Here is a 224,206-nt window from a genome sequence, read left to right as displayed (position 1 = left end):
GTGCGTTTGCGCACGGTGTGCGGGACTAAGGCGTCCTGCGGCGCTGCCGCACACGCGAAGAGCGGTCGGCCCCGGAGAACCGGGGTCGACCGCTCTTCGCGTCTCAGCGCAGCAGAACTACTTCTTGGGTTCTGCCTTCAACGCAGCCTCGAGCGCCGCCTTGAGCTGCGCGTCGGCCTTGCCGTAGGCCGTCCAGTCACCGGCCTTCATCGCTGCATCGCGGTCCGCGATCGCCTGCTTCATCTGTGCCAGCGCGGACTGCAGAGCGGAGTCGCTCCCGCCGGTCGAACCGGACCCGCCCGAATCGGTTCCACCCGAGGAACCGCCGGACGAGCTCCCGCCCCCGTTGTCGACGGGGGTATCGCCGTCGCCTGCGCTCGCGCCCGAGTTGCCGCCGAAGAGGCTGTCGAGCGCGGCATCGAGCGTGTCCTCGAAGGCGATACGGTCACCGAAGGAGACCAGGACCTTCTGCAGCGTCGGGAAGCTCGTTCCCGACGAGGCCTTCACATAGACCGGCTGCACGTAGAGGAGTCCCCCGCCCATCGGCAACGTCAGCAGGTTGCCGCTCAGGACCTGGCTCTCGCCCTGCCGCAGCAGGTTGAGCTGACTCGACACCCCGGAGTTGGTGGTGAAGCTGTTCTGCACCTGGCCGGGCCCGGGGATGGTGTCGCCCTTGGGCAGCGTGAGCAGCTTGAGCGTTCCGTACCCCTCGGCGATCTTGCCCGAGGTCGATCCCGCGTTGGCGTCGGCCGCGAGGTATCCGGTGAGGATCTCTCGCGAGTTCTCCTTGCGCGACTTCGGAATGTACGTCGAGTAGATCGAGTATGTCGGTGCCGCCTTCGCGCCCGCGGACAGCGTGAGGTAGTACGGAGGCTGCCTCGTCACCGAATCGGTCTCGGGCACCGCCGCGGCCGCGCCCGAGGTCGCGGTCGTCGCGGTGCGCTGCTGCTGAGCTGTCTTTGCCACCGGGTCGTCGGGGGTACGCCAGGCATCCTCCGCCGAGTAGAACGCGCCGGGGTCGGTCACGTGATACGTCGCGAGCATCTCGCGCTGCACCTTGAACATGTCGCTCGGGTAGCGCACGTGGCTGAGCAGGTCGCCGCTCATCTTCGACACACTGGTGAGGGTACCCGGGTAGACCTTGCCCCATGCCTGCAGCACGGGATCCTTGTCGTCCCAGGCGTAGAGCTTGACCGAGCCGTCGTAGGCGTCGACCGTCGCCTTGACCGAGTTGCGGATGTAGTTGATCCGCTTTCCTACCTCATTCGCGTTCTGCGAGTGGACGTCGGACTTGAGGTTGGTCATGTCGGACATCTGCGAGTACGGGTAGTCGGCCGAGGTCGTGTACCCGTCGACGATCCAGACGACGCGTCCGTCCACTACGGACGCATAGGGCGCGGTGTCCAGGGTCAGATAGGGCGCGACCTTCTGGACTCGGGTCACGGGGTTGCGGTCGTACATGATCTGCGACCCATCGACCACGGAGCCGGAGAGCAGGATCTCCATGTCCTGGAACTTCAGCGCGTAGATGAGCCGCGTGAAGAGCCCGTCGAGCTTCGGACCGCCGTCGCCCGAGAAGGTCGTCAGGTTCTGGCCGCCCTTCTGCTCCTTCGCGTCGGCCGCCTTCGTGTCACCGGTCTTGCCGCTCTCGGCCGACTCGGCGTTGCTCTCGGCGTCAGCCGGGTAGTCGACCTCGATCGGCTTGTCGTGCTTGCCACCGACGATCGAGTAGGTCGGCGAGTTCTGCCCGAAGTACACACGGGGCTCGAAGGTGCCGAGCTTGCCGCTGGTGGGGATGCCGCTCTCGAGGAACACCGGCTCACCGCTCGGAGAGCGCTGGTTGCCGTAGGCCGCGACGAGGCCGTAGCCGTGGGTGTATACGAGGCGCTGGTTGTACCAGCCCTGCTGGTCCGACACGTCGATGTCGCGCACGGCCGAGACCGTGTCCTCGACCTTGCCGTCGATCGTGTACCGGTCGACACTCAGCGGGTTCGGGAACTTGTAGTACTGCTTGCTCTGCTCGAGCTGCGCGAAGGTCGGCGACACGATGGCCGGATCGATGATGCGGATGTTCGAGGTCGCGACGGCGTCGTTGCGGAGCGCGCCGGCCTCGGCCGTGGTCTTCGCGTCGTAGTACTCGGTCTGCACCTTGTCGATGCCGTAGGCGGCACGGGTCGCTTCGATGTTCCGGCCGAGGTACTCGGCCTCCAGGCGCTTCTCGTCGGGCTTGACCTGCAGCGTCTGCACGCCCCAGGGGTAGCCGACGCCGATCACCAGTGCGGTGACGACGAACAGCGCGGTGCCGATCACGGGCAGACGCCAGCGACCGGTGAACGCGGTGATGAGGAAGAGGATCGCGATGATGATCGCGATGCCGGCGAGGATCTGCTTGCCCGGGATGACCGCGAACACACCTGAGTAGGTCGCGCCCGTGAACCGGCCGCTGTCGTCGGTCAGCGTGCGGTACTGGTCGAGCCAGAGGCTGAGACCCTGGAGCAGGAGGTACAGACCCGCCAGGATCGCGGACTGCACGCGGGTGGCCTTCGAGATACGGGTGTCGCGTCCGGAGAATGCGATGCCGCCGTAGAGGTAGCTCGTGACCGCACCCGCGATGAGGCAGATCAGCACGACCGCCGAAGCGAAGCCGACGACTCCCTGCCAGACCGGCAGATCGAACATGAAGAAGGAGATGTCGATCCCGAATTCGGGATCCTTGGTGCCCACCGGCGATGAGTTCAGCCAGAGCAGGACGCGCTCCCACGACGCTGCGGCGGTGGCACCGGCGAAGAGGCCGATGACTGCCGGGAGCACCCACTTGATCACCCGGCGCAGGGGCTCGACGAGTTCCTGATAGCGGTCGAGCTGCGCGGTGAGGCGCGCGTAGACCGGGCGCTTCCGGTAGGCGATGTCGATCGCGAAGAACACTGGGACGGCCATCCCGAGGAACCCGACGAGGAACATCGCGGCTGTGGCGATCCACTGAGTGGTGAACACCGAGAGGAAACCGAGCTGCTGGTACCAGAGCACCTCGGTGGCGACGGAGGCGACCGCGAGGAACGCCAGGATGAGGATGACGACGAGCGCGATGGTGATCGCGATCGGAGAAATGCGGCGGCGCCCGGTCGTGTTCGGGGCTGTCTGATCGGTCACGTGTGATCTTCCGGTCGAAATCGGGCAGATGCTTGAATTCCGGACAGCCTACCGGTCGCCCCTGACACTCAGCCTCCGGAACCCGCGCAGCGCTCCGATACGGTCGGGGTCGGCTTGCCCGCGGCGGCGTCCTGCACGGCCTCGAGCGCCTCCGCGAAGGTCGAGACCGGAACCATCCGCAGGCCCTTCGGGAGCGAGCTCGGCAGATCGGCGCAGTTCGCCATCGGGAAGAAGAAGAGGTCGGTCCCCGCGCGCTCCGCGCCCGCGAGCTTCTGCGGCAGCCCTCCGATCGCGCCGACCGCGCCCGACTCGTCGATGGTCCCCGTGCCGCTCACCCGCAGCCCTCCGGTCAGGTCTCCGGGCGTCAGCTTGTCGTAGACGGCGAGAGCGAAGATCGTTCCGGCGCTCGGCCCGCCGATCCCTTCGACCTCGACCCGGACCTTCACCGGTATGTCGAATCGGGATCCCGCCAGGATCCCGAGCTGCGGCGAGGATCCCGAGTCCGTCGCCCGCGGCGTCACGCGCACCGTCTGCGATTTCCCGCCCCGATCGATCGCGAGCTCGACCGCGCCGTCGGCCCGCTGCAGTCCGTCCCGGAGCTCGGTGAGGCTCGTCACCGGTCGCCCGTCGATCGAGCGGATCACGTCCCCGTCCTTGAGGATCCCCACGGACGGTCCGCCGTCGACGACTCGACCGACCACGAGCTCGGCGGGTACCTTCCGGCCGAGGGCGTTCAGCGCCGCCACCGTGGCGAGATCCTGCGACGAGGTCATGAGGGCGGCGTTGGCCTCGTCCCGCTGTTCCGCGGTGGTGCCCTTCGGGTAGATCTGCTCCAGTGGCACCAGCTCCTGATTCGGATCGAGCAGCGCCGGCACCAGGGAGAGCCAGGAGTTCGGCTTCTGCGGCGTGCCGACCAGAGTCACCGTCAACAGGTTGAGCGTCCCGGAGGTCGGGTAGGTCTTCTCCCCTGAGATCGTGATCAGCGGCGTGCCCTTTCCGCCGCCTTCGACAGTACCGAGCGTGTCGACGACGGGCCCCGGACGCTCGATCGCATAGGGCGACGGGATCACCGAGGCGAGGAGGACGAGGATCACCGCAACCGCGACAGCGTAGAAGAGCGCGCGCCCACGGCGTCCGCCTTCGGGGCCGCGCAGATCGGTGTCATGGAACGCGAGCGATCCGGTGCGAGCGCCTGCTCGCTCTGCGGCGTGGGACGGGGTTTCTGCGGGCACTGCGCCAGAGTAGCCCGTCGAGCCCATGCGCGGACTGAGCGTCGACGGATGACGGTCCGCCCGCCCGGGGACGTTCGCGGTGGGCGCAAAGGAATCCCGGGGAAAACCGCGGATTCCCCGGACGATCCCGGGGGCCTTGCCCTACCGTTGTGGTAACACCAGGAGGTCGGCACATGAGCACCGATTCGCACGATGGCGAGGGCCGCGGGCCCGAAGACGAGCAGAACACCCCTGACGATCAGAACGATCTGCAGCGCATGCTGCGCGAGTTCCTCTCGGGGAACGGTCCCGCGGGCGGGATCGATCCTTCCGCCTTCGCTTCGGCGGCGGGGCTTCCCATCGACCAGCAGGCCCTGCAGGGGCTCATGAACACGCTGCAGAACGCGATGCGACAGCCCTCCGACGGGATCGACTGGTCCGTCACGCGCCGCACCGCGATCGATGTCGCCGCGGAGGGCGGCGAAGGGGGCGATCGCGCGCAGGTGGAGCGCGCATTCCCCGTCGCCGGACTCTGGCTCGACGAGGTGACCGAGGTGGGTGCGGCTCCGGACGCTCCGCGGGCGATCACCCGTATCGAGTGGGTCCAGGCCACCATCGACACCTGGGTGGGATTCGCTGAGCCGGTCGCGGAATCCATCACCCGGGCGCTCATGGAGGCGCTCACCTCCCAGCTCCCCGAGGAGCTCGGCGAGTCGCTCGCCGGCGCAGGACCCATGCTGCGCAGCGTCGGAGGCGCGCTGTTCGCCACGCAACTCGGAACCGTCGTGGGCAAGCTCTCGCGCGAGATCAGCGCGGGCGGCGACATCGGCATCCCGCTCCTCACCGGCCCCGGACGAGAGGGCGGTGCCCTCCTTCCCAGCGGGGTCGCGGCGTTCGCCGAAGGACTCGACCAGGATGCGGAGGCGGTCACGCTCTATCTCGCGGTGCGCGAACTCGCGCACGCGCGGCTGTTCCGCCACGCGCGCTGGCTGCGGCAGCACCTGCTGAGCGCCATCACGGACTACGCGCGAGGGATCCGGATCGATACCGACCGCATCGAGGAGCTGGCCTCGGAGCTCGACATCGAGCGTCCCGAGCAGGTCCAGGAGATGCTCGCCGGCGGCGCGCTCATCCCGCCGAAGACCGCCGAGCAGGAGGCCGCGCACGCGCGCCTCGAGAACACGCTCGCCCTCATCGAAGGATGGGTGGACGCGGTCACCGCCGATGCCGTGTCCCGCCTGCCCGGCGCCGACGCCATCGCCGAGATGGTCCGACGCCGCAGGGCGACCGGAGGCCCGGCGGAGCACGCGTTCGGAACGCTGGTCGGACTCGAACTGCGTCCCCGACGTATGCGCGAGGCCGCGGCCGTATGGCGTCTCGTCGCCGAACGCGGCGGGATCTCCGCGCGCGACGGACTCTGGGCGCACCCCGACCTGCTGCCGACCGCGGAGGAACTCGACCATCCGGCCCGCCTGCTCGAGCGCATCGGTCTGGCCGGGGATCCGGAACCGGAGGCCGACGAGTTCGATCGCGAACTGCAGAAGCTGCTGGCGGGCGGACTCGAGGGGCTCGACGGCCCCGCATCGCCCGCGAACGATTCCGACGGTGATGCGAACCCCGATGAGGAGCCCCGGCCCCCCGTCGTCTGAACCCCGTGGCCGGTGCGGCGGGACCGAAGCCGTCGGACTTCGCCCCGCACACCGGTCGGACTCAGCAGCGATCGACCGTCCGCGCTCACGCTCCTGTGGATAGCGGAGCGGTACGCGTTCCCGGATCGCACACTGGTCCGCATGCATTCCACCGCGTATGACCTCCCGTCCCCGCCCGACACCGAGCCCGCAGACGACGTGCGGCTCGACCCCGATCTACCGCTCGGCTTCGACCGCCGCGGAGCACTCCGCCTGGGTTTCGACACTCCGGTCGCGCGCATCGACGGCCTCGGTGCCGGGGTGGAGCGGTTCATCGCCGCGCTCCGCGCACCCGTCCCCCGCTCCCGGCTCGCTCAGGTGGCGCGGCGGTGCGGGGTTCCGACGCAGCAGATCCCCGCGCTGCTCTCCGAACTCGAAGAGGCCCTGGTACCTGCCGCGCCTCGAATGCGTCCGGGTTCCACCGTGCCGCCTCCGTCAGAGATGCCGCTCAACGCCAGGCGCGTCAGGCTCATCGGCGACGGCCTTCCTGCGGCAGCGCTCCGGTCGATGCTGGAACGGTCCGGATGCCGCGTGCTTCCGCAGCGCTCGGCACGCGGGCCGGCGGCCCCGGCCGACCTCGTCGTCTTCCTCTCGCGCTTCGGGTGGCCGGTCACCGGTTCGCAGCACGCACTCGCCGCGGGCACCCCGCACCTGGCGGTGCGCTTCTCGGACCGGAGCGTCGAGATCAGCCCAGTGATCGCTGGGAACGGCTCCCCCTGCATCACCTGCCTCGCGCTGCACGATCGGGATCGGGATCCGGATCAGGTCGACCTCGCGATCCAGCTTCGGGAGACCGTTCCGGCGAGCGAGACGGCCGAGACGAGCGAGCTCGCCGCCGCTCTGGTGATCCGAGCCATCGCGGACGCGCGACGGGAGGTCTCCCCGGTCTCGGGAGGCGCTCAGGGACTCCGCCTGTCCTGCCGACGCGGCGCGGTTCTCGAGATCCCGTCTCCGAGGCCGGCTCGCCCGCACCCGTCGTGCGACTGCCATTCCTTCGAATCCCGCGAGCTGAGCGAGACCGTCGTCGACGCGCCCCGAAGGAACGCTCAGCGCCGCGGATTCGCCGCGACCGGAACGGACCTCAGTGCTCGGTCAGCGTGATGCCGGCTTCGGCAAGGAACCGGGACGGCATCCGCGCTGCTCTGGCTCCCGCGGCGGAACCCGACAGGCGGAGCTCGTCCCGCGCTCGGGTGAAGGCGACGTAGCAGAGACGCCGCTCCTCATCGATGTCCTCCTCGTCTACGGCGTGGGCGATCGGCAGCAGCCCCTCGCTCAGACCGACCACATGGACCAGGGACCACTCGAGACCCTTCGCGGCGTGGATCGCGCTGAGGGTCACCGCTTCGAGGGTGGGCTCATGATGAGCCTTCTGCCGGGCCAGCAGCTCTTCGCTGAACGCGTCCATGGTGGTTCCCGCCGGCATCTCGTCGACGAGGGAGAGAATCGCGCCGAGCGCCTCCCAGCGTTCGCGCTGGGCCGCGCCCTCCGGTTCCTGCGAGGTCCATCCGCACGAGCGCAGCACGTCGCTGACCACCTGGAACAGCGGGCGCGGATCGGCGACCTTCGCCTGACCGCGCATGAGCAGTACCGCCTGACGCACGTCCGCGCGGTCGAAGAAGCGCTGGCCGCCGTGCACGCGACTGCCCACGCCCTGGTGCGCCAGCTCCGTCTCCACGCGGGCCGACTGCGCGTTCGTGCGAGAGAGCACCGCGATCTCGGACGCCGGGGTGCCCGCCTCGATGCTCGCTCTGATCGAAGCCGCGACGGCAGCCGCCTCGTCATGCTCGGACGCGAACCACTCGACGCGGGGCAGTTCGTCGCCCTCGGACTCCGGTCGCATCGCGCGCAGCGTGAGCGCCCCGGGTCGATCCCGCATCAGGCGGTTCGCCGTCTGCACGATCGGTGGGGTCGAACGGTAGTTGCGTTCGAGACGGAACTCCCGGGCCCCCGGATACTCGGCGCCGAAGCGCAGCAGCGGCGTGCTCGATGCCCCGGCGAAGCCGTAGATGGTCTGGCTCGCGTCGCCGACCACGCAGACGTCGTTCCGATCTCCGAGCCAGACCCTGAGCAGCGCGTGCTGCAGCGGCGAAACGTCCTGGTACTCGTCGACGGTGAAGAAGCGGTACCGTTCGCGCACGTGCACCGCGGCGCGCGGCTCGGTCTCGAGCATGCCGGTGAGCAGCAGCAGCACATCCTCGAAGTCGATCTGGCGCCGGGCCTCCAGCAGTTCCGTGTAGGACTCGTGCACCTGGATCAACTGCTCCGCGCTGATCCCCTGCGGCACGGGGCGCTCGTCGATCCTGGCGGCGTATCGTTCGAGGCTCAGCATCGAGACCTTGCGCCACTCGATCTCGGACGCGATGTCGCGCAGCGCCTCGGACGGCAGACGGAGACCCATCGCCTCGACCGCCTGCGAGACCGCGGCGACCTTGCCCGGCAGCACCTGGGGCGCCGTCCCTCCGACGAGCTGCGGCCAGAAGTGCCCCAGCTGGGCGAGCGCGGCCCCGTGGAACGTCTGCGCTCGAACGCCCTCGGCGCCGAGCGCTCTGAGCCGGGACTGCAGCTCCCCCGCGGCCTTCCGCGTGAAGGTCACGGCGAGTACCCGGTCCGGCGCATAGGCACCGGACTGGACTCCGTGAGCGATCCGGTGGGTGATGGTCCGGGTCTTCCCGGTGCCGGCTCCCGCGCGCACGGCGACGGGGCCCCTGAGGCACTCCGCGACCTCGCGCTGCTCGGGATCGAGCCCGGCCAGCGGATCCTCTCGGATCATGCCTCGTCCACCCAGCGGTCGATCAGCCACCGGGCGATCGAGAGCGGGCCGGGAAGGCGGACGCCGGGAGGAGGGGTCCGCAGTTCATCGCGCGTGAACCAGCGCAGCTCGGAGATCTCTTCGGGATCGGGAGCCAGAGCTTCCGGATCGAAGCCGGACTGCAGGCTCGCGTGGAAACCGAGCATCAGCGAGCGCGGGAACGGCCACGGTTGCGAGGCGATGTATCGGATCCGATCGACCGGAACGCCGGCCTCCTCACGGATTTCGCGCACCACGGCCTGCTCAGCGGACTCGCCGGCATCGACGAAGCCGGCGAGCAGGGAGAACCTGCCCGTCTCCCACAGTGCGTTCGAGCCGAGCAGGGCGCGTCCCTCGTGCTCGACGAGCACGATCACGGCGGGGTCGGTGCGCGGGAACAGCAGCGCCCCGTCGGGATCGGTTCGAGACCATCCGCCCCAGCTCGGGTGCGTCGGCCGGCCGTCCGCGGGCGAGAAGCCCGCCGATCGATGCCATGCTGCGAGAGCGAGGCCGGCGGTCATGAGCTCTCGCTCGCCGTCGCTGCGCAGGCCCTCCAGTTCGAGCGGGTTCACCCACGAGACGGAGGCGCCGACCCTCTGCGCGTCGCCGTCATCGGCGGCGCCGAACTCGACGAACACCGGTGCACCATCGAGGCGGCCCAGATACGCGTGCTCGTCTCCGAACGCGCCCCGGACGGGCGAAAGCGCGAGCCGGGCGCCGCCGTCCGCCGCAGCATCGAGTACGGGCACTCGGGAACCGCGCAGCGCGAGCAGGCGCGCCGCGGGATCGGACCAGGCCGCGGCGAGCAACCCGGAATCGGTGCGGGTCGCAGCATCCCGGTCGAGCGTCCCGCTCGAGAGCGGCGGCAACGGAGTCGCGGTCATCCGATCGTCCTTTCTTCCCCGTGAGCTCCCCGCAGATGCGCGTGGCGTACGGCACGAAATGCGCCGCCTGCCTACGCTGAGTGCATGGCCAGCTCCCCATTCACCCTAGCCGCGCTCGCGACCTCCGCGGTGCCCGGACTCACCGTCTCGGCACTGGACATGAACGAGGATCGCAGCGGGGAGTTCGTGTCGGCCAGAATCGTCGGCGACGGCCGCGACCTGCTCGTCCGCGTGCCGCGCACCCCCGCAGCGGAAGTCGCCCAGTCCGCCGAGCTGCTCAGCCTCGCCGCACTCGCCGAAGGCGCGCGGGCCGCGCTGCCCTTCGCCGTGCCCGAGACGCTCGGCCTGACCCGCGCCGGAGACTCCCGCGCGGTCGTCACCACGCTGCTCGACGGAGCCCGCATCGACGTCGAGGACCTCGAATCGGACGCGCTCCTCCTGCAGTCCATCACCGAAACCATCGCAGCGATCCACGCGCTCCCGACCGCACTGGTGCAGCAGGGCGGCCTCCCCGTCCGGGACGCCGTCGAAGTCCGCGCCCAGGTCGCCCGGCTCGTGGACCGCGCCCAGCGCACCCGCCTCCTGCCCGAGACCGTGCACCACCGCTGGATGGAAGCGCTCGAATCCACCGCGCTCTGGGACTTCGCTCCCGCGCCGGTGCACGGCGCCTTCACCGCGGAAGCGATCCTCGTCGCCGACGACCGGATCACCGGCGTACTCGACTGGTCCGAATTCGCCGTCGGCGACCCCGCCGCGGACCTCGCCTGGCTCCTCGCCGCCGGCGACGAAGTCTTCGAATCCGTCCTCGCCAGATACGCCGCGATCAGCGACACCGGCCACGTCGGCTGGATCCGCGCACGCGCCAAGCTCTACCGAGAACTCGAAGTCGCCGAATGGCTCATGCACGGAGTCGAAGCGCACGACCAGGAGATCGTCAGCGATGCCGTCGCCATGCTCGACCGAATGGTCGACCGACTCACCAAACTGACCTCCCCCGTACCCATCCGCACCGGACTCGGCACCGCCGAAGTCGCACAGCTCCTCGAAGAGACCCCCGAAGCACCCGACGGGCTCTCCGAAACCGCCGCGTTCGAGGCGCTCGACGAAGACCGCATGTTCCACGCCGACACTGACTTCATCGAACCGCTCGACGAGCACCCGACCGAACCAGGCACCGCCAACGATTCCGAACCCGGAGCATCGACCGAAGCCCCCGACGAGTCGCGCACCGACGCGCAGGACCCGTCCGAGCACGACCACGCCGACCCATCGGAAGCGGCCGACCCGTCGGAAGCCGCCGACCGCGAGGCCGCAGCATTCGACGAGGACGCCTCCGAGCAGGTCACCGACGTCATCGAGCCCCTCGGCGACGAACCCCGCAAACGCTGACCGACGCCCGACTCGGCAGGGCCCGACCGGGCGGGGCCCGACTCGACCGAACCGGACCCGACGCGACCCTTCCGGGCGAACCTCCGCCGGGTGCCGGGTCCTTCCCCGTCGCAAGAATCCGGCGATCTCGCGCCGCAGGCCTCAGTCCAGGCGCGCCTCGAGGCTGCGGCGAGCCGTGAACCAGCGCCGCTCCAGTTCGTCGAGACCGAGCGGCTGCTCGTCGCGGAGGATCACGTCGTCCGCGACGTAGTAGAGAGTGGCATCGATCCGGTCGAGCGGCGTGCCCGTCCAGCTCGCCCACGCGTGCCGATACAGCGCCAACTGGTAGAACCGGGTCTCCCGCTCCGCGTCGTCCCTCGGCGCCCGACCCGTCTTCCAGTCGACGATCTCGACCCGGTCCCCGTGACGGAACACGGCGTCGAGCTTGCAGACCAGCCGGTTGCCCGCGAACGGCAGGGAGATCTCCTGCTCGACCGCGATGGGCTGCAACTCGGCCCACTCCGAACGCTCGAAGTTCGCGATGAGCTGCTGCAGCGCGCGCTCCTCATCGTCGTGCCCGTCGACGGGCACGACCGCGGACTCGACGGGCTCGCCGATCACACCGGACGCGCCGAACGCGACCTCAGCGTCGGGCAGCTCCGGCGCGCCGAACGAGTCGGAGAACTCGCCAGACTCTGCGAAGCCCGTGGCATCGATGACCCCGGATTCCCCGGGCTCGACGACGAACGCGCCGTCGCCGAAGCCGGGCAGCGTGAGCCGCGTGCCCACGGCCGTGGAGCTGCGGCGCTCGACCCATTCGTGGAACCGGTTGCCGACGCGCGTGCGCCGGTAGGGGCGCTGCGGAACCGGTCGGAGGCGCGCGCGCTCGGCGGCTTCCGGCTCGTCGACGAACTCGTGGAACGTCGACGCGGTGATCCGTTCGACCGTCGCGGCGCGGCCTGTACCGGCACCTGCGCCGAACTCCGTGTCGTCCCCGCTGCGGTCGTCCGCGTCGGCGGCCGAGTCGGTGCCTGCGGCCGAGTCGGTGCCTGCGGGCGAGTCGGTGCCGGCGGCCGAGCCAGCGTCGCCGGCCCGAGCGCTGAGCGCAGAGCGCGCCCGCTCGCGTTCGGCGAGGAGGAGCTCGACGATCGGGTCGACCGGCGCACCGCCTCCCTCCGGCGCACCGCCCTCGGAGAGGCGTGCCTCGACGGCCCCGGCCGCCCGACGCACCGCATCGGCGCGGGCGCCCAGCGGGTCGAGGGGCCACTCGAGGACCGTCTCCTCGGACGCGCTCGGATCGCTCTCGTGGGCGCTCCCGTCGGCGATCGCGGGGATGAGGCCGGCATCGGCGAGTTCGATCAGATACGTGGACGCTCCGCGCGCGCGGGTCTGCCCGCCCCAGAACGAACCGCTCATGAAGAGGCGCTTTGCGGCGCGCGTGACGGCCACGTACGCCAGGCGACGCTCCTCGGCCGCGAAGCGCTCGGCCAGTGCCTCACGGTAGCCCGTGATCCCATCGCGCACGTCCTGCTGCGTCGACGCGATGCGCCAGGCGAGATCGGGTCGCGCTGCCGCATCGCCGCGGAGCTCGTCGGGCAGCTGGCCCGGGCGAAGCCATCCCTTGGAGTCGCGTCCGCGTCCCGGGAACTCCTGGTCCACGAGTCGGGGAATCGCCACCAGGTCCCACTCGAGCCCCTTCGACCCGTGCACGGTGATGAGCTGCACTGTTCCCGGTTCGGGCTCGGGAACGTGCTCCGCCGCCGCGTCGTCCTCGGTCGCGAGTTCGAGCCAGGCGAGCAGGCTGGGGAGCGTGCCGTCCCGATCGACCGCGAGAAAGGCGTCGACCGCGTCGGCGAACGCGTCGAGGTTGGCGCGGGCGGAGGCCGCCCCGTCGTGACCGCGGGCGGCGTGGGCATCGAGTTCGATGTCGAGCCGCAGGGCCTGCTCGACCGCGCGGAGCAGCTCGGGGATCGCGCCTCCGACGAGCTGGCGCAGCTGCCGCAGCATGATGCCTGCCTCGCGGATCCGCTGCCGTCCGGTCGGACTGATGTCCTTCAGCGCGGTGTGGTCGAGCGAGGCGAGCCCCGCGATCTCGTCGACCGCGTCGATGGTCGTGAACGCCTGATCGGGGTCGGGCAGCACGCCGCCCGTGCTGCGGTCGGCGTCGTCGATGCGCTGATGCGCCACGTCGCGCTCCGCGAACCAGCGCGCGGCCCGGACGAGCCCGTCGAGGTCCGCCACGCCCACGCGGAATCGCGGGCCGCCGAGCAGGCGGACCAGCTCGCTCCCCGCGTCGGCGAACCAGAGGCAGCGCAGCGTGGAGACGAGGTCGGTCACCTCGGGTGTGGTCAGCAGGCCGCCGACGCCGACGATGCGGTTCGGCACGCCGCGATCCGAGAGCGCGCTCGCGAGGGCGGGCATGACCCGCCGGTTACGGCAGACGATCGCTGCGGTGGGCCACTCGCCCGTCGCCTCGCGGTGCGCCGACCGCGCCTCCCGCATCCAATCGGTGAGCGCCGCTTGCTCCTCGTGCAGCGTCTCGGGGTAGGCGACCTCGAGAGTGCCCTCCTGCGCGCCGGGCCTCGGCGCGAGCTCGGGGACGTCGATCGCGGCCTCCGACCGCAGGGGGCCGGCAAGCACGTTGGCGGCGCGGAGCACCAGCTCCGGGTTGCGCCAGCTGGTCGACAGGGTGAGGGTCGCGGCGCGCTCGGGGCCCGCCCCGCGGAAATCGCGGTGGAAGGATTCGAGGCCCTCGGCGGAGGCCCCGCGCCAGCCGTAGATCGACTGGTGCGGGTCGCCGACGGCCATGACCGGGAGTCCCGCGAAGATCCGGGACAGCAACCGGGTCTGTCCGACCGAGGTGTCCTGCACTTCGTCGAGCAGCACGGCGCGACTCCGGCGGCGCAGGGCCGTCACCGCGTCCGGTGCGGCGTCGAGGATCCGTACCGCCAGCGCGAGCTGATCGGAGAACTCCATGAGGCCGCGCCTGCGTTTCTCTTCGGCGTAGGCGCGCGCAAGGCGAGTGATCAGCGCTGTCGAACGCACATCGGCGACGGCGTCGCGCACCGGCGCGTAGACCTTGCCGCCCGGCGGCTTGCCGACCTCTTTCTCGGAGTAGGGCAGTTCGACGACCCGAGCGAACTCGTCGATCACCAGGTCCACGCGCTCGAGCGAGGTCAGGTGGTCGGCGACCTCGTGATCCATGCGCAGCACCTGCGAGACGAGCTGCGCGACCGAGCGATCGTCGTCGAGCAGGGCGGGATCGTCGCTCGCGAGCACGACCTCGCGGGCGATCCGCCAGGCGGAGGCCTCGTCGATCAGCGCGGCGTCCGATGCCAGTCCCGCCGAGGCGCCGAACTCCTGCACCACCGATGCGGCGAAGGAGTGGTAGGTGCTCACGCTGGGCAGGTCCAAGCCGTCGGACAGCTGTTCGCGGAGCGCGGCCGCACGCGCGGACTCGGGCGGCGTGAGCAGGCCGCGCTCCTCCGCGTCGTCGAGGGCGACGGAGAAGCCGGCGAGACGGCGGGAGATGCGCTCGCCGAGTTCGCCGGCGGCCTTGCGGGTGAAGGTGAGGCCGAGGATCTGCTCGGGTGCGACGACGCCGTTCGCGACGAGCCACACCACGCGGTTCGCCATGGTCTCGGTCTTGCCGCTGCCCGCGCCGGCGATGACGAGCGCGCTGCCCGCGAGCGGGTGCTCGATCACGCCGCGCTGCTCCGCGGTCGGCGCGAGGACCTGCCCGTCGGGGCCGGCGAGGAGTTCGGCGATGCGGAGGGGGCCGAACGCGGGGACGACCGGTTCGCCTCCCTCGGGATGCGCGTGCGGCTGCGGACTCACGAGTGGCTCACCGCCGGAACGATGTGGATCGCGCAGGATCCGGGACGGTGCGGATCGCTGCAGTGATGCTCGACCCGCGCGGTGAAACGGTCGCCGGCCATGACCCCCGCCGCGGCGCGAATGCGTTCGCGGAACGCGCGCTGGGCGTCCGCGTCGAGCGGCTCCTGCCCGGCCTCGGTGAAGGTCGTTCCGGCGCGCACGGCCTTCGGGTGCACGAACAGGAGCCGCGCACCTCCGTTGCCGGGCAGTCCCGCGGGTACGGCGTCGGTCTCGTGCGCGAACGCGCCCATGATGACTCCCAGCTGATAGGCCTGCAGCTGCGCGTGCTCGGCGAGGTCGGCGGCGCTCGGGCGGAATCGGCCCGTCTTGAGGTCGACGACCGACCATTCGACCCCGCCGTCGGTTCGGGTGGTCTGCTCGATCCGGTCGGCCGAGCCGACCAGCAGCGCGCGGTCGATGCGCGCCTCGAACCGGGCCTCGCTGTCGATCAGTTCGCGATCGGAGCGGGTGAACTGCGCCAGGTAGTCGGCGAGCCCGGTCGCCATGGCCCGTGCCGTGCGCCGTCCCTGCTCGGACTGCCATTCCGACTCGAACGGCAACCGGTCCCACTCGGCGAGCACTGCGTCCATCAGCGCATCCACGTCGGGGGTCTCGGCGGTCTCCATCGCGTGGTGGAGCAGGGTGCCGAGCCCGGAGCTCGCGCCGCCGTCGGGGCCCGCGAGTCGCGACACCACCCAGTCCAGCGGGCACTGCTCGGACTGCTCGAGCTGCGAGGGGCTGACCCGCACGACCGCGTCGGGGTCGCCGCCGAGATCGACGAGCGGCGCGTCCGTGCTCGGCGGAAGCACGCCGTACCACTCGTCAGGGCGAGCGCCTGGGACCGCGGCGTCGGCCAGAGCGGCGAGGGACGCAAGCGCTACCGCGTCCGCGGGATCGTCCTCGAGACGACGTCGCATCTGCGCGACGGAGCCGCGCAGCGTGAGCCGGGAGCTCGGCGGGGTCGGCACCTCGTGCGCGGCCCCGAACCCGAAGAAGGGGCTCGGATGCTGCTCGTCGTCGGAGACGCCGAGCACGAGCAGCTCGGTGCGGGCGCGGGAGCAGGCCTGCAGGAACAGTCGGAGCTCGTCGTGCAGGGTTTCCCGCCGTGACGGCGGTTCCGCGGGTCCCCCGCGCAACCAGCGCTCGAGCGCCGCGGTGCCCAGCATCGCGCCCCGGCTGCGCAGATTCGGCCAGGCGCCGTCCTGCGGACCGAGCACGCAGACGACGTCGAACTCGCGGCCGACGGCGCCCTGCGGGGTGGTGACGGTGACCGTGCTTCGTTCGCTGCGCCGAGCGAGCGAATCCTCGGGAACCGCCCGGTCGAGCAGCGCCTCGATGAGCTCGGCCACGGGCTGGCTGCTCGCCTGCTCCTCGTGGCGCTGCAGGCTGAAGAAGAGCCCCAGCACGGCGTCGAGCGATCGGTTCGCCTCATCGGCGACGATGCCGCGGCCGGTCAGCGCGTCCTCCTGCCAGCGTTCGGAGAGCCGGGTGCGCTCCCAGATCGCCCACAGCGTCTCGCGTGCGGTGCCGCCGGATTCGGCGACCCCCCGCCCCGCGGCCGCGATGAGACCGATGCGCCGCAGCACGCGCCCGCCACGGCTGTCGATGAGCGGCTGATCGCCGGGGAACGCGAAGGCCTCGGCGACGAGTCCCTCGATCGCTTCGGTCGGCCGGTCGTCGGCACGCGCGCGACGGCGCTCGTGCAGCGAGAGGCCTGCGCGCAGTCGGCGCAGAGCCACTGGATCGAGCCCGCCGATGGTACCTCCGGCGATGTCGAGGATCTCGGCCGGTCGGAGATCCGAGATGCCGAGCGCATGCTGCAGGAGGCGGAGCAGCTCCCGCACGATGCGGTGCTCCCCCGGGACGATGCCGCCCGCGCCGACGTCGGTGGGGACCTGGAGTCCGGCGAGCGCTCGGGCCGCCCGGGTCGCCTCGCCGCGGCTGCGGCAGAGCACCGCCATACGGTCCCAGGGCACCGCGGCGATGCCGTCGAGTCCGAGTCTGCGGCGCCTGAGCCGGTGCGCGACCGCACCGATCTGCTCGGCCGTGGTCGAGGCCCGAGCGAAGGCGATGCGGCTGTCGCCCGCCTCGGCGCCATCCGATGCGGCGGTATCGGCAGCAGCAGCAGCGATCGCGGCGCGCTGCGCTCCGACGCCGGCCGCACCGATGCGCCCGCTGAGGCCCGCGACGAACGCGCGGAGCGGCGCCGTCTGGCGGTGCACGACCTCGAGCACGACCGTCTGCGGTTCGGGGGCGGCTTCGGCGCGGGTGCCCGCGCGTCGGAGCGCCCCGGCGAGATCGCTGAGCACCTCGGTGCTCTCGCCGTGGAACGCGGCCGTCGCGATGTCGGGGTCACCGAAGACCCAGATGCGCGCGCCGCGGTCGGCCAGCGCTGCGAGCAGCGCCAACTGCCCCTCGCCGAGGTCTTGAGCGTCGTCGACGAGCACGATCCTGGGCGCCCGGAACTCGACGCCGGACTCGCGCACCGCGCGGGCGGCCGCCGAGAGCAAACCGCTCGCGGAGCGCTCCCCGGGGTGCTCGACGGCGAGCCGCCGTTCGACCGGAACGAGCAGGCGGAGCGCCGCGATCCACCGGGACGCGAGCGCCGCATCCGGCGCCCGCGAGACCCGTTCGCCGGCACTCGCGCGCGCGGCGTCGACGATGCGCTGCGACAGCGCCTCCGAGTCCCAGCCGAAGTCGTCGACGATGCGCGCCAGCTCACGCAGTTCCGCGCGGAACGCCGGGCTCTGCACCGCATCGACGCCGATGAGCTCGCGCACCTCGGCAGACGCCGAGATCGCGGGGTCTTCGATGGTCGCGGAGATCGCTTCGTCGTGCGCCGTTCCGGTCAGCAGGCGGGGCGCCGGCGCGCCCCGGGACGCTGCGTCTTTGGCGAGCAGTCCGAAGGCGAAGGCCGTGAAGGTGCGCGCGGGGGTCGACTCGATCGGTCGGCCCAGGCGGTCCTCGATGCCCGAGCGGAGCCGCCCCGCCGCGCGCCGGTCGGCGGTGAGTACCAGCAGTTCCCGGTCGAGGGAGAATCCGCCCTCGCCCGCCCGATCGGCGGCGTCGGTCGCGGCGCGGATCTCGCCCACCGCGACCTCGATCAGCACCGAGGTCTTCCCGCTGCCCGGAGCCCCGAGGATGCGTGCGTGCCGAGCCCGGTCGAGCGCGAGCGCGCGCGACTGAGATGGGTCGAAGGAGGGCATGCGGCAAGCCTAGTGAGCGCCTCCGACATCGACGTTCCGAGCACGATTCGACGGCCGGCGGAGTCCCCCGCCCGTGGCAGACTACGGGGACCGGATCCCTCGAACCACCGGAGGTCTTCGCAATGACGCACGCCACCGCAGCACCGGCACCGCGCACCGAGCGTCGGGCGCATCGCAGGCCCCGCCGAGCGCTCCGGGTGCTCGGATGGGTGCTCGCGGCCCTCGTCGTGATCGCGCTCGTCGCGGCGGGTCTCGGCGCCTGGACCGTCGCCCGGTCATTCCCCCAAACCACGGGGACGCTGCCCGCCGAGGGGCTCGACCGCGCGGTCACGGTGCAGCGAGACGCGAGCGGGATCCCCACGATCACGGCGGACACCGGCCACGACCTGTTCTTCGCGCAGGGCTTCGTGCACGCGCAGGATCGGTTCTGGGAGATGGACTTCCGCCGCCACCTGACCAGCGGCCAGCTCGCGGAGCTGTTCGGCGAATCGCAGGTCGGGACCGACAAGTTCCTCCGTACGCTCGGCTGGCACCGCATCGCCGAGCAGGAGGTCCGCGACCTGCCGAAGGAGGTCCGCGCCTACTACGAGGCCTACGCGGACGGCGTCAACGCCTACCTCGCGCAGCGATCCGGTGCGGACCTGTCGCTGGAGTACGCGGTGCTCGACCTGCAGAACCCCGGCTACGCGCCCGAGAAGTGGACCCCGGCCGATTCGGTCGCCTGGTTCAAGGCGATGGCGTGGGATCTGCGCACCAACGTGGACGAGGAGTCGACGCGCGCGCTGCTCGCGCGGACGCTCGATCCCGAGAGCCTGGCCGAGCTCTACCCGCCGTACCCCTTCTCGGAGCATCCGACGATCGTCGGGAACGAGAACGGGAACGGAAGCGGATCATCGCCCGCGAACGCCGGGTCCCCCGCGGCCGCCGGGTCCCCCGCGTCCGCCACCGGACCGATCGGTACCGCGGGCCTGTCGGAGGACGCCGCGCGGGCGATCGCGACGGTGGATGCGCTGATCGGAGCCCAGGGCGAGGGGATCGGCTCGAACTCCTGGGTGGTGTCGGGCGTGCACACCGCGACCGGCGAACCGCTGCTCGCGAACGATCCGCACCTGGGCGCGGCACTGCCCTCGGTCTGGACCCAGATGCAGCTGCGCTGCTCGACGGTGGGCCCGGACTGCCCGTTCGCGGTGGCCGGGTTCAGCTTCTCGGGACTGCCGGGGATCGTGATCGGGCACAACGAACGCGTCGCGTGGGGCTTCACCAATCTCACGACCGATGTCGCCGACCTGTACGTGGAGCGCATCGACGGCGATCGGTACTGGAAGGACGGGAAGCTGCACCCGCTCGAGACGCGGCGGGAGACGCTGAAGGTCGCGGGCGGTCCGGACGTCGAGTTCCAGGTGCGTACGACGGGGCACGGCCCCGTCGTATCGGGTCTGACCGATGACTTCACCGCGATCGCGGGAACGCCGCGGATCGGGCGGGGCACCGGATCGGCGGAGCGGGCGGAGGCGCCGGGCGCCGGGACGGCTCGGCTCTCCGGCGAGTACGCCGTGAGCCTGCGGTGGACGGCGCTCGATCCGGGGACGACCGCGGAGGCGATCTTCCGGCTCGATCGGGCGGAGGACTACGACGACTTCCGTGCGGCGGCCGAGAAGTTCGATGTGCCCGCGCAGAACCTGATCTACGCGGATGTGGACGGCAACATCGGGTATCAGGCGCCGGGCCGGCTGCCGATCCGCGGGGCCGGGGACGGCTGGCTCCCGCAGCCCGGCTGGGACAGCGTGTACGACTGGACCGGCTTCATCCCGTTCGAGGAGCTGCCGCGGAGCTACAACCCGCCAGCCGGATACATCGTGACGGCGAACAACGCGATCGTCCCCGACTCGTACCCCTACTTCCTCAGCAGGGATTGGGACTACGGGTACCGCGCGGCGCGGATCACGGCCCTGCTCGACCGGAAGATCGCGGAGGGGCCGATCACCGCCGACGATCTGCGGGAGATCCAGGCCGACGACCGGATGCCCGCCGCCGCCTCGCTGCGGCGCGCCTACGCGGGGATCTCGGTGGAGGATCCGAAGGTGCAGGCCGCGCTCGACGGGCTCCGCGATTGGGACGAGCAGAACCGCGCGGATTCCCCCGTCGCCGCGTTCGCGAACGTGCTCTGGAACCGGGTGACGGCGCTGATGGTGGGCGGCGGGTCCACCGCGATCCCCCGGGACGATCAGTCGCGATTCGCCGTGTTCTTCTCCGAGCAGCTGCGGGATCCGGGGTCCCGGTGGTGGCGGAACGCGAAGGCCGGGATCACCTCGCGCGATGCGCTGCTGGAGCGCGCCGCGAACGAGGCGTACGCCGAGCTGGTGCGGGCGCAGGGTTCGGACGCGTCGCGTTGGAACTGGGGCGAGCTGCACGCGCTGACCCTGCGCAGCGGGACCTTCGGCAAGAGCGGGATCGCGCCCATCGAGGCGCTGTTCAACCGCGGGCCGTTCCCGGTCGGCGGCGGGTCCGGGGTCGTGAACGCGACCGGCTGGGGGCTCGACGAGGGCTACGAGACGTCGACGGTGCCCTCGATGCGCATGGTCGTCGACGTGTCCGATTGGGATGCGTCGCAGTGGATCAACCTGACGGGCGCCAGCGGGCACGCCTTCCATCCGCACTACACCGATCAGACCGGGGACTGGGCCGCCGTCCGCTCGCGCCCCTGGGTGTTCAGCGCCGCGGCGGTGTCGGCGACGACGCGCGACACGCTGCGGCTCGAACCCCGGTGAGCGGCGTCCGCGGGGTCCTGCGCCGACAGCGAACGGCGGCATCCAACCGGGTCCCGGCCCGGCGGCGCGCCATAGACTCGGATCAGATCCGGTGCCCGAGCACCGGCGGCCCGGTCGGCGCGTCGCTCGGTCCGGAGCCATCAGACCACTCACTCAGGAGGCCCCCGTGGAAGTTCGCATCGGCATCATCCAGTCCCCGCGCGAGATCAGCTTCGAGACCGACGCGTCGGCGGCCGATCTGCACGCCGCCGTCGAGGCCGCGCTCGAGGGCGGCAAGTCCGTCGTCAGCTTCACCGACGCGAAGTCCCGCCAGTACCTGGTGCCCGCGGCGGCGATCGCCTACGTCGAGATCGGCGGCGACACCGGGCGCAAGGTCGGCTTCGTCAGCTGACCCCCTGAACCGGCGCTCACGAGCGCGATCGACCGGCGGCCGCGCGCATGGGATTCACTCCCGGCGCGCGGCCGCCAGTTCGTCCACGACCGTGTCGAGGATCGCCTCGGCGACCTCGCGCTTGCTCCCGCCGATCTCGCGCACCATCCGGCCGTCCGCGTCGAGCACCTGCACCGCGTTCTCGGCCGACTCGAATCCCTGCACCCAGCCGACCGCGTTGACGGCGAGCAGGTCGACGCCCTTGCGCGCCAGCTTGCGGCGCCCGCGCTCCAGCAGTTCGTCGGCGTCCTCGGCGGTCTCGGCGGCGAAGCCGACGATCACCTGGCCGTCGTGCCGGGCGCGCACCAGTCCGACGAGGATGTCGGGGTTCTCGACGAGTTCGAGGACGGGCGGGGCGTCCGAGTCCTCCTTGCGCAGCTTGGAGTCCGAGACCTCCGCGACCCGGTAGTCGGCGACGGCCGCGGCCATGATCACCGCGTCGGCGCCCGGAGCCGCGCCCTGGGCGGCGGCCTCGAGCTCGGCCGCGGTGCCGACCGGCACCACTCGGACGTCGTCGCGCTCCGAGACGTCGGCCAGCACCGCGGCCTCGACGTTCGCCGCGAGCAGCACGACCTTGGCGCCGCGGTCCGCGGCCGCGGCGGCGAGCGCGACGCCCTGCTTGCCGCTGGATCGGTTGCCGATGAATCGGACCGGGTCGATGGGTTCCCGGGTTCCGCCGGCGGTGACGAGGACGCGGACCTCGTCGAGGTCGTGCCGGGACGACGTCGCCTGCAGCGGTTCGGGTTCGGGTTCCGTTTCGGCCGGGCTCGGTGCCGCGGTCGCCGCGACGGTCGCGGGCGGCGCGGGGCTGCGCTCGGGCTCCGGTGCTTCGGCGCGCGGTGCGGGCGCTCCTGCGGGCGCGCCCTCCAGCAGGGCGAGCGCCTGGGCGAGGATCGTCTCGGGCTCGCTCATGCGTCCGACCCCGCTGTCGTCGCCCGTGAGCCGGCCGCGCTCGGGCCCGGCGAAGTGCACGCCCCGGGAGCGCAGGATCGCGATGTTGTCCTGCGTGGCCGGGTGCTCCCACATCTCGGTGTGCATGGCGGGTGCCACGAGCACGGGCGCGCGGGTGGCGAGCAGGGTGGTGCCGAGCAGGTCGTCGGCGAGCCCGGCGGTCATGCGCGCGAGGGTGTTCGCGGTGGCGGGGGCGACGATGACGAGGTCCGCCCGCTGGCCCAGCGCCACGTGCCGCACCTCGGGGACGTCCTCGTGAACGGAGGTGGTCACCGGGTGACGGCTGATGGCCTCCCAGGTGGGTCGGCCGATGAAGCGGAGCGCGGCCTCGGTGGGGACGACGTGCAGTTCGTGGCCCGCCTCGACGAGCAGCCTCGCGAGCAGGACCGCCTTGTACGCCGCGATCCCGCCGGTGACTCCGAGAACGATGTTCATGAGTGCCATCATTCCATCCCGCGCTAGACTCCGTCGCCATGTGCACGGTGATCCTCGATGTCCCGACGCGCGCGGGCGCGCCGATCCGTCTGCTGGCCGTGCGCGACGAGGATCCGGAGCGCGCGTGGGATCCTCCCGGCGAATGGTGGCCGGAGGAGCGGCCCGGCGTCGTCGGCGTGCGGGATCGCCGCGCGAACGGCGCGTGGCTCGCGGCCGTGGGACCGAGCGTCGGACCGGGCGACGGTGCGGCGCGGCTCGCGGTGATCCTCAACCGCGGCGAGACGGTGCGTCCGCGCGGAGCGGCGCCGCTCGCGTCCCGCGGCGGCATCGTGCTCGATGCGGTCGCGGGGATCGAGCCCGCCGACCCGCCGGGGACCGCTGCGTTCAACCTCGTCGAGGTGTCGACCGACGGCGCGCGCGTGACCGAGTGGGGCGGGGCCGATCTCCGACGGGCGCGGCTCTCCCCCGGGGTCCACATGCTCGCCCACGACGGTGTGGACGACCGCGCGACCGCGCGGATCGCGCGCTGGCTGCCGGAGTTCTCCGCGCTGCGCGAGCAGGGTTCCGGGTCCGGATCCGAGCCGTTCCCCGAGTGGCGGGAGCGCTGGATCTCGCTGCTCGCCCGCAGCGCCGAGCTGGGGCCGACGGACGATCGGGCGATCATCCGGGACAACCGCCCGCACGGCTACCCCACCCTGTCGCTGCTCGTGTGCGCGGCGGAGGTCGGCGACGCGGGCGTCGATCTGGTCTCCGCCGTGCTGCGCCGCCCGGGTCGCTGGGGCTCACCCGCGTTCGGCGCTCCGCTCGCCCTGCGCTGAGGCGGTCAGCGGCGCTCGAGGCGGACGGCGACCTCGAGGTGCTTCGTGTGCGGGAACATGTCGAACAGGCGTCCCTCGCGCACCGCGTAGGACGGCATGGCCTCCAGGTCGCGCGCCAGAGACTCGGGGTTGCAGCTCGAGTAGACGACGTTCGCGATGCCGGAGCGCTCGAGCCAGTCGGAGAGCTCCGGTCCGATACCGCGCCGGGGCGGGTTCACGACGACGAGCTCCGGCATCGGCTCGGTGCCCGCGGGCGCCCCTCCGTCGAGCGCGAACGCCGTGGCATCCGCGGCGATGAACCGCGCGTGCAGTCCCGCATCGCGTGCGCTCCTGCGGGCGGAGCGCACGGCCGCCTCGGTCAGCTCGACCCCGACTACCTCGCGCGCCGCGGGTGCGCCCTCGGCGGCTTCGGCCTCGGCGCAGTGCAGCGCGAACCCGCCGACCCCGCAGTAGAGGTCCCAGAGCGACCGGGGCCGGGCCTCGGCGACCCAGTCGGCGACCTGGGCGTAGAGCTCGCGCGCCACGACGGTGTTGGTCTGGAAGAAGCTCTGCGGCAGCAGGTGCAGGTCGATCGGGCCGAGCCCCATGCGCAGCGAGGATCCCAGCAGCAGCTCCTCGTGCTCGCCCTCGAGCACCGCCTTGTGCTCGGGCAGCAGGTTGACCGAGATGACCGCGGCGTTCGGCACGGCGGCGCGGATCGCGTCACGGGCGTCGCGCAGCGTGCGCAGCGCGCGCTCGCTGCGCACCACGAAGCGGAGCATCAGTTCGCCGGACGGCGCCTCGGTCACGTGCACGAACTTGAGTTCGCCCCGCCGCTCGGGCACCGAGTAGGGCGGCAGCCCGGTCCCGTCGAGCAGGGAGGCGAGCCGCGGGATCACCGCGGCGATGCCGGGCGACTGGATCGCGCACTCGCGCAGGTCGACGCCGCGCCCGTCGGGCCCGAGGATCCCGAGCGTGACCCGGCCGCGCCGTCCGCCGACCACGAGCTTCGCCCGATTGCGGAAGCCGCGATCGCCCGCGGTGAACGCGGGCAGCCAGGCGTCATGCGGCACGCCGGGCAGCAGTTCGGCGCAGCGCGCCTGCTTGTCGGCGAGCTGCGTGTCGTAGGGGGTCTCGATCAGCGCGCAGGACCGGCATTCGCCCGCGACGAAGTACCGGCACCGCAGCTGCCCCTCGTGCGGCGAGCCGGCCGCGACGAGCGGGATCCCGGTGCGCTCAGGCCGTGAGCCCAAGCCGGTCCATCCGTCGAATGTGATCGGCGATCAGCTCGGTGAACACCGGCTCGACCTCGCTCGCGATGAACTCGCGGTGCTCGCTCAGCCCGAGCACCGCCCGGGAGACCAGCAGCGTGTCGCCCACGAGGCGGCGGCCCCAGAGCGCGAGTCGATTGGCGAGCTTCGGGTCCGCGGCGATCTCGGCGGCCAGCAGTTCGCGCAGGGCGACCCGGCCCGGGTCGTCCTCCAGGATCTCGATGGCTTCGCCGCGATAGGGATCGGTCAGCCCGTGCGCGAGGCTCGCGAAGAATCCGTCGAACAGACCGCCGACGAGGTACAGCGACAGCACGTGCTGATGCCAGTCGGCGACGTCGATCCGCTCGATGTAGGCGTCGATCACCGAGCTGTACGGCTGCATCGCGGTGTGCGCCTCCTTGCCGCGGCGCCGGATCTCATCGGTGAAGCGCTGGTGCTTGGCGAGGGTCTGGCCCGCGACCCGGGCGAGCACCTCCTTCGCCTCGAGCGTCGCAGCGCCCGAGACACCGCGCGTCGCCGCCTCGTACAGCTCCAGCTGGAGGTACGCGGTCAGGCCGAGGAACGGCAGGATCCCGGGGGCGAACTCGGCGAGCTCGACGCGCACCGCCTCGTCGGATTCGCTCCGCGTACGCATCTTGCGTGCGGGCGCAGACGACTTGCGCAGGTTACGGATCCACTCGAACACCCCGTCAGTGTACCGGCGTCGGAGCCCGGCCCCGGCATAGACTGGTCGCCGTACGCAAATCAGACTGCTGCCGCCGCGGAGCGGCAGCGTGCTCCGCTCGGAAGAGTCGAATCAGCGCGGAGCCGACATCCCACGAGACAGGACGCACGTGACCACTTTCACCGAACTCGGCGTCGACCAGGACATGGTCGACGCGCTCGCAGGGGAAGGCATCGTCGACGCCTTCCCCATCCAGGAGCAGACCATCCCGCTCGCGATCTCGGGCCAGGACATCATCGGCCAGGCCAAGACCGGCACCGGCAAGACCTTCGGCTTCGGCCTGCCGCTGCTGCAGCGCATCGGCACCGACCCGGAGCCCGGCGTGCAGGCCCTGATCGTCGTCCCGACCCGCGAGCTGTGCGTGCAGGTCTACGAGGATCTCGAGCTGGCCGCGAAGAACCGCGGAGCCACGGTCGTCCCGATCTACGGCGGCAAGGCCTACGAGGGCCAGATCGAGCAGCTGAAGGCCGGCGCCCAGATCGTCGTCGGCACCCCGGGCCGTCTGCTCGATCTCGCGAGCCAGCGCCTGCTGAACCTCGGCAACGTGCGCGAGATGGTGCTCGACGAGGCCGACAAGATGCTCGACCTCGGCTTCCTCGCCGACATCGAGAAGCTCTTCGCCAAGACCCCGGCGACGCGGCACACCATGCTGTTCTCGGCCACCATGCCCGGCACCATCGTCACCCTCGCGCGCCGCTTCATGTCGAAGCCGATCCACATCCGCGCGACGGATCCCGACGAGGGCCAGATGCAGGCCAACATCGAGCACATCGTCTACCGCGCCCACTCGCTCGACAAGGACGAGGTGATCGGCCGGATCCTGCAGGCCGAGGGCCGCGGCAAGACCGTCATCTTCATGCGCACCAAGCGCGCCGCCGCGAAGCTCCAGGAGGAGCTGACCGATCGCGGCTTCAACGCCGCATCGGTGCACGGCGATCTCAACCAGGATCAGCGCGAGCGCGCCATGGCCGCCTTCAAGGCGGGCAAGAAGGAGATCCTGATCGCGACCGACGTCGCCGCGCGCGGCATCGACGTCGACGACGTCACCCACGTCATCAACCACACGGTCCCCGACGACGAGAAGACCTACCTGCACCGCGTCGGCCGCACCGGCCGCGCGGGCCGCACCGGCACCGCCGTCACCTTCGTCGACTGGGACGACCTGCACAAGTGGGCGCTCATCAACAAGGCGCTGGACTTCGGCGTGCCGGAGCCCGTCGAGACCTACTCCTCGTCGCCGCACCTGTTCGAGGATCTGAAGATCCCCGAGGGCACCAAAGGCCGTCTCAAGGCGACGCCCGTGAAGGAGCGCGCACCGCGCAGCGGATCCCGTTCGTCCGAGTCGGGCGAGGACCGCGGCGAGGGCGGATCCCGCACGCGCAGCCGCAGCCGCACGCGCAGCGCGAACCCGCAGGGCCGCGGCCGCCACGAGGCGCACGGCCACGACCAGCACGGGCACGACTCCGAGGGCGGCGGCGAGCCCGGCGCCCCGCTGCCCGGCTCCCCCGAGGAGACCGGCGAGGCGACCTCGACACGCCGCCGGCGTCGTCGCCGCCGCGGTGGCGCGGGCCGTTCCGCGTCCGGCGAGGCGCAGACCTCGACCGAGTCGGCGGGCGGGGACCCGGCACCCTCGGCCGAGTAGCGCCGGGTCGCGGACGCGACCTTACCCACGAGAAACGGCGGTGAGCCGGGCCTTCGGGTCCGGCTCACCGCCGTTTCTCGTGCGGCTCACCGCGGCTCAGCGCGGCGCGGCAGCTCAGCGCGGAGTCGCGAGCCGTTCGCGCAGGCGCGCCACGGTCTCCTCGGCGGTGGCGCGCTCCCCCAGCCGGTTCGCCTTGCCCGCGCCGTGGTAGTCGCTCGCCCCGGTGACCTCGAGACCGATGGCCTCGGCGGACCGTTCGAGCGGCGGCAGCCAGCTCTCCCGGTTCTCGGGATGGCTCAGCTCGATGCCCCAGAGGCCGGCCCCGGCGAGCCGGCGCAGCTCCGCGTCCGTGACCGGACCCCACTGACGGGTGGCGGCCGGATGCGCGAGCACGGTGGCGCCTCCGGCTTCGCGCACCATGCGGATCGCGTCCAGCGTCGCGATGGCGTAGGTGCCGATGTAGTAGGGCGAGCCGGGGTGCAGCACGCGCTCGAACACGGTGCTGCGATCCGCGAAGTACCCGGCGGTCACGAGCGCGTCCGCGATGTGCGGGCGGCCGACGGTGCGCGCGTCGCCGTCGCCCACCACGTCCGCCCAGGAGATCGCGTAGTCCCGCGCGAGCCGACGCACCATCTCCTGCGCGCGGTGCAGGCGCGAGCGCCGCACCTCGTCGAGCGCCGCGAACAGCTCGGCCGCGCGTGCTCCCGGATCGATCCCGTAGCCGAGCAGGTGGCGCGAACGCCCGTCGTGCTCGCTCGTGATCTCGATACCGGGGAGGAAGTCGATGCCGGCGGTCGCAGCGGCGTCCCGGGCCTCGTCCCAGCCGTCGATCGTGTCGTGGTCGGTCAGGGCGAATCCCGCGAGCCCGATCCCGGCGGCCTCCTGCGCGATCGCGGACGGCCGCGTCGTGCCGTCGGAGATGGTGGAGTGGGTGTGCAGATCGAATCCGCCCCGCGCCCGCCGTGCTGCCATCCCACCAGTGTAGGCCGTGGTCGGGCGTCGGGCGGAGCGGCCGCCCCGCCCGACGTCGGGCCCGCCGCTACTGGGCGGTGTAGCCCCCGTCGACCAGGTGGTAGCTGCCGGTGACGAACGAAGCGGCGTCGCTCGCGAGGAACGCCACCAGGTGCGCGACCTCCTCGGCGCGACCGAGGCGGCCGATGGGGTGCTTCGCGATGAGCGCCGCCCGCGCGGCCTCGTCGGCGCCGGCGAGGAGCGGCGTATCGATGTACCCCGGCCCGACCGAGTTCACCCGGACGCCGGAGGTCGCGTACTCGAGCGCCGCCGTCTTGGTGAGGCCGACGACCGCGTGCTTGGTGGCGACGTAGGCGGGCGAGTACGCGGCGCCCACGCTGCCGAGAATCGAGGCGAGGTTGACCACCGAACCGCCGCCGTTCGCCGACATCGCGGCGACCTGGGCCCGGGTGCCGCGGAAGACCGCGTTGAGGTTGACCGCGACGACCTTCTCCCAGTCGGCGTCGGTGTACGCGCCGGTGGGCCCGATGGAGCCGCCGATGCCCGCGTTGTTCACGCCGATCCGGAGCGGTGCGAGAGACTCCGCGGCGAGCACGGTCTCGTCCACGATCCCCGTGGCCGAGGCGTCGCCGACGACGGCCACCGCGGTGCCTCCCGCACCGACGATCTCGGCGACCACGGCGTCCGCGGCGTCCGCGCTCAAGTCCTGCACCACCACCTTCGCACCGTTCTCCGCGAGCAGCAGCGCTACCGCGCGGCCGATCCCCGAGCCCGCTCCCGTGACGATCGCCGATCGATCCGCAACATCGTAGGTGGCCATGATCTTCCCTTCGCTCCATCGGGTCCGGGCGGGCCCGATACAGCTCACGCTACGCTCGCGAGCTGATATTCGTGGGTGCCCGCGCGAGGGCGCGAAGTGGGAGGATTGCAGAATGACCTCTTCCGAGCAGACCACCCACGAGGTGGAGATCGACAACAGCAACCGCAGCACGACGCCGAAGTCCGAAGCGTTCCTCGACTACATCATGTCGGGCTGGGCCGAGCGCGCCGACGAGCAGCCCGAATCGCGCGAGTCCGCAGCCTTCGCACGCGACCGCCGCGCCCGCCTGTCCGCGCAGTTCCCCGGGCAGCGCCTCGTGATCGCGGCGGGTGCCGCGAAGCAGCGCTCCAACGACACCTTCTACCCCTACCGCCCGCACAGCGCCTTCGCGCACCTGACGGGCTGGGGCACGGACAGCGAACCGGGCGCGATCCTCGTGCTCGATCCCGCAGCCGACGGACACGAGGCGACGCTCTACTTCAACGAGCGCGCCGGTCGCGACTCCGAGGAGTTCTTCGCCAATCCCGAGATCGGCGAGTTCTGGATCGGCGCTCGGCCGTCGCTCGCCCAGGTCTCGGCCGATCTCGGTCTGCGCACCGCCCACCTGGCCGAGTTCGCGACCGCGGACGGCGACCGGACCCTCGAGGATCCCGAGCTCGACCGCGCGACCTCCGAGCTGCGACTCGTGAAGGACGCGTACGAGCTGCGCGAGATGCAGCTCGCGGTCGACGCGACGGCTCGCGGCTTCGACGACGTGCTCGCGGGCCTCGATCGCGCCGTCGCCGAGACCCGGGGCGAGCGCGTCGTCGAGGGGACCTTCAACCTGCGCGCTCGGCTCGACGGCAACGCCGTCGGCTACGAGACCATCGCCGCCTCGGGCGCGCACGCCTGCACGCTGCACTGGATGCGCAACGACGGCGTCGTCCGCGACGGCGACCTGCTGCTGCTCGATGCGGGCGTCGAGGTGGACTCGCTCTACACCGCCGACATCACTCGGACCATTCCGATCTCGGGAACGTTCTCGCCCGTGCAGCGGAAGGTCTACGAAACCGTGCTCGAGGCCGCCGATGCCGCGCGCGCGATCGTCCGACCCGGGATCCGGTTCAGCGAGGTGCACGACGCCGCGATGGCCGTGATCGAGCGACGCACCCGCGATTGGGGTTTCCTGCCCGAGGATTCCGGCGACGATGCTCCCGCATATCACCGCCGCTATATGGTGCACGGCACGAGCCACCACCTGGGTCTCGACGTGCACGATTGCGCGGCCGCGCGACGCGATCACTATTACGAGGGCGTACTCGAACCGGGAATGGTGTTCACCATCGAACCTGGCCTGTATTTCCAGCCCGATGATCTCACCGTGCCGGAGGAATTCCGCGGTATCGGAATACGAATCGAAGACGATATCGTCGTCACCGAAAACGGATGCGCAAACCTTTCCTCCGAAATCCCGCGCACCGCGGACGAGGTCGAAAACTGGGTTCGTGGGGCGCGAAATTCCTAACGTCCGTCAGGGATCTAGATTACATTTCAAGTAATGCGCAATATTCAGGGATCTCGGCTATATTTGCCGCGAGGGATCCGGAGAAGACCGGATTTCATTCGCGAAGGAGACAGCAATGGCAAAGCGGATCACCGAGATCCTCGTCGATGACCTCGACGGCACCGAACTGACGGACGGCGCAGGAGAGACGGTGCGCTTCTCGCTCGACGGCACCGCGTACGAGATCGATCTCTCGGAGGCCCACGCGGCCGAGCTCCGCGAGGCGTTCGCACCGTTCGTCAAGGTGGCCCGCAAGGCCTCCTCGGCAGCTCGCGGCCGCACCGCGCAGCGCTCCTCGCGCGGCTCCTCGAACGCGAGCGCCGTCCGCGAGTGGCTGCGCGAGCAGGGCCACGAGGTGCCGGACCGCGGACGCATCCCGGGCAAGCTCCTCGCGATCTACGAGGCCGCCCAGGGCTGAATCGCCTCAGCGCAGCAGCGCTGCAGGAACGGGGGTAGCGGGATCCGCTATCCCCGTTCCGCGTTCTCGGGGGAGGTCAGCACGCGCCGGGCCTCCCCGACCAGCTCCGCCGGAGTGATCAGGTCGTACCGCGTCGCGACCATCTGCGACACCGACGAGAAGTCGCGGCGATTTCGATTCATCGCGTAGGAGAGCACGCCGAAGAGCATTCCGAAGCCGGCGCCGATCACGATCGCAGCGATGAACACGCCGAAGATCGACGCGTTCTCGGGCTGGAAGATGAAGAGCAGGATCGACAGGAATACGCCGAGATATGCTCCCGACGAAGCACCCACCATCGCGACGCGACCGTAAGTGAGCCGACCGGTCACGCGCTCGACGCTGCGCAGGCCGTTTCCGACGATCGAGACCTCGGCGACGGGAAAACGGGCGCGCGCGAGCAGGTCCACCGCGTGCTTCGCATCGGCGTAGTGCTCATAGGTCGAAACCACCTCGCCGGTCGGCAGTTCCGGCATGAGAAGGGCTCGGCGCGCGGCGCTCGGATTGGGACTGCTCATGAGTGCATTCTCCCATTCCCGCCTCTGAGGTTGCGGAATCCCCCGCCGAACCGATTCAGCGGGCGGCGAACGCGACCACCGCCTGCGGATATCCCGGGACCGGCTGCCGCAGCTGCCGGAGGTCCCGCAGCCGCACGTGCGTGATCCCGTCCCAGCCGGCCTCCCGCGTGTTGCCGCCGGCCACGGCCGCCCAGGCCTCGTCCTCCGCGTCGCGCCACACCGCGACCGTCTCGTGCGGCACCGGAAGCGGCGCGACCCGTTCCGCACCGCTGTCGAGGTTGAGCACCGACAGGTTGGGTTCCCCGGTCGCGTTGCCGAAGGCCCCCGTGCCGACGGTCACCAGCAGGCGGTCGTCGCGGACCGTGCCGTGCGCGTGCGAGTTCGCACGGCTCCGCAGCGCGTTCCCGGTCCGTCCGCTGCGCGGATCGAGCCGCACCACGGTCTTCCCCTGCACCGGGAGCAGGATCGTCCCGTCCGCGTCCACCGCGCCGTAGTGCGGCTTCTCCCAGGAGGCGAGGCCGCCCTCGGTTCCGAACGGCGCGATCCGGTGCTCCTGCGCCGCCAGGGTCCGCACGTCGACGACCGTCACCGAGAAGGTGTCGTGGTCGACGGTCGCGGCCCAGGATCCGTCCGGGGCGACCAGCACGTCGAACGGACGCCCGCCGACCCGCGCGGAGCCGGCGAACCGGCCGCTCGCCGTGTCGAAGACCTCCAGGTGGGCCCGCGGCTCGTCCGTGCCGACCGCGACGAAGACGCGGGTGCCGTCGGGCGACACGGCGAGGCCGAGACCGCCCGGGCGGTACTCCCCCGAGCCGATCCGCGGCGCGGGGTGCTGGTACGGCACGAGCGCCGAGCGCTTCGCGGTGCGCAGGTCGATCACCGCGAGCCCCTCGGCGGTGGCCGCGTACCCGGTCCCGCCGTCCGGCGAGACGCCCACGCCCCAGGGCGCCGCGCCCACCCGGATGCGGGTGATCCCGGCCTCGCCCTCGACCGCCGGATCGATCACCGCGACGGCGTCCTCGTGCGCGAGCGAGGCCAGCAGCAGGGCACGTCGCGCGGGCGCCGGGAGTTCCGTCGCGCTGCGATCCGGCGTCGGCCGAGGTGACGCCGTCGCGGACCCGGAACGCGGCGTCCCGCTCTCGGGCGCGCAGCCGAGCAGCGGCAGCACCGCAAGCGCCGAAGCCGCGAGCAGGCCCCTCCGGGAGATCCGTTCCGTCGATCCGTGCATGCTCCCATCCTCGGATGCCGAGGCCCCGTCCGCCTCAACCGATCGATTGGTCCTGAGCGTTCGACTCCGGGTGCCCCGAACCGGAGCCCGGCCCACTACCGTAGAGGGGTGAGTAGTTCGAGGATCTTCGTAGGCCGCCTCGCCGGACGCGGGGTGTTCGATCCCGTCGGCGACCGGATCGGCAAGGTGCGCGACGTACTGGTCGTCTACCGTGCGGCGAGCGCACCGCGCGTGGTCGGCCTGATCGTCGAGATCCCCGGCAGACGCCGCGTGTTCGTGCCCATCGGGCGCATCACCTCGATCGGCGCCGGCCAGATCATCGCGACCGGGCTCATCAACGTGCGCCGCTTCGAGCAGCGCGGCGGGGAGACGCGCATGATCGCCGAGATGATCGGGCGCGAGGTCAAGCTCGTCGAGGGCGGCCGCGACGCGGTGATCGAGGACGCGGCCATCGACCGGACCCGCTCGGGCGAGTGGATCGTCTCGGAGCTCTTCGTCCGCACTTCCAAGCCGGCCTCCACCTTCTCGCGCGGCGAGGCCCGCATCGTGAAGTGGGCCGATGTGCGCCTCCCGACCGATCCCTCGGCAGCGCAGTCGGCCGAGCTCCTGATCCAGACCCTCGTCGATCTCAAGCCCGCCGATCTCGCGGAGGCGCTGCTCGAGCTGCCGCAGCCCCGCATGCTCTCGGTGGTCGAGGAGCTGCCCGACGAGCTCGTCGCCGACGCGCTGGAGGAGATGGTCGAGGCCGATCAGCTGGCGCTGCTCGAACTGCTGCCCCCGGCGCGCACGGCCGACGTGCTCGATCGCATGGAGCCCGACGACGCGGCCGACCTCATCTCGGCGCTGCCCGCGGCGGAGGGCGAGGAGCTCCTCGACCTGATGGAGCCCGAGGAGGCGGAGGACGTCCGCCGGCTGCTCGAGTACGACGCGGACACGGCCGGCGGCCTCATGAGCCCGGCCCCCATCGTGCTCTCGGCCGAGGCGAGCGTCGCCGAGGGTCTCGCGATGATCCGTCGCGCCGAGATCCCGCCCGCGATGGCCTCGGCGGTCTACGTCACCCACCCGCCCTACGAGACCCCGACCGGCGAGTACCTCGGCATGGCGCACTTCCAGCGCATGCTCCGGTTCCCGCCGCACGAGCGGCTCTCGGCGCTGCTCGACACCGAGATCGAGGCGATCCCGGTGCGCGCGAGCGCCGCCGAGGTGGCCCGGCGCCTCGCCAGCTACGACCTCGTCGCGCTGCCCGTGGTCGACGAGCAGGACCACCTCGTCGGCGTGGTCACGATCGACGACGTGCTCGACCACCTGCTGCCCGACGACTGGCGCCACGCCGACGACGAAGCGCCGCACCCGAGGAACGGAGCCGCTCGATGATCTGGTTCCGCAAGAAGGACACCGCGGGACTCGACGCCCCGCGGGCGGCCGGCGGCCGCGTCGCGCGGGATCGCGACGTCTCGAACAACGAGGTGTTCGGCCGCTGGACCGAGGGCATCGCCCGCGGCATGGGCACGCCGTGGTTCCTGCTGCTGCTCAGCGTGTTCTGCCTCGCCTGGCTCATCTGGAACACCGTCGCCCCCGACGGGTGGCGCTTCGACTCCGCCGCGCTCGGGTTCACCGCCCTCACGCTCATCCTCTCGCTGCAGGCCTCCTACGCGGCGCCGATGATCCTGCTCGCGCAGAACCGCCAGGACGACCGCGACCGCGTGCAGATCGAGCAGGATCGGCAGCGCGCGGAGCGCAACCTGGCCGACACCGAGTTCCTCGCGCGCGAGGTCGTCGCGCTGCGGCTCGCGATCAAGGATCTGCCCGACCGGGACTTCGTCCGCGCCGAGCTGCGCGCGCTGCTCGCCGAGCTCGCCGCGGAGGACGACGCCGACGACCGCGACGCCGACGCGACGGGGGACGCCGGACGGGCCGACGCGCGATGACCCCCGAGGATCCCCGGGATCGGGAGCCCGGCGCGCGAGCCGACGCCTCTCCCGCGGAGGCCGCCGTCTGGGCCGCGCTCGACCGGGTCAAGGACCCCGAGATCCTGCGCCCCGTGACGGAGCTCGGCATGGTCGACTCCGTGCGCGTCTCCCCCGACGGCGCGGCGCACGTCGGCATCGCCCTGACGATCGCGGGCTGCCCCGCGGCCCGGCGCATCGAGTCGGAGGTGCACGAGGCCGCCGGCACCACTGCGGGGATCGCTTCCGCGGACGTCTCGGTGCGCGTCATGTCGCCCGAGGAGCGCCGCGCGTTCACCGAGCGAGTGCGGGGCGACCGCGCGAAGCGGCCCCAGCAGTTCGGCCCTGATTCGCTGACCCGCGTGATCGCGGTGACGAGCGGCAAGGGCGGTGTCGGCAAGTCGTCCCTCACTGCGGGCCTCGCCGTCGCGCTCGCCGCGCAGGGACTGCGCGTCGGCCTCATCGACGCCGACGTGTTCGGATTCTCGATCCCCGGCATCCTGGGGCTCAGCCGCGACGGCCGCGTCGAGTCGCCCACCCGCGTGGACGACCTGATCCTGCCGCCGGTGGCCCACGGCGTGAAGGTCATCTCGATCGGCATGTTCCTGGGCGATCAGGATCCCCGATCCACCGCCGTCTCGTGGCGCGGTCCGATGCTGCACCGCACCATGGAGCAGTTCCTGCGCGACGTCTGGTTCGGCGACCTCGACGTGCTCCTGCTCGATCTGCCTCCGGGGACGGGCGACATCGCCATCAGCCTCGGCCAGCTGCTCCCCCACGCCGAGGTGCTCGTCGTGACGACCCCGCAGGAGGCCGCGGCCGACGTCGCCGTGCGCAGCGCGCTCGTCGCCCGCCAGACCGGTCAGCGCGTCATCGGCGTCGTCGAGAACATGGCCGGACTCGCCCAGCCCGACGGCTCGGTGCTCGACCTCTTCGGATCGGGCGGCGGCGAGCTCGTCGCATCGCGCCTGAGCGACGACGAGCACGGCACGGTCCCGCTGCTCGGCAGCGTGCCGCTCAGTCCCGAGTTCCGGGCGAGCGGCGACGCGGGCTCGCCGGCGGTCATCTCGCTGCCCGAGGATCCCGCCGCGCGCGAGGTGCTGCGCATCGCATCGGTGCTCTCGGTCCGCCCGCAGAGTCTGGCCGGGCGCTCGCTCGGCATCTCGCCCACCGGATGACCCGGCGGCGACGGCCTAGGTGGCTTCGTCGTCGAAGTGGAAGCCGACCGCCGTTCCGTCGGGATTCAGTTCACCGACGCGCGGCGTGCGCGCGGCCTCGGTCTGCGAGCGACGGATCTCGGCGCGCGCTTCGCGCTCGTCCTCCAGCAGGGCATCGCGGATGATGCGACGGGGGTCGTACTGACGCGGATCGAGCTGCTTCCAGTCGACGTCGTCGTACTCCGGACCCATCTCCTCGCGCAGCCGATCCTTCGCACCGTCGGCCATGCGCTTGACCCCGCGGGTGAGCTCGCCGAGCTTCTTCGCGTAGCCAGGCAGGCGCTCGGGACCGAGCACGAACATGGCGATCACGAGAATCACCAGGATCTTTTCGATCGTCAGGCCCATAACCACCCATCGTACTGTGCTCAGCCGCGTGTTCGCGCAGTTCTCGGGCCTCGCGGCCCTACTCTTGACAGCAGGGCCCCGAGCCCGAACGAAGCTGGAGGAATGGTGAGCCGTCTCGAACGCAATTGGCAGTATGCGGAGCAGTACCCGACCGAGACCGATGCGCAGGTCCGGGCACGCCGCCTGTCGCTCGAGCTCGGCATCGAGCCGGTCAGCCGCGCCGTCGCGGCGCAGCTCTCGGGCCTCGCGGTCATGAGCGGCGCCCGCGCGATCTGCGAGATCGGCACCGGCGTCGGAGTCAGCGGCCTCGCGCTGCTGCGCCACGTCCCCGAGGCGACCCTCACCTCGATCGAGATCGAGTCCGAGCACCTGCGCCAGGCCCGAGCCGCGTTCGCCGGCGCCGGCATCGCCGCGGCCCGGCTGCGCCTCATCGAGGGCGACGCGGCCCAGGTGCTGCCCCGCCTCAATCTGGGCGCCTACGACCTCGTGCTCATCGACGCGGAGCCCGAGCGCCTGCTCGAGTATCTGGAGCACGCCCTGACCATCGTGCGCGCCGGCGGCACGGTCGTGATCCCCGGCGCGTTCTCGCGCGGCCGGGTCACCGATCCCGCGGCGCGGGACGAGGCCACGCACGTGCTGCGCGACCTGCTCGCGACCGTCGCCGAATCGGCGGCGATCGTACCGGTCCTCACCCCCGCGGGCGACGGCCTGCTGACGCTCACCCGCCTCGACGGCTGAGCGATCCCGAGAACGAAGAACGGCCCCGGCGAATCAGATGATTCGCCGGGGCCGTTCCGGTGTCCGTGGGGCGCTCAGCCGTCGAGCACGGAGCTGAGCACGTCGCGCAGCTCTGCGGCCTCGGTGTCGTTGACCGAGACCACCAGGCGGCCACCGCCTTCGAGCGGGACACGGACCACGATGACGCGGCTCTCGCGCACCGCTTCCATCGGCCCGTCTCCGGTCCTCGGTTTCATTGCCGCCATGACGCCTCCTCTGCGAGTGAGTGGAAAAGGGATTTCCCCCTACGCTTCTATTATCGCGGAGCACCGATGCCAAAAGGAAATCGGATTGTCATACTCAACGATTCAACCAATTGCGCAGCGCCCGCTCCGTCGCCTCGATCTGCGCGATCGGGACCCGCTCATCGTCCGCGTGCGCCAGCAGCGGATTCCCCGGGCCGAAATTCACCGCGGGGATTCCGAGCCCCGAGAAACGGGAGACGTCGGTCCACCCGAGCTTCGCGACGGGCGGCGCCCCGACCGCCTCGACGAACTGCTGCGCGAGCGGCGCATCCAGTCCCGGACGAGCGCCGGGCGCCCGATCCACGATCTCCACCGTGTCCGCGTCGGCGAAGAACTCGCGGATCACGCCCTCGGCTTCGGCGAGATCCTTGCTCGGCGCGAACCGGTAGTTGACCTCGATCTCGCAGCGATCCGGGATCACGTTCCCCGCGACCCCGCCCGAGATCCGCACCGCGTTGAGCCCCTCGCGGTACTCGAGACCGTCGACGAGCACGCGCTCGGCCTCGAACGCGCTCAGACGCTCCAGCGCCGCTCCGGCGCGGTGGATCGCGTTCACGCCCATCCAGCTGCGCGCGGAGTGCGCACGCTTACCCGCGTACGTCACGAGGGCCCGCATGGTGCCGTTGCAGCCGCCCTCGATCGTGCCGTTCGAGGGCTCGCCCAGGATCGCGAAGTCCGCGGCGAACAGCTCCGGGCGGTTGCGCAGCGCGCGCCCCAGGCCGTTCAGATCCGACGAGACCTCCTCGTGGTCGTACCAGATCCAGGTCAGGTCGACCGCGGGATCGTCCAGCTCGACCGCGAGCACGAGCTGCACGGCGACGCCGGCCTTCATGTCGACCGTTCCGCGCCCCCAGATCACCGCCTCGCCGGTCTCGGGGTCGCGCTCGTCGCGCACCGGCAGGTTCCCGTTCACCGGCACCGTGTCCAGGTGCCCGGCGATCGCCACGCGACGCTCCCGGCCGAGCTCGGTGCGCGCGATGACGGTGTCGCCGTCGCGCGTCACGGTCAGGTGCGGCGCGCGTTCGGCGAGCACGGCCTCGACCGCGTCCGCGATCGCGCGCTCCTCCCCCGACACGGAGAAGATGTTGCAGAGCTGACGGGTCAGATCGACGGAACCGAGGCTGGGATCGAGGGCGATATCACTCACCCGATCCAGCCTACGCCGTGCCGACCCTCCGGCTTCGCTACCCTGGTCACATGACGACTTCCCGTGCAGCCTGGGCCGTGGGCCTCGCCACCGTCGCGTTCGACGGCACCGTACTCGACGCCTGGTTCCCCGCGCCGCAGCTCGGCGCCCGTCCCGAATCCCGCGACCCCTGGATCGCACCGGCCGAGCTCGAGGCGCTCGAGGGACGCGACGAGCTCCGCGAGGTGGAGCTGCGCATCGTGCAGCTCGAGATCGATCTCGACGCCGCACCGTCCTCCACCGAGGACGCCTACCTGCGCCTGCACCTCCTCTCCCACTGCCTCGTGCAGCCCAACACGATCTCGCTCGACGGAATCTTCGGCGCGCTCCCGAACAACGCCTGGACCCCCGCAGGGCCCATGCAGCCCGAGCGCTACGCGGCCAAGCTGCCTGCCCTCCGCCGCGCCGGCCTCAGCGCCGTCGGCATCGACAAGTTCCCCCGCCTCACCGACTACGTCGTGCCCGCGGGCGTGCGCATCGCCGACACGTCGCGCGTGCGCCTCGGCGCCCACCTCGCGCCGGGCACCACCGTCATGCACGAGGGCTTCGTCAACTTCAACGCCGGCACGCTCGGCACCTCGATGGTCGAAGGGCGCATCTCGCAGGGCGTCGTCGTGGGCGAAGGATCCGACATCGGCGGCGGCGCATCCATCATGGGCACCCTCTCGGGCGGCGGCACCGAGCGCATCAGCATCGGCGAGCGCGCCCTGCTCGGCGCGAACTCCGGCATCGGCATCTCCATCGGCGACGACAGCGTCGTCGAGGCCGGCCTCTACGTGACCGCGGGCACCAAGGTCGCGCTCCCCAAGGGCACCGTCGATTCCCAGGGCGAACCGGTCGAGGTCAAGGCCGTCGAGCTCTCCGGCGTCGCGAAGCTCTTGTTCCGTCGCAACTCCCGCACGGGCGCCGTCGAGGCGCTGCCGCGCGAGGGCACCGGCATCGAGCTGAACGCGGCGCTGCACGCGTAGGGGTTGGTTCTCACTCGACGTTCTGCGCGCCCGCGGTCATTCGGCTTCAGAAGGAGATTCGGCCTCAGAAGGAGGATCCTCGCGATCCCGTCCTTCTGTGGCCGAATCTCCTTCTGAAGCGAGCAACGCTCAACCCGCGACGAGCTCCTCGAGCCGCTCGAGCCGGGTCACCGGGTCTCCGGCGAGCTCCACGACCCGCGCCGCGCCGACCAGCTCGGGGTCGTCGCAGAGCTCGAAGAGCTGATCCTGCATCGCCGCGCGCAGCTCGGGATCCTCGTCCTCGGGCACACAGATGCCCGCGGCCGGTAGCAGGATCAGCAGATCGACCGTCTCCATCGCGTCGGCGGCGATCCGCGCGGCCGAGGCGACGGCCTCGGATCCGATGCCGCCGCGACCGAGCTCGCTCCAGGCCAGCAGGTAGGCCACGAAGTCGAGGGGCCCGCGCTCCGCGATGAGCTTCGCCCCCGACGCGTGCCGCAGACGCGACGCGGAGACCCGGAGCTGAGCCGCGAAGCTCGCCGGCCCCGCGTCCTCGAACTCGTCGAGCAGCTCGTCGAACGGGTCGCCGAGCACCGCGTACTCGGGATGCGCGCTCGCGAAGTCCGAGATCAGCGTGCTCTTGCCGCTCGCGTGCGTCCCCGAGACGACGATGCGCACGCCCGGCACCGGCTAGCGGTCGAGGTGACGCTCGGGCGACCCCGTGTAGAGCTGCTGCGGGCGACCGATCTTGGTCTGCGGATCGAGTCGCGCCTCGCGCCACTGCGCGATCCAGCCGGGCAGGCGGCCGATGGCGAACAGCACGGTGAACATGCGCGTCGGGAAGCCCATGGCCTTGTAAATCACGCCGGTGTAGAAGTCGACGTTCGGGTAGAGCTTGCGCTCCTTGAAGTAGTCGTCCTCGAGCGCGATCTGCTCGAGCTCCTGCGCGAGGCCGAGCAGCGGATCGTTGACACCCAGTTCGGCGAGCACGCGACCCGCGCTCTCCTTCACGATGCGGGCGCGAGGATCGTAGTTCTTGTAGACGCGGTGCCCGAAGCCCATGAGCTTCACGCCGTCCTCCTTGCGCTTGACCTTCTCGACGAAGGTCTGCACGCTCTGGCCGGAGTCGCGGATCTGGGCGAGCATGTCGAGCACGGCCTCGTTCGCGCCGCCGTGCAGCGGGCCCGAGAGCGCGTTGATGCCGGCCGAGACCGAGGAGAACATGTTGGCACCGGTGGAGCCGACGAGGCGCACGGTCGAGGTCGAAGCGTTCTGCTCGTGATCCGCGTGCAGGATGAGGAGCTTGTCGAGCGCGTCGACGAGCACCGGGTTCATGATGTACGGCTCGGCCTTATTGCCGAAGTTCAGCCGCAGGAAGTTCTCGACGAAGCCGAGCTCGTTCTTCGGGTACAGGAACGCCTGGCCGATGGTCTTCTTGTGCGCGTAGGCCGCGAGCACGGGGAGCTTCGCGAGCAGACGGATGGTGTTCACCTCGACGAACTCGGGCACCGTGGTGTCGAGCGAGCTCTCGTAGTAGGTGGACATGGTCTGCAGGCCGCCCGAGAGCACCGCCATGGGGTGCGCGGTGTGCGGCACCGCTTCGAAGTAGTAGCGCATGTCCTCGTGCAGGAGGGTGTGCCGACGGATGTTGTCGGTGAAGGCCTCGAGCTCGGTCTCGGTGGGGAGCTCGCCGTAGATCAGCAGGTAGGCGACCTCGAGGAAGCTCGACTTCTGCGCGAGCTCCTCGATCGGGTAGCCGCGGTAGCGCAGGATCCCCTGATCGCCGTCGATGTAGGTGATCTCGGACTTGGTGGACGCCGTGTTGACGAACCCGTAGTCGAGCGCGGTGTGGCCGGTCTGGCGCGTGAGCGTGCTCACGTCGATGGCCGGATGCCCGTCGACCGCGGGGACGAGCGGCAGTTCCGCCGTTCCTCCCGAGGGCAGCGTGAGCTTCGCGGTCGCGGCAGCGTTCGAGCCGGAGTTCGTATCGGTCACGTCGTCTCCTTGTGAGGTCGTCAGTGAAGCGGAACGGGCTGGGTGCAGTGCGTTCCCCTCCACCCTATCCGGTTCGGTGGGAGCGCGGACCCGAGGTGCCCTCCCAGCAGAGTATCTTGACGTCGAGCGAAATGTCGATTCGGCTCGCGCACCGGCGGTCAGACCGCTCGGGCGTCGTTCGCAGCGCCCGAGAGCCGCTTCGCGGCCTCGGCGATCGCCGCATCGCTCGCGGTGAGCGCGAAGCGGACGTGCTGCGGGGAGTGGGCGCCGTAGAAGTGCCCCGGCCCGACGATGAGCCCCAGCTCGGCGAGTGCCGCGACCGAGTCCCAGGCGTCCTCGTCGCGCGTCGCCCAGAGGTAGAGTCCGGCCTCGCTGCGCTCGATCCGGAACCCGGCCGCCTCGATGGCGGGGCGCAGCACGGCACGGCGCGCGATGTAGCGCTCCCGCTGCTCGATCACGTGCGCCTCGTCGCCGAGCGCCGCGACCATGGCCGCCTGGACGGGGGCCGGCAGCATCAGGCCCGCGTGCTTGCGCACGGTCAGGAGGCGCTGCACGAGCTCGGGATCGCCCGCGAGGAACGCCGCGCGGTACCCGGCGAGGTTCGACTGCTTGCTGAGCGAGTAGACGCTCAGCACGTCGCGATGATCGTCGCCCACGACCCGCGGGTCGAGGATCGAGGGGATGCGCTCGGTATCCCACGGAGCGTCCCAGCCGAACTCGGCGTAGCACTCGTCTCCGGCGATCACCGCGCCCAGCTCGCGCGCCCGCTCGACCGCGGCGCGCAGCCGGTCGACGTCCTGCACCGCTCCGTCGGGGTTGCCGGGCGAGTTCACCCAGACGAGACGGGTGTGCTCAGGCCAGTCCGCGGGATCGTCGGCGGCGATCGCGTCGGCGCCGACGAGCGCGGCCCCCATGGCGTAGCTCGGGTAGGCGATGCGCGGGAACACGACGGCCTCCCCCGCGCCGATGCCGAGCAGGAAGGGCAGCAGGGCGACCAGTTCCTTCGACCCGACGGTCGGCAACACGGCCGACGGGGCGACGGTCACGCCGCGGCGCCGCGCGAACCAGTCGGCGATCGCCTCCCGCAGTTTCGGGCTGCCCGCGGTCGCGGGGTACGCATGAGCGTCGGTCGCCGCGGCGAGCGCGTCGCGCACCGCGGCCGGCGTCGGATCGACGGGCGATCCGACCGAGAGGTCGAGGGCGCCGCCGGGATGCGCTGCCGCGCGCTCGGCGTAGGGCGCCATCGCGTCCCAGGGGTAATCGGGAAGCGGGCCGCGCATCGCGTCAGGATCCCTGCGCCGGCAGCGCCGCGATGATGGGGTGGTCGAAGTCGTAGGCCCCGACCTTGGCCGCACCGCCGGGCGAGCCGATCTCGTCGAAGAACTCGACGTTGGCCTTGTAGTAGTCGGCCCAGACCTCGGGCAGGTCGTCCTCGTAGTAGATCGCCTCGACGGGGCAGACGGGCTCGCAGGCGCCGCAGTCGACGCACTCGTCGGGGTGGATGTAGAGCGAACGCTCGCCCTCGTAGATGCAGTCGACGGGGCATTCGTCCACGCACGCGCGATCCTTCACGTCCACGCACGGGAGCGCGATCACATACGTCACGACGTCCGCCTTTCCTCGACCGTTCCGATGCCCTCCATCCTATGCCCGAGCGACGGGTGCCGGCTGCGCGCCGCGGGCTCTCGGCGCGGTGCCGGGCTCGCTCCGGCGTACCCGTCGGGCCGGTGCGCCGGCCTGCGCTGGCCTGCCGGCGCGCCGCCCTGCAGTCCGGCACCGTCGAGTGAACGCGCGTACAGGAAAAGAGCGCGCTTTCGATGTACGAGCGTTCACTCGATCGCGATGAACTTCACCGCCTCACCGCCCACATCGAGCTTCGAAGCGAGGACTCTGCCGTTCGCGCTCGTTCCCCTGTGGAAACCGCGCTCGGCAGACCCACTGGCGGACACGATTTCCCCCATGTTCAGAACCAGCTCGCGGCTCCTCCGGAGGCGTCTCCTCCGCCCGGGACCACTATTGATGTTCGTCGCGCGAACCGCGCGTCGGGATGTCGGTGCCGATCACCGGGATCTCGGTCGTCAGCGTCGGGATCACGCCGCTCTCGCCCTCGCGCGGCAGGATCCCGGCGGAGAGGCCGCGAAACGCGCCGAGGTCGGGTCCCTGCCCGTCGAGCGGGACGCGCGTCTCCCCCGCTCCCGGCTCGATGAGCATCTCCGCACCGCGGACCCGCAGCGGCACCGGACGGGTGCCGCGCAGGATCTCGAATCGGATCGCGTCGACATCGAGCCGCACGGCGAGCGAGCTACCGCGCCACGCGAGCACGAACTCCATACCGCCCCAGTGATCGGGCAGCCTCGGATCGAAGGACAGTTCCCGGCCGGCGTCGCGCATACCGGCGAAGCCCTGCACCAGCGCGAGCCAGACACCGCCCGCGGAGGCGACGTGGACCCCGTCCTCGGCGTTGCGATGCAAGTCGTCGAGATCGACGCGCAGCGCGTGGTCGAAGTAGCGGTACGCGAGCTCGCGGTAGCCGACCTCGGCAGCGATCACCGATTGCACCACGGCCGAGAGGGTGGAGTCCCCGGTGGTGAGCGCGTCGTAGTACTCGAAGTTGGCGCGCTTCTCGGCAGCGCTGAAGTCGCCGCTGGCGAGCAGCATCGCGAGCACCACGTCGGCCTGCTTGAGCACCTGGAAGCGGTAGATCACGAGCGGGTGGAAGTGCAGCAGCAGCGGCTTCTGCTCGGGCGGCGTGGCCGCCAGATCCCACACCTCGCGTTCCAGGAAGTGCGCGTCCTGGGGATGCACGCCGAACTCGGCGGAGAACGGCACCGCCATGCCATCGGCGGCGGCCTCCCACGCTTCGATCTCCTCGGCCCGCAGCCCGAGCCGCTCGGCGAGGGCCCGGTACTCGGCCGGGGCCTCACCCGCGAGGCGCCTCGCGACCTCGGCTCCGTAGCGGAGGTTGAAGCGCGCCATGACGTTGGTGAACAGGTTGTCGTTGACCACCGTCGTGTACTCGTCGGGGCCGGTCACACCGTGGATATGGAAGCGGCGCGAGCCGTCGGGGTCGCTGCGCCAGAACCCCAGACTGCGCCACATGCGCGCCGTCTCGATCGGGATCTCGCTGGCACCGGAGACCATGAACTCGAGGTCGCCGCTCGCCGCCACATAGCGCGCGAGCGCATAGGTGATGTCGGCGTCGATGTGGTACTGCGCGGTGCCCGCGGCGTAGTAGGCGCTCGCTTCCTCCCCGTTGATGGTGCGCCAGGGGAAGAGCGCCCCGTCCTCGTTCAGCTGCGCGGCACGGGAACGGGCGTGCGGAAGCATCCGCAGGCGGAAGCGCAGCGCATTGCGGGCCCAGAGCGGAGACGTGTAGGTCAGGAACGGGAGCGCGTAGATCTCGCTGTCCCAGAAGGAGTGCCCGCTGTAGCCGGAGCCGGTGAGCCCCTTGGCCGCGATCCCCCGCCCGTCGGCACGAGCGGCTGCCTGGGCGAGCTGGAACAGGTTCCATCGGATCGCCTGCTGCACGCCCGGTTCGGCGTCCACCCGCACGTCGCTGCGCTCCCAGAACGCGTCCAAGAAGTCGCGCTGCTCGATCCAGCGCTGCTCGAGAGGATCGACCGCGGCGCGGTGGAGCGACTGCACGCAGCGGTCGATCAGTTCGTCGCAGGTCGCCGTGCGTGAGGAGTGGTAGACCGCCGTCTTGGTGAGGCGCACCGGACGTCCGGCCTGGGCGGTGCCCTGGAAGATGTGCCGGATCCGATCCGGTGCCACCTCCACCCGGCAGCTCCAGTCGTCGTCCGCGCCGTCCTCGCCGGCCCGGGCACCGGAGTCGAAGTCGTGGTCCGCGCCCACCGCGACGGCCATGCCCGAGTGGTGGACCCGGAAGCTCAGCACGCTCCGATCGGGCCGCTCGGGATCGGCGAGCACCGGACCGCGATCGAGCACGCGTTCCTCGAACACCTCGGCCTGCCTCGGATCGACGGGCTCATCCACTGCACGGGCGGGATCGCCCGGTCGCCCGATGCCCTTCGGCGCCCCCGGCTGTTCGCTGCGCACGCGGCCGAGGTCCTGGCGGTTGATGAGGAGGCTCGAAATGGTGAGGTCGGCGTCCGCGTCGAGCACCGTCACACGCATCTCGAGGGTGGCGAGGTGGCGGGATGCGAACGACACCATCCGGCGGGACTCCACCCGCACGCGCTTGCCCGTGGGCGTCAGCCAGAGCAGGGTCCGCGAGAGGGTGCCGGCACGCAGATCGAGGGTACGGTGCACCTCAAGGATCTCGGACGTCTCGAGGTTCAGACGCTCATCGTCGACGTAGATGCGGATCGTCTTCGCATCGGGCACGTTCACGATGGTCTGCCCCTGCTCCGCGAAGCCGTAGGCCGACTCGGCGTGCTGGATCTGCCAGGTCTCGTGCACGCCGTTCACGAAAGTGCCGTGGCTCCCGAGCGGCAACCCCTCCTCGTGGTTGCCGCGCATGCCGAGGTAGCCGTTGCCGAGCGCGAAGAGCGTCTCGTCGATCGCGGCCGTCTCGGGGTCGAGCCCCGGGATCGTGAGACGCCACGGATCGTCGCCGAAGTCCCGGTGCAGCCCCTCGACGGGATTCTCGAACGGAGGATCCGCACGATCAGCGAACGGAGCACCGGATGCGAACGGGATCATGAGAGCAGCTCCTCCAGGTCGGCGATCACGACTTCGGCACCCGAAGCGCGCAGCGCGTCAGCGCCGGCGCCTCGATCCACGCCCACGACGAGTCCGAACTCCCCCGCCACGGCGGCCGCGACGCCGGACTCGGCGTCCTCGAACACGGCGGTCTCCCCCGGTCGAATGCCGAGCGCCTCGGACGCAGCGAGGAACGTGGCCGGATCCGGCTTCCCGGGCAGGCCGTCCCGCGCCGCCACCGTGCCGTCCACCACCACGCGGAAGCGATCGGCGATCCCGGCCGCCCGCAGCACCTCCGCCGCGTTGCGCGAACTGGACACCACGCCCAGCGGAATCGGCGAACCATCCGGGCCCGGGGTCGCCGCCAGCGCATCGAGCAGCCGGAGCGAACCCGCATAGGGCCGGATGCCGTCGCGCCGGAGGATCTCCGCGAACATGCGATTCTTGCGGTTGCCGAGCTCCGTCACCGTCGCCGCGGCCCGCGCATCCGCGCCTTCGTCGTCCCCGGCGCCGTCGTCCGGCTCGCCCCAGGGCAGCTCGATCCCCCGCGCCGCCAGCAGCGTCGCGACGCCGTCGAACCGGGGCCGCCCGTCGAGCGACGCGAAATACTCCGACTCGGCATACGGCTCCTCGCCGCGCAGCGCGAAGAACCGGTCGAACGTCTCGGCCCAGGCGCGACGGTGCAGATCCACCGTCGGGGTGAGCACCCCGTCCAGATCGAAGAGGGCAGCCCTGCAGCGGGCGAGGTCTGAGCGGATCCGCGAGCCGTGCACGGCACGAGTGTATCGAGCGCGCCCCGGCACGGGGAGGGAGTCCACGCCGATTCGGCGAATCCGGAGGCCGCTGTTCAGCCAAACGCCACCAGTGCGATGCCGGACCACCCCGCCCCGAGCAGGACCGGGCCGAACGGCAGCCCCGTGCGCCGCCCCCGTGCGAACAGCAGCAGGATCGCCGACCCGGCGACGAGCCCGAACGCGCCCGCCAGTCCCCCGTCGACCGCACGATCGGCCCCCGTGGACCACCCCAGTGCGAACAGCGCCACGGGCACGAGCTTGGCGTCCCCGCCCCCGAATCCGGCACCGCAGCGCCAGGCGACCCAGGCCGCAGCGAATCCCGTCGCGGCAGCGAGCAGCCCGACGACGACGCGTTCCCCCTGCCCGACCAGCAAGGCCGCGCAGGCGGTCGGAATCGCGAACAGCGCGGCCGTCACCCCGAGCAGGCGGTTCGGAAGCCTCCGCTCCCGCAGATCCGTGCGGACGAGCACCGCCGTCGCCGCACCGAACCCGGCGAACGCCACGACGGCCAGCACGGTCGCGAGTGCGGTCACCGACGAGCCCGCACCGAACCCGCCGCGCACCGCGAGCACCGCAGCGATGCCGCCGCCCGCGAGCGCGGCGGCGGCCGTCAGCGCGAACGCGACGGACGCGAGGGACCTGGACCCGGCGGACGTCGCCGCAGCGGCGACCGTTTCCCCGTTATTCCCTGGTCGGCCCAGCAACGACTTCCGTTCCGATGCCCCGCGCCGTGAAGATCTCGAGCAGCACCGAGTGCGGCTCGCGGCCGTCGATGATGGCGGCCTTCGGCACACCCGCGCGCACGGCGTCGAGGCACGCCCGCATCTTCGGGATCATCCCCGATTCGAGGGACGGCAGCAGCGCGTCGAGCTCGTCCGTGGTGATGGTCGAGACCAGGGAGTCGCGATCGGGCCAGTTCGCGTAGAGCCCGGCCACGTCGGTGAGGATCACGAGCTTCTCGGCGCCGAGCGCCGCGGCGAGCGCCGCGGCCGCGGCATCCGCGTTGACGTTCAGGGACTCGCCGGGTCGCTCCTCGTCGGGCGCGATCGAGGAGACGACGGGGATCATGCCCGCTTCGAGCACGGCGAGCACCGACTCGGGGCGCACCCCGACGACGTCGCCGACGTGGCCGAGATCGATCAGGCGACCGTCGACCTCGACGGGCGGACGGCGACGGCCGATGAAGAGCCCCGCGTCCTCGCCCGTGGTGCCCGCGGCGAGCGGGCCGTGCGTGTTGATGCGGTCGACCAGCTCGGGGTTCACCTTGCCGGTGAGGACCATGCGCACGACCTCCATGGCCTCGGGCGTGGTGACCCGGTACCCGCCCTGGAACTCGCTCTCGATGCCGAGCCGGCCCAGCATCGCGTTGATCTGCGGGCCGCCGCCGTGCACGACGACGGGGCGGATGCCGGTGTGCCGCAGGTAGACGACGTCCTCGGCGAAGGCCTCCAGGAGCGCGTCGTCGACCATGGCGTTGCCGCCGAATTTGATGACGACGATCGCGTCGCGGAACTTCTTGAGCCAGGGCAGCGACTCGATGAGCACCTGGGCCTTCGCGGCCGCCTCGCCGTGCTCGAGCGTGGTCGTGGTGTGGGTCATGGCGTCCTCAGCTCGAGTAGGCGCTGTTCTCGTGCACGTAGTCGTGCGTGAGGTCGTTGGTGCGGATGGTCGCGGCGGCCTCACCCGCGAACAGTTCGATGCGCACGTGCGTGCGGCGCGGGGTGAGGTCGCACTCCTCGACGGGTCGGTCGGGTCCGCCCGCGTGGCAGAGGCGCACGCCGTTGAAGCTCACGTCGACCGCGTACGGGTCGAAGGCCGCGTCGGTGGTGCCGATCGCAGCCAGCACCCTGCCCCAGTTGGGGTCGTTGCCGAAGATCGCGGCCTTGAAGAGGTTGTTGCGCGCCACGGAGCGGCCGACCTCGACGGCCTCCGCCTCGCTCGCGGCGCCGAGCACCTCGATGTCGATGTCGTGGCTCGCGCCCTCGGCGTCGCCCTGCAGCTGGGCGGAGAGGTCGTCGCAGATCTCGGCGAGCACGGCCGCGAACACGTCCTCGTCGGCGGCGACGCCGGAGGCGCCGCTCGCGAGCAGCGTCACCTGGTCGTTGGTCGACATGCACCCGTCGGAGTCGAGCCGGTCGAAGCTGCGCCCGGTGGCCGCACGGAGCGCGCGATCGAGCTGCGCGTCGTCGAGCACCGCGTCGGTCGTGATCACGACGAGCATCGTCGCGAGCCCGGGAGCGAGCATGCCGGCGCCCTTGGCCATCGCGCCGATGGTCCAGCCGTCGCGCTCGCGCACGGCGGTCTTCTCGACCGAGTCGGTCGTGAGGATCGCGGCGGGGGCCGTCGCGTCGTCGGCGGCGAGCGCCGCGGCGAGCGCGGGCACGTTGTCCACGATCCGGTCGCGGAAGGTCTGGTCGCCCGACCCGATGAGACCGGTGGAGCAGACGAGGATCCGCTCGGCGTCGACGGCCTCGCTCGCGTCGTCGACGGAGCCCTCGGCGGTCAGCGCTGCGGCGACGGCCTCGGCGGTGAGGCGCGTGGTCTCGTAGCCGAACTCGCCGGTGAAGCAGTTGGCTCCGCCGGAGTTCAGCACGATGGCCCGGGCGGTGCCGCCCGCGACCACCTTGCGGCTCCAGATGATCGGGTTCGCCTGGGCGCGGTTGCTGGTGAAGACCGCCGCGCTGGCGCGACGCGGACCGTCGTTGACCACGAGCGCGAGGTCGGGCTTGCCGGTGCTCTTGAGTCCGACGGCGATGCCGGCGGAGCGGAAGCCTGCGGGGGCGGTGACGGTCACGGTGCGACTCCATTCGTCGAGAGGCCGGTGGTCTCGGGCAGGCCGAGGGCGATGTTGGCCGACTGGATCGCCGCGCCCGCGGTGCCCTTGGCCAGGTTGTCGAGCGCGCCGATCACGACGACGCGGCCCGCGGCCTCGTCGACGGCGAGCCCGATGAGGCAGGTGTTGGCGCCGAGCGTGTCGGCGGTGCGGGGCACCTGGCCCTCGGGCAGCAGGTGGACGAAGGGCTCGTCGGCGTAGGCGTGTTCCCAGGCGGCGCGGATCTCGGCGGCGTCGGGATGGCTGCCGTCGGCGCGGGTCGCGATGCGCGCGGTCGAGGTCGCGAGGATCCCCCGGCTCATGGGGACGAGTACGGGGGTGAAGCTGATGGTCGGCTCGGTCGATGCGCCTGCGCCGCGCAGCGCCTGGCGGATCTCGGGGATGTGCCGGTGGGTGCCGCCGACCGCGTAGGGGTTCGCGGATCCCATGAGCTCGGCGCCGAGCAGGTGCGTCTTGGCGGCCTTGCCGGCCCCGCTGGGGCCCACCGCGAGCACGCTCACCAGGTCTTCCGCCTCGATCACTCCCGCGGCGATGCCGGGCGCGAGCGAGAGTGCCACGGTGCTGGCGTTGCAGCCGGGTGCCGCGATCCGCGTCGCGCCGACGAGCGCCTCGCGCTGCTTGCCCGGTGCAGCCGGGGTGTCGCCCGCGACGAGCAGTTCCGGCACGCCGTAGCTCCAGGCCTCGTGGTGCTCGCCGCCGTAGAACGCGGCCCAGTCGGCGGGGTCGGTGAGCCGGTGGTCGGCACCGCAGTCGATGGCGAGGCGGACGTCGCGCAGCTGCGCGGTCAGTTCGCCCGAGGCTCCGTGCGGCAGCGCGAAGAAGACGATGTCGTGCCCGTCGAGTACGGCGGGCTCGGTGGGCTGCAACGTGAGGTGCGCGAGCGAGCGCAGGTGCGGCTGGCTCGCGATGAGCGGCTGGCCCGCGGTGGAGTGCCCAGTGACGGTGCGGATCTCGAACTCGGGATGCGCGGCGAGCAGGCGCAGCAGCTCACCGCCCGCGTATCCGCTCGCTCCGGCGACCGCGACGGTGAATGCCATAGTGCTCGTGCCTCTCTCGCTCGGCACCATACGGAGCCGATGCCGTTCCAGACTCTCTATTCTGGCACTTCCTCGGGCACCGTCGCGCACGCGACGTCATCGACCGCCGTCAGAGATCGGCGATCACGATCTTCTTCATCTGCAGCATGTGCGGGAACGCATCGGGGCGCTGCATCAGTTCGTCCATGTTATCCGGCACGATCTGCCAGCTCACGCCGAACGCGTCGACGAGCCAGCCGCACTGCTCGGCCTCGGGGACCGCCGAGAGCGCGTCCCACAGCAGGTCGATCTCGTCCTGCCCGTGGGCGTTCACGATCAGCGAGACGCCGTTCGTGAACGATTCCGGCTGCTCGACCCCCGAATCCATCGCCGAGAACCGTTGCGGCCCGACGCCGAACTCCCCGTACATGACCGCGCCCGCCGGCGCGGGGCCCGTCTGCACCGGGTACGGGGCCGTGAACCCGCGGTCGGATCCGCCGAGGCTCTGCGTCGCGCCGAGCACCGCGACGTAGCGGTCGATCGCTTCGCTCGCCCGGTTCTGCGCCGCGGCGCCGAACATCAGGCAGGGCATCACGAACGGTGCGGCCGCGCCGGATGGATCGCCGCCCGGGGCCTCGGGATCCACCAGCATGAGCTGCCAGCTCACCCCGTAGCGGTCCTCGACCCAGCCGTAGCGGCCGCTGAAGGGGTACTCGCCGAGCTCCATGAGCACGCGGCCGCCGAAGCCGAGCGCTCCCCAGGTCGCATCGAGCTGCGCGCGGGCGCGCAGCATCGAACCGTCGAAGTTCCGGGGATCGAAGTGCAGGGTGAGCGAGATCGACGGGTTCGGCCGGAACTCCGGCCCCGCGTTGACGAGCGTGACCCGGTACCCGCCGATGAGCACGTCGACGGTGAGCGGTTTTCCGGCGAGCGGCTGCTGGAAGTCGAGCAGGCCGGTCTCGGGGTAGCGGCTCATGACCTCGAAGGAGGTGTCGGGCAGCGCCGCGGCGTAGAACGCGGCGGTCTCCTCCGCAGCGCCGTTCGACCAGAGGCAGGGGACGATCCGCTGGATCGCCGGCCGCGCCGGCTTCCGCGTGCGGGGCTTCGCCGCGGTTCGCGGCTTCGCGGCCGCGGTTCGCGGCTTGGCGGCCGTGCTTCGCGGTTTCGCCGCGGCCGAGGCGGACTTCGAGGTGGGACTGGGCTTCGCTGCCGTGGCCATGGGGTTCCTCTCGCCGTGGCCGGTCCGTTCCGGCCGATCGTGCGCTACGCCTCCGAGTGTGCCCCCGAGGCGAGCCATTCGTCAAAGGTGGTCGCGTCAAGCTGTGCATCCGGCCCGGGCAGGATCGAACCGTCGCGGATCGCGCGCCCGAATCCGCCGGGCATCGGGAACTCGATCACCCGGGCCGATCCCCCGCGCGCCGCGCCGATGCGGCGCACCAGATCGGCCATGCGCTCCTCGCGCGGACCCGCGAGATCCGGAGCGTCCCCGATCGGGCCGCCCTCGGCGATCTCGACCAGCCGGGCGGCGACCGACGCCGCCGCGACGGGCTGGGAACGCATCGACGGCATGAGCGTCAGCGGGCCGAGGCGGATCGCATTGGCGCTCGCGAACTCGAAGAACTGCGCCGCGCGCAGCACCGTCCACGGCACCGATCCCGCGGCGACCGCCCGCTCCTGCGCGGCCTTGCCCGCGTAGTAGCCGTACGGCGCTCGAGCGGCGCCCACGATGGAGAGCGCGATGTGATGCCCGACGCCCGCTGCGTGCTCCGCGGCCAACAGGTTCCGGGTCACCGCTTCGAACCACTCGATCGAGCGCCCCGCCGACACCGCGAAGGCGCCGGACGCGTCGATCACGACGTCGATGCCCGCGAGGTCGATCCCGGTGCCCGCGCGCAGGTCGGCGCCGGTCGAGCGGGCGAGGATCCGTACCTCGTGCCCGCGATCGTGGGCGATCCGGGCGACATGCGCCCCGACCGTGCCGGTGCCGCCGGCGACGGCGATGGAGAGATGCTCGCTCATGCGGCCAACGCTACTCGGTCTCCGGGCCGTCCGGTTCGTATCCGATCAGCCAGCGCACGCCGAAGCGATCCATCACCTGGCCGTCGTGCGCTCCCCACGACCGCTCGATCAGCGGGTCGAGCACGCGCCCGTGCTCGGCGAGGGCATCGAACCAGGCGTGCAGCGTGTCGGGATCCGCTCGGCCGAGCAGCGAGAGGAACATGCCCGCCATCGCCACGGCGTCCTCGTCGGGGCCGGCGTCGGCGGCGAACAGCGAGACGGGCCCGGTGAGGATCCCGTGCGCGATCGAGTCCCCCGGTCCGCCGAAGCGGCCGAACTCGGCGAAGGTGTGCGCGGTGACAACCCCGCCGAAGGTCGCCCGGTAGAACTCGAGCGCCTCGGCGGCGGTTCCCGGCAGCAGCAGATACGGGGCGGGCGAGGTCATACCGTCATGGTACGCCGCGCCCGTCCGCCGTTGCCGCTGCGATCGCGCTCAGTCGCGCAGCTTTGCTCCGAAGCGCTCGCTCGCCGCGGCGACGCCGGCGAGCTTCGCCTCGCTCGCTTCCTCTGCGGTCAGCGTGCGATCCTCGGCCCGGAAGCGCAGCGCGAAGGTCAGCGCCTTCTCGTCGTCGCCGAGTCCCGCTCCGCGGTAGTCGTCGACGATCGTCGCGCCCTCGAGCAGGCCGCTCGCGGTCGCACCGGCGATCACCGCGTCGAGCACCTCCGCCGCGGGGATCGCACGGTCCACCACGAGGGTGAGGTCCTGCGTCGCAGCGGGGTAGGTCGACAGCTGGGCGACCTCGGGCTCGCGCGCAGCGACCTCGATGAGCCGCTCGAGATCGAGCTCGAACGCGGCGACGCGACCCGGCAGGTGCACCGCCTCCGCGGTCTCGGGCGCGAGCTCGCCGGCGACGCCGACCGGCTCGAGCGAGCCGTCCACCAGGACGAGCAGCTCGGCGGTGCGACCCGGATGGAACGCACGGTGCGCACCCTGACGCACCACGAGTTCGGCCGAGACCGCACCGGCGACGACGCGCGCGGCGTCGAGGGCGTCGGCCCAGTCCCAGGCACGGGCGGGCTCGCCCGCCTGCTTCGCGACCGCGGCGCCCACGAACAGGCCCGCTGCGCGGCCCGGCTGCTTCGGGATCGATCCGTCGAGCTCCGCGAGCACCGCGTCGGACGGGCGCTCGCCGAGCGGCGGCACCGTGTCGGTGCCGAGGCGAACGTGCTCGGGATCGAACACCGCGCCGAACTCGACGAGCGCGAGATCGGTGAGGCCGCGCGACACGTTGCGCTGCGCCGCGGTCACGAGACCGGCGAGCAGCGAACGGCGGAGGAACGGGGCCTCGCCGTCGAGCGGGTTCGCCAGGCGGATGGCGTGCACCGGAGCGGCTGCGCCGTCGACGGGCTCGCTGCCGGCCCCGAAGCGATCCAGCTGGGCGCGGGACACGAACGGGTAGCTCTGCACCTCGGTGAGCCCCCAGGCCGTCGAGACGTTCGCCGCGCGGCGGCGCAGACGCTGCTCCCGGGTGAGCCCGCGACCCGCCGGAGCGGTCGGGAGCACCGAGGGGATGCGGTCGTAGCCGATGATGCGCGCGGCTTCTTCGACCAGATCTGCGGGACGCGTGAGGTCGGCGCGCCAGCTGGGGGCCGTCGCCTCGAGCACGCCGTCGCCGGCCTCGACCAGCTCGCAGCCGATCATCTCGAGCGCGCTGCGGATCTCGTCGTCGCGGTAGTCGGTGCCGAGCAGGCCGTTGACCCGCGACAGTTCGAAACGGACCGCTTCGGGCGCCCACGGCGCCACGAGTTCGCTGCCGAGCTCGTCGACCGTGCCGCCGCCGAGCTCGACGAGCAGTTCGACCGCGCGCTGCGCCGCGGCGCGCGCGACGAGCGGGTCGACACCGCGCTCGAAGCGTTTGGAGGCCTCGCTGGGGAGCTTGTGCCGGCGCGCGGAGCGGGCGATCGAGACGGAATCGAAGGTCGCGGCCTCGACGAGCACGTCGGTGGTCGCATCGTCGGTCTTGGTCGACTCGCCGCCCATCACGCCGGCCAGGCCGATCGCGCCGGAGTCGTCGGCGATGACCAGGTCCTCGACGTGCAGCTTGCGCTCCGCGCCGTCGAGCGTGACGAGGGTCTCGCCCTCGGCGGCCCGGCGCACCCGCAGGCCGCCCGAGACCTTGCCCAGGTCGTAGGCGTGCAGCGGCTGGCCCAGTCCGAGCATGACGTAGTTGCCGATGTCGACGGGCAGCGACAGCGCTCGGACGCCGGCGAGCTGCAGGCGCGAGACCATCCAGGCCGGGGTCGGTCGCGTCGCGTCGATGCCGCGCACCACGCGCGTGACGAAGCCGGAGGCGCCGACGCGGCCGCGGATCGGAGCCGCGTCGTCGATGGTCACATCGAAGCCGGACGCGGGGACCGGGGCGACCGCCTCGGCGGGGTCGCGGAACACCGCTCCGGTCGAGTGCGCGTACTCGCGGGCGACGCCGCGCACCGAGAACGCGTAGCCGCGATCCGGCGTCACGTTGATCTCGACGGCGGTGTCGGCCATGCCGAGCAGCTCGAGCGCGTTCGCGCCCGGCTCCGCGTCGATCCCCCAGCGGCTGAGCACGATGATGCCGTCGTGATCGTCGCCCAGGGCGAGCTCACGGGCCGAGGCGATCATGCCGTCGGACACGTGTCCGTAGGTCTTGCGCGCGGCGATGCGGAAGTCGCCGGGCAGCACGGCGCCGGGCAGGGTCACCACGACCCGATCGCCGACGTCGAAGTTGTGGGCGCCGCAGACGACGCCGCGCACGTCCTCGCCGCCGTCGGCGGCGCGCTGGCCCTCGGGCGCGACGCGCACCTGGCACCAGTTGACGGTCTTGCCGTTGGAGTGCTCCTCGGGCTCGCGGCTCAGCACCTCGCCGACCACGATGGGACCCGAGGCGTCGAAGCGGCGGATCGACTCCTCCTCGAAGCCGACGCGGACGAGATCGGCGTGCACCTGCTCGGGCGTGGTGCCCGCGGGCAGCTCGACGGATTCCGCGAGCCAGGAAAGCGGGATACGCATCAGACGAGTCCTCCGAACTGCTGGTTGAAACGGGTGTCGCCCTCGACCATGTCGCGCATGTCGTTGATGTCGTGGCGGAACTGCAGGGTGCGCTCGATGCCCATGCCGAAGGCGAAGCCCTGGTACTCCTCAGGATCGATGCCGGCCGCGGCCAGGACCCGGGGATCGACCATGCCGCAGCCGCCCCACTCGACCCAGCGCGCCCCGCCCTTGGCGTTCGGCTGCCAGACGTCCATCTCGGCCGACGGCTCGGTGAACGGGAAGAAGTTCGGGCGCAGACGGATCTTCGCCTCCTCGCCGAACATCTGCCGGGCGAAGTGCTCGAGCGTGCCGCGCAGGTGCGCCATCGTCAGACCCTTGTCGATGGCGATGCCCTCGATCTGGTGGAACACGGGGGTGTGCGTCGCGTCGAGCTCGTCGGTGCGGTAGACGCGGCCCGGCGCCACCACGTAGACGGGCAGCTCTCGCCCCAGCAGGGAGCGGATCTGCACCGGCGAGGTGTGCGTGCGGAGCAGCAGGTGCCGGTCGGCCGGCTCCACGAAGAACGTGTCCTGCATGGCGCGCGCGGGGTGGTCGGGATCGAAGCCGAGGGCGTCGAAGTTGAACCACTCGTGCTCGACCTCGGGGCCCTCCGCGATCTCCCAGCCCATGCCGATGAAGATGTCGGCCGCTTCCTCCTGGAGCTGCGCCAGGGGGTGGCGGCTGCCGGCGGCGCGGCGCACGGGCGCCTCGGTGACATCGACGGTCTCGGCGGCGAGGCGGGCCTGCGCCTCGGCCGCGGCGAGCTCGCCCTCGCGGGCCTTGTAGGCGCCCTCGAGGCGGCCGCGGGCCTGCCCCATGAGCTTGCCGGTCGCGGCCTTCTCGTCCTTCGGCACCTCGCGCATGCGCGCGTTCAGCTGCGCGATCGCCGAGGCCTCGCCGACGTGGGCGTTGCGCGCGGACTTCAGCTCTGCGACCGTCGCCGCAGCGGCGAATGCGGCGAGCGCCGCATCGACCGCCGAATCGACCGCGTCCTGGGTAATGGGATTGGTGTCTGACACGGGAACCGATTCTATCGGGAAGAGCGGAGCGCGGAGGCCGGACGACGGAGGTCGCGGCCCCGCTCACGTAGACTGGACGATATGTCCGCCCGGCCCGACGCACGAGCTCCCATGAGCCGTGCTGCCCGCACCGCTCGCGGTGCGGCGGGCGCTGTGCTCGCGACGCTGCTAGCGGCGGCGTCCCACGGCCTCGCCGGCGGCACGGTGACCGCCTTCTCGGTGCTCGCGACCGCGGTGCTCGCGCTTCCGCTGTGCGTGCTGCTCGGCGGACGGGTCGGATCGCTCTGGCGTCTGGCCGTCGCGGTCGGCGCGAGCCAGTTCGTCTACCACTGGTCGTTCTCGGGCCTCGGCCTCGTCGGTTCCGGTTCGTCCGCGACCTCGGCGCCGACGCCGCTGCACGCCGGCCACCTCGCCGCCATCCAGTCGATGGCTCCGTCCCTGCAGGTCGGTTCCGACCCGGCCTCGGCCGATGCGGCCATGTGGGCCATGCACGCGGTGGCCGCGATCGCCACCATCGCGCTGCTGCACCGCGGAGAGCGCGCCTTCCTCGGGCTGGTCGCGCTCACCGATTCGCTGCTCGCCGCGCTGCGGAGCGTGCTCGTCCCGCTGCTGCTGGGCGTCGGCGAGCATCGTCCTGCCGATCGTCCCGTCTCGCTCTTCCTCGCACCCGCCGCCCTGCGCGAGCGGCTGCATTCGCTCTCTGCGATCACGCACCGGGGTCCCCCGGCGCTCGGCGCGTAGCTCCGGCCGCGCCGTCCGCCGACCTCAGACTCCGCCCGCGGTGCCGTTCCGCGCACCCGGCTCCAGCAGAAAGCGCTCAGCTCACCCATGTCCAGAACTGTCTCGCGGCTCCGCCGCTTCACCGCGGCGGCGGCGATCGCCGGCGCCCTCGCCATCGGCGGCACCGCCCTCGCGGCTTCGCCGGCCTTCGCGCACGACGAACTGGTCGGTCAGGGGTTCGCCCAGGACCAGCAGACCGGTGCGGTCTCCGGGATCACGCTGACGTTCAGCGACTCCGTGATCAAGGTGGGCACCGAGATCGCGATCACCGATCCGAAGGGCGCCGTCGTCAGCGATGGCGACGCGGTGGTGAACGAACGCGACGTGAGCCAGGCCGTCAAGGCTCCGCTCCCGGCGGGCGGCGCCTACCAGGTGGCGTGGCGCGTGGTCTCCTCCGACGGTCACCCGATCTCGGGCAGCTACTTCTTCGAGGTGGCTGAGGACGGGTCGGCGAAGGTCACCGCCGTCGGCGAGAAGGATCCTCGCTTCACCGAGCCCGAGGGCAGTGCGAAGTCGGATGCGTCCTCCGAGTCGAAGGTGTCCTCCGAGTCCGGCGGCGTGCCGATCGGCGCGGTCGCGGGGATCGGCGGCGGGCTGGTGGTCGTGATCGCCGCGACCGTGGTGCTGACGCGCAAGAAGAAGCCGAGCGACTCCGCGGAGTCCGCGGAGTAGTCCTCTCCGACGCGCGCCTCGCTGGCGCGCGCTCCCCTCGCTGCGCATCGAACGCGCGCGCAGCGATCCCTGTTTCGCCGTGCCCGCACGCGGCGATGCCCGGCGCGCCCGCGCGCCGGAGCGTCGCTCCGTCGCGACTCGGCCGCATCGACGGCCCGGTCGCGCCCGCGGCACGGCACCCGGCGCGCACGCGCCGACGCACATCATCTGGAGTACACCCATGTCCGTTTCCACTGTTTCCCCGATCCGTCGCGCCGCCACCGGCGTCGCCATCTCCGCGGCCGCGCTCGCGCTCGCGCTCGGCCTCGGCCTGACCTCCTGCTCCTCGACGCCGGCGTCCTCCGAGAAGCCCTCGGCGACCGCCGAGCAGCAACAGAAAGCCCCGGTCGAGCTGGCTGACGCCTGGGTCAAGGCGACCGACGGCGACATGAGCGCCGTGTTCGGCACGCTCAAGAACTCGGGCTCGTCCGACGTCACGCTCGAGTCGGCCTCGACGCCGATCGCCGGCATGGTCGAGCTGCACGAGACGATCGTCGAGAACGGCACCGCCACCATGCGCAAGAAGGAGGGCGGGATCAAGATCCCGGCAGGCAAGACCGCCGCGCTGGAACCCGGCAGCACCCACATCATGCTGATGGACCTGAAGAAGCCGGTGAAGGCCGGCGACGAGGTCCCCGTCACGCTGAAGTTCTCGGACGGCAGCACGCTCGAGGTGCCGGTGCTCGGCAAGGCGTTCAGCGGCGCGAACGAGAACTACGACGGCGGCGCCGAGCATGCCGGCCACTGAGCCCGCGACAGCCGAGACGGCCGCCCCGAGCGCGTCATCGACGCGCTCGGTCAGCCGGCGGGGGCTCTTCGGAGCCCTCGCCGGGGCGGCCGGCGGCGCGGCCGTCACGGCTGCCGGGTTCGCGATCGCGGGCGGTGCCGGCCGCGCCGGCGCGGAGCCGGTCGCCGAGACGATCCACGGCTCCGAGCGCATTCCGTGCCACGGCGCGCACCAGGCCGGGATCACGACGGCGCACACGGCGCACGTGAGCTATCTCGCGCTCGATCTGCTGCCCGATGCCGATCATGACGGGATCCTGCGCATGCTCCGTCTGCTGAGCGGGGACGTCGAGGCGCTCACCGCGGGCACCGCTCCCCTGGCGGACGTCGAGCCGGAGCTCGCCGAGTTGCCCGCGCGGTTGACGGTCACGGTGGGCTTCGGCCGGGAGCTGGTGCGGCGGGTCGATCCCGCAGCGGTGCCCGCGTGGCTGGGGCCGCTGCCGAAGTTCTCGCGGGACCGCCTCGACGAGGCGTACAGCGGCGGTGATCTGCTGCTCGTGATCGCCGCCGATGATCCGGTGACGATCGCGCACGCCGCGCGGTTCCTGGTGAAGGACGTACGCCCGTTCGCGAAGCCGCGCTGGCGGCAGGACGGTTTCGCGCGTGCGCGCGGCACCGAGTCCGGCGGCCGCACGATGCGGAATCTGATGGGCCAGGTCGACGGGACCGTGAATCCGAAGCCGGCCTCGTCCGATTTCTCCGGGCTCGTGTGGCTCGGCGCGGATGCGGGCTGGTTGCGGAACGGGAGCGCTCTGGTGCTGCGTCGGATCCGCATGGAGCTCGATACGTGGGATCGGGTGGATCGGGTCGGTCGCGAGTTCGCGATGGGTCGGACCCTGCGCGAGGGCGCTCCGTTGACCGGGAAGAAGGAGCACGACGAGCCGGACTTCGCGGCGCGGGATTCGCTCGGTTTCACCGTGATCTCAAAGGACGCGCACATCGCCCGCGCGCACTCGACGGATCCGGGCGAGCGCATCTACCGGCGCGCGGTGAACTACGACGACGGACTCGAGCAGGGGCTGCTGTTCGCCTGCTATCAGCGTGATCCGCTCGCGCAGTTCGTGCCGATCCAGCGGCGCCTCGACGAGGCGGACCTGATGAACGAGTGGGTCACCCATATCGGTTCGGCGGTGTTCGCGATCCCGCCGGGGTGGCGTGCCGGCGGACGGTTGGGCGAGACGCTCGTGGCGTAGCGGGGTTCCCGGTGCGATCCGACCGCGATCGCACCGGCCCGACCGCATCGCCACCGACCACTGCGGTGCAGGATCGAATACCTCCGACGCCCGTGCACGAACGGCACCGCGCGTCGGCATCGGAGGTCTTCGCTCGGCTGCCGGCAAGCGAGAGGGCAGGCACTGCTTCGAGGCACTCGGCTCCACGGAGCGGCGACTGTTCCCGGTTCAGACCGTCCGCGTCGCGGCCCGAAGATACGAGTCGATGATCTCCCGCAGCCGATGCCCGTTGAACGACTCCCCGTGACCGGGGTAGACCGTGCGAACCGGAAGGTCCCGCAAGCGGTGCATACTGCGGACGTACGCCTGATCATCGGATTCGAAGAGATCGTCGAGCAGATCGTCGTCGTACACGACATCACCGCTGAACAGCGCACCGGAGTCCCAATCGAACAGGCAGATCGAGCCCGGTGTATGCCCCGGGAGGTGCAGGATCTGCAGCCGTCGATTCCCCAGGTCGATCACGTCACCTTCTGCGACGGTGACGGTCGCGACGACCGGACGTACCTCGTATCGTTCGGGATCGCAGGACCGGGTTCGGGCGGTGACCAGCAACTCGGGGAGCGTTTCGCTCAGGCCGAGTTGCGCAGCGAGCACATCGCCCCGGATCGACGTGCCGTGGGGCGCGTGCAGCGGCTCCAGAGCATGCGCCCGCAGATCCGCGAACTCGTAGGCCGACCCCATGTGGTCCAGATGCGCATGGGTCACCACCAGCACTGGATTGTTCGCGAATAGCTCCGGGAACTCCGTGCGAAGGGAGCCGATCCCGAGACCGGAATCCACCACGAGGTCTCGGTCGTCACCCGCGACATGCCAAATGTTTCCGCGGAGGAACTCATCCGCATACGGCTCCTCGATGCGAGTGATCCCGTCTTCCATCGATTCCGAGACGAACCAACGGTCGACGATCGGCAGAGGCGAGTTCACTTGCGGACCTCCGACGGCTCACCCGCACCGAGGACCGCGACAGGTGCCGCGATGCTCGTGCGGACCGTCCGCGCGCCGAGCAGCAGATACAGTCCGCCTCCGACCAACAGACCGACGAACGGTGAAATATCCGCGCCGCCGAGCGCGGTCGAGATCGGGCCGACGTAGTCGGTGGTCTTGATGCAGAGCGCTGCGAACGTCGTCCCCACGACGAGCGAGACACACCCCGCGATGTTCCACCCGCCCGTGAACCAGTTCGGACCACCTCGCGTTTGGTCCTGCAGGTCTTCGCCTCGGTAGTCGTTCCGGCGGAGCACGATATCCACCATGTAGATTCCCAGCGCCGGAGCCAGGACGGCAACCGTCACTTCGAGAAGCGCGTTCAACGTGCCCAGGAAGTTCGAGACGAAAAGCGCGTACAGCGTGATGGACACGGCGATTGCCGCATCGAAGATGACCGTGACCGAGCGCTTCCAGCGCACCCCTGCAGCCATCAATGCAAGACCCGTGCTGTAGGCGGTCAGCGCATTGTTCGTGATCGATCCGACCACTACGACGAGCAGGAAGATCGGGTAGAACCAGCCCGGGACGAGCGCTTCCATGGCCCTTTCCGGAACTGTCATGTCGACGACGCTCCCGGCGAGCACGCCGAGGCTGCCGATCACCACAGCTGGGAGGAAACCGCCGAGACCGGTCCAGAAGGCGACACGGGAGGGCGATGAGTCCGCCGGAAGATAGCGCGAGTAGTCGGCGCTCATCTGCCAGGACAGCGGGGCTGCCGCGATGATCGTCACACCGGCGGCCGCGACGGGCCACAGCTCCGACCCCGAAAGCGTCCCCCCGCTCGGAACATAGCCGAAGTCCGCGTGCTGCAGAACGAAGACCCCCAGAACCGCGATACCGGCGAGCAGCAGCCACGTGACCCAGCCGCTGACTCGCAGGATCATGCCGTGGCCGAAGACGCTGATGGTGAACGTCAGCACGGCCAGTCCGACGACCAGGACGGCCTGGATCCAAATGGGCGCATCGGGAGCGAAGTACTTCACCAGGGTGAAGCCGACCAGTGCGCCGACCGACAGATTGATGGCTTCGTAGAGCACGCCGACCAGCCAGCCCAGGATCACGTTCTGCACCCGGTTCCCACGGACACCGTAGAACGCGCGCGTGATGACCTCGCTGGGGACCCCCGCGCGGGGACCGCTCACCGCGAGGAAACCGATCCCCGCGTAGAAGAGGTTCCCTCCGAGGATGACCGCGAGCGACTGCCATACATCGAGCCCGGAGAGGATCAGCATGCCGCCCAGGACGAAGTACAGATAGGTGACGTTGGAGCCCGCCCACACCGTGAAGAGCGCGCGCGGTGTGCCATGCCGCTCCGCGGTGGGGATGTGATCAGTGCCGTGCTGCTCGATGTGCACCGCTGGGGACTCGTGCCCCGCCGAATGTTGCGCGGTCATGCCGGACGCCTCCTCGCGTTGTTGACCTTGAGGCCAAGTAAGCCCCGCACGAGCATACGCACTGTTGACCTATGGGTCAACAAGCTGCTTGTGCGGCCGCAGGAAGCACCCCCTCGGGCGCAGGGCCCTCGATTCAGCTCGATCCGGAACTCTAGTCGCGCGCCAGAGCCCCCGACGCGAGGCCGAGCTCGCGTTCGATCGTGGCGATCACGAAGTCGGCGGCATCCGAGTAATCGACCACTGCCCCGGAGAGCCCCGCGCGAACCGCCGCGTTCGCAGAGAGGCCGTCCAGCAGCGCGAGGATCCGCAATGCGGATCTTTCCGAAGAACCGGGGAACGCGCCCCACGCTTTCCCGCGCTCCAGCAGCGCCGAGAGGCTTCGGACGTCGAGTTCCATCTGCCGAATGACCGCTTCGCGCAGCAGCGGTCGATGCGGGCTCTCCCTCCAGGCGTCGAGCCAGAGCAGTGCGGTCGGGTCCCGATCCGGGGAGAGGTAGAACGAGATCTGCCGCCTCAGCTCCTCGACCGGGTCATCGCAGGACAGCGCCTCGACGGCCTCCCGCTCTCCTTCCGCAACGGCTTCGAACACGGCGACGAGCACGCCGTCGACCGACTTGAAGTAGTGCGTGATCAAGCCCTGTGCGACTTCGACGCGCGCAGCGATCCGGCGGGCCGTCACCCGGGCGAGCCCGTCCTCGAACGCGAGCGCGACCGCAGCCCGCAGGAGTTCCGTCCGCCGCTCTTCGCGCGAGAGCCTCCGAAACGAAACCGAGGACTCCTGACTCGTCATACGGAGATTCTATTCACCGAGACCCGAGGGGCACCGGTGGCGGGCGGCGCGTCCACGCACCGCCTACCCGTCCAGCGTCGAACGCTCCGTGCACCCTCGCATCCATAACGTCTCATTACTTCACACATCACACGAGCTGCTGATTCTGGCATAGCTTGTGCGGAAGAACCCGACCGATCCGGTCCCCTCTCGCACAAGGAACCCCATGCCGCACTCCGCTCAGGCCCTGCCGATCTCCTTCCCCGATCCGAGCCGCAGCCGCACCTACGACAGCGTGCTCGACCTCATCGGCAACACCCCGCTCGTGCGGCTCAACCGGCTCACCGAGGGGCTGCCCGCCACCGTCTACGTGAAGCTCGACGGTTTCAACCTCGGCGGATCCTCCAAGGACCGCATCGGCCTCAACATCGTGCGCGAGGCCATCGCCGGCGGCGAGCTGCGCCCCGGCGGCCGAATCACCGACACGGGCGCCGGCAACACCGCGATCGGGATCGCGCTCGCGGGCAACGCGACCGGCCACCCCTCGAGCTCGGTCCCGCTCCCGACCCTCTCGCCCGAGAAGGCTCGGCTGCTCGAGTTCCTCGGCGTCGAGCTGCTCCCCGGCCGCCCCGACGTGCCGCGAGAGGATCCCGAGAACTGGGCCAACGTCGCCCAGCGCCGCGCGGAGGCCGAGACCGACGGCTGGTGGTCGCACCAGGAGTCGAACGGCGACAACCCCGCCGCCCACATCGCCTCGACCGGGCCCGAGATCTGGCACCAGACCGGCGGACGCGTCACGCACTTCCTCGCGCAGATCGCCACGGGCGGCACGGTCAGCGGCACGGGTTCCTACCTGCACGAGCAGAACCCGGAGGTCTCGGTCATCGCCACCGACTTCCACGGCTCGATGCACTCCCAGAGCAACCTCTACCGCGTCGCGTCGGGCGAACCGGATGCTGAGCAGCTCGAGCGCGACTGGCCCGAGAACATCGACCTCGACGTGATCGACCGCATCGAGCGCCGCGACCGCGAAGCGGCCATCGCGCTCGGCTGGCGGGCGGCGCGCGAGGAGGGGCTCCTCATCGGGCTCTCCTCGGCGCTCTCGCTCGGCGTGGCCCTGGACCTCGCGGCGAACGCCGACGAGGACGACGTCTTCGTGGTGTTCTCGGCCGACAGCGCCCGCGACTACGTCTCCCGCGAGTACAACCTGGCCTGGTTGCGCGAGAACGACTACCCCGAGCTGGCCGAGCGGCTCGCCCGCGGCGACTACTCCGCGCCGACGCACGGATCCACCGACCCCGACACCGTGCTCGTGGCCCGCGCCGACGACCGCGTCCTCGCCTGACCCCGGCCCGCCGGCTCGTTCCGACCACTGACAGGACTCCCATGCCCCAGCATCCCCGCACCGATCGCGATCACCTGATCCTCGCGCTCAGCTACTGGCCCACCGGTGCCACCAACAGCGGCTGGCGCTCGCGCTCGTCGTCGCTCGACGGCATCTTCGACCCCGGACTGCTCGCCGAGACCGCCCGCACCGCCGAGCGCGGCGTCTTCGACTACTTCTTCTGGGGCAACACGGAGGACAGCTCGAACGCGAACCCGGGCGGCGTGATCCGCAACGCGTTCCAGTTCAACGGCTTCGCCGCCGCGTCCTATCTCGCGGCGGTCACCTCGCGGATCGGCCTCATCGCGAGCGTCAACACGACCTACAGCGACCCGTACCTCACCGCCCAGCTCGCGAGCAACGTCGATCACCTCTCGCGCGGACGCTTCGGCGTCAACTTCGTCGCGGGTGCGCCCGGCGGCGCCGCGCACCGCAACTTCGGCCACGGCGAGCGACCCGATCACGCCGACGCCTATGTGCGCGCCGGTGAGTTCCTCGAGGTGTTCACCCGCCTGCAGGACTCCTGGTCGGACGACTGGTTCGTCGGCGACAAGGAGGGCGGGCGACTGTTCGCGCCGGAGGCCGCCGAGCCGATCGACTTCGTCGGAACCCACTTCCAGGTCGCCGGCCCGCTGAACGCGCCGCGGTCGCCCCAGGGCCGCGTGCCGATCCTGCACGCCGGCACCTCCGAGGAGTCGTTCGCGCTGGGCGCCCGCTACGCCGACGTGCGGTTCAGCCCCTACGCGTCGATCGAGTGGAACCGCGCCTACGCGCAGCGCAACCGCGAGCTCGCGGTCGCCGCGGGACGCGCGCCCGAGGACTACGCCTTCGTCGTCGGAGCCAACATCTACGTCGGCGAGACCCGCGCCCGTGCCCGCGAACTGTTCAACGAAGTGCAGCGGAACCTGGTCGAGCGGTTCTCGCCCGTCGTCGTCGGCCGGCACCTCGGCCTCGACCTCGGTGAGGTCCGCCCGAGCGAGCGGGTCATCGACGTCGTGGATCCGACCGCGCTCCCGGCGGACGGCACGGGCCGCGCCCTGCTCGACGAGTTCGCCGGCATCGTCGGCGACCACGACTTCACCTTCGACGACCTCTTCCGCTTCGCGGCGAACAAGAAGAACTTCCCGGTCGTCGTCGGCGATCCGCGCGAGGTCGCCGACTGGATCGAGGCCGGCTACGTCTCGGGCGCGTTCGACGGCGTGAAGGTGTTCCCGCCGTTCATGCGCACGGCGTTCGCCGACTTCGTCGACTTCGTCGTGCCCGAGCTCCAGCGCCGCGGCGTCGCCCGCACCTCGTACACCACCGAGACGCTGCGCGAGCACTTCGGCCTCGCCCGGCCGGGGGTGCTGCGCCGCTCCGCAGGTTCGAGCGCACGACCGGCCGTCGCCGCGGCCGAGCTGCAGGGGGTCAACGCGTGAGCGGCGGTTTCACGGTGCTCCGCGACGTCGAGTACCGGCCCGCCGCCGACGGGCTGCGCCCCGCCGAATTCGACCTGTTCGTCCCCGAGCAGCGCACCCTCCCCGGAGCGTTCGTGTTCCTGCACGGGGGCGGGTGGCGCTTCGGCGACAAGGCCGCGAGCGAACGGATCCCGGCGGCGCTCGCCCGAGCCGGCGTCGCGGTGGTCAATGCCAACTACGCGCTCACCACCGAGCGTCCGTACCCGCAGAACGTCGACGACGTGCTCGCGCTCATCGCGCACCTCGAGGCGCACGCCGAGGAGCTCGGCATCGACGGCCCCGCACCGATCCTCGGCATCGGCGGCGCGTCCGCCGGCGGGCACCTCGCGTCGCTCGCGGTCACGAAGGGGCTGGCCGAGGACCGGCTCGTCACCCGTCCGGCCGCGGTCGTGTCCTGGTACGCGCCGCTGGATCCGGCATCGCGGTTCCTCGCGCACCGCTACCCGCCCGCCCAGCGGCCCGGCGGGTTCTGGGATCGCGGCGGCGCCGAGCCGCCCAGCCCCCGAGACCCCTTCGTCCCGTTCATCGGCACCGAGGACTTCGGCTCGGTCACCCTCGACGAGGCGCTCGACGGCGATCCGCGTCGGCACCTCGCACGGCTCGATCCGAGCGGACTCCCGCCGTTCCTGCTGCTCACCGGCTCCGACGACTCCGCCGAGATCCGATACGCGCAGCGCACCTGGCACGGAGCGCTGCGCTCGGTCGGTGCCGAGTCGACGCTGCTCGAGATCGCCGACGCCGACCACGAGGATCCGCAGTTCTCCTCCCCCGCGCTCATCGGCGCGGTGCTCGGCCACCTGCGGAACGCCCTCGCCACCGCCCCGATCCCGGCCCTCTCCGGGTTCTGACCCCTCCCCGTCCCACCCCAGCCACGCACGCGGCACGCTCGAAAGGACCCCGCTGCACATGAAGACCACATCACGAACCCTGCTCCGCGCCGGAGCCGCCGCCCTGATCATCGCGACGACCGCGATGCTCGCGGCATGCTCCTCCTCGGCATCGGCGCTCGAGAGCGGCGCGAAGTCCGACGGCGGATCGACGTCGAAGGATTCGAGCGAGAGCTACACCCTGCGGGTCACCGACCCGGGCAACAGCGGCTGGCTCGCCGTCGCGAAGCACGACGGCACCCTGGAGCAGGCGCTGGGGCCGCTCGGCGCGACCGTGGACTGGGTCCCCGCGAAGGGCGCGGTCTCGGCGAACCTCCCGCTGTTCAGCACCGGAGAGCTGCAGGTCAGCGAGGGCGCGTTCACGCCGGTCGTCGGCGCGGCGGCCAAGGAAGCGCCCATCCGCATCGGCGCCGTGCTCGACACCGAGACCGCGGGCGACGACTCCGGGATCATCGCGACGAAGGCGAGCGGCGCGCGAGCGGTCGCCGACCTCCGCGGCAAGACGGTCGCCGTGAACCCGGCGGGCAAGGGCGAGTACATCGTGTTCCAGGCGCTCGCCCAGGCCGGGATCGCACCGTCCGAGGTGACGCTCAAGTACCTGCAGCCGGCCGACGCCCTCGCCGCCTTCGCCTCGGGAAAGGTCGACGCGATCTCGACCTTCGGCGACTTCTTCCGGCAGGCGAAGGCCACCGGAACCATCGTCGCGACGGAGCACGACATCGACTCGCAGGATCGCGAGATCATCCTGTTCACCACCGACCTGCTGAAGGAGCGGCCCGACATCGCGAAGGCCGTCGTGCAGGCCGCGACGCCCCTCGTCGCCGATCGCGCGAAGCACCCCGAGCGCTTCGTCAACGTCTTCGAGAAGACCGGCCCGCGGGCGCTGACCGGCGACGCGCTCGCCTGGCAGCTCGAGGTCAACCGTTCACGTCCGGCGGTCCTGCGCCTGCCGACCCCGCAGGACCGCACCCGCGTGCAGTCCATCGCCGATCTCTTCGCGAAGAACGGCGTGATCCCGAAGGGCGTACAGGCGAATGGCCTCATCGCAGACCTGGGTTGAGGCGCCCGCGGCGGGGCCGATCCCGGGATCGAACCCGCCGCCCGCCCGCCCGGTCGAAGCGCCGATCGCGCTCCGATCCCCCGACTACCCGCGCGAGCGGGTCGCCCACCGCGGCGCCGTCCTGCTGCGTCGCATCGCGCTGCCCGGATCGGTGCTGCTCGCCTGGTGGATCGTCTCGGCCCTCGAACTCGTCCCCGCCGCGGTGCTGCCGAAGATCCCCGACGTGCTGGCCGCCGGCTGGGACCTGCTCGCCAGCGGGCAGCTCGCGGTCTCGCTCGGGGCCTCGCTGACCCGCGTGCTCATCGGCGTCGTGCTCGGCGCCGGCCTCGGGCTCGCGCTCGGGCTCGTCGCCGGGCTCTCGAAAGCGGGCGAGGACCTCGTCGACGGATCCCTGCAGGTGGTGCGCGCGATCCCCTTCCTCGCGGTGATCCCGCTGTTCATCGCGTGGTTCGGCATCGACGAAGAGTTCAAGGTGCTCGTGATCGCCTTCGCGACGATCGCCCCCATGTACGCGTACGTCTACCTGGCCGTCCGCGGCATCGACCGGCGGCTCGTCGAGGCGGCCCGCGGCTACGGCCTCGGTGGAGCCGGACTCATCCGCGAGGTCGTGCTGCCGCTCGCGCTGCCGGGGATCCTGATGGCGCTGCGCATCAGCCTGAGCATCAGCATCGGCGCGCTCATCGCCGCCGAGAACGTCGGCACCCGGGTCGGACTCGGCTACCTCGTCTCGCTCGCGCAGCAGGTCAACCGGGTCGACTACCTCTTCCTCTGCGTCGTCGTCTACGCGCTGCTCGGACTGTTGTTCGACGCGGTGGTGCGACTGCTCGAGCGGGTCTTGCTGCCGTGGCGCGCGGGGGTGGCGCTGCGATGAGCATCGATACCGCCCCCATCGGAACCGACGAGGATCTCCGCGTCCGCGTCCGCGGCGCCTCGCTGTCGTTCGGCGGGCACCCCGTGCTCGAACGCATCGACCTCGACGTGCGCAGCGGCGAGTTCGTCGTGCTGCTCGGGCCCAGCGGCACCGGCAAGACCTCGCTGCTGCGCGTGCTGGCCGGCCTGCAGCGCCCCGATGGCGGAGAGGTCCTGGTGCCCGAGCGCAGCACGTTCGTCTACCAGGAGCCGCGGCTGATCCCGTCGAAGCGGGTCCTCGCGAACGTCGCGATCGGGCTGCCCCGGACCGAGGCGACACGCGCCGCGGCCGCGCACGCGCTGGAGGAGGTCGGCCTGGCCGGACGGGAGCGCAGCTGGCCCGCGACGCTCTCGGGCGGCGAGGCGCAGCGCGTCGCCCTCGCCCGGGCGCTCGTGCGCGAGCCGCAGCTCCTCCTGCTCGACGAGCCCTTCGCGGCGCTCGACGCGATCAAGCGGATCGAGATGCAGACGCTCGTGGCGGAGCTCGTGGATCGGCACGGCCCGGCCGTCGTGCTCGTCACGCACGACATCGACGAGGCGATCCGCCTCGCCGACCGGATCCTCGTGCTCAACGCGGGCGGGATCGCCTACCAGCACGTGCCCGATAGCGCGCGTCCGCGGGATCCCGCCGACGCCTCGCTCGTGCCGCTCCGGCAGCGCCTGCTCGAGGAGCTGCACATCCGGTAGCGGTCGGCGCGGCGGCCGCGGGCCGGGTTCGCCCGGCTCGCGGCCGTCGACTCCTGTGTCGTCGTCCGCTCAGGCGCGCTGCGCGAACGCCGTCGTGTACAGGCAGACCGATGCGGCGGTTGCCAGGTTCAGGGACTCGGCCGCACCGTAGATCGGCAGTCGGCGGGCCGCATCGGCGAGCTCGCGCTCATCCTCGGTGAGCCCGCGTGCCTCGTTGCCGAACACCCAGGCGACGGATCCGGTCAGGGCCGGATCGCCGGGGGCGAGCTCGGCGCCGTTCACGTCGGCGGCGAGCACGGCCAGGCCGGCGGCCCGGGCGGCGTCGATCGCCGCGGCGAGGTCGGGAGCGGTCACCACCGGCAGGTGGAACAGCGAGCCGGTCGTCGAACGCACGACCTTCGGGTGGAAGGGGTCGATGCTCGCGCCGGCGAACACCACGGCGTCGGCGCCCGCGGCATCGGCCGCGCGCAGCACCGTGCCCGCGTTGCCGGGGTCCCGCACCTCGTGCATGATCGCCACGAGCCGTGCCCCGCTCAGCGCCTTCGCGAGCGCGGTCGCCTGCTGCTCGGGGTCGACGGCCTCCCAACTGCGAGCGACCGCGATCACGCCCTGCGGCGTGACGGTCTCGGCCATCGCCGCGAGCACCGGCGCGGTCACGCGCACGAACGGGAGTTCGCGGCCGTCGCGCCGGGGGCTCGCCTCGGCCTCGTCGACCAGGCGATCCACCTCGATGAGGCGCTGATCCCCGTCGAGCGAGACGTACACCGTCTCGGCGAGCTCCGGACGGTGCACGAGCAGCTCGCGCACGGCCTGCAGGCCCTCGACCAGGAACCGGCCCTGCTCCTGCCGGATCTTCTTACGGGAGAGCGCTGCGGCCACGCGCACGCGTCCGGCCTTCGGGTTGTCGAGGATCTCGTTCACCAGTCCAGGGTAGTCCCCGTCGCTCAGCCCCTCTTCCGTTCCGTCGTTCCGCAGGAGATTCGGCGTCAGAAGGAGGATTCCGGCCCGAACGTCCTTCTGACGCCGAATCTCCTTCCCGACCCGGCGCCCGACCGCGGGAAGCAGGGTCCAGAAACGCAAGAACCCCGCCGCGAATGCGACGGGGTTCTCGGAAAGCGAGATGTTTAGGCAGCCTTGGGCGCGTTGACGTCCTCGGGGAGAGCGTTCTTCGCGACCTCGACGAGTGCGGCGAAGGCCGCGGGCTCGTTGGTGGCCAGCTCGGAGAGCATGCGACGGTCGACCTCGACGCCGGCCAGAGCGAGACCCTGGATGAAGCGGTTGTAGGTCAGGCCGTTGGCACGGGCGCCAGCGTTGATGCGCTGGATCCACAGGCGACGGAAGTCGCCCTTCTTCTTGCGGCGGTCGTTGTACGAGTAGACGAGCGAGTGGGTGACCTGCTCCTTGGCCTTGCGGTACAGGCGCGAACGCTGTCCGCGGTAGCCCTCGGCACGCTCGAGGATGACGCGACGCTTCTTGTGGGCGTTTACGGCCCGCTTGACTCTAGCCATTTCTGTTCTTCCTTACGAAAAGTCTCGGGTGGAGGCGGCCGATTAGTGGCCGAGGAGCTTCATCGCCTGCTTGGCGTCGCCCTTGGCGAGCACCTGCTCGGCGTTCAGACGGCGCTTGCGCTTCGAGGACTTGACCTCGAGGTTGTGGCGCATGCCGGCCTGCTGCTTCATCAGCTTGCCGGAACCGGTGAGCTTGAAGCGCTTCTTGGCCCCCGAGTGGGTCTTCTGCTTGGGCATCTCGATTTCTCCTTGTTGTGTGCGCGCCGCCCGAAGGCGGCTGCGTCGTGAGCGGCGCGGCCCGGTCAGCGGGCGGCCGCAGATCTGTGATTACGCGTCCGCGGAATCCGATCCGTCGACCTTCTCGGCACGACGGGTGGCCTTCTCTTCGGCGCGGCGGGCGTTCTGCTCGGCCTTCGCCTCGGACTTGTTCTTCAGCGGGGCGATGACCATCACCATGTTGCGGCCATCGATGCGAGGGGTGCTCTCGACGGTGCCGAACTCGGCGATCTCCTCGGCGAAGCGCTGCAGCAGGCGGACGCCCATCTCGGGGCGGGACTGCTCGCGGCCGCGGAACAGGATCATGGCCTTCACCTTGTCGCCCTGCGACAGGAAGCCGATGGCACGCTTCGTCTTGGTCTCGTAGTCGTGCTTGTCGATCTTCAGGCGGAAGCGGACCTCCTTGAGGACCGTGTTGGCCTGATTGCGTCGCGCTTCCTTGGCCTTCTGCGCGGCCTCGTACTTGAACTTGCCGTAGTCCATGATCTTCGCCACGGGCGGCTTCGAGTTCGGGGCCACCTCGACGAGATCGAGATCGGCGTCAGCTGCGAGACGCAGCGCGGTTTCAATCGGCACCACGCCGACCTGTTCGCCACTGGGACCAACCAGTCGCACCTCGGGGACGCGGATTCGCTCATTCGTACGGGGATCGCTGATCGCCGGCTCCTCTGTTCAGGGAATTCGTTCACTTCGCCGGAGGCTTCCGGTGGAGCAAATCGGAGGCAGAGGATCGGGCACGCATGCGCGTTCCCACACCCTTTTCAGCTGCTGCGACTGCTGTCGCGGCGGGGTGTCAACTACCCGGTAACCTTGTTGAGCGGTGCCGGGTGGGAGGATATCCACTTCCGAAGCCTCGGCAGAGTGCCGAGAACCTTCGATAGCTTAGCACACGAACGCAGCACAGAGACAGGACAGCATGAGCGACACGCAGGCCACCCCCGATCACACCCACGCCGACGCATCGAGCGCAGAGGCCGATTTCGCCGATCAGGCGGTTCGCGACATCGCCGACGTCGCCGCGGTCGAGGTGATCACCACCGCCGCCGTGCACCTGCTGAGCGCCGCCGCGGTCAAGGTCGGCCTCGCCGACGAGCCGAACGCGGACGAGATGGTCGACCTCGACGAGGCGCGCAAGCTCATCAACGCGCTCGCCGGCCTCATCACGGCCGCCGCTCCCGAGGTCAGCGACATGCACGCTCGTAGCCTGCGCGACGGACTGCGCTCGGTCCAGCTGGCGTTCCGCGAGGCGTCCTCGATCCCGGACGCCCCCGGCGCCGGCCCCGGCGAGAAGTACACCGGCCCCGTCATCTGACGCGCGGCCGCGCTTCCCCATCGTCATCCGGCGCGAGCTTGCGAGTCGCAGGATCCTGCGACTCCTTCGTCGCGCAGGATGACCTGAGGTCGCACCGAGCGGGCCTGGGATCGAACCACGATCCCGGGCCCGCTCGCGTGTCTAGCGCCTCGGCGCGCTCACCAGGAGCCGAACAGCGGCACCTCCCCGCCGAGACGGGCGTCGCGCCAGAGGTCGACGGCCCCCTCGGGGGTCGCGCCGTCGAGCAGCGCGTCGATCTCGGCGAGTTCGGCGGCGTCGAAGTCCAGGTTCTCGAGCGCGCGCCAGTTCTCGTCGAGCTGCTCCAGCCGGCTCGCACCGACGACGAGGCTCGTGACGCGCGAGTCCCGCAGCGCCCACGCCAGCGCGAGCTGGGCGAGCGACTGCCCGCGGCGCTCGGCGACGGCGGCGAGGCCGCGCAGGCGCTCGCGCAGCTCGTCGGTCAGCAGCTCGGTGTTCAGCGATCCGGCCCCGGCTCCCCGCGATCCCTCGGGGATCTCGCCGAGGTACTTGCCCGTGAGCAGTCCCTGCGCGAGCGCGGTGAAACCGATCACGCCGAAGCCGGCCTCCTCGGCGACGTCCAGCAGGCCCTCGGTCTCGATCCAGCGGTTCAGCATGCTGTACGACGGCTGGTGGATGATGATCGGCGTCCCGAGCTCGCGCATGAGCCCGGCGAGCTCGCGCGCGGCCTCCGCCGAGTAGGACGACATGCCGACGTAGTGCGCGCGCCCCGAACGCACGATGTGGTCGAGCGCCGCAGCGGTCTCCTCCAGCGGCGTGCGCGGATCCGGGCGGTGCGTGTAGAACAGGTCCACCCGGTCGGTGCCGAGGCGCTCGAGCGAGCGGTCGAGGCTGGTGACGAGGTGCTTCCGGCTGGCGCCCGCGCCGTGATGCCCGGGCCACATGTCCCACCCGGCCTTGGTCGAGATGACCACCTCGTCGCGGTGCGCGGCGAGATCCCGCCCGAGGATCCGCCCGAAGTTCTGCTCGGCCGAGCCGTAGGGCGGCCCGTAGTTGTTGGCGAGGTCGAAGTGGAAGATCCCCCGGTCGAACGCGCCGAGCACCAGCTCGCGCTGCACCTCGTGGGGCCGGTCGTCGCCGAAGTTCTGCCAGAGGCCGAGCGACAGCAGCGGCAGATGGAGGCCGCTGCGGCCGACGCGGCGCACGGGGGTTCGGTCGTAGCGGGAGGTCGCATCCGGAAGGCTCATGCCCCGATGCTAGCCCCTGGCAGGGTCACTCCCCCTTGAGGTTCTTCATGGCGAAGTGCGAGCTGACCTTGCCGACGCCGGGCACCGACATGATCCGCTGCGTGAGGAACGCCTCGTACGCGACAAGATCCGCGGCCTGCACCCGCAGGAAGTAGTCGGGGGTGCCGAAGAGCCGCTTGAACTCGGCGACCTCGGGGTGCGCGGCGACCTCGCGTTCGAAGGCGCTGACGATTCCGGCCTCCTGCGTGGCGAGGTCGACGTGCAGGATCACCTCGAACGCGCGTCCGATGGCCTCCGGCTCCACGACCGCGCGGTAGCCCCGGATCACGCCGCTCTGCTCGAGGCGCTGCACCCGGCGCAGACAGGGCCCTGGTGTAAGCCCGATCCGGGCGGCGAGCTCGACGTTGCTCACCCGGCCGTCCCGTTCGAGTTCCGCGATGATTGCGCGATCTAGAGCATCCACGCAACCATCTTGCATGATCAGGCGCAGATGTGCCCGGATCGGCACGCACATTGCGCGGCGAATGCGACAGGATGGTCGCATGCCCGGCGCGACGACCCCTCAGACACCCGCCGCGCCGAGCGGCCGCGCCGCGCAGATCCGAGCGGGGCTCTCCGATTCGTTCGGCGTCGGACTCGGCATCTTCCCGCTCGGCATCGCCCTCGGCGTGCTCGTGATCCAGGCCGGCCTGCCCTGGTGGCTGGCGCCCGCGCTCTCGATCGGCATCTTCGCGGGGTCCGTCGAGCTGCTGCTGGTGACCATGCTCGCCGCCGCGATGCCGCTGGTCACGATCGCGGTCACGGTGCTCGCGGTCAACTTCCGCCACGTGTTCTACCCGCTCTCCTTCCCGCTGGGCCGGGTCTCGCCCGGTCTCCCCCGCGCGTACTCCGTCTACGCGATGATCGACGAGGCGTACGCGACGTACGTGCTCATGCCGCCCGAGCGGCTCTCCTCCGCGCGCATCGTCACGATGCAGCTCGCTTCGCAGGCGTACTGGGTCGGCGGCGGCCTCGTGGGCGTCGTCTTCGCGCAGCTGCTGCCGCATCCGATCGAGGGCTTCGAGTTCGCGCTCTGCGCGCTCTTCATCGTCATGTCGCTCGACGCCGCCCGGTCGAAGCGCGAGCTCCCCTCGATCCTGCTCGCGGGTGTCGCCGTCGCCGCGGCGCTGATCGCGTTCCCGGCGCAACCGCTGCTCCCGGCGCTCGTGCTCTACGCGGCGCTGCTCACGCTGCGGTTCTTCTGGAGCCGACGCCGGGAGGCCGGCAGCGGCACCGACCCTGGCACCGGAACCGAGCCGGAGGCGGCAGCATGACCCCGGGCATCGGCTACCTCATCGCGGCGGTCGCGATCTCGGGCGTCATCACCCTCGCGCTGCGCGCGCTCCCCTTCGCGATCCTGAAGCCCCTGCGCAAGTCCCGCTTCGTGCAGGCGCTCGGCCGCTGGATGCCCGCGGGGATCCTCCTGATCCTCGCCGTCGTGGTGCTGCACGAGCAGGGCGCCGCGCACCCGGGCCGCATCGTCGCGCTCGGCATCGCTTCCGCGGTGACCGTCGCCGTGCACCTGCTGTTCCGCCGCCGCGCGCTCCTGAGCATCGCGGCGGGCACCGCCTCCTACGTCGCGCTGATCAACCTGCTCTAGGCGGCGAAACGCTCGGCGATCCACCCGGCGGCCTCGGAGGGCGCGTTGCCCTCGCGCATCACGCCCGAGTGGTGCGTCGGCCACCAGCGGCTCGTCAGCTCGAACCCGGCACAGCGGTATCCGCGCAGGAGCGCGGCGGTCAGCGGGGCCGGCGCGACCTCGTCGAGCAGCGCGGCATCGATGCGCAGCGGCGGCTGGTGCTCGGCAGGACGCAGCAGACCGACCTCGTTGCGGGCGAACGAGGCGAAGAGGCGTTCCCACAGCTCCGCCTGCCGCGGGCCGCCGATCGCCGAGGGAGCGATCCCGCCCCAGGAGTCCGGCGCGATGAGCTCCACGAGCGTCTTCGCGCCGAGATCGTCCCAGACCCCGCGAGCCCGGTCGCTCAGCCCGCCCTGTTCGATCAGCTCCCGCAGGCCCGGATCCTCCTCGGCGGCGCCGCTCAGCATGAGCCCGAGGAGCGCCGAGACCGTCGGGCTTCCCGGCACTGCCGCGCCGAAGCGGCGCGCGAGGGCGATGCTGCGATCCATGCGCGTGACCGGAGCGAACACCGCGGTGCCGAGCAGCCGGGCGTCGGGATCCGGTGCGGGCGCGACGGAGGCGAACAGCGCCGCCACCGCTCCTTCCGAGTGACCGGCCAGCACCCACCGGTCGCCGAGGCGCTCGTCGACGCTGCGGCGAGCGCGCATCGCCGCGAGCATCGATTCCCCGAGGGAGGCGCCGATCAGGTAGGGGTGCGCGCCGCTCGACCCGATGCCCTCGTAGTCGGGGCGCAGCACCGCGATCCCCCGGCGCAGCAGGCGGGCGCAGAAGGCGTCGCCCTGCGAGATGCGCCGCCATTCGACGTGGCCCGGGTGCGCACGGCTGGGCGCGGCCGCCTCGGAGCCGCCGGTGGTCATATGTCCGAACACCACGACGGGGTATCCGCCGTCGGGCGGTGCGGTGTCGGGCAGGTGCAGCAGTCCGGTCTGCTCGTGGGTTCCGCCGTGCAGGGCCCTGGCGGGGAACACGATCGCGCGGCCGGGCAGCTCTCGCTGCGCGGGATCGGGGGTCACCATCGCCCCCGCGGCAGGCGCCGCCGGATCGGCGTCGGCACGAGGCCCAGGGTGGATCCTCGGCGTGCTTCGGCGTCGTCGATGACGTCGGCGAAGAAGCGGGCGACGGGGACGAGCTGGTCGGTATCGATGCGATCGATCGTATCGGCGTCGTCGTAGAGGTACAGCGGGCCCGAGACGAGGCTCACCGTCGGCACGCCCGCGACGAAGGTGAAGGAGGCGTCGGTGGGGATCCCGTTCGCGGACGCTTCGAGCGCGGCGGCGCCGAGCAGGCTCGTGGAGACGAGACGGTGCCGGCGCACGAGCTGCGCGATGCGGCGGGTGAATGCCGGGTTGACGTTGAGGAAGATGCCGCGGGGCTCGGTCTCGGGCACCGATTCGAAGCCGCCGTCGGCTCCGCGGACGGCGCGGAGCCCGACGTGCTCGATGGTGGTGTTGAGCACGATGTTCCAGGGCGCGTCGGGGGCGAGCACGTTGCGCCGCGCGAAGTCCATGTGGGCGTGGTAGCCGGTGAAGTGGGTGTCGAAGGTGATGAAGAGCAGGGTCTTGTCGCGCTGCTCCCCCGCTCGTGCGCGCGCTCCGAAGTGCTCGGCGAGCGCGATGACCTCCGCCGTGCCCGAGGCGTCCTCGACCGCTCCGGGGCTCACCGAGTCGTGGTGGGACTGCACCATGACGGCGTCGCGGGTGCGGCCGGGCAAAACGCCGAGCACGGTGCGGGAGACGACCCGCTCGCGCCGGATGTCGAGCACGAGCCGGCCCGTCGCGGGTCCGGAACTCCCGGCGGCGCGAGCGGTTCGGGCTCCAGCGAGGCTGCGGCGCAGCTCCTCGCCGGTCCCTCGCGTGATCCACACGCCGGGCAGCGCGAAGAGCGTCCGCCGGTAGTACTCGTTGTGGTACCGGTGGGACTCTGGGTAGTCGCGGAGCACGCCGATGAGCCCGACGGCTCCCGCCCGCATGGCCTCCCGCATGACACGCGCGAGCGTGGTCACGTAGGGGTTCCTGCTGCCGAGGACCTCGCGTCGGCGCACCAGGCGGTCCGGATCGTAGAGGTAGCGCGTGAGCGGGAGGGTGTGCGCGGTGGTCATGGTGAAGGCGAGGTCGAAGAGCACGATCCTGCCGCGGACGTCGTGCTTGCGGACGGGATCCGCGCCGATGTCGACGATCGGGGCGTCGAGCCGATGCTCCGCGGCGCCGGTCCAGTCGTGGCTCGCCAGTCCCGAGTGCAGGATCGGCGAGCACTCGAAGCGCTGACCGCCGACCTCCAGTTCGTGCGCCGTGCTCCGCCACGCATAGGAGTCGACCTCGAGGGTCTCGGTGTCGAGGCCGGCTGCGGTGAAGCGCTCGGCGACGTACTCGGCGGCGCGGACTCCCCCGGGGGTTCCCGTCGCCCGCGGAGCCATCGCCACGAGGTCCTCGATCGTTCGGAAGATCTCGGGTGTTTGCAGATTCATACGCAGAGCGTAAGACTATGGGCAGTTCTGAATCAGAAGCACGCATGATCCGTCATGCATCACCGAGAGACAGGTTGATTCCTGCAGATGAACGCGATCCATTCCGATCCCGCCGCAGCACCGCCGCGCCTGCTCGACGAGCTCGATCTCGCCATCGTGCACGCGCTGCAGATCGATGCGCGGGCTCCGTGGACCCGGGTCGCCGCCGCCGTCGGCGCGGACAGCGCGACGGTCTCGCGACGGTGGGAGCAGATGCAAGAGGAATCGCTCGCCTGGCTGACCTGCTGGCCGCAGTCGGCGCAGTGGGAATCGAGCACCGACCTGGCGATGGTGCTGCTCGGCGCCGATTCCGACCTTGAAGCGATCTGCGCACAGCCCTGGGCCTTCTCGGTCGACGAGACCTCCGCGGGCGTCGTCGCGCTCGTGGCCGCCCAGTCCGGTCTCCGCGGGCTCGGCGGACGGGTGCAGGAGCTCGCCGAGATCGCGGCCGGCCCGGGCGGTGCCCACGACGGGCGGGCCCCGCGCATGCACGTCGTGTCCGCCGTGCTCGCCGAGGATTCCTCCTGGCGCACGCGAGCGCTCGACGCGCGCGGACAGCGGATCATGGCGGGCGAGCCGGGCGGCGCGGGCGGATCCGCCGCGCGCCCGCCGAAGCCGGAGGTCGTCGCCGAGCTGCTGGAGGCGCTGAGCAAGGATCCGCGCATGAGCGCGGCGAAGCTCGCCGTGCACCTCGGCGTCTCGGAGGCGACGGCCCGACGCACGGTGGAGCGCTCCGCGGAACGCCTCGGACTCGGCTGCGATCTCTCCTCGTGGGCGGCCGGCCTGCGGCGCGGTGCGATGCTCTGGGCCCGCTCCCCGCAGCTGCACGCCGCGGGCGCGCAGGCGCGCTGGCTCCCCCAGTCCTACCGGGCCCTGCAGGTCGTCGGCCCCGCGCCGCTCTGCATCAGCGTGCGGGCGACGACTCTGACGGCCCTGCCCGAGCTCGAGCACGCGCTCGGCGACGGGATCGAGATCGTCGACCGCTGGACCGTACTGGGCGCGCGCAAGCGCAACGGCCGCCTGCTCGACGAGTGGGGCCGCGCGCTCGGCCGCGTCGACGTGCGCTGGTGACCGCGGGCCGGTGACCGCGGGCGCTCAGCCCGCGTGCTCGGCCGCGTCCCGTGCCGCGCGCTCCCGGAGCTCCGCGTCGAGCCGGTACCGCGACAGCGGCACCAGGCTCAACGCGCACAGCACCGCAGGAACCGCGGACACCCCGATCACGATGGCCCAGCGCGCCGATTCGGACTGCACGACGGCGCTCCCCACGCCCTCCGCGTAACCGCCGATCCCGAGCAGCAGGCCGAGCAGCGCCGGGCCCAGCGCGAGCCCGAGCAGCTCGAAGCCGGACCACAGGCCGGAGATCATGCCGATCCGGTTCACTCCCGAGCGGCGCGCGTCCTCGGCGGCCACGTCGGGCAGCATCGCCAGCGGGAAGATCTGCGCACCCGCGTACCCGATGCCCACGACCGCGGAGGCCGCGTAGAGCGCGACGAGCGAGCCCCCGCTCGTCCCGATGAGTCCCAGCAGGCCGACCGACATGATCACCGTGGCGACGGCGAAGCCGCGCTGCTTGCCGATCCGCACGCCGAGCCGCGACCAGAGCGGCGCGAAGAGCACCGCGGGTCCGACGAAGCAGACGAACGCGAAGGTCGCGGCGCCAGGGTCGCGCACCACGTGGCGTGCGACGTAGACGACCCCGCTGAGCACCATGCCGATCGCGACGGCCTGCAGCACGAACGCGGCCACCAGCCGCCGGGTGTCGCGGTCGCGGAGCACGACACCGAGCTGCTCGACCAGGCGTCCGCCGGCCTGCTCCTCGCGGGTGAGCCGCACGCCGCGGGTGCCGAGCCACAGCCCGAGCGCGCCGCAGAGGATCAGCACCGCCATCACGACCGCCATGATCCGGTAGCCCGTGACGCCCTCGCCGATGTCGACCAGCATGGGCGCCACCGCGCCCGAGACGAGGATCGCGAGGCTGAACACCGCCACCCGCCAGGTCGTGAGCCGGGTCCGCTCGGCGTAGTCGTCGGTGATCTCGGCGGCCATCGACAGGAACGGCACCTGGAAGAACGCGTACACGGTCGCGCAGACGAGCGAGATCAGCAGCACCCAGAGGCCCGCCAGCAGCGGAGGCGCGACCGGCCCCACGAAGATCAGGACGAAGACGACGGCGAGCGCCGCCCCGGCCCGGATCACGAACGGCCGTCGGCGGTCGGTCGGGTGCGTCGAGCGGTCGCTCACCCGACCCGCGATGGGGTTCAGGAGGAAGTCCCAGGCCTTGGGGGCGAACACGATGAGTCCGGCGAGCGACGCCGCGACGCCGAGGTGGTCGGTGAGGAACGGCATCAGGATCAGTCCGGGCACGGTGCCGTAGGTACCCGAGGTGATCCCGCCGAGCGCGTAGCCGACGCGAACGCGAGGAGACAGCTGTGTCATGCCCCGATGCTAGGGGGTCGCTCAGATTGCCGACGAATGCCGGTGGGATCGAGCATTCCACTGCTCCTCATGCGCGGAATCCTTCAGATCGCGCGCACCGGGTGGTCGATGCGCGTGCGCCGGGCCCGCGCAGTGCGGGCCGGGTCCGCCGGGCCGGCGTCCTACTCGAGGCGCTCGCCCGCCCGGTCCTCGCCGCCGGCGGGGTACGCATCGACCTCGCTCTTGCGCGACAGCGCGATGGTGCTGCCGACGAGGCCGCCCCAGATGATCACGGTCGCGAGGACCAGGAACACGATCGCGATGGGGGTCATCGCGCACCTCCCTCGTTCGTGGCTGCCACGGCGGGCTCCGCCTCGACCCCGGTCAGACGAAGCGTCGACCGCTGCCCCGGCACCTCGGGCCACGGAGTGAAGCGGTCGGGGTCGTAGCGCCAGCGGCTCGACGTGAGCAGCACCGATCCCAGGATCATGGCCGCGACGACGCCCCAGCCGAAGATCGCGACGTACTCCGGCGCATAGTTGCCGTAGGGCTTGGCGATGAGTCCGTCGGGGCCGAACACGGTGACGAGCAGCATGTAGCCGAGCACGATGGGTCCGAGGAGCGAGACGAAGAACCGCCAGGTGCGGCCGACTCTGAAGGTCGAGAGCGCGCTCAGGTGCCCGGAGAGCTCGCGGCCGGAGCGACGGATCCAGAGCACCGTGATGGTCATGGCGACCGCCGAGCCGACGATACCGATGTTGTTGGCGAAGTTGTCGATCGTGTCGAGCGCGATGAGGCCGGTGCTCGTGCCGAAGAGCACGACGGAGACGACCGCGAGCACGCCGCCGATGCCGTACACCGCCTTCTTGCGGCTCAGGCCGAACTTGTCCATGATCCCCGCGAGGATCACTTCCATGATCGAGATCAGCGAGGTGAGGCCGGCGAGCGTCAGCGCACCGAAGAAGAGGGCTCCGAAGAGCTGACCGCCCGGCATCTCGGCGGCGATCGCCGGGAAGGTGACGAACGCCAGCATGGGGCCCGAGAGGTTCTGCAGCTCTCCGACCGCGACGCCCTGCTGGTGCGCGAAGAACCCGAGGGTGGCGAACACGCCGACGCCCGCGAGGATCTCGAACGACGAGTTGCCGAAGGCGACCACGAGGCCGGGCGTCGTGAGGTTCGACTTGCGCCTGCGGTACGACGAATAGGTGAGCATGATGCCGAAGGCGACCGAGAGCGAGAAGAAGATCTGACTGTAGGCCGCGACCCAGACGCTCGGGTTCGCGAGCGCCGCGAAGTCGGGCGTGAAGAGCGCGTTGAGGCCCTCGGCGGCTCCCGGCAGGAACAGCGCCCGCACCACGAGGATCAGGAAGCCGACGACGAGCAGCGGGATCGCGATCACGTTGAGGCGCTGCACGCCCTTGACCACGCCCGCACCGAGCACGACGAGGGTGACGATCCACATGAGCACGAGCGGGATCAGCACCGAGGGCACGAAGGCGAGGCTGAACAGCGAACCGTCGGTGGGCATCTGCAGGTAGTCGCCGGTGAAGAACCCGGCCGCGTCCTTGCCCCACTTGAGGTCGAACGAGAACACGAAGTAGCTGCCGGCCCAGGCCAGCACCGCCGTGTAGTAGATCGCGATGAACACGCAGATCATCACCTGGAACCAGCCGATGCCCTCGCCGAACTTGCCGGCGATGCGACGCAGCGCGAGCGGGGCGGACCCGCGGAAGCGGTGTCCGATGGCGTAGTCGAGGAACAGGATCGGGATGCCAGCGGTCAGCAGCGCGACGAGGTACGGGATGAGGAACGCGCCCCCGCCGTTCTCGTAGGCGACACCGGGGAACCGCCAGATGTTGCCGAGGCCCACGGCGGAGCCGATCGCCGAGAGGATGAAACCGATCTGGCCCGTCCACTCGGCCCGGGCCGGGGCGGCCTGGTTCGTGGTCGTCTGCGTCACGTTCGCTGGCTCCTGAGCTGTTCGGGCCTCGGACGGCCGCTCCTCGCCCGAGGGCTCCCGGGCATGCGGAGAGCGTAGCAGGACCGCGGGCCCGTTTCGGTCTCGGGTGACGCGGTTCCCTAGGCTGGTCGGATGACTGTCCCGACTCTCCTTTCCGTGCGCACTCCCGATGGCCGCGTGCTCGCCGGGGCGAGCTTCGGCCCCGCCGATGGCGAACCCGTCCTCTTCATCGCGGGCGCCGCGACCGGCAGGAGCATGGCGTTCGGTGAGGATCTGCTCGAGGCGCTCGGAGTGCGGCTGCTCACCATGGATCGTCCCGGCATGGGCGCCTCGGACGCGGACACCGGCCGCACGCTCGCCTCGACCGTCGACGACTACCGGGAGTTCGTCTCGGCAGCGCTCGGGAACGCGGATGCGCGAGTGCCCGTGGTCGCGAACTCCCAGGGCGGAGTGTTCGGGCTGGGTGCGGCGGCGGCCGGCTGGGCCACGAGACTCGTGCTCGTCTCCCCCGCCGATGAGCTCGCGCACCCCGCGATCCGCGCGATGCTGCCAGCGGAGGCGACCGGGCTCGCCGATCTCGCCCAGCAGGATCCGGCTGCCGCGGCCGAGGTGCTCGCCGGGTTCGATGCGGAGGCGATGGAGCAGATGGTGCTGAGCGGCTCGGGTCCCGAGGACCGCGCGTTCTATGCCGCCCCCGCGTTCCTCGAGCGGTATCGCTCCGCGCTGGCCGAGGGCTTCGCGAACGAGGGCGCCGGCTACATCCGCGACACGCTCATCGCGATGCGCGCCTGGAACCTGCCGTTCGATCGGATCCGGGTGCCCGTGTCCGTGCTGTTCGGTGCGAAGGATCTCACGCACTCGCCCGATCACGGCGAGGTGCTCGCGTCGCGCATCCCCGGGGCTCGGCGCATCGTCTTCGCGGACGCGGGCGGCGCGTTCCTGTGGACTCACGCACGGGCGGCGCTCGAGGCCGTGCTCGACCGCTGAGCAGCAGAGCTCAGCGGTCGGCGGCGGCGATCAGCCGCTGATCGGGCGGACGCGCAGCGAGTCGACCCGCTCGGCGATGACGACGGACGCCGTCCATCGCTGCTGCAGACGCTGCAGCAGCTCGGCGAGCGCAGCGCGGTCGACGCCGTCCTCGGCGTGCGCGAGCCGGATCCGCACGTCGACCTCCGCCTCCAGCAGGCGCCCCTCGAGATCGCCCGGCGCGAGCCAGATCGCCTCGACCATCGGTTCGCCCGCGGCCGACTCGGCGAACGCCCGTGCGACGTCGGGATCCGCCCAGGCGGGCAGCACGCGCTCGCGCAGCGCGAACGCCTCGAGCGCCGTGCGGCGCACGCCGAACTCGCGCTCGGGGGTTCCCGGGTCGATCATGAGCAGGTCGGTGCCCTCCTGGGCCGCCGCGACCGCCGCCTGCACTCCCGGGACCGGGATCGGGCGGGCCTGCGGGTTCCAGGCCGAGAGCGTCTCGGTGGAGCTGAAGATCGGCAGCACGGTGCGCCCGTCGGGGGCCGCGACCGTGACGATCGAGAGTTCCTGGGTCTTCTCGACGGTGCGCCCCTCGGGGGTCACGCCGAGGTCGCCGGCCTCGGCCAGCATCGGCACGAGGAAGCGCTGGCCGCCGAGGGCGGCGATCGCGTCGGCGTGGGCGTCGGCCAGCACGGCGAGCGCGTCCCAGTAGTCCCCCGCGGTCGCGACGCCGTTCGTGCGGCGCGCGGCCTCGCGGACCGCGTCGATCGCGGCAGCGGTCTCGGCGGGCGTCGTGCCGTCGTCGTCCGCGAACGCGGTCTCGTGGTGGTCGAAGGTGCGTCCGGCCCACGGGAAGCCCGCGGAATCGCCCGCGCCTCCGGGCACCAGGCTCTCGGGGACGCCGGTGGATCTCGGGGCGTCGCCCGTCGAGGGGAGCTTCTTGATCGCCATGCCCGCGCCGCTCAGGCCGAGCGGCCGGCCACGTCGAGCGCCGCGCCGAGCGTGAACGCTCCGTCGTAGAGCGCCTTGCCGATGATCGCGCCCTCGATGCCGCTCGGCACCAGCTCGCGCAGCGCCGAGAGGTCGTCGAGGTTCGAGATGCCGCCCGAGGCGACGACGGGGCGGTCGGTCCGCTCGCAGACCTGGCGCAGCAGGTCGACGTTGGGGCCGCGCATGGTGCCGTCCTTGGTCACGTCGGTCACGACGTAGCGCGGGCAGCCGGCGTCCTCGAGGCGCTCGAGCACCTCCCAGAGGTTGCCGCCCTCCTCGGTCCAGCCCCGTGCGGCGAGGGTCTCGCCGCGCACGTCGAGCCCGACGGCGATGCGGTCGCCGTGGCGGGCGATCGCGTTGCGCGTCCACTCGGGGTTCTCGAGCGCCGCGGTGCCGAGGTTCACGCGGCGCGCGCCCATTTCGAGCGCGGCCTCCAGGCTCGCGTCGTCGCGGATGCCGCCCGAGAACTCGATGTTGACCGTGCCCGCGCGCTTCATGATCTTGCGCGCGACCGCGACGTTGCTACCGCGTCCGAAGGCCGCGTCGAGGTCGACCAGGTGGATCCACTCGGCGCCCTGCTCGATCCAGTCGAGCGCGGCGTCGACCGGGCTGCCGTAGTTGGTCTCGGTGCCGGCCTCGCCCTGGGTGAGGCGCACGGCCTTGCCGTCGACCATGTCGATGGCGGGAAGCAGCTGCAGCTGGGGGCCCTCGGCGAGCTCCGTCATGTGGGGGTTCCTCTTCTCGGGAGTGGTCAAAGCGTTTCGAGCCAGTTGCGCAGCAGCCGGATCCCGGCCTCGCCCGACTTCTCGGGGTGGAACTGCGTGGCGCTCAGCGGACCGTTCTCGACGGCGGCGACGAAGCGCTCGCCGTGCTCGGCCCAGGTCACCTTCGGCGCGGTCGCGGGGCCGCGACCCTCGAGCGTCCACTCGGTCGCCGCGTAGCTGTGCACGAAGTAGAACCGCTCGCCCTCGAGGCCGCGGAACAGCACGGAGTCGGCGGGCGCTTCGACCGTGTTCCAGCCCATGTGCGGCAGGCGCGGTGCGTCGAGCTCGCGCACGGTGCCGGGCCACTGGCCGAGCCCCTCGGTCTCGATGCCGCGCTCGACGCCGCGGTCGAACATGATCTGCTGTCCGACGCAGATGCCGAGCACCGGTCGGCCGCCCGCCAGGCGGCGGTCGATCAACTCGTCCCCGCGCACCTCGCGCAGCTGCTGCATCACCGCGTCGAACGCGCCGACGCCGGGCACGAGCAGCCCGTCGGCCGCCGCAACGCGCGCCGCGTCCCGGGTCAGCTCGACCTCGGCCCCGGCGTGCTCGAGCGCCTTGACGGCCGAGTGCACGTTGCCCGAGCCGTAGTCGAGCACCGCGACTGTCGGACGGCTCACAGCGCGCCCTTGGTCGACGGGATGCCCGCGACGAACGGGTCGATGGTCTTGGCCTGGCGGAAGGCGCGCGCGAAGGCCTTGAACTCGGCCTCGGCGATGTGGTGCGGGTCGCGCCCCTCGATCAGCTTGAGGTGCACGGTGAGGCGCGCGTTCAGCGTCAGCGCCTCGAAGAAGTGGCGCACCATGCTGCCGGTGAAGTGCCCGCCGATGAGGTGGAACTCGAACCCGGCCGGCTCGCCGGAGTGCACGAGGTACGGCCGACCCGAGATGTCGACGACGGCCTGCGCGAGCGACTCGTCGAGCGGCACGAGCGCGTCGCCGTAGCGCGAGATGCCGCGCTTGTCGCCGAGCGCCTCGAGGATCGCCTGTCCGAGCAGGATCCCCGTGTCCTCGACGGTGTGGTGCACGTCGATGTGGGTGTCGCCCGTGGCGCGCACCGTGAGGTCGGTGAGCGAGTGGCGCGCGAACGCGGTCAGCATGTGGTCGAAGAACGGCACGCCGGTCGACACGTCGGCGTCGCCGGAACCGTCGAGGTTGACGTTCAGGGCGATCTGGGACTCACTCGTGGCGCGCTCGAACTGCGCGGTACGCGGGGCTGCGGTCATGATCTCGATCCTACTTGGCGGGGTCCGCGCCGGCGCCGCCCGGGCCGAGCGCGGCGATGGCCTCGATGACGGCCGTGGTCTCGGCGTGCGTGCCGGCGGTGATGCGCAGGTGCCCCTCGATGCCGAGGTTGCGGATCAGGATCCCGTCGGCGCGGAGCGCTTCGAAGGTCGCCGCGGGATCGGTGAACCCGCCGACGAGGAGGAAGTTCGCCCCGGAGGGGTGCACGGTGTAACCGAGCTCGACGAGCGCGGCCTCCAGGCGATCCCGCTCGGCACGGATATCGGCGACGGTGGCGAGCATCTCGTCGGCGTGCCAGACCGCAGCGGTCGCGGCCGCCTGGGTCAGGGCGGACAGGTGGTAGGGCAGCCGGACGAGTCGCAGCGCGTCGACCACCGCGGCATCGGCGGCGAGGTAGCCGAGCCGCACGCCCGCGAAGGCGAAGGCCTTGCTCATGGTGCGGGAGACCACGAGCAGGGGGCGGCCGGGCAGCAGGGCGACGGCGGTCTCGTGCTCGGCGTCGAACTCCTGGTACGCCTCGTCGACCACGAGGATCCCGCCGTACTCGGCGATCGCGTCGTACGCGGCGACGATCACCGCGCGCTCGAGCGGGGTGCCCGTCGGGTTGTTGGGGCCGCACAGGATCGTGACGGTGGGCCGGTGCTCGCGGATCGCCGCGACGACGAGGTCGGGGGTCAGCGCGTAGTCCGCGGGACGCTGGACCGGGATCCAGCGGGTGTCGGTGCCGTCCGCCAGCAGCGGGTACATGGAGTAGGTCGGAGTGAAGCTCAGCAGGCTGCGCCCCGGACCGCCGAAGGCCTGGAGCAGCTGCTGCAGCACCTCGTTGGAGCCGTTCGCCGCCCACACCTGCTCGGCGCGGAGGCCGTGCCCCAGGTAGCCGGCGAGCGCGGTGCGCAGGCTCATGAACTCGCGATCGGGATAGCGATTGACGCCGCGAACCGCCCGTTCCAGTTCGGTGATGATGTCGGCGATGACCGCCTCGGGTAGCGGGTGCGTGTTCTCGTTGACGTTGAGGCTGACCGGCACGGGGTCCTGCGGAGCGCCGTACGGATGCTTGCCGACCAGGTTGTCGCGGAGCGGCAGATCGCCGAGCTCGATTGCGGACGGCGAGGTCGTGGGCACGGTTGCGGGCTCAGAAGTCACTGATCCAGTCTACGGGGCCCCCTGCACCCGCGCCCCCGAGTTACGCCGCGCTCGCGGGCTATGCCCCGGCGGCGAGCTCGGCGTTGGTGCCGATGCCGACCTCGGAGGCGGGCACGACGCCGGTGGCGTGCGAGTAGCGCAGCGGAACCGCGACCGGCTGCCCGGCCTGCACGCCCGATCCGTCGAGCTGGTTGAGCTGCACGATCTCCGCGATCAGGTCGCGGGGATCCGCTTTGGCGTCGAGACGGGTGGCCACGGCCCAGAGGGATTCGCCGGGCTGCACCACGACGTAGCCGAAGTCGGCGGGACGCCCGTCGACGTTCGCCTGCGCCTGCGCGGAACCGAACACGGCAACACCGGCGAGGAGCGCCGACACCGCCAGCGTCGCGAGAGCGCCGAACACGCGGCGGCCGCGGCGCGTCAGACGCAGGCGGCTCTTCGCGGCAGGGACCTGCGCGTCGGTGTGGTGATCGATCGTTGCACTCAGTTCTCGTGCGCCCATGATCGGCTCCTCTCGTACTTCGACGCCGACCCACGGTCGAACATCTGTATCGAATATACGTTCGATACTCGAAACCCGCAACCCTCGATTCGAATCTGTGACCGATATTTTTCGGCGACACTCGAACGTATGTTTGCCGCGGAACCGGACCGCGAACTAGGGTTTCGAACACCGGTAGTCACTGAACCACCGACTACCGACATTCATGATCGGCACCGGGGCGCACCGCCCAGATCACCCGAGCACCACCCGGAGAGAAGGCCCAGATGAGCGAGACGACCCCGAGCCGCCCTCCGAAGCCGCTCACCGAGAAGCAGCAGGCGATCCTCGAGTGCATCGCCCGCTCTGTCGAGTCCCGCGGGTACCCGCCGAGCATGCGCGAGATCGGCGACGCCGTCGGACTCTCCTCGCTGTCGAGCGTCACCCACCAGCTCACCCGGCTCGAACTCGGCGGCTACATCCGCCGCGACCCGAACCGCCCCCGGGCCCTCGAGATCCTGGTCGAACTCGCGCAGACCTCGCAGTCCCTCGGCGACGCCCCGCAGCAGCAGGTCGAGGAGGCCGCGTACGTTCCTCTCGTCGGGCGCATCGCGGCGGGCGTTCCGATCACCGCCGACCAGCAGGTCGACGAGATCGTCCCGCTCCCCCGGCAGCTCGTCGGCGACGGGCAGCTCTTCATGCTCAAGGTCGTGGGCGATTCGATGATCGACGCGGCCATCTGCGACGGCGACTTCGTCGTGATCCGCCAGCAGCGCGACGCCGAGAACGGCGATATCGTCGCCGCCATGCTCGACGGCGAGGCCACGGTCAAGGTGTTCCGCCGCCGCGACGGTCACACCTGGCTGCTCCCGCGCAACAGCGCGTTCGAACCGATCCTCGGCGACCATGCCGAGGTGCTCGGCAAGGTCGTGGCGGTCTTCCGCTCGGTCTGACGACGGAGCGGCACCGCCGAAGGACGCGTCGGGGCGATGGGCTCCGGCGCTTCTTTCGTCGATTTTGATTATTTACACTCAGTCCATCTATTCTGTGAGGCATGTCCGAGACGATCGCGCTCCCCCGCATCCGCACGCACGAAGCGGGCCTCTCCGCACCGATCCCCTACGAAACCGGCCTCGCACTGCAGCGGGAGGCCGTCGCCCGCATCGTCGACGACGGCGACCGCGGCACCCTGCTCCTGATGGAGCACGAACCGGTCTACACCGCGGGACGACGAGCGCTCCCGGAGGAGTTCCCGAACGACGGAACCCCCGTGGTCCCCGTCGACCGCGGCGGCAAGGTGACCTGGCACGGCCCCGGCCAGCTCGTCGCGTATCCGGTGATCCGGCTCCGCGAACGCCTCGGCGTGGTCGACTTCGTCCGCGAGCTCGAACAGGCGATCATCGACGTCGCCGCGGAGTTCGGTGCGCGAGGATTCCGCGTCGAGGGCCGCTCCGGCGTCTGGGCGGATACCGGCACCGTCGCCCCGGCCAAGTTCGCGCAGATCGGCCTGCACACGAGCGGCGGGATCGTCACCCACGGCCTCGCGATCAACTGCAGCAACTCGCTGGATCCCTTCGCCGCGTTCATCCCGTGCGGCATCACCGACGCCGGCGTCACCACGCTCAGCCGGCTCGTCGGCGCCGAGATCCTGCCCGCTCAGGTCGCCCCGTCGCTCGCGACCCGGCTCGCCGCGGTCTTCGCGGAGGTCGCCGAGTGAGCGCCCGCAACATCGGCACCCCGCTCTCGGAGGTGCTGGCCGCCGAGCAGCCGAGCCGAGCCGCCGCCGGAGGGTGCGGCGGCGGGCACGCGGCGAGTCCGGCCGCCGCGACCGGGCCCGCCGTCGAGGGACGCCGTCTCCTCCGCGTCGAGGCGCGCAACGCCGAGACGCCGATCGAACGCAAGCCAAAGTGGATCAAGACGCGTGCCCGCCAGGGGCCGGAGTTCCGCGACGTCCACTCGCTGGTGAAGCGCGAGGGACTGCACACCGTCTGCCAGGAGGCCGGCTGCCCGAACATCTACGAGTGCTGGGAGGACCGCGAGGCGACCTTCCTCATCGGCGGCTCCATCTGCACCCGCCGCTGCGACTTCTGCATGATCACCTCCGGCAAGCCGCTGCCGCTCGATCTCGACGAGCCGAGACGCGTCGCCGAGTCCGTGCGCACCATGGGGCTGCGCTACGCGACCATCACGGGCGTCACCCGCGACGATCTCCCCGACACCGGCGCCTGGCTCTACGCCGAGACGATCCGGCAGATCCACGAGCTCAACCCCGGTTCGGGCGTGGAGGTGCTCGCCGACGACTTGGGCGGTCGTCCCGAGGACCTGGAGCAGGTGTTCGAGGCGGCGCCGGAGGTGTTCGCGCACAATCTGGAGACCGTGCCCCGTATCTTCAAGCGGATCCGCCCGGGCTTCCGCTACGACCGATCGCTCGGCGTGATCGCGCAGGCGCGCGACGCGGGCATGATCACGAAGTCGAACCTGATCCTCGGCATGGGAGAGGAGCGGCACGAGATCACCTCGGCGATGCACGAGCTGTTCGACGCCGGCTGCGACATCCTCACGCTCACGCAGTACCTGCGCCCGTCGAAGCTGCACCACCCCATCGACCGCTGGGTGCGCCCCGAGGAGTTCGTCGAGCTCAAGGCGGAGGCCGAGTCCATCGGCTTCGCCGGGGTGCTCGCCGGCCCGCTCGTGCGCTCCTCGTACCGGGCCGGGCGCTTGTGGGCGCAGACCATGGCCGCGAAGGGCCGCGAGGTGCCCGAGCACCTGCGGCACCTCGCGGAGCGCGCGGCCGAGAGCTACCCGCAGGCGGTGTGACGGAGCCTCAGCCGACCGGCGCGAGCAGGTTCAGCTCGCGCAGCACGGCGAGCACCTGCTCGTGCCGGTTGAAGGTGTACAGGTGCACCGATGGCGCACCGCCGGCCAGCAGCTCGCCGGCCAGGCGGATGGTGTGCTCGACGCCGAGTTCCGGCGCGTAGCCGCCGGCCTCCTCGAGCGCGCGTTCGAGGAGCACCGGTGCCGGCCGTCCCGCGAGGGAGGCGACCTTGCGCAGCTGGGCGCTCGTCGACACGGGCATGAGACCGGGCAGCACGGGGATCCGCAGGCCGGCGTCGCGGGCGTCGGAGACGAACGACAGGTACTCCTCCGCCTCGAAGAACAGCTGCGTGATGGCGAACTGCGCCCCCGCCTCCTGCTTCGCGACGAGCCAGTCGAGGTCCTCGGAGCGCGAGCGCGACATGGGGTGCCCGTTCGGGTACGCCGCGACGGCGGTCCGGCCGACGCTCGTGAGCGCCGGGCGCTCGGCGCGCGCCTCGGCGATCAGCTCGGTGAGCTCGAGCGCCGACAGGGATCCCGAGACCAGCGGGTCCGCTTCGGTCGACCCGCGCGGCGGGTCGCCGCGCAGCGCGAGGAAGTCGTGCACGCCGGCGTCCATGATCCCGTGGATCGTGGCGCGCACGGCCTCCCGCGTCTCGCCGACCGTGGTCAGGTGCGCGAGCGGCAGCGCGTCGGTGTGATCCCGCAGGTACCGCAGCAGATCGAGCGAGGCGTCGCGGTTCGAGCCGTTCGCGCCGTAGGTCACCGAGATGAAGTCCGGCCCCGCGGCCGAGAGGTGCTGCACGGCGTGGCCGAGCGCCAGCGCCGCGGCCCCGCTGCGCGCGGGGAACACCTCGAACGAGAACCGGGCGCGCGTGGGCGCGCTCCCCGTCAGCAGGGTCGCGTTCATGCGGCGGCTCCGCTCAGCTCGGCGGCCGCGAGGGCCGTGCCGCGCACGCGAGCGGCGATCTTCGCGAAGGCGACGTCGCGGGCGAAATCCGGCGATCCGTGCCGGGGCTTCTCGTCGATCAGATAGGGCGAGAACCCGCAGTCGTCGGTCGAGCCCAGCAGCTCGGGCGGAATGAACCGCGCAGCGCGCACCAGCTGATCGCGCACCTGCTCGGCGGTTTCGAGCTTCGGACTCGTCGGGTTCGTCACGCCGACGAGCACGCGGGGCGTGGGCGCGTCGGAGGCGGCGCGTCGGCGGAGCTGCGCTCCGACGAGCCGCGCGACACGATCCGGTTCCGGTTCGCTCGCGGCCTGCACGAGGAAGTACCCCGCCTCGATCTGCAACAGCTCGGGGATCAGCTCCGCGTAGTCGACGTCGGCGGAGTGCACCGAGTCGTTGTCGTTGCCCGGACAGGTGTGCACCCCCACCGCGGCACGTTCCTCGGGGGCGAGCTCGGCCAGCACCCGGTTGAAGAGTTCGATGAAACCCCCCAGCGCGTCCGGCCCGGCCCACGGGGCGCGGAGGTCGCGCCGCAGTGCGAGCCGCCCCTCGGTGAAGTCGATCGAGACGCGCGAGGCGCCCGCCGCGAAGCAACGGCGGATGTCCTCCGCGCAACCGGCCACCACGTCGTCCAGGAACTCCGCTCGCGAATAGCCGCCGAGGCCCGCCTCGGGCACCATGAGCGACAGCATCGAGGGCGAGATCACGGCCTGCTTGAGCGGCAGCGCGGTGAGCTCCCGCGCCGCCGTCACGTCGTCCGCGGCCCAGGCGCGGTACCGGAACGGCCCGCGCGCGAGGCTCGGGATCACCCGGTGGTGCCCGTCGGCGAACACCGCGAACACCGGCCCCTCGCGCACATCGCCCTCGGCGCCGCCGGCGCCGAGCGGGTAGCTCGCGAAGCTCTGCCGGCGCTGCTCGCCGTCGCTGATGATCGGCGAGCCGGTCGCCTCGAACCGCGCCAGGGTGTCGCGCACGGCGCGATCCTGCTCGGCCCGGAGTTCCGCGGCCGGGAGCTGACCGATCTCGGCGTCGAGCACCGCCCGCTGCAGGCCGGCCGGCCGCGGCAGCGAGCCGACCGGCTCGGTCGGCAGCACGCCGCCGACCGGCCAGCTCGCAGGACGGGAGGGTTCCCCGCTCACGCCGTTCCCGTGGCGCCGGCCTGCTCGGCGCGGACCGCGCGGGCGGCCTGCACGAGGTTCGTCAGGCTCGCCACGGTCTCCTCGTAGCCGCGGGTCTTGAGGCCGCAGTCGGGGTTGACCCAGAGCTGCTCGCCCGGGATGCGCGCGGCGGCGATGCGGATCAGCTCGGTCTGCTCCTCGACGCTCGGCACGCGGGGCGAGTGGATGTCGTAGACGCCCGGCCCGATACCGCGCGAGTAGCCGTGGTCGCCCAGCGGCTCGACGACGTCCATGCGGCTGCGGGCCGCCTCGATCGAGGTGACGTCGGCGTCGAGGCCGTCGACCGCGTCGATGATCTCGCCGAACTCGGAGTAGCAGAGGTGCGTGTGGATCTGCACGTCGGCGGCGGCACCGCTCGTCGCGAGGCGGAACGCGCCCACCGACCAGTCGAGGTAGGCCGCCTGGCGGTCGGCGTCGAGCGGCAGGAGCTCGCGCAGCGCGGGCTCGTCGACCTGCACGATCCTGATGCCGGCCTGGACGAGGTCGTCGATCTCGTCGCGCAGCGCGAGCGCCACCTGCGACGCGGTGTCGGCGAGCGGCTGGTCGTCGCGCACGAACGACCATGCGAGGATCGTGACGGGACCCGTCAGCATGCCCTTGACGAGGTGGTCGGTGAGCGACTGCGCGTAGGCCGACCAGGCGACGGTCATGGGGGCCGGACGCGATACATCGCCCCACAGGATCGAAGGCCGGGTGGCGCGGGTGCCGTAGGACTGCACCCAGCCGTTCTCGGTCACCGCGAAGCCGTCGAGCAGCTCGGCGAAATACTGCACCATGTCGTTGCGCTCCGCCTCGCCGTGCACGAACACGTCGAGGCCGATCTCCTCCTGCAGACGGATCACGCGCTCGATCTCGGCGCGCAGGAAGCCGTCGTAGGCGTCCTGGTCGATCTCGCCGCGGGTGAACGCGGCGCGCGCCTTGCGGATCTCGGTGGTCTGCGGGAACGAGCCGATAGTGGTCGTCGCGAACGCCGGGATGTCGAGCGCGCGCTGCGCGTCGCGGCGGGCCTGCTCGGCATCGCGGGTGCGGTCGGCGTCGGTCACGGCGTCGACGCGATCGCGGATCGCGTCGATCCGCACGCCCGGTGCTGCTGCGCGGTCGGCGAGGATCGCCGAGGTCTCGGCGAGCTCCGCCTCGATCGAGTCGGCGCCGTGGCGCAGGCCGCGGGCCAGCACGGCGACCTGCTCGACCTTCTGGTCGGCGAAGGCGAGCCACGAGCGGAGGCGCGCGTCGAGCTTCGTCTCGTCGTTGACGTCGTGCGGCACGTGCTGGAGATTGTTCGAGGTGCCGACGACCACGTCGATCCCCGCGAGCTGCAGATCCTGCACCACGCCCGACGCGATGCGCAGGTCGGTGCGCCAGATGTTGCGGCCGTCGATGACGCCGGCGACGAACTGCTTCTTGTAGAAGGCGCTCTCGAACTCGCCCGAGCTGAACGCGCCGTGCGGCAGCGTGCCGCGCACGAGGTCGGCGTGCACCGCCTCGACCGGCAGCGCCGCGATGCGCAGCAGCGAGGCCGAGGAATCGCCGTAGGGCGTGGTCAGGAGGATCTGGGGGCGGTTCTCGAGGCCGCCGAGCACATCGTAGGCGCGCTCCACGAGCGCCGTCGCCTCGTCGCGGGAGACGGAGAGCGAGTCCGACACGAGCGCGGGCTCGTCGAGCTGCACCCAGGTGGCGCCGGCTGCGGCGAGCGCGCCGAGCAGCTCGGCGTAGACCGCGACGACGTCGTCGAGCCGGTCGATCGGGGCGAAGCCCTCGCCCGCGGCGTCGGACGCCTTCGCGAGCAGCAGGTAGGTGACGGGGCCGACGAGCACGGGGCGGGTCTCGATGCCCTGCTCGCTCGCCTCGGCGAACTGCGCGACGAGCGCGGTGGCGTTCGCTTCGAAGGGGGTCTTCTCGTCGATCTCGGGGACGCTGTAGTGGTAGTTCGTGTCGAACCACTTGGTCATCTCGAGCGGCTGGTGATCCTTGTCGCCGCGGGCGAGCGCGAAGTACGTCGCGAGGTCAGTCGCGTCGTCAGCGAAGGCGACGTCGGCGAAGCGGGACGGGACGGCGCCGAGCGCGAGGGTCGCGTCGAGCACCTGGTCGTAGAAGCTGAAGCTCTCGGGGATCGCGCCGCCCGTCGCGGGCAGGCCGAGCTCGACGAGGCGCGCGCGGGTCGCGGCGCGCAGTTCGCCCGCGGTCTCGAGAAGCTGGGCCTCGGTGAGGTCGCCCTTCCAGTAGGCCTCGACGGCGCGCTTGAGTTCGCGCCGGCGGCCGATGCGGGGGTACCCGAGGATGGTGGCGTTCGGGAGGGGCTGCGTCGCGGGCATTGGAGTGTCCTTCGCGTGAGATGACTGGATCAACTTCACGCTAGCCAGCGGCGTCTGCGAGCGGCAGGTTCGTGTCGCAGTATTACCCAGTTTCCCAGTGTTACCGCAGGGTCTGCGGCGGACCCCTCCGATCCGCTATCCGGCGCGCAGGAATGGCTCCAGCTTCGCCACCGTCTCGCCGGTCACGAAGGCGCGCATCCGGGTGCCGGTCTCGACGTACTCGGTCTCGAGCACGCGGTTGCGCTCGTGCAGTTCCGCGACCAAGTCGCCCCGGTCGTAGGGGATCACGACGTCGACCTCGCGGTCCGGGACCGGCAGGGCCGCGTCGATGCGCGCGCGCAGCTCTTCGATGCCCTCGCCCGTCCGCGCGGACGCGAACACCGCGTCGGGCGCGAGGCCGTGCAGCACGAGCCGCTGGGCGTCGTCGATGAGGTCGGACTTGTTGAACACGACGATCTCGGGGATGCCCTGGGCGTCGACCTCGGCGATCACGTCGCGCACGGTGCGCAGCTGCGACTCGGGATCGGGGTGCGAGCCGTCGACGATGTGCAGCACGACGTCCGCGTCGCCGACCTCCTCGAAGGTGGACCGGAACGCTTCGACGAGCTGGTGCGGCAGGTTCCGCACGAACCCGACGGTGTCGCTGTAGGTGAACGTGCGCCCGTCGGCGGTCTCGGCGTGCCGGACGGTCGTGTCGAGCGTGGCGAACAGCTGGTTCTGCACGAGCGCGGCGCTGCCCGTCAGTCGGTTGAGCAGGCTCGACTTGCCGGCGTTCGTGTACCCGGCGATCGCGACCGACGGTACTTCGCCGCGCTTGCGGTTGGCCCGCTTGGCCTCGCGCGCGGGCGCGAAGCCCGCGATCTGCTTGCGCAGCTTCGCCATGCGCGTGTGGATCTTGCGCCGGTCGAGCTCCATCTTGGTCTCGCCGGGGCCGCGCGATCCCATGCCCGCACCGCCGGAGCCGACCTGGCCGCCGGCCTGGCGGGACATCGATTCGCCCCAGCCGCGCAGGCGCGGCAGCAGGTACTCGAGCTGCGCGAGCTCGACCTGCGCCTTGCCCTCGCGGCTCTTCGCGTGCTGGCTGAAGATGTCGAGGATCACCGCGGTGCGGTCGATCACTTTGACCTTCACCACGTCCTCGAGCGCGCGCCGCTGGCTGGGCGCGAGCTCGGTGTCGGCCACCACCGTGTCGGCGCCGACGCTCGCGACGAGCTCGGCGAGCTCGTGCGCCTTTCCCTTGCCGAGGTAGGTGCTCTTGTCCGGGTGCGGGCGCCGCTGCAGCAGGCCGTCGAGCACCTGCGCTCCCGCCGTCTCGGCGAGCGCGGCGAGCTCGCGCAGCGAGTTCTCGGCGTCGTCGAGGCTGCCTTGGGGGTAGACCCCGATGAGCACCACGTTCTCGAGTCGCAGCTGGCGGTACTCGACCTCGGTGACGTCCTCGAGCTCGGTCGAGAGCCCGGGAACGCGGCGCAGCGAGGCGCGCTGTTCGCGCTCTAGGCGGATCGCGTCGATGTCGGCGGAGAGCTGATCGTGCGCCTCGTCGCCGAGCGCCTGCGCGCCGCCCGTCAGGTTCTCGACACCGCCGTCGCGGATGACCGTCGCTCCGGTGGAGCCGGAGCCGCTCGCGCGAGCCAGGATTCGTTCGATGGGATCGGTGACGTCGGTGCCCGGATCCTCAGAAATGCGTTTCGTCATGCGGGCACCAGTCTACGGCGCGCCCGGCCGCCCGACCAGGCCCGTTCGCCGAGAGCGTCCGCGGCCGGGGCGTGCGGGCGTGCCGGTAGGCTCTCGGCCATGGCACTTCCCCTTCTGCGAGCGTCCCGGGCATGAGCGGCCACTACTTCAGCGAGTCCCCCGACAGCGACCTGCGCCCCCGCGAGATCCGGGCGATGCTCGGCGGTGCGGAGCGCACGGTGCGGACCGCCGGCGGCGTGTTCAGCCCCGAGCATCTGGATCGCGGCACCGAGGTGCTGCTGCGCGCCCTCGCCGCCGCCCCGCCCGCCGGGCGCGTGCTCGACATCGGATGCGGTTGGGGGCCCATCGCGCTCGATGCGGCGCTCGCCTCCGCAGCGGCGGGCGTCGACGCGGAGGTCTGGGGCATCGACGTCAACGAGCGGGCGCGGACGCTCGCGGCGGAGAACGCGCGCGCGCTCGACCTCGGCACCGTGCGCATCGCCTCCCCCGACGAGGTGCCGGGCGATCTCCGCTTCGACGAGATCCGCTCGAACCCGCCCATCCGCGTCGGCAAGGCGGCGCTGCACGAGATCCTCGGAACCTGGCTGCCGCGCCTCGCGCCGGGCGGTACCGCCTACCTGGTCGTCGCGAAGCACCTCGGGGCAGACTCCCTGCAGCGCTGGATCGGCGAGACCTTCCCCGAGCTCGCGGTGGATCGCATGGCCCGCGACAAGGGATTCCACGTGCTCCGCGCGCAGCGCGACTGACCCGCGGAATCCCCACTCCGCGTTCCCTGAGAGCGCCGCACCGCCCGCACTCCTAGACTGATCCCGAGCGCCCGGAAGTCGCCGGGGCCGCAACTCGAAGGACAGACGATGTCGAACCTGTTCCCGCCGCAGGACCCCAGCCAGACCGGGCTCCCGGACGCGACGACGAGCGCTCCCTTCTCCGAGCAGCAGCCCCCGTACCCCGGGCCCGCGCAGCCCCCGTTCCAGCCGCAGCCCGAGGCGCCTCTCAACGCGCTCTCGCTCGTCTCGTTCATCGGCTCGTTCTTCATCGGCCTCGTCGGCATCATCTGCGGCCACATCGCGCTGAAGCAGATCAAGCGCAGCGGCGAACGCGGGCACGGATTCGCGCTGGCGGGCACCATCATCGGCTACGTGACGCTCGCGTTCGAGCTGATCGCGGTCGGGTTCCTGATCCTCTTCGGCGTCTTCGCGGTCGGTGCGATCGGCGTTGCCGCGGGCAACGCCGAATCCCACCTCCGAGACGAGGGCGGCTCCGCCCCGTACAGCGAGGAATCGGTGACCCCGACCCCCGCGGACCAGCCCCTGTGCGACGCGCTCAGCACCTACTGGGACGAGGTCGACGCGTACGTGATCGGCGAGCCGGCTCCGCAGACGCTGATCGACTCGGTCAAGAAGGTCGCCGAGATCGCGCCCGAGACCCATCAGAAGCTCTACACCGACTACATCGCGATGCTGTCCGGGACCTCGAAGCTCACCGCGGCCGAGAAGCAGCAGCTCCAGGCGGACGCCGACAACGCGCTCACGGAGGACGGCGCCGACTGCTGGTGATCCACCGCTCCGCGCTTTCCGCGGAGTGACTTTCCTTGCCCATTCAATTGAATGAGCAACTTACTTCGCGACGCATTTCACGCACGATATTCGATTTGCTTTGCTCCCGGCTGCGCGAAGTGGAATTCTCCGCATACACTCATTGCGGGGACAGGGCCGAACCGGTGTGTTCTCTTTCTCCCCGCCAACGAAATCCGCGCCCGTCGGGCGCCCCCTCAGACCCGGAAGAGATCGCATCGTGACGACCCCCGAGCAGCCCGAGAACCAGGCTCCGAACCAGCCGCCCGTCCAGCCCCAGGCGCCCCAGACCACCGTGCCGCCCGCTCCGGCGGCGCCGAGCGCACCCGCCGTTCCCCCGGTGCCGCCGGTTCCCCCGGTCGCCTCGGAGCAGCCGACCGTGCAGTTCCCGCAGACCGCTCCCGTCGCGGGCGCACCGGTGCCGCCGGCGGCTCCCGCCCCGCAGCCCGCTCCGGTCGCCGGCGCTCCGGTTCCGCCGCAGGGCCCCGGCGCCCCGGTGCCCCCGTACCAGCAGCAGCCCGGCGCCCAGGTTCCCGCGCCCCAGGCGCCCATGAACCCGCTCGCGCTGGTCTCGTTCATCGGTTCGTTCTTCGTCGGTCTCGTCGGCGTGATCTGCGGCCACATCGCGCTGAAGCAGATCAAGCGCGACGGCAGCCGCGGACGCGGTTTCGCGCTCGCCGGCACGATCATCGGCTACGTCAGCGTCGCCAGCGGCATCATCGCGACGATCATCCTCATCGTGACCCTCGTCACCGGTGCGGCCATCGTCGGTACCGCGGCGTCCGAGGCGCAGAAGCAGTACGAGGACAGCCAGACCAGTATCGCCCCCACCGAGACCACCGAGTCGACCCCCAGCGAGTCCGCGTCGAGCGGTTCGCAGTCGGCCGAGTTCTGCGCGGCCCTCGACAAGGTGCAGGCCGGCACCCCGACCATCGACCCGACGACGGGCAAGGCCGACCAGACCACCATCGACGACTACAAGGCGCTCGCGAACGCCGCGACCGGCGCGCACAAGGATCTCTACCAGAAGATCGCGAACCTGTTCGAGAACCCCTCGGCGGACTCGCTCAAGGACTACAGCAGCGTGTCGAGCGATCTCGCTTCGGCACTGATGGAGGACTACCTGGCCTGCCAGTAGTCGCACTCCGCTGAACGCCGAAGGGCGGTCCACCCCGAGGGGTGGACCGCCCTTCGGCGTTCCGGGGTCCGGGAGTCGCCCGGTGCGCCGGAGACCCGCCCGGGTTATCAGAGCGTCGAGAGGTCGATCTCGCCGCGGTAGACCAGTTCGGCCGGCCCGCTGAGCGAGACGTGCTCGCCTTCCTCGGTCGGGAACATGCGCACGCCGAGCCGCCCGCCCGGCACCTCCACGCTCCAGTGGTTCGGCATCCCATCGCCGCCCCAGTGGCGGAACGCGAGCGCCGCGGCCGCGGTCCCGGTCCCGCAGGACAGCGTCTCGCCGACGCCGCGCTCGTGCACGCGCATGCGGATGTGCGCGACACCGTTCTTGAGCAGCGGATCCTCGGGGACGACGAATTCGACGTTGGCGCCGGACTCGGGCAGCGGATCGAGCGCCGGGATCTTGGCGAGGTCGAGCCCGTCGAGCTCTCCGCCGTTTGCGAGGGCGACCACGACGTGCGGGTTCCCGAGATCGATGCCGAGGCCGGGCCGTGCGACGTCGAGCCCGCTCGCCGCGACGAGCCGCTCGGGCGCGAGCCGCCAACGGCCGAGATCCACCGTGTAGCCCGAGACCCCGGCGAGCACGTCCTTCACGCCCGCGCGTGTGCCGATCGGCAGCGTATCGCGCCGCTCGGGGGCGACGAGCCCCTCGGTGATGAGGTAGTGGGCGTAGACCCGGATGCCGTTGCCGCACATCTCCGCGGGGGTTCCGTCGGCGTTCCAGTAGTCCATGAACCACTCGGCCTCGGGCTCCTCGGCGAGGATCGCGGCCCCCTCGGGGAGCGCCCGGGATCGGACCGCCCGGATCACGCCGTCGGCACCGATGCCGAAGCGCCGGTCGCAGATCGCGGCGATCTGCTCGGGGGTGAGCGGCGACTCCCCCTCGGGGTCGGTGAAGAGCACGAAGTCGTTGCCCGTGCCGTGGCCCTTGGTGAACGCGAGGGTCGTCATGATCCCAGTCTAGGGCTGGCTCCTGCGTGCCGGATCGATGCGCGCGATGCTAGCGTGACGGCATGACCGACTCCGTCCCGGACGCGCTGACGCCCGAAGATCTCGTGCACCTGCGACGCTGCGTGGAACTCGCCCGCGAGGCGCTCGAGGACGGCGACGAGCCCTTCGGCTCGCTGCTCGTCGATCCCGCGGGAACCGTGCGATTCGAGGATCGGAACCGGGTGAAGCACGGCGACGCGACCCGGCACCCCGAGTTCGAGATCGCCCGGTGGGCCGCCGAGCACCTCACCCCCGAGGAGCGGTCCGCGAGCGTGACCTACACCTCGGGCGAGCACTGCGCCATGTGCTCGGCCGCGCACGCCTGGGTCGGGCTCGGCAAGATCGTCTACGCGACGAGCACCGAGCAGTACGCCGCCTGGTCGGCCGAGTGGCGGATCCCGCCGGCCCCCATCGCGCTGCTGCCGATCCGATCCGTCGCTCCCGGTGTGCCCGTCGCCGGCCCCGCTCCCGAGCTCGCCGACGAGGTGCGCGCGCTGCATGCACGCAGGTTCGGGATCGACCTCTGATCGGTCCCTGATCGGGCTTCGATCCGCGCGCCGGGCTTCGGCTCTGGAATCCGCGATCAGGAATCCGAGATCAGCCTCCGGCTGCGCACCAGGACGTCGTCGGTCCCGTAGCCGAGCGCGTCGTAGAGCCCGTGCACGCGGTCGTTCCCGACGCGCACCATGAGCTGCACCTTCGGGCACCCCATGGCCTCGAGCCGCCGTTCGGCCTCCGCCACCAGGGCGCGGGCGATCCCCCGCCCGCGGTGGGCCGGATCCGTCGCCAGGGAGTAGAGCCAGCCGCGGTGCCCGTCGTAGCCCGCCATGACCGACCCGATGATGCCGCCCGATGCGTGCGGCTCGGCGACGAGGAACAGCTCGGGCTGCACCGTGGCCTTGCGGGCGATGTCGGCGCGCGGGTCGTTCCACGGACGGGTCAGTTCGCAGGTCTCCCAGAGCGCGACGACCGCTTCGGTATCGGGTTCGGCGAAGGTTCGAATGCGCGCGTCCATGCGGGAACGATAGCAGCGGGTCCGGCCGCGCTGCGACGCCCGCTGCGTCGCTGCGTCGCCGCGTCGGAGGGTGCCGGGATCAGCCCGCCTGCCCCGCGATCCGGTCGACCTCGGGCCGGTCGAGCCACTCGATCCCCGGATACCGCTTGAACCAGCTGACCTGGCGCCGCGCGTAGCGGCGGGTCAGCGCCTGGGTCTCCGCGATCGCCTCGGCTTCGCTCGTGCGTCCCGCGATCTGCGCGAGCGCCTGGGCGTACCCGATCGCTCGGCCGGCGGTCCTGCCCTGCTCGATCCCTCTCGGGATCAGCGCGCGGACCTCGTCGAGCAGGCCGTCCGCCCACATCCGCTCCACGCGACGGTCGAGCCGCTCGACGAGCTCCGCGCGTTCGCAGTGCACGCCGATGATCCGGGTGCCGTCGCCCGCTTCGGGTCGCCAGAGCTCCGGCGCGTCCGGCAGCACGACCTGGGCGTCGCCGCCGAGTCGTGCGACCTCGAGCGCGCGGACGACCCGTCTCGGGTTCCTGGCGTCGACGGCGTCGGCCACTTCGGGGGCGATCCCGCGCAGTTCGTCGAGCAGCGGGCCGACCCCGTCGCGGTCGAGCCGTGCTTCGAGCTCGGCACGCAGCGCATCGTCCCTCGGCGGGAAGCGGAAGTCGAAGATCGCGCTCGAGACGTAGAGCCCGGATCCGCCGACGAGGATCGCGTGATGGCCGCGTCCGAGCACCTGTTCGATCGTCCGCCGGACCGTCGGCTGGTACCAGGCGACGGTCGCCTCCTCACGGGGGTCGACGGCGTCGAACAGGTGATGCGGGATCCCCCGGCGTTCGGCCTCGGGGAGCTTCGCCGTACCGATGTCCATGCCGCGGTAGAGCTGCATGGCGTCGGCGTTCACGATCTCGGCGGACGTGCCGGCGGCGTCGAGCCGCTCGGCGAGGTCGAGCGAGAGGGCGGTCTTGCCGGTGCCGGTCGCGCCGACGACGGCCCAGATCCGCGGACGCTCCGGGGCGGGCGAGTCGGTCACGCGGTCCGGATGGTCGGGATGCCGAGGCCGACCTGCCGGGCGGCGCCGGCGGAGCTCGGAGCGGGAACGCCGCAGCTCTCGGCCTGGCGACGGTCCCAGGCGTCGCCGGCGCGAGTGCGTCGCACCGAGTAGCCCGAGGTGTCGTCGGCGATGAGGAAGTGGGGTGCGGCCGCGGTCACGCCCACGGTGACGACGTCGCCCGGGCGGGGTTCCTCGGCGCCCTCCGGGAGAGCGAAGTGCACGAGGCGGTTGTCTTCGCCGCGGCCCGACAGGCGCCGCGTGGCGGTGTCCTTCTTGCCCTCGCCCACGGAGACGAGCACGTCGATGCGACGTCCGATCTGAGCTTCGTTCTCCTCGAGGGAGAGACGCTCCTGCAGCGCGACGAGGCGTTCGTAGCGCTCCTGCACGACGGCCTTGGGGATCTGGTCCTCCATGGTGGCGGCGGGGGTCCCGGGGCGGATCGAGTACTGGAACGTGAAGGCGCTGGAGAATCGCGAGGCTTCGACGACGCGCAGGGTCTCGGCGAAGTCCTCTTCGGTCTCGCCGGGGAAGCCGACGATGATGTCGGTGGTGATCGCCGCGTCGGGGATCTGCTCGCGCACGCGGTCGAGGATCCCGAGGAACTTGGTGCTGCGGTAGGAGCGGCGCATCGCTTTCAGCACGCGGTCGCTGCCCGACTGGAGCGGCATGTGCAGCGACGGCATCACGTTCGGGGTCTCGGCCATTGCCGCGATGACGTCGTCGGTGAACGCGGCGGGGTGCGGGCTCGTGAAGCGCACTCGTTCGAGCCCGTCGATCTCGCCCATGGCGCGGAGCAGTTTGCCGAACGCCTGCCGGTCGCCGAACTCGACGCCGTAGGTGTTGACGTTCTGGCCGAGCAGGGTGACCTCGATGGCGCCGTCGTCGACGAGGGCCTGCACTTCGGCGAGGATGTCGCCGGGCCGCCGGTCCTTCTCTTTGCCGCGGAGGGTCGGCACGATGCAGAAGGTGCAGGTGTTGTTGCAGCCGACGGAGATGGAGACCCAGCCGCTCGATGCGGAGTCGCGCTTGGTCGGCAGCGTGGAGGGGAAGGTCTCGAGCGCTTCGAGGATCTCGATCTGCGCTTCGTCGTTGTGGCGGGCGCGTTCGAGCAGTGCGGGCAGGGATCCCATGTTGTGGGTGCCGAACACGACGTCGACCCAGGGGGCCTTCTCAACGATGGTGTGCTGGTCCTTCTGCGCGAGGCAGCCGCCGACGGCGATCTGCATGCCGCCGTCGCGTTCGCGTTTGACCCCGGCGAGGGCGCCGAGCGTGCCGTAGAGCTTCTTGTCGGCGTTCTCGCGCACGGCGCAGGTGTTGATGACGATCACGTCGGCGTCATCGCTGTCGCTGCGCACGTAGCCCGCGGACTCGAGCGAGCCGGAGAGGCGCTCGGAATCGTGCACGTTCATCTGGCATCCGAAGGTGCGCACCGCGTAGCTGCGCGGGGTGCCGTCGGCCCGGACTGCGGCGGGCGACGGTGCGATCTCAGTGGGTTCGGAGACGACGGTTGACATGCTCAGAGTCTACCGAGGCCGTCGCGCGCGCAAGGACCGCCCGTGCCCGCCTCGTCGAAGCGAACGCTCGATTATTCGAAGCGAACGCTCGATCCGCGGCCGCCCGAGGGGCGGGATCCCGCGGAGCGGGCGCCGGTGCCGTCGAGCGCATCGCGCACCGCACGAACGGCGGGCTCGCCCGACCACCCGCGCCGTGCGAGGAAGCCGAGCAGTCGACGCTCGGCGGTCTGCCGGTCGACGCCGCCGAGACGACGCGCGCGCTCGAGCGCGGTACGACGCAGCAGCGCGAACTCCTCGTCGTCGTCGAGCTCGCCCAGCGCGGTCTCGATCGCCTCGTCCTCGAACTTCCGCTCGCGCAGCTTCTGCCGGATCTGAGCCCGGCTCGCCCGCTTGCTCTCGCGCAGCTTCTCCGTGACGACCCGTGCCAGGCCCAGGTCGTCGAGGTAGAGGCTCCGCACGAACTCGTCGATCACGTCGTCGACCTCGTTCGGGTCGTGTCCGAGAGCGATGAGTTCGCCCCGCAGTTCGCCGCTGGACCGGGCCCGGCGAGCGAGGAGGCGCACCGCGTCCTCGTTCGCCGTGCGGGTCGGACCGTCGTCGGTCTCTTCGGAAGCCTCGTGCGCGTCGACGTCGGCCGTTTCGGAAGCGGTGCCGCGACCGGTTCCGCCGCCCCGCCGCGAGCCGGCGGTGTTGCGCCCGAACGCGGCCTCGACGACGTTGCTCCGAGGGCTCGGAGCCGCGGCCGCCGCTTCGCGCGACGCCTCAGGATCGACCTCGGCTTCGGCCTCTGCCTCGGCTTCGGTCGCCCCGCTCTGCCCGCCGGACGCGGAGGCGCTGCCGAGCCGCGAACGGAACTCGATCACCTCGGCGAGGTCGCCCCGGTCGGCGGCGGTTGCCGCCGACCGGTCCTCGGGAGGCGGCAGAAAGCGAACCGCCATGATGCTCAGGCCCCGATGCGTACGTCGTCCGCGGCTTCGCCGCCCTCGAACGCGGTCGCGTCGGCTTCGATGCGCCCGTTGACGCCGAGCTTCACCAGGATCTTCTCTTCGATCTCGGCGGCGACGTCCGCGTGCTCGATCAGGAAGCGGCGCGCGTTCTCCATGCCCTGCCCGAGCTGATCGCCGTCGTAGGTGTACCAGGAGCCGCTCTTCTTGACGAGACCGTGCTCGACGCCGAAGTCGATGAGCGAGCCCTCGCGGGAGATGCCGACACCGTAGAGGATGTCGAACTCGGCCTGCTTGAAGGGGGGAGCCATCTTGTTCTTGACGACCTTGACTCGGGTGCGGTTGCCCACCGCGTCCTGGCCGTCCTTCAGGGTCTGGATGCGGCGGATGTCGAGACGGACCGACGCGTAGAACTTGAGCGCCTTGCCGCCCGAGGTCGTCTCGGGGCTGCCGAAGAAGACGCCGACCTTCTCGCGGAGCTGGTTGATGAAGATCGCGGTGGTCTTGGTCTGGTTCAGACCACCCGTCATCTTGCGGAGCGCCTGCGACATGAGTCGGGCCTGCAGACCCACGTGGCTGTCGCCCATCTCGCCCTCGATCTCGGCCTTCGGCACGAGCGCCGCGACCGAGTCGATGACGATGAGGTCGACCGACCCCGAACGGATCAGCATGTCGGCGATCTCGAGCGCCTGCTCACCCGTGTCGGGCTGCGAGACGAGCAGCGAATCGATGTCGACGCCGAGCTTCTGCGCGTACTCGGGGTCGAGCGCGTGCTCGGCATCGATGAACGCGGCGATACCGCCGGCACGCTGCGCATTCGCGATCGCGTGCAGCGTGAGCGTGGTCTTGCCCGAGGATTCCGGGCCGTAGATCTCGACGATGCGGCCGCGCGGGAGCCCGCCGATGCCGAGCGCGACGTCCAGTGCGATCGAACCGGTCGGGATCACCTCGACCGGAGCGCGCTCCTGGCTGCCCATGCGCATGATCGCGCCCTTGCCGAACTGACGATCGATCTGCGCGAGTGCCGCGTCGAGGGCCTTTTCGCGATCGTTTGCTGCCATGGTGTGCTCCTTCTGCTCGGGCGGAATCCGCCTGCTCTGCCGCCTATCGGCTGTCGTGCGAAACAACCTTCGGTTGCTCCTCGACAAGGCGTGATGGCTTCGTGTTCAGACACTAGAAGCAGCCACCGACATTCACGTCGGAGATCACAGCTCCCGGAGCCCGAAAGGCACCGAATCCATCTGGGGACGACGATAGCAATATTCGAACACACATTCGATAGCGCAGCGGCGTGTCGCTGACCGCGCGGGGCCGCACGCTCAGCGCTGCGGGTCTCGGAGACCCCTGCCGTAGCGGCGGGACGGAGGCACGTCGAGGTCCTCGCAGACCGCGACCCAGACGTCTCGCGCGGGAACTCCGCGCTCGATCGCCGCGTCGGCGGTGCCGTCGAGCGCGACCAGCCAGTGGTCGCGCATGAGCACCCCCGCGTAGGCGTCGCCGAACTCCTCGCGCATCGCACGCTGGAACTCGCTCAGGCGCATCGCTCCCCCTCGGCATGAAGAGGGCGCCCGGCCGCGAACGGCCGGACGCCCTCGAACGATCAGATCGGACTAGCGAGCCATCAGCTCGGACGCGTAGCCCGAGACCAGGTCTGCGGGCACCGTGTCCGGTACGCGCGACGCGAGCGGCACGCTGAGGCCCTCGACCACCGCGAGGCGATCGCTCACCTCGCCGTAGATGACCGACAGCGGTGTATCGAGCGCGTCGGCGACCGCGGCGAGGATCTCGCTCGAGGCTTCCTTCTGCCCGCGCTCCACCTCGCTGAGATAGCCCAGCGCCACGCTCGCCTCACCGGCGACCTGTCGCAGGGTCCGGCCCTTCTGCAGGCGGAAGTCTCGCAGCACGTCACCGATCTCCTGACGAACCAGCACCATGGCGTCCTCCTTATTGCATCCGCGATCCGAGGATCACGTTTCCACACTACCTGCCCGGAATGGTCTTCTCCGAGCGGGTGACGCTTCAAGTCTGCCGAGCGTCACTGTGAACAACCGGCGCGACTCCCCGACTATTCCTGAATATCACCTGAATATGAGCCGAGTCGACTCAAGTCAGCGGGAATGCGTCGTTCCAGGGTCGAGCCCCTCGCCCAGCAACGCGCCGAGCGTCTCGATCCCTGCTCGCACCGCGGCTTCCCGGATCGCCCCGCGATCCCCGTCGAGCCGCAGTCGCACGGCATGCTCCCCCGCCGCTGAGCTCACACCCAGCCACACCGTGCCGGCGGGCTGCCCGGTCTGCGGGTCAGGATCGGGCCCGGCCACGCCGGTGGTCGCGATGCCGATCTCCGCGGGACGGCCGTCGACCGCGCACGCCGAACGGACCCCGCGCGCCATCTGCTCCGCGACCTCGGAATCCACCGGCCCCCGCACCCGCAGGAGCTCGGGATCCACCCCGAGCAGCGCGGCCTTCAGCGGCGTCGCGTAGGCGACCACACCGCCGAGCACCACCGCCGATGCCCCGGGGACCGACACGAGTGCGGAGCACAACCAGCCGCCCGTGAGGGACTCGGCGACGGCGATCCGCTGCCCGGAACGCCGGGCGGCCGCGATCACCTCGCCCGCATCGGTCATCGTTCCGCGCGCCCCTCCGCGGCCGCGTCACGGCGCAGCCTGGCGAAGTTGACGACGTAGTCGATACCGCTCGCGACCGTCAGGATCACCGCGATCGACATCGCGATGATGTTCACCACGTGCATCCAGGAACCGAGCAGTTCGGGGAACGGAAAGATCGCGAGCGGGATCGCGACCGACTGCGCGATGGTCTTGAGCTTGCCCATCCACGCCGCCGCGACCACCACCTCGCGCGCCTCGAACAGGCGGTGCACGGTGATCCCCACCTCGCGGATCAGCACGAGCGCGGTGATCCACCACGGCAGTTCGCCGAGGATCGAGAGGCAGACGAAGGCTCCTCCGGTGAGGAACTTGTCGGCGATGGGGTCGAGCAGCTTGCCGAGATCGGTGACGAGCCCGCGGGAGCGGGCGAGATAGCCGTCCCAGGCGTCGGTCGCGATCGCGAGCACGAAGAAGGCGCCGGCGGCCCAGCGCCAGGGTCCCATCTGCCCGTGGTCGGCGAGCAGCATCCAGATGAAGAACGGCGTCGCGAGGATCCGCGCCCCGGTGATGATGTTGGGCGCGTTCCAGTTCGAAACGCGTTCGGGGGTGTCGCTTCCGCTCATTCCGTGGCTCCGATCACTGACTGGTCCGCTGCGCGTCTCAGTAGTAGGTGATGGACAGCTTGCCGTCCTCGAACACCGGCCGGAAGATCAGCCGCGAGAAGTCGACGTCGAGCGTCTCGGACCCTTCGCCGCCCCCGATCGCCTTGCCGGTGAAGGTGACCGATGCGGCCCCCTTCTCCTTCAGCGCGTACGAGTACTGCTGGAGCTCGACCTTCGGGTAGGACTTCACCGATACCGTGGCCTTCTTCACGTCGTACACCTTCGACGGGTAGCCCGAGATGCCGCACTTGCGGACGGAGGACAGATCGGTCACCGACTTGAGGCACTCATCGATGTGCGTCTTCAGCTGCGCGTCGATCTCGTCAGCCATCGCCTGCGACGGCACGAGCTTGGGGGTGTTGAGCCCGGAGGCCCCTTCGCTGCCGATCTCGAAGACGAACGGCTCACTGAACTCGAAGTACTTGTTCGGCGGTTCCGCGGTGTAGACGCCGGGGTAGGCCTCCAGGCTGAGGTCGTTCGTGATGAGGCCGTCGTATCCGGGCAGCCGGTAGGCGTCGGCCCCGTTGGATCCGTAGACGCGCGGGAGCGGATCCGTCAGGCCGCGGGAGACGTACCAGCCCTTGTCGTCCTTGCGCAGTTCGAAGGTGCCCCGCACGGTCGATCCGTCGACCTTGTAGGTCGTCGAAGCGAGCGCCCGATCGTTGACCTGACTGATCGAGGTGAGTTCGTAGTCGGTCGCGTGCTTCGACTTCGCGTACGCGTCGGACTCGAGGACGGCGAGACGCTTGTCGCCGTCGACGCGGGCGATCTTGTTCGCCGCGGCGACCTTGCCGCTCGACAGCGAGGAGAGGTAGTCGCTCGCGGTCCCCTTCGGGCCGCCGGAGGAGACGACCACCACGAGCACGACGACGAGCGCGATGATCGCGAGGATCGCCGCGCTGCCGCCGATGATCAGCCAGAGGGCCCACTTCGGCAGCCCGCGCTTCACGGGAGGTGCGCCGGCTGCGGGATACGGCGCGCCGGGGGCCCCGGGAGCTCCGGGCGCACCCGGGGCACCGGGCTGCGGGATCCACTGCTGGGCGGGGTCGGCACTCGGCATCGCGGGAACCTGCGCCGCGGGAACCGGCATCGCCGGGTCCTGGATCGCGGGGGTCTGCACGGCCGGCGGCGCCCACTGCGGAGCAGGGTCCACGACGGGGAGCGCCGGGGGCGCGGGATCAGTCTGAGCCGGCACCGCGGGGGCGGCCCACTGCCGGATCGGGTCCGCTTCTTCCGGAGCGGGCGCGGCGGGCGCCTCAGGGGCGGCCACGGGCTCGGGCACGATCGGAGCGGCAGGCTGCGCCGCGGAGGGGTCCGGTGCGACCGGCTGCGGTTCGGGGACGGCGCCATCGGGCGAACCCGGCTGATTCGTATCGCTCACGGTGGTCTCTCGCTCTCGGAGGGGGGGGATCGTCGTCTCGACGCTAGCAGGGCGCACGGGATTTCGGGCATCGCGCGCCATCCCCGCAGACGCGAGCGCGATGCCGAGGCATTGCCCGCGGCATCGCGTTCGCGTCTGCGGGAGGACCCGCTCAGTCCCGGCCCGTCAGGCTCCAGGCGTCCTCGTCGTCGTCGGCTTCGACCTCTTCGAGTCCGGCCTGGTGGCGTCCGATCGGATCGTCGTAGGGGTCGGGCTCGGCGGCCTGCGGCGCCGCGGGCGGTGCCGCAGGAGGAACCGGGACCGCCCCCGCGGGAGGCGCGTCGCCGCGGAGCCGCGCGAGGACCTCGGGCAGCTGCTCGGGCGAAACGAGGACGTCGCGGGCCTTCGAACCCTCGGACGGGCCCACGATGTCGCGGGACTCCATCAGGTCCATGAGGCGGCCGGCCTTCGCGAAACCGACGCGGAGCTTGCGCTGCAGCATCGAGGTGGAGCCGAACTGCGAGGAGACCACGAGTTCGACCGCCGCGAGCAGCACCTCGAGGTCGTCGCCGATGTCCTCGTCGATCTCCTTCTTCTCGACCGTCTGCGCTACGTCGGCCCGGTACTCGGGCTGGGCCTGCGCCTTGACGTGCGCCACGACCTTCGCGATCTCGGATTCGTTGACCCAGGCGCCCTGCACGCGCATCGGCGTGGATTCGCCGTTGAGCAGCAGCAGGCCGTCGCCCTGGCCGATCAGTCGCTCAGCGCCGACCTCGTCGAGGATGACGCGGGAGTCGGTACCGGAGGCCACGGCGAACGCGTACCGGCTGGGCACGTTCGACTTGATGACGCCGGTGACGACGTTGACCGACGGACGCTGGGTGGCGAGCACCAGGTGGATGCCCGCCGCGCGGGCGAGCTGCGTGATGCGCTGGATCGAGTCCTCGACATCGCGCGGGGCGATGAGCATGAGGTCGGCGAGCTCGTCGACCACGACCAGTAGGTACGGGTAGGGCTTGAGCACGCGCTGGCTGCCCTCGGGCAGGATGATCGATCCGGAGCGCACGGCGTCGTTGAAGTCGTCGATGTGGCGGAAGCCGAAGCTCGCCAGGTCGTCGTAGCGCATGTCCATCTCTTTCACGACCCACTGCAGCGCTTCGGCCGCCTTCTTGGGGTTCGTGATGATGGGGGTGATGAGGTGCGGCACGCCCTGGTAGACCGTGAGTTCCACGCGCTTGGGGTCGACGAGCACCATGCGCACCTCGGCCGGCGTCGCGCGCATGAGCACGCTCGTGATCATCGAGTTGATGAAGCTCGACTTGCCCGAACCGGTCGCACCGGCGACGAGCAGGTGCGGCATCTTGGCGAGGTTGGCGACGACGAAGCCGCCCTTGACGTCCTTGCCGACGCCGATGGTCATCGGGTGGGTGCTGCGCTGGGCCTTCGCCGAGCGGAGCACGTCGCCGAGCGCGACGTTCTCGCGGTCCTTGTTGGGGATCTCGATGCCGATCGCGCTCTTGCCGGGGATCGGCGAGAGGATGCGCACCTCGTTGGAGGCGACCGCGTAGGAGAGGTTCTTGGAGAGCGCGGTGACCTTCTCGACCTTGACGCCGGGGCCGAGCTCGACCTCGTACTGCGTCACCGTGGGGCCGCGCGAGAAGCCCGAGACGCGGGCGTCGACCTTGAACTCCTCGAACACGCGGGCGATCGCGGCCATGATCTGGTCGTTGGCATCGGTGTGCGTACGGGGCGCGTCGCCCGCGCTCAGCGTGCCCTGGTCGGGCAGCAGGTAGCTGGGGGCCACGGCCGGCACGTGCGGGGGCGCCACCGCGAACGGCGTCGTGGGGGCCGGAGCCGGGGTCTCGTCAGCCTGCCAGTCGGCGACGAAATCGCTCGGCGAGTCGTCACCGAGCCCGGACGCCGCGGAGGCGCCCGATGCCGCGACCGCGGCCTCGGCCTGGTCGAGCTCGTCGAAGAGGCCGGTCGGGAATCCGTCGTTCGCCTCCGCCGCGGGGATCTCGGTCGTCTCGCCGCCCGCGAACGCCGTGTCGAAGGCGTGCGTGCGGTCGTCGGTGCTCGGGGCGCCGTCGAGCACCTCGTCGATGGCCTGGGCGTCGCCCGAGTAGTCGGGGTCCTCTTCGCGACCGGACGAGTTGCGCCGCCACCAGGGCAGCTCGCCGCCGGACGGGATCTCTTCTTCGATGTCGAAGAGCGTGTCGTCGTCGCGCGCCTTGCTCTTGCGCGAACGCTTGGGCGCGGACTCGATCGCGGTGTCCGCTGCGGGCTCCTTCTCGGGTGCGCCGAAGAGGTAGCGGTAGGCCTCCCCCATGCGGGCGCCGATGCGGGCCGGCGGCGTCTTCGTGATGATGAGCAGCGACAGCGCCGCGAGCAGCGACAGCACGGGCACGGCGACCCACAGCGTGAGGTACGAGAGCGGTGCGCCCAGCATCCAGCCGAGCAGCCCGCCGGCGCTCGCGAGCGCGACCATGCCGTTCTTCGGCTGCGGCTGCCCGCCGAGCACGTGACAGAGCGCGGCGATGCTGAGCACCGCCAGGCTGATGCCGATGGCGATGCGGCGGTTGTCGTGCACGCTCGACGGCTTGTTGAACAGCCAGAAGGCGAAGCCGATCATGACGATGGGCAGCCCGAAGGCGACCCGGCCGAAGAGGCCGCCGAAGCTCCAGGCGTCGAGCTGGACGGCGACGGGATTGCCGATGAGGAACCACTCGACCACGGCGCCGGCGATCGCGAGCAGCACGAGGAGCAGCGGAATGCCGTCGCGCCGGTCCTCCGGAGCGATGGGCTCGATGCGGAAGGCGCGCGCGGCACCGCCGACGACGTGCCCGAGGCCGCGCCAGGCGCGCGCGACGACGCCCTCGGTCTCGACGGGTTCCAGCACCGTGGTCTTCGCGGTTGCGCGCGAGCGGGATCCTGTGCTGGAGGACCCCGCTTTTCCGCGCGTCGAAGTCTTGCTGGCCATGCTTCGAGGGTACGTTCGACCACCGACTTTTCCGTGGTGACGCTCCGAAACCGCCGGAAATCACGGCCGTTCACGGCGCGTCGGTGCCCGTCGGACGCGGTCAGGCCTCGTGCGGCAGGCCCACCTTCGGCTTTGCCCAGGACCGGCCCTTCGTGTCCTTCAGGATGTCGTACTCGACGTCGACGTGGGGCTCGATCGCGCTGTACTTGTCGTTGGGCGCACCGATCACCAGCTGGAAGCCGAGCCCGCGCCAGGCGCCGATCGCACGGCGGGTGAAGTGGGCGTCGGCCTTGATCAGCGCCTCGTCGAGGAACACGGGCGCGTAGCGCGGGCGCTCCGATCCCGCGTCGCCGAGCTGGTACCGCAGCGCGGCACCGACGATGAACGCGATGAGCTCCTGCGATTCACCGCCGGATTTCTCGCCGATGTGGTCGTACAGCGCCGCGTGCTCGCCGGTGTCCGCGTGGATCTTCTCGGCGCTGATGCGCACGTGGTTGCGCACGTCGATCAGCTCGGCGAAGTCGGGAGCCGAGCGACGGATCCGGCCGATGAGCCGGGCCATGCGCTCGTAGGACTGCGCGCGCTCGGCATCGCTCGAGGCGGCGTCGATCAGGCCGCGCACCTCGCGCAGCTCCCGTCGGAACCGCCTGCGCGCCTCGGACTGGTTCTCGCGGGCGATGATCTGCAGGCGGTGCTCGTCGTCGTAGAACGGCAGATCCTGCATGATCCGGTTCACCGGCTCGATCCGATCGCGGATCTCGCGCAGTGCGCGGCCCAGCGCGGAGTCGAGGTTGGTGAGGTCGTTGCCGGAGAGATTCACGAGGCTGTCGCGCCACTCCGCCTCCAGCTCGTGCAGCCCGCTCGCCTCGAGTTCGGCCAGCAGGTGCTCGAAGTCGCCGATCGAGGTGTCGGGATCCGCCCGGAGATTCGGGTTCGGCCAGCTCTCGAGGAATCCCTCGAGGGTGCGCCGCAGCGCGTCCCGCTGATCCACGAGCGTGTCCTGCGCGGCGCGCTGGTCATCGATCAGGCGCTTGCCCGCGGCATCGAGCGCTGCGTCGAAGCGCAGCAGCGCGTCGGCGCGGCTGGCGCCTTCCTCGGACTCCGCCTCGGGACCGGCGAAACGCTCGTCGAGGTAGGCCGCTTCGGCCCCCGAGAGCTCGGAACCGGCGTCCTCGGCGCGCTCGACGGCGATCTGCGCGGCGTCGACCTCGTCGGTGATGTCGGCCCAGCGCTCGGCGATCCGCTCCTGCACCCCCTTCGCCCGCCCGGTCTCCTGCTGCAACCGCGCGACCTTCTTGCGGGCCTCCGCGATCTGCTTCTGCAGGCCCGCGATCTCGGGGCTGCCCTCGGCGACCTCGCCGATGATCCGGGTCCACCGCTCGTGCTCCCGTTCGACGGACACGAGATCGACCCGTGACCAGTCGGTGTCGCGAATCTTGCCGTAGGCCTCGTGCCGCGCGTCGAGCGCGTCGAGCGCCGCGGCCGCGCGGGTCGCTTCGGCCTCAGCCGCACCGAGGTCGCTCGAGAGCTCGGCGATGCGCGCGTCCAGTTCGGAGAGCCGCCCCGCGCTCGAGAACCCGAGCACGTTCGCGGTGCCGTGCCCGCCGTGGGCGCCGCGGGATCCCTGCGACATCTGCCCCGAGACCGCGAGCGCGTCGGCGTGACGGGAGAGCTCCGCCGCCGAGTCGACGCACACGAAGTCGAAGCGCTGGGCGAGCCGGTCCTGCAGCCACCCGGTGAACGGGGAGTCGCGGTGGTCGAGGCGGCCGGGCAGGCGGCGCGGATCCGCACCGGACGCGGTCGGCAGCCCGGTGTGCGCGCCCTCGTAGCGGACCCGGACGCGGGTGCGGACCGAGTCGATGGCGGTGCGGAAGCGTGCGAGGTGCTCGGTGTCGATCAGCAGCGTCGTCGCGAACCCGCCGAGGGCGAGGTTGAACGCCCCGCGCCACGGCTCGAACTCGGTACGGACCTCGATCAGCTCCCCGACGAACGGCAGCTCGTCGATGGTGAGCCCCGCCGCCTCGGCGAGCGCTCTGCGCGCCTCGTGCAGGGCCGCCGGGATGCTGTCGCTGCGCCCCTCGGCCGCGTCCCGCTCGGCCCGCGCGGCGAGCAGCTCGCGCTCGACGCGCTCGAGGCCGCCGCGCGCGTCCGCGTAGGCCTCGCGTGCCGCGGCCTTGGCGTTCGGGTCGCCGAGCGCGCCGCGCGCGGTCTCGGCGAGCGCGGCGAACTCCGTCGCGGTGCCGGCCTCGGCGCCGAGCACCGCGAGGATCCCGTCGAAGCGCTCGCGCTCCTGACGGACCGCGGTCAATCGCTGCTCGATCCCCCGGAGCTCGCGCTCGGCGGTCTCGAGCCGATCGCCGCCCGCGTTGCGCAGCACCTCGAGCAGGCCGTCGCGCTCCGACTCCGCCGCGTCGGCCAGCGTCTGCTGCACGCGAACCGCGTCGTCGGCGTCGCGTTTCTGCGCCTGCAGCTCCCCCTCGACCGCGCGCAGCAGTTCGAGGCGGCGCCCGCCGCGCCAGAGCGAGGCCAGCGAGGCGGGGTCCGAGAATCGGCCGACCGCGTCGATCAGACGCAGTCGCTCCGCCGACTCCTCGATGCGGGTGCGCATGTCCCGGATCGGCCGGAGCGCGCGCACCTGCTTCTGAGCGGTCACCATGCGACCGCGGGTGCTCTCGAGCTCGTCGAAGTGGCTGACCACCGCATCCGCGATGGTCAGCGTCTCGGGCTCCTCGAGCACCATCCGCTTGTAGAGCTCGTCGACGGTGGTGATCTGCTGCCCGGCCTGGATCCGGGCGAGCAGGCTCATCGCCTTCGATCCGGCCCCGGCGGCCCCGATGCCGAGCACCGAGTGGAGCCGTGCCGAGAACTCGCGGTCGGTCGCGACGGTCTCGAGCCCGGCCGCGCGGACCGATGCGTCCGAGAGCCGCTGCCCCGCCGCCGATTCGAGCGCGCTCAGGTCGAACGGGCCGTCGACGGTCGCGCGCACGCGCACCGTGTCGTCGAGCGTCCGTGCGGTCGCGGGGATGTACCAGGCCCGCACGGCGGTGAACCGCGATCCGTCGTGATCGAGCCAGGTCGCGGCGATGGCGGTCCAGGTGTCGGTGCCGTCTCCGCGGAGCACGCGCACCTTGGTGCCCTCCTCCGTGCGCGACTCGTCGATCTTGCCGCGACCGTACGAGAGGATGTTGCGCTGCTCATCGCCGCGCGGCCGCCCCGCGACGCCGCCGTTGGAGGCGCCGTTGAACGGTGTGGTGTGCGGCATCATGAGCGCGATGTAGGCGTCCATGAGCGTGGACTTGCCGGATCCGGATCCGCCGCACAGCAGCGTCGCCGTCGGCGAGAAGCGGACGCGGTGCGCCCCGTCGTATCCGCCCCAGTTCACGAGCTGGAGCTCGTCGGCGATCCACTGCTGGCCGCGCGAGGCGGCGGGGATCAGCCCGAAGAGGGTGTCGAGCATGGTCACAGCGCGTGCTCCTCTCGGTCGATGCCGGCGGTCGGTTCGGGATCGGGATCCGGAGCTGCGCCGGTTCCCGCGTCGGGCTCGCGGGTCGCGGGCCGCTCCCCCCGTTCGCGCAGCCAGTCGCTGAGCTCGCGGAGCTGCTCGGCGCCGAGCACGATCTCGACGAGCGGGCTGATGCGGTACCGCCCCTCGGACTCCTCCTCGACGATGCCCTCCTGCCGGAGCCGGGCGAGCGCCGCGCGCACGGCCTTCTGGCGTCGGGCCTGATCCCCGTCGACCTCGGCGAAGTAGCTCAGCACGGTCTGCTCGACCTCTTCGATGTCGACGCGGGCCGACGCCTCGCCGGCGGTCGACTCGCGCTGGTAGACGGTACGGAGGTAGACGAGCACGAGCGTCTCGGCGCGCGTGTAGGCCTCGTCGCGGAGCAGGATCGGCACGTCGAGCTCGTCGGAGCGGATCTGCTGCTTGTAGGCGACGCCGCGGCCCGAGTCGACCACGAGGTCGACGAACAGGTCGTGCAGGCGCGACTCGATCACCGACTGGTTCTCGAGCAGCACCTTCCAGTCGTCACGGTTGCGCGCGGCGAGCAGAAAGCGGCGCTGGAGCAGGCGCACGAGCACGCGGCGCGCCTCGGGATCGAGCACGCCGCGGTCGCCCGGGAAGTACTCCCCCGGGTCGGCCTCCATCGGGACGGGGGCGACGAACGGTTCGACGGTTTCAGTCATCTGCGCCTTCTTCGGGTACGGCGGATTCTGTGCGGATGCCGGCGGTGACGGAACCGAAGGCGAACCTGCGGCTCGTCCCGTCGGGTCGGAGCGCTTCGACGACGGAGACCTCGTCGCCCTCGCTCATGCCGGTGCGGTGCGCGATCTCGAGCAGGCCGAGCAGGTCGACCGGTCGGCGCTCGGCATCGGGAGCGCCCGCGAACGCGTCGGCCAGGTCGAAGCGCTCGCCGAGCCCGGCCACGTAGGCCTCGAGCTCGGTGTATCGGGGACCGCCCCAGGCTCGGGTGTCGGCCTCCTCGAACTCGGCCTCGCCCTCGGCCTCGCTCAGCGGCGCCGGGGCCGCGGGCGGGCGGATGTCGCTGAGCGTCTGCCGCAGGTGGCCGACGCCCGCGACGGGGAACCCGCGCAGGGGCTCGACGCGGTCGCCCGACTTCGCGTCCCGGGTCCAGTTCTGCAGCCCCGACATCACGCTGCGCAGCAGCTCGTCGACCTCGCGGTCGCGCGCGGGGTCGTGGGTGCGCACCTGCGCGGTGATCACGTGGGACGCGCGGCGCTGCGCGGTGAGCACCTCCTGCACCCCCTGCTCGACGCGCTTCGCGATCGCGTCGAGATCGCCGCGCTGCTCGGCGTCCATGAGCCGCGAGAACGGCTGTGCGAGCAGGTTGCGCAGCTGATCCGTCAGGCGATCGATGTGCTCGGGATCGCCGATGAGCCGCAGCGCTCCCGCGAACGCGCGCCCCTCCGGGGTGGCCTGCATGACGTGCTGGCCGCGCTGCAGGTACTCGCGCAGCACCTCTCCGGCGGGCCGCACGTCGCGTCGCAGGTCCGCGACGACGTCGCGCTGCATCGCGTTGATCGACTCGGCCACGCGGGAGAAGTCGGCCGGCAGTTCGCGAGCGAGGTGGAGCACGTTCTCCGCCTCCTCGAGCAGCAGCTCGTCGTCAGCGGGCTCGGGCGCCCCGTGCTCGTCGAGGCGCGCGAGCTCGGCGTCGATCGCCGCGCGATCGGCGAGGAGCCGGGCGCGCCGCTCCTCGGGGTCCGGCTCGGCGTCCTGCGCGAGCTGCTCGATCGTCTCGAGCAGGGTGCGCACGCGCGAGCGCGAGACCCGCGAACGCCCGCCGCCCGCGCGACCGGCGATCTCGAGCGCGCCGACAGCCTGCGCCGACAGCCGGTACACCTCTGCGTCGTCCACGATCTGCGGCACGAGCCAGCCCACCCGCACCCAGTACCGGCAGATCTCACGGCCCGAGCCCGCGGGCAGGCCGCGTTCCCGTCCGTCGTGATCGGCGGCGCGCAGCTCGTCGACCATCTCGCCGACCTCGACGTGCGCGTCCGAGACGGCGACCGTCGGACGATCCGCCGTGAAGACGAGCGAGAGCGCGGCGACCACGAACGGCGCGTACCGACCGTGCAGCAGATCGAGCGTCGGGTTCTTGAACGCCCCGATCGCTCGCTGGTACGCGGCCTCCGCCCTGCTGTGTCCCATCCCCGCGATCAGCGTCGCCGGAGCTTGCGCACGACCGACTTCGCGAGCGGCAGGCCGCGGGTCCAGATGCCGTAGCCGAACATCGGGCGGTCCCAGGTGCCCGCGAGCAGGTTCTCGTGCGAGGAGAACCCGGTCTTGAACGTGGTCACGCCGTCATTGATGAGGCCGCCGAAGTCGTAGCGCTCGACACCCCGGGCCTTCATCTCGCGGATCGCGTTCCACTTGAGCGCGTAGTTGGCGCGCAGCCGCTGACCGGTCTCGTCCATGCCGCCGTACAGCTCGAACGACGTGCGCCCGCTGACGGCGAGGAACAGGAACGCGACGGGCTTGCCGTCGACGTAGCTGGCCCAGATCGGCGCGTGCTCGCCGAGCATGGTGCGGGCGTCGTGGTAGTAGGAGTCCTCGTGCAGTCCGAAGTCGGCGCGCGCGCTGGTCGCACGGTAGACCTCGAGGCACTCCTCGAGCTGCTCGGCGGTCTCGACGCGGCGGATCTCGAGCGACTCCTCGCGCTCGGACTTGCGCACGTACTGGCGGTGCTTCTTCGACATGTCGCCCATGAGCTCGTCCTCGCTGCGCGTGAGGTCGAGGATCAGCGTGCGTGCGGGCAGCACCGTGGTCTCGGCGCGGCGCCAAGCGTCGGACAGCGGGAACCGGCCGTCGTCCTCGTCGGGCTCGATCGAGACCGCCACCGCGCGACGCGTGCGGCGCACGTAGTCCGCGACGGCGTCGGCGACCGCGCCCGGTGCCGGATCCTGCGCCGGCGCGCCGGCCGACCCGGGGGTCGCGCCCTCGATCGCGGCGGCCTTCGGGCCGCGCGCGAGCACCGGGCCGCGCGGGGCGTACACGAAACCGCCCAGCGGCCAGGGCAGCTTGCGGGTGAGGAGCTGGCAGGCCCCGACCGTCTCGCCGTCGCGGGTCACGAGGACGCGCTCCGCCGACCAGCGGTGCGCGGACTTCAGCTCGCCCCAGCCCCAGAGCTGGAGCGGATGCCCGCCGAGGTCGATGACGGTCCGATCCCAGAGCTCCGGATCGGTGCAGGGGGTGACGGTGAGGGTCACGAACGGTTCCTTCCGAGCTTGCGGGAGACGAATGCGGTGAGTTCTGTGAGATCCGGTGACTTCAGGATGCGGAGGACCCCGATGTAGACCGCAGTCACGACGAGCGCATCGAGGATCGCGAGGCCGACCGCGGCGAACACGCCGTACCCCGGGAACATCAGCCCGAAGATCAGGGTCAGGCCGAAGCCGATGAGGAGGGCAGGGATCCCGGCGAGCGTGTAGAAGAGCAGGCTGGCGAGGATCCGGGAGCCATCGATGTGTCCGAGACGCTTGCGCAGCAAGAACACCGCGAGCAACGCCTGCACCACTGTCGTGAAGCCGAAGATGAGACCGTAGGCGGGCCCGATCCAGCTCTTCGGCAGCACGAGCAGGCAGAGGGAGAGCACTACGAGCAATCCGATCTGCACCGAAGTGAAGATGAAGGGCGTGCGCGTGTCGGACAACGCGTAAAACGCGCGCTGCACGATGAACAGGAAACTGTAGGCCGCGAGGCCCACCATGTAGCACTGCAGCACCAGGGTGAAGGTGTAGATCTGGTCAGGATTGCCGGTGAAGTTGAACACACGGCTGACAAACGGCGCCGCGGCGAAGATCATCACCGAGGCAAGCACCATCACGAGCAGGATCTGCCGCGCGGAAGCAGAGAAGTCGAGCAAGAACTCGGTCATGCGCCCGCTCTGTCCCCAGCCCGCGAGGCGTGTGAAGTATGCGGTCGCCAGCGAAACGGCAATCACCGAGTGCGGGAGCATGAAGATCAGCCACGCGTTCTGCATCGCGAGCGCAGAGGCACCCGCGCCAGACGCGGTATTGATCACGTTCTGGGTCACGATGCCGCCGAGCTGCATCACGACGATGGTGGCGAGGCTCCAGGCTGCGATGCGGCCCGTCTGCCCGAGGCCCATGCCGCGCCACTTGAAATCGGGCCGGTAGCGGATGCCGGCTTTGCGCCACGAGATGAACAGCACAACGGCCTGCACGATCACGCCGAGCGTCGCGCTGCCCGCGAGCACTGCGATCGCGCCCGGGGTCCAATCATCCGGGGTACGAGTACCGTTATCGGCTCCATACATCGCGATGAACACCACGATGCCTGCGATCGCGATGACGTTATTGAGCACGGGCGCCCAGGTGAACGGTCCGAACACGCTGCGCGCGTTGAGCACCTCACCGAGGATCGTGTAGAGCCCGTAGAAGATGATCTGCGGCAGCGCCCAGTAGGCGAAGGCGAGCGCGAGACCGCGCTGGTCTGCGGGCCACGAAATAGTGAAGAGCCAGACGATCCAGGGCGCGGCGAGCATCACCAACGCGGTGACCGCGGTCAGTGCGGTCATCACGAGCGTGAGCACCTTGTTGATGTACCCCGCACCGCCGTCGGGATCCTTCGCGGCCTTCACGATCTGCGGTACGAGCACCGCGTTGAGCATGCCGCCGAGCAGGATCATGTAGAGCGTGTTCGGCAACAGGTTGCCGTTCGCGAAGGCATCGCCCGACACCGACTTGACCTGGCCGATCGCCACGACGAGCAGCATCGCTTTCGCGAAACCGAGCACTCGGGAGACCATGGTCCCCGAGGCCATCACCGCGCTCGCGCGCGCCAGAGAGCCGGCCATCAGTAGTACGGGTCCTTCTGCACGGTGAGCGAGAGGCGGCGCGCGATGCGGTCGCCGATCTTTGCCCAGACGGAGAACTTGCTCGCGCTCAGCGGCAGATCCCACGCTCCCGCGTAGTCGACGATCTGCGGCGCGAAGCTCGTCTTGAACTGGCCGACGCCGTGCAGCGGGTGCGCGGTGTCGGAGGCCTGGCCCGAGGGAGGTGCCCCGCACAGGTCGTGGGTGACGGCGCCGCGCTCGAGCGCCCAGCGCAGGACCTCCCACTGTAGCGCGTGCGAGGCGCCGTAGGCGGTCTTCGCGCGCACCGAGGCGCCGTCCTTGTAGGTCGTCTTGGAGCCGAGGCCCATGGCGAACGCGCCCGCGACGAGCGCGCCGTCGCGGTAGGCGAAGAACAGCTGGCCGGCGCCGGCGCGCTCGAAGCGCTGCCAGAACGAGCGGTAGTAGTCGGCGCTGCGCAGTACGAAGCGCCCCTCGGCCGTCTCTTCGAGCAGGCGGAAGAACGCGGCGCAGTTCGCTTCGCTCGCGGGCACCCGCTCGACGGTGATCCCGTCGCGCGCGGCCTTCTTGATCGCGTAGCGGGCCTTCTTGCCGAGGCTCGCGAAGAGCTCGTCCTCGGTGCGCGGCTCGGCGCCGCTCCCCCGGACGTCGACGATCACCGTCGAGGGGTTCGGGATGATGCGTGCCGTCGGCACTGCGCCGAGCGCGCGAACGACTCGATCCGCCTCGGCGCTCGCCGGCACGCGCGGCTCGATCTTCAGCAGGAACGCCCCGTTGGCGCGGGCGAAGTCGGCCACGGCACGGGTCGCACGCGCGAACGCCTCAGGGTCCTGCCCCGCGGCGTCGAGCGCGGCGGGACCGGCCGGCACATGCCACCACTCGCCGAGCAGCGGCGCGCGCTTGGCGAGCACGCCGACGGCGACCGCGGTGCGATCCTCGTCGCCGAGCTCGACGATCAGCCGGTGCACGCGGTAGCGTCCGGCCTCGCGCTTCTGCTCGAGGTAGGCGTCGCCCTGCCAGACCTCACCGCCGCCGGGGTTCGCCGCGATGAGCGCGTCCCAGCGGGCGCGCTCATCGTCCGTCGCGAACCGCACGGCGGCGACGGGCCGGGCTTCGACCGACACCGGTCAGACCACCACCACGACGGGGACGATCATCGACTTGCGGCGCAGCTTCGTACCGACCCAGCGGCCGATGGTGCGGCGGACGACCTGCTGCAGCGCGTGCTGATCGGTCGTTCCGCCCTTCATCGCCTCTTCGAGGGCGTCGGCGATCTTCGGCTTGATGGCGTCGAACACCTTGTCGTCCTCGGCCACGCCCTTGGCGTGGATCTCGGGACCCGACACGATCTGGCCGAGGCTCGTCTCGACGACCGTGATCACCGAGATGAAGCCTTCTTCCGCCAGCGTGCGACGATCGCGCAGATCGTCGTCGGTGACCCGGCCGACGCTCTTGCCGTCGACGTAGATGAAGTCGATCTCGAGCTGCCCGACGACGCGCGCGACGCCGTCGACCAGGTCGACCACGGTGCCGTTCTCGCCGATGATGGTGCGGTTCTGCGGCACGCCCGTCTCGATCGCGACGCCGGCGTTCGCCACGAGGTGGCGGTACTCGCCGTGGATCGGCATGACGTTCTTCGGGCGGACGATGTTGTAGCAGTACATGAGCTCGCCGGCGGCGGCGTGGCCGGAAACGTGCACCTTGGCGTTGCCCTTGTGGACGACGTTCGCGCCGAGCTTCATGAGGCCGTTGATCACCCGGTAGACCGAGTTCTCGTTGCCCGGGATCAGGCTCGACGCCAGGATCACGGTGTCCCCCTGGCCGATCTCGACCTGGTGCTCCTGGTTCGCCATGCGGCTCAGGACCGCCATGGGCTCGCCCTGCGAACCGGTCGACATGTAGACGATGCGGTGGTCGGGGATGTCGCCGCTCTTCTTGAGATCGACGAGCACGCCCTCGGGCACCTCGAGGTAGCCGAGATCCGACGCGATCTTCATGTTGCGGACCATCGAACGGCCGAGCAGCACGACGCGGCGGCCGGCCTTCTGCGCGGCGTCGAGCACCTGCTGCACGCGGTGCACGTGGCTCGAGAAGCTCGCCACCACGACCTTGCCGCGGGCCTTCTCGATGACGCGCTCGAGCACGGGACCGATGTCCTTCTCGAGCGGGGTGAAGCCCGGGACCTCGGCGTTGGTCGAGTCCGTCATGAACAGATCGACGCCCTCCTCGCCCAGGCGGGCGAAGGCGCGCAGATCGGTGATGCGGCCGTCGAGCGGCAGCTGATCCATCTTGAAGTCGCCCGTGCCGATGACCAGGCCGGCCTCGGTGCGGATCGCGACCGCGAGCGCATCGGGGATCGAGTGGTTCACCGCGATGAACTCGAGGTCGAACGGACCGAACTTCACGCGGTCGCCCTCGGCGACCTGACGCAGCTCGGGCGTGATGCGGTGCTCCTTGAGCTTCGCCGAGATGAACGCGAGCGTGAGCTTCGACCCGACCAGCGGGATGTTCGGGCGACGCTTCAGCAGGTAGGGCACACCGCCGATGTGATCCTCGTGACCGTGCGTGAGCACGACCGCGACGATGTCGTTCAGGCGGTTCTCGATCTGCGAGATGTCGGGCAGGATCAGGTCGACGCCCGGCTGGTGCTCTTCGGGGAAGAGCACGCCGCAGTCCACGATCAGCAGCTTGCCGTTGATCTCGTAGACCGTCATGTTGCGGCCGACCTCGCCGAGGCCGCCCAGCGGGGTGATGCGAAGGGTGCCGTTCTTGAGCTTCGGCGGAGCATACGGGGTGGTGACGGGCACACAGCCTCCTGGTCAGGGCCCCGATCCTTCGGGGCCGTTCGGTTAGCGGGTGGTCCCTGCGATCTTCGGCAGGGCGCCGCCGGCAGCCGCGTTGCGGTCCGGCCGGAAGTTCTGGAAATCGACGCCGGCGACGTCATGCACGAGCGCGAGCTCGTCCTCGATCATGGCGGCCTCCCACTCCTCGGGACCGACGAGCGGCAGGCGCACGCGCGGGCTCGAGATGCGGCCGAGGCCGTGCAGCACGTACTTGGCCGCGACGGTGCCGGGCACGTGGGTCATGATGGCGCGCACGAGGGGCTCGAGCCGCTGGTGCTGCTCGCGCGCCGTGTGCAGGTCGCCCGCGTTCACCGCGTCGATGATGGTGCGGTAGGGCGCGGCGGTGATGTTGGCGGTGACGCCGATGAGGCCGGTGGCCCCGATCGAGAGGTGCGGGAGCACGTTCGCGTCGTCGCCCGAGAAGTACATGAGGTCGGTCTGGTTCAGCACCCGGCTGACCTCGCTGAAGTCGCCCTTGGCGTCCTTCACCGCGAGCACGTTGGGGTGCTTCGCGAGCCGCAGGATCGTCTCGTATTTGATCGGCACGCCGGTGCGGCCGGGGATGTCGTACAGGATGACCGGCAGGTCGGTGGAGTCCGCGACCATGCGGAAGTGGGTCAGCAGGCCCGCCTGGGTGGGCTTGTTGTAGTACGGCGTGACGATCATGACGCCGTCCGCGCCGGCCTTCTCGCTGGCCTTGTAGAGCTCGATGGCGTGGGCGGTCTCGTTGGAGCCGCCGCCCGTGATGATCTTGGCGCGACCGCCCGAGACCGACTTCGCGACCTCGACGAGCTTGATCTTCTCGGGGTCGGTGAGGGTGCTCGTCTCGCCGGTGGTGCCGGTCACGACGATGCCGTCGGCCCCGCTGGAGATGCAGTGGTCGATGTGGGCCTCGGTTGCCGCCCAGTCGACCTCGCCGTCTGCCTGGAACGGGGTCACCAGAGCGACCAGTACCTGGCCGAAGGGATTCTCGCGCTGTGTCACACGCCTAGGCTACCGGACCCGCGGCGGAGAGTTGGCTGCGGCACCGTTTGTTCGGCGGCTTCTTCGGCTTCGGGTTCGCGCTCGGGTGCGGGCGGGGCGCGCCTCTGGCATGCGCCGAGATGACCCTTTCGCGGGTTATGAGCGCCCAAAACCCGCGGGAGGGGCATCTCGGCGTCGGTCCTCACGCGTTGGCGCGCGCTCGCTGTGGACAACGCCGGATCGGGTCCTCGTCCGCGGCATTCTGGCTCCATGCCCCGGACTCCGACACCACTGCCCGGGCCGTGGCCCGACTCGGCGCCCGGCTCCACCGCCCGCACCGCGGAGGCCGCGCGGGCGGGAATCACTCGGAACATGCTCGTGCACCGCCGGTTCGAATCACCGCACCGCGGCGTGCACCGACTGCGGTCGGAGCAGCAGGAGCCGAGGTTCTCCGAGCAGCGCGTGCTCGATCTCGCGCGCGCCTACGTCCCGAAACTCCGTCGCGGGGAGGCCTTCAGTCACACGACGGCCCTCCTCGCCTTCGGTGCGCCGATCCGGTCACCCGAGGTCGTGCACCTCGCGGTGCCCCTCCCGCTCCGAGCCGCGCGGGGCCGCACGGTCGTCGGGCACGGCGCCGGTTCGGACTTCGAGGTCGTCCGATCACCCGCGGGGCTTCCCTGCGTACGACCGGTCGCGGCGCTCGCCCAGAGCGCGGCGCTGCTCCCCCTTCGCGAGCTCGTCGTGGCGATGGATCACCTCGTGCTCCCCCGCGGCCCGCGGCACCGAGTCACGCCGCTCGTGCCGCTCGAGGCGCTGCACGCCGAAGTCGCTCGTGCTTCGGGCCGCGGGGTCCGCAAGCTTCGCGCCGCGCTGAGCCTCACCCGGATCGGTGCGGAATCGCGCATGGAGACCGAAGTCCGGCTCGAACTCGTCGCGCTGGGGATCGACGATCTCGATCTCCAGGTCGAACTGCGGCGGGCCGACGGCACGTTCATCGGCCGCTTCGACCTGGTCGACCGCACGAGAAGACGCATCATCGAATACGACGGCGAGCAGCACCGCACAGACCGAGCCCAGTACTTGAAGGACCTGGCGCGGATCGAGGCCGCCCGCGAGGAGGGGTACCGGCTGCTGCGCCTGCACCGCGAGGATCTTCTTCGGAGCAGGATCGCCGAGACCCGGGCGCGGCTCTGCCGGTTCCTCGGCCGGGAGCCGCGCCCCATCACGGCCGAGCTGACCCGCCTCCTCGCCGAGCGCTGAACGGTGGGGGCGGGGCGGAGTCGAGGTCGAGGTTCGGGCTCCGGGTCGGGGTCAAAGCTCATTCCTTTGGCCCGCACTCACCCCGCCGAGATGACCCTTTCGCGGGTTATGAGCGCCCAAAACCCGCGAAAGGGCCATCTCGGCGAGGGCGCGAACGCGGGGGCGAGGGCTCGAGACGCGGGGTCAGGGGTCGAGGTTCAGAACTCCGAGCTCAGAACTCCGAGCTCAGAACTCCGAGCTCAGGCTTCGGGGCTCGGGGCTCAGGGCTCGGGGCTCGGAGCTCTGGGCCCTGGGCCCTGGGCCCTGGGCTCGAGGTTCGAGGTTCGAGGTTCGAGGTTCGAGGTTCGAGGTTCGAGGTTCGAGGTTCGAGGCTCTGGCCAGTGGTCGGGTTCGAGGGTCGGGTCGGGGTCGCGGGTCTGGGTTCGGGCTCGGAGTTCGGGCCTTGATGTTCGAGGTCGAGGTTCGCGCTCCGGGGGTCGAGGTTCAGGGGTCTGGGCTCAGGATTCGGGGCTCGAAGCTCGGGGGTCGAGCCCCATTCCCTTGGCCCGCACTCACCCCTCCGAGATGACCCTTTCGCGGGTCATGAGCGCCCAAAACCCGCGAAAGGGTCATCTCGAGGAAGGCGCGGAGGCACGGACACGGCCGGGCGCGGGAAGGCAGGGGGGGGGTGGGCGCGGCACGCCTCAGGGTGATGTTGAAGCCGCACGACTCACGAACCCGCGGGTCAGGGAAGTCAGAGGGCTCAGGGGTCAGGGGGTCAGTCCCGCAGGTAGCGTTCGAAGCGGTAGCCGAGACCCGTCTTCGAGGTCGCAGGAGCGCCAGGGTCGACGAGGCGCCACTCAGGGCCGATCTCGGGCGCGAAAGTGTCGGCGTCGGGCACGTCGAGCTCGATGCGGGTCACGACCAGTTCCGTCGCGAGCGGCATCGCCGCACGGTACAGCTGCCCGCCGCCCATGATCCACGCGCGCGGCGAAACACCGTCGGCGCTCGGAGCACCCACGAACTCCGCACCGGATCCCGCGTCGGCCCGGACCTCAACGGCACCCCCGGTAGCCCCGGTGCCCTGGGCCTCCGTGCTCCCCTCGATGCGAGCGGCACCGCCCGCCAGGTCGAGAGCGGACTCGACCGACGCCGCGACGCGAGCACCCTCGGCGACGAAGCCCGGATCCCGGGTCACCACGATGTTCGCGCGACCAGGCAACGGGCGAAAGCGTTCAGGCAGCGACTCCCACGTACGGCGGCCCATGATCACCGGATCACCGAGCGTCGTCCGCTTGAAATGCGCCAGGTCCTCGGGCAGGTGCCACGGCATGTCGCCGTCGCGCCCGATCGCGCCGCCCCGCGCCTCGGCCCAGATCATGCCGAGGCTGCGGAGTCCTGTGGCCCGCCGCTCGGAGCCGTCGCGCTCGCTCACCCGAAGGCCCTAGACCGCGACCGGGGCCTTGATGCCCGGGTGGTGCTGGTAGTCGAGGACCGCGAAGTCGTCGAACACGTAGTCGAAGATGGAATCCCGCTTGCGGATGCTGATCTTCGGGTACGGGAACGGCTCGCGCGCGAGCTGCTTCTCGACCTGCTCGACGTGATTGTCGTAGACGTGGCAATCGCCGCCCGTCCAGACGAACTCGCCCGGCTCGAGGCCCGTCTGCTGAGCGACCATGAGCGTGAGCAGCGCGTAGGAGGCGATGTTGAACGGCACTCCGAGGAACATGTCTGCCGAACGCTGGTAGAGCTGGCACGAGAGCTTGCCGTCGGCCACGTAGAACTGGAAGAAGGCGTGGCAGGGCGCGAGCGCCATCTGGTCGAGCTCGGCCACGTTCCAGGCGGAGACGATGAGACGACGGGAGTCGGGGTTCGAACGAATCTGCTCGATCACCTGCGAGATCTGGTCGATGTGCTCGCCCGACGGAGTCGGCCACGAACGCCACTGCACACCGTAGACAGGGCCCAGGTCGCCGCTCGCGTCAGCCCACTCGTCCCAGATGGTCACACCGTTGTCGGTGAGGAACTTGGTGTTGCCCTCGCCGCGCAGGAACCAGAGCAGCTCGATCGCGACCGACTTGAAGTGCACCCGCTTGGTGGTCAGCAGCGGGAACGATTCGGCCAGATCGAAGCGGATCTGGCGGCCGAACAGGCTGCGCGTGCCGGTTCCGGTGCGGTCGCCCTTCGGCGTACCGTGCTCGAACACCTCGCGCAGCAGGTCCTCGTAGGGGGTCGGGATCTCGTTCGTGCTCACGTCGAGAAGTCTACCGGCGAGGTCCGACATCGGGCCGAGGCCGAGGCCGCGTTCGCTCGGAGCGTGCCGACGGAGGATCCTGCGACTCGCAAGCTCGCGCAGGATGACGAGGGGGCAGGCTCGCGCAGGATGCCGCCCTGCAGATTCACCCAGCGGACGGACGCAGCGGGAACTCCCGCACGCTCGCGAAGCGGCGCTCACCGCCGTCGATCGGGTCCGGGAATCGGAGCTCGCTCGCGAGCAGCTGCAGGGGCGTGCTGAAATCGTCGACCGCGATCTCCTGCACCGCCGGATAGAGCGGATCGCCCTCGATCGGGATCCCGAGACCCAGCATGTGCAGGCGCAGCTGATGGGTCTTGCCGGTGCGCGGGGTGAGCCGATACACACCGCGGCGCTCGCCGCGGCTCGCGACCCCGCCAAGACTCTCGACCTCGCCGCGACTCGCAACCCCGCCCACCACCGGCAGCTCGCGTTCCAGCTCCACGAGCGATTCGGAGTTCGGTTCGAGACCGGGCACTTCCTCCGCCTGCCAGCTGCCGTGCCGCTTACGCAGGTGGTTGCGCACGGTGGCGGGCAGGGTGAGGTCGTCGCGGATCCGCGCGACCGCCCGGTAGGTCTTCGACACCTCGCCCCGCATGAACATGCTCTGGTAGGCGCCGCGCCAGCGACGCTCGGTGGCGAGGATCAGGAGCCCGGAGGTGACCCGATCGAGTCGGTGCATCGGCGTCAGCTCGGGCAGTCCGAGCTGACGCCGCATGCGCACCACGACGCTCTCGGTGATGTGCTTGCCGCGCGGGATCGACGAGAGAAAGGGAGGCTTGTCGACCACGACGATCCGGTCGTCGCGGTGCACGACGTGCACGGCGCCGGGCACCGGAGTCTCCTCCGGCAGGTCCCGGTAGAACCAGACGAAGGTGTGCGAGCGGTATTCCGCGTCGGCGCGCAGCGGCTCTCCCGAGTCGAGCACGAAGCGTTCGTCGGCGATGAACGCGTCGACGTTGATGTGCTCGGAGAGCCGGTGATGCAGCCAGTCGCGCATGGTCGGCCAGGGGCGCGGGTTCGCCGGATCGCGGTCGGGCGACCGCATCCAGGCGGAATCGAGTCCGAGGCGCTGCGGCAGCGGGGAACGCGGGGGCATCCGAGGAGTCTAGCCCGCGGCGGCGGCGCGATTCACCGCACTGCCGCCCATTTCGGGTTCACCGCGATCGCGTGGACGTGCAGGTTCCGGCGCGGGAAGTCGAGGGTGTCGACGTCGAGCACGATGCGGCGCTCCCCTGTGCGCGCGTCGACGCTGAAGATCGCGAGCCGATCGAGCCGGTCGAATCCCGGCCCCCTGCGGTCGTCGATGTACTTCTCTTGCGCCGCGACCCCGTAGACGCGATCGCCGACCCGGTCGAGCACGCCCTGATCGGTGCCGACCACGGGTTCGAAGTCGTCGAGGAAGTCGGTGAGCGTCGCCGAGTCGATGGCCTCGGCGATCGTCGGTGCCGATCCGCCGCCTGCGGCATCGGATCCAGCGGTACCGGATCCACCGGGCCCACCAGAGGTGCCGGATCCAGCGGATCCAGCGGCACCGGACCCACCGAGCGCCGCGTCGCCGACGGGGATCGACCAGAGCCGTCGATCCGCGGCCCAGTACAGCCGCCCGTCGTTCGCGAACGGCGTGCTCGGCCCGGACCTGCTCAGCGCTTCCGGATACCGCACGTCGAGCGTGCGCTGCGCACCGGAGGCCCGATCCCAGATCCATACGGTCTGCGCGGGCTCGGACCGATCCGGGATCTCGCCGATCCCGATGATCCGGTCGCCGTCGCAGGTCATCGCCTGGACGCCCGTGAACGTACCGAGTCCGCTGATGTTGCGCGATCCGGCGTCGATCGTGCGTGGATGCCCGTCTTCGCCGATCGCGACGAGTTCGCCGTCGCAGTTCGCGAGCACGGGGTGCGCGTACTCCGGCTTGACCGAGGTCAGCTGCTTCGTCTTCGCGTTCACGAAGGCCAACCGCTGTCCTTCCTGGGTGCTCATCTGCACCGCGAAGCCGTCGCGGGTGGCGAATCGCGCCCACTCGGTCGGGCGGTCCAGGTCGCCGGGCAGCGGCATTCGGGTGAGGCTCTTCGCCCCGAGCAGGTATTCGTCGGTCGGCCCGCCGGTGCTGAGGCCGGCGTCCGACCAGGCGATGCGGGAGCGCTCGAAGCCGCGTTCCTCAAGCTGCACCGAGCGCGTCCTGCCCTGCGGGTTCACGAGCACCAGGTAGGAGGTGCCGTCGGCGTCGAGGCGCATCGCGGCGATGGCGTCCTCGATGCCGAAGTCGTCGGAGATGGGCGGCGCTTTCAGATACTTCACGATCGCCGGCCCGCCGAAGATGGCGCCGAGGACGATCGCGGCCAGGGCGACGGCACCCCAGTTGCGCAGGAGCTGCTTGCGGCGACCGGCCGGCGCGGGTGTCGCCGACGCGGTCTTCTTGCTCTCCTGGCCCATCGCTCGATTGTTCCACGGAAACACCGAAGCGCAGCGGCGGACCGCTGCGCTTCGGTGGATGTCGCCGCGAGGCGACGCGGATCGTGCCGCGGGTTCGGGATCAGAGCCCGTCGTCGAACACCTCGACCGTGCCGGTCGCTTCGCTCGCGTCGACGCGGCGCAGCACCTGTCCCGTGAAGAAGGGCTTGGAGACGCGCGACTGGAGGAACATGAGCACGACGCCGATGCCGAGGACGGTGACGCCGATGATGCCGACGAGGCCGACGCCGCCGATGTTGTTGCCGGACCCCGCCGAGGGATCCATGCTGTCGATCGTGGTCTGCACGAACACGATCAGCAGCAGGATGCCGCCGATGGCGGGCAGCACGATCTTCGAGATGACCGATCCGACGCCCTCGCGGAAGGCGGTCTTGCGGAAGTACCAGGGGCTCGCGAGCGCCGTGATGCCGTAGTAGAAGCAGACCATGATGCCGAGTGCGGTGATGGTGTCCCACAGCACGTCGTTGCTGATGAAGCGCATGATCGCGTAGAAGCCGGAGGCGACGAGCGACGACAGCATGAGCGCGACGTACGGCGACTTGTACTTCGGGTGGATCTTCTTGATCGACTTGGGCAGCGCACCGTAGTGCGACATCGCGAGCAGGGTGCGCGCGGGCGAGATGGCGGTGGAGTTGATGGACGCCATCGCGGAGACGAGGATCGCGAGCGAGAGCAGCAGCGCGGCGGGGCCCATGACGGGGTGCGCGAGCGCGGCGAACACGTTCTCGGCGATCGCGGAGTTGCCGAGGCCGGTCGGGCCGTCGCCGACGCCGGCGAAGGCGACGGTCGCGGCTGCGGTGCCGACGTACATGACGACGAGGATGCCGACGAGGATCATCGCGGCCTTGCTCTCGGTCGACATGCGACCCTTGGAGGGCTTGGTCTCCTCGCCCATGGTGAGCACGGTGTCCCAGCCCCAGTAGACGAAGATCGAGACGGCGATGCCGGCGGCGAAGGCGCTGAAGCTCGACACCTCGAAGGGGTTGAACCAGGACAGCTCGGGCATCTTGCCCTCGGTGTTCGCCGGGTCGGCCGCGCCGATGAACATGGCGACGACGAACCAGACCATGACGGCCATCTGGAAGATGACGGTGAGGTACTGGAAGATCTTGGTCGAGGTCATGCCGCGGTAGGAGATGAACGTGGCGAGCGCCATGAATCCGAGGCAGACGGCGATGTTGATCAGCTTGTTCTGCGCGATGTCCGCGATCGAGGGGTCGCCGACGAGGATGCTGATCGATTGGAAGAGGAATTCGACGGCGACGCCGGCGAGGTTCGAGAGGACGAGCACGGTGGCGGCGATGAGCCCCCAGCCCGCCATCCAGCCGATCCAGGGGCCGAACGCCCGGGTGGCCCAGGTGAAGGAGGTGCCGGAGTCGGGCATCGCCGAGTTGAGCGCGCGGTAGCCGATGGCGACGAGCAGCATGGGGATGAAGCCCATGAGGAAGATCGCCGGGGTCTGGTAGCCGACCTCGCTCGCGGCGGGGCCGACGGCGGAGGTCAGGGTGTACGCCGGGGCGCACGTCGAGAGGCCGATGACGAGTGCGCCGAGCACTCCCACCGTTCCGCTGGGCAGTCCCTTGCGGCTGATGCCGGTCACCGAGTCGAGTGCTCGGGTAGGCGGTTCAGCGAGCTGAGCTTTTCGTGACATGCCGAAATCGTCCCTCTGGGCGCTTCGCCGCGCCCGGTCGTACTTGCACCGGCTGGCGTGAGCAAGGGCGCGTCGGTGAGGCCCTCGGTCGGTGCGATCCCGAACGAGTTTAGGTCGTTCGCCGAACGTTTCCCTAATCGCGCGAAGGATATTCGTTGAACGTCCGCTGAAATGCGACGTTACCGAATGTTTCTGCGTCAGCCGCGTGACTTGGCGATCGCGGACCGGATCGCGGCGCGTGCGCGGCGTCGGTCACCGCAGGCGTCGTAGACGAGTCCGAGGCGCATCCAGTTCTGCCAGGATTCGGGATCGGCTTCGACCTCGGCCTGGTACTTGGGGAACGCGGCGTCGGCCTGGTCGCGGTCGGGGCGGCCGCTGGGCGAGACGTCGACGTCCTCCTCTGGCAGGCGCCCCTCGGCTGCGAGCCGGTCGACGAGCCGGGTGGCGCGCGCGCCGAACATGAGTTCGCGCACGAGCGCCCAGACGCCGATGAGCGGCAGCACGAGCAGGGCGACGCCCATGGCGACGGCGAGCGGGGTTCCGGTGGCCAGGAGCGCGAATGCGCGGACTCCGGCGAACCCGAAGTAGAGCACGAGCAGCACGCTCATGACCACGACCCCGATGATGGATCGGATCCGCGCGCTCACGCTGCGCCCTCGGTGGCGTCGGCGTCGGCGGCGCTGGCGGCGCCCGCGGCGGAGCCGATGCCGAGGACGCGGTCGAGGCCGACGACGAGGCCGTCGAGCTCGCCGGCCGCGCGGAGGGCGGCGCGGATTCCGGGGCCGTAGGCGGCGTTGGAGTGCGTGTCGTGGGTGATCGTGAGCACCTCGCCCGCGCCTCCGAACCGGACCTCCTGCTTGGCGACGACTCCGGCGAGCCGGAGGCTGTGCACCGGGATCCCCGCGATGAGTTCGCCGCGGGCGGTCTGCTCGGCGAACGGCGCGTCGATCGGCTTGCCCGACCGGGCGTCGGCGATGAGTTCGGCCGTGCGCACCGCGGTGCCCGAGGGCGAGTCGACCTTGCCGGGGTGGTGCGCTTCGATGATCTCGACGGAGTCGAAGAAGGGTGCCGCGATGCGGGCGAGCGCGGTGCCCAGCACGGAGCCGAGCGAGAAGTTAGGGACGACCAGCGCGGCGGCCCCGGGGAGCTCGTTGACGATGCGCTGCAGCTCGGCGAGCCGCTCGGCCGACCAGCCGCTCGTGCCGACGATGACACGCTGGCCGCGGCGGAGGGCGCGTTCGACGATGGCGGGTGAGGCTTCGGGGTGGCTGACGTCGACGAGGATCGTCGCGTCGGCTCCGTCGTCGGGTGCGCTGGCGCTCGTGAGGCGGGCGGTCAGCGTGAAGTCGGGATCGGACTCGACGATCTCGCAGACGAGGGCGCCCAGGCGGCCGGTGGCCCCGGAGACGGCGACGGAGGTGCTCATGGTTCCAGGCTACCGGCCGGACTCGCGGCTGCTGCGCACGCCGAGGTCGGGCTCGGCCAGGCCGTAGACGCGGTGCAGCGCGTCGCGTGCGGCGTAGTAGCCGCCGAGGCCGTGCACGCCGGGCCCGGGGGCGACCGCGCCGGAGGTGAGGTAGAGGCCGGGGGTCGGGGTCCGCCAGGGGGCGAGGTCGGCGGTGGGTCGCGAGAGCAGCTGGCGCATGGTGACGGCCCCGGCGCTGAAGTCGCCGCCGACGGAGTTCTCGTTGTAGCGGGAGTAATCGTCGGCCGTGATGACTTCGGTCGCGATGATGCGGTCGCGGAATCCGGGGGCGAAGCGCTCGATCTGAGCGATGACGCGCTCGGAGACGTCGAGGGTGGAGCCGTTCGGAACGTGCGTGTAGCTCCAGATCGCGTGCCGGTCGGCGGGGTTGCGCGTCGGGTCGAAGCGGTCGGGCTGGACCAGGAGCACGAACGGGGATTCGGGGTGCCTGCCGCGCAGCACATCGCGTTCGGCGGCGGCGATCTCGGCGCGGGTGCCGCCGAGGTGCACGGTGGGGGTTTCCGACATGCGCGCGTCGGCCCAGGGCACGGGGCCGTCGAGTACGAAGTCGACCTTGCAGGCGCCCGGCCCGAACTTCTGTCGTTCGAGGGTGCGCCGGTAGCCGGCCGGGAGCGCGTCGCCCGCGATGCGGGCGAGCCCGCGCGCCGAGGTGTCGGCGAGCACGGTTCCGTAGGATCCGTGCTCGCGGAGTTCGCGGAGGGAGCCGATGCGCTGCCCGGTCACCACGCGGCCGCCGTGGGCCTCGAGGTCGGCGATGAGCGCGTCCGCGATGGACCGGGATCCGCCGATGGGGACCGGCCAGCCGCGCGCGTGGCCGTGCGCGGCGAGCACCATGCCGACTCCCCCGGTGGCGAGCGAGGGCAAGCGGCCGATGCCGTGCGCCAGCACCCCGGTGAGCAGCGCGGGCGCGGCGGCCTCCGAGAATCGGAGGTTCCAGGCCGGGGTGCCCTGTTCGGCGACCCGGAGGCCGAGCGCGATCATGCCGGGGATCGCGGGCACGAACGGCTGCGGCATCGAGAGGAGGGCGCCGCCCATGGCGAAGGACTGCACGGCGTCGATGTTGCGCACGAGCGGTCGGAGGAGGCGCCGGAATGCGGCGCCGTCGCGACCGAGTTCTTCGGCCGTGCGGTCGAGCGAGCGGTAGGCGATGCCGCCGCGGCCGTCCGCGGGGTCGAGCGGATGGCCGTAGGAGGCCTCGGGCACCGCGAATTCCATGCGCTGCGTGAGTTCGAAGCGCTGGAAGAAGTCGGAGGCGAGCGCCATGGGGTGCACGGCCGAGCAGGTGTCGTGCAGGACCCCGGGCATGACACGGTCTTCGGTGCGCGTGCCGCCGCCGGGGGTGCCGCGCGTTTCGAATACGGTGACCGGCACGCCCGCGCGGGCGAGCGTGACCGCGGCGGCGAGACCGTTCGGCCCCGATCCGATGACCGCGGCTCCCTCCGGCTGCCCCGCGGCGCTGCTCAACCCGCGCTCGGTCATGAGCTCTCGAGCCCCGATCGCGAGACCTCGCCGACCGCGACGACCGACATCGGCCGTTCGGCGATGAGCGCCGCGACCTCGCGGATCTCGTCGCTGGTGACCGCCGTGAAGCGTTCCAGCGAGGCGTCGAGACCGAAGAGTTCGCCGGAGCCCAGCTCGGCGCGCGCGAGGCGCCCCATGCGGGTGTCGGAGTCTTCGAGGGCCAGCGCCGAGGACCCGGCGATCTGCCCCAGCGAGCGTTCGTGCTCGTCGGCGGTGATGCCGTGCTCGGCCACGCGCTGCAGCTCGGCCTGCGCGAGGCGAACGACCTCGCGGGCCTTCTGCGGCGCCGACCCCACGTACATGCCGAAGAGGCCGGCATCGGAGTAGCTCGCGCCGAAAGAGTAGGTGGAGTAGGCCATGCCGCGCTTCTCGCGGATCTCTTGGAACAGGCGGCTCGACATGCCGCCGCCGAGCACCGAGTTCATGATGCCGAAGGCGAAGCGGCGCGGGTCGGACGCCCGCAGGCCTCGGGTGCCGATCATCAGGTTGACCTGCTCGCTCGGGCGTTCGCTCACGGTGGTGTGCGCCTCCCCCGGCCCGGGCAGCGCGACCTCGTCGCTGTCGCGTCGCGCGGCGGGCACAGCCTGGACCGACGGATCCCAGCGGGATTCGGGAGAGGCGGCGAGCGCGGCGACGACCTGCTCGACCAGGCGGTCGTGGTCGACCGCCCCGGCGACCGTGACCACGAGGGTCGACGGCCGGTAGGTGTTGCGGTAGTGACGGTCGACGTCGTCGCGCCGTGCGGCACGGATGGTCTCGGGCAGACCACCGATGGGCCGGCCGAGCGCGTGGGCGCCCATGACCTGCTCGAAGAAGCGCTCGTTGGCCACGTCGGCCAGGTCGTCAGCAGCCATGCCGAGTTCTTCGAGGATGACCTCGCGCTCGTTCTCGAATTCGTCGGCGTCGAGCACGGAGCTGGTGACCATGTCGGCGAGCACCGCGACCGAGTCGTCGAGGTCGACGTCGCGCACCTTGGCGTAGTAGCAGGTGTATTCCTTCGCCGTCAGAGCGTTGTGCTCGGCCCCGATGCGGTCGAAGCTCGTGGCGATCTGGTAGGCGTCGCGCTGCGGGGTGCCCTTGAACAGCAGGTGCTCGAGGAAGTGGGTCGAACCGAGGCTGCCCGGAGCGTCGTCGTGCTCCGCCTGCTCGTCGCGCGAGCCGACGCCCACCCAGAAACCGATGGTCGCGCTACGCGCGCCGGGCATGCGCTCGGTGAGGATGCGCAGGCCGCTCGGGTGAACGGTGCGGCGCACGAGACCACCGCCGAGGTCGGCCTCGAGCTCGGGCAGGTCGAGTGGCAGATAGAGGGGTTCTGGCATTGCCCCAGCCTATTGCGTCGGTCGTGCCCGCGCCGAGTCTCCACAGGCGTCACCGCGCTCAGCGGATCAGACGCGCCCTGCGGAGGATGAGATAGAGCTCGCAGCCGAGGCAGAAGGCGAACACCGCGTTGAGGAACGCGGCGATGAACGCCGCGGCGGCCGCGATCGGCAGCGCCCAGGGCACCCCGAACGCGTGCAGCACGAGCCCGGCACCGGCGACGAACGCGCCGACGCCCTGTGCGAAGGTGGGCGGCTCCGCCGGCTCCAGCTCTTCGGGCGGCGCGAGGCGCGGGCGGATGACGCGCGCGAACAGCAGCCCGAACGGATGCCGGCGCACACCCGCGCTCGCACCCCAGACGAAGAGGGCGAACAGCACCAGCAGGAGCAGCGACGCGGGCTCGGCCAGGCGTTCGAGGGGCGAGCGCGCGGCGAGCGCCGCGCCGTCGGTCGCGCTCCCCGTCAGCAGCGCGAGCGCCACGTCGACGAGCAGCAGGGCGGCCGTGATCCCTGCAGCGAACCTCGGCCCGCGCGGATCCACCCCCGCGGATCCGGGACCCCCGGCTCGCGGACCCGCGGATCCCGGCTCCCCGGGTCGCGGATCCGCCGCGGCGGATCCCGATGCGGCGCTTCCCGGCGCGGCGCTTCCCGGCGCGGTGGACGAGCTCATGCGAGACTCCCTTCGATCGTGCGGTCGGCGCCGACGTGCGCTTCGACGAGATCGCGTGCGTGCTGCGCGCTGATCGGGCCCGAGACTCGGGCACGGAGGCGGTGCTGCGCGTCGAGCACGAGCACCGTCGGGGTGCGGAGGACCGAGAAGCGCCGGATCAGGTCGTCGCGATGCGTCACATCGATCTCGACATGGCGCACGCCGTCGATCGCGTCGGCCGCCCCCGACAGGCTGCGCGCGCTCGCCGGGCAGCGCGCGCAGGTCTCCGTGCTGAACTGCACGAGCGTCAGCCGTTCGCCGAACTCCGGTGCCGCGAGGGTCGCGCCGGACGTCTCGCCGATCGGCGCTGCGAGATCCGCCGGGCGGATCCGATCCGCCGCCTCGTCCGACGCGGTGGACCGCACGCGCGTCTGCTTGGCACGCAGCAGCAGGCCGAGGAGCGTCGCGCCGACGACGAGACCCGCGAGTGCGAGAACCACGACCATTGCATTCGATCCCATAATGTCTCCCATTATGCAACGGAATGTCTGGCCGAAGCGAGTGTGACGCCGCGAGACGCATCCGCATCCCAAGGCCGAGACCCAAACCCCGGCCCGAACCGCGACTACCGAACCCGGACCGCGGATCCCCGCGCCGACCTCATCGAGACCCGGGTCATCCGTCCAGACCCGGGTCATCTATCGAGACCGGGGCCGAAGTGACGCAACTTTGGCACGCTCTCGACAGACAACCACCGCCTCGTCAGCAGACCACGGCCTCGATACAGAACCACGGTCTCGACGCGAACGAGCGAGGACCGGGGCGCGCTCGCGGAGCACCGCCGCACCGACCCCACGGCTCAAGCCCGCACCCCACGGCGCACACCATGCACCCCACGGCGCGCACCACGCGCGCCCCGAAACGCTCAGCCCCGCGACGCTCAGTCCCGCGACCCTCAGTCCCGCGACGCTCAGTCCCGCGACCCTCAGTCCCGCAGCACCCCCGCGAGCACGGAGAGCGCAGCGGCGCGCGCTTCGCGCCCGCGCTCGCCGCGGTGCTCGATGAAGAGCTCGACGAGCTGCTCGGTGAGCAGCATGAGCGCGGCGCGGGAGGTGTGGATCAGTTCGTCCTGGAAGCCTCCGCTCACGGGCGGCACGAGCAGCACGGTGTCGGCGAGTTCGGCCGTGCCCGAGCGCGAGAACGAGGTGATGGCGAGCACGCGCGCTCCCCCGGCCCGCGCCGCGCGCATCGCGTCGAGGGTCGCAGTGTTCGCGCCGGATCCCGAGAACACGACGCAGACCGAGTCTTTGCCGAGCTGCCGGGCGGCGATCTGCTGCGCGAGCGGGTCCGCGAAGTGCTCCGCCGGCCTGCCGGCCGAGTTCAGCCGCATGACGAGGTCGAGCCCGAGCGGCCCCGACAGCCCGTTCGCGACGACGAGCACGCGGTTCGCCTCGTCGAGCGCACGCACGAACGCGTCGACGGCCTCGGGTGTGAGCGCCGACACCGAGTCGCCGAGCCGCGCCCCGAAGCGCCCGATCCGGGATCGGAGCCGACCGAGCGCCGTCGCGTCCGCGCCGTCGCCCGCCTCCGCCGACTCCTGCCCCGCCTGTTCGAGCGCGAGCTCCTGCGCGAGCGCGACGCGCAGCTGCGGGTACCCCTCGTATCCGAGGGACTGCGCCGCGCGGATCACGGTCGTGCGGCCGACGCCCACGAGTTCGGCGAGGTCCTGCGCCGTCATGCCGACGGCGCGGTCGCGATCCTGCACGACGGCTTCGACGACGCGGCGTTCGGTGCGCTGCAGGCCGGGCGCGAGCGAAGCGATCCGCACGCTCGGCCGGGCCGATGGGTCTCCGGTCCAGCTCATGCTCGCCTTCCGTTCATGATGCGGCGGCGGATCGCCCCCGAGATCGCGTCCATGAGCATGGTCGCGATGACCACGACGATCAGCAGCATGCCGACCGTGTCCCACTGCCGGTAGTTGGTGTAGTTCGACAGCATACTTCCGATGCCGCCGGCTCCCACGAAGCCGAGCACGGCGGAGGTGCGGATGTTGATCTCGAAGCGGTAGAGCGCGAACGAGAGCAGCGCGGGGGCGACCGCGGGCCAGAGCGCCCAGCGCGTCACCGCGGCGGTCGTGCCGCCGGCCGCGCGCACGGCCTCGGCCGCGCCGTCCTGCACCGATTCGACCGACTCGTACACCCACTTGCCCTGCGTGCCGATGCCGGCGATCCCGAGCGCGAGCGCCCCGGTGAACGGCGTGAGGCCGGTGACGGTGAGCAGCACGAGCGCGATGATCACCTCGGGCACGGCCCGGATCACGGCGAAGAGCCCGCGCAGGATCACGCGCAGCCACAGCGGCCCGACGGAGTTCGCGGCGAGCATGCCGAGCGGGATCGAGATCACGACGCAGAGGATCGCGCCGATCCACGCCATCGAGATGGAACGCCAGGTCTCGAACAGGGCGCGCGGCAGCTTCTCCCAGTTCGGCGAGGCGAACATGAGCTCGAGGTAGTGCAGCACCTGGCCGGGCAGCGCCGGCAGTTCGGCCCACGAGATCTTGAGGCCGCTCGCGGCGACCAGGAAGACGAGGCCGGCGAGGATCGCCCACAGCGTCGGCCAGAGCCGCGACGGGCGGGGCGGCAGCGCGAGCGGCGCGAACGCACGCGGCGCAACAGCAGGCGCAACAGCAGACGCAGCAGCAGGCCCGGCGCCAGCATCCGCCGAAGCCGCGACGGGCCGAGGATCGACCCCCGGATCGAGACGGGTCATACGAGCCTCCTGCGCAGCAGATTGGAGACGATCTCGATCGCGATGACCACGACCAGGATCTCGAGGATGATCACCGAGACGTCGGAGTAGGCGTAGAAGCCGCGGCGCTCGTCGAGCAGGCGGCCGATGCCGCCCGCGCCCACGATGCCGAGGATCGCCGACACCCGCACGTTCAGTTCGAGCGCGTACAGCCACTGGTTCGCGAACAGCGGCAGCACCTGCGGCAGCGCGGTCGCCCGGTTGATCTGGAACTGGGTGCCGCCCGCGGCGCGGCCGGCCTCCATGTAGCCGTGGTCGGCGGCGTCGATCGCCTCCGAGACGAGCTTGACCACGATCCCGAGGTTGAAGAGGAACAGGGTGAGCACGCCCGGCAGCGCGCCGACGCCGACCATCGCGACGAGCACGGTCGCGTAGACGAGGTCGGGCACGGCGCGCATCACGTTCACGAGGGTGCGCACCACGCGCCGCGTGATCCCGTGGGGGTTGGTCGGGGCCGCGGCCCACAGCGTGATCGGCACCGAGCACAGCGCCGAGAGCACGGCGCCGACGAGCGCCATCTGCAGCGTCTCGAGCATGGGCGCCCAGGTGCGCGGCAGGAACGCGAGGTTCGGCTGGGCGAGCTGGGCGAGCTTCGTCAGGCCGTTGCGCCAGTGCCGCGCGATCGAGGCGAAGTCGAGGTCGATCCCGCCGATGGCGGGCAGGCACGTCGCGACGGTGAACGCGACGACCGCCGCGATCACGAGCGCGGTGCGCACGGTGCTGCGCGGCTTCGGCGGCAGTTCGAGGGCCACCCCGGTCCCCGCACTCACGCTCGCTCCCCCAGGCGGTCGCGCGGCTGAATGGGCCGGCCGTAGATCTGCTCGAAGTCGGCGTCGCTCGCGTCGGCGGCGGGGCCGTCGTAGACGATCCGCCCGTCGCGCAGCCCGATCATGCGGTCGGTGTACTGCCGCGCGAGATCCATGAGGTGGATGTTGACGAGCACGGTGAGCCCGCGCTCGGCGTTGATGCGCCGCAGGTCGGCCATCACCGCGTGCGCGGTGGGCGGATCGAGGCTCGCGACGGGTTCGTCGGCGAGCATCACGCTGGGCTCCTGCGCGAGCGCGCGCGCGATGGCCACGCGCTGCTTCTGCCCGCCCGAGAGCGCCCCGCCGCGCGCCCAGACCTTGTCGAGCATGCCGACCGAGTCGAGGGCCCGCAGCACGATCTCGCGATCGGTCGCGCTCGGGATCCCGAGCAGGGTGCGGTACGCGGGCGAGTGCGCGAAGCGGCCGACGAGCGCGTTGCGGTAGACGCTCGTGCGCTCGGCGAGGTTGAACGCCTGGAAGATCATGCCGATGTGCCCGCGGGCCTCGCGGAGGCCGCGGCCCCGCAGCTCGGAGACCCGGTGCGGGCCGACGGCCACCGTCCCCTCGGTGGCGCCGACGAGGCCGTTGAAGGTGCGGATCAGCGTCGACTTGCCGGATCCCGAGAGGCCGACGATGGAGACCATCTCGCCCGGTTCGATCGCGAGCGAGACGTCCTGCAGCGCGCGGGTGCCGTTCGGGTAGGTGACCGAGACGCGGTCGAGGGCGATGCGCCAAGAGGCGGCGGCCGGCGCGTGGCCGGCCCCCGCCCCGTGGCGCGCTTCGGTGGTGCTGGGCATTGAAGAATGAACCTGTCGCTGCGCGGTTACTTGGAGAACTGCTTGAGCACCTCGCCGTAGCGGGCGATCTGCTCGGGGGCGGTGTCGGCGGTCCAGTCGGAGAGGCCGACGAGCTTGAACATCACGTCCTTCGCCTCCTTCGACGAGTCGGCGTAGCCGTCCATCGCCTTCGTCAGCTTCTCGACGAGGTCGTCGGGCAGGGTGTCCGAGACCGCGACGCCGCCGTTCGGGATCATCTCGGTGTAGGCGAACGCCACGACCTTGTCGGCGACGTCGGGCGCCTCCTTGGTCACGGTCGTGCGCGCGTCCCAGTAGCCGAAGCTGACCTCGGCGTCGCCCTTGGAGACCGAGAGCACCGCGTTGTTGTTGCCCTCGACCGGCACCTGGGTGATCCCGGTGTCAGTGTTGATGCCGGCGTCGCGCATGGCGACGACCGGGTACTGGTAGCCGGCGGGCGAGGTGGCGGCCTGCAGGGCCACCTTGGTGCCCGGCGTGATCTTCTTCAGCGCGTCGATCCCGGCCGGTCCCTTGCCCGCCGCGTCCGCACCGGCCTTCTCGATGCCGTTGCAGTACGAGAGGTCGATGCCGCTGGCCGCGTACTTCACCGTGACGGGCTTGTCGGCGCAGTACTTGCCGGGGTTGTTCGTGTAGGCGACTCCCGCGTACGAGGTCGCGCCGAAGCGGACGTCGCGCAGGATCAGCTTGGCGCCGTGCTGCTCGGTGGCGTTGAACAGGGATCCGGCGTCGGTGATGACCACCTGGGCCTGGTCGGATCCGAGCGCCTCGACGGTGGCGGCGTAGTCGCTGGCGACGACGCCCTTCACCTCGATGCCGAGGTCCTTCGACAGGTACTTGGTCAGCGGGTCGAGCGCCTCGGCGAGATCCTCGCCCTCGACCGAGGGCACGAGCGAGATGGTGATCGACTTCGGCCAGTCCTTCGTGCCGCCGGCTGCGGAGGCCCCGGAGTCGGCGGCGCTGCAGCCCGCGAGTCCGAGCGCGAGGACGGCGAGTGCGCCTGCGGCGATGACGGATTTGCGCATGAGTGGGGGTTACCTTTCGGTGCCGGTTCCCGTGCCGAGCGGCGCGGGGCTGCTGGATGCCGCGGTCGCGGCCCAGGTTTCGATCTCGGTGCGGAGCGCGGCGAGCGAGCGCCCGCGCATCGTCACCGGAAGCTGTGCGTGCTGCGCGCCCGCGGCGGTGGCGCCGACCAGCGCGGTGTCGGCGCCGAGCGCGAGCGCGGGCACCAGGTCGAACTCGGCGATGTCGCCGATCGCGAGCACGGGGCCGTCTTCGAGGAGACGCGCGACGAGCGCGGTGAGGCCCGCGGGCTTGCCGACCGTGAAGCGGCGCTCGTCGAAGCGGTCGCGTACGCCCCAGGCGCGGAGCACGCGGTCGATGCCGGTCTCGGGCGCGTTGGTCGCGAGCACGAGGCGGGCGTGCCGCCCGAGCTCGGTCAGCAGCGCATCGAGCCCGTCGGCGGTCTCGACCGGGGCGAGCGGCGTGCCGAGCGCGTCGCGGCTGCGCTGGTAGGCCGCCTCGAGCACTTCCGGGGCGACGCCGTCGTCGGCGGCGAGGGATCCGACGATGTCGTATCCGTCGCGATAGGCGCTCTCCCCCGCGTCGTAGCGGGCGAGCTCGGCCTCGACGCGCTCGGCGTACCCCTCGGCCGCGGTTTCCGCGGCGATCCGCGCGTAGGCGCGGACGGGCCCGTGGCCGACGGCGAGCGTGCCGTCGAAGTCGAAGACGATGCTCGGTCGCATGTGCTCTCTTCCTCGTTCTGGACGTTTGATCCAAAACTACGAGCACAGATGGACGGGATGTCGATGAACGGGTGAACAGTCCGTTACGAGTGGCTGACCGCATTCCAACGGAGCACCGGTTCGCGCACGAACTCCTCGAGCAGCGGGGCCGGATCGCCCGAGAACGGGAACGTGGTGAGCAGCACGAGGCGGTCCGATGTGGGCGCGGATCCGGGCGGCGCGGCGGATCCGGTTCCGCCGGTTCCATCGGCGCCACCGGCGTCGGATCCGCCCGCTTCGATCCCGTAGACGAGCGCGGGCGTCTCCGCACCCGGGGCGCGGTGCAGCACGACGCGGCTGAGCCGGCCGTCGACCACCGCGTCGGCGACGAGGGATCCTGCGGGCGGGCGACGCAGCACGGGCAGCGCGGCGGCGGTGACGCGCGCGAGCAGCGTGGGTTCGGGATCGGATCCCGGGGCACCGGATCCCGGCGGACTGGGCTGGGGCGCGTCGAGGTGGAAGGCGTCGGCGGGCAGGCCGTAGGCGCGGGCGAGGGTGCCGTCGTGCCAGCGGTCGCGTTTGTAGCCGAAGGGGGTGGGCACGGTGGAGTACCAGTAGCCGTAGACGTGCAGGAGGCCGGCGTGGCCGATGGGGAACGCGGCGTCGAGGCCGGCGGCCCGGTGCAGGGTCTCGAACAGTTCGGCGTCGATGGAGGGCACGCCGGTGTGTTCGTCGATGAGGGTGGAGGCGCCCCAGTGGGCGAGGCGGCCGGTTGCGGTGTCGCGGCGGACGGCGTCGAGCACGGGTGGGAGTTCGGGCAGCGGGAAGGGCGCGTCGGTCACGGGTTCGACTATGCCAGGTCGCGGGGCGGGGTGCGGACGTCTGGTGCGGGGACGACGAAGCCCCGGGCGCGGTGCGCCCGGGGCTCGGTCAGGGCCGGATCGGGATCCGACTCTCGGAGTTACTCGGCTGCGGCCTCTTCGGTCGCGGCGTCGGCTGCGGGGGCGTCGCCCTCGGCAGCGTCCTCTTCGAGCACCGGGGCGAGCGACAGCTTGCCGCGATCGTCGACCTTGGTGATCTGGACGAGGATCTTCTGCCCGATGGAGAGCACCTCGTCGACGGACTCGATGCGCTTGCCGCCGACGAGCTTGCGCACCTCGGAGATGTGCAGCAGGCCGTCCTTGCCGGGGAGCAGCGACACGAAGGCGCCGAAGGTGGCGTTCTTCACGACGGTGCCGAGGTACTGCTCGCCGACCTCGGGGTTCTGCGGGTTGGCGATGGCGTTGACCTGGGCGCGGGCGGCCTCGGCCGACGGGCCGTCGACGGCGCCGATGTAGACGGTGCCGTCGTCGTCGATGGAGATGTCGGCGCCGGTCTCGTCCTGGATGCCGTTGATCGTCTTGCCCTTGGGGCCGATCAGCTCGCCGATCTTGTCGACGGGGATGTTGACCGTGATGACGCGGGGCGCGGTGGGCGCCATCTCGTCGGGGGCGTCGATCGCCTGGTTCAGCACGTTGAGGATCGTGGTGCGAGCCTCCTTCGCCTGCGACAGCGCGCCGGCGAGGACATCCGAGGGGATGCCGTCGAGCTTGGTGTCGAGCTGCAGTGCGGTGACGAACTCCGAGGTGCCTGCAACCTTGAAGTCCATGTCGCCGAGCGCGTCCTCCGCACCGAGGATGTCGGTGAGGGTCGCGTAGCGGGTCTCGCCGTCGACCTCGTCGGAGACGAGGCCCATGGCGATGCCTGCGACGGGCGCGCGCAGCGGCACACCGGCGTTGAGCAGCGACAGCGTGGAGGCGCAGACGGAGCCCATCGAGGTGGAGCCGTTGGAGCCGAGCGCCTCGGACACCTGGCGGATGGCGTAGGGGAACTCGTCACGGGCGGGCAGCACCGGCACGAGTGCGCGCTCGGCGAGGAAGCCGTGCCCGATCTCGCGACGCTTCGGCGACCCCACGCGGCCGGTCTCACCGGTCGAGTAGGGCGGGAAGTTGTAGTGGTGCAGGTAGCGCTTGCTGGTGACGGGCGACAGCGAGTCGATCTGCTGCTCCATCTTGAGCATGTTCAGCGTGGTGACGCCCATGATCTGGGTCTCGCCTCGCTGGAAGATCGCCGAGCCGTGGACGCGGGGAATGACCTGCACCTCGGCGTCGAGATCGCGGATGTCGCGGGGGCCGCGGCCATCGATGCGGGCACCCTCGGAGAGGATGCGACCGCGCACGATCTTCTTGGTGACCGACTTGTAGGCGGCGGAGACCTGACCCTCGACCTCGGCGGGCAGCTCGCCGGCCTCGACCTTGGCCGCGATGGCCTCCTTGACGCGCGCCTTGAGCGCGTCGTCGGCGTCCTGACGCTCCTGCTTGTCGGCGATCTGGTAGATGCCGGCGAGCTCGGTCTCGGCGAGGGCGGCGACGGCAGCGTAGGCCTCGTCGGTGTAGGGCAGGAACACGGGGTACTCCTGCACCTCCTTCGCCGACTGGGCTGCGAGCTGCTCCTGCGCCTTGACGAGCTGCGAGAGGAAGGGCTTGGCGGCCTCGAGACCCTGGGCGACGACGGCCTCGTCGGGCTTGGTCGCGCCGGCCTTGATCAGGTTCCAGGAACCCTCGGTGGCCTCGGCCTCGACCATCATGATGGCGACGTCCTCGGTTCCGTCGGCCTTGGTGACCACGCGGCCGGCGACAGTGAGGTCGAAGACGGCGTCCTTCAGCTGCTCGACGTTGGGGAACGCGACCCACTGGTCACCGATGAGCGCGAGGCGCACGCCGGCGATGGGACCCGAGAAGGGCAGGCCCGAGATCTGGGTCGATGCCGACGCCGCGTTGATCGCGAGGGCGTCGTAGAACTCGCCCGGCGCGATCGAGAGGACGGTGATGACGATCTGGACCTCGTTGCGGAGGCCGTCGACGAACGACGGGCGCAGGGGGCGGTCGATCAGGCGGCAGACGAGGATCGCCTCGGTCGAGGGGCGGCCCTCGCGGCGGAAGAACGAGCCGGGGATCTTGCCGGCGGCGTACGAACGCTCTTCGACGTCGACGGTCAGCGGGAAGAAGTCGAAGTGATCCTTCGGCTGCTTGGAGGCGCTGGTGGCCGAGAGGAGCATGGTCTCCTCGTCGAGGTACGCGGCGACCGCGCCCTGCGCCTGCTGTGCGAGGCGGCCGGCCTCGAAACGGATGGTGCGCTTGCCGAACTTGCCGTTGTCGAGCACAGCCTCGGCGAACTTGATTTCAGGACCCTCCACGGGTTCTCCTTACGTGCTTTGAGCACGCGGCGAGCTGCCTCGAACGCGGATTCATGTGGACGAGGCGCTGATCGACAGTCGAAGACCACCCTGCGGTTCCGTCGCCCCGAGCGGGTCGGGGCCGGGCTGAGGGATCCACCACCGAAGACCAGCACGCTGCCGACGTGCTCGATTCATCGTTGATGCAGACAGACGTCTGCTCCCCCAGGCTAGCATCGCGCGACCGTTTCGACCCGATTTTCGCGGCGAACGAGCTGAACCGCTGCGTGATCTAGAAAAAGGTCGAGCTGGCATACTAGCCCCATGCGACGCATCACCGGCCGTGCACTCGGCACCTGGAGCCTCCGACTCGACGCCGCCTACTGCCTGATCCTCGGCATCTTCGTCGCCGCAGCCGCCCCGCAGATCGCCACCGCCGTCGCACTCCCCGTGCCACTGCTCATCGCGACCGGCAGCATCGTCGCCGTCTGGGCCGGCAGCGTGCTCTGGATGGTCGCCCATCTCAGGCTCCGCATCGCCCTGCACCTCGTCATGGGCGTCAACATCCTGGCCGCGGCGCTCATCGCCGTCGCATCGCTCACCGCCACAAGCGCCCTCGCGATCATCGCCGTTCTCGCCATCGCCCTCGACGTCGCACTCTTCGCCACCAGCCAACTCATCGCGATCCGCAAGATCAACGCCACACCGCAGACCGCGACGGCCTGACCGCCACATCGCACGCTCGGCGCCGATCGCCGCGTTCACTCAGCCGGATATCTCCGCTCAGCCGGACGAATACGGCCCAGCGATCCGGCTGAGCGTTCGAATCCGGCTGAGCGAACGTGCGCAGCCGAACAAGCGGACCGGCTGAGCGAAGGGGCAGGCGGGCAGGCCAAGCCTCAGCCTGGACCTGCCCGAACCCTACTTGTAGAACCCCTCGCGCAGCACGATCCCGTGCTCCAGCCACACCTTCAGCGCAGCGAGGAAACCGGTCCAGCCCATGCAGTTGCCGAACGCGCCCTGCGCACCCGCGGGCGTCAGCGTCCACGCCTGCTCGGTGATCCGCACCTCGGTGCGCGCGCCGTCGTCGGCCGGGCGGAACTCGAACGTCACCCGCGTCGCCTCGCCCTCGACCACGACGCCGGCCTCACCGCCCCAGGAGATCACGATCCGCTCCCCCGGAACCGCCTCGCTCACCTCGACCGGGAACGCCCCCGGGAAATCGGCGAAGTCCCAACGCACCGTCGCACCGGTCTCGAGCCGCCCCTCTGCTCCTCCGGTCGTGAAGTAGCGGCTCAGCGCCGCCGGATCGGCCACCGCCTCGTACGTCTCGGCCGGGGTGCGCGACACGAAGCCGTACACCGTGAACTCCAGCTCGGTCAGGTCCGTCTCTGCACTCATACCCCGACCCTACGCCCGCGTCGCCGAGGAGTCACGCGCCCCAGTCGAACACCGGGAGACCGGGCTCGCGCGAACGCAGCTGCTCCCACTCGACCACGAACTCCCGGCGCAACCGCAGCGGACGCCACTCGCCCGGCAGCAGCTCGGCGGGCAGCAGCGGATCCTCCCGCAGCCCCGCGTCCAGCGCTTCGAGCAGCGCCAGCGCGCGAGCCGTGACCGCCACCGGGCCCCGCGGTTCGGTGGATGGCGGGTCGGCGAGCACCGCCGCCAGCGTGCCGTAGGCCGCGTCGATGCCGCCCGCGGGCCACAGGTGCTCGGCGAGATCCCGAGGGGTCTCGCACCCCGGCACCGACGGCTCGGCGAGCACCGCCGAGATGAGGTATCGATCCAGCGTCTCGCCCGGTACCGAACGCCGCAGCTCGACGCCCAGATCGTGCGGCGACACGTACACTCCGGGCAGCAGCGGCGCGGCGCCCAGCGCCAGCAGCAGCTTGCGCAGACCGTCGCGCTCCGCCCGCTGCCGCTCCGGCACCGAGAAGCCGTACATGCGCCAGCGCCCGTCCCACGGCACCTCGCCGCGATCCTGCGCGAACGCGAACCCCAGGAGCGCGAGCTCGCGATCCGCCCGCTGCCCACCATGCTCGGTGAGCAGCAAATGACCGGCGCGCCCGCGACCGTGCTGCTCCAGGATCCTCTCGCCCTGCATGCGCCGCAGCGCCAGGCGCACGGTCTGCTCGGGCAGCCCGACCGCGAGACCGAGGTCGTAGACCGTGTCGAGCTCGGCGCGACCCTCGGACGAGAAGCACGCCTCGATCACCGTGCGCGGCGAGATCGCCACCGGAGGCGCAGCGGCCGGCAGCGCGCCGGATGCCGCATCCGGCAGAGCGCCGGGATCCGCGCCGCTCATCGCCGCTCCTCCGCACGCTCGATGTTCTCCCACGGATACCCGTGATCCACGAACGCCGCCGCGACCGCCGCCTTCCCGCCTTCGACGTCACCGTGGTAGAGCACCCGACCACCCGCGGAATCGATGCGGACCTTGCCGCCCTGGCGGTACACGCCCGCGACGAGCTCGCGCGGGATCACGCGGCGATCCTCGCCCTCCTGCACCACGATCTCGGCATCGGTGATGCGCAGGATCGCGCTCTCGTGGGTGATCATGAACGCGATCACGAGCCCGACGACGCCGAGCACCACGGGACGCCCGACCACCATGATGGGCGCGTCGAAGGAGCCCAGGAACTTGAGGATCTCGATGTACGGGATCGGCCACTTCGCCACGTACTGGAGCAGCCAGGGCAGCAGGAAGCCCAACGCGACACCGGCGCCGCCGCACACCACCCACACGAACACCCGGTCGGAGGGACTGAGTTCGAGCACCGTCTCACGGCGTTCGGCTGACATGGGGCACCTTTCGTCGAGTTGGTTGCGAATGCCCCTAATCTATCAGATCTAGCACTGTCGTTTTCTGAGAGATATTTACACTCTCCCGCATCCGCCCCGCGTCGGTCCCGGAACGCGAACGGCGCCCCGACCGCAGGGGTCGGGGCGCCGTTCGGCTGCGGAAGCGTGGCGCCGGTGCGCCGCCGCGCCTAGTCCTCGACGATGTCGATCGCGTGCAGCGAGTCGGCCGCGATGGCCTCGCCCAGCTGCGCGAGCAGATCCTCCGAGACGGGAGCATCGACCGACAGCACCGAGAGGGCCGTGCCGGCCTTCTCGTCGCGCGCGATCTGGAGCCCCGCGATGTTGACGCCGGCGTCGCCGAGCAGCCCGCCGTACGCCGCGACGATGCCGGGGCGGTCGGTGTAGGTGAACACGACGAGGTGCTCGGAGAGCGGCAGCTCGAGGTCGTAGCCGTTGATCTCGACGATCTTCTCGACCTGCTTGGGACCGGTGAGGGTGCCCGAGACCGAGATCGGCGTGCCGTCGGCGAGGGTGCCGCGCAGCGTGATCACGTTGCGGTAGCTCTCGGAGACCGCGTCGACGCTGAACCGCACCTCGAGGTCGCGCTGCTCGGCGAGCAGCGGCGCGTTGACGTACGACACGGGGTCGCTGACGATCTTCGAGAAGAGGCCCTTGAGCGCGGCGAGACGCAGCACCTCGACGCGGTGCTCGGCGAGCTCGCCGTGCACCTCGATGTCGAGCGCGGTGACCGGACCGTCGGCGAGGCCGGCGAACACCTGGCCCAGCTTCTCGGTGAGCGGGAGACCCGGCTTCACGTACTCGTTGATCACGCCGCCGGCGACGTTGACCGCGTCGGGCACGAGCTCGCCAGCGAGCGCCAGTCGCACCGACTTCGCGACCGAGACACCGGCCTTCTCCTGTGCTTCCTCGGTCGAGGCGCCCAGGTGCGGGGTCACGTTGGTGTTGGGCAGACCGGTCAGCGACGCATCGGCGGGGGGCTCCTGCACGAACACGTCGAGCGCGGCACCGGCGATCTCGCCGGCGGCGAGGGCCGCAGCGAGCGCGGCCTCGTCGATCAGGCCGCCGCGGGCCACGTTCACCACGAACGCGGTCGGCTTCATGGCCTTCAGCTGGGCCTCGCCGATCATGCCCGTGGTCTCGGGCGTGCGCGGCATGTGGATCGTGAGGAAGTCGGCACGGGCGACGAGGTCGTCGAGCTCGACCAGCTCGACCCCGAGCTGCTGCGCGCGCGCAGCGGTGATGTAGGGGTCGTACGCGATGAGGTCGACGCCGAAGCCGCGCAGGCGCTCGGCGACGAGCGCCCCGATGCGGCCGAGGCCGATGATGCCGATGGTCTTCTCGAACAGCTCGGTGCCGGTGAACGAGGAGCGCTTCCACTCGCCCGCGGACAGCGACGCGTGCGCGCGCTGCAGGTTGCGGGCGAGGCCGAGGACGTGCGCGACCGTGAGCTCGGCGGCGCTGATGATGTTGGAGGTCGGCGCGTTGACGACCATGACGCCGGCCTGCGTGGCGGCCTTGATGTCGACGTTGTCGAGACCGACGCCGGCACGGGCGACGACCTTGAGCTGCGGTGCCCACGAGAGCGCCTCGGCGTCGATCTGGGTGGCGGATCGGATGAGCACCGCGTCAGCGGTGGCCAGCGCGTCCTTCAGCGCCGCACGGTCGGTGCCGTCGACGTTGACCACGTCGAAGTCGGGACCGAGCGCGGCGATGGTGGCCGGCGAGAGTTGTTCAGCGATGAGGACGACAGGGGTAGCCAAGGAGCGGTTCCTTCGGGGTCGACGGCGATGCGCCCGTTACGGACGCCCGGATTCCAGCTTAGCCGTGCCGCGGAAGCGCCCGCGACACGGTGTCACGCGAAGAAACCGGCCTGCGGGACGACGTGCATGACGTCGAGTTGCGCGACGGCCACGACCGCGAGCCCTGCCGCCAGCAGCAGCACGCGGCCCCAGGCGCGCAGCCGGCGCCCGAACAGCAGGGCGGCGATGAGCACGAGGAAGGGCAGCACGATCCCGAAGAGCAGCCAGAACCAGCCGAGCGGGCTGAAGCCGAGACCCAGGCGCGATCCGAGTTCTTGCATGCCCAGCAAGTTGCCGAACTGCACGAACACGGCGTAGGCGTAGAGCCCGGTGACGAGCAGGCCCGCGACCCACGCGCCGATCAGCGAGAAACGGTTCACTGAGCACTCACCACCAGCATCGGGAGCGGAAGGAGGACGACGGCGCCGAGCACGAGGGCGACGCCGAGCCAGAACGCGCGGCGGCGCAGGAACAGGACCGCCGAGAGGAACCACAGCACGGTGGCGAACGGAGCGGCCCAGAACAGGATCTGCTGCAGCACCTGCCCGAAGGATCCGCTGCCCGCCGCGACGGTGGTGTTGAAGTCGGCGTAGGCCTTGGCCACGACGAACCAGCCCCAGGTGTAGAGCGCGTAGAGACCGCCGAACACGCCGAGCAGCACCAGGACCGCGTTGCTCGCCTGCTCGGGGGCGCCATCGGTCTCGGGATCGGCCACGGCCTCGGACGGGATCGCCCCGTCGGCCTCCGGGTCGCCGGCGAGGGCCGCCTCGTCGGCCTGCGGCTCCGCGGGCGCGCCCGACGGCGTCGACGATTCGTCGCCCTCGACCACCCAGCCGCTGGCCAGGGTGCTCGCGCGCGCCTCGGCGTTCGACTTCTTTCGCATGGATTCCAGCCTATCCGCTCTCACCTGAGCGATCGTGCCGGGACCGCGTCGGCGCGAAGGCCGAGCAGGGTGCGACCTACCGAGGCAGATCCTCGAACCCGCACGGATACTCCGTGCAGGGCAGCTTCGGATTCCGCGGCACGACGCCGACGGGCGGACGCAGGGCGTCCGCGGCGTCGGCCGGAGGCATCAGCTGGACCCCCTTCGTCGTCATCACATCGCGCAGGACGTCGCACTCGGGGTCGAAGGCGGGCTGCTCGTAGTCGAACGCGCGCAGCGTCTCCGGCGAGAACTCGTCCGCGAGCGCATCCAGCTTCTGCTCCAGCTCGGGATCCGAGACCCGGGCCCGCTCCGACCAGAGCCGCACCGGACGCGTCTGCTCGGCGGAGACGCGCACCGCGACGATGCTCGGATCCCAGATGATCGGGACCCGCGGGCCCCGCACCCTCAGGTCGTAGGTGAATCCGGGGATGAGGCGGATCTTCCGACCGGGATCGGCCGCGCAGGCGACCTCCTTCCCCGCGACGAAGCTCCCGCAGTCGATTCCGACCCTCGGGAAGAAGTTCCCCCGACGGGCCGCTCGAGTGCTCCCGACCTTCGAGGAGCTCTCGACCGTGCACGATGCCTGTTCGCGCTTCGGGAACAGCGGGTTCGCGACCGGCAGGGCCATCGTGACCAGGACGAGCGCCCCGAGGACCGCGAGAACGATGAAGGTCCGTCGCCGCCAAGGCCTCGGCGAGCCCTTCCGCCCCGGCAGCACCCCCGAGGTCGTTTCGTCGTCCTGTTCCATGCCGCCATCCTCGCAGACGGGCATCGCGCGACTTCCGGCACCGCCCTCTTCGCCTCGTCACTGGCTCCCAGTAGGCTGTGCACAGTATCGACGATCCAGCTCGAGAAGAGGCCCACCGTGTCCTACGCAAGCACCCCGCGCCGCAAGCAGGCGCCGACGCCCGCCGCGGGCTCCGAGCCGGCACCCGGCTGGACCCCCACCCCCGAGGCCAAGGCGAAAGCCACCCGCTTCCGCTGGATCGCCGCGATCCTCTGGGCCGTGGCCATCATCCTCGAGGCCGTCTCGATCTTCTGGCTGCTCCGCCAGCGCGAGGTCACCGGCACCGACGGCGAACTGGTGCGCAACCCGCAGACGGGCATCCTCGAGTCCTCCGCCTCGACGAGCACCTTCCCGCAGTGGGCCTTCGTCTCGCTGATCATCGCGATCGTGATCATCGGCGCGCTCTCGATCACCGGCTCGATGCTCTGGAAGCAGGCGAACCGCCTCGACCCGGCCCGCCGCTCCGACACCGTGCGCTTCTTCGTGCAGAACCAGCTCGGCGCGATCATCGCCATCATCGCGTTCCTGCCGCTCATCATCCTGATCTTCCTGAACAAGGACATGAACGGGAAGCAGAAGGGCATCGCGGGTGCGATCGGCATCGTCGTCGCGCTCGCCGCCGTGGCGCTCGGCATCGACTACAACCCGCCGTCGGTCGAGAAGTACACGGCCGACCAGTCCACCGTGATCCAGCTGCTCGGCAAGGACCAGGTGGTCTGGGTCGACGGCGGCAAGGTGTACCACGTCTGCGACCAGGTCTCCGATATCCAGACCGGCAGCGACAAGCGCACCGGCACCACCGCCCAGGCGGTCGAGGCCGGCAAGAACCGCCTCACCCTGAAGTTCGCGAGCGAGATGCGCACCTGCGGACTCGAGGTCCCGCAGAACGCCGACGAGATCGCCGCGGCGCTCAAGCAGATCCAGGACGGCAGCGCCAGCACGACGCTCCCGGCTCCCGTGTGGGCCGACGGCAAGGCGCCCATCACGATCCCGGACGCCGCGCCCGCGTCCTGAGCGGACCCGCCGGACCGCTCCTAAGATGAGGGGCGTGCCGCTCCACCGCTTCGACCTCGATGCCATCGGCGCGGGCCTCGTCGTCGCGGAAGCCGGCGACGAGGTCCGACGGGCGCTCGCGCACGGCGCGACCGTCGTCACCGCTCCCCCGGGCACGGGCAAGACCACCTACGTCCCCCCGCTCGTCGCGAACCTGCTCGCGCAGGACGGATCGGGTTCCGGGCACCGTGCCGGCCGCACGATCCTCACCCAGCCCCGCCGCGTCGCCGCCCGCGCTTCGGCCGCCCGCCTCGCCGAGCTCGACCGCAGCACCATCGGCGAGCACGTCGGCTTCACCGTCCGCGGTGAGCGCCGCGCGGGCCGCGATGCGCGGATCGAAGTCGTGACCCCGGGCGTGCTGCTGCGCCGGCTCATCGCCGATCCCGAGCTCGCCGGCGTCGGCGCGGTGATCCTCGACGAGGTGCACGAGCGCTCCCTCGACGGGGACCTGCTGCTCGGCCTCGTCTCGGAGGTCCGCGCGCTGCGCGACGACCTGCTCGTCGTCGCGATGTCGGCCACGCTCGACGCGGATCGCGTGGCCGAGCTGCTGGGCGCGGCCGCCGGCGACGGTCCCGCTCCCATCGTGCGCGTGCCCTCGGCGCTGCACCCGCTGCGCGTGGAGCACGCCCCCTTCGACGGCGCGCGGCTCGACGAGCGCGGCATCACCCGCGGCTACCTCGCCCACCTCGCCGACGTCGCCGCCGACGCGCAGGCCGGATCGGGCGTCGACGCGCTCGTGTTCGTGCCGGGCGCCCGCGAGGTCGACGAGGTCGTGAACCGGCTGCGCGGCCGCGTCTCGCGGTCCGGGGCCGCCGTCGAGGTGCTGCCCCTGCACGGGCGCCTCTCGCCGCGCGAGCAGGATCGCGCCGTGCGCGGCCGGCTGCGCGACGCGGACCCCCACCGCATCGTCGTCTCGACCGCGCTCGCCGAGAGCGCGCTGACCGTGCCCGGAGTGCGGCTCGTGGTCGACTCCGGGCTGTCGCGCGAGGTGCGCCGCGACCAGGCCCGCGATATGACCGGGCTCGTCACCGTCAGCGCGTCACGCGCGAGCGCCGAGCAGCGCGCCGGACGCGCCGCCCGACAGGGACCCGGCACCGTCGTGCGCGCTTACTCCGAAGCCGAGTTCGCGCGCATGCCCGCCGAGCTCACGCCCGAGATCGCGACCGCCGACCTCAGCGACACCGCACTGCTGCTCGCGGCCTGGGGCGCCCCCGCGGCCCGCGGACTCGCACTGCTCACGCCGCCGCCCGCCGCCGCCATGGATCGCGCCGTCGCCGTGCTCGCCGCGCTCGAGCTCGTGGACGCGAACGGGAGCCTCACCGAGCTCGGCACGCGCGTGGCGCTCCTCCCCATCGGCGTGCGCGAGGCGCGGGCGCTGCTCGCGGGAACCGCGGAGCTCGGCGACGCCCGCGGCACCGCCGAAGTCATCGCCGCGATCTCCGACGACCACCGCGCGAGCGACGCCGACCTCGCGCGCCTGCTCCGCGAGCTGCGCAGCGGACGCGCGCCCGGATCCGAGCGGTGGAAGCGCGAGACCGACCGGCTGGCGCGGCTCGCCGGTGAGGGGGTGGATCCTGCGACTCCTCCGTCGCGCAGGATGACGGGGCAAGGTCCGTCGCGCAGGATGACGGGGGACGGTCTGTCGCGCGGGGCGACCCGCAACGACGCCGGCGTCGTCACCGCGCTCGCCCGCCCCGAGTGGATCGCACGTCGGACCGGCGAGCACTCGCGCTCCTACCTGCTCGCGAGCGGCACCCGGGCGGCCCTCCCCGAGGGCAGCCCCCTGCTCGGCAGCGAATGGATCGCGGTGCGCGAGGTGCAGCGCGCCGAGGGCCGCGCGGCCGACGGCACGGGCGCCGTGATCCGCCTCGCCGCCGCGCTCGCCGAGGACGACGCGCTGCGACTCGGCACGCACCAGCTGGTCGAGGAGCGCACCACCGCCGTGGTGGACGGCAGGATCCGCGTGCGCCTGGTCCGGCGCCTCGGCGCGATCCCGCTCGCGTCGACGCCCACTGCGGCCCGGGCGGAGGACACCGGCCCGGCGTTCGCCGCGCACCTGCGCGAGCTCGGACTCGACGCCCTCGACTGGACGGAAGCAGCGCGGTCGCTGCGCGGACGCCTCGCCCTGCTCCGCCGCGAACTCGGCGAACCCTGGCCCGACGTGAGCGACACCGCGCTGCTCGACCGGATCGACGCGTGGCTCGGCCCCGACCTCGAGCGCATGCGCCCCGACGGATCGCTGCGCCGGATCGACCTCGCGCAGGCGCTGCGCCGGCTGCTCCCCTGGCCCGAGGCGGCGCGGTTCGACGAGCTGGCCCCGGAGCGCCTGCCGCTCCCCTCCGGGTCCACCGCGCGCGTCGAGTATCCGCAGCCGACCGGGACCGACGACACCGTCGAGCAGCCGGTCGTCTCGGCCAAGCTGCAGGAGGTCTTCGGCCTCGCCGAGACGCCCCGGCTCGCGGGCGGCCGCGTGCCGGTGCTGTTCCACCTGCTCTCGCCCGCCCGCCGCCCGCTCGCCGTCACCTCGGACCTGCGATCGTTCTGGAACGGCCCCTACCAGGAGGTGCGCCGCGAGATGCGGGGCCGCTACCCCAAGCACCCCTGGCCCGAGGATCCCTGGACCGCGCAGGCGACCGCGCGCACGCGCACCCGGTAGGCTCGAACGCCATGGCCATCGGATCGACGATTCACACCTTCACCGTGCAGCTCGCGGACGTCGATCGTGGGGTCTACGACGACTTCACGATCCGCGTCGCCCGGCATCCGTCCGAGACGGACGCGTACATGATGACCCGGATCCTGGCCTACTGCCTCGAGTACCGCGAGGGCATCGAGTTCGGCGGCGGCGTCTCGACCACCGACGAACCGGCCGTGCTCGTGAAGGACCTGACCGGCCTCATCACCGGGTGGATCGAGGTCGGCTCCCCCGACGCCGCGCGCATGCACAGCGCCAGCAAGCTCGCCGAATACGCGGCGGTGTACACGCACCGCGATCCCGCGAAGGTGCTCGCCTCGTGGGAGGGGAAGCAGATCCACCGCTCCGAGGAGCTCGTGCTGCGCAGCTTCGATCCCGGGTTCATCGACGCAGCGGTGGGCGCGATCGAACGACGCAGCGACCTCTCCGTGTCGCGCACCGAGGGGCAGCTCTACGTCGAGCTCAACGGCACCCACCTGAGCAGCGAACTGCACGAGCACCGCATCGGCTGAGCGGCGCCTCCTGCATCGTCATCCTGCGCGACGGAGGAGTCGCAGGATCCTGCGACTCGTTCCTCGCGCAGGATGACGGTTTCACCGGATCACCGCTTGGGGAAGCGCCAGACCGCGACCGCGGCCCCTGCCAGCACGATCCCCGCGCACCACAGCACCGCGAAGAGCGGCTGCAGGCCCGGGTCCTGGCCGAGCAGCAGCGCACGGATCGACTCCACGAGCGGGGTCACCGGTTGCGCCGAGGCGACCGGGACGAGCCAGTCGGGCAGGCTGTCGAGCGGCACGAACGCGCTCGACAGGTAGGGCAGGAACAGCAGCACGAAGCCGTAGCCGTTGGCGGCCTCCGGGCTCGACGCGAGCAGTCCGATCGCTGCGAACACGACGGTGACCGCGAGGATCCAGGCGAGCACCAGCCCGATCGCCGCGCACCACTCCCCGACCCCGGCGACCGGCCGGAATCCGACGAGCAGCGCGACTCCGACGACCACCGCGGTCGCGAGCAGGTTGCGCAGCACGCTCGCGACGACGTGACCGACGAGGCAGGTCGCGGCCGGCATCGGCAGACTGCGGAAGCGCTGCATCGCACCGCCTGTCAGGTCGCGGTTGACCGAGACCGCTACGGACGCGGCGCCGAAGCCGGAGCACAGCACGATGATGCCGGGCACGACGAAGTCGACGTACCCGCCGCCGGAGTCGATGGCTCCGCCGAACACGAACGTGAACAGCAGCATGAGCATGACCGGCAGCACGATCGCGAGCGAGAGCCCTTCGCCATCGCGCAGGCTGTGCCGGAGGCTGCGCCCGACGAAGACGCGGCTCGCCGCGATCGGTCCGGTTCCGGGGTGCAGGGTGACGGCGCTCATGCGGCTGCTCCTGTCAGATCGAGTCGGTGGTCACGGCGGGTGAGCGCGATGAACGCGTCGTCCAGGGTGGGACGGCGCAGCTCCACGCGGAGTCCGCGCTCTGCGGGATCGAGCCCGGCCAGGGCCGCGGCGAGGCCGCCCGCGCTGCTCGGCACGTCGAGGGTGCGGACCGCTTCGCCGTCGCGACCGACGAGTACCGCGGTCTCCTCGCCGACGAGGCCGGTCAGCTCGGCGACCGTGCCGTCGGCGACGATCGCGCCGTCCTGCAGGATCGCGACCCGGTCCGCGAGCGCCTCGGCCTCGTCGAGCATCTGCGTCGTCATGAACACGCAGCAGCCGTCGGCGGCGAGCTGGGCGACGTCCGCCCAGAGCCGCGACCGACTCGCCGGATCGAGCCCGGTGGTCGGCTCGTCGAGGAACAGCACGGCTGGCGGGAGCACGAGTGACGCTGCGAGGTCGACGCGGCGGCGCATGCCGCCCGAGTAGCCGCCGACCCGACGATCCGCGGCGTCCTCGAGTTCGAAGGAACCGAGCAGTTCGTCGGCGCGCTGCTTCGCCCGACGCGCGCCCAGGCCGAGCAGGCGGGCGATCATCACGAGGTTCTCGCGACCGGTCAGCGCCTCGTCGATAGACGCGTACTGGCCCGTCGTGCCGATCAGGCGCCGCACGGTCGCGGCCTCGCGCACCACGTCGTGCCCGAGGATCCGGGCGGAGCCGGAGTCCGGTCGCAGCAGCGTGCTCAGGATGGAGACCAGCGTGGTCTTGCCGGCTCCGTTCGGGCCGAGCAGTGCGAAGACGCCGCCCTCGATCCCGAGGGTGATCCCGTCGAGCACGGGTCGGCCGCCGTAACTCTGCCGGAGATCGGTGATCTCGATGGTCGGATTCATGATCCATCCTTTCTGTATGCAACACACACAGTATGCAACATAAACAGTAGATGTGTCACGCAGTTATGATGGAATACGGTTGAGCGCGGGAGGAACGCATGACGAACGAGAACGAAGCCGTCTCGCGCACGCTCGCGCTCGCCTGGGGCCTCGCCGCGGCACCGCAGCGCGGGCCGAAACGGGAACTCACCCCCGAGCGCATCGTGGACGCCGCGATGGCGATCGCCGACGCCGAAGGGCTGGCGGCGGTCACCATGCAGCGCGTCGCGCAGACCTTCGAGTTCAGCACCATGGCGCTCTACCGCTACGTGGCGACCAAGGACGAGCTGCACCGGCTCATGCTCGACGCCTGCCTCAGCAGCGCGGAAGGCGCCATCGACGCCGAGCACTGGCGCGTCGGCCTGCGCGAGTTCCTGAGCGAGCTGCTCGACGGATACCGACGCCACCCCTGGGCGCTCGACATCCCCCTCTCCTCCGACATCCACTTCATGCCCGGCCAGATGCGCGTCGCCGACCGCGCCCTCCGGGCGATGCGCACCCTCCCCGCGGCCGAACCGGCGAAGCTCGCCGTGCTCATGCTGTTCGCCGCCTTCGCCCGCGGCCACGCCGCCGTCGAACGGGAGGTACTCGCGGGAGGCGAGATCTCGGCCGAGACCCGGGCCCTGATCGAGGAAGCCGTGACGCCGGGCCGGTTCCCCGATGTCGCACTGCTCGTGCGCAGCGGCGCCTACTTCGGAGACACCGCCTCCGGCGAACTCATCGAGGACGACACCGCACTGATCTTCGACTTCGCCGTCGGCGTGCTGCTCGACGGCCTCGAAGCGACGTTCTCGGGAGCGCAGGCCCCGGCACCCGAGCCGGCGCCCGAGCTCACCCCGGCCGAGGCGCTGGAACGCGCCGAGACCGAGCTGCGGGCCGGGATCGAGCTGCGCAAGCAGGCCCACCGCCGCGTGCGGGACGCCGAACGCGCCGAAGCCGAGCTGCGCCGCCTGCGCGACCGCGCGAAAGAGGCCGCGAAGGCCCATGCCAAGCAGCTCCGCTCCGCCGGCTGAGCGGGCGGACGATAGCGCTCCCCCGAAACGACGAGGCCCCCGGGATTCCTCCCGGGGGCCTCGGTGTTCACGGCCGGATCACGGCCGAGTCACGCCGGATCAGCGAGCGGCCGAGCCGTCGACGTAATCCGAGTCGGTCTGCTTCCATGCGAAGAGCCCCCGCAGCTCGCGACCGGTGGTCTCGATCGGGTGCTGCTCGGCCTTGGCGCGGAGCGCGAGGAACTCCGGAGCGCCGGCGTCCTGGTCGTCGATGAAGCGCTTCGCGAACGCGCCCGACTGGATGTCGGCGAGCACGCCCTGCATGTTCTCCTTGACGCGCGGGTCGACCACGCGGGGGCCCGACACGTAGTCGCCGTACTCGGCGGTGTCGGAGACCGACCAGCGCTGCTTGGCGATGCCGCCCTCCCACATGAGGTCGACGATGAGCTTCAGCTCGTGCAGCACCTCGAAGTAGGCGATCTCGGGCTGGTAGCCGGCCTCGGTCAGGGTCTCGAAGCCGTACTGGACGAGCTGCGAGACGCCGCCGCAGAGCACGGCCTGCTCGCCGAAGAGATCGGTCTCGGTCTCCTCGGTGAAGGTGGTCTTGATGACGCCCGCACGGGTGCCGCCGATCGCCTTCGCGTACGAGATCGCGGTCGCCCAGGCGTTGCCCGAGGCGTCCTTCTCGACGGCGATGATGTCGGGGATACCGCGGCCCGCGACGAACTCGCGACGCACCGTGTGACCCGGAGCCTTGGGGGCGATGAGGATCACGTCGACGCCCTCGGGCGCCTCGATGTAGCCGAAGCGGATGTTGAAGCCGTGCGCGAACGCGAGGGTCTTGCCCTCGGTCAGCTTGTCCTTGATCTGCTCGTTGTAGATCGCACGCTGGTGCTGATCGGGAGCGAGGATCATGATGAGGTCGGCCCACTCGGCGGCATCGGCGACGCTCTTGACCTCGAAACCGGCCTCCTGGGCCTTCTCGATCGACTTCGAGCCGTCCTTGAGCGCGATGACGACCTCGACGCCCGAGTCGCGCAGGTTCATCGCGTGGGCGTGGCCCTGCGAGCCGTAGCCCACAACGGCGACCTTCTTGCCCTGGATGATCGACAGATCTGCATCGTCGTCGTAGTACATCTCAGCCACGTGGATTCTCCTTGTGTTGTGTGGTTCAAACGTCATTCTGCGCGAAGCCGCAGAATCTCGGTATTCGGTTGTGGATCCTGCGACTCGCACGCTCGCGCAGGATGACGGCGCGGGGCCGTCAGTTCTTGAAGACGCGCTCGGTGATCGACTTCGAGCCGCGCCCGATGGCGATGAGGCCCGACTGCGCGATCTCCTTGATCCCGTAGGGCTCGAGCACCTTGAGGAACGCCTCGATCTTGCCCGTGTCGCCCGTGACCTCGATCACGAGCGCGTCGGTGACGACGTCGACGACGCGGGCGCGGAACAGGTTGACGGCCTCGAGCACGTGCGAGCGGGTCTGGTGATCGACCCGGACCTTGATGAGCACGTGCTCGCGCTGCACCGACTGCGCGGGCTCCAGCTCGACGATCTTGATCACGTTGACCAGCTTGTTGAGCTGCTTCGTGACCTGCTCGAGCGGCAGGTCCTCCTGGTCGACGACGACCGTGATGCGGGAGAGCCCCGGCACCTCGGTCGGGCCCACCGCGAGGGACTCGATGTTGAAGCCGCGACGGGCGAACAGCCCGGCGACGCGGGTCAGCAGGCCCGGCTTGTCCTCGACGAGGAGGCTCAGAACGTGGCGGGTCATGATTTACTCCTCTCCCCACTCGGGGCTGTGCTCGAGGGCGTACTGGATGTCGCTGTTGGAGGTGCCCTGGCGCACCATCGGCCAGACCATCGCGTCGGAGCTCACGACGAACTCGAGCAGCACCGGCCGGTCGTTGGTCTCGAGCGCGAGCTTGATCGCGTCGTCGACCTGATCCTCGCGCTCGACGCGGATCGAGAGGCAGCCGTAGGCCTCGCCCAGCTTCACGAAGTCGGGGATCCGGCGGCTGCCGTGCCCGGTCTCGAGCTGCGAGTTCGAGTAGCGGCCGTCGTAGATCAGCGTCTGCCACTGGCGGATCATGCCGAGCACCGAGTTGTTGATCACCGCGACCTTGATCGGGATCTCGTTCACGAGGCAGGTGGCGAGCTCCTGATTGGTCATCTGGAAGCAGCCGTCGCCGTCGATCGCCCACACGGTGCGATCGGGCTGGGAGACCTTCGCGCCCATGGCCGCCGGCACGGCGTAACCCATGGTGCCGGCACCGCCTGAGTTCACCCACGCGTTGGGGCGTTCGTAGCCGATGAACTGCGCCGACCACATCTGGTGCTGGCCCACGCCCGCGACGTACACGGCCTCGGGGCCCGAGAGCTCGCCGATGCGCTGGATCACGTGCTGGGGCGAGAGCAGACCGTCGCTCGTCGCCTGGTAGCCGAGCGGGTAGCGCTCGCGCAGCTCGTTGAGGCGGGTCCACCAGGCGCCGATGTCGGCACAGGCGAGGGTGCGCTGGGCCGAGGTCATGGCCGCGATGAGGTCGGAGATGACCTCGCCGGCGTCGCCCACGATCGGCACGTCCGCCGCGCGGATCTTGCCGATCTCCGCGGGATCGATGTCGGCGTGGATCACCTTCGCGTCGGGGGCGAACAGCGCCGCCTTGCCCGTCACGCGGTCGTCGAAGCGCGCGCCGAGGGCGATGATCAGGTCGGATTCCTGCAGCGCGAGCACCGCGGGGACCGTGCCGTGCATCCCCGGCATGCCGAGGTTCTGGCGATGCGAGTCGGGGAACACGCCGCGCGCCATGAGCGTCGTCACGACGGGCGCGCCGACCAGCTCGACGAGCTGGCGCAGCTCCTCCGCCGCGCCGGCACGGACCACGCCGCCGCCGACGTAGAACACGGGGCGCTCGGCCGCCGCGATGAGCTCGGCCGCGGCCTGGATCTGCTTGCTGTTGGCCTTGGTGATGGGGCGGTAGCCGGGCAGGTCGACCCGCGGCTCCCACACGAAGTCGAACAGGCCCTCCTGCGCGTCCTTCGTGATGTCGACGAGCACCGGGCCCGGGCGACCGGTCGAGGCCAGCTGGTAGGCCGCGGCGATGGCCGCCGGGATCTCTTCGGCGCGCTTCACCAGGAACGAGTGCTTGGTGATCGGCAGCGTGATGCCGTGGATGTCGACCTCCTGGAACGCGTCGGTTCCCATGAGGGTCGAGAAGACCTGGCCCGTGATCGCAAGCATCGGCACGGAGTCCATGTAGGCGTCGGCGATCGCGGTCACCAGGTTGGTGGCGCCGGGGCCCGAGGTGGCGATGCAGACGCCGACCTTGCCGCTCGCCGCCGCGTAGCCCTCGGCCGCGTGACCCGCGCCCTGCTCGTGCCGGACGAGGATGTGACGGAGCTTCGGGGCGTCCATCAGCGCGTCGTAGAGCGGCAGCACGGCGCCGCCGGGCAGACCGAAGACGTCCTCGACGCCGAGCAGCTCGAGGCTGCGGACGATGGCCTGGGCGCCGGTCATGCGCTCTCCGCGAGCGCCGTTCGGATGCTGGGTGGGTTGAGAGCTCGATTCCGAGTTCATTGCACACTTTCTCTTGACAGTGGTGGGAGCGGTCGCGCGGGCCGCTCGAGAAACGTCGGCTCCCTGGGGAGCGAACAGCGATTCAGCCGGTGATGGCGCCTTCGGACGCCGAATGCACGAGCTTCGCGTACTTCGCGAGGACTCCGCGGGTGTACCGCGGGGGAAGCGGGGCCCAGCTTTCTCGGCGGGCCGCAAGCTCGGTGGGATCCACCAGCAGATCGAGCGTACGTGCGGCGATATCGACCCGAATCAGGTCACCGTCGCGAACCAGGGCGATCGGACCCCCGTCCGATGCCTCAGGTGCAATGTGGCCGATGCACAGGCCGGTTGTGCCGCCTGAGAATCGTCCGTCCGTCAATAGTAGTACATCTTTTCCGAGTCCCGCGCCCTTGATGGCCGCGGTGATCGCGAGCATCTCGCGCATGCCGGGACCGCCCTTCGGGCCCTCGTAGCGGATCACGACGATGTCGCCGGCGGAGATGCGGCCCGCTTCGAGGGCGTCCATCGCGGCGCGCTCGCGCTCGAACACGCGCGCGGGCCCCTCGAAGGTGTCGAGGTCGAAGCCCGCGGTCTTGACGACGGCGCCGTCGGGAGCGAGCGAACCCGAGAGGATCGTGAGGCCGCCGTTCGCGTGCAGCGGGTTGTCGAGCGTGCGCACCACCGCGCCGTCGAGCGGAGCCGGATCGAGCTCGGCGAGGTTCTCGGCCACCGTCTTGCCGGTGACCGTGAGGGCGTCGCCGTGCAGCAGGCCCGCGTCGAGCAGCGCCTTCATGATGACCGGCATGCCGCCGACCCGGTCGAAGTCCTGCGCCACGTACTGGCCGAACGGCTTCATGTCGGCGAGGTGCGGCGTGCGCTGCCCGATCCGGGTGAAGTCGTCGAGCGTCAGCTCGACCTCGGCCTCGCGGGCGATCGCCAGCAGGTGGAGCACCGCGTTGGTGGAGCCGCCGAGCACCATCGCGACAGTGATCGCGTTCTCGAACGCCTCGCGGGTGAGGATGTCGCGCGAGGTGATGCCCTTGCGCAGCAGGTTCACCACGGCCTCGCCGGACCGGTGGGCGTAGTAGTCGCGGCGGCGATCCGCGCTGGGCGGGGCGGCGGAACCGGGCAGGCTCATGCCGAGCGCCTCGGCGACGCACGCCATGGTGTTCGCGGTGTACATGCCGCCGCACGCGCCCTCGCCCGGGGCGATGGCGCACTCGACGCGCTTGAGGTCCTCTTCGCTGAGCGTGCCGGCGACGCACGCGCCGACGGCCTCGAAGGCATCGATGATCGTGACCTGCTTCTCCGTTCCGTCGGAGAGCTTGACCCAGCCAGGCGCGATGGATCCCGCGTAGAGGAACACCGAGGCGAGGTCGAGGCGCGCGGCGGCCATGAGCATGCCCGGCAGCGACTTGTCGCAGCCCGCGAGCAGCACGGATCCGTCGAGTCGCTCGGCCATCATCACCGTCTCGACCGAGTCGGCGATGACCTCGCGCGAGACGAGGGAGAAGTGCATCCCCTCGTGCCCCATCGAGATGCCGTCCGAGACGGAGACCGTGCCGAACTGCAGCGGGTATCCGCCGCCACCGTGCACGCCCTCCTTCGCGCCCTGCGCGAGCCGGTCGAGGCTCAGATTGCAGGGCGTGATCTCGTTCCAGGAGCTGGCGATCCCGATCTGGGGTTTGTCCCAGTCCTCGTCGCCCATGCCGACCGCGCGGAGCATGCCGCGCGAAGCCGTCGCCTCGATGCCGTCGGTGACGGCACGGCTGCGCGGCTTGATATCGATCTCAGACATGCGGGTTGCCTCCGATCTGCGGTCCGGCGCTCGCGGCGACGGACGACCTTACTTGCCGGTTGCGGGGAGCAGCGTGAACGGCACGATGAAGCCGATGACGCTGAGCGCGAGGCCGGACGCGAAGAGGAACATGCTCGGGTGACCCGGCTCGTCGCCGAACGCGGTGAAACCGAAGCTGGCGAGGACGATGCCGCCGAACGCGAGCACGATCGACAGCACGAACACGAACGCCGTGACGACGCTCACCGCTCCCTGCGAGCTCTCCTCGAACAGTGCGGCGGGCTGCTGCTGTGCCATGACCTTCGGCTCCTTATATGCGCTTCGTAGTGTTCGACGGAGTCGCGACGACCCCGTCGTGGGAACGCCCTCAGCATACCGCCCCGTTCATTCCCCGCACGACGGTATGGTGGAGCGCAGAACGGCGGCGCCCGCCCGTCGCACCCGGGAGGTCCGATGTCCATCGGCAAGTACCTGACCAGCCTCAGCGTGCTCGGCGCTGCCGCCGGCATCACCGGCGTCGTGCGGCAGACCAAGTCCATGCCCGCCGACTGGCGTCGCCTCGTGGTCTGGGGCGTCTGGGCGGCGAGCCTCGCCCTCGCCATCGCGGGCGTTGCGAAGCAGGACGAGGACGCGCAGTTCGCCGAGGACCAGAAGCACCTCGACGTCTGATCCCGAGCGGCTTCCGGTAGACTGGACGCTGGTGAGTCGGGAAGTCTGGTCGACGCGTTCGTCCGTGAACCGTCAGGAGACCCGTTGTCCCACGATCCCCACACCCACAGCCCCGGCGCTCCGAGCACCCGCTCGCGCCCGCGCCGCGTCCTCTCGCTGACCAGCCGTCGCGAGACCACCCGCGTCGCACGCATCCTGCGCGCCGAACTCGTCGGCGGCATCCTGCTCATCGCCATGGCCGCGATCGGCTTCGCCGCGGCGAACAGCCCGCTCTCCCCCGCATACGAGGCGCTGCGCGACTTCAAGATCGGTCCCGAGGCGCTGCACCTGAACCTCTCGCTCGGCACCTGGGCGGCAGACGGCCTGCTCGCCATCTTCTTCTTCCTCACCGGCCTCGAGCTGAAGCGCGAGTTCGTCGCGGGCGAGCTGAGCCGGTTCCGCACGGCGATCGTGCCCGTCACCGCGGCGTTCGGCGGAGCCGTCGTCCCCGCACTGCTGTTCGTCGCGTTCACCGCCGGATCGCCCGAGATGCACGGCTGGGCGATCCCCACCGCCACGGACATCGCGTTCGCGGTCACGGTGCTCGGCCTCATCGCGCCGGGCGTCCCGCCCGCGCTCCGCATGTTCCTGCTCACGCTCGCCGTGGTGGACGACCTCATCGCGATCTCGGTCATCGCCGTCTTCTACTCGAGCGGCATCGACTTCCTCATGCTCGGGCTCGCCGTGATCCCCTTCGCCGCGTTCGCCTTCCTCGCGCACCGCTTCCCCGCGAAGTTCGCAGCCTCCGGCTGGGCTCCGTGGCTGATCCTGCTGCCCATCGGCATCGTGGTCTGGGCGCTCGTGCACGCGTCCGGGATCCACGCCACCATCGCCGGCGTCGCGCTCGCCTTCGCGATCCCGGTCGAGGGACGCGGCGGCACCGCGCTCGCCGAGACCTTCGAGCACCGCTTCCGCCCGCTCTCCAGCGGCTTCGCGGTGCCCGTCTTCGCCTTCTTCGCGGCCGGCGTGGCGATCAGCGGCACGAGCGGCTTCCCGTTCAGCCCCGTCGCGCTCGGCATCATCGTCGGCCTCGTCGTCGGCAAGCCGCTCGGCATCGCGCTGACCACGTGGATCCTGACCAAGTGGACGCGGGCCGAGCTCGATCCTGCGATCCGCTGGCGCGAGCTCATCGGCGTCGCCGCGCTCGCCGGCATCGGATTCACGGTCTCGCTCCTCGTCACCGAGCTCAGCTTCGACCACCCCGAGACGGCCGACCTGGCCCGGCTCGCGGTGATGGCGGCGTCGCTGCTGGCCCCCGTCGTCGCCGCGTGCTTCCTGGTGCGCCCGAAGCGCCGCGCGACCGCGGTCCAGCCGTAGGTTCCGTGGCGGGCTCGGGTGGTCGCCCCACCCGAGCCCGCCACGAGATCCGCGAGATTCCGCGGCAACACTCCCGGAATCCACGCAGAAGCCACCTCGATTTCACCTGACCCCGGGAACCGTGTTATTGTTTTCTCCGTTGCCCAGCGAGGGAAAACCTCGCAGAAGCGACATGCGCCTTTAGCTCAGTTGGTAGAGCAGCTGACTCTTAATCAGCGGGTCCACGGTTCGAGCCCGTGAGGGCGCACGGATTGGCCCGGAACCTCACGGTTCCGGGCCTTTTTCGTTCCCGCCCCACGCGATCGGAGCCGTCGATGTCCCAGCTGCCCCCCTCCCCGTCCGAGGATCTCGCCTTCGCGCTGGAGCTCGCGGAGCTCGCGGACTCGATCTCGCTCCCCCGCTTCCGCGCGGCCGACCTGACGATCGAGACGAAGCCCGACCGCACCTTCGTGACCGACGCCGACCGCGCCGTCGAAGATGCGCTGCGCGCGCGCATCGAGGCCGAGCGCCCGGACGACAGCTTCTTCGGCGAGGAATCGGGTCGCGCCGAGCGCGGCGAGCGGCGATGGATCCTCGACCCGATCGACGGCACCTCCAACTTCCTGCGCGGCGTCCCGAACTGGGCGACGCTGATCGGCCTCGAGGTCGCCGGAGAGGTGCGGGTGGGCGTCGTCTCGGCACCCGCGTTCGGCACGCGCTGGTGGGCCGAGACCGGCAGCGGCGCCTGGAAGGCGGAGGGCGAGGCGGAACCGCGTCGCCTGCGCGTCTCGGGTGTCTCGGAGCTGGAGCACGCCTCGCTCAGCTTCCAGAGCATCGAGCAGTGGGATCTCGCCGGATACCTCGAACCGTTGATCGCCCTGAGCCGGGCGGTGTGGCGCGACCGCGCGTACGGCGACATGTGGTCGTACATGCTGCTCGCCGAGGGCCTCGTCGACATCGTCGCCGAGTTCGACGTCAAACCCTACGACCTGGCCGCGCTCGTGCCGATCGTGCGCGAGGCCGGTGGCCGCTTCACCGACATCGACGGCGCCGAGTCCGCGTGGAACGGCAGCTCGCTCGCGACGAACGGCGCGCTGCACGATGCGGTGCGCGGCGCGATCGACGCCGCGAAGCGCGGCTGAGCCGGGTCAGCCCCGCATCTGACGGCGGTCGGGATCGACCGCGTCGAGGATCCGGCCGAGCTGGGCCGAGAGGGTCGCGATGTCCTCGCGCTCCAGCGAGGCGAACACCAGGCGCCGGACCTCGCGCACGTGGCCGGGAGCGTGCTCCGAGAGGTGCGCGTAGCCGTGGTCGGTGAGCACCACGTTGGTGGCGCGCCCGTCGTTCGGGTAGGCCTCGCGGCGCACCCAGCCCTGCTTCTCGAGCCGGGTGACCACGTGCGAGAGTCGCGAGAGCGATGCGTTGGTGTGGAAGGCCAGGTCGCTCATGAGCCGGGTGCGGTCCGGAGCCTCCGACAGCATCGCGAGCACGTGGTAGTCAAAGAATGAGACGCTCGCGTCGCGCTTGAGCTGCGCCTCGACAGCACTCGGGAGCAGCATGGTGAGGCTCACCAGCCGGAGCCAGAGATCCCGCTCCTCATCGTCGAGCCAGAGCTGATCTTGCACGTGTAGTCCCGCTGTCCTTCCGTATGGAACGGTGGGCCAAAGACGCTCCGAGACAGGAAATGGACCGAGTCCAATATCTCGGAACCGCCCCCCGCCAGTTCACCTCTCTATTATGCACGCCTGCCGCGCAGAAACGGCCCCGTGCAGTCGATATGCTTCGAGATATGAGCTCCGAGCAGACGTCGCGCATCGTGTTTCCCGCAATCGTCGCCGACATCTGCTGCGTCGTCCTCTTCGCCGCCATCGGGCGCTCGAGCCACGGCGAGGACGTGAGCCCCGCCGGCGTCTTCATCACCGCCTGGCCGTTCCTCGTCGGCCTCGCGATCGCCTGGATCGCGGCGCTCGCCTGGCGTGCGCCGCTCCGCCCGCTCCGCAGCGGCGTCCCGATCTGGATCGGCACCGTCGCCCTCGGCATGCTCGTGCGCTGGGCCACCGGCGACGGCACGGCGCTCGCGTTCGTGATCGTCGCGACCGTCGCCCTCGGCGTCCTGCTGGTCGGCTGGCGCGGCATCGGCCGCGGCGTCGCGGCCATCCGCGGCCGACGCGCGGCCCTCCGCGCCTAGGCGCGGCTCTCCATTGAGGTTATTGATTCTGCGGGCCGGGCACTCAGCCGGATCACCATGGAGTGATGCACGTCGAGTGGCGGCAAACGCGCCCTTCCTCTACTGATTCGGCGAGTTTGACGCCACTCGACGATGGGTTCGACGGGCACGAAGCACCGACCGGGCTGCCCGCGCGCTTAGACCCTGACCTCCGCCCCTCGCGGTGCTCCGAAACCGCCCGTGAGGCCGAGCGCGAGCACCGTTGCGACCAGTGCGACCGTCGCGAGCGCCGCGTCGATCCCGTAGGCCGTGATCGCGAGCACCGGCAGGACGAAGAGCACGACCGCGACCGGGGTCGCCGCGGGGAACGCCGGGCGACCCAGCGGAGGTGTGCGTTCGAAGCGCACGAGCCAGAGCGACAGCGCCCAGACCGTGGCGAGCACCAGCAGCAGGAACGGGACCCGGGTCCACCACCAGGCGGCGCTGCCGGGCACCGGCATCGGGATCGGCAGCACCAGCTGGATCCCGATGAGGATCATGATGACCGGCAGGTGCCAGAGGTAGACGGTCATGAGCCGGGAGCCGATCAGCAGCACGACCCCCTGCGCCGCGCGCGTGCGCATGAGCGCGGTGAGCGGAGCCTTGAGCAGCGTCAGCGTCGCCGCCTGCACCACGGCGAGCAGCGCGAGCGGCACGGTCGGGGGCCACTGGTTCGCGAGCATGTTCCAGGAGTACCCGCCGAGCGAGACGAGCCCCCAGATCGCGAGGTATCCGGCGGCGACCAGTCCGAGCAGCTGCCAGACGCGCCGACGGGCGAACCAGCCGTCGAACAGGAAGAAGCCGATCTGCTGGGCGAACAGCCAGACGAAGAGCACGTTCGGCAACCCGAAGAGCTCCTGGCCGAGCACGAAGCCCTGAGGATCGACGTGCGGGAGGCCGAGCAGCTCCCCCGCGATGAGGAACCGCAGCGCGTCGGTCGCGACCGCACCGGCGAGCAGTGCCGCGGGGACGCCCCAGCCGAAGCGGTGGTGCAGCCGGATCATGCGAGGCGCGAGCGCCTGCGCCAGCAGATACGCGGCGAGGAACCAGAGCGGGGACCCGACGCCGATGGCGACGGTGTCGACCAGCAGCGGGTCGATGTCGAGCAGTGCGGCGGCGCCCAGCACGGCCGCGAAGAACACGAAGACGGCGAGCGCCGGCCGGGCGAGACGGGCGAGACGCAGCCGGACGAAGCCGTCCGCCGTCTCGCCCCTGCGCTGTGCCGAGTTCCATCCCGCCCGCGCCGCGAACCCGCCCACGACGAAGAACAGCGGCATGATGTCGGCGATCCACGAGGCGGCGTTGAACCAAGCCTCGCCCTCGACCGTTCGTTCGATGACCAGGGATCCGTCGGGACCGCGTCCGACCCCCGTGAAGAGGATGTGCACGAACACGACCAGCACGACGCAGGCGACTCGCGTCAGATCCAGCGTGAGATCGCGCCCCTCGGGGACGCTGCGCTGCGGTCTCGTACCGGCGTCGGCATGGGCTTCACTGCTCATGCCCCGAGGATATGCGCTGCCGCGCATTCGCCCGGCATATGCCGCCCGAGCTGCGCGGCGCGCGGATCAGCGCCGGAGGTCCTTCGGCAGCTTGACCTCGCACACCACCGGCTTGCCGGTGGCCGCCGTGCTCGAGGCGAGCTCACGACCGCCGTCGACGAGGATCCGGCACTTCGCCGTGGCGCCGGGCACGGGTGTGGCTGCGACCCTGGCGGTGCGCCCGGCGCGCACGAGCGCGTCGGCGGACCAGTCCATGCGGTTCTGCCCGCTGCGAGTGGTGATGCTCGAGATGTGCTTGGTGTCGCGCCCGCGCGTGGGGGCATCGAGGTACGAGAGGTTGCTGACGCCGAGCGATCCGGCCCCCGCGCTCTTGCCCGTGACCGAGACCTCGTAGGTCACGCGCCGCAGCTGCGCGTCGAGCTCGCCCAGCGTGCCGCGCAGCACGGCGCAACCGGTCAGTGCGGGAGCGATCAGCGCCGCCGCGACGGTTGCCCCGAGCACACGGACGACGGTCATCGATCTCAGCTGCATGATTCCATGATCCCTGATACCGGGATACTACGCGTCATCCCGAGGTACCGATTTGCCCCGAAACGCACGACTCGGGGCTCATTCTCCAGACGGACAGCCGCGCGAAGCCGATGCTGAGCGACCGCTGGATCCGCGGCGATTCGCGGATCCAGCGGCCCCGGCACGCCCGCGCTCAGCCGTTGAACTCGGCCGGGTGCGGACCGGTGCGGCCGTCGCGATCGAGCCCGTCGATCGCCGACAGCTCGGCCTCGGCGAGCTCGAAATCGAAGACGTCGAGGTTCGCGGCGATGCGCGCGGGGGTGACCGACTTCGGGATCACGATGCGCCCCTGCTGGAGGTGCCAGCGCAGCACCACCTGAGCGGGGGTCTTGCCGTGGCGCTCCGCGATCGCGATCACGGACTCGTCGCCGAGGACCGCGCCCTGTGCGAGCGGGCTCCACGCCTCCGTCGCGATCCCGAGGCGTCGATTCGCCTCGGCCGTCTCGCGGTTCTGCAGGGCCGGGTGCAGCTCGACCTGGTTCACGGCGGGCACCAGATCGCTCGCCTCGGCGAGCCGGTCGAGGTGCGCCGGCAGGAAGTTCGACACGCCGACGGCACGGACGCGACCGTCGGCTGCGAGCTGCGTGAGCGCTCGCCAGGCGTCGAGGTAGCTCTCGCTCGCCGGAGCCGGCCAGTGGATGAGGAACAGATCGAGGGTCTCGAGGCCGAGCCGCTCGAGCGACGCTTCGTAGCCGCGCATCGCGGAGTCGTAGTCGAGCGAGTCGATCCAGAGCTTCGAGGTCACGAACAGCTCGTCGCGCGGGATCCCCGACTGGGCGATGGCGCGACCGACGCCCGCCTCGTTGCCGTAGATCGCCGCGGTGTCGATGCTCCGGTACCCGGCCTCCAGCGCGGCCGAGACCGCCGCCGTGGTCTCGGCGTCGGGCACCTGGAAGACGCCGAAGCCGAGCTGCGGCATCTCGATGCCGTTGTTGAGGGTGATGGTGGGGACGGTCGGTGCGGTCATGAGATCTCCTGCGGGATTCGAGTGATGGACTGGAGGAATGGGGTGTCGAGCGGGGCGGCCCGACGCGTCATCGGGCGGCGGCGCTCAGGGCCGCCGGCTGCGCCTGCTGTTCCGGCTCCGGTTTCGCGGCCGCGGGTTCCCGGCGGGGGCGCTTCGCCGCGAACACCGCGAACGCCATGACGATGAGCGCTGCGAGCGTGATCGCGGCTCCGATCCAGATGGGAGCGGTGTAGCCGAGCCCCGCGGCGATGCCGACTCCGCCGGCCCAGGCGCCGAGGGCGTTGCCCACGTTGAACGCGCCGATGTTCGCGCCGGAGGCCAGCGTCGGCGCACCGCCCGCGTAGTGCATGATGCGGCTCTGGAGCCCGGGGACGGTGCCGAAGCCGAACCCGCCCATGAGGAAGAGGATGACGATGGTCGCGGGCTGGGAGAAGGCGAGCAGCCCGAAGGCCACCAGCACGACGACGAGCGCGGCGATGAACCCGAGCAGCGTGCCGTCGATCGATCGGTCGGCGAAGCGCCCGCCGAGCCAGTTGCCGATCACGAGCCCGGCGCCGAACAGCACGAGCAGCCACGGCACCGATGCGCTGGCGAAACCGGCGACGTCCGTCAGCGTGTAGGCGATGTAGGTGAAGGCGCCGAACATGCCGCCGTAGGCGAGCACGGTGACGGCGAGCGAGAGCCAGACCTGCGCCGACCGGAACGCCCGCAGCTCGGAGCGGAGACGCACCGGCTCCCCCGCGTCCTTCGGCGCCGGGACGAGCGCCGCGATGCCCGCGAGCGCGACGATGCCGATCGCCGAGATCACCCAGAAGGTGGATCGCCAGCCGAACTGCTGCCCCAGGAACGTCCCGAACGGCACCCCGAGCACGTTGGCGGCCGTGAGACCCGTGAACATGATCGCGATCGCCCCGGCCTTCTTCTCGGGGGCCACGAGCTCGGCCGCGACGACGGATCCGATGCCGAAGAACGCCCCGTGGTTGAGCGCGGCGACGATGCGGCCCAGCATTGCGACGCCGTAGTCGGGCGCCGCGGCGGTGAGCGCGTTGCCGATGATGAAGAGCACGACGAGCCCGATGAGCACCGCCTTGCGCGGCAGCCGGGTGGTCGCGGCGGTGATGCCGAGCGCGCCGACGACGACGCTGAGGGCGTAGCCCGAGATGAGCCAGCCGGCCGTCGCCTCGCTGACGCCGAAGTCGCGGGCGACGTCGGGCAGCAGACCCATGATCACGAACTCGGTGAGTCCGATGCCGAACGCCCCGATGGCGAGGGCGATGAGTCCGAGTGGCATGCGTGCGCTCCCCCGGATCCCTCGCGGTTCGCGGAGGATCCTGATAAAGTAGTTGCAGACGCGGGATGTTGCGTCGATGAACACAATCATTGCACACGCAATTAACCAGCGCAAGCAACGACTTTTGGAGGACCCATGGGCATCGCCGACGACGCCGTCGAGATCCGCGCCCGCGGCTGGCGCACGCTCGCCGCCCTGCACGGCCTCATCGAGGCCGAGCTCGAGCGCACGCTGAGCGCATCGGTCGAACTGTCGGTCGTCGAGTACACCGTGCTCGACGCCCTGAGCCGGCAGGACGGCTGGCACATGCGCATGCAGCAGCTGGCGCGCGCTGCTGCGCTCAGCCCGAGCGCCACCACGCGCCTGGTGACCCGCCTCGAGGATCGCGGCCTGCTCACCCGGATCCTGTGCGCCGACGATCGCCGGGGCATCTACACCGAGCTCACCCCCGCCGGCCGCCGGCTCTACGAACGCGCGCACCCCGTGCACGACGAGGCGCTCGAGCGGGTGCTCGCCGAGGCGGACGCACGACCCGAGCTCGCCCCGCTCGTCCGAGCCCTGCAGGACCTGGAAGCCCCGGCGGCGGTCTAGCCGACCGCGCGCGGCCGGCTCGACCGTTCGTTCATCGGCGAACCGGCGCAGCGGTGCCGGGCGCGGTTCCCCGCGCCCGGCACCGACTCCACTACTGCAGCGAACCGAGCAGCTCGCGCATCTGCGCGATCTCGCTGCTCTGATCGTTGATCACGGACTGCGCGAGCCGCTTCACCTCGGCGTTCGCACCGTCGGCGACCTCCGGCTTCGCCATCTCGACGGCGCCCTCGTGGTGCTCGATCATCTGCTCGAGGAAGAGCCGCGACGCGGTGGCCCCGTCCGCCGCTTTCAGGCGGTCGAGCTGCTCCGTCGAGAGCATCCCGCCCATGGAATGGCCGCCCATCGAGGAGTCGGCGCCGGCCATCCCCCAGTCGGACAACCAGCCCTGCAGCTGGGTGATCTCGGGCGCCTGGGCCGCTTTGATCCGCTTCGCGAGTTCGCGGACGCGCGGGTCGAGGCCGGACTTCGCGAGCACGATCTCGCTCATCTCGATCGCCTGCTGATGGTGGCCGATCATCATCGACACAAACATGGTGTCCGCGTCATTGACATCGGCAGGACGGGTCGCGGTGGCACTGCGATTCGGCGAGGGTTCTCCGGCCGACTGCGCTGCGCAGCCGCCGACCGCGAGGGATCCGGCGATCGCAGCGCCTGCGATGAGAAGGGTGAGTGCACGGGTATTCATCTGGGGTCTCCTGAGTGCGCGGGCGCACGAGCGCCCGCTGAATGGGTTCGATCGGATACGGCAGGACCGATCCGGCGCGCGACTCGGCGCGCACCGGATCGAATGCCGCTCAGGTCCGACTGATCCCGAGCAGGAGCGGTGTCGGCGGATCCGGGATCCGCGCAAGGAGCAACCGGAGGGATCGACGCCGCGCTCCCCCTGCGGGCCGCGCGGCGGCCCGCAGGACCGAGCGTCTCCGCAGGTGCACGGCCAGGGCGGCGAGCAGCAGCGCCAGCACGCACACCATCGCCATGCCGGAATCGCCCATGCCGCCCATGCCGCCCATCTCGCTCGGGCTCGCAGCGCCGTCCGCGGAGGCCGCCCCGGCGTTCGTCGTCACGCCCGCCTCAGAGTGCGTCGTCATGGTCGCTCCGGCGTCGTGCCCCGCGGCCGAAGTGCCGTGCAGCTCGAGCACGTGCATGCCCAGCAGGCCCGCGAGCACGGTGGCGACGACGGCGAACGCGAGGATCGCGCGCCGCATCCGCCGCGACCCCGCGGTCGCGGCGGAGCCGGCATCGATCCCACGCATGCCGCACAGCTTAGGGGGTGCCGATGGGCCTCCGCTGATCCCGATCGCGCAGCGCTTCGCGGCGAGGCGACTTGCCCACCAGATAATAAGCGCGCATACTAAAGACATGCCGATCCTCAGCTCCCACAGCGCCCGAACCCGCCACCCCGAGGAATCCGTGTTCGCACGATGGGCGGACCCGAACTCCTGGCCCGCCTGGGATCCCGACGTGCGCGAGGTGACGTTCACCGGCGATGTCCGCCTCGGCGCCGCCGGACGCATGCGGCCGAGCAGCGGCCCCGCGGCCGCATTCACCATCACCGAGCTCGTCGAGGATCGTCGCTTCACCAACGTCTCCCGCATGCCGGGCGCGGCGCTCACCTTCGATCACCGCGTCGAGCCCGCGGACGACGGGTCGACCCTGTCGGTAGAGATCCGAATCGACGGACCGCTCGCGCCGCTCTGGAAGCTCGCGATCGGGCGCGGTTTCGCGAACGCCGCGCGCACCAGCATCGACGGGCTCCTCGCCGACCTGGACGCCGCATGAGCCGCGGCTGGCTCGGCGTCGTCGCCGCGGACCACGTGGCCCGCGGAGCCGAACTCGGCATCGCGCAGATCAACCACGGCAATCGCACGGCGCTCGCGCGCATGCACGCCGGCGACACGCTCGTCTACTACTCCCCGACCCGCTCGCGCGGCGACGGCGTCGCCTACCGCCGCTTCACGGCGATCGGCACGCTTCCGGACGACGAGATCTGGCAGGCCGACGAGGGGTCGTTCCAGCCGTTCCGCCGCCGCTTCGACGTCGTCTCGACGACGCACGTGCCGCTGGAGCGGGTACGGGACTCGCTGCGCCTCACCGCCGACCCGCACTGGGGCTACCGCCTCCGCCTCGGGCTGGTGCCGCTCGAACCCGAGGACCTCGACACGCTGCGGGAGGCGATGACCGCGTGAGCCGCCTCGACTCCGACTACTCGGATGCCCGCCGGAGTCCCGGGCTCATGCTCTGGCGGGTCACCAACGCCTGGCAGCGCTCGATCCGCTCCGCGCTCGCCCCGTTCGACCTCACCCACGTGCAGTTCGTGCTGCTCGCGGCGCTCGCCCACGCGGACCCGGAGGAGCCGATGACGCAGCGCGAACTCGCCGACGCCGCCTCCACCGACCCGATGATGACCTCGCAGGTGGTGCGCGCGCTCGAGCGGAACGGACTGATCGTCCGCGGAGCGCACCCGCAGGATCGTCGCGCGGTGACCGTGGCTCCGACGCCGGCGGGTCTCGCGATCGTCAACCGGGCCGTGCTCGCGGTCGAAGCAGCCGACCGCGCGACCTTCGCCGCGCTCGGCTCGGAGCAGGACGACTTCACGCGGATGCTCGGCATCCTGGAGGGGAACCGCGAGAGCGAGTGACGGCACTCCGGTACCGCCGCGTCCGACCTGGGTCCGATGCGGCGCGCCGGAGGCCCCCGGGAGGATCGGAAGCATGAAGATCACCGCCTCTCGAATCCGCCCGCTCGCCCTGACCGTCGGTGCCGCCGCTCTCCTGCTCCCGCTGACCGGCTGCAGCGTCATCGATGCGATCGGCAAGTCGTCGCAGGACGCCTGGCAGGTGGACTACGAGGTGACCACCGATGGGCGCGCACCGGCGACCCTCACCGATGTCGCGTACCTCGACACCAGCGGACGCCTCGAGGAAGCGGCGATGAAGCGCGTCGGCACCGTCGAGACCGCCGCCGGCGCCGGGACCGCCGCCGCGAAGTGGAAGGCCGACTCGATCGCCGTCGTCGGCAAGCCGACCCGGGTCACCGCGACGCCGCCGGCCGGCGTGCGCGCGACCTGCCGGATCCTGCTCGACGGCACGCAGGAGATCGCGTCGGCGACCTCCGAGCCCGGCAAGCCGGTGACGTGCGAGGCGAAGGCCCCCGAGTTCCCGAAGTAGCATTCGGCGACCTTGAGGGACAGCGTCGCCAAAACTGCCCGAGTTCGCTTGCCCGCATGAGGTTAAAGATACTGTAACCTTCAATCAACATTGGCAAGCCTTAACTTATCTTCAAGAGACACAATGAGCGAGCTTTCTACCCCATCAACACCCCAGCAACAGCGCCCCAGCCAAGCCCTCCTGTGGATTTCCTTGTCGGCGCTGGCCATGTCCGCAATAGCTCTCTCGGTGGCCCTCATTTCTCTAGCTTCGGGATCAGCTGCGGACGAGAAGCCAAGCAAACCCGCTGCACAAGGATCAGCTCCGACGACCCAGCAGCCCCAGCCTCAGGCTCCGACTTCCACGACCAAGGGTGCACCTTCAAACGCTTCCGCTGATGAGGTTCCGCTGAAGAGCCCCTTCCGTTCCGCAAGCGCTTCACTGACGATCAACTCTGTCGAAGTCATGGACCAGATAGAAACCGTCGACGGGGCACCCCTCGTCGCCGATCCAGGCACCAAGCTTGTCTTGATCAGAGCAACCTTCACCAACTCGTCACCCAAAGCGGCAGACCTCTCCTGCGGAGACACAGGCCTCTATGTCAGAGGATTCGATTCCAACCAGTCTGAGATGACTCAGGTCTTTGAGACCTACCGAATTCCCGGGAATATGGAATGCAACGCAAAGCTCCTCACCGGCCAGACCCACGATTGGAATATCGCCTTCAGTGTGCTCGAGAAGAACACGCCGGCAAGCCTCGTTGTAGTAGACAGCGGCACCAATAACTACGAACAAGAGACAAAACTTCTCCTCAAATAGGTCCTCGGCTGTCTCGAGTTCGGGCTCACCGGACGTCCAGAAGCGGTCATGGTCGCAGCCGATAGGCTGCGACCATGACCGCTTCTGCTTCCCCCGACGTCGAGCCCGGCATCTACCAGCACTTCAAGGGCCGGCGGTACGAGGTGGTCGGCACGGGCCGGCACTCGGAGACCGAGGAGCCGCTCGTCTTCTACCGCAAGCTCTACGACGACTACAGCTTCTGGGTGCGCCCCGTCGCGATGTTCGTCGAGCAGGTGGATCGGGACGGGTACCGCGGTCCGCGCTTCGCCCGAGTCGCGTAGCCGCGAGGCGCCTCGCAGCTCGGTTCAGGCCATCGCGTCGCGCACCAGCGCCGTGTCGACGAACTGCTCGAAGCGCACGATGAGCCCGCCCCTCACGACGAAGTGGTGCACGACCCGCACGTTCAAGTCCTTGCCGGTCGCGTTGTTGCGGGCCGTGTAGCGCGCCAGCACCACGACGTTCTCGCCCTCGACGACGTAGGAGTCGTCGTGCGCGGTCCAGCCCGTCCAGTCGCGGCCCAGCACCTCCATCACGTTCGAGGTGACGCCCTCGGGCGTGCGGTAGGTTCCGGCGAGCGGGAAGCCCGCCATCTCCGTCCACTCCACGTCGGGAGCGAGCGTGGCGCGCAGGGCCGCGAGATCGCCCGCGGCCGAGGCGAGGTACTGCCTGCGGACGACGTCCGCCGGTTCGGTCGACTCGCTCAGCCCCACGACATCTCCCCCTTCGCGACCTTGGTACCGAGCGACGCGGCGATCTGGAGCCCGGCGTCGGGGTACTCCGCGAGCAGCGTCTGCTCCGCCGTCGCGGCGTCGACGGACGCGGCGATGACCTCCTCGAAGCGCTGCAGGTAGGTGCGGGTGTGCGCGATCGCGGTGCGATCGGTCGGAGCGCCGGTGACGCGGTGGCCCGCGACGACGAACGCCGGATCGAGCGCGTCGAAGCCGTCGAGCGCGCGGAGCCAGGCGCCGCGCGCCTCGGGGGTCGCGGTGTCGGCGGTCCAGACGTGCAGGCCCTCGAACAGCAGGATCCCGCCGAAGAGCGCGCGCTGCTCGGCTTCGAACACGAACCAGCGGCGATCGCCGAGATCGTCGCCGGCGCTGCGCAGCTCGATGCTGCGGTCGTCGACGGCGATCTCGCCGCCGTCGAACGCGGTCAGCTCGACGAGGCGGGTCGGCAGGTTCGCACCGAGGTGCGCCCAGGCCTGCAGCTTGCCCTCGTAGCTGTGGCGGATGTGCTCGATCACGTCGCTCGGGGCGATGAATCGGGCCTCGGGGAACGCGTCCGCGATGACCTCGGCGCCGAAGTAGAAGTCGGGATCGCCGCCGGTCACGAGCACGGTGGTCAGGGTCTTGCCGGCATCGAGGATCGCGGCGGCGATCCGGTGCCCGTCGGCGCGGGTGAAGCCGGCGTCGACGAGCACCGACTCGGTCTCGCCGGTGACGAGCACGCTCGTCTTGTGCAGTGAGGACGCCGGTGCGTCCAGGACGGTGATGGTGAGCTCGGTCATGTCTTCTCTCCGTGGATCGGTGTGCGAGCGGTGGTCGGCCGCGAGTCACTCGGTGATTCCGTGGCCATGAGGTAAAACTATGCTCATGGAGCGCGAAGATCACGGTTCAGCACGGACAGCTCATGGTGAAAATCAGACACCCCCGGTGAGACGGGTGCGCTACAACCCGGCCGGGAGCGCGCGCCTCCCGATCGAGATCACCACGATCGACCGGATCAGACGGCGCGGCGGCCTCGCCGAGTTCGCGGCCCCGCAGCGCCCCGACTTCGAGATGCTGCTCGCGATCGAGCACGGGAGCACGACGCACGAGGTCGACTTCATGCGCTACGACATCGCCGCCGGCGACGCGCTCTGGGTGCACGCCGGGCAGGTCCAGCTCTGGGGCGACGTGCGCCGGCTGGAGGGCATCGCGGTCATCTTCAGCCCCGACGCGCTGCCGGCCGACGTCGTCGCACTGCTGCGCACGTTCGGAGCGTTCGCGCGGAACCACTGGGCCGATGCCGCCGCATCGGGCGGACCGTTCCTCAGTACGCTGAACGCCCTCGCCGCGATCACCGCGGACTCGTCCGGACCCGGCGACCCGGCTCCCCGGGCGCAGGCCCGCGATCACGCCGCGACGCACGCCGCGGCAGCGGCGCTGCTCCTGCTCGCCGGCACCGCGGAGTCGGACGCGTCGACGGTCGAGGTGGAACCGCCGGAGGCGTTCCATTGGCTCTTCGACGAGATCGAGCGCAGCTTCGCCGAGCATCGCACGGCCGCCTGGTACGCCCGGCGCCTCGGATACTCGGAGCGCACGCTCAACCGGCTCGCTCGGACGCACGCGGGCCTGAGCGCGAAGGAGCTCATCGACCGCCGCGTCGTGCTCGAGGCGAAGCGCCTGCTGGTGCACGAACAGGCATCGGTCGCGGCGATCGCGGCCCGCCTCGGCTTCGACGATCCCGCCAACTTCTCGAAGTACTTCAAGCACCGCGCCGGTGTCGCGCCCGGAGCGTTCCGCGACGTGCAGCGGTGAGCGCAGCGGTGAGCGCAGCGGTGAGCGCAGCGGTGAACGCCGGACACCGCGGCGCACGACCCCCGCGAGGAGGTCAATCGTCGGCGATCATCCCGTGATCCGCTCGCGCTCGGGCGACGGTCGAGCGTACGATCCAGGCATGACCGACATCGCCGTTCCCGCTCCCCTCCAGGCTTTCGTCGACGCGCTCAACGCCGCCGACACCGACGCGTTCGTCGCCGCGTTCACCGAGGACGGATTCGTCGACGACTGGGGCCGGGTGCTCCGCGGACCGGAGGGCGTGCGCAGCTGGGCCGCGAGCGACGCCATCGGTGCGGGCGCGCAGATGACCGTGCTGGAGGCGACGACCGAGGGTGAGACGACCGAACTCCGCTTCGCATGGGTGAGCCGGGTGTTCACCGGCGAGAGCACGGCCGTCGCGACCGCGCGGGGCGACCTGCTCGAGTCCTTCAGGATCCTCCCGAACCGCTGAGGCCGGCGGGGACGTCACCGGATCCCGCGGCCGCCGCACCGTCGCGCTCGGACCAGCTGAACCGGTGCACGATCCGATCGCACCCCGGGATCCGGGCGAAGAGCACGAGCAGGCCGGAGCCGACGAGGCCGCCGATCGTGTTGAAGATCAGGTCGTTGATGTCGGCGATGTGACCGCCGCCGGCGAGATCCTGCGCGGCGAGCTGCGTCAGCTCGATCCCCAGGCTCGTGCCCACGACCGCCAGGAGAACCTTCCACCAGCCGGGGCGCCGCATCAGGAGCGGGATCAGGATTCCGAGCGGCAGGAACACGATCACGTTCGTGAGCGCGTCCTCGACCTCGTAGTCCGCGAAGGGCGTCAGCACGACCCCCGACCACCAGGGGCCGGCGAGCGCGGGCGGGTCGAGGAAGATCGGGAACACGGTATTCGCGACGATTCCGGCGGCGTAGACGGCCAGCGCTGCCGCGACGGCGGCTCGCGGGATCGAGAAGCGCCCCGTCGCGCGCAGCCGCCAGCAGAGCAGCACGAAGACGATCACGCCGAGCGGAATCACGATCGGCAGGGCCGGCAGTTCAGCGAAGGGATCGTTCACGGTGGTCCGTCTCTGTGCGAGCCGCGGCTCGACCGAGCCGCGGAGGCCGGCCGCCCCAGGCAGGGGAAAACGAAGCGGGGGCCTCCTGATGGAGGCCCCCGCTGACGATTCACCGAGCGCGTGATGCTGATGCCGCTGTGGAGCCGCGGGGAATCGAACCCCGGTCCACTTCGACGATTCCGTGCCTTCTACGAGCGTAGTTCGTGAAAGCGTTCTACTCGGCCCCGTTCTTTGCCACGAACAGCTAGGACGACAGGCCCAGTCTCAGAAAAAGTCCCGATGCGCCCTGAGACGCGACGCATCAGCAAGCCCCCTAGATGACGCCAGGAAACCGGGGCGGAGGCCCACCCGACCTGACGGACTCGGTCTTACTGCTTAGGCAGCGAGAGCGAAGTCGGTGCGCTTAGCGTTGGCACCTATGGTTTGCGAAGGGCGTTTACGAGATAACTCCGCGTCCTCGGCCCGCTTCTCACGGTCTCAAATCGACGTGTCGAAACCGATCGGCCCCGTGTGCGGTCTTCCGACCACCGGGGCGGCACATCACGCGCTGTGGAATTGTCAAACTCCGGCAGAACCGGAACCTCGATTCTAGCACCGCGGGCTCCGGTCACGCCAGGCGCGCCACCGCCGCGTCGAGCTCCGCGCGTTCGAAGCCCAGGGACCAGGCGACGACGTCGCTCACGAAGCCGGTGAACGCCTCGCCCACGAACGGGCCGCGATCGTTCACGTATCCGCCGAAGCCGTCGATCGCCATGAAGATGCGAATGCACGCGGTCAGCGGATCCGGTGCCACGAAGCTCCCCTCGGCGACCCCCTGGTCGATCAGGGCGATGAGCTCGTCGCGGTCGTGCGCCTCCTGCGCCTCGACCGCCCGGGTCAGCGGCTCGCTGAAGCGCGAGAGGTGCCGGGCGTTGAGCCAGAGCCGGGCAAGGTCGTCGGCACTGCGGCTCTCGATGCGGTGCACGATCCCGGCGATCCGCTCCAGCGCGGTTCCCGATGCCGCGAACATCTCGTCCCGCTCCCCCGCGATGGCGAGCTCGAAAGCGGCGATCACGAGGTCCTCGGCGGCGGGGAAATAGTGGCTGATCAGCCCCGGACGCACGTCGAGGCGCTCGGCGACGGCGCGCAGGGTGATGCGCTCGAGCCCGTCCTCGAGGGCGATCGTGGCCGCGGTGGAGAGGATCTCGGCCCGGCGTTCCTCGGGTTCCTTCCGTACGCGTCCGCGCGTTCCACTTGACACCATGCCCGTCATCATATTGGAATAGTGACCAACAGCCCATTGGCCCCATGACCAATAGCACTGCCGCTCGTTCTGGACCACGCGATGCTGCCCTGGGCTGCTGCCGAGAGGAACCCGAGTGACGAAGCCGTCCGCCCCCACCCCAGACGACACGTTCGTCGACGCCGCTGGCCAGCCCGAGACCCGAGGGATCGAGATCATCGCCCCCTCCGAACGGCACGGCAAAGCCCGCGAGCTGTTCGCCGTCTGGGCCGCGCCCAACGTCAGCGTGCTCAACTTCACCATGGGCGCCACGCTCACCCTCGTGCTCGGTCTCGAGGTCTGGCAAGCGCTCCTCGTGATCCTCGCCTCCTGCCTGCTCTGGATCCTGCCCGGCATCGTCGCGGTCAGCGGCCCCGCCGCCGGCACCTCCGGCTCGGTCATCACCCGCGCCATCTACGGCATCCGCGGCAACCGGATCGTCATCGCCTTCTACGGCTGGTTCATCTCCGGCGTGTTCCTCGCACTCAACTGGGTCGCCTCCACCTTCATGGGCGTGGAGCTGCTGCGCCGCATGGGCCTCGACAACCAGCCGCTCGCGATCATCGGCGTGACCGTCGTCGTCTCGGCGATCACCGTGCTCGTCGCCGTCTACGGCCACGCGCTGATCCTGCGCGCCTACACCGTCGTCACGACCGTCCTGCTCGTGATCTTCCTCGTCGTCACCGGCTTCCTCCTCCCCCACATCGACTGGGCCTTCACCCAGCCGAAGCCCCTCGGCGGACACGATCTGTGGGTGTCGCTCTGCGTCGGCTTCGCGATCCTGGCATCCACCCCGCTCTCGTACTCCAACAGCGCCGACCTGGCGCGCTACCTCCCCGCCGAGACGAAGCCCGCGAGCATCATCGCCGCGACGGCGCTCGGCGGCGCCATCCCCTGCTTCCTCTTCACCGGCTTCGGCGCCCTGCTCGGCACCGCCGTCACCGAGGACGCGCTCAAGCTCGGCATCGAATACTCGCTGCTCGACATGATCCCCGCCTGGCTCGGCCCCATCTTCGTGCTCGGCGTCGTCGTCAACACCATCGCGCTCAACGGCATGACCACCTACACCTCGAGCATGGTCTTCCAGTCGATCGGCGTTCCCATCAAGCGCATCCCGTCGGCGATCCTCATCGGCGCCCTCGGCACCGTCTTCACCATCGTGCTCGCCATGTCGACCTCGCTCATCTCCGCCGTCAACCTGATGCTGCAGTTCCTGCTCATCATCTCGGTGCCGACGATGGCGGTCTACGTCACCGACATCCTCCTGCGCAAGCGCCGCTACGACGCCTTCGAGCTGTTCGAGGAGTCGAAGAGCGGCGCCTACTGGTTCGCGAACGGCTTCGGTCTCGCCGGACTGCTCTCCGCCGTCATCGGCGGAGTCGCGACCGCGATGTTCCTCTCGACCGACATCTGGGTGGGGCCCCTCGCCGATGCCGTCGGCGGACTCGACCTCTCGGTGCCGGTCGGCCTCCTCGTCTCCGCCGGGCTCTACGTGCTGCTCGCCCGCCCCGCGATCCGCAAGGAGGCCGCCGCATGAGCGCCGACACCGGCCCCCACCCCGCCCGCTACCCGGGCGCACCCGCCGGTCAGCCGACCCTCGAGACCTGGCAGGAGGCGCCCCACAATCGCTGGGCGTTCGCGAACCTCGCCGAGATGCTCCCCGTCGCGACCGTCTCGCGTCGCCGGCCCGCCGCACCGGCCGAGGCCACCGTGCGTCTCGACGCCGTTGCGAGCCGCGTCGACGCGCTCGAGGATCGTCTCGAACGCACCTACACCGATGCGCTCCTCGTGCTCCGCGGCACCGACGTCGTCGCCGAGTACTACCGGCCCGGGTTCGCACCCGACCAGCGCCACCTCCTCATGAGCGTGTCCAAGTCGCTCTGCAGCACCGTCGTCGGCGCCCTCATCGGCGCCGGGCGGATCGATCCCGCGGCGGCGATCACCGACTACATCCCCGAGCTCGCCGGATCCGTCTACGACGGCCCCACCGTGCAGCGCGCGCTCGACATGGAGATCGCGATCGACTACAGCGAGAACTACGTCGACCCCGACTCGGAGGTGCAGACGCACGACCGCGCCGCCGGCTGGCGCCCCGCGAAGCCCGGGGACCCCGCGGACGACTACGCGTTCCTCACCACCCTGCGCGGCAGCGGATCCGTCGGCGAGTTCCAATACTGCTCGGCGAACACCGACGTGCTCGCCTGGATCGTCGAGCGCGTCACCGGCTCGCGCTACTCCGACGCGCTCTCCGAGCACCTCTGGTCGAAGCTCGACGCCGACCGCGACGCCACCATCACGGTCGACTCCACCGGCTTCGGCTTCGCGAACGCCGCGATCTCGTGCACGGCGCGCGACCTCGCCCGCGTCGGACGCGTGATCCTCGACGGCGGCACCGCCCCCGGCGGACGCGTCGTCCCCGAGGAGTGGACCCGCAGCGTGCTCGCCGGCGGATCCACCGACGCCATGACCTACGAAGGGTTCACAGGGGAATTCCCGAACGGCAGCTACACGCGCCAGTGGTGGTGCACCGGCAACGAGCGCGGCAACGTGAGCGGGATCGGGATCCACGGCCAGAACCTCTGGCTCGACCCGCAGACGGACTCGGTGATCGTGAAGCTGTCGAGCTGGCCGGGGCCGCTCTCCGACGAGCTCGATGCGCTGCAGAACGCGCTCCTGCTCGACCTCAGCCGCGCGCTCGATCCGGCATAACTCGGCGCGGCCGCTCAGCGGCCCCACCAGCGGACGCGGTGCCGACGATTGGATGCGGAGCCGACCTCTGGACGCCGAACCGACGATTGGACGCCGAATCTCGCGCCTGTCAGGCGTCCAATCGTCGGCACCGCATCCATTCGTGCGGGACTCATTCCCGCGGGCCGGCCCGCACGGAGGTCCGGAGTCCGGGCCGGTCGAGAAGCGCGGCAGATCGGGTAGGGTCGGAGCAGGGATTCAGCGAAGTATCCGCCTACGGGTAACTCGCTGGACGCGAACTCGAGACGGAGCAGCACATGACTGATCACGCAGGCGGAACGACGGATACCCAGCCGGAGATGGTGCGGACCGTCTCGGCGCCCGTCGTCGCACGAGTCGCCTTCGTCGGCGTCTCCGTCGTGCTCGCGATCGTCGGCTGGATGATCGCGTCGGCGCAGATATCGACCGTCCGGGACAACGGCGGCGGCACCCTGGACCTGTTCCCAGCAGAACTGATGTCGTTCACACTCGGCCTGGCGCTCATGCTCACGGGGCTGCTCATGCTGACCGTGTGGGGCGCGGTCGAGCTCGCCCGGCTGCTCCGGCGCTCCTCCGTCTGAGCCGCGCAGACGGAGGAGAGGTCGCGCAAATAGTCCTTTCGGGGCACGGGTGACTCTCCCTGTGCCCCCGACCCGATCGCACGTTCGCTCAGCCGGTTTTGAACGCTCTGCCGGATAAGTTCTGACAGTTTTCTCCGGCGGAGCGTTCAAATCCGGCTGAGCGCACACGCAAAGGTGAACCAGCCCTCAACGGGAGCGATCGGCGGGAGGCGGCGCGCAACTCCGTTCGCAAGCCTGGTGGGCTTGGCGGGAGCGGCCAGCGCGAAGCGCCGGCCGCGGATGGATCGGCGCGCGAACGGAGTTGCTCGCCGCCGGCCGCTGATCGCGGATGGACCGACACGCGTCCCCAAACGGGTCGATCACGACCCATCGATCGCGGAGAACCCCTACTCGCCGAGGTGCTTGCGCGCGGAGATCGCGCGATCCGCCTCGCGGCGATCCTGGCGCTCGCGCAGCGTCTGCCGCTTGTCGTACTCGCGCTTGCCCTTGGCGAGCGCGATCTCGACCTTGGCGCGGCCGTCGAGGAAGTAGAGGCGCAGGGGCACGATGGTCATGCCGCCCTCGCGCGTCTTCTGGTAGAGCTTGTCGATCTGCTGACGGTGCAGCAGCAGCTTGCGCTTGCGGCGCGGAGCGTGGTTGGTCCACGAGCCGTTGAGGTACTCGGGGATGTAGGCGGCGTCGAGCCAGGCCTCGCCGTGCTCGATGAACACGTAGCCGTCGACGAGCGACGCGCGCCCCATGCGCAGCGACTTGACCTCGCTGCCGGTGAGCACCATGCCCGCTTCGTACGTGTCGATGATGAGGTACTCGTGCCGAGCCTTCTTGTTCGACGCGATCAGCTTCTCGCCGGTTTCCTTCGGCATGGCACTCCCCCTTCTTCGAGCGTTTCCGTGTGCGGACCGAACCTCCAGCCTAGCGTGCGGCGTCCCCCGCCGTCTCGCCCGCGGGCGACGATTCTCGCGATTCGCGGGGATTCCCCGGAGCGCGAACGCGCGAACGCCCCCGGCCGCGCTGCGGTCGGGGGCGTTCGTCGCTGCGGTCGGGTCAGGCTTCGCGCGACTCGGGGGTGCCGATGCGCTCGCCGGTCGCCACGTCGAAGAGGTGCACGCGGGCCACGTCGGGCACCGCGGTGACGCGCTCCCCCGCGTTGGCGTGCGCACGGCCGTCGACGCGCACGACCAGGTCGGTCGGTGCGCCGGCGATCTCGCTGCGGCCGTAGAGGTAGCCGTCGGCGCCGAGCTCCTCGACGAGGTGCACGCCGATCTCGAGACCCGCGGCGCCGGGTTCGCCCTGCGAGAGGTCCTCGGGACGGATGCCGACGGTGACCGTGCCGCCGGTGATCGCCGCGGCGACCTCGGGGGCGAGCGGGATCGTCGCGGATCCGAGCACGAGGCCGGCCGCGGTCACCTCTGCGGTGAAGAGGTTCATGGCCGGGCTGCCGATGAAGCCGGCGACGAAGGTGTTGCGGGGACGGTCGAGCAGTTCGCGCGGGGTGCCGACCTGCTGGAGCACGCCGAGCTTCATCACGGCGATGCGATCGCCCATGGTGAGCGCCTCGGTCTGGTCGTGGGTGACGTAGACGGTCGTGACGCCGAGTTCGCGCTGCAGGGAGGCGATGCGGGTGCGGGTCTGCACGCGCAGCTTGGCGTCGAGGTTCGAGAGCGGCTCGTCCATGAGGAAGACGCGCGGCTCGCGAACGATGGCGCGGCCCATGGCGACGCGCTGGCGCTGGCCGCCGGAGAGGGCCTTCGGCTTGCGGGCGAGGTACTCGGTGAGGTCGAGCTGCTCGGCGACCTCTTCGACGCGGCGCTGGCGCTCGGCCTTGTCGACGCCGGCGATCTTGAGCGCGAAGCCCATGTTCTCGGCGACGGTCATGTGCGGGTACAGCGCGTAGTTCTGGAAGACCATCGCGATGTCGCGATCCTTGGGCGAGACATGGGTCATGTCTTCGCCGCCGATCATGATTCGGCCGCCGGTGACCTCTTCGAGGCCGGCCAGCATGCGCAGCGCGGTGGACTTGCCGCAGCCGGAGGGGCCGACGAGGACGAGGAACTCGCCGTCCTCGATGTGGAGGTTGAGCTCGGATACCGCCGGTCGGTCGGTTCCCGGGTACTGCAGGGTGATGTTGTCGTAGACGACGCTCGCCATCGAGGTTTCCTTTCGTTCCACCGGCAGGCACGTGCCGGACGATCCGTAGTGTGAGCGAAATGTCGGCCTGCGTCGGCCGACCTGCTCAGTCTGCCACAGCTCGCGTCCGCGCGGAGGAGAAAAGCATCGAGTGGCGGCAGAACGCCCGTATCCGGAGGGGATACGGGCGTTCTGCCGCCACTCGGCGGGGTTCGCGAGGGCGCAGGCGCGCAGGCGCGGGGCCCGCCGCGCAGGATCGGGTCAGACCCGCAGGTACCTCGTGATCGCGATCTTCGCGGCGATCGCGCTGAGCACGATGCCGAGCGCGAGCAGGATCGGCGGCACGACGAGCGATTGCTGCACGGTGATGTAGCTCGTGAACGGCACGTTCGTCACGAGGAAGCCCTCGACGAAGAACTTGACGATCGCGACCGACGCGATGCCGGCCAGCACGGCCCCGATCACCGCCGATATGACGCCCTCGAGCACGAACGGCGTCTGGATGAACCTATTGGATGCGCCCACCAATCGCATGATGCCGATCTCCCGGCGTCTCGAGAACGCCGACAGGCGGATCGTGGTGGAGATGAGCAGCATGGCCGCGATGAGCATCAGGCCCGCGATGGCGATGGCCGTGTAGCTGGCGACGCCCAGGATCAGGAAGATCCGGTCGAGCAGGCTGCGCTGGTCGGAGACCGACTGCACTCCCGGGATCCCCGAGAAGGTCTCCTGGATGATCGCGGAGCGCGACGGATCCTTGAGCTTCACCCAGTAGGTCTGGTTCAGCTGGTCGGGCTTCGTGATGTCGACGATCGGGTTGCCCTTGAACTGCTTCTTGAACTCCGTGTACGCCTGCTCGTGGTCGACGTAGAAGGAGTCCGCGATGTAGGGCTTCAGCGTGTCGGACTCGAGCGCCTGCTTGACCGCGGCCACCTGGTCCGCTGAGGCGTCGGCCCCCGAGCAGGTGGCGCTCTGGTCGTACTTGGTGCACAGGTAGATCGCGACCTGCGCGCGGTCGTACCAGTAGGTCTTCATCTGCTGCACCTGCAGCTGCATGAGGATCGCCGTACCCACGAAGGTGAGCGAGACGAAGGTCACGAGGATCACCGAGATGACCACGGACATGTTGCGACGGAGGCCGTTCCAGACCTCGCCGAGCACGAGCGAAACTCTCATCGAACCGGCCCCACATCCGTCTGGTCGTCGTCCTGGGACCCCGAGAGGCCGAGGCGCTCGGCGAGTCCGCCCTTGGCCGCCAGCTCGACGGGATCGATCTCGTTCGGCGCGAGGAAGCCGGGAACCCGACGCGCCTGGGCCGCATTCGTGCCGTCGGCGCGGACCGTCAGGTCGAGCGGATCCTCGTCCTCGGGCGGCGCGACGGCGGCCGCGGCGGGCACGACCGGGGCGGGTGCCACGGGGGCCGCGACGACCGGCGCCGATGCCTGCGTTTCTGCGGCCGGGGCCTGCTGCGGCGCGGGCTCGGCCGCCGCGCTCGGAGTCTCGACCACGCCGGTCTCGGGCGCGAGCGCCGCCCGCACGACCGCTTCGGTGGTGCGCAGCACGCGGGCGCCCTGCTCGGTGAGGTCCATCACGGGGATCGAGGCCGTCTCGCCGTAGCCGCCGCTCTGCTCGTCGCGCACGACGACGCCCTGCGAGAGCTCGACCACGCGCTGCTGCATGATGTCGACGAACGCCGCCTCGTGCGTGGCCATGACCACGGTCGTGCCGGCCGCGTTGATCGCGCGCAGCAGCTGCATGATGCCGAGGCTGGTCGCGGGGTCCAGGTTGCCCGTGGGCTCGTCGGCCAGCAGGATCGCCGGCTTGTTGACGATGGCGCGCGCGATGGCGACGCGCTGCTGCTCACCGCCCGAGAGCTCGTGCGGGTACCGCTTGCCCTTGCCCTCCAGGCCCACCATCTCGAGCGTGTCGGGCACGGCCTCCTGGATGAAGCCGCGGGACTTGCCGATGACCTGCAGCGAGAACGCGACGTTGTCGTACACGGTCTTGTTGGTGAGCAGGCGGAAGTCCTGGAACACCATGCCGAGGTTGCGGCGGAAGTAGGGGACCTTGCGGGAGGAGATCTTGCTCAGATCGTGCCCGAGGACGTGCACCGTGCCACCGGTGGGCTGCTCCTCGCGCAGGATGAGCTGCAGGCAGCTCGACTTACCGGAACCTGATGCGCCGACGATGAAGACGAACTCGCCGCGATCGACCCGGAGGTCGATGCCGTCGAGCGCCGGACGTTGCGCACCCCGGTACTTCTTGGTGACGTTCTCGAAGAGGATCATGACGCAGACGACACTACGCGGACGGGCGCGGCCGCCCACGGCGACGCGCGGGCGAACCCGGAGCTCTCAGCTTTCGCGCGGCTCGGTCAGTCGTTCTTCGAGAGCGAGCGCCAGCGGATCCCAGCGGCGATGAAGCCGTCGAGGTCGCCGTTGAACACCGCGTCGGGCTGCGAGGACTCGTGGCCCGTGCGCAGATCCTTGACGAGCTGCTGCCCGTAGAGGAAGTAGGAGCGGATCTGGTCGCCCCAGCTCGCGGTGACGGATCCGGCCAGCTCCTTCTTCTTCGCGGCCTCCTGCTCCTTCTGCAGCAGCAGCAGGCGCGTCTGCAGCAGGCGCATCGCGGCCGCGCGGTTCTGGATCTGCGACTTCTCGTTCTGCATCGAGATGACGATCCCCGTGGGGATGTGCGTGATGCGCACGGCCGAGTCGGTCGTGTTGACCGACTGCCCGCCGGGGCCGCTCGAGCGGAACACGTCGACGCGGATGTCGGACTCGGGGATGTCGACCTCGGTCGCCTCCTCGAGCAGCGGGATCACCTCGACGCCGGCGAAGCTCGTCTGGCGTTTGTCGGCGGATCCGAAGGGGCTGATGCGGGCGAGGCGGTGCGTGCCCGCCTCGACCGAGACGGTGCCGAACGCGTAGGGCGCGTCGATCTCGAAGGTCGCCGACTTGATGCCTGCACCCTCGGCGTAGGAGGTGTCGAGCACCTTCGTCGGGTAGTCGTGCTGCTCGGCCCAGCGCAGGTACATGCGCAGGAGCATCTCGGCGAAGTCGGTCGCGTCGTCGCCGCCGGCGCCCGAGCGGATCGTGACGACCGCGGCGCGCTCGTCGTACTCCCCCGAGAGCATGGTCTGGACCTCGAGCTCCTGCACGACCTTCTCGAGCGAAGCCAGCTCGTCGCCGGCCTCGGACGCCGAGTCCTCGTCGTCCATCTCCTGCGCGAGCTCGATGAGCACGTCGAGGTCGTCGAGACGCTGTTCGACGCCCCGCAGGCGCTTGAGGCGCGCCTGGCGGTGCGAGAGGCCGCTCGTCACCTTCTGCGCGGCCGCGGGATCGTCCCACAGGTCGGGGGCGCCGGCCTGCTCCTCGAGCTCGGCGATCTCCCGCTCGAGCTTCGGCACGTCGAGCACGGCGGCGATATCGGCGAAGGTGGACCGGACGGCGCGGATGCGCGGTGCGAAATCGAGATCGAGCATGATTCCCTCAGTTTAGCGGTGCCGGAACGGGCTCGGGGCCCGGGTCCCACGAGGAGACCCGGGCCCCGAGCCCGGCGGACGGATCCGATCAGTCGGCGTCGGCGCCCTCCGGCACCTTGTTGAAGCCGGTGACGGTCTGGTTCTCGTCGAAGCCGACGACCCGCTTGCGGAAGAACTTCGTGATGAAGAGCAGGTAGACGAAGCCGATGGCGGTCCAGATCAGGCCGCCGATCAGGGCGTCCTCGTGCAGCTTCGACCACAGCACGCCGGTCAGCACCGTGCCGATGCCGGGCATCACGATGTACTTGAAGATCTGGCCGGGTGTCTTGCGCAGCCCCTTGCGGATCGCGAACCAGGCGATCACCGAGATGTTCACGAACGTGAACGCGATGAGCGCGCCGAAGTTGATGAACGCCGAGATGAGATCGAGGTCGAAGGACATCGCGAGCAGGCAGATCGCGCCGACGAGCAGGATGTTGAGCGTCGGGGTGTGCGTCTTCGGGTTGATGTAGCCGAAGAACTTGCCCGGGAGCACGTTGTTGCGGCCCATGACGAGCAGCATGCGGGCGACCGATGCGTGCGAGGCGAGGCCCGAGGCGACCGAGGCGGCGAAGCCCGCGGCCGTGAGCACGGCCTGGAAGACGGTGCCGCCCGTGACCATGCCGATCTGGGGCAGCGCGCTGTTCGAGAGCGCGTCGTCGCTGAAGTCGTGCCAGTCGGGGAAGCGCAGCTGGGTGAAGTACGCGGCGACGAGGAAGATCGCACCGCCGAGCAGCACCGTGTACATGATCGCCTTCGGCATGATCTTGGGGCTCTTGGCCTCCTCCGCGTACATGGTGACCGCGTCGAAACCGATGAACGAGAAGCAGACGATCGTCGCGCCCGTGAGGATCGCGCCGAAGTCGACCCCGTCGTGCACGAACGGGGTGATCGAGACGACCGTGCCGGCGCCCGCGCCGCCCGCGAGCTGCACCCAGACCATGAACACGAAGACGGCCATGACGATGATCGCGAACACGAGCAGGATCATGTTGAGGTTCGAGGTGCCGCGCATCGTGATGTAGATGATGCCCGTGGTCACGATGCAGTAGGCGATGACCCACCAGCCCGACCAGATGCTCGGGAACAGCTGCTCCATGTAGCTGCGGACGATGAGGCAGTTGACCATCGGCAGCAGGATGTAGTCGATCAGCGAGGTCCAGCCGACCATGAAGCCGAGGTTCGGGTGGATCGACTCGCGCACGTAGGTGTAGGCGGAGCCCGCGCTCGGGATGGCGGCGGAGATCTTGCCGTAGCTGATCGCGGTGAAGAGCATCACGACGAGCGCGACGAGGTACGCGAGCGGAACCAGGTTGTTCGTCTCCTGGGAGACGATCCCGAAGGTGTCGTACACCACGGTGGGGGTCATGTAGCCGAGGCCGAGACCGACGATGGCCCAGAGGCCGAGGTTCCTGGTGAGCGTCGCTCGTTTCGGAGCCGTCGAGGTGGTCGTCATGTTCTCTCCTTTAAGAACGGGGTGTTCGGGCGATCGAACCGGTCGAACCGGATCGTCGCACGCGCGTCTTCGCGCCTGAACAAGGATTCATTATGCACCCTCCGGGGCGGTCCCCCCGACCGTTTCCTGGGAGCGGCGGCGGGCTCCGAACCCCCTTCGGGGATCCGGAGCCCGGGCGGCCTCGCAGCCGCAGCTTCTACCGGCTCGCGAGCCGTTTCCGTCGATTGATTCCGACCATCTGCACGATGATCACGAGCGCGAGCGCGCCGAGGAACACGATCGACGCCAGCACGTTCGCCTGCGCCGGCACGCCGCGCAGCGCCGAGGTGTAGATGAACTTCGGGAAGGTGTTCGCGGTGCCCGAGTTGAAGTTCGTGATGATGAAGTCGTCGAACGACAGCGCGAAGCTGAGCAGGGCCGCACCGATGATGCCCGGCATGAGCATCGGCAGCGTGATCCGCCAGAACACCTGCCCGGGCGAACCGTAGAGATCCCGTCCGGCCTCCTCGATCGAGGGATCGAGGCTCGCGACGCGGGCCTTCACCGCCACCACGACGTACGAGATGCAGAACATCGTGTGCGCCAGGATGATGGTGCCGATCCCCTTCTCGACGCCTGCCAGCAGGAACTGCGCCGCGAGGCCCGCGCCGAGCACGACCTCCGGCGTCGCCATCGGGGTGAACAGCATCAGGCTGATGGTCGAGCGGAACTTGAAGCGGTACCGCACGAGCGCAATCGCGATCGCGCTGCCGAGCACGGTCGCGACGATCGTCGCGACGACGCCGACCAGGATGCTGTTGCTGAACGCCTCGCAGACGTCGGGGGCGCCGCAGGGGTTGGACCAGTTGTCGGTCGTGAAGCCGCGCCAGGTGATGTTGTTGCGACCGGCGTCGTTGAACGAGAACACGATCACGTAGAAGATCGGCAGCAGCAGGTAGATCAGGACGATCGACCCCACGACCGGCACGAAGGCCTTGCCCAGGCTGAACTTGTTCACAGCAGATCCTCCGCCCCGCTCTTGCGCACGTAGGTCGCCACGATCACGAGGATCACGGCCATCAGGATGATCGAGAGCGTCGCCGCCATCGGGTAGTCCTGCGTGCGGAGGAAGTTCGACTCGATCGCGTTACCGATCATCGCGGTCTTCGTCGACCCAAGGAACTCGGTCGACGCGCTCACGTAGTCGCCCGCCATCGGGATGAAGCTGAGCAGCGTGCCCGAGACGACACCGGGCAGCGAGAGCGGCAGCGTGACCCTGCGGAACGTCGTGACCGGCGAGGCGTAGAGATCCTGCCCGGCCTCGACGAGCCGCAGGTCGAGCTGCTGCAGCGAAGCGAACATCGGCAGGGTCATGAACGGGATGAAGTTGTAGACGAGACCGAAGATGACCGAGAAGTCGGTGCCGATCCACTCGCCGGGCAGGATCTGCTTCCACGCGAGCGTGCGCAGCAGGAAGCTGATGAAGAACGGCGCGACCACGAGGATCAGCGCGATGCCCTGCAGCATGGGCCGCGGGCGCAGCGTGACGCCGATCAGATAAGCCAGCGGATAGCAGATGATGAGCCCGATCACCGTCGCGGTGAGCGCGTAGACGAAGGATCGGAGGATGTGCGGCCAGTACTGCACGATGGCGTCGGCGTAGTTGCCGAACTGCCACGCCGCGATGTACTCGCCGATGCCGCCCGAGGCCGCGGGGGCCTGGAGGGAAGTGATGACGAGCTGGATGAAGGGCGCGAGGAAGAACAGGAGCATGTAGGCGATGCCGGGCGCGAGCAGCAGCAGCGCGGTCCAGGATCGCTTCCTCGGCACCTGCTCGACGGTCGCCGTGCCCGTCGAGAATGCGGTGAATGCCATCGGTTCGCCTCTCAGTTCTGCTTCGCCTGGGCCGCCATGGCCCGGGTCGAGAGATCGGAGGCGAGCGAACCGGTGCCGGTCGGATCGTCGGCGAGCCCGAAGGTGTGCTCGGCGTGCCAGCTCAGCCAGACCTCGTCGCCGAGCCGGGCGCCGGGGCCGGCCTCCACGTTCTGCGCGAACACCTGCACCGAGCCGAACTCGGGCGCCTCCACCGTGTACTGCGTGCTGACGCCGATGAACGAGACGTCGGTGATGCGGCCGGGACCGATCACGTTGATCGCGGGGTCGTCGACGGGCTGCTCGCGGTGGAGCCGCAGCTTCTCGGGCCGGACGCCGACGGTGATCGTGCCGCCGTCGCGCTCGGTCCGCTCGCGCAGCACGGTGATGCGGCCGCCGTTCAGCGTCGTCTGCACGACCCGATCGGTGCCGCCGACGACCTGCACCTCGAACAGGTTGGACTGCCCGAGGAAGTTCGCGACGAACACGGTTCGCGGCAGCTCGTAGAGTTCCTCGGGGGCGCCCATCTGCTCGATGCGGCCCTTGTTCATGACCGCGACCGTGTCGGCCATGGTCATGGCCTCCTCCTGGTCGTGGGTCACGTGGAGGAAGGTCAGGCCGACCTCCTGCTGGATCTGCTTGAGCTCCTGCTGCATCTGACGGCGCAGCTTGAGGTCGAGCGCGCCGAGCGGCTCGTCGAGCAGCAGCAGCGCGGGCCGGTTCACGACGGCGCGGGCGAGCGCGACGCGCTGCTGCTGGCCGCCCGAGAGCTGGGCGGGCTTGCGATCGGAGATGTGCGCCAGCTCGACGAGCTCCAGCGCCTCCTTGGCCTTGCCCACCGGATCCCCCACCCTGCGGCGGCGGAGCCCGAAGGCGACGTTCTCCAGGATCGTCATGTGCGGGAACAGCGCGTAGGACTGGAACACGGTGTTGACCGGTCGCTTGTGCGGCTTCAGCGCGGTGACGTCGCGGCCGCCGATCAGGATCCGACCGGCGGTCGGATCCTCGAGGCCCGCGACGAGCCGCAGGGTCGTGGTCTTGCCGCAGCCCGAGGGGCCGAGCAGCGCGAAGAAGGATCCCGCGGGGATCTCGAGGTCGAGGTGCTCGATGGCGGTGAATCCCGGGAATCGCTTCTGGATCCCGGTGAGGGTGAGGTCGGCTCCGGCCTCTGCGAAGGAGTGTGCGTCGTTCATATGCGTGTTTACAGTCCCAGTACCTTGTTGAATGCGGCCGTGTACTTCTTGTCCTCCTGCGGAGTCAGGGTGCGGAAGTTGTGCAACCGCTTGTCCATCTCCGCGTCCGGGAAGATCAACGGATTGTCGACCTGCTTCGGGTCGATCTTCGCCATCGCCTCCTTGGCGCCCTTCACGGGCGGCACGAACGAGGTGTAGGCCACCACCTGCGCCGCGATCTCCGGCTGGTAGTAGTAGTCGATCAGCTGCTCGACGAGCTTCTTGTTCTTCGCCGAGGTGCCGTTCGGCACCGTGAGCGAGTCCGCCGTGATCATGCCACCGGACTCGGGCACCTCGAGGGTCCACTTGTCGCCCTGCTCGGCGTTCAGCATGACGATGTCGCCCGTCCAGGCGATCGCTGCGAGGGTGTCCTCCTTCTCAAGGTCCTGGGTATAGGAGTTGCCCTTGACCTTCGAGATCTGGCCGCTCTTCAGCCCGTCGTCGAGCCACTGCAGCGCCCGGTCGAACTCGGCGTCGCCCCAGGTCTTCTGCGCGACGTCGACCCCCTGCGCCTGCATGATGATGCCCATGGTGTCGCGCATCTCGGTCAGCACGCCCACCTTGCCCTTGAGCTCGGGGCGCATGAAGTCCTCGAGCGTGCGCACGCCCTGGGGCACCAGCTTCTTGTTCCAGACGAAGCCCGAGGCGGGAAGCTGCCACGGGATCGTGAAGCGGCGGCCGGGATCGACGTCGAGCGCGTTCTTCTGCGAGTCGATGAGATTCGCCGTGACGTTGGCGAGGTTCGCGTAGTCGAACTCCTGGATCTGCTTCGCCTCGATGAGGCGGGCGTCCATCCAGTCGGTCAGGGTGATCACGTCGTAGCCGGTGTCCTGGCCGAGCTTCAGCTGATCCTTGATCTTGCCGTAGAAGGTGTTGTTGTCGTCGATGTCCTCGAGGTACTCGACCTTGATGTTCGTCTGCTTCATGAACGCGTCGAGCGTCGGGAAGGTCTGGGTCTTCGAGTCGTAGTCGAGGTAGTAGGTCCAGTTGCCCCACACGATCGAGCCGGCCTTGCCGGTCCCCTGATCGACCTTCGGTGCGCCTCCCGCGCAGGCGCTGAGCGCGAGCGCTCCGACACCGGCCGCTCCGGCAGCGCCGACCCGCAGGAGTCCGCGACGGTTCATCTGGGCGCCGCGCACCATGGCGACGAGGTCTCGGACTACGGGGTCCTCGGGCACTCTGTTCATCTCGGGTCTCCTTTGACTCGATGCATGACGGTCCCCCGTGCGACGATCCTGAAGCCTCATCGCCGGGTCGGTCGTTCCGAACTATTCCACAGAGCCGGTGCGCGAACCAGCAGCCCGGGCGCGGGTTCGACGAATCTTCACGTGAACGTTACGGATCTTCGAATCCAGCGTCCGATCCTGGTCGGATTCCGAACACGGTGTCCGGCTCCGGCGTGCCTTCCGGCGCCCCGCGCATCCTGCGCGTCGCTCCCCGACACGCGGAACGGACCTGCGGAATCCCCAGCATTTTCCCGAACTCGCTTCGAATTCCTTTGCGTTTCCGCCCGCGGAGTGCCAAGATCGAAACCGTGAGCAGCAAGCGAACTTCACTCGCCCTCGACGCGACGTCGAAGGCGATCATCGAACAGCTTCAGATCGATGGTCGCCGCTCGTACGCCGAGATCGGCAAGGCGGTCGGTCTCAGCGAGGCCGCCGTCCGCCAGCGGGTGCAGAAGCTCACCGATGCCGGGGTCATGCAGATCGTTGCCGTGACCGACCCGATGCGGATCGGCTTCAGCCGGCTCGCCATGATCGGCATTCGCGTCTCCGGCGACACCAGGGTCGTCGCCGACCACCTCGCCGACTTGCCGGAGGTCTCGTACCTGATCCTCAGTGCGGGATCTTTCGACCTGATGGCGGAGGTCGTGTGCGAGGATGACGATGGCCTCATCGAGTTCCTGAACCAAAAGATCAGAACGCTCGACGGGGTCGCCTCAACCGAGACCTTCGTCTACCTCCAACTCAAGAAACAGAAATACGACTGGGGAACACGATAACCATGTCTTTTGATCCGACGGCAGCGGTCGACACCGCCGCTCTTCAGGCTTCGGCCAAGCGCCACATGTGGCCGCACTTCACCAACCGCAAGGTGCTGAACGACGGCATCCCCGTCATCACCCGCGCCGAGGGACACCACATCTACGACGCTGCCGGCAAGCAGTACATCGACGGCCTCGCCGGCCTGTTCGTGGTCAACGCCGGCCACGGCCGCGACCGCATCGTGCAGGCCGCCGCCAAGCAGATGAAGCAGCTCGACTTCATGCCGATCTGGTCCTACGGCCACCCCGCCGCGATCGAGCTGTCGGAGCGCCTCGCGTCCTACGCTCCCGGCCAGATGAACAAGGTCTTCTTCACCACCGGTGGTGGCGAAGCTGTGGAGTCGGCGTTCAAGCTGGCGAAGCACTTCTGGAAGATCCAGGGCAAGCCGATGAAGCACAAGGTCATCTCGCGCTCGGTCGCCTACCACGGCACCCCGCAGGGCGCGCTGGCGATCACCGGCATCCCCGACATGAAGAAGTTCTACGAGCCGCTGACCCCGGGTGGTCACCGCGTTCCGAACACCAACTTCTACCGCGCCGACGAGATGGGCGCCCCGAGCGACGATCTCGAGGCCTTCGGCCAGTGGGCGGCGAACCGCATCGAGGAGGCGATCCTCTTCGAGGGTCCCGACACCGTTGCCGCTGTCTTCCTCGAGCCCGTGCAGAACTCGGGCGGCTGCTTCCCGCCTCCCCCCGGATACTTCAAGCGCGTGCGCGAGATCTGCGACCAGTACGACGTGCTGCTCGTCTCGGATGAGGTCATCTGCGCCTACGGTCGCGTCGGCGACTTCTTCGCCTCGAAGGCTCTCGGCTACGAGCCCGACATCATCACGTCCGCCAAGGGCATCACCTCGGGCTACGTCCCGCTCGGTGCGATGATCGTCTCGGACAAGGTGTCGGAGCCGTTCAACTCGGTCGACAACACCTTCTACCACGGCTTCACCTTCGCCGGTCACCCGGCTGCGGCGGCTGCGGCGCTCGAGAACCTCGACATCTTCGAGGAAGAGGACCTCAACGGCCGCGTGCGCGAGAACAGCCCGCTGTTCCGCGCCGAGCTCGAGAAGCTCCTCGACATCGACATCGTGGGCGACGTCCGCGGCGAGGGCTACTTCTTCGGAATCGAGCTCGTCAAGGACAAGGCCACGAAGGAGACCTTCAACGAGGAGGAGTCGAACCGACTCCTGCGCGACTACCTCTCCCCCGCGCTGTGGGAGGCCGGCCTCTACTGCCGCGCCGACGACCGTGGAGACCCCGTCATCCAGCTCGCCCCGCCGCTGACCATCGGTCCGTCGGAGTTCGCTGAGATCGGCGGCATCCTGCGCAGCGTCCTCAAGGACGCTTCGTCGAAGATCTGATCCGATCAGACCTCACGAGAGAGGCCCCGTGCACCGTTCCGACGGAGCACGGGGCCTCTCCCGTTAGCCTGGAGTCATCATGAGCGATCCGAATCACGCGCAGTTCCCCGCCCAGCAGCAGCCCGCCCCGGGCTGGTACCCCGACGGCACCGGGACGGTGCGGTGGTGGGACGGCTCCGCGTGGACCGCGCACACGCAGGGATCCGCTCCGGTCGCCGCCGCCCCGCGCCCCGCCGTGCTCGAACGCCCACGGCTCGCTGATCACCTCGCAGTCGACGGCCCCTGGACCTGGGTGATCGCCCTGGCGCAGCTCCTCGCCGTTCCCTCCATTTTCCTGATCGACGTGCGCGGCTATGTGCGCTCCCTCACGGAGGGAGACCAGAGCGGGTTCATCTCCTACTTCGCGACCACCGGGATCGTGGCTCTCCTGGGCTGGGCCCTTACGGCGCTCATCATCGTCGCGGCCCACCGGGACTCCAAGCGGCTGACGGCGCTCGGCGTCGTCCGCCCCTTCCACTGGGCGTTCGCGTTCCTCGGGGCGACCGTCTACCTGATCGGGCGTCACGTGGTCCTGCGCAAGGTGACCCGCACCCCGGGGTGGCCGCTGTGGGCCAACCTGGCCTGCGTCCTCGTCTCGCTGGTGATCACCACGATCTGGACCGTCATGTTCATGCAGTTCATGCTGTCCGAGCTTGCGACGAGCCCGCTGTACTCCTAAGCCCCTCGGGCGCTCGAACGGTCAGTCGGCGGCGTAGCGGTAGGTGAACGAACCGCGGTACTCGAGCACCGTGCCGAGGATCGGGTTGCGCACCAGCGCGCGGATCGTCTGCCGTTCCGCCGCCGCGTCGTAGCCGTCCTCGAGGTCGACGGAGACCGTCAGCACCGCCGGCAGCGGGATCCGGAATCGCCACAGGCGCAGCCAGCTTCGCTCCGACCGCATCCGCAGGTTCCCCGCCGGGTCCGGCTCGCAGCGCAGCCGCAGTTCGACGCGTCGCTTCGGGCCGAGCAGATCGTGCAGGATCCCGGGCTCCCCGGTCGCGCGCAGCACATCGGTGAAGCCCTGCGTGCCGGTGCTGAAGAGGAAGAAGCGCTCGGCCCGCAGTTCGATGCGTCCATCGCCGCGCCGCGCCGGTCGGTTCACCACCTCGAACGGGACGTCCCGCTCGCGAGCGGTCAGCAGGACCTCCGGGCCGACCACCAGCCGAGCGAGCAGGTTCCATCGCCCGTAGCGGCTGCCCGCGACCTCGAACACCCCCGCCCCGATGCCGACGAGCCCCGGCTCGGGCGGACCGGAGACGTAGCTCGCGACCGCCGGATGCAGGCGCTCAGCGTCGGGTCCGAGCGCGCGCAGGAACACCGAGTCGTTCGAGCCGTCGGCTCCGCTCACCGAGACTCCGCTCGTCGGCTCGGGACTCGGTCGCTCACCATCATGGTTCCAGGATATCGGCCGTCGGCGGCGCGCCCGGATCGAGGCCACGAGACGCCGGTCTCCCGCCGCCCGGCGCGGCGGGTGGCCTAGGCTTTCCGGTATGAGCACTCCGCAGCAGAATTTCCCGCAGCAGCCGCCGCAGCAGCCGCAGTACGCTCCCCCGCAGTACGCGCCGCAGCCCACCGCCGCGCAGCCGCAGGCCGCCGCGCAGCCGCAGCAGTACGCGCCGCCGCAGGCCGCGTACACCGCCGCCTCGCCCGCGTCCGAGGGCCGTCTCAACGTGCCCGGGATCATCGCGCTCGGTCTCGTCGCGTTCTCGACCTTGATCAGCGTCCTCTCACCGGTCTTCTACCGCTCGGCCCTCAGCTCGGGCCAGAGCCTCGCGCCGGTGACCGGCGTCGTGCAGACCCTGCAGGCGATCCTCCTGCTCGTGGCGCTCGGCCTCGCCATCTTCGGCGTGCTCCTCCGCGACGCGGAGCGCTGGCGCTGGGCCGCGATCGGCGCGCTCGTGAGCGCGAGCATCAGCGTGGCAGCGATGGTGCTGAGCCTGATCGTGAACCTGTTCTCGGCGGCGTTCCCCTACTGATCCGGGCGCCCGGGCCGAGACCCGGACCGGGACCCGGCCGATTCGAACCGCGTCCCGGGAACGACGAAGGGCCCGCCACCGCGAGGTGACGGGCCCTTCCGGGTCGTGGATCGGCATGCCGATCCCGAAGCCGAAACTATCGACGCAGGCCGAGGCGCTCGATGAGCGAGCGGTAGCGCGCGATGTCGACGTTCTGGAGGTAGCCCAGGAGACGACGGCGCTGGCCGACGAGGAGCAGCAGACCGCGACGCGAGTGGTGGTCGTGCTTGTGCTCCTTCAGGTGCTCGGTGAGATCCTTGATCCGCTGCGTGAGCATCGCGACCTGGACCTCGGGGGAACCGGTGTCACCGGGGTGGGTCGCGTACTCGTCGATGATCGCCTTCTTGACCTCTGCAGGCAGTGCCATATTGGGTCCCCTTTCGCTTGTTGCGCGGCGCCTCCAGCATGGTGCTGGGGGCTCTCTTTATCCGCGGCCGTTGGACGGCAACCTGAACAGCTTAGCAGGATCCCCGCCGTTCCGCCCGCGAAACAGGATCGTCATCGGATCGGCCGCATCGTAACGGGCGGGAAACACGACCGTCACCGATGCGCAACGACCGGCGCGCACACTGCTCCCACCGGTGGAATCGACCGCCGCGGAACGAACGGAGCCCACATGACCCCGAATGCCGTCTGGATGGTGACGAGCACCGCGCTGGTGCTCGTGATGACCCCCGGCCTCGCCCTGTTCTACGGCGGCCTCGTCCGCGTCCGATCCGTGGTGAACATGATGATGTTCAGCCTGAGCGCCATGGGGCTCGTCGGGGTCCTCTGGGTGCTCTACGGCTACGGCATGACCGTGTTCGGCCCCGGCGAGGCACCGGGGTTCGCGGGGAACCCGCTGAAGGACCTCGGCTTCATCTCGACCGATCCGGGATCGTTCGTCTCTGCCGGCTTCGGCGCTACGTTCGCGATGATCAGCACCGCCCTCATCTCGGGCGCGATCGCGGACCGGGTCGGTCTCGGATCCTGGATGCTGTTCGCCGGCCTCTGGGCGACCCTCGTGTACTTCCCGGTGGCGGCCTGGGTCTGGGGCGGCGGCTGGATCCAGAAGCTGGGCGGCATGCTCGGCACCGCGGACGTGATCGACTGGGCCGGCGGCACCGCCGTGCACATCAGCGCGGGCGCCGCGGCTCTCGCGCTCGCGCTCGTCGCCGGTCGGCGCATCGACTTCGCCCCGGGGGCGCACCGCCCGCACAGCGTGCCGCTCGTCACCATCGGCGCCGCCCTGCTGTGGTTCGGCTGGATCGGGTTCAACGCCGGCACCGCGCAGAACGACGCGCAGGCCGGCCTCATCGTGGTGAACACCATCGTCGCGGCGACCGCCGGGATCATGGGCTGGCTCGCCACGGATGCGCTGCGCGGGCGCCGACCGGGGGCGGTCGGCGCGTGCTCGGGCGCGGTCGCCGGGCTCGTCGCGATCACCCCGGCGTGCGCGAACCTCGCGCCGATCTGGGCGATCCTGCTCGGGATCCTCGCGGGCGCGGCCTGCGCGGTCGCGGTGGAGGCCAAGTACCGGCTGGGCTTCGACGACTCGCTCGACGTCGTCGGGCTGCACCTCGTCGCCGGCGCGCTGGGCACCCTGTACCTCGGCTTCTTCGCGACCGGCACGGGCCTGTTCACCGGCGGGAACGCCGGACAGCTGCTCGTGCAGGCGATCTCGGTGGTCGCGGTCGCCGGCTACTCCTTCATCGTCGCCCTGCTGATCGCGCTCGCCGTCCGGGCGGTCACGGGGCTCCGGGTCCCGGCCGAGGTCGAGGCCGACGGCATCGACGGCCGGCACCACGGTGAGGACGCCTACGTGCTCGCCGAGGAGGTCCGCTCGTAGAGGAGGATCTCGCTCCGGTGCCCCGGGATCCGGTCGACCGGCCGGAACCCGAGGGCCCGGAGCTCGGCCTCGCCCCAGTCGTCGGTCGTTCCTCCGTCCGCGTACTCGACGAGCCACACGCGATCGATCCCGTCGAACCGGCCGCGAGCAGCGGCCTCGGCCACCGTGAAGACCGAGGAGTACCAGGTCCCGCTGCGCGCATAGGAGATGCGGAGGGTCGGATCCGACACGGCGCGGAACGCCTCCGGGTCGGTGTCCATCGCGAGTCGGGGACGTCGCGACGGCCGGCTCGTCTCGTCGAACACGACCGCGTCCCCGGGCTCCGCGCGATCGCGGACGGCCGCGGCGATCTCGTTCCAGTCGGAATCGTTCTTGGCGTACGGCCCCCGCTGCGCGGCCCACACGGGGACGACGGTCGCGAGCAGCGCGAGCGCCGCGACCGCGGCCAGGATCGGGACGCCCCCGGGACGCGACAGCCGGGCGAGCCGCCGCAGTCCGAGCGCGATGAGGACCGCCGCGGCCGGCGCGGCGAAGGTGCCGTACCTCGCCATGTAGAGGGGCAGCACGATGCTGGCGACCAGCACCGCCCCGATGGGGATCACGAGCCACGCGAGCGCGAGCGTCTCGGGACGCAGCACCGTCCGACCCGGCGCCTCGGAACGGCTCCGGCCCAGACGCCCGTTCCCGGTCGCGTTCCGGATCCGCACCAGCTCGATCACGAGTCCGGCGACGGCAACGGCGATCAGCGCCCACGCGATGATCGCGACGGACGGCGAGCCGAACCACATCTGCACGAGCACCGAGTCGGGGGTGATGGCCTCCCGGTCGCCGAGGAATGCGATCTGGTCGCGCTCGAGCACGGCGAGGACGAGCACCGGCGATGCGGCGAGCACGGCGATGCCCGAAGCGAGCGCCCAGGGTCGCAGCAGGCGCCGCGCCGGCGGGGTCGCGACGAGCATCGCGCCGACCGCGAGCGCCATGAGCGCCAGGTAGCAGAAGACGACGATCCCGGCGGCGAGCGCGGCGCCGTAGGCCGCCCACCACCGGCGAGAGGGGTGCTCGCGCCTCAGGATCTCGACGATGATGAGGCAGATCGCGGTCGCGATGACCGCCGAGAACGCGGAGGAGCGGGCCTCCTCGCCGGCGTAGGTCATGCGCGGCAGGATCGCGGTGATCAGGCCCGCCGCGACGCCGAAGCGCAGGGAGCCGAATCGCGTGCACAGCCAGGTCACGCCCGCGGCGCAGAGTCCTCCAGAGATCGCGGAGGGCAGGCGCACGGAGAACGGGCTCGCACCGAAGAGCTCGATCCAGCCGTGCAGGAAGAGGTAGTAGGCCCCGTGCACGGCGTCGACGCGGCCGAGCATCGGGAGGAGCGTGTCGACGGGCCGGGTGGCCGAGAGCACACTGGCAGCTTCGTCGCCCCAGAGCGAGGGGGTCCACGAGCCGATCGCGCTGATCAGCGCGGCGGCGAGTCCGACCGCGACGGCGGCGAGGAGCGTCCGCACGTCCCCGCGGCGATGGGCGACCCGGCCGGCTTCGGTCCGGGGCGCGGTCAGCAGCTCGCTCACCCGGCCCACTCAACTCCCGCTTCCCGGGTCGGAGCCGCACGCCGCCCGGGAGTTCTCTGAGGCTTCGCCGGCCCGTCACCGGATCGTCGCTTCGACGCACCGTAGGCTCGTGGCATGACCGAGATGCCCTCCTCCGCTCCCGCCGTCTCCGCGGCTCTCGCCGCCGAACTGGCCGCCATCGCCGCGACCGTCGCCGAGACCGCCGGTCGGCGGATCGCCCAGCTGCGCGATGCCGGCGTGGACGTCGCCGCGACCAAGTCGAGCGCGACCGATGTCGTGACCGCCGCGGATCGCGAGGCGGAGCGCCTCGTCGCGGCCCTCATCCGAGAGGCGAGGCCCGACGACGGCATCCTCGGCGAGGAGGGCGCGAGCGATTCGGGCACGACGGGTATCACCTGGGTCGTCGACCCGATCGACGGCACCGTCAACTACCTCTACGACCTGCCGATCTTCTCGGTGAGCATCGCGGCGACCGTGTCCGATCCGACCGCGTTCGCCGACGGCCGTCGCGCGGTCGCGGGGGCCGTCTGCGCGCCGCGATCCGGCGAGCTGTTCGTCGCTTCGGCGGGCGGCGGCGCGACCCGCAACGGGGTCCCGATCCGCGTCTCCGCGCAGCAGGAGCTCGGTCTCGCGCTCGTCGGCACCGGGTTCGGATACACGTCCGAGCGCCGCGCCGAGCAGGCCGAGGTCGTCGCCCGGGTCCTGCCGCGCGTCCGGGACATCCGGCGTCTCGGCTCGGCCGCCTACGACCTCTGCATGGTCGCGTCCGGGCGTCTCGACGCCTACTACGAGCGCGGGCTCCAGCCCTGGGACTACGCCGCGGCCGCGCTCATCGCGCGCGAGGCCGGTGCCGAGCTCCGCGGCGTCGACGAGCGGACTCCCCCGGGGGAACCGCTGCTGCTCGCGGCGCCCCCGGCCATCGCCGGCGCGCTGCACGACACTGTGTCCGCGCGGCGGTAGCGCCCCGCACAGGCTGTTCGCCCGGCGGGGCGGCACGGCGTGCCAGGATGGGGACGCACGCACTTCAAAGGAGAAGAACATGCCGAATCCCCTCCCCGAGGACCCGATCATCCGTTCGCTCGTCCAGCGCGCCCGGCAGGCTCCCGTCAGCCGCCGCCGCCTGCTGCAGGGCGCCGGACTCGGTGCCGCACTGCTCGGCGCGAGCGGACTCGCGGCCTGCTCGAGCAAGAAGACCTACGGCGACGGCTCCAAGGGCACCATCCGCTGGGCGAACTGGACCTACTACCTCGACTTCGACGAGAAGACGAAGGACTACCCGACGCTCAACGACTTCATGGAGAAGACCGACATCGCGGTCGACTACTACGAGGACATCGACGACAACAAGACCTTCATCGCGAAGATCAAGGACCAGCTGCAGCTCGGGCAGGACACCGGCTACGACGTCTTCGTCCCGTCCGACACGACCATCGTCCGCCTCGTCGAGAAGGACCAGCTGCGCAAGTTCGACCGGAGCCTCGTGCCCAACGTCGGCGAGCAGATGATCGACCTAGTGAAGCATGCGACCTTCGACCCGGACCGCATCATGTCGATCCCCTACCAGGCGGGCATGACAGGACTGGTCTACAACACCAAGCTCTATCCCAAGGGCATCAAGCGGGTCTCGGATCTGTGGGCGCCCGAGCTCAAGGGCAAGGTCAATCTGCTCTCGGAGCAGGACGACACGACCGGGCTCATCATGCTCGAGCAGGGCGTCGATATCGTCGGCGACAAGTGGGGCGACGACCAGTTCTACGCCGCGCTCGACGTCGTCAAGAAGCAGCTCGCGAAGGGCCAGGTCGCCACCATCAAGGGCAACTCCTACACCCAGGACCTGCAGCAGGAAAAGATCTGGGCCGGCATGTGCTGGTCAGGCGACATCGCGATCCTCAACGAGGAGGCCGGCGAGGAGATCTGGAAGTTCGTCGTACCCGAATCGGGCGCCTCCGTGTTCATCGACTCGTTCTCCATGCCGAAGGCCACCGAGTCCTACAAGCAGGTGCACGAGCTCGTGAACTACTACTACGAGCCCGAGGTCGCGGCCCGCGTCGCGCAGTACGTGCAGTACGTCACGCCCGTCGCCGGAGCGCGCGACGCCATGGCGAAGCTCGACCCCAAGCTCGCCGACAACCCGCTGATCTTCCCCGACGAGGAGATGTCGAAGCACATCTTCGACATGCGCTCGCTCACCGCGCAGGAGGACGACCGCTACACCAAGGCCTTCCAGAAGGTCATGGGCAACTGACGCGGGCGGCCGACACCGTCGAGCAGGGTCGTGCGCCGCGCATCGCGGCGCACGACCCTGCTCACTCCCCCGGTTCCTGCGCCTGCTTCCAGGCATCGGCGCGATCGACGAGGAGCGCCGCCAACCCGTCCAACCGCTCGGGATCCGCGTCGTCCCCGAGCCGCCCGAACGCGACGCCCAGCAGGAACGTCGAGAGCGGCGCCGCCGGGCGGGCCACGTCGTGCGCGACATCGCGTGCGACATCGAGCACCGTGCCGATCGACACCGCGCCGGGATCCACCCCGAGCTCCGCCGCGGCCGCCGCCAGCCACGCGTCGAGTGCCTCCGGCGGAAGCCGTTTCTGCTCGTTCATGTTCGCTCCTCTGTTTCGGGTGATTCGGGACGGACCGACCGTTCGGCCCGCTCCAGGTCCTCCGGGGTGTCGACATCGACGACCACCGCCGCGTCCACGTCGACGAAGCCGACCGCGACCGACTCGAACACCCGACGCAGCGCCGCATTCGCCGTGCGGCCCGCGAGCGGCGCGAGCGCGGTGCGCAGCGCACCGAGGCGGTAGCCGGCCGCCAGCCACTGCGCCCGCCCCTCCGGGTCGCGCAGCACCACCGCATCCGCGTCCATCGGCGCGCCGTCGTGCAGCGCCAGCCGGGCGACCACCGCGTCAGGGCGCACCAGATCGCACGACAGCAGCAGCGCCCAGGCGTCGTCGGCGACCCCCTCCAGCGCGACGAGCGCAGCCTCCAACGCGGCCAGCGGCCCCGCGAACGGCGGATCCTCGCGCACGATCACGCACCCCGGCACCGCCGCGCGCTCCGGCCCCACCACCACGACCGGATCCGCGCCGACGGCACGCACCGCGGCCGCCGCGCGATCCACGAGGCGCTCGCCGCCGAGGCGCAGCTCCGCTTTATCGCGGCCGCCGAGGCGCGTCCCGCGGCCTCCGGCCAGCACGACGGCGGCGAGCGCGATCCCTGTGCGACTCATCGATCCACCAGGATCACGTCGACGGTCTCGCCGGCGGCGACGTCGCCGCGCTCCGCGGGGACGAGCGCGTACCCGTCGGCGGAGCCGTGCCCGCCGACCGCGTGCGACACCCCGCCGGGATCCACCGCGGGGCGGCACGCGAGGCCGCCGTCTACCGGCTCGATCCGGATCGGGAGCACCTGGAGCCGCCCGGCGGCCCCGCGCCAGGCCACCGCGGCCCTCGCGGGGACGCGGATGCGCTCCACCTCGCCCCGTCCCTGCGCGTGCAGCAGCGCCGGACGGACGAACAGTTCGAAGCTCACCGCGGCGCTCACGGGGTTCCCCGGCAGGGCGAAGATCCATGCTCCGCTCGTCAGGCGGCCGACGCACTGCGGCTGCCCGGGGCGCACGGCGACCCGGACCGCGCGGACTTCCGGTTCGCGTTCGAGGGCGATGCGCACCACGTCGTGGCGCCCGGGCCCGACCCCGCCGGTCGTGATCACGACGTCCGTCGAGGCGCCGAGCCGGTCGAGCCGCTCGGCGAGAGCGCCCGCGTCGTCCCCGCTCACGAGCACCCGGCTCGCCTCGATCCCGTTCTCGGCGAGCAGCGCGCGCAGGAGCACCGAGTTCGATTCCGGGATCTGCCCGCGGTCGAGCGGCTCCCCCGGCGCCCGGAGCTCCGATCCGGTCACGAGGATCGCGACCCGCGGTCGCGGGCGGACGCGCACCCGGGTCACCCCGGCCGCAGCGAGGCCGGCGATGCGGGCGGCGCTCAGGCGGTCGCCGGCGCTCGCGATCGGCGTCCCGGCCGAAACGTCCTCGCCGCGGCGCCGCACGTTCGCACCGTATTCGACGGCGCGCAGCACCCGCACCTCGTGCTCGGCCCAGGGATCCGCCGGGTCCTCGCCCGCGGTCCACTCGACCGGCACCACCGCGTCGGCGCTGCTCGGCAGCGGTGCGCCCGTCATGATGCGGACCGCTTCGCCCGGCCCGATCCGCGGATCCTCGGGACTCCCCGCGGCGACCTCTCCGATCACGCGCAGGGTCACCGGACGGTCGGCGCCCGCGCCCGCGAGGTCGACGGCGCGCACGGCGTAGCCGTCCATCGCGGAGTTGTCCCACAGCGGAAGGTCGAGCGGCGAGTCGACATCGGCGGCGAGCACGAGGCCCGCCGACTCGGCCAGCGCCGCCTCCCGGACGGGCAGCAGCGGGATCCGATCCAGGATCCATCGGAGGTGCTCCTCCGCGGTGACCGCTCCGCCGCCCGACATCTCGCCTCGCCATCCGCTGCGCATCCGCACGCAGCCTTGCCCTCGCTTCGTTTCGATGCTATCCAAGAAGCGTGTCCCGTATCGCCGCTCGACGTCGTGTGACCCGCCTCACCGCAGGCGGATCCGTCTCGAAGCGCGCGGACTTCCTCGCGGTCGAGGAACCGCTCGAGATCCGGGTCGCGAGCAAGCCCCTCGCGGTGACGATGCGCACCCCCGGCCACGACGTCGAACTCGCCGCCGGCTTCCTCGTCTCCGAGGGCGTGATCCACCACGCCGAGCACTTCGCGGCCGCGATCCACTGCGCCGCCGACGGGGAGGAGAACACCTACAACGTGCTCGACGTGGCGCTCGCGCCGGGCGTCGCCCCGCCCGATCCGAGCCTCGAGCGCAACTTTTACACCACGAGCTCCTGCGGGCTGTGCGGCAAGGCGAGCATCGACACCGTGCGCACGCAGACCCGCTTCGACGTCGCGAACGATCCGCTCTCGATCGACGCCGCCGCGATCGTCCGGTTCCCCGACGAGCTGCGCGCGCAGCAGGCCGTGTTCGAGCGCACGGGCGGCCTGCACGCCGCGGCCCTGTTCGACGGGACGACGGGCGAGATGCTCGTGCTGCGCGAGGACGTCGGCCGGCACAACGCCGTCGACAAGGTGGTGGGCTGGGCGCTCATGCACGGCCTCGTCCCGGCGCGCTCCTGCGTGCTCATGGTCTCGGGCCGGTCGAGCTTCGAGCTCACGCAGAAGGCGCTCATGGCCGGGATCCCGATGCTCACCGCCGTCTCCGCCCCGTCGTCGCTCGCCGCGGAGCTCGCCGAGGAGGCGGGCCTCACCCTCGTGGGATTCCTCCGAGGGGAATCCATGGTCGTCTACACCCGCCCCGACCGCATCACCAACGAATCCGCTCCGGCGGACGATCCAGACGAGCCAAGGGCATCGACGCCCGCGGATCGCACACCGCTGCAGAAAGCAGGCCAGCCATGACCCCCAAGGCACCGCGCGACGACTTCTCCGACGCCGACATCGAGGTCACCGAGCCGAAGACCTACGCGGCCGGCATGGGCGGCGTGTTCCACTCGATGGAGCCCGCGATCCTCGAGATGGGGCTCGGCCGCACGGTCAAGCTCATGACGAAGATCAACCAGAAGGACGGCTTCGACTGCATGAGCTGCGCGTGGCCCGACCCGAGCCACCGCAAGATCGCCGAGTTCTGCGAGAACGGCGGCAAGGCGGTCACCTGGGAGGCCACCCCGCTCAAGATCCAGCGCGCGTTCTGGCAGGAGCACTCCCTCACTTCCCTGGAGGACAAGACCGAGTACTGGCTCGGCATGCAGGGGCGCATCGTCGAGCCGGTCTACAAGGCGAAGGACTCCGACCACTACGAACCGATCAGCTGGGATCGCGCGTTCGGCATCGTCGCCGAGCACCTGAACCGGCTCGAGCACCCGAACGAGGCCTCGTTCTACACGAGCGGCCGCGCCTCGAACGAGGCCGCGTTCCTCTACCAGCTGTTCGCCCGCGTACTCGGCACGAACAACCTGCCCGACTGCTCGAACATGTGCCACGAGTCCACGGGCACCGCCATGAGCTACTCGGTCGGGATCGGCAAGTCGACGATCGCGTACAACGACTTCGGCGAGGCCGACCTGATCATCATCATGGGCCAGAACCCCGGCACCAACCACCCGCGCATGCTCACCGCGCTGCAGGAGGCGAAGGAGAACGGCGCCCGCATCGTCGCCGTGAACCCGCTGCCCGAGGCCGGCCTCATCGGCTACAAGGATCCGCAACGCGTGCGCGGCTACGTCGGCAAGCCCACGCAGATCGCCGACCAGTTCCTGCAGATCCGCTCCGGCGGCGACATGGCCCTGCTGCAGGCGATCTCGAAGCGCGTGCTCGCGGCCGAGGCCGCCGCGCCCGGCACGGTGCTCGACCACGACTTCATCGAGCGGCACTGCGACGGTTTCGAGGCGTTCGCCGAGCACATCGCGCAGGTCGACGAGCGGGAGGTCGAGCAGGCGACGGGACTCTCCCAGGCCGAGATCGACGAGCTCGCCGACCGCTACCTGGAGTCCGACAGGGTCATCATCGCCTGGGCCATGGGGATCACGCAGCAGCGGCAGGGCGTCGCGACGATCAAGGAGATCATCAACCTCCTGCTGCTCCGCGGCAACATCGGCAAGCCCGGCGCCGGCGCCTCCCCCATCCGCGGCCACTCGAACGTGCAGGGCGACCGCACCATGGGCGTGTGGGAGCAGATGCCCGACTCGTTCCTCGACGCGCTCGGAACCGAATTCGGCTTCGAACCGCCCCGCGACCACGGCGTCGACGCGGTGAACGGCATCCGTGCCCTCGACGAGGGGAAGATCAAGGTCTGGATGGGCCTCGGCGGCAACCTGCTGGGCGCCATCTCCGACACGAACCTCGCCGAGTCGGCCATGCGCAAGACCGAGCTCAGCATCCAGCTGTCGACGAAGCTCAACCGCTCGCACGTCATCACGGGCGAGGAGGCCCTGATCCTGCCCGTGCTCGGCCGCACCGAGGTCGACGAGCAGCTCACCGGACCGCAGTACATCACCGTCGAGGACTCGGTCTGCGCCGTGCACGCCTCGCACGGCCAGATCCCGCCTATCTCGGATCAGGTGCGTTCGGAGGTCGCGACCGTCGGCGGCATCGCGAACGCGACCCTCGGCGACCGCCACGGCATCGACTGGCTCGGCATGATCGACGACTACGACGTGATCCGCGAGCACATCTCGCACGTCGTGCCCGGCTGCGAGAGCTACAACGAGAAGACCCGCACCCGCGACGGCTTCATCCTGCCGAACGGACCCCGCGACGAGCGCCGCTTCGACACCGCGACCGGCAAGGCCCGCATCACCGTGAACGAGCTCGAACCGATCGCCTGCCCGCCGGGCCGCCTGCTGCTGCAGACCATGCGCTCGCACGACCAGTTCAACACGACGATCTACAGCCTCAACGATCGCTACCGCGGCATCAAGAAGGGCCGCTCGGTGATCTTCGTGCACCCCGACGACCTCGCCGAGCTGGGCCTCGAGGACGGTCAGACGGTCGACATCTTCAGCGAATGGAAGGACGAGCCCGACCGGGTGCTGCGCGGCTTCCGCACGGTCGCGTTCCCGACGGCGCGCGGCTGCGCCGCGGCGTACTTCCCCGAGGCGAACGTGCTCGTGCCGCTCGACAGCACCGCGCTCGAGAGCAACACCCCCGTGTCGAAGGCGATCGTGATCCGGATGGAGCCGTCGACGACCCCGGTCGGAGTGGGCCGCCCGGTGGTCGTGTAGGGCTGCGGTCGCAGGCTCGTTCCACCTGTCATCCTGCGCGGTCACCCCGCCTGTCACCCTGCGCGGTCACTCCGCCTGTCATCCTGCGCGAGCTTGCGAGTCGCAGGATCCTGCGACTCCTCCGTCGCGCAGGATGACGGAGTCGCGCCTTTCACGCCCGATCGCTTGACACCGATCAGCACCTCTCGCGTACGGTGCAGAAATGCCGCTCTACGCACGCCACCGTACGAAAATCTCGGCCCCACCGTCATCCTGCGCGAGGACGCGCCAGCTGTCATCCTGCGCGAGGAACGAGTCGCAGGATCTCACCCCGCACCCCTCATGACGCGCACCGCGTATGTCTACATCCTGACGAATCGTCCCCGTGGCACCCTCTACGTCGGGGTGACCAACGATCTGCCCCGTCGCCTGTCCGAGCACCGCACTGGCACGGCACCCGGATTCGCCAGCAGATACCGTCTCACCAGGCTGGTCTGGTTCGCCAACGGAGGGAGCATCACCGATGCGATCGCCGTCGAGAAGAAGATCAAGAACCGTGGCCGGCAATGGAAGATCGACCTGGTCGAGCGGAAGAACCCCGAGTGGAAGGATCTCTCGGCGGGGTGGGGGTGAGATCCTGCGACTCGCAAGCTCGCGCAGGATGACGGTGGGGTACTCACGCAGGATGACGGTGAGGTATTCGCGCAGGCTGGCCGTGGGACGCTCGCGCCTCCGCTGTCATCCTGCGCGACGAAGGAGTCGCAGGATCCCTCCCCCGCACAGCGAAGGAGCCGCGGGCTCCCCTCAGCCCGCGACTCCTCCCTCTCCCCCGTCTACCTGTTCGCGGCGCTCGGCGCCCCGATCCCCGGATCGATCTGGAACGGCCCCGCCGCGCTCGGCCGCACGTCGAAGTCGAAGATCTCGACCGGCAGGTACACCGTCGAGCACGAGTTCGGAATATCGACGACGCCCGAGAGGCGCCCCTCGATGGGTGCGGCGCCGAGCAGCAGGTACGCCTGCTCGGGGCTGTAGCCGAACTTCGTCAGGTAGTCGATCGCGTGCAGGCAGGCCCGCTGGTACGACAGGTGCGAGTCGAGGTACCGCTGCTCGCCGTCGAGCGTCACCGAGGTGCCCGAGAATGCCAGCCAGTGGCTGTAGTTCGGCTCGACGTTACCGGGCATGAAGATCGCGTTCTCCGAGACGCCGTAGGTCTCCATGCCGCCCTTGATGATGTCGACGCGCAGGTCGATGAACCCGCCCATCTCGATCGCGCCGCAGAATGTGATCTCGCCGTCGCCCTGCGAGAAGTGCAGATCGCCCATCGACAGGTTGGCCCCGTCGACGAACACCGGGTAGAACACCCGCGAGCCCTTGGTGAAGTTCTTGATGTCCTGGTTGCCGCCGTTCTCGCGCGGCGGCGCGGTACGGGCGGCCTCGGATCCGACGCGGGCCCACTGGTCGCGCGGCACGCCGCCGAGGATCGCGTGCTCGGCCTCGGGCGGAAGCGCCAGTGGCGGCACCCGGTCGGGGTCGGTCGCGATGAGCGCGCCCTCGCGGTTGTTCCAGGTCGCGAGCAGTCCGGCCGACGGCGCCGTGCCCATAAGGCCCGGGTGGATGATGCCGGTGAACGAGACTCCGGGGACGTGGCGCGAGGTCGCCGTCTGGCCGGCGAAGTCCCAGACCGCCTTGTACGCGTCGGGGAACTGCTCGGTCAGGAAGCCGCCGCCGTTGTTGCGGGAGAAGATGCCGGTGTATCCCCAGCCCTGACCGGCGAGCGGCCCCGAGTCCTCCTGCGGGATCGGACCGACGTCGAGGATATCGACGACGAGCAGGTCGCCGGGCTGTGCGCCCTCGACGCGGAACGGGCCGCTCAGCGTGTGCACCGTGAGCAGCGGCGCATCGAGGATGTCCTGCGCGGAGTCGTCGTTGACGATCGCGCCGTCGAACCATTCGCGGCAGTCGACGCGGAAGCTGTCGCCGGGCTTCACCGTGGCGACGGGCGGGATCTCGGGATGCCAGCGGTTGTGACCGAGCTTCTCCTGCTCGGTGAACTTCTTCGATGAGTCGAGTTTGAAAATATGCTCCGGCATGGTTCCTACCTTCTTCTTCTCTGTCGTTCGACGGCGACGATGCCGCCTGGTGTTCAGGTCTGGGGATCCGTTCGGTTCAGGACCGCGGCAGCTTCGCGTGCAGCGGGTTCTGCGTGGTCCGCTGGACCGCGGCGCCCGGCCCGCGCGCGGGCAAGCGGTCCACGACCTGCGGTTCGTGCGCGCTCCGCGCGGTGCGATCGATCAGCTGGTACGCGGAGGAGCCGGCGACCGACAGGTGCGGCGCGGTGATCCCGCGCCGGGCGGTCGCGCCGCAGCTGCGGCACTCGGTCTCGCTCGGCACCTCGGCCATCGGGTAGATCGCGTCGAAGCGGCATCCCTCGTCGCATCGGTAGCTGTAGCTCGGCATGTCAGATCCCTTCCGTCCCCGCCGCGGCCACGGGGGCGACGACACGTTCCTCCTGCGAGACTCCGCCGCGGCGGCCCAGCGCCCAGGCGATCCCGAACAGCACGACCCCGATCACCGCGGCGACGACTCCCTCGACCGTGCCGGTCGCGTAGCTGCCCGTCAGCAGCAGCATCGCCGGGATCGCGCCCGTGAAGATGCCGAGCAGCAGGGTGAACCAGCCGGTCGTGAGACCGAGCCGGTCGCGGCCGAGGCCGAGCACGAGGAAGAACAGGAACCAGAGCACGGCCCACGCGAACCAGATCACGCCGAACACCGGATCGTCGAACAGGGTGAACTGCAGGATCCCGTAGACGACCGCGCAGCCGGCGACGAACAGCGAGAACCATCCGAGTCCTTCGCCGCTGGCGCCCGTGAGCGTGTTCCAGGCGACGTAGAGGTACGTGAACCCGAAGAGGTACAGTCCGGACGCCCCGAGGATCGTGGCCTGGTCGCCTCCCGACTGGAGGATGATGAGCGTCGGGAAGATGACCTGCATCCCGCCGACGAACAGGTTCATCGCGGCCGCGGCCTTGGCCGGCACCACCCCGATGAGCATCAGCCCGTTGATGAACAGGACGGCTCCGACGTACAGCAGTCCAACACTGCTCATGTCTGCTTCTCCCCTCGCTGCACTGCGTGAAGAGGGGCGTGGAACCGGCGCGCCGGTTCTGCCCCACCGGGCCCGCCGTGCGGCGGGCACTCGACCTACCTGGAAGCTAGCCGTCCGGCGGAAGCCGCGTCAAGCATTCCCTGACGAACGACGCGGATACCGGGAACCGTGGTTTTCTCACCTGCGGAACCATGAGTAGACAAGGCACGCATCTGCGGCGATACACTGACGATCGTGACGCACTATCGGATCAGCGATGCCGCCAGACTCATCGGAGTCAGCGATGACACCATCCGCCGCTGGGCGGCCGACGGGATCCTCGAGTCCGGCACGGACGACGCCGGACGCCGCACCGTCTCGGGCGCCTCCCTCGCCCGGCGGGCCCTCGACCTCGCCCCGCACACCGGCGACGACGAGCCCGTCCGTCGCAGCGCCCGCAATCGATTCACCGGGATCGTCACCGCGATCGAGCGCTCGGGCATCGTCGCGCAGGTCGAACTGCAGTGCGGCCCCAACCGCGTCGTCTCGCTCATGACCTCCGAGGCGCTCGACGACCTCGAGCTCGAGATCGGCTCGCGCGCCACCGCCATCGTCAAAGCCACGACCGTGATCATCGAGGCCGAACGGCCCGACCCCCGCAGCCCGCAGAGGAGAACCCCATGAACCGGAACCGACGCCGCATCGCACGCACCGGCATCGCGGCGGGCGCGCTCGCCGCGCTCGTCCTGCTCGCCGGCTGCGCGTCGGAGTCCGCGCCGAAGCCGAGCGAATCCGCGAAGCCCAGCGCGACCGCGGAGGTCTCGGGCACGCTGACCGTATCGGCCGCGGCATCGCTGCAGCCGGCGTTCGAGCAGCTCACCGCCGATTTCACGAAGCTGCACCCCGGGGTGACGTTCGAGAAGACCACCTTCGACGGCTCGTCGGTACTCGCGACCCAGATCATCGGCGGTGCACCCGTCGACGTGTTCGCCTCGGCGGACGCGAAGAACATGCAGAAGGTCGTGGACGCGAAGCTCGCCGACGGCGCCCCCGTCTCGTTCGCGACGAGCCGGCTCGAGATCGCGGTCGCCCCCGGCAACCCCCTCGGCATCAAGACCCTGGCCGACCTCGCCCAGGCGGGCGCCGACGGGAAGAAGCCCGTCGTCGTGATCTGCGCGCCGGAGGTCCCGTGCGGCAACGCCGCGAAGCAGCTGCTCGACCGCGACAAGGTCGCGCTGACACCCGCGAGCGAGGAGCAGAACGTGACCGCCGTGCTGACGAAGGTGCGCGCCGGCGAAGCCGACGCCGGCCTCGTCTACCGCACCGACGTGATGCGCGCCGGTGCGGAGGTGACCGGCGTCTCGATCCCGGGTGCCGAGGAGGCCGCGGGCAAGTACCTCATCGTGCCGATCGTGGGATCGAAGTCCGCCGACGCCGCGAAGGCGTTCTCCGAATACCTGCGCTCCGACGCGGCGCAGTCGCTGCTCGAGAAGCTCGGATTCAGCCCGGCATGAGCCGATCGCGCGGGGCGGCGGTCCCCGCCGGGCTGCTCGTTCCCGCGGCGCTCGGCGGGGCGCTGCTGCTGCTCCCGCTGCTCGCCCTGCTGACCCGCATGGACTGGGCGGCGCTGCCGGCGACCCTCGTCGCGCCCGAGACGAGCAGCGCGCTGCTGCTCTCGCTCGGCACCGCGGCGGCCTCGACCGCGATCTGCCTGGTGCTCGGCGTACCGCTCGCGATCGTGATCTCACGCGTGTCCGGCCGACTCGCCGCACTGCTGCGCGCGATCGTGACGCTGCCGCTGGTTCTCCCCCCGCTGGTCGGCGGTCTGGCGCTGCTGTCGCTGCTCGGCAGGGGCGGAGTCCTGGGCGATGCGCTCCTGAGCATCGGGATCCGGATCCCGTTCACGACCTTCGCGGTCGTCCTGGCGCAGGTGTTCGTCGCGCTGCCGTTCCTCGTCATCTCGGTCGAGGGATCCCTGCGGCAGCTCGACCCGCAGTACGCCGAGGCGGCCGAGACGCAGGGCGCCGGGCCGTTCACGATCCTGTTCCGCATCACCCTGCCGCTCGTCGGACCGGGCCTCGCGGCCGGCACGATCCTCTGCTTCACGCGCGCGCTCGGCGAGTTCGGAGCGACCGCCCTGTTCGCGGGCAACGCCGCGGGCACCACCCGCACCGTGCCGCTCGCGATCTACACGGCGTTCAACGGTGCCGGGGTCACGCAGGACACCGCGCTCGCGCTCTCGCTGATCCTCATCGCGGTCGCGGTGGTCGCGCTCGTGCTCGTGCGCGGACGCACCGCCGACTGACTCGCGGAGGCGCTTCCCCCGTCCGGGTGCAAGGATGGGAGGATGACCAGCAGCGCCGAAGCCGACGGAGCGAGCGCGCAGGCGTCCGCGCCGCGCGCCCTCCGGCTGCCGTCCACCGGGCTTCCGGACGCTCGCGGCCGAGCGCTGCGCGACCTCCGCATCTCGGTCACCGACCGCTGCAACTTCCGCTGCGTCTACTGCATGCCGAAGGAGATCTTCGGAGCGGACTACCGGTTCATGGAGCGGGACGAGCTGCTCAGTTTCGACGAGATCGTGCGCATCGCGTCCGCCGCGGTCGACCTCGGCGTCGACAAGCTCCGGCTCACCGGCGGCGAGCCGCTGCTGCGTCGCGGGATCGAGGAGCTCATCGCTCGGCTCGCCGAGCTGCGCACGCCGGACGGGCGCAAACCCGACCTCGCGATGACGACGAACGGTTCGGCGCTGCGAGTGAAGGCCACGGCGCTCAAGGCCGCCGGTCTCGACCGGGTGACCGTATCGGTGGACTCGCTCGACGACGGCCGGTTCCAGGCGATCAACGACGTACGCTTCCCCGTGCAGCGGGTGCTCGACGGGATGGCCGCCGCCGCGGAGGCGGGCCTCGGCCCGGTCAAGGTGAACGCTGTGATCAAGCGCGGCGTGAACGACGACGAGATCGTGCCGCTCGCCGAGCACTTCCGCGCGAGCGGTCACACGCTCCGCTTCATCGAGTACATGGACGTCGGATCGTCGAACGGCTGGGTGCTCGACGACGTGGTCCCCTCGGCCGAGATCGTGCGACGCATCGACGCCGCGCATCCGCTCGAGGCGGTCGGAGCGAGCCGCGAGGGAGAGACCGCGAAGCGGTGGAGGTACCGCGACGGATCGGGCGAGATCGGGGTGATCTCGAGCGTCACTGGCGCGTTCTGCGGCAGCTGCACGCGGGCCAGGATCTCGGCCGACGGCAAGCTCTTCACCTGCCTGTTCGCCTCGCACGGAACCGACCTGCGGGCGCTGCTGCGCGGATCCGACGAGGCGGGACGCGGCTGCGACGACGCCGAGCTGCGCGACGCGCTCGCGGGCGTCTGGTCGCGGCGCGACGACCGCTACTCCGAACTGCGCGCGGCGCTGCCGCCCGAGGTCTCGCACGATCGCGAGCGGATCGAGATGTCCTACATCGGCGGATAGCCGGATCCGGAACGCGTCGCTCGATCCGCCGTCCGGTGTGCGTCCGGCGCCTTCTCATGCTGCCTCGGACCGTTCGACGATCGGACGCCTTCTCGACGATCGGACGCCGTCTCGGCCGGCGACACGCCGTCCGGTCGTCGGCCAGGCGTCCACTCGTGAGGCGGCCTACCGGAAGAACGGGTAGCGCCGGGTCAGCGCGAGGCGCCTACAGCCCCACCCACTCGGTCACGCCGTCCGCGAAGTGCTGGCGCTTCCAGATCGGCACCTGGTGCTTGATCCGTTCGACGAGCCGCTCGATCGCGGCGAACGCCTCGGCCCGGTGCGGCGCGGACGCCGCGGCGACGAGCGCGGCGTCGCCGATGCGCAGCTCGCCCACGCGGTGCACGGCGGCGAGCCGCAACCCGCTCGCCGCCGCCTCGGAGGCGACGCACTCCGCGATGAACCGCTCGGCGTCCGGGTGCGCGCGGTAATCGAGCGCCAGCACGCCGCGTCCGCCGTCGTGATCGCGCACGATCCCGTGGAACATCACGACCGCGCCGCACTCGGCGGCTTCGACCGCGGCGCGCACCGCCGCCTCGTCGATGGGCGCGTCCGTGATGCGTGCGAACGGGAGTGTCATGGATCCTCCGGAGGATTCGATGGTGGGAGCCGGGCCGAGCCGCGAGCGGTTCAGCCGCCGCGCTCGATGAGGTCGGGGGCGAGGCGCGCGAGCTCGTCGATGCCGCCCCGCAGGAACGACACCTCGGTGCCGCCGCGCGCGAGGAGCGCCTCGGCGGCCCGGACCGAGCGCGGGTCCCGCTCGCAGTAGATCGTGACGGGGCCCGACGGCGTCGCCGCGCCCGAGACGATCCGGTCGAGAGGCTCCCACTCCGAGTCCCGCAGCCGTCGTTCGGCGCGCTCCTCGGCGTTGCGGACATCGATGAGCCGCGGTGGAACGCCCGAGCGCAGACGCTCGACGAGTTCGGACGCGCTCAGCGGCGTCGCTCCCCCGGCGCGATCCTCGGTCGGCGCGACGCCGCAGAACAGCGCGTAGTCGGTGAGCCCGGTGACCGGTTCCGCGAGCGGATCCCGGTTGATGCGCAGCTCGCGGGTGCGCGCGGCGAGCGCGTCGTAGAGCAGCACGCGGCCGATGAGCGGGTCACCGATGCCGGTGATGAGCTTCAGCGCTTCGGTCGCCAGCAGGGATCCGACGGTGCCGCACAGGCCGGGCAGCACACCGCCCTCGGCGCAGTCCAGCACCGTGTCGGGCGCCGGGGGCTGCGGGAAGAGGTCGCGGTAGCCCGGCCCGTGCGCGTGCCAGGCCACCCCGAGCTGCCCCGAGTACTGCAGGATCGCACCCCACACCAGCGGGATCCCGCTGAGCTGCGCCGCGTCGTTCGCGAGGTAGCGGGTCGGGAAGTTGTCGCTGCCGTCGATCACCAGGTCGTAGTCGGCGAACAGCCCGAGCGCGTTCGCGGCGGTGAGTCGGGTGCGGTGCCGATCGACGACGAGGCCCGGATCGATCCCGAGCACGGTCTCGGCGAGCGAGTCGACCTTCGCGCGTCCCAGATCGGCCGTGGTGTGGGCGACCTGGCGGTGCAGGTTCGAGAGCTCGACCGCATCGTCGTCGACGATGCCGATGCGCCCGACACCGGCGCCTGCGAGGTACGGGACGACGGCGCAGCCGAGCCCGCCGGCCCCGATCACGAGCACGCGCGCGGCGGCGAGCCGGCGCTGCGCCTCCTCGCCGAAGCCCGGCAGAACGATCTGCCGGCGCGCGCGGGCCGCGGCCGCGGCCGAGAGTTCGGGAGCCGGGGCCACGAGCGGGGCGGGGCGTGCGCCTGCGAGCGGTTCCATGGCGCCATTCTACGAGCCGCTCGCGCCCCGAGCACGCCCCGTCGCGACCGCTACGATGAGGGCATGTCCGGGATCACCGTCAGATACTTCGCGGCCGCGGCCGAGGCGTCGGGCCTCGAAGAGGAGCGCTGGGACCTCGCTCCCGCCGCGACCCTCGATGCGCTGCGCACGGGCCTGATCGAGCGCTACGGCGACGCGATGCAGCGCGTGCTGCGCACGGGATCCTTCCTCGTCGACGGCACGGTGCGGCGCGACGGCGGCCCGATCTCGGGCGGCACCGTCGACGTGCTCCCGGCGTTCGCGGGCGGATGAGCATGCGTTCCGTCGCCGACCACCGCCGTATCGTCGATGCGCTGCTCGCGCCCACCCTCGCGCGGCGCGCATCCTCCGATCCCGAGGTGCTGCCCGTCTCCGATTCGGGCCTCACCGGCCGCGTCCTCTCCGAAGCGCTCGTGTCCCGCGATCCGCTGCCGCCCTTCGACAACTCCCAGATGGACGGCTACGCGGTTCGCGCGGCCGACCTCGCAGGCGCATCCGCGAGCGCTCCGGTCGAGCTGCCGATCGGCCGGACGACGGCGGCGGGCGATGCTCCGGTCGCGCACCTCCCGGGCACGGCGTCCCCGGTCATGACCGGCGCGGCGATCCCGATCGGCGCCGACGCCGTCGTCCCGATCGAGCGAGCCGAACCGGCGCGCTTCACCGCGCTCAGCCGCGACGGCGACCCGGATCCCACGGGGACGGTCCGCTTCGCGAGCGTCCCTCCGGTCGGCGAGTTCGTCCGACCGACCGGCTCCGACCTGCCGGCGGCGAGCCCGCTGCTCCCGGCCGGTACGCGCCTCACGCCCGCGCGCATCGGTCTGCTCGCGACCGCCGGCGTCGCCGAGGTCCCAGTGCGTCCCCGACCCCGGATCCTGCTCGTGACGACCGGCGACGAGGTCGTCGATCCCGGCGCGGCGCTCGAGCCCGGCCGGATCCGCGACGCGAACACCCCGATGCTCTCCGCCGCGCTGCGGGAGGCCGGCGCCGAGGTGACCGCCGTGCGGGTACCCGACCGGCCCGAGGCGCTGCGCACGCTGATCGCCGAGCGCGCCGACGCGCACGAGCTGCTCATCACCTCGGGCGGCATCAGCATGGGCGCGTTCGAGGTCGTGCGCGACGCCCTGGCAGGCTCAGGGGTCGATTTCACGGGCATCGCGATGCAGCCGGGCGGCCCGCAGGGCGCCGGGCTGCTGCGCCTCGAACCGGACGACGCGAGCTGCCCGGCCTCCGGGATCCCGGCGCTGTGCTTCCCCGGGAACCCCGTGAGCTCCTGGCTCTCGGCCGAGATGTTCCTCCTCCCCGCGCTCCGTGCCGCCGCAGGCCGGACCGCTTCTCTGCCGGTGGAGCAGCGGGAACTGGCGCACGCGCTCGACTCACCCGCGGCGAAGCACCAGGTGCGACGCGGACGGATCGACGAGCGGGGCCGGGTGCACGTCACGGCTCCCGGTTCGCACCTGCTCGCCGACCTCGCGGCGGCCGAGATCCTCGCCCACGTCCCCGTCGGTGTCGATCGCCTCGACGCCGGCGATACGATCGAAGTCTGGAGACTCGATGTCTAACGCACCCGCGGAGCTGACCCACCTCCGAGCCGACGGCAGCGCCCACATGGTCGACGTGAGCGACAAGGCCGTGACCACGCGCACCGCCCGGGCCGAGGCCGTGCTCGAGACCCGACCCGACGTGATCGAGCTGCTCGTCGCGGGCGAGCTGCCCAAGGGCGAGGCCCTCGGCACCGCG

At 70.7% G+C, this 224,206-nt stretch carries 215 protein-coding genes, 1 tRNA gene and 1 other RNA gene (1 of these 217 cut by a window edge); 76 read left to right on the top strand and 141 right to left on the bottom strand.

Features of this window, described 5'->3' with window-relative positions; translation table 11 throughout:
- Positions 1-117 precede the first annotated feature (117 nt).
- Positions 118-3,150, bottom strand: a complete 3,033-nt coding sequence (locus ABD169_RS08665) for a UPF0182 family membrane protein (RefSeq protein ID WP_344031432.1) — start codon at positions 3,148-3,150, stop codon at positions 118-120.
- Between the two features lie 68 nt (positions 3,151-3,218).
- Positions 3,219-4,382, bottom strand: a complete 1,164-nt coding sequence (locus ABD169_RS08660) for a YlbL family protein (protein ID WP_344031430.1) — start codon at positions 4,380-4,382, stop codon at positions 3,219-3,221.
- 173 nt (positions 4,383-4,555) lie between these two features.
- Between ABD169_RS08660 and ABD169_RS08655 the strand changes: the two genes are divergently transcribed.
- Together ABD169_RS08655 and ABD169_RS08650 are read left to right on the top strand one after the other, a co-directional pair.
- Positions 4,556-6,010, top strand: coding sequence for a zinc-dependent metalloprotease (locus tag ABD169_RS08655; protein WP_344031428.1), 1,455 nt, complete (start codon positions 4,556-4,558; stop codon positions 6,008-6,010).
- Positions 6,011-6,151: 141 nt separating this feature from the next.
- A complete protein-coding gene (locus tag ABD169_RS08650) occupies positions 6,152-7,150 on the top strand; it encodes a hypothetical protein (protein WP_344031426.1) in 999 nt (332 codons plus the stop codon).
- Here the strand turns inward: ABD169_RS08650 and ABD169_RS08645 are convergent.
- Positions 7,131-8,819, bottom strand: a complete 1,689-nt coding sequence (locus tag ABD169_RS08645; protein ID WP_344031424.1) for an ATP-dependent helicase — start codon at positions 8,817-8,819, stop codon at positions 7,131-7,133. The genes ABD169_RS08650 and ABD169_RS08645 overlap by 20 nt on opposite strands.
- Entirely contained in the window at positions 8,816-9,721 is a 906-nt protein-coding gene (gene nudC / locus ABD169_RS08640) for an NAD(+) diphosphatase (protein WP_344031422.1), read from the bottom strand. Before nudC ends, ABD169_RS08645 begins: the two co-directional genes overlap by 4 nt.
- 84 nt (positions 9,722-9,805) lie before the next feature.
- On the opposite strand from nudC, the gene ABD169_RS08635 reads away from it, so the two are divergent.
- Positions 9,806-11,110 (top strand): phosphotransferase, encoded by a 1,305-nt coding sequence (locus tag ABD169_RS08635; protein WP_344031420.1) that lies wholly within the window; start codon positions 9,806-9,808, stop codon positions 11,108-11,110.
- Between the two features lie 141 nt (positions 11,111-11,251).
- Here the strand turns inward: ABD169_RS08635 and ABD169_RS08630 are convergent, their stop codons facing one another.
- Together ABD169_RS08630 and ABD169_RS08625 are read right to left on the bottom strand one after the other, a co-directional pair.
- The gene (locus tag ABD169_RS08630) at positions 11,252-14,926 is read right to left on the bottom strand and encodes an ATP-dependent helicase (protein WP_344031418.1); all 3,675 of its coding nucleotides are present in this window, start codon (positions 14,924-14,926) and stop codon (positions 11,252-11,254) included.
- Positions 14,923-18,171, bottom strand: coding sequence for a PD-(D/E)XK nuclease family protein (locus tag ABD169_RS08625; RefSeq protein ID WP_344031416.1), 3,249 nt, complete (start codon positions 18,169-18,171; stop codon positions 14,923-14,925). The genes ABD169_RS08630 and ABD169_RS08625 overlap by 4 nt, the downstream gene beginning before the upstream one ends.
- 122 nt (positions 18,172-18,293) lie before the next feature.
- Between ABD169_RS08625 and ABD169_RS08620 the strand changes: the two genes are divergently transcribed.
- Positions 18,294-20,939, top strand: coding sequence for a penicillin acylase family protein (locus ABD169_RS08620; RefSeq protein WP_344031414.1), 2,646 nt, complete (start codon positions 18,294-18,296; stop codon positions 20,937-20,939).
- Between the two features lie 166 nt (positions 20,940-21,105).
- Positions 21,106-21,330 carry a DUF3107 domain-containing protein gene (locus ABD169_RS08615; RefSeq protein WP_046455633.1) on the top strand — a complete coding sequence of 75 codons (225 nt, stop codon included), beginning with the start codon at positions 21,106-21,108 and terminating at the stop codon, positions 21,328-21,330.
- A gap of 54 nt (positions 21,331-21,384) precedes the next feature.
- Here ABD169_RS08615 and ABD169_RS08610 read toward each other — a convergent pair whose 3' ends face one another.
- Positions 21,385-22,755 (bottom strand): bifunctional phosphopantothenoylcysteine decarboxylase/phosphopantothenate synthase, encoded by a 1,371-nt coding sequence (locus ABD169_RS08610; protein ID WP_344031412.1) that lies wholly within the window; start codon positions 22,753-22,755, stop codon positions 21,385-21,387.
- Positions 22,756-22,793: 38 nt separating this feature from the next.
- On the opposite strand from ABD169_RS08610, the gene ABD169_RS08605 reads away from it, so the two are divergent.
- A complete protein-coding gene (locus ABD169_RS08605) occupies positions 22,794-23,573 on the top strand; it encodes an NRDE family protein (RefSeq protein WP_344031410.1) in 780 nt (259 codons plus the stop codon).
- Positions 23,574-23,578: 5 nt separating this feature from the next.
- Here the strand turns inward: ABD169_RS08605 and ABD169_RS08600 are convergent, their stop codons facing one another.
- Complete coding sequence (locus tag ABD169_RS08600) at positions 23,579-24,739, bottom strand: methyltransferase domain-containing protein (RefSeq protein WP_344031664.1); 1,161 nt, start codon at positions 24,737-24,739, stop codon at positions 23,579-23,581.
- 49 nt (positions 24,740-24,788) lie between these two features.
- Positions 24,789-25,508, bottom strand: coding sequence for a ferritin-like fold-containing protein (locus ABD169_RS08595; protein ID WP_052961426.1), 720 nt, complete (start codon positions 25,506-25,508; stop codon positions 24,789-24,791).
- A 184-nt stretch (positions 25,509-25,692) separates the two neighbouring features.
- Between ABD169_RS08595 and ABD169_RS08590 the strand changes: the two genes are divergently transcribed.
- Entirely contained in the window at positions 25,693-27,189 is a 1,497-nt protein-coding gene (locus ABD169_RS08590; RefSeq protein WP_344031662.1) for a DEAD/DEAH box helicase, read from the top strand.
- A 114-nt stretch (positions 27,190-27,303) separates the two neighbouring features.
- On the opposite strand, the gene ABD169_RS08585 is transcribed toward ABD169_RS08590, so the two are convergent.
- Positions 27,304-28,161 (bottom strand): PHP domain-containing protein, encoded by an 858-nt coding sequence (locus ABD169_RS08585; RefSeq protein ID WP_344031408.1) that lies wholly within the window; start codon positions 28,159-28,161, stop codon positions 27,304-27,306.
- Between the two features lie 67 nt (positions 28,162-28,228).
- A complete protein-coding gene (locus ABD169_RS08580; protein WP_344031406.1) occupies positions 28,229-28,981 on the bottom strand; it encodes an SDR family NAD(P)-dependent oxidoreductase in 753 nt (250 codons plus the stop codon).
- A gap of 112 nt (positions 28,982-29,093) precedes the next feature.
- Here ABD169_RS08580 and ABD169_RS08575 point away from each other — a divergent pair, with 112 nt between their 5' ends.
- Positions 29,094-30,485 (top strand): aminopeptidase P family protein, encoded by a 1,392-nt coding sequence (locus ABD169_RS08575; RefSeq protein ID WP_344031404.1) that lies wholly within the window; start codon positions 29,094-29,096, stop codon positions 30,483-30,485.
- 115 nt (positions 30,486-30,600) lie between these two features.
- Positions 30,601-30,942, top strand: a complete 342-nt coding sequence (locus ABD169_RS08570) for a histone-like nucleoid-structuring protein Lsr2 (RefSeq protein ID WP_344031402.1) — start codon at positions 30,601-30,603, stop codon at positions 30,940-30,942.
- Positions 30,943-30,989: 47 nt separating this feature from the next.
- On the opposite strand, the gene ABD169_RS08565 is transcribed toward ABD169_RS08570, so the two are convergent.
- A complete protein-coding gene (locus ABD169_RS08565) occupies positions 30,990-31,499 on the bottom strand; it encodes a YflT domain-containing protein (protein WP_344031400.1) in 510 nt (169 codons plus the stop codon).
- A gap of 55 nt (positions 31,500-31,554) precedes the next feature.
- Positions 31,555-32,727 (bottom strand): YncE family protein, encoded by a 1,173-nt coding sequence (locus tag ABD169_RS08560; RefSeq protein WP_344031398.1) that lies wholly within the window; start codon positions 32,725-32,727, stop codon positions 31,555-31,557.
- Positions 32,728-32,835: 108 nt separating this feature from the next.
- Between ABD169_RS08560 and ABD169_RS08555 the strand changes: the two genes are divergently transcribed.
- The 3 genes from ABD169_RS08555 to ABD169_RS08545 are packed head-to-tail and all read left to right on the top strand — an operon-like array spanning position 32,836 to position 35,851.
- Positions 32,836-34,101 carry a magnesium transporter MgtE N-terminal domain-containing protein gene (locus tag ABD169_RS08555; protein WP_046455903.1) on the top strand — a complete coding sequence of 422 codons (1,266 nt, stop codon included), beginning with the start codon at positions 32,836-32,838 and terminating at the stop codon, positions 34,099-34,101.
- Positions 34,098-34,655 (top strand): DUF1003 domain-containing protein, encoded by a 558-nt coding sequence (locus ABD169_RS08550; RefSeq protein ID WP_344031395.1) that lies wholly within the window; start codon positions 34,098-34,100, stop codon positions 34,653-34,655. Before ABD169_RS08555 ends, ABD169_RS08550 begins: the two co-directional genes overlap by 4 nt.
- A complete protein-coding gene (locus ABD169_RS08545; protein WP_344031393.1) occupies positions 34,652-35,851 on the top strand; it encodes an Mrp/NBP35 family ATP-binding protein in 1,200 nt (399 codons plus the stop codon). Before ABD169_RS08550 ends, ABD169_RS08545 begins: the two co-directional genes overlap by 4 nt.
- 15 nt (positions 35,852-35,866) lie before the next feature.
- On the opposite strand, the gene ABD169_RS08540 is transcribed toward ABD169_RS08545, so the two are convergent.
- Positions 35,867-36,238 (bottom strand): twin-arginine translocase TatA/TatE family subunit, encoded by a 372-nt coding sequence (locus ABD169_RS08540; protein ID WP_344031391.1) that lies wholly within the window; start codon positions 36,236-36,238, stop codon positions 35,867-35,869.
- A 105-nt stretch (positions 36,239-36,343) separates the two neighbouring features.
- Between ABD169_RS08540 and ABD169_RS08535 the strand changes: the two genes are divergently transcribed.
- Positions 36,344-36,976, top strand: coding sequence for an O-methyltransferase (locus ABD169_RS08535; RefSeq protein ID WP_199068572.1), 633 nt, complete (start codon positions 36,344-36,346; stop codon positions 36,974-36,976).
- A 74-nt stretch (positions 36,977-37,050) separates the two neighbouring features.
- On the opposite strand, the gene ABD169_RS08530 is transcribed toward ABD169_RS08535, so the two are convergent.
- Together ABD169_RS08530 and dapE are read right to left on the bottom strand one after the other, a co-directional pair.
- Complete coding sequence (locus tag ABD169_RS08530; protein ID WP_084821140.1) at positions 37,051-37,221, bottom strand: DUF3117 domain-containing protein; 171 nt, start codon at positions 37,219-37,221, stop codon at positions 37,051-37,053.
- A 94-nt stretch (positions 37,222-37,315) separates the two neighbouring features.
- Positions 37,316-38,398 (bottom strand): succinyl-diaminopimelate desuccinylase, encoded by a 1,083-nt coding sequence (dapE, locus tag ABD169_RS08525; RefSeq protein ID WP_344031660.1) that lies wholly within the window; start codon positions 38,396-38,398, stop codon positions 37,316-37,318.
- Between the two features lie 59 nt (positions 38,399-38,457).
- Here dapE and dapD point away from each other — a divergent pair, with 59 nt between their 5' ends.
- Positions 38,458-39,414, top strand: coding sequence for a 2,3,4,5-tetrahydropyridine-2,6-dicarboxylate N-succinyltransferase (gene dapD / locus ABD169_RS08520; protein ID WP_344031388.1), 957 nt, complete (start codon positions 38,458-38,460; stop codon positions 39,412-39,414).
- A gap of 129 nt (positions 39,415-39,543) precedes the next feature.
- Here dapD and ABD169_RS08515 read toward each other — a convergent pair whose 3' ends face one another.
- The 15 genes from ABD169_RS08515 to pheS all read right to left on the bottom strand — a co-directional run bounded on the left by ABD169_RS08515 (position 39,544) and on the right by pheS (position 56,783).
- Positions 39,544-40,071: an AAA family ATPase gene (locus tag ABD169_RS08515; protein ID WP_344031386.1), complete on the bottom strand. Its 528-nt coding sequence runs from the start codon at positions 40,069-40,071 to the stop codon at positions 39,544-39,546.
- A 12-nt stretch (positions 40,072-40,083) separates the two neighbouring features.
- Positions 40,084-41,388, bottom strand: a complete 1,305-nt coding sequence (locus ABD169_RS08510; RefSeq protein WP_344031384.1) for a citrate synthase — start codon at positions 41,386-41,388, stop codon at positions 40,084-40,086.
- 158 nt (positions 41,389-41,546) lie between these two features.
- Positions 41,547-42,668, bottom strand: coding sequence for a succinyldiaminopimelate transaminase (gene dapC / locus ABD169_RS08505; RefSeq protein WP_344031382.1), 1,122 nt, complete (start codon positions 42,666-42,668; stop codon positions 41,547-41,549).
- Between the two features lie 4 nt (positions 42,669-42,672).
- Positions 42,673-42,993 (bottom strand): ferredoxin, encoded by a 321-nt coding sequence (fdxA, locus tag ABD169_RS08500; protein ID WP_046455896.1) that lies wholly within the window; start codon positions 42,991-42,993, stop codon positions 42,673-42,675.
- Positions 42,994-43,401: 408 nt separating this feature from the next.
- Positions 43,402-46,053, bottom strand: coding sequence for a glycoside hydrolase family 65 protein (locus ABD169_RS08495; protein ID WP_344031380.1), 2,652 nt, complete (start codon positions 46,051-46,053; stop codon positions 43,402-43,404).
- Positions 46,050-46,826, bottom strand: coding sequence for an HAD family hydrolase (locus ABD169_RS08490; protein ID WP_344031378.1), 777 nt, complete (start codon positions 46,824-46,826; stop codon positions 46,050-46,052). The genes ABD169_RS08495 and ABD169_RS08490 overlap by 4 nt, the downstream gene beginning before the upstream one ends.
- Before the next feature lie 74 nt (positions 46,827-46,900).
- The gene (locus ABD169_RS08485) at positions 46,901-47,551 is read right to left on the bottom strand and encodes a prepilin peptidase (protein WP_344031376.1); all 651 of its coding nucleotides are present in this window, start codon (positions 47,549-47,551) and stop codon (positions 46,901-46,903) included.
- Positions 47,529-48,446 carry an acetylglutamate kinase gene (argB, locus tag ABD169_RS08480; RefSeq protein ID WP_344031374.1) on the bottom strand — a complete coding sequence of 306 codons (918 nt, stop codon included), beginning with the start codon at positions 48,444-48,446 and terminating at the stop codon, positions 47,529-47,531. The genes ABD169_RS08485 and argB overlap by 23 nt, the downstream gene beginning before the upstream one ends.
- A 7-nt stretch (positions 48,447-48,453) precedes the next feature.
- Positions 48,454-49,641, bottom strand: a complete 1,188-nt coding sequence (argJ, locus tag ABD169_RS08475) for a bifunctional glutamate N-acetyltransferase/amino-acid acetyltransferase ArgJ (RefSeq protein WP_344031372.1) — start codon at positions 49,639-49,641, stop codon at positions 48,454-48,456.
- Positions 49,638-50,717: an N-acetyl-gamma-glutamyl-phosphate reductase gene (gene argC / locus ABD169_RS08470; RefSeq protein WP_344031370.1), complete on the bottom strand. Its 1,080-nt coding sequence runs from the start codon at positions 50,715-50,717 to the stop codon at positions 49,638-49,640. Before argC ends, argJ begins: the two co-directional genes overlap by 4 nt.
- A 109-nt stretch (positions 50,718-50,826) precedes the next feature.
- A complete protein-coding gene (locus ABD169_RS08465) occupies positions 50,827-51,915 on the bottom strand; it encodes a VOC family protein (RefSeq protein ID WP_344031368.1) in 1,089 nt (362 codons plus the stop codon).
- A gap of 44 nt (positions 51,916-51,959) precedes the next feature.
- Entirely contained in the window at positions 51,960-52,715 is a 756-nt protein-coding gene (locus ABD169_RS08460) for an SDR family oxidoreductase (protein WP_344031366.1), read from the bottom strand.
- 10 nt (positions 52,716-52,725) lie between these two features.
- Positions 52,726-53,139, bottom strand: coding sequence for a VOC family protein (locus ABD169_RS08455; protein ID WP_344031364.1), 414 nt, complete (start codon positions 53,137-53,139; stop codon positions 52,726-52,728).
- A gap of 48 nt (positions 53,140-53,187) precedes the next feature.
- Complete coding sequence (gene pheT / locus ABD169_RS08450) at positions 53,188-55,743, bottom strand: phenylalanine--tRNA ligase subunit beta (RefSeq protein ID WP_344031362.1); 2,556 nt, start codon at positions 55,741-55,743, stop codon at positions 53,188-53,190.
- Positions 55,743-56,783 carry a phenylalanine--tRNA ligase subunit alpha gene (gene pheS, locus ABD169_RS08445; protein ID WP_344031361.1) on the bottom strand — a complete coding sequence of 347 codons (1,041 nt, stop codon included), beginning with the start codon at positions 56,781-56,783 and terminating at the stop codon, positions 55,743-55,745. Before pheS ends, pheT begins: the two co-directional genes overlap by 1 nt.
- Positions 56,784-56,894: 111 nt before the next feature.
- Here pheS and ABD169_RS08440 point away from each other — a divergent pair, with 111 nt between their 5' ends.
- The 4 genes from ABD169_RS08440 (at position 56,895) to ABD169_RS08425 (ending at position 60,253) form a co-directional block, all read left to right on the top strand.
- On the top strand, positions 56,895-57,524 hold the full coding sequence (locus ABD169_RS08440; RefSeq protein ID WP_344031359.1) for a hypothetical protein: 630 nt from the start codon (positions 56,895-56,897) through the stop codon (positions 57,522-57,524).
- An 87-nt stretch (positions 57,525-57,611) separates the two neighbouring features.
- Complete coding sequence (locus ABD169_RS08435; protein WP_344031357.1) at positions 57,612-58,235, top strand: copper resistance CopC family protein; 624 nt, start codon at positions 57,612-57,614, stop codon at positions 58,233-58,235.
- Between the two features lie 220 nt (positions 58,236-58,455).
- Entirely contained in the window at positions 58,456-59,022 is a 567-nt protein-coding gene (locus ABD169_RS08430) for a copper chaperone PCu(A)C (RefSeq protein WP_344031355.1), read from the top strand.
- Positions 59,009-60,253 carry a Dyp-type peroxidase gene (locus ABD169_RS08425; protein WP_344031353.1) on the top strand — a complete coding sequence of 415 codons (1,245 nt, stop codon included), beginning with the start codon at positions 59,009-59,011 and terminating at the stop codon, positions 60,251-60,253. Before ABD169_RS08430 ends, ABD169_RS08425 begins: the two co-directional genes overlap by 14 nt.
- Before the next feature lie 207 nt (positions 60,254-60,460).
- Here ABD169_RS08425 and ABD169_RS08420 read toward each other — a convergent pair whose 3' ends face one another.
- From ABD169_RS08420 to ABD169_RS08410, 3 genes are all read right to left on the bottom strand, one after another.
- Entirely contained in the window at positions 60,461-61,219 is a 759-nt protein-coding gene (locus tag ABD169_RS08420) for an MBL fold metallo-hydrolase (protein WP_344031352.1), read from the bottom strand.
- Entirely contained in the window at positions 61,216-62,676 is a 1,461-nt protein-coding gene (locus ABD169_RS08415; RefSeq protein WP_344031350.1) for a purine-cytosine permease family protein, read from the bottom strand. Before ABD169_RS08415 ends, ABD169_RS08420 begins: the two co-directional genes overlap by 4 nt.
- Before the next feature lie 151 nt (positions 62,677-62,827).
- The gene (locus ABD169_RS08410; RefSeq protein ID WP_344031348.1) at positions 62,828-63,466 is read right to left on the bottom strand and encodes a TetR/AcrR family transcriptional regulator; all 639 of its coding nucleotides are present in this window, start codon (positions 63,464-63,466) and stop codon (positions 62,828-62,830) included.
- A 205-nt stretch (positions 63,467-63,671) separates the two neighbouring features.
- Here ABD169_RS08410 and ABD169_RS08405 point away from each other — a divergent pair, with 205 nt between their 5' ends.
- The 6 genes from ABD169_RS08405 to ABD169_RS08380 are packed head-to-tail and all read left to right on the top strand — an operon-like array spanning position 63,672 to position 69,829.
- Positions 63,672-64,790: a PLP-dependent cysteine synthase family protein gene (locus ABD169_RS08405; RefSeq protein WP_344031346.1), complete on the top strand. Its 1,119-nt coding sequence runs from the start codon at positions 63,672-63,674 to the stop codon at positions 64,788-64,790.
- Between the two features lie 41 nt (positions 64,791-64,831).
- Positions 64,832-66,247 carry an NtaA/DmoA family FMN-dependent monooxygenase gene (locus tag ABD169_RS08400; protein WP_344031344.1) on the top strand — a complete coding sequence of 472 codons (1,416 nt, stop codon included), beginning with the start codon at positions 64,832-64,834 and terminating at the stop codon, positions 66,245-66,247.
- On the top strand, positions 66,244-67,134 hold the full coding sequence (locus ABD169_RS08395) for an alpha/beta hydrolase (RefSeq protein WP_344031342.1): 891 nt from the start codon (positions 66,244-66,246) through the stop codon (positions 67,132-67,134). The genes ABD169_RS08400 and ABD169_RS08395 overlap by 4 nt, the downstream gene beginning before the upstream one ends.
- A 58-nt stretch (positions 67,135-67,192) precedes the next feature.
- Entirely contained in the window at positions 67,193-68,233 is a 1,041-nt protein-coding gene (locus ABD169_RS08390; protein ID WP_344031340.1) for an ABC transporter substrate-binding protein, read from the top strand.
- A complete protein-coding gene (locus ABD169_RS08385; RefSeq protein WP_344031338.1) occupies positions 68,208-69,104 on the top strand; it encodes an ABC transporter permease in 897 nt (298 codons plus the stop codon). Before ABD169_RS08390 ends, ABD169_RS08385 begins: the two co-directional genes overlap by 26 nt.
- Positions 69,101-69,829 carry an ABC transporter ATP-binding protein gene (locus ABD169_RS08380; RefSeq protein WP_344031336.1) on the top strand — a complete coding sequence of 243 codons (729 nt, stop codon included), beginning with the start codon at positions 69,101-69,103 and terminating at the stop codon, positions 69,827-69,829. The genes ABD169_RS08385 and ABD169_RS08380 overlap by 4 nt, the downstream gene beginning before the upstream one ends.
- A 69-nt stretch (positions 69,830-69,898) precedes the next feature.
- Here ABD169_RS08380 and ABD169_RS08375 read toward each other — a convergent pair whose 3' ends face one another.
- The 4 genes from ABD169_RS08375 to infC all read right to left on the bottom strand — a co-directional run bounded on the left by ABD169_RS08375 (position 69,899) and on the right by infC (position 72,270).
- Positions 69,899-70,741, bottom strand: a complete 843-nt coding sequence (locus tag ABD169_RS08375) for a TrmH family RNA methyltransferase (protein ID WP_344031658.1) — start codon at positions 70,739-70,741, stop codon at positions 69,899-69,901.
- Between the two features lie 212 nt (positions 70,742-70,953).
- Positions 70,954-71,337: a 50S ribosomal protein L20 gene (rplT, locus tag ABD169_RS08370; RefSeq protein WP_046455885.1), complete on the bottom strand. Its 384-nt coding sequence runs from the start codon at positions 71,335-71,337 to the stop codon at positions 70,954-70,956.
- A gap of 42 nt (positions 71,338-71,379) precedes the next feature.
- Positions 71,380-71,574 carry a 50S ribosomal protein L35 gene (gene rpmI, locus ABD169_RS08365; protein ID WP_024356294.1) on the bottom strand — a complete coding sequence of 65 codons (195 nt, stop codon included), beginning with the start codon at positions 71,572-71,574 and terminating at the stop codon, positions 71,380-71,382.
- A 90-nt stretch (positions 71,575-71,664) separates the two neighbouring features.
- Entirely contained in the window at positions 71,665-72,270 is a 606-nt protein-coding gene (infC, locus tag ABD169_RS08360) for a translation initiation factor IF-3 (RefSeq protein WP_084821131.1), read from the bottom strand.
- Positions 72,271-72,529: 259 nt separating this feature from the next.
- Here infC and ABD169_RS08355 point away from each other — a divergent pair, with 259 nt between their 5' ends.
- Positions 72,530-72,925 carry a DUF1844 domain-containing protein gene (locus tag ABD169_RS08355; RefSeq protein ID WP_046455884.1) on the top strand — a complete coding sequence of 132 codons (396 nt, stop codon included), beginning with the start codon at positions 72,530-72,532 and terminating at the stop codon, positions 72,923-72,925.
- A gap of 158 nt (positions 72,926-73,083) precedes the next feature.
- Here the strand turns inward: ABD169_RS08355 and ABD169_RS08350 are convergent, their stop codons facing one another.
- Both ABD169_RS08350 and ABD169_RS08345 read right to left on the bottom strand, forming a co-directional pair.
- Positions 73,084-74,151 carry an aldo/keto reductase gene (locus tag ABD169_RS08350; RefSeq protein WP_344031333.1) on the bottom strand — a complete coding sequence of 356 codons (1,068 nt, stop codon included), beginning with the start codon at positions 74,149-74,151 and terminating at the stop codon, positions 73,084-73,086.
- Between the two features lie 25 nt (positions 74,152-74,176).
- Entirely contained in the window at positions 74,177-74,614 is a 438-nt protein-coding gene (locus ABD169_RS08345) for an Lrp/AsnC family transcriptional regulator (RefSeq protein WP_046455882.1), read from the bottom strand.
- A gap of 79 nt (positions 74,615-74,693) precedes the next feature.
- On the opposite strand from ABD169_RS08345, the gene ABD169_RS08340 reads away from it, so the two are divergent.
- Together ABD169_RS08340 and ABD169_RS08335 are read left to right on the top strand one after the other, a co-directional pair.
- Entirely contained in the window at positions 74,694-75,464 is a 771-nt protein-coding gene (locus ABD169_RS08340; protein ID WP_344031331.1) for an AzlC family ABC transporter permease, read from the top strand.
- Entirely contained in the window at positions 75,461-75,790 is a 330-nt protein-coding gene (locus ABD169_RS08335) for a branched-chain amino acid transporter permease (protein WP_344031329.1), read from the top strand. The genes ABD169_RS08340 and ABD169_RS08335 overlap by 4 nt, the downstream gene beginning before the upstream one ends.
- Here the strand turns inward: ABD169_RS08335 and ABD169_RS08330 are convergent.
- Complete coding sequence (locus ABD169_RS08330; protein WP_344031327.1) at positions 75,787-76,842, bottom strand: lipase family protein; 1,056 nt, start codon at positions 76,840-76,842, stop codon at positions 75,787-75,789. The genes ABD169_RS08335 and ABD169_RS08330 overlap by 4 nt on opposite strands.
- A complete protein-coding gene (locus tag ABD169_RS08325; protein ID WP_344031325.1) occupies positions 76,839-78,293 on the bottom strand; it encodes a M28 family peptidase in 1,455 nt (484 codons plus the stop codon). The genes ABD169_RS08330 and ABD169_RS08325 overlap by 4 nt, the downstream gene beginning before the upstream one ends.
- Before the next feature lie 87 nt (positions 78,294-78,380).
- Here ABD169_RS08325 and ABD169_RS08320 point away from each other — a divergent pair, with 87 nt between their 5' ends.
- On the top strand, positions 78,381-79,403 hold the full coding sequence (locus tag ABD169_RS08320; RefSeq protein ID WP_344031323.1) for an AsnC family transcriptional regulator: 1,023 nt from the start codon (positions 78,381-78,383) through the stop codon (positions 79,401-79,403).
- A 24-nt stretch (positions 79,404-79,427) separates the two neighbouring features.
- Here ABD169_RS08320 and ABD169_RS08315 read toward each other — a convergent pair whose 3' ends face one another.
- The 3 genes from ABD169_RS08315 to ABD169_RS08305 form a co-directional block, all read right to left on the bottom strand.
- Positions 79,428-80,768: an MFS transporter gene (locus ABD169_RS08315; protein WP_344031321.1), complete on the bottom strand. Its 1,341-nt coding sequence runs from the start codon at positions 80,766-80,768 to the stop codon at positions 79,428-79,430.
- Between the two features lie 161 nt (positions 80,769-80,929).
- On the bottom strand, positions 80,930-81,079 hold the full coding sequence (locus ABD169_RS08310) for a methionine/alanine import family NSS transporter small subunit (protein WP_156175042.1): 150 nt from the start codon (positions 81,077-81,079) through the stop codon (positions 80,930-80,932).
- On the bottom strand, positions 81,076-82,707 hold the full coding sequence (locus tag ABD169_RS08305) for a sodium-dependent transporter (RefSeq protein WP_084821129.1): 1,632 nt from the start codon (positions 82,705-82,707) through the stop codon (positions 81,076-81,078). The genes ABD169_RS08310 and ABD169_RS08305 overlap by 4 nt, the downstream gene beginning before the upstream one ends.
- 156 nt (positions 82,708-82,863) lie before the next feature.
- Here ABD169_RS08305 and ABD169_RS08300 point away from each other — a divergent pair, with 156 nt between their 5' ends.
- Positions 82,864-83,694: an alpha/beta fold hydrolase gene (locus ABD169_RS08300; RefSeq protein WP_344031319.1), complete on the top strand. Its 831-nt coding sequence runs from the start codon at positions 82,864-82,866 to the stop codon at positions 83,692-83,694.
- Between the two features lie 30 nt (positions 83,695-83,724).
- On the opposite strand, the gene ABD169_RS08295 is transcribed toward ABD169_RS08300, so the two are convergent.
- From ABD169_RS08295 to ABD169_RS08270, 6 genes are read right to left on the bottom strand one after another with little or no spacing between them, the layout of a single operon-like run.
- Positions 83,725-84,627: an SseB family protein gene (locus ABD169_RS08295; RefSeq protein WP_344031317.1), complete on the bottom strand. Its 903-nt coding sequence runs from the start codon at positions 84,625-84,627 to the stop codon at positions 83,725-83,727.
- 11 nt (positions 84,628-84,638) lie between these two features.
- Positions 84,639-85,391 (bottom strand): bifunctional 1-(5-phosphoribosyl)-5-((5-phosphoribosylamino)methylideneamino)imidazole-4-carboxamide isomerase/phosphoribosylanthranilate isomerase PriA, encoded by a 753-nt coding sequence (priA, locus tag ABD169_RS08290; RefSeq protein WP_046455874.1) that lies wholly within the window; start codon positions 85,389-85,391, stop codon positions 84,639-84,641.
- Between the two features lie 26 nt (positions 85,392-85,417).
- A complete protein-coding gene (gene hisH / locus ABD169_RS08285) occupies positions 85,418-86,050 on the bottom strand; it encodes an imidazole glycerol phosphate synthase subunit HisH (RefSeq protein ID WP_046455873.1) in 633 nt (210 codons plus the stop codon).
- Positions 86,047-86,655, bottom strand: a complete 609-nt coding sequence (gene hisB, locus ABD169_RS08280; RefSeq protein ID WP_046455872.1) for an imidazoleglycerol-phosphate dehydratase HisB — start codon at positions 86,653-86,655, stop codon at positions 86,047-86,049. Before hisB ends, hisH begins: the two co-directional genes overlap by 4 nt.
- 10 nt (positions 86,656-86,665) lie before the next feature.
- A complete protein-coding gene (locus ABD169_RS08275) occupies positions 86,666-87,817 on the bottom strand; it encodes a histidinol-phosphate transaminase (RefSeq protein ID WP_344031314.1) in 1,152 nt (383 codons plus the stop codon).
- Positions 87,818-87,875: 58 nt separating this feature from the next.
- Positions 87,876-88,319, bottom strand: a complete 444-nt coding sequence (locus ABD169_RS08270) for a LysM peptidoglycan-binding domain-containing protein (protein WP_344031312.1) — start codon at positions 88,317-88,319, stop codon at positions 87,876-87,878.
- Positions 88,320-88,585: 266 nt separating this feature from the next.
- On the opposite strand from ABD169_RS08270, the gene lexA reads away from it, so the two are divergent.
- The 3 genes from lexA to lipA all read left to right on the top strand — a co-directional run bounded on the left by lexA (position 88,586) and on the right by lipA (position 91,115).
- On the top strand, positions 88,586-89,251 hold the full coding sequence (gene lexA / locus ABD169_RS08265) for a transcriptional repressor LexA (RefSeq protein ID WP_046455871.1): 666 nt from the start codon (positions 88,586-88,588) through the stop codon (positions 89,249-89,251).
- 101 nt (positions 89,252-89,352) lie between these two features.
- Positions 89,353-90,015, top strand: coding sequence for a lipoyl(octanoyl) transferase LipB (lipB, locus tag ABD169_RS08260; RefSeq protein WP_344031310.1), 663 nt, complete (start codon positions 89,353-89,355; stop codon positions 90,013-90,015).
- Positions 90,016-90,050: 35 nt separating this feature from the next.
- Entirely contained in the window at positions 90,051-91,115 is a 1,065-nt protein-coding gene (gene lipA / locus ABD169_RS08255; protein WP_425560964.1) for a lipoyl synthase, read from the top strand.
- Between the two features lie 7 nt (positions 91,116-91,122).
- Here lipA and ABD169_RS08250 read toward each other — a convergent pair whose 3' ends face one another.
- From ABD169_RS08250 to hflX, 4 genes are all read right to left on the bottom strand, one after another.
- Entirely contained in the window at positions 91,123-92,022 is a 900-nt protein-coding gene (locus tag ABD169_RS08250; RefSeq protein WP_046455869.1) for a methylenetetrahydrofolate reductase, read from the bottom strand.
- Complete coding sequence (locus ABD169_RS08245) at positions 92,019-93,200, bottom strand: uroporphyrinogen decarboxylase/cobalamine-independent methonine synthase family protein (protein WP_344031306.1); 1,182 nt, start codon at positions 93,198-93,200, stop codon at positions 92,019-92,021. Before ABD169_RS08245 ends, ABD169_RS08250 begins: the two co-directional genes overlap by 4 nt.
- On the bottom strand, positions 93,197-95,551 hold the full coding sequence (metE, locus tag ABD169_RS08240) for a 5-methyltetrahydropteroyltriglutamate--homocysteine S-methyltransferase (protein WP_344031304.1): 2,355 nt from the start codon (positions 95,549-95,551) through the stop codon (positions 93,197-93,199). Before metE ends, ABD169_RS08245 begins: the two co-directional genes overlap by 4 nt.
- 135 nt (positions 95,552-95,686) lie before the next feature.
- Positions 95,687-97,243 carry a GTPase HflX gene (gene hflX / locus ABD169_RS08235; RefSeq protein WP_344031302.1) on the bottom strand — a complete coding sequence of 519 codons (1,557 nt, stop codon included), beginning with the start codon at positions 97,241-97,243 and terminating at the stop codon, positions 95,687-95,689.
- 131 nt (positions 97,244-97,374) lie between these two features.
- Here hflX and ABD169_RS08230 point away from each other — a divergent pair, with 131 nt between their 5' ends.
- The 3 genes from ABD169_RS08230 (at position 97,375) to ABD169_RS08220 (ending at position 99,955) form a co-directional block, all read left to right on the top strand.
- Positions 97,375-97,989 (top strand): class I SAM-dependent methyltransferase, encoded by a 615-nt coding sequence (locus ABD169_RS08230; RefSeq protein ID WP_344031300.1) that lies wholly within the window; start codon positions 97,375-97,377, stop codon positions 97,987-97,989.
- Positions 97,990-98,097: 108 nt separating this feature from the next.
- Positions 98,098-98,799 carry a DUF4190 domain-containing protein gene (locus ABD169_RS08225; protein ID WP_344031298.1) on the top strand — a complete coding sequence of 234 codons (702 nt, stop codon included), beginning with the start codon at positions 98,098-98,100 and terminating at the stop codon, positions 98,797-98,799.
- 238 nt (positions 98,800-99,037) lie between these two features.
- A complete protein-coding gene (locus ABD169_RS08220; RefSeq protein ID WP_344031296.1) occupies positions 99,038-99,955 on the top strand; it encodes a DUF4190 domain-containing protein in 918 nt (305 codons plus the stop codon).
- A gap of 107 nt (positions 99,956-100,062) precedes the next feature.
- On the opposite strand, the gene dapF is transcribed toward ABD169_RS08220, so the two are convergent.
- Positions 100,063-100,944: a diaminopimelate epimerase gene (gene dapF, locus ABD169_RS08215; RefSeq protein WP_046455864.1), complete on the bottom strand. Its 882-nt coding sequence runs from the start codon at positions 100,942-100,944 to the stop codon at positions 100,063-100,065.
- Between the two features lie 62 nt (positions 100,945-101,006).
- Between dapF and ABD169_RS08210 the strand changes: the two genes are divergently transcribed.
- Complete coding sequence (locus ABD169_RS08210) at positions 101,007-101,510, top strand: nucleoside deaminase (protein WP_344031293.1); 504 nt, start codon at positions 101,007-101,009, stop codon at positions 101,508-101,510.
- A 56-nt stretch (positions 101,511-101,566) separates the two neighbouring features.
- Here the strand turns inward: ABD169_RS08210 and ABD169_RS08205 are convergent, their stop codons facing one another.
- The 19 genes from ABD169_RS08205 to dapA all read right to left on the bottom strand — a co-directional run bounded on the left by ABD169_RS08205 (position 101,567) and on the right by dapA (position 125,272).
- Entirely contained in the window at positions 101,567-101,998 is a 432-nt protein-coding gene (locus tag ABD169_RS08205) for a GNAT family acetyltransferase (protein WP_344031291.1), read from the bottom strand.
- Between the two features lie 79 nt (positions 101,999-102,077).
- Entirely contained in the window at positions 102,078-103,019 is a 942-nt protein-coding gene (miaA, locus tag ABD169_RS08200) for a tRNA (adenosine(37)-N6)-dimethylallyltransferase MiaA (RefSeq protein WP_344031289.1), read from the bottom strand.
- Positions 103,016-104,554 (bottom strand): tRNA (N6-isopentenyl adenosine(37)-C2)-methylthiotransferase MiaB, encoded by a 1,539-nt coding sequence (miaB, locus tag ABD169_RS08195; RefSeq protein WP_344031287.1) that lies wholly within the window; start codon positions 104,552-104,554, stop codon positions 103,016-103,018. The genes miaA and miaB overlap by 4 nt, the downstream gene beginning before the upstream one ends.
- A 71-nt stretch (positions 104,555-104,625) precedes the next feature.
- Positions 104,626-105,492, bottom strand: a complete 867-nt coding sequence (locus ABD169_RS08190; protein ID WP_344031285.1) for a regulatory protein RecX — start codon at positions 105,490-105,492, stop codon at positions 104,626-104,628.
- 5 nt (positions 105,493-105,497) lie between these two features.
- Positions 105,498-106,559: a recombinase RecA gene (gene recA, locus ABD169_RS08185; protein WP_344031283.1), complete on the bottom strand. Its 1,062-nt coding sequence runs from the start codon at positions 106,557-106,559 to the stop codon at positions 105,498-105,500.
- 258 nt (positions 106,560-106,817) lie between these two features.
- Positions 106,818-107,039, bottom strand: coding sequence for a DUF3046 domain-containing protein (locus tag ABD169_RS08180; protein ID WP_344031281.1), 222 nt, complete (start codon positions 107,037-107,039; stop codon positions 106,818-106,820).
- Positions 107,040-107,108: 69 nt separating this feature from the next.
- Positions 107,109-107,432: a helix-turn-helix domain-containing protein gene (locus tag ABD169_RS08175; RefSeq protein WP_046455857.1), complete on the bottom strand. Its 324-nt coding sequence runs from the start codon at positions 107,430-107,432 to the stop codon at positions 107,109-107,111.
- A gap of 174 nt (positions 107,433-107,606) precedes the next feature.
- Entirely contained in the window at positions 107,607-108,125 is a 519-nt protein-coding gene (locus ABD169_RS08170) for a CinA family protein (RefSeq protein ID WP_344031278.1), read from the bottom strand.
- A complete protein-coding gene (pgsA, locus tag ABD169_RS08165; RefSeq protein ID WP_046455855.1) occupies positions 108,122-108,730 on the bottom strand; it encodes a CDP-diacylglycerol--glycerol-3-phosphate 3-phosphatidyltransferase in 609 nt (202 codons plus the stop codon). The genes ABD169_RS08170 and pgsA overlap by 4 nt, the downstream gene beginning before the upstream one ends.
- A 37-nt stretch (positions 108,731-108,767) precedes the next feature.
- A complete protein-coding gene (locus ABD169_RS08160) occupies positions 108,768-110,150 on the bottom strand; it encodes a hypothetical protein (RefSeq protein ID WP_344031276.1) in 1,383 nt (460 codons plus the stop codon).
- A 151-nt stretch (positions 110,151-110,301) separates the two neighbouring features.
- On the bottom strand, positions 110,302-113,109 hold the full coding sequence (locus tag ABD169_RS08155; protein ID WP_344031274.1) for a DNA translocase FtsK: 2,808 nt from the start codon (positions 113,107-113,109) through the stop codon (positions 110,302-110,304).
- 100 nt (positions 113,110-113,209) lie between these two features.
- Positions 113,210-116,572: an ATP-binding protein gene (locus ABD169_RS08150; protein WP_344031272.1), complete on the bottom strand. Its 3,363-nt coding sequence runs from the start codon at positions 116,570-116,572 to the stop codon at positions 113,210-113,212.
- Positions 116,569-117,294: a DUF4194 domain-containing protein gene (locus ABD169_RS08145; protein ID WP_344031270.1), complete on the bottom strand. Its 726-nt coding sequence runs from the start codon at positions 117,292-117,294 to the stop codon at positions 116,569-116,571. The genes ABD169_RS08150 and ABD169_RS08145 overlap by 4 nt, the downstream gene beginning before the upstream one ends.
- A complete protein-coding gene (locus ABD169_RS08140; RefSeq protein ID WP_344031268.1) occupies positions 117,287-118,780 on the bottom strand; it encodes a DUF3375 domain-containing protein in 1,494 nt (497 codons plus the stop codon). The genes ABD169_RS08145 and ABD169_RS08140 overlap by 8 nt, the downstream gene beginning before the upstream one ends.
- 8 nt (positions 118,781-118,788) lie before the next feature.
- Positions 118,789-119,838 carry a lipid II:glycine glycyltransferase FemX gene (locus ABD169_RS08135; protein WP_344031265.1) on the bottom strand — a complete coding sequence of 350 codons (1,050 nt, stop codon included), beginning with the start codon at positions 119,836-119,838 and terminating at the stop codon, positions 118,789-118,791.
- On the bottom strand, positions 119,835-121,448 hold the full coding sequence (gene murJ, locus ABD169_RS08130) for a murein biosynthesis integral membrane protein MurJ (protein WP_344031263.1): 1,614 nt from the start codon (positions 121,446-121,448) through the stop codon (positions 119,835-119,837). The genes ABD169_RS08135 and murJ overlap by 4 nt, the downstream gene beginning before the upstream one ends.
- The gene (locus ABD169_RS08125; RefSeq protein WP_344031261.1) at positions 121,448-122,569 is read right to left on the bottom strand and encodes a lipid II:glycine glycyltransferase FemX; all 1,122 of its coding nucleotides are present in this window, start codon (positions 122,567-122,569) and stop codon (positions 121,448-121,450) included. The genes murJ and ABD169_RS08125 overlap by 1 nt, the downstream gene beginning before the upstream one ends.
- Positions 122,570-122,572: 3 nt before the next feature.
- Positions 122,573-124,252: a ribonuclease J gene (locus ABD169_RS08120; RefSeq protein ID WP_046454391.1), complete on the bottom strand. Its 1,680-nt coding sequence runs from the start codon at positions 124,250-124,252 to the stop codon at positions 122,573-122,575.
- A gap of 42 nt (positions 124,253-124,294) precedes the next feature.
- Positions 124,295-125,272: a 4-hydroxy-tetrahydrodipicolinate synthase gene (dapA, locus tag ABD169_RS08115; protein WP_046454390.1), complete on the bottom strand. Its 978-nt coding sequence runs from the start codon at positions 125,270-125,272 to the stop codon at positions 124,295-124,297.
- 351 nt (positions 125,273-125,623) lie between these two features.
- Between dapA and ABD169_RS08110 the strand changes: the two genes are divergently transcribed.
- On the top strand, positions 125,624-126,511 hold the full coding sequence (locus ABD169_RS08110; RefSeq protein WP_344031259.1) for a hypothetical protein: 888 nt from the start codon (positions 125,624-125,626) through the stop codon (positions 126,509-126,511).
- Between the two features lie 757 nt (positions 126,512-127,268).
- Here the strand turns inward: ABD169_RS08110 and ABD169_RS08105 are convergent.
- The 19 genes from ABD169_RS08105 to ABD169_RS08015 form a co-directional block, all read right to left on the bottom strand.
- Positions 127,269-127,871, bottom strand: coding sequence for a dihydrofolate reductase (locus ABD169_RS08105; protein ID WP_425560963.1), 603 nt, complete (start codon positions 127,869-127,871; stop codon positions 127,269-127,271).
- Positions 127,872-127,934: 63 nt separating this feature from the next.
- The gene (locus ABD169_RS08100) at positions 127,935-128,774 is read right to left on the bottom strand and encodes a thymidylate synthase (RefSeq protein WP_344031255.1); all 840 of its coding nucleotides are present in this window, start codon (positions 128,772-128,774) and stop codon (positions 127,935-127,937) included.
- 115 nt (positions 128,775-128,889) lie between these two features.
- The gene (locus ABD169_RS08095; RefSeq protein ID WP_344031253.1) at positions 128,890-129,882 is read right to left on the bottom strand and encodes a pseudouridine synthase; all 993 of its coding nucleotides are present in this window, start codon (positions 129,880-129,882) and stop codon (positions 128,890-128,892) included.
- 32 nt (positions 129,883-129,914) lie between these two features.
- Complete coding sequence (locus tag ABD169_RS08090; RefSeq protein ID WP_344031251.1) at positions 129,915-131,219, bottom strand: hypothetical protein; 1,305 nt, start codon at positions 131,217-131,219, stop codon at positions 129,915-129,917.
- Positions 131,220-131,319: 100 nt separating this feature from the next.
- Positions 131,320-132,909, bottom strand: a complete 1,590-nt coding sequence (locus ABD169_RS08085; protein WP_425560954.1) for an APC family permease — start codon at positions 132,907-132,909, stop codon at positions 131,320-131,322.
- 197 nt (positions 132,910-133,106) lie between these two features.
- Positions 133,107-133,517, bottom strand: coding sequence for a hypothetical protein (locus ABD169_RS08080; RefSeq protein ID WP_369699848.1), 411 nt, complete (start codon positions 133,515-133,517; stop codon positions 133,107-133,109).
- Between the two features lie 35 nt (positions 133,518-133,552).
- Positions 133,553-134,335, bottom strand: a complete 783-nt coding sequence (dapB, locus tag ABD169_RS08075; protein ID WP_344031248.1) for a 4-hydroxy-tetrahydrodipicolinate reductase — start codon at positions 134,333-134,335, stop codon at positions 133,553-133,555.
- 9 nt (positions 134,336-134,344) lie between these two features.
- A complete protein-coding gene (locus ABD169_RS08070; protein ID WP_344031246.1) occupies positions 134,345-135,874 on the bottom strand; it encodes a phytoene desaturase family protein in 1,530 nt (509 codons plus the stop codon).
- Positions 135,871-137,235, bottom strand: coding sequence for a M16 family metallopeptidase (locus ABD169_RS08065; RefSeq protein ID WP_344031244.1), 1,365 nt, complete (start codon positions 137,233-137,235; stop codon positions 135,871-135,873). The genes ABD169_RS08070 and ABD169_RS08065 overlap by 4 nt, the downstream gene beginning before the upstream one ends.
- Before the next feature lie 58 nt (positions 137,236-137,293).
- Positions 137,294-137,902 (bottom strand): DUF4395 family protein, encoded by a 609-nt coding sequence (locus ABD169_RS08060; protein ID WP_344031243.1) that lies wholly within the window; start codon positions 137,900-137,902, stop codon positions 137,294-137,296.
- Positions 137,899-138,387, bottom strand: coding sequence for a TlpA family protein disulfide reductase (locus tag ABD169_RS08055; RefSeq protein ID WP_344031241.1), 489 nt, complete (start codon positions 138,385-138,387; stop codon positions 137,899-137,901). Before ABD169_RS08055 ends, ABD169_RS08060 begins: the two co-directional genes overlap by 4 nt.
- A 479-nt stretch (positions 138,388-138,866) precedes the next feature.
- Positions 138,867-139,745, bottom strand: a complete 879-nt coding sequence (locus tag ABD169_RS08050; RefSeq protein ID WP_344031239.1) for a MurR/RpiR family transcriptional regulator — start codon at positions 139,743-139,745, stop codon at positions 138,867-138,869.
- Positions 139,742-140,650, bottom strand: coding sequence for a phosphonate ABC transporter, permease protein PhnE (gene phnE / locus ABD169_RS08045; protein WP_344031237.1), 909 nt, complete (start codon positions 140,648-140,650; stop codon positions 139,742-139,744). Before phnE (ABD169_RS08045) ends, ABD169_RS08050 begins: the two co-directional genes overlap by 4 nt.
- Positions 140,647-141,459, bottom strand: a complete 813-nt coding sequence (gene phnE, locus ABD169_RS08040; RefSeq protein WP_344031235.1) for a phosphonate ABC transporter, permease protein PhnE — start codon at positions 141,457-141,459, stop codon at positions 140,647-140,649. The genes phnE (ABD169_RS08045) and phnE (ABD169_RS08040) overlap by 4 nt, the downstream gene beginning before the upstream one ends.
- A complete protein-coding gene (gene phnC / locus ABD169_RS08035) occupies positions 141,456-142,292 on the bottom strand; it encodes a phosphonate ABC transporter ATP-binding protein (RefSeq protein WP_344031233.1) in 837 nt (278 codons plus the stop codon). The genes phnE (ABD169_RS08040) and phnC overlap by 4 nt, the downstream gene beginning before the upstream one ends.
- A gap of 26 nt (positions 142,293-142,318) precedes the next feature.
- Positions 142,319-143,332: a phosphate/phosphite/phosphonate ABC transporter substrate-binding protein gene (gene phnD, locus ABD169_RS08030; RefSeq protein ID WP_344031231.1), complete on the bottom strand. Its 1,014-nt coding sequence runs from the start codon at positions 143,330-143,332 to the stop codon at positions 142,319-142,321.
- Between the two features lie 9 nt (positions 143,333-143,341).
- Positions 143,342-144,052, bottom strand: a complete 711-nt coding sequence (locus ABD169_RS08025; RefSeq protein ID WP_344031229.1) for an HAD family hydrolase — start codon at positions 144,050-144,052, stop codon at positions 143,342-143,344.
- A gap of 83 nt (positions 144,053-144,135) precedes the next feature.
- A complete protein-coding gene (locus ABD169_RS08020) occupies positions 144,136-144,873 on the bottom strand; it encodes an amino acid deaminase (RefSeq protein ID WP_344031227.1) in 738 nt (245 codons plus the stop codon).
- Positions 144,874-144,992: 119 nt separating this feature from the next.
- Positions 144,993-147,266, bottom strand: a complete 2,274-nt coding sequence (locus ABD169_RS08015; RefSeq protein WP_344031225.1) for a polyribonucleotide nucleotidyltransferase — start codon at positions 147,264-147,266, stop codon at positions 144,993-144,995.
- A 303-nt stretch (positions 147,267-147,569) separates the two neighbouring features.
- On the opposite strand from ABD169_RS08015, the gene ABD169_RS08010 reads away from it, so the two are divergent.
- Positions 147,570-147,971 carry a hypothetical protein gene (locus tag ABD169_RS08010; protein ID WP_344031223.1) on the top strand — a complete coding sequence of 134 codons (402 nt, stop codon included), beginning with the start codon at positions 147,570-147,572 and terminating at the stop codon, positions 147,969-147,971.
- Between the two features lie 195 nt (positions 147,972-148,166).
- On the opposite strand, the gene ABD169_RS08005 is transcribed toward ABD169_RS08010, so the two are convergent.
- The 7 genes from ABD169_RS08005 to ABD169_RS07975 form a co-directional block, all read right to left on the bottom strand.
- A complete protein-coding gene (locus ABD169_RS08005) occupies positions 148,167-148,646 on the bottom strand; it encodes an SRPBCC domain-containing protein (protein WP_344031221.1) in 480 nt (159 codons plus the stop codon).
- A 31-nt stretch (positions 148,647-148,677) separates the two neighbouring features.
- The gene (locus tag ABD169_RS08000; RefSeq protein ID WP_344031219.1) at positions 148,678-149,553 is read right to left on the bottom strand and encodes a PaaX family transcriptional regulator; all 876 of its coding nucleotides are present in this window, start codon (positions 149,551-149,553) and stop codon (positions 148,678-148,680) included.
- On the bottom strand, positions 149,550-150,050 hold the full coding sequence (locus tag ABD169_RS07995) for a YqeB family protein (protein ID WP_344031217.1): 501 nt from the start codon (positions 150,048-150,050) through the stop codon (positions 149,550-149,552). Before ABD169_RS07995 ends, ABD169_RS08000 begins: the two co-directional genes overlap by 4 nt.
- Before the next feature lie 188 nt (positions 150,051-150,238).
- A complete protein-coding gene (gene serA, locus ABD169_RS07990; RefSeq protein WP_344031215.1) occupies positions 150,239-151,831 on the bottom strand; it encodes a phosphoglycerate dehydrogenase in 1,593 nt (530 codons plus the stop codon).
- A gap of 92 nt (positions 151,832-151,923) precedes the next feature.
- Positions 151,924-152,250 carry a hypothetical protein gene (locus tag ABD169_RS07985; protein WP_231580752.1) on the bottom strand — a complete coding sequence of 109 codons (327 nt, stop codon included), beginning with the start codon at positions 152,248-152,250 and terminating at the stop codon, positions 151,924-151,926.
- On the bottom strand, positions 152,247-152,753 hold the full coding sequence (locus tag ABD169_RS07980; protein ID WP_344031213.1) for a hypothetical protein: 507 nt from the start codon (positions 152,751-152,753) through the stop codon (positions 152,247-152,249). The genes ABD169_RS07985 and ABD169_RS07980 overlap by 4 nt, the downstream gene beginning before the upstream one ends.
- Positions 152,754-152,829: 76 nt before the next feature.
- Entirely contained in the window at positions 152,830-153,543 is a 714-nt protein-coding gene (locus ABD169_RS07975) for a hypothetical protein (RefSeq protein WP_344031211.1), read from the bottom strand.
- Positions 153,544-153,660: 117 nt separating this feature from the next.
- On the opposite strand from ABD169_RS07975, the gene ABD169_RS07970 reads away from it, so the two are divergent.
- From ABD169_RS07970 to ABD169_RS07960, 3 genes are read left to right on the top strand one after another with little or no spacing between them, the layout of a single operon-like run.
- The gene (locus ABD169_RS07970; RefSeq protein ID WP_344031209.1) at positions 153,661-154,596 is read left to right on the top strand and encodes a hypothetical protein; all 936 of its coding nucleotides are present in this window, start codon (positions 153,661-153,663) and stop codon (positions 154,594-154,596) included.
- Between the two features lie 25 nt (positions 154,597-154,621).
- Positions 154,622-157,291 (top strand): ATP-dependent helicase HrpB, encoded by a 2,670-nt coding sequence (gene hrpB, locus ABD169_RS07965; RefSeq protein ID WP_344031207.1) that lies wholly within the window; start codon positions 154,622-154,624, stop codon positions 157,289-157,291.
- Positions 157,292-157,302: 11 nt separating this feature from the next.
- Positions 157,303-157,842 carry a YaeQ family protein gene (locus tag ABD169_RS07960; protein WP_336653485.1) on the top strand — a complete coding sequence of 180 codons (540 nt, stop codon included), beginning with the start codon at positions 157,303-157,305 and terminating at the stop codon, positions 157,840-157,842.
- Positions 157,843-157,931: 89 nt separating this feature from the next.
- On the opposite strand, the gene ABD169_RS07955 is transcribed toward ABD169_RS07960, so the two are convergent.
- Complete coding sequence (locus tag ABD169_RS07955) at positions 157,932-158,705, bottom strand: ABC transporter permease (RefSeq protein WP_344031205.1); 774 nt, start codon at positions 158,703-158,705, stop codon at positions 157,932-157,934.
- Entirely contained in the window at positions 158,702-159,592 is an 891-nt protein-coding gene (locus tag ABD169_RS07950; protein ID WP_344031203.1) for an ATP-binding cassette domain-containing protein, read from the bottom strand. Before ABD169_RS07950 ends, ABD169_RS07955 begins: the two co-directional genes overlap by 4 nt.
- A 98-nt stretch (positions 159,593-159,690) precedes the next feature.
- On the opposite strand from ABD169_RS07950, the gene ABD169_RS07945 reads away from it, so the two are divergent.
- The gene (locus tag ABD169_RS07945; protein WP_344031201.1) at positions 159,691-160,644 is read left to right on the top strand and encodes a TetR/AcrR family transcriptional regulator; all 954 of its coding nucleotides are present in this window, start codon (positions 159,691-159,693) and stop codon (positions 160,642-160,644) included.
- A gap of 99 nt (positions 160,645-160,743) precedes the next feature.
- On the opposite strand, the gene ilvC is transcribed toward ABD169_RS07945, so the two are convergent.
- The 5 genes from ilvC to ABD169_RS07920 all read right to left on the bottom strand — a co-directional run bounded on the left by ilvC (position 160,744) and on the right by ABD169_RS07920 (position 166,274).
- On the bottom strand, positions 160,744-161,760 hold the full coding sequence (ilvC, locus tag ABD169_RS07940) for a ketol-acid reductoisomerase (protein ID WP_425560962.1): 1,017 nt from the start codon (positions 161,758-161,760) through the stop codon (positions 160,744-160,746).
- A gap of 127 nt (positions 161,761-161,887) precedes the next feature.
- On the bottom strand, positions 161,888-162,397 hold the full coding sequence (gene ilvN / locus ABD169_RS07935; RefSeq protein WP_099722594.1) for an acetolactate synthase small subunit: 510 nt from the start codon (positions 162,395-162,397) through the stop codon (positions 161,888-161,890).
- A 3-nt stretch (positions 162,398-162,400) separates the two neighbouring features.
- Positions 162,401-164,278 (bottom strand): acetolactate synthase large subunit, encoded by a 1,878-nt coding sequence (locus ABD169_RS07930; protein WP_425560961.1) that lies wholly within the window; start codon positions 164,276-164,278, stop codon positions 162,401-162,403.
- Positions 164,279-164,282: 4 nt separating this feature from the next.
- Positions 164,283-165,977, bottom strand: a complete 1,695-nt coding sequence (gene ilvD / locus ABD169_RS07925; RefSeq protein WP_344031196.1) for a dihydroxy-acid dehydratase — start codon at positions 165,975-165,977, stop codon at positions 164,283-164,285.
- Positions 165,978-166,025: 48 nt separating this feature from the next.
- On the bottom strand, positions 166,026-166,274 hold the full coding sequence (locus tag ABD169_RS07920) for a hypothetical protein (RefSeq protein ID WP_344031195.1): 249 nt from the start codon (positions 166,272-166,274) through the stop codon (positions 166,026-166,028).
- 156 nt (positions 166,275-166,430) lie between these two features.
- On the opposite strand from ABD169_RS07920, the gene ABD169_RS07915 reads away from it, so the two are divergent.
- The 4 genes from ABD169_RS07915 (at position 166,431) to ABD169_RS07900 (ending at position 169,123) form a co-directional block, all read left to right on the top strand.
- Entirely contained in the window at positions 166,431-166,646 is a 216-nt protein-coding gene (locus ABD169_RS07915) for a hypothetical protein (protein WP_344031193.1), read from the top strand.
- An 84-nt stretch (positions 166,647-166,730) separates the two neighbouring features.
- Positions 166,731-168,002 carry a Na+/H+ antiporter NhaA gene (gene nhaA, locus ABD169_RS07910; RefSeq protein ID WP_344031191.1) on the top strand — a complete coding sequence of 424 codons (1,272 nt, stop codon included), beginning with the start codon at positions 166,731-166,733 and terminating at the stop codon, positions 168,000-168,002.
- A gap of 174 nt (positions 168,003-168,176) precedes the next feature.
- Positions 168,177-168,249: transfer RNA gene (locus ABD169_RS07905), tRNA-Lys, on the top strand.
- A 67-nt stretch (positions 168,250-168,316) separates the two neighbouring features.
- Positions 168,317-169,123, top strand: a complete 807-nt coding sequence (locus ABD169_RS07900) for an inositol monophosphatase family protein (protein ID WP_344031189.1) — start codon at positions 168,317-168,319, stop codon at positions 169,121-169,123.
- A 6-nt stretch (positions 169,124-169,129) separates the two neighbouring features.
- On the opposite strand, the gene ABD169_RS07895 is transcribed toward ABD169_RS07900, so the two are convergent.
- A complete protein-coding gene (locus ABD169_RS07895) occupies positions 169,130-169,606 on the bottom strand; it encodes a MarR family winged helix-turn-helix transcriptional regulator (RefSeq protein ID WP_046454180.1) in 477 nt (158 codons plus the stop codon).
- Positions 169,607-169,770: 164 nt separating this feature from the next.
- Between ABD169_RS07895 and ABD169_RS07890 the strand changes: the two genes are divergently transcribed.
- A complete protein-coding gene (locus ABD169_RS07890) occupies positions 169,771-170,169 on the top strand; it encodes a DUF3054 domain-containing protein (protein WP_344031187.1) in 399 nt (132 codons plus the stop codon).
- Positions 170,170-170,345: 176 nt separating this feature from the next.
- Here the strand turns inward: ABD169_RS07890 and ABD169_RS07885 are convergent, their stop codons facing one another.
- The 4 genes from ABD169_RS07885 to ABD169_RS07870 all read right to left on the bottom strand — a co-directional run bounded on the left by ABD169_RS07885 (position 170,346) and on the right by ABD169_RS07870 (position 174,517).
- A complete protein-coding gene (locus ABD169_RS07885; RefSeq protein WP_344031186.1) occupies positions 170,346-171,689 on the bottom strand; it encodes an acyltransferase family protein in 1,344 nt (447 codons plus the stop codon).
- A 66-nt stretch (positions 171,690-171,755) separates the two neighbouring features.
- Positions 171,756-172,220 carry a hypothetical protein gene (locus ABD169_RS07880; protein ID WP_344031185.1) on the bottom strand — a complete coding sequence of 155 codons (465 nt, stop codon included), beginning with the start codon at positions 172,218-172,220 and terminating at the stop codon, positions 171,756-171,758.
- 172 nt (positions 172,221-172,392) lie between these two features.
- The gene (locus tag ABD169_RS07875) at positions 172,393-173,226 is read right to left on the bottom strand and encodes an aldo/keto reductase (protein ID WP_344031183.1); all 834 of its coding nucleotides are present in this window, start codon (positions 173,224-173,226) and stop codon (positions 172,393-172,395) included.
- 67 nt (positions 173,227-173,293) lie between these two features.
- Positions 173,294-174,517 (bottom strand): MFS transporter, encoded by a 1,224-nt coding sequence (locus ABD169_RS07870; protein WP_344031181.1) that lies wholly within the window; start codon positions 174,515-174,517, stop codon positions 173,294-173,296.
- A gap of 135 nt (positions 174,518-174,652) precedes the next feature.
- Between ABD169_RS07870 and ABD169_RS07865 the strand changes: the two genes are divergently transcribed.
- On the top strand, positions 174,653-175,108 hold the full coding sequence (locus ABD169_RS07865; protein ID WP_344031179.1) for a MarR family winged helix-turn-helix transcriptional regulator: 456 nt from the start codon (positions 174,653-174,655) through the stop codon (positions 175,106-175,108).
- Positions 175,109-175,199: 91 nt separating this feature from the next.
- Here the strand turns inward: ABD169_RS07865 and ABD169_RS07860 are convergent, their stop codons facing one another.
- Complete coding sequence (locus tag ABD169_RS07860; protein WP_344031177.1) at positions 175,200-175,793, bottom strand: DUF305 domain-containing protein; 594 nt, start codon at positions 175,791-175,793, stop codon at positions 175,200-175,202.
- A gap of 109 nt (positions 175,794-175,902) precedes the next feature.
- Positions 175,903-176,361, bottom strand: a complete 459-nt coding sequence (locus ABD169_RS07855) for a DUF6153 family protein (protein WP_344031175.1) — start codon at positions 176,359-176,361, stop codon at positions 175,903-175,905.
- 106 nt (positions 176,362-176,467) lie between these two features.
- On the opposite strand from ABD169_RS07855, the gene ABD169_RS07850 reads away from it, so the two are divergent.
- The 6 genes from ABD169_RS07850 (at position 176,468) to ABD169_RS07825 (ending at position 179,375) form a co-directional block, all read left to right on the top strand.
- Positions 176,468-176,887, top strand: coding sequence for an SRPBCC family protein (locus ABD169_RS07850; RefSeq protein ID WP_344031173.1), 420 nt, complete (start codon positions 176,468-176,470; stop codon positions 176,885-176,887).
- Positions 176,884-177,294, top strand: a complete 411-nt coding sequence (locus tag ABD169_RS07845; RefSeq protein ID WP_344031171.1) for an EVE domain-containing protein — start codon at positions 176,884-176,886, stop codon at positions 177,292-177,294. Before ABD169_RS07850 ends, ABD169_RS07845 begins: the two co-directional genes overlap by 4 nt.
- Positions 177,291-177,746, top strand: coding sequence for a MarR family winged helix-turn-helix transcriptional regulator (locus ABD169_RS07840; RefSeq protein WP_344031169.1), 456 nt, complete (start codon positions 177,291-177,293; stop codon positions 177,744-177,746). Before ABD169_RS07845 ends, ABD169_RS07840 begins: the two co-directional genes overlap by 4 nt.
- A gap of 73 nt (positions 177,747-177,819) precedes the next feature.
- Positions 177,820-178,275 carry a hypothetical protein gene (locus ABD169_RS07835; RefSeq protein ID WP_344031167.1) on the top strand — a complete coding sequence of 152 codons (456 nt, stop codon included), beginning with the start codon at positions 177,820-177,822 and terminating at the stop codon, positions 178,273-178,275.
- Positions 178,276-178,398: 123 nt separating this feature from the next.
- Positions 178,399-179,073, top strand: a complete 675-nt coding sequence (locus tag ABD169_RS07830; RefSeq protein ID WP_344031166.1) for a hypothetical protein — start codon at positions 178,399-178,401, stop codon at positions 179,071-179,073.
- 74 nt (positions 179,074-179,147) lie between these two features.
- On the top strand, positions 179,148-179,375 hold the full coding sequence (locus tag ABD169_RS07825; protein WP_344031165.1) for a DUF1653 domain-containing protein: 228 nt from the start codon (positions 179,148-179,150) through the stop codon (positions 179,373-179,375).
- A gap of 24 nt (positions 179,376-179,399) precedes the next feature.
- Here ABD169_RS07825 and ABD169_RS07820 read toward each other — a convergent pair whose 3' ends face one another.
- Positions 179,400-179,804, bottom strand: coding sequence for a nuclear transport factor 2 family protein (locus ABD169_RS07820; protein WP_344031163.1), 405 nt, complete (start codon positions 179,802-179,804; stop codon positions 179,400-179,402).
- Entirely contained in the window at positions 179,795-180,601 is an 807-nt protein-coding gene (locus tag ABD169_RS07815) for an MBL fold metallo-hydrolase (protein ID WP_344031161.1), read from the bottom strand. Before ABD169_RS07815 ends, ABD169_RS07820 begins: the two co-directional genes overlap by 10 nt.
- A gap of 145 nt (positions 180,602-180,746) precedes the next feature.
- Here ABD169_RS07815 and ABD169_RS07810 point away from each other — a divergent pair, with 145 nt between their 5' ends.
- Positions 180,747-181,613, top strand: coding sequence for an AraC family transcriptional regulator (locus ABD169_RS07810; protein WP_344031159.1), 867 nt, complete (start codon positions 180,747-180,749; stop codon positions 181,611-181,613).
- A gap of 139 nt (positions 181,614-181,752) precedes the next feature.
- A complete protein-coding gene (locus ABD169_RS07805) occupies positions 181,753-182,085 on the top strand; it encodes a nuclear transport factor 2 family protein (protein ID WP_344031157.1) in 333 nt (110 codons plus the stop codon).
- On the opposite strand, the gene ABD169_RS07800 is transcribed toward ABD169_RS07805, so the two are convergent.
- From ABD169_RS07800 to ABD169_RS07790, 3 genes are all read right to left on the bottom strand, one after another.
- On the bottom strand, positions 182,063-182,677 hold the full coding sequence (locus ABD169_RS07800) for a VanZ family protein (protein ID WP_344031155.1): 615 nt from the start codon (positions 182,675-182,677) through the stop codon (positions 182,063-182,065). The two genes, ABD169_RS07805 and ABD169_RS07800, sit on opposite strands and share 23 nt — an antisense overlap.
- Positions 182,678-182,812: 135 nt before the next feature.
- Positions 182,813-183,185: a transfer-messenger RNA gene (gene ssrA / locus ABD169_RS07795) on the bottom strand.
- Between the two features lie 99 nt (positions 183,186-183,284).
- A complete protein-coding gene (locus ABD169_RS07790) occupies positions 183,285-183,920 on the bottom strand; it encodes a TetR/AcrR family transcriptional regulator (RefSeq protein WP_046454194.1) in 636 nt (211 codons plus the stop codon).
- Between the two features lie 115 nt (positions 183,921-184,035).
- Between ABD169_RS07790 and ABD169_RS07785 the strand changes: the two genes are divergently transcribed.
- From ABD169_RS07785 to ABD169_RS07775, 3 genes are all read left to right on the top strand, one after another.
- Positions 184,036-185,475, top strand: coding sequence for a purine-cytosine permease family protein (locus ABD169_RS07785; protein WP_344031153.1), 1,440 nt, complete (start codon positions 184,036-184,038; stop codon positions 185,473-185,475).
- Positions 185,472-186,647 (top strand): serine hydrolase domain-containing protein, encoded by a 1,176-nt coding sequence (locus tag ABD169_RS07780; RefSeq protein WP_344031151.1) that lies wholly within the window; start codon positions 185,472-185,474, stop codon positions 186,645-186,647. The genes ABD169_RS07785 and ABD169_RS07780 overlap by 4 nt, the downstream gene beginning before the upstream one ends.
- A 296-nt stretch (positions 186,648-186,943) precedes the next feature.
- The gene (locus ABD169_RS07775) at positions 186,944-187,246 is read left to right on the top strand and encodes a hypothetical protein (RefSeq protein ID WP_344031149.1); all 303 of its coding nucleotides are present in this window, start codon (positions 186,944-186,946) and stop codon (positions 187,244-187,246) included.
- 386 nt (positions 187,247-187,632) lie between these two features.
- Here the strand turns inward: ABD169_RS07775 and smpB are convergent, their stop codons facing one another.
- The 10 genes from smpB to ABD169_RS07725 form a co-directional block, all read right to left on the bottom strand.
- Entirely contained in the window at positions 187,633-188,109 is a 477-nt protein-coding gene (gene smpB, locus ABD169_RS07770; protein WP_046454198.1) for an SsrA-binding protein SmpB, read from the bottom strand.
- Between the two features lie 181 nt (positions 188,110-188,290).
- Entirely contained in the window at positions 188,291-189,394 is a 1,104-nt protein-coding gene (locus tag ABD169_RS07765) for an ABC transporter ATP-binding protein (protein WP_344031146.1), read from the bottom strand.
- Between the two features lie 240 nt (positions 189,395-189,634).
- Positions 189,635-190,549: a permease-like cell division protein FtsX gene (ftsX, locus tag ABD169_RS07760; protein WP_046454200.1), complete on the bottom strand. Its 915-nt coding sequence runs from the start codon at positions 190,547-190,549 to the stop codon at positions 189,635-189,637.
- On the bottom strand, positions 190,546-191,661 hold the full coding sequence (ftsE, locus tag ABD169_RS07755) for a cell division ATP-binding protein FtsE (protein WP_344031144.1): 1,116 nt from the start codon (positions 191,659-191,661) through the stop codon (positions 190,546-190,548). Before ftsE ends, ftsX begins: the two co-directional genes overlap by 4 nt.
- A gap of 86 nt (positions 191,662-191,747) precedes the next feature.
- Positions 191,748-192,857 (bottom strand): peptide chain release factor 2, encoded by a 1,110-nt coding sequence (prfB, locus tag ABD169_RS07750; protein ID WP_046453971.1) that lies wholly within the window; start codon positions 192,855-192,857, stop codon positions 191,748-191,750.
- A gap of 88 nt (positions 192,858-192,945) precedes the next feature.
- Complete coding sequence (locus tag ABD169_RS07745) at positions 192,946-194,352, bottom strand: APC family permease (RefSeq protein ID WP_344031142.1); 1,407 nt, start codon at positions 194,350-194,352, stop codon at positions 192,946-192,948.
- Positions 194,353-194,548: 196 nt separating this feature from the next.
- Positions 194,549-195,349: an ABC transporter permease gene (locus ABD169_RS07740; protein ID WP_046453973.1), complete on the bottom strand. Its 801-nt coding sequence runs from the start codon at positions 195,347-195,349 to the stop codon at positions 194,549-194,551.
- On the bottom strand, positions 195,346-196,206 hold the full coding sequence (locus tag ABD169_RS07735) for an ABC transporter permease (RefSeq protein WP_344031140.1): 861 nt from the start codon (positions 196,204-196,206) through the stop codon (positions 195,346-195,348). Before ABD169_RS07735 ends, ABD169_RS07740 begins: the two co-directional genes overlap by 4 nt.
- Positions 196,207-196,217: 11 nt before the next feature.
- Complete coding sequence (locus ABD169_RS07730) at positions 196,218-197,396, bottom strand: ABC transporter ATP-binding protein (protein ID WP_344031138.1); 1,179 nt, start codon at positions 197,394-197,396, stop codon at positions 196,218-196,220.
- Between the two features lie 8 nt (positions 197,397-197,404).
- Positions 197,405-198,622: an ABC transporter substrate-binding protein gene (locus ABD169_RS07725; protein WP_344031136.1), complete on the bottom strand. Its 1,218-nt coding sequence runs from the start codon at positions 198,620-198,622 to the stop codon at positions 197,405-197,407.
- Positions 198,623-198,969: 347 nt separating this feature from the next.
- On the opposite strand from ABD169_RS07725, the gene ABD169_RS07720 reads away from it, so the two are divergent.
- From ABD169_RS07720 to ABD169_RS07710, 3 genes are all read left to right on the top strand, one after another.
- Positions 198,970-199,437 carry an Lrp/AsnC family transcriptional regulator gene (locus tag ABD169_RS07720; RefSeq protein ID WP_046453977.1) on the top strand — a complete coding sequence of 156 codons (468 nt, stop codon included), beginning with the start codon at positions 198,970-198,972 and terminating at the stop codon, positions 199,435-199,437.
- Between the two features lie 2 nt (positions 199,438-199,439).
- Positions 199,440-200,834, top strand: coding sequence for an aspartate aminotransferase family protein (locus ABD169_RS07715; RefSeq protein WP_046453978.1), 1,395 nt, complete (start codon positions 199,440-199,442; stop codon positions 200,832-200,834).
- Between the two features lie 79 nt (positions 200,835-200,913).
- The gene (locus ABD169_RS07710; protein WP_344031133.1) at positions 200,914-201,552 is read left to right on the top strand and encodes a DUF2510 domain-containing protein; all 639 of its coding nucleotides are present in this window, start codon (positions 200,914-200,916) and stop codon (positions 201,550-201,552) included.
- A 21-nt stretch (positions 201,553-201,573) separates the two neighbouring features.
- Here ABD169_RS07710 and ABD169_RS07705 read toward each other — a convergent pair whose 3' ends face one another.
- Positions 201,574-202,221 carry a DUF4166 domain-containing protein gene (locus ABD169_RS07705; RefSeq protein WP_344031131.1) on the bottom strand — a complete coding sequence of 216 codons (648 nt, stop codon included), beginning with the start codon at positions 202,219-202,221 and terminating at the stop codon, positions 201,574-201,576.
- A gap of 142 nt (positions 202,222-202,363) precedes the next feature.
- Here ABD169_RS07705 and ABD169_RS07700 point away from each other — a divergent pair, with 142 nt between their 5' ends.
- Entirely contained in the window at positions 202,364-202,849 is a 486-nt protein-coding gene (locus ABD169_RS07700) for a hypothetical protein (RefSeq protein WP_344031129.1), read from the top strand.
- 136 nt (positions 202,850-202,985) lie between these two features.
- On the opposite strand, the gene rpsO is transcribed toward ABD169_RS07700, so the two are convergent.
- Positions 202,986-203,255, bottom strand: coding sequence for a 30S ribosomal protein S15 (gene rpsO / locus ABD169_RS07695; RefSeq protein ID WP_046453981.1), 270 nt, complete (start codon positions 203,253-203,255; stop codon positions 202,986-202,988).
- 249 nt (positions 203,256-203,504) lie between these two features.
- Between rpsO and ABD169_RS07690 the strand changes: the two genes are divergently transcribed.
- Positions 203,505-204,716, top strand: coding sequence for an ammonium transporter (locus ABD169_RS07690; RefSeq protein ID WP_046453982.1), 1,212 nt, complete (start codon positions 203,505-203,507; stop codon positions 204,714-204,716).
- On the opposite strand, the gene ABD169_RS07685 is transcribed toward ABD169_RS07690, so the two are convergent.
- The gene (locus tag ABD169_RS07685) at positions 204,686-206,284 is read right to left on the bottom strand and encodes a glycosyltransferase family 39 protein (RefSeq protein ID WP_344031127.1); all 1,599 of its coding nucleotides are present in this window, start codon (positions 206,282-206,284) and stop codon (positions 204,686-204,688) included. The genes ABD169_RS07690 and ABD169_RS07685 overlap by 31 nt on opposite strands.
- 114 nt (positions 206,285-206,398) lie before the next feature.
- Between ABD169_RS07685 and ABD169_RS07680 the strand changes: the two genes are divergently transcribed.
- On the top strand, positions 206,399-207,244 hold the full coding sequence (locus ABD169_RS07680) for an inositol monophosphatase family protein (protein WP_344031125.1): 846 nt from the start codon (positions 206,399-206,401) through the stop codon (positions 207,242-207,244).
- Positions 207,245-207,323: 79 nt separating this feature from the next.
- Positions 207,324-208,529 (top strand): ABC transporter substrate-binding protein, encoded by a 1,206-nt coding sequence (locus ABD169_RS07675; RefSeq protein ID WP_344031123.1) that lies wholly within the window; start codon positions 207,324-207,326, stop codon positions 208,527-208,529.
- Positions 208,530-208,590: 61 nt separating this feature from the next.
- Here ABD169_RS07675 and ABD169_RS07670 read toward each other — a convergent pair whose 3' ends face one another.
- Genes ABD169_RS07670 through ABD169_RS07660 form a run of 3 tightly spaced genes read right to left on the bottom strand, consistent with a single transcriptional unit; the run spans position 208,591 to position 210,784 of the window.
- Entirely contained in the window at positions 208,591-208,881 is a 291-nt protein-coding gene (locus ABD169_RS07670) for a DUF6457 domain-containing protein (protein ID WP_344031121.1), read from the bottom strand.
- On the bottom strand, positions 208,878-209,510 hold the full coding sequence (mobA, locus tag ABD169_RS07665; protein ID WP_344031119.1) for a molybdenum cofactor guanylyltransferase: 633 nt from the start codon (positions 209,508-209,510) through the stop codon (positions 208,878-208,880). Before mobA ends, ABD169_RS07670 begins: the two co-directional genes overlap by 4 nt.
- Positions 209,507-210,784, bottom strand: coding sequence for a molybdopterin molybdotransferase MoeA (locus tag ABD169_RS07660; RefSeq protein WP_344031117.1), 1,278 nt, complete (start codon positions 210,782-210,784; stop codon positions 209,507-209,509). Before ABD169_RS07660 ends, mobA begins: the two co-directional genes overlap by 4 nt.
- 47 nt (positions 210,785-210,831) lie before the next feature.
- On the opposite strand from ABD169_RS07660, the gene fdhD reads away from it, so the two are divergent.
- From fdhD to ABD169_RS07645, 3 genes are all read left to right on the top strand, one after another.
- Positions 210,832-211,740 (top strand): formate dehydrogenase accessory sulfurtransferase FdhD, encoded by a 909-nt coding sequence (fdhD, locus tag ABD169_RS07655; RefSeq protein ID WP_344031115.1) that lies wholly within the window; start codon positions 210,832-210,834, stop codon positions 211,738-211,740.
- Positions 211,737-214,061, top strand: coding sequence for an FdhF/YdeP family oxidoreductase (locus ABD169_RS07650; RefSeq protein ID WP_344031114.1), 2,325 nt, complete (start codon positions 211,737-211,739; stop codon positions 214,059-214,061). The genes fdhD and ABD169_RS07650 overlap by 4 nt, the downstream gene beginning before the upstream one ends.
- Before the next feature lie 321 nt (positions 214,062-214,382).
- Positions 214,383-214,673 carry a GIY-YIG nuclease family protein gene (locus tag ABD169_RS07645; protein ID WP_344031113.1) on the top strand — a complete coding sequence of 97 codons (291 nt, stop codon included), beginning with the start codon at positions 214,383-214,385 and terminating at the stop codon, positions 214,671-214,673.
- A 200-nt stretch (positions 214,674-214,873) separates the two neighbouring features.
- Here ABD169_RS07645 and fmdA read toward each other — a convergent pair whose 3' ends face one another.
- The 3 genes from fmdA to ABD169_RS07630 all read right to left on the bottom strand — a co-directional run bounded on the left by fmdA (position 214,874) and on the right by ABD169_RS07630 (position 217,146).
- Positions 214,874-216,130: a formamidase gene (fmdA, locus tag ABD169_RS07640; RefSeq protein ID WP_046454309.1), complete on the bottom strand. Its 1,257-nt coding sequence runs from the start codon at positions 216,128-216,130 to the stop codon at positions 214,874-214,876.
- A gap of 76 nt (positions 216,131-216,206) precedes the next feature.
- The gene (locus ABD169_RS07635) at positions 216,207-216,497 is read right to left on the bottom strand and encodes an FmdB family zinc ribbon protein (RefSeq protein WP_344031111.1); all 291 of its coding nucleotides are present in this window, start codon (positions 216,495-216,497) and stop codon (positions 216,207-216,209) included.
- A gap of 1 nt (position 216,498) precedes the next feature.
- On the bottom strand, positions 216,499-217,146 hold the full coding sequence (locus tag ABD169_RS07630; protein ID WP_344031110.1) for an AmiS/UreI family transporter: 648 nt from the start codon (positions 217,144-217,146) through the stop codon (positions 216,499-216,501).
- 234 nt (positions 217,147-217,380) lie between these two features.
- Between ABD169_RS07630 and ABD169_RS07625 the strand changes: the two genes are divergently transcribed.
- Genes ABD169_RS07625 through moaA form a run of 4 tightly spaced genes read left to right on the top strand, consistent with a single transcriptional unit; the run spans position 217,381 to position 220,594 of the window.
- Entirely contained in the window at positions 217,381-217,809 is a 429-nt protein-coding gene (locus tag ABD169_RS07625; protein WP_046454306.1) for a TOBE domain-containing protein, read from the top strand.
- Entirely contained in the window at positions 217,806-218,639 is an 834-nt protein-coding gene (modA, locus tag ABD169_RS07620) for a molybdate ABC transporter substrate-binding protein (RefSeq protein ID WP_344031108.1), read from the top strand. Before ABD169_RS07625 ends, modA begins: the two co-directional genes overlap by 4 nt.
- Positions 218,636-219,430, top strand: coding sequence for an ABC transporter permease (locus ABD169_RS07615; protein WP_344031106.1), 795 nt, complete (start codon positions 218,636-218,638; stop codon positions 219,428-219,430). Before modA ends, ABD169_RS07615 begins: the two co-directional genes overlap by 4 nt.
- Before the next feature lie 42 nt (positions 219,431-219,472).
- On the top strand, positions 219,473-220,594 hold the full coding sequence (gene moaA / locus ABD169_RS07610) for a GTP 3',8-cyclase MoaA (protein WP_344031105.1): 1,122 nt from the start codon (positions 219,473-219,475) through the stop codon (positions 220,592-220,594).
- Positions 220,595-220,799: 205 nt separating this feature from the next.
- Here moaA and ABD169_RS07605 read toward each other — a convergent pair whose 3' ends face one another.
- Both ABD169_RS07605 and ABD169_RS07600 read right to left on the bottom strand, forming a co-directional pair.
- Entirely contained in the window at positions 220,800-221,213 is a 414-nt protein-coding gene (locus ABD169_RS07605; RefSeq protein ID WP_344031103.1) for a molybdenum cofactor biosynthesis protein MoaE, read from the bottom strand.
- A 50-nt stretch (positions 221,214-221,263) separates the two neighbouring features.
- On the bottom strand, positions 221,264-222,430 hold the full coding sequence (locus ABD169_RS07600; RefSeq protein WP_344031101.1) for a ThiF family adenylyltransferase: 1,167 nt from the start codon (positions 222,428-222,430) through the stop codon (positions 221,264-221,266).
- 63 nt (positions 222,431-222,493) lie between these two features.
- Here ABD169_RS07600 and ABD169_RS07595 point away from each other — a divergent pair, with 63 nt between their 5' ends.
- The 3 genes in view from ABD169_RS07595 to moaC are tightly spaced (at most 2 nt apart) and all read left to right on the top strand, a layout consistent with a single transcriptional unit that may run on beyond the window.
- Positions 222,494-222,742 (top strand): MoaD/ThiS family protein, encoded by a 249-nt coding sequence (locus tag ABD169_RS07595; protein ID WP_046454300.1) that lies wholly within the window; start codon positions 222,494-222,496, stop codon positions 222,740-222,742.
- Positions 222,743-222,744: 2 nt separating this feature from the next.
- The gene (locus tag ABD169_RS07590; RefSeq protein ID WP_344031099.1) at positions 222,745-224,028 is read left to right on the top strand and encodes a molybdopterin molybdotransferase MoeA; all 1,284 of its coding nucleotides are present in this window, start codon (positions 222,745-222,747) and stop codon (positions 224,026-224,028) included.
- A protein-coding gene (moaC, locus tag ABD169_RS07585) for a cyclic pyranopterin monophosphate synthase MoaC (protein ID WP_344031097.1) crosses the window boundary here: on the top strand, positions 224,021-224,206 show its 5' portion. It continues 297 nt past the right edge of the window; only the first 186 of its 483 coding nucleotides appear in the window; its start codon is at positions 224,021-224,023; the stop codon falls past the right edge of the window. The genes ABD169_RS07590 and moaC overlap by 8 nt, the downstream gene beginning before the upstream one ends.

This window comes from Leucobacter iarius (assembly GCF_039530105.1).
In the GTDB taxonomy this organism is placed as follows: Bacteria; Actinomycetota; Actinomycetes; order Actinomycetales; family Microbacteriaceae; genus Leucobacter; species Leucobacter iarius.
The sequence above is the reverse complement of the archived record's forward strand: the minus strand, read 5'-3'. Positions and strand labels throughout refer to the sequence as shown.

Excerpts from the sequence above, each read along its gene's own strand:
- ABD169_RS08060 (WP_344031243.1), bottom strand. The coding sequence starts at position 137,902 with ATGAGCTCGTCCACCGCGCCGGGAAGCGCCGCGCCGGGAAGCGCCGCA.
- ABD169_RS08550 (WP_344031395.1), top strand. The coding sequence starts at position 34,098 with ATGATCTGGTTCCGCAAGAAGGACACCGCGGGACTCGACGCCCCGCGG.
- ABD169_RS08005 (WP_344031221.1), bottom strand. The coding sequence starts at position 148,646 with ATGAGTGCAGAGACGGACCTGACCGAGCTGGAGTTCACGGTGTACGGC.
- ABD169_RS07745 (WP_344031142.1), bottom strand. The coding sequence starts at position 194,352 with ATGACGACCACCTCGACGGCTCCGAAACGAGCGACGCTCACCAGGAAC.
- ABD169_RS07635 (WP_344031111.1), bottom strand. The coding sequence starts at position 216,497 with ATGCCGAGCTACAGCTACCGATGCGACGAGGGATGCCGCTTCGACGCG.
- ABD169_RS08380 (WP_344031336.1), top strand. The coding sequence starts at position 69,101 with ATGAGCATCGATACCGCCCCCATCGGAACCGACGAGGATCTCCGCGTC.
- ABD169_RS08090 (WP_344031251.1), bottom strand. The coding sequence starts at position 131,219 with ATGGGCCAGGAGAGCAAGAAGACCGCGTCGGCGACACCCGCGCCGGCC.
- ABD169_RS08315 (WP_344031321.1), bottom strand. The coding sequence starts at position 80,768 with ATGACACAGCTGTCTCCTCGCGTTCGCGTCGGCTACGCGCTCGGCGGG.
- ABD169_RS07850 (WP_344031173.1), top strand. The coding sequence starts at position 176,468 with ATGCCGATCCTCAGCTCCCACAGCGCCCGAACCCGCCACCCCGAGGAA.
- ABD169_RS07775 (WP_344031149.1), top strand. The coding sequence starts at position 186,944 with ATGACTGATCACGCAGGCGGAACGACGGATACCCAGCCGGAGATGGTG.
- ABD169_RS07995 (WP_344031217.1), bottom strand. The coding sequence starts at position 150,050 with ATGTCAGCCGAACGCCGTGAGACGGTGCTCGAACTCAGTCCCTCCGAC.
- ABD169_RS07825 (WP_344031165.1), top strand. The coding sequence starts at position 179,148 with ATGACCGCTTCTGCTTCCCCCGACGTCGAGCCCGGCATCTACCAGCAC.
- ABD169_RS08325 (WP_344031325.1), bottom strand. The coding sequence starts at position 78,293 with ATGAATCTGCAAACACCCGAGATCTTCCGAACGATCGAGGACCTCGTG.
- ABD169_RS07790 (WP_046454194.1), bottom strand. The coding sequence starts at position 183,920 with ATGGTGTCAAGTGGAACGCGCGGACGCGTACGGAAGGAACCCGAGGAA.
- ABD169_RS08540 (WP_344031391.1), bottom strand. The coding sequence starts at position 36,238 with ATGGGCCTGACGATCGAAAAGATCCTGGTGATTCTCGTGATCGCCATG.
- ABD169_RS08190 (WP_344031285.1), bottom strand. The coding sequence starts at position 105,492 with ATGGCGGTTCGCTTTCTGCCGCCTCCCGAGGACCGGTCGGCGGCAACC.
- ABD169_RS07915 (WP_344031193.1), top strand. The coding sequence starts at position 166,431 with ATGTCCATCGGCAAGTACCTGACCAGCCTCAGCGTGCTCGGCGCTGCC.
- ABD169_RS08350 (WP_344031333.1), bottom strand. The coding sequence starts at position 74,151 with ATGAGCCTTCCGGATGCGACCTCCCGCTACGACCGAACCCCCGTGCGC.
- ABD169_RS08105 (WP_425560963.1), bottom strand. The coding sequence starts at position 127,871 with ATGATCTGGGCCGAGGCGCGGGGCGGCGCGATCGGGCGCGACGGCGAC.
- hflX (WP_344031302.1), bottom strand. The coding sequence starts at position 97,243 with ATGACGAAACGCATTTCTGAGGATCCGGGCACCGACGTCACCGATCCC.
- ABD169_RS08155 (WP_344031274.1), bottom strand. The coding sequence starts at position 113,109 with ATGGCCAGCAAGACTTCGACGCGCGGAAAAGCGGGGTCCTCCAGCACA.
- ABD169_RS08400 (WP_344031344.1), top strand. The coding sequence starts at position 64,832 with ATGCCCCAGCATCCCCGCACCGATCGCGATCACCTGATCCTCGCGCTC.
- ABD169_RS07630 (WP_344031110.1), bottom strand. The coding sequence starts at position 217,146 with ATGAGCAGTGTTGGACTGCTGTACGTCGGAGCCGTCCTGTTCATCAAC.
- ABD169_RS07885 (WP_344031186.1), bottom strand. The coding sequence starts at position 171,689 with ATGAGCAGTGAAGCCCATGCCGACGCCGGTACGAGACCGCAGCGCAGC.
- pheT (WP_344031362.1), bottom strand. The coding sequence starts at position 55,743 with ATGCGTATCCCGCTTTCCTGGCTCGCGGAATCCGTCGAGCTGCCCGCG.
- ABD169_RS08560 (WP_344031398.1), bottom strand. The coding sequence starts at position 32,727 with ATGCACGGATCGACGGAACGGATCTCCCGGAGGGGCCTGCTCGCGGCT.
- ABD169_RS08580 (WP_344031406.1), bottom strand. The coding sequence starts at position 28,981 with ATGGCCACCTACGATGTTGCGGATCGATCGGCGATCGTCACGGGAGCG.
- murJ (WP_344031263.1), bottom strand. The coding sequence starts at position 121,448 with ATGGCCGGCTCTCTGGCGCGCGCGAGCGCGGTGATGGCCTCGGGGACC.
- ABD169_RS07960 (WP_336653485.1), top strand. The coding sequence starts at position 157,303 with ATGGCCATCGGATCGACGATTCACACCTTCACCGTGCAGCTCGCGGAC.
- dapF (WP_046455864.1), bottom strand. The coding sequence starts at position 100,944 with ATGACGACCCTCGCGTTCACCAAGGGCCACGGCACGGGCAACGACTTC.
- dapB (WP_344031248.1), bottom strand. The coding sequence starts at position 134,335 with ATGAGCACCTCCGTCGCCGTCTCCGGGGCCACCGGCCGCCTGGGCGCC.
- ABD169_RS08545 (WP_344031393.1), top strand. The coding sequence starts at position 34,652 with ATGACCCCCGAGGATCCCCGGGATCGGGAGCCCGGCGCGCGAGCCGAC.
- ABD169_RS07710 (WP_344031133.1), top strand. The coding sequence starts at position 200,914 with ATGAGCGATCCGAATCACGCGCAGTTCCCCGCCCAGCAGCAGCCCGCC.
- ABD169_RS08295 (WP_344031317.1), bottom strand. The coding sequence starts at position 84,627 with ATGGCGATCAAGAAGCTCCCCTCGACGGGCGACGCCCCGAGATCCACC.
- argB (WP_344031374.1), bottom strand. The coding sequence starts at position 48,446 with ATGACCCACACCACGACCACGCTCGAGCACGGCGAGGCGGCCGCGAAG.
- ABD169_RS08085 (WP_425560954.1), bottom strand. The coding sequence starts at position 132,909 with ATGTCACGAAAAGCTCAGCTCGCTGAACCGCCTACCCGAGCACTCGAC.
- ABD169_RS07950 (WP_344031203.1), bottom strand. The coding sequence starts at position 159,592 with ATGAATCCGACCATCGAGATCACCGATCTCCGGCAGAGTTACGGCGGC.
- ABD169_RS07600 (WP_344031101.1), bottom strand. The coding sequence starts at position 222,430 with ATGGAACCGCTCGCAGGCGCACGCCCCGCCCCGCTCGTGGCCCCGGCT.
- ABD169_RS07650 (WP_344031114.1), top strand. The coding sequence starts at position 211,737 with ATGACCCCCAAGGCACCGCGCGACGACTTCTCCGACGCCGACATCGAG.
- ftsX (WP_046454200.1), bottom strand. The coding sequence starts at position 190,549 with ATGAGAGTTTCGCTCGTGCTCGGCGAGGTCTGGAACGGCCTCCGTCGC.
- ABD169_RS07975 (WP_344031211.1), bottom strand. The coding sequence starts at position 153,543 with ATGGAACAGGACGACGAAACGACCTCGGGGGTGCTGCCGGGGCGGAAG.
- ABD169_RS08025 (WP_344031229.1), bottom strand. The coding sequence starts at position 144,052 with ATGCGACCGAGCATCGTCTTCGACTTCGACGGCACGCTCGCCGTCGGC.
- ABD169_RS08390 (WP_344031340.1), top strand. The coding sequence starts at position 67,193 with ATGAAGACCACATCACGAACCCTGCTCCGCGCCGGAGCCGCCGCCCTG.
- ABD169_RS07805 (WP_344031157.1), top strand. The coding sequence starts at position 181,753 with ATGACCGACATCGCCGTTCCCGCTCCCCTCCAGGCTTTCGTCGACGCG.
- ABD169_RS08225 (WP_344031298.1), top strand. The coding sequence starts at position 98,098 with ATGTCGAACCTGTTCCCGCCGCAGGACCCCAGCCAGACCGGGCTCCCG.
- modA (WP_344031108.1), top strand. The coding sequence starts at position 217,806 with ATGAACCGGAACCGACGCCGCATCGCACGCACCGGCATCGCGGCGGGC.
- priA (WP_046455874.1), bottom strand. The coding sequence starts at position 85,391 with ATGACGGAGCTCGCCGAGGGCCCCCAGCTGCAGCTGCTTCCCGCCATC.
- ABD169_RS08050 (WP_344031239.1), bottom strand. The coding sequence starts at position 139,745 with ATGAGCTGGACCGGAGACCCATCGGCCCGGCCGAGCGTGCGGATCGCT.
- ABD169_RS08585 (WP_344031408.1), bottom strand. The coding sequence starts at position 28,161 with ATGGCAGCACGGCGGGCGCGGGGCGGATTCGATCTGCACACCCACTCC.
- ABD169_RS07730 (WP_344031138.1), bottom strand. The coding sequence starts at position 197,396 with ATGAACGACGCACACTCCTTCGCAGAGGCCGGAGCCGACCTCACCCTC.
- ABD169_RS08620 (WP_344031414.1), top strand. The coding sequence starts at position 18,294 with ATGACGCACGCCACCGCAGCACCGGCACCGCGCACCGAGCGTCGGGCG.
- ABD169_RS08575 (WP_344031404.1), top strand. The coding sequence starts at position 29,094 with ATGACCTCTTCCGAGCAGACCACCCACGAGGTGGAGATCGACAACAGC.
- hrpB (WP_344031207.1), top strand. The coding sequence starts at position 154,622 with ATGAGGGGCGTGCCGCTCCACCGCTTCGACCTCGATGCCATCGGCGCG.
- ABD169_RS07875 (WP_344031183.1), bottom strand. The coding sequence starts at position 173,226 with ATGACCGCACCGACCGTCCCCACCATCACCCTCAACAACGGCATCGAG.
- mobA (WP_344031119.1), bottom strand. The coding sequence starts at position 209,510 with ATGAGTCGCACAGGGATCGCGCTCGCCGCCGTCGTGCTGGCCGGAGGC.
- ABD169_RS08270 (WP_344031312.1), bottom strand. The coding sequence starts at position 88,319 with ATGGGCGCACGAGAACTGAGTGCAACGATCGATCACCACACCGACGCG.
- ABD169_RS08650 (WP_344031426.1), top strand. The coding sequence starts at position 6,152 with ATGCATTCCACCGCGTATGACCTCCCGTCCCCGCCCGACACCGAGCCC.
- ABD169_RS08635 (WP_344031420.1), top strand. The coding sequence starts at position 9,806 with ATGGCCAGCTCCCCATTCACCCTAGCCGCGCTCGCGACCTCCGCGGTG.
- ilvD (WP_344031196.1), bottom strand. The coding sequence starts at position 165,977 with ATGTCTGAGATCGATATCAAGCCGCGCAGCCGTGCCGTCACCGACGGC.
- ABD169_RS07890 (WP_344031187.1), top strand. The coding sequence starts at position 169,771 with ATGAGCTCCGAGCAGACGTCGCGCATCGTGTTTCCCGCAATCGTCGCC.
- ABD169_RS08230 (WP_344031300.1), top strand. The coding sequence starts at position 97,375 with ATGAGCGGCCACTACTTCAGCGAGTCCCCCGACAGCGACCTGCGCCCC.
- ABD169_RS07645 (WP_344031113.1), top strand. The coding sequence starts at position 214,383 with ATGACGCGCACCGCGTATGTCTACATCCTGACGAATCGTCCCCGTGGC.
- ABD169_RS08110 (WP_344031259.1), top strand. The coding sequence starts at position 125,624 with ATGCTCGTGCACCGCCGGTTCGAATCACCGCACCGCGGCGTGCACCGA.
- ABD169_RS07690 (WP_046453982.1), top strand. The coding sequence starts at position 203,505 with ATGACCCCGAATGCCGTCTGGATGGTGACGAGCACCGCGCTGGTGCTC.
- ABD169_RS08355 (WP_046455884.1), top strand. The coding sequence starts at position 72,530 with ATGAGCGACACGCAGGCCACCCCCGATCACACCCACGCCGACGCATCG.
- argC (WP_344031370.1), bottom strand. The coding sequence starts at position 50,717 with ATGGCATTCACCGTCGCGGTCGCCGGAGCGAGCGGATACGCGGGCGGT.
- ABD169_RS08625 (WP_344031416.1), bottom strand. The coding sequence starts at position 18,171 with ATGCCCTCCTTCGACCCATCTCAGTCGCGCGCGCTCGCGCTCGACCGG.
- ABD169_RS07920 (WP_344031195.1), bottom strand. The coding sequence starts at position 166,274 with ATGGCACAGCAGCAGCCCGCCGCACTGTTCGAGGAGAGCTCGCAGGGA.
- ABD169_RS08570 (WP_344031402.1), top strand. The coding sequence starts at position 30,601 with ATGGCAAAGCGGATCACCGAGATCCTCGTCGATGACCTCGACGGCACC.
- ABD169_RS08065 (WP_344031244.1), bottom strand. The coding sequence starts at position 137,235 with ATGCCAGAACCCCTCTATCTGCCACTCGACCTGCCCGAGCTCGAGGCC.
- ABD169_RS08080 (WP_369699848.1), bottom strand. The coding sequence starts at position 133,517 with ATGAGCGTGCTGCTCGTGCTCTACTTCGGGTTCGCCGGAGTCCGCGCA.
- phnC (WP_344031233.1), bottom strand. The coding sequence starts at position 142,292 with ATGCCCAGCACCACCGAAGCGCGCCACGGGGCGGGGGCCGGCCACGCG.
- ABD169_RS08170 (WP_344031278.1), bottom strand. The coding sequence starts at position 108,125 with ATGACCGATGCGGGCGAGGTGATCGCGGCCGCCCGGCGTTCCGGGCAG.
- moaA (WP_344031105.1), top strand. The coding sequence starts at position 219,473 with ATGACCAGCAGCGCCGAAGCCGACGGAGCGAGCGCGCAGGCGTCCGCG.
- pgsA (WP_046455855.1), bottom strand. The coding sequence starts at position 108,730 with ATGAGCGGAAGCGACACCCCCGAACGCGTTTCGAACTGGAACGCGCCC.
- ABD169_RS08100 (WP_344031255.1), bottom strand. The coding sequence starts at position 128,774 with ATGTCGGACCTCGCCGGTAGACTTCTCGACGTGAGCACGAACGAGATC.
- ABD169_RS07605 (WP_344031103.1), bottom strand. The coding sequence starts at position 221,213 with ATGACACTCCCGTTCGCACGCATCACGGACGCGCCCATCGACGAGGCG.
- ABD169_RS08385 (WP_344031338.1), top strand. The coding sequence starts at position 68,208 with ATGGCCTCATCGCAGACCTGGGTTGAGGCGCCCGCGGCGGGGCCGATC.
- ABD169_RS08435 (WP_344031357.1), top strand. The coding sequence starts at position 57,612 with ATGTCCAGAACTGTCTCGCGGCTCCGCCGCTTCACCGCGGCGGCGGCG.
- fmdA (WP_046454309.1), bottom strand. The coding sequence starts at position 216,130 with ATGCCGGAGCATATTTTCAAACTCGACTCATCGAAGAAGTTCACCGAG.
- recA (WP_344031283.1), bottom strand. The coding sequence starts at position 106,559 with ATGGCAGCAAACGATCGCGAAAAGGCCCTCGACGCGGCACTCGCGCAG.
- ABD169_RS08310 (WP_156175042.1), bottom strand. The coding sequence starts at position 81,079 with ATGACCCCCATCGCGATCGTGTTCCTGGTCCTCGCGACCGTGATCATC.
- ABD169_RS07700 (WP_344031129.1), top strand. The coding sequence starts at position 202,364 with ATGAGCACTCCGCAGCAGAATTTCCCGCAGCAGCCGCCGCAGCAGCCG.
- ABD169_RS08530 (WP_084821140.1), bottom strand. The coding sequence starts at position 37,221 with ATGGCGGCAATGAAACCGAGGACCGGAGACGGGCCGATGGAAGCGGTG.
- phnE (WP_344031237.1), bottom strand. The coding sequence starts at position 140,650 with ATGACCCGTCTCGATCCGGGGGTCGATCCTCGGCCCGTCGCGGCTTCG.
- ABD169_RS08410 (WP_344031348.1), bottom strand. The coding sequence starts at position 63,466 with ATGACGAGTCAGGAGTCCTCGGTTTCGTTTCGGAGGCTCTCGCGCGAA.
- dapC (WP_344031382.1), bottom strand. The coding sequence starts at position 42,668 with ATGCGCGGCCCGCTTCCCGATTACCCCTGGGACGCGATGGCGCCCTAC.
- ABD169_RS07660 (WP_344031117.1), bottom strand. The coding sequence starts at position 210,784 with ATGCGCAGCGGATGGCGAGGCGAGATGTCGGGCGGCGGAGCGGTCACC.
- ABD169_RS07980 (WP_344031213.1), bottom strand. The coding sequence starts at position 152,753 with ATGCGAAAGAAGTCGAACGCCGAGGCGCGCGCGAGCACCCTGGCCAGC.
- ABD169_RS08175 (WP_046455857.1), bottom strand. The coding sequence starts at position 107,432 with ATGGTGCTGGTTCGTCAGGAGATCGGTGACGTGCTGCGAGACTTCCGC.
- ABD169_RS08605 (WP_344031410.1), top strand. The coding sequence starts at position 22,794 with ATGTGCACGGTGATCCTCGATGTCCCGACGCGCGCGGGCGCGCCGATC.
- metE (WP_344031304.1), bottom strand. The coding sequence starts at position 95,551 with ATGCCCGCGACGCAGCCCCTCCCGAACGCCACCATCCTCGGGTACCCC.
- ABD169_RS07725 (WP_344031136.1), bottom strand. The coding sequence starts at position 198,622 with ATGAACAGAGTGCCCGAGGACCCCGTAGTCCGAGACCTCGTCGCCATG.
- ABD169_RS07595 (WP_046454300.1), top strand. The coding sequence starts at position 222,494 with ATGTCCGGGATCACCGTCAGATACTTCGCGGCCGCGGCCGAGGCGTCG.
- ABD169_RS08340 (WP_344031331.1), top strand. The coding sequence starts at position 74,694 with ATGCCCGGCGCGACGACCCCTCAGACACCCGCCGCGCCGAGCGGCCGC.
- ABD169_RS07680 (WP_344031125.1), top strand. The coding sequence starts at position 206,399 with ATGACCGAGATGCCCTCCTCCGCTCCCGCCGTCTCCGCGGCTCTCGCC.
- ABD169_RS08180 (WP_344031281.1), bottom strand. The coding sequence starts at position 107,039 with ATGCGCCTGAGCGAGTTCCAGCGTGCGATGCGCGAGGAGTTCGGCGAC.
- ABD169_RS08250 (WP_046455869.1), bottom strand. The coding sequence starts at position 92,022 with ATGAACGCGACCCTGCTGACGGGGAGCGCGCCCACGCGCGCCCGGTTC.
- ABD169_RS08320 (WP_344031323.1), top strand. The coding sequence starts at position 78,381 with ATGAACGCGATCCATTCCGATCCCGCCGCAGCACCGCCGCGCCTGCTC.
- ABD169_RS08425 (WP_344031353.1), top strand. The coding sequence starts at position 59,009 with ATGCCGGCCACTGAGCCCGCGACAGCCGAGACGGCCGCCCCGAGCGCG.
- phnD (WP_344031231.1), bottom strand. The coding sequence starts at position 143,332 with ATGCGCAAATCCGTCATCGCCGCAGGCGCACTCGCCGTCCTCGCGCTC.
- rpsO (WP_046453981.1), bottom strand. The coding sequence starts at position 203,255 with ATGGCACTGCCTGCAGAGGTCAAGAAGGCGATCATCGACGAGTACGCG.
- ABD169_RS07855 (WP_344031175.1), bottom strand. The coding sequence starts at position 176,361 with ATGCGTGGGATCGATGCCGGCTCCGCCGCGACCGCGGGGTCGCGGCGG.
- lexA (WP_046455871.1), top strand. The coding sequence starts at position 88,586 with ATGAGCGAGACGACCCCGAGCCGCCCTCCGAAGCCGCTCACCGAGAAG.
- ABD169_RS08655 (WP_344031428.1), top strand. The coding sequence starts at position 4,556 with ATGAGCACCGATTCGCACGATGGCGAGGGCCGCGGGCCCGAAGACGAG.
- ABD169_RS07780 (WP_344031151.1), top strand. The coding sequence starts at position 185,472 with ATGAGCGCCGACACCGGCCCCCACCCCGCCCGCTACCCGGGCGCACCC.
- ABD169_RS08645 (WP_344031424.1), bottom strand. The coding sequence starts at position 8,819 with ATGATCCGAGAGGATCCGCTGGCCGGGCTCGATCCCGAGCAGCGCGAG.
- ABD169_RS07845 (WP_344031171.1), top strand. The coding sequence starts at position 176,884 with ATGAGCCGCGGCTGGCTCGGCGTCGTCGCCGCGGACCACGTGGCCCGC.
- ABD169_RS08430 (WP_344031355.1), top strand. The coding sequence starts at position 58,456 with ATGTCCGTTTCCACTGTTTCCCCGATCCGTCGCGCCGCCACCGGCGTC.
- ABD169_RS08055 (WP_344031241.1), bottom strand. The coding sequence starts at position 138,387 with ATGGTCGTGGTTCTCGCACTCGCGGGTCTCGTCGTCGGCGCGACGCTC.
- ABD169_RS07865 (WP_344031179.1), top strand. The coding sequence starts at position 174,653 with ATGGGCATCGCCGACGACGCCGTCGAGATCCGCGCCCGCGGCTGGCGC.
- ABD169_RS08145 (WP_344031270.1), bottom strand. The coding sequence starts at position 117,294 with ATGACTGAAACCGTCGAACCGTTCGTCGCCCCCGTCCCGATGGAGGCC.
- dapD (WP_344031388.1), top strand. The coding sequence starts at position 38,458 with ATGACGACTTCCCGTGCAGCCTGGGCCGTGGGCCTCGCCACCGTCGCG.
- ABD169_RS08460 (WP_344031366.1), bottom strand. The coding sequence starts at position 52,715 with ATGAGCGAGCATCTCTCCATCGCCGTCGCCGGCGGCACCGGCACGGTC.
- ABD169_RS07715 (WP_046453978.1), top strand. The coding sequence starts at position 199,440 with ATGTCTTTTGATCCGACGGCAGCGGTCGACACCGCCGCTCTTCAGGCT.
- nudC (WP_344031422.1), bottom strand. The coding sequence starts at position 9,721 with ATGACCGCGACTCCGTTGCCGCCGCTCTCGAGCGGGACGCTCGACCGG.
- lipB (WP_344031310.1), top strand. The coding sequence starts at position 89,353 with ATGTCCGAGACGATCGCGCTCCCCCGCATCCGCACGCACGAAGCGGGC.
- ilvC (WP_425560962.1), bottom strand. The coding sequence starts at position 161,760 with ATGTACTACGACGACGATGCAGATCTGTCGATCATCCAGGGCAAGAAG.
- smpB (WP_046454198.1), bottom strand. The coding sequence starts at position 188,109 with ATGCCGAAGGAAACCGGCGAGAAGCTGATCGCGTCGAACAAGAAGGCT.
- ABD169_RS07815 (WP_344031161.1), bottom strand. The coding sequence starts at position 180,601 with ATGACCGAGCTCACCATCACCGTCCTGGACGCACCGGCGTCCTCACTG.
- ABD169_RS08070 (WP_344031246.1), bottom strand. The coding sequence starts at position 135,874 with ATGACCGAGCGCGGGTTGAGCAGCGCCGCGGGGCAGCCGGAGGGAGCC.
- ABD169_RS08455 (WP_344031364.1), bottom strand. The coding sequence starts at position 53,139 with ATGACCTCGCCCGCCCCGTATCTGCTGCTGCCGGGAACCGCCGCCGAG.
- ilvN (WP_099722594.1), bottom strand. The coding sequence starts at position 162,397 with ATGACCCGCCACGTTCTGAGCCTCCTCGTCGAGGACAAGCCGGGCCTG.
- ABD169_RS07670 (WP_344031121.1), bottom strand. The coding sequence starts at position 208,881 with ATGAACGAGCAGAAACGGCTTCCGCCGGAGGCACTCGACGCGTGGCTG.
- ABD169_RS08415 (WP_344031350.1), bottom strand. The coding sequence starts at position 62,676 with ATGACCGCGCAACATTCGGCGGGGCACGAGTCCCCAGCGGTGCACATC.
- ABD169_RS08465 (WP_344031368.1), bottom strand. The coding sequence starts at position 51,915 with ATGGCCACGGCAGCGAAGCCCAGTCCCACCTCGAAGTCCGCCTCGGCC.
- ABD169_RS08140 (WP_344031268.1), bottom strand. The coding sequence starts at position 118,780 with ATGGGACACAGCAGGGCGGAGGCCGCGTACCAGCGAGCGATCGGGGCG.
- ABD169_RS07735 (WP_344031140.1), bottom strand. The coding sequence starts at position 196,206 with ATGGCATTCACCGCATTCTCGACGGGCACGGCGACCGTCGAGCAGGTG.
- ABD169_RS07880 (WP_344031185.1), bottom strand. The coding sequence starts at position 172,220 with ATGCAGCTGAGATCGATGACCGTCGTCCGTGTGCTCGGGGCAACCGTC.
- ABD169_RS08495 (WP_344031380.1), bottom strand. The coding sequence starts at position 46,053 with ATGATCCCGTTCGCATCCGGTGCTCCGTTCGCTGATCGTGCGGATCCT.
- ABD169_RS08095 (WP_344031253.1), bottom strand. The coding sequence starts at position 129,882 with ATGCCCCCGCGTTCCCCGCTGCCGCAGCGCCTCGGACTCGATTCCGCC.
- ABD169_RS07860 (WP_344031177.1), bottom strand. The coding sequence starts at position 175,793 with ATGAATACCCGTGCACTCACCCTTCTCATCGCAGGCGCTGCGATCGCC.
- rplT (WP_046455885.1), bottom strand. The coding sequence starts at position 71,337 with ATGGCTAGAGTCAAGCGGGCCGTAAACGCCCACAAGAAGCGTCGCGTC.
- ABD169_RS07945 (WP_344031201.1), top strand. The coding sequence starts at position 159,691 with ATGACGAACGAGAACGAAGCCGTCTCGCGCACGCTCGCGCTCGCCTGG.
- ABD169_RS07830 (WP_344031166.1), top strand. The coding sequence starts at position 178,399 with ATGAGCGAGCTTTCTACCCCATCAACACCCCAGCAACAGCGCCCCAGC.
- miaB (WP_344031287.1), bottom strand. The coding sequence starts at position 104,554 with ATGTCAACCGTCGTCTCCGAACCCACTGAGATCGCACCGTCGCCCGCC.
- ABD169_RS08440 (WP_344031359.1), top strand. The coding sequence starts at position 56,895 with ATGAGCCGTGCTGCCCGCACCGCTCGCGGTGCGGCGGGCGCTGTGCTC.
- ABD169_RS07870 (WP_344031181.1), bottom strand. The coding sequence starts at position 174,517 with ATGCCACTCGGACTCATCGCCCTCGCCATCGGGGCGTTCGGCATCGGA.
- hisB (WP_046455872.1), bottom strand. The coding sequence starts at position 86,655 with ATGACCGCAGCCCCGCGTACCGCGCAGTTCGAGCGCGCCACGAGTGAG.
- ABD169_RS07675 (WP_344031123.1), top strand. The coding sequence starts at position 207,324 with ATGCCGAATCCCCTCCCCGAGGACCCGATCATCCGTTCGCTCGTCCAG.
- ABD169_RS07900 (WP_344031189.1), top strand. The coding sequence starts at position 168,317 with ATGTCCCAGCTGCCCCCCTCCCCGTCCGAGGATCTCGCCTTCGCGCTG.
- ABD169_RS08590 (WP_344031662.1), top strand. The coding sequence starts at position 25,693 with ATGGTCGACGCGCTCGCAGGGGAAGGCATCGTCGACGCCTTCCCCATC.
- ABD169_RS08610 (WP_344031412.1), bottom strand. The coding sequence starts at position 22,755 with ATGAACATCGTTCTCGGAGTCACCGGCGGGATCGCGGCGTACAAGGCG.
- ABD169_RS08000 (WP_344031219.1), bottom strand. The coding sequence starts at position 149,553 with ATGAGCGGCGCGGATCCCGGCGCTCTGCCGGATGCGGCATCCGGCGCG.
- ABD169_RS08565 (WP_344031400.1), bottom strand. The coding sequence starts at position 31,499 with ATGAGCAGTCCCAATCCGAGCGCCGCGCGCCGAGCCCTTCTCATGCCG.
- ABD169_RS08205 (WP_344031291.1), bottom strand. The coding sequence starts at position 101,998 with ATGGACGCGCGCATTCGAACCTTCGCCGAACCCGATACCGAAGCGGTC.
- ABD169_RS07765 (WP_344031146.1), bottom strand. The coding sequence starts at position 189,394 with ATGGCGAGCGTCGTCTACGACAACATCACCCTGCAGTACCCGGGAACC.
- rpmI (WP_024356294.1), bottom strand. The coding sequence starts at position 71,574 with ATGCCCAAGCAGAAGACCCACTCGGGGGCCAAGAAGCGCTTCAAGCTC.
- ABD169_RS07615 (WP_344031106.1), top strand. The coding sequence starts at position 218,636 with ATGAGCCGATCGCGCGGGGCGGCGGTCCCCGCCGGGCTGCTCGTTCCC.
- ftsE (WP_344031144.1), bottom strand. The coding sequence starts at position 191,661 with ATGATCCTCTTCGAGAACGTCACCAAGAAGTACCGGGGTGCGCAACGT.
- ABD169_RS07955 (WP_344031205.1), bottom strand. The coding sequence starts at position 158,705 with ATGAGCGCCGTCACCCTGCACCCCGGAACCGGACCGATCGCGGCGAGC.
- ABD169_RS08210 (WP_344031293.1), top strand. The coding sequence starts at position 101,007 with ATGACCGACTCCGTCCCGGACGCGCTGACGCCCGAAGATCTCGTGCAC.
- ABD169_RS08405 (WP_344031346.1), top strand. The coding sequence starts at position 63,672 with ATGCCGCACTCCGCTCAGGCCCTGCCGATCTCCTTCCCCGATCCGAGC.
- ABD169_RS08335 (WP_344031329.1), top strand. The coding sequence starts at position 75,461 with ATGACCCCGGGCATCGGCTACCTCATCGCGGCGGTCGCGATCTCGGGC.
- ABD169_RS08010 (WP_344031223.1), top strand. The coding sequence starts at position 147,570 with ATGCGACGCATCACCGGCCGTGCACTCGGCACCTGGAGCCTCCGACTC.
- ABD169_RS07590 (WP_344031099.1), top strand. The coding sequence starts at position 222,745 with ATGCGTTCCGTCGCCGACCACCGCCGTATCGTCGATGCGCTGCTCGCG.
- ABD169_RS07835 (WP_344031167.1), top strand. The coding sequence starts at position 177,820 with ATGAAGATCACCGCCTCTCGAATCCGCCCGCTCGCCCTGACCGTCGGT.
- prfB (WP_046453971.1), bottom strand. The coding sequence starts at position 192,857 with ATGCTCGATCTCGATTTCGCACCGCGCATCCGCGCCGTCCGGTCCACC.